Origin of the sequence: Chelativorans multitrophicus, from assembly GCF_011317445.1 — a bacterium.
Classification (GTDB): domain Bacteria; phylum Pseudomonadota; class Alphaproteobacteria; order Rhizobiales; family Rhizobiaceae; genus Chelativorans; species Chelativorans multitrophicus.
Genome location: NZ_JAAAPL010000001.1, coordinates 2,041,306 through 2,265,481, shown reverse-complemented (window position 1 = coordinate 2,265,481; position 224,176 = coordinate 2,041,306). Strand labels below are relative to the sequence as shown.

The 224,176-nt window shown below is 59.5% G+C and carries 205 protein-coding genes, 1 tRNA gene and 4 pseudogenes (1 of these 210 cut by a window edge); 110 read left to right on the top strand and 100 right to left on the bottom strand.

What is annotated here, in order from left to right:
- Nucleotides 1–11: 11 nt before the first annotated feature.
- A tRNA-Met gene (locus GNP00_RS10670) sits at nucleotides 12–88 on the top strand.
- Nucleotides 89–546: 458 nt separating this feature from the next.
- Here GNP00_RS10670 and cas2 read toward each other — a convergent pair.
- From cas2 to GNP00_RS10655, 4 genes and pseudogenes are all read right to left on the bottom strand, one after another.
- Nucleotides 547–796, bottom strand: a pseudogene (gene cas2 / locus GNP00_RS10665) (CRISPR-associated endonuclease Cas2).
- 9 nt (nucleotides 797–805) lie between these two features.
- Nucleotides 806–1,132 (bottom strand): annotated as a pseudogene (locus tag GNP00_RS23585) (beta-propeller fold lactonase family protein); the annotation flags it as partial.
- A 718-nt stretch (nucleotides 1,133–1,850) separates the two neighbouring features.
- Nucleotides 1,851–2,570, bottom strand: a complete 720-nt coding sequence (gene hutC, locus GNP00_RS10660; protein ID WP_041545597.1) for a histidine utilization transcriptional repressor HutC — start codon at nucleotides 2,568–2,570, stop codon at nucleotides 1,851–1,853.
- Between the two features lie 77 nt (nucleotides 2,571–2,647).
- Nucleotides 2,648–4,000, bottom strand: a complete 1,353-nt coding sequence (locus tag GNP00_RS10655; RefSeq protein WP_011582300.1) for a formimidoylglutamate deiminase — start codon at nucleotides 3,998–4,000, stop codon at nucleotides 2,648–2,650.
- Between the two features lie 111 nt (nucleotides 4,001–4,111).
- Between GNP00_RS10655 and hutI the strand changes: the two genes are divergently transcribed.
- The 5 genes from hutI to GNP00_RS10630 are packed head-to-tail and all read left to right on the top strand — an operon-like array spanning nucleotide 4,112 to nucleotide 9,988.
- Entirely contained in the window at nucleotides 4,112–5,365 is a 1,254-nt protein-coding gene (hutI, locus tag GNP00_RS10650; protein ID WP_011582299.1) for an imidazolonepropionase, read from the top strand.
- Complete coding sequence (hutH, locus tag GNP00_RS10645; RefSeq protein WP_166015988.1) at nucleotides 5,365–6,900, top strand: histidine ammonia-lyase; 1,536 nt, start codon at nucleotides 5,365–5,367, stop codon at nucleotides 6,898–6,900. Before hutI ends, hutH begins: the two co-directional genes overlap by 1 nt.
- 1 nt (nucleotide 6,901) lies before the next feature.
- Nucleotides 6,902–7,702 (top strand): N-formylglutamate deformylase, encoded by an 801-nt coding sequence (gene hutG / locus GNP00_RS10640; protein WP_011582297.1) that lies wholly within the window; start codon nucleotides 6,902–6,904, stop codon nucleotides 7,700–7,702.
- A 17-nt stretch (nucleotides 7,703–7,719) separates the two neighbouring features.
- Nucleotides 7,720–9,408 carry a urocanate hydratase gene (hutU, locus tag GNP00_RS10635; RefSeq protein ID WP_166015986.1) on the top strand — a complete coding sequence of 563 codons (1,689 nt, stop codon included), beginning with the start codon at nucleotides 7,720–7,722 and terminating at the stop codon, nucleotides 9,406–9,408.
- A gap of 4 nt (nucleotides 9,409–9,412) precedes the next feature.
- Entirely contained in the window at nucleotides 9,413–9,988 is a 576-nt protein-coding gene (locus tag GNP00_RS10630; RefSeq protein WP_011582295.1) for a HutD/Ves family protein, read from the top strand.
- Nucleotides 9,989–10,175: 187 nt separating this feature from the next.
- On the opposite strand, the gene GNP00_RS10625 is transcribed toward GNP00_RS10630, so the two are convergent.
- Genes GNP00_RS10625 through GNP00_RS10605 form a run of 5 tightly spaced genes read right to left on the bottom strand, consistent with a single transcriptional unit; the run spans nucleotide 10,176 to nucleotide 14,860 of the window.
- Nucleotides 10,176–11,129 (bottom strand): ABC transporter ATP-binding protein, encoded by a 954-nt coding sequence (locus GNP00_RS10625; protein ID WP_011582294.1) that lies wholly within the window; start codon nucleotides 11,127–11,129, stop codon nucleotides 10,176–10,178.
- A 13-nt stretch (nucleotides 11,130–11,142) separates the two neighbouring features.
- Nucleotides 11,143–11,778 carry an ABC transporter permease subunit gene (locus GNP00_RS10620; protein ID WP_011582293.1) on the bottom strand — a complete coding sequence of 212 codons (636 nt, stop codon included), beginning with the start codon at nucleotides 11,776–11,778 and terminating at the stop codon, nucleotides 11,143–11,145.
- Nucleotides 11,775–12,407 carry an ABC transporter permease gene (locus GNP00_RS10615; protein WP_011582292.1) on the bottom strand — a complete coding sequence of 211 codons (633 nt, stop codon included), beginning with the start codon at nucleotides 12,405–12,407 and terminating at the stop codon, nucleotides 11,775–11,777. Before GNP00_RS10615 ends, GNP00_RS10620 begins: the two co-directional genes overlap by 4 nt.
- On the bottom strand, nucleotides 12,407–13,921 hold the full coding sequence (locus GNP00_RS10610; protein ID WP_011582291.1) for an HAL/PAL/TAL family ammonia-lyase: 1,515 nt from the start codon (nucleotides 13,919–13,921) through the stop codon (nucleotides 12,407–12,409). Before GNP00_RS10610 ends, GNP00_RS10615 begins: the two co-directional genes overlap by 1 nt.
- A gap of 57 nt (nucleotides 13,922–13,978) precedes the next feature.
- Nucleotides 13,979–14,860: a glycine betaine ABC transporter substrate-binding protein gene (locus tag GNP00_RS10605; RefSeq protein WP_041544818.1), complete on the bottom strand. Its 882-nt coding sequence runs from the start codon at nucleotides 14,858–14,860 to the stop codon at nucleotides 13,979–13,981.
- Nucleotides 14,861–15,164: 304 nt separating this feature from the next.
- On the opposite strand from GNP00_RS10605, the gene GNP00_RS10600 reads away from it, so the two are divergent.
- Nucleotides 15,165–15,893, top strand: coding sequence for a UTRA domain-containing protein (locus GNP00_RS10600; protein WP_011582289.1), 729 nt, complete (start codon nucleotides 15,165–15,167; stop codon nucleotides 15,891–15,893).
- Nucleotides 15,894–15,900: 7 nt separating this feature from the next.
- On the opposite strand, the gene GNP00_RS10595 is transcribed toward GNP00_RS10600, so the two are convergent.
- The 3 genes from GNP00_RS10595 to GNP00_RS10585 all read right to left on the bottom strand — a co-directional run bounded on the left by GNP00_RS10595 (nucleotide 15,901) and on the right by GNP00_RS10585 (nucleotide 18,747).
- Nucleotides 15,901–16,713, bottom strand: coding sequence for a phosphate/phosphite/phosphonate ABC transporter substrate-binding protein (locus tag GNP00_RS10595; RefSeq protein WP_011582288.1), 813 nt, complete (start codon nucleotides 16,711–16,713; stop codon nucleotides 15,901–15,903).
- Nucleotides 16,714–16,724: 11 nt separating this feature from the next.
- Nucleotides 16,725–17,729: an ornithine cyclodeaminase family protein gene (locus GNP00_RS10590; protein ID WP_011582287.1), complete on the bottom strand. Its 1,005-nt coding sequence runs from the start codon at nucleotides 17,727–17,729 to the stop codon at nucleotides 16,725–16,727.
- A 115-nt stretch (nucleotides 17,730–17,844) separates the two neighbouring features.
- The gene (locus GNP00_RS10585; RefSeq protein ID WP_011582286.1) at nucleotides 17,845–18,747 is read right to left on the bottom strand and encodes a LysR family transcriptional regulator; all 903 of its coding nucleotides are present in this window, start codon (nucleotides 18,745–18,747) and stop codon (nucleotides 17,845–17,847) included.
- Nucleotides 18,748–18,854: 107 nt separating this feature from the next.
- On the opposite strand from GNP00_RS10585, the gene GNP00_RS10580 reads away from it, so the two are divergent.
- Nucleotides 18,855–19,874 (top strand): YeiH family protein, encoded by a 1,020-nt coding sequence (locus GNP00_RS10580; protein WP_011582285.1) that lies wholly within the window; start codon nucleotides 18,855–18,857, stop codon nucleotides 19,872–19,874.
- Here the strand turns inward: GNP00_RS10580 and GNP00_RS10575 are convergent.
- From GNP00_RS10575 to GNP00_RS10565, 3 genes are read right to left on the bottom strand one after another with little or no spacing between them, the layout of a single operon-like run.
- Nucleotides 19,871–21,130 carry a CaiB/BaiF CoA transferase family protein gene (locus GNP00_RS10575; protein WP_166015984.1) on the bottom strand — a complete coding sequence of 420 codons (1,260 nt, stop codon included), beginning with the start codon at nucleotides 21,128–21,130 and terminating at the stop codon, nucleotides 19,871–19,873. The genes GNP00_RS10580 and GNP00_RS10575 overlap by 4 nt on opposite strands.
- A 29-nt stretch (nucleotides 21,131–21,159) precedes the next feature.
- Nucleotides 21,160–21,930, bottom strand: a complete 771-nt coding sequence (locus GNP00_RS10570) for a CoA-transferase subunit beta (RefSeq protein ID WP_011582283.1) — start codon at nucleotides 21,928–21,930, stop codon at nucleotides 21,160–21,162.
- Entirely contained in the window at nucleotides 21,927–22,856 is a 930-nt protein-coding gene (locus GNP00_RS10565; protein WP_207634022.1) for a CoA transferase subunit A, read from the bottom strand. Before GNP00_RS10565 ends, GNP00_RS10570 begins: the two co-directional genes overlap by 4 nt.
- A gap of 58 nt (nucleotides 22,857–22,914) precedes the next feature.
- On the opposite strand from GNP00_RS10565, the gene dgcA reads away from it, so the two are divergent.
- Nucleotides 22,915–23,895 (top strand): N-acetyl-D-Glu racemase DgcA, encoded by a 981-nt coding sequence (gene dgcA, locus GNP00_RS10560; protein WP_011582281.1) that lies wholly within the window; start codon nucleotides 22,915–22,917, stop codon nucleotides 23,893–23,895.
- Here the strand turns inward: dgcA and GNP00_RS10555 are convergent.
- From GNP00_RS10555 to rpoN, 12 genes are all read right to left on the bottom strand, one after another.
- On the bottom strand, nucleotides 23,850–24,635 hold the full coding sequence (locus tag GNP00_RS10555; protein WP_198139699.1) for an IclR family transcriptional regulator: 786 nt from the start codon (nucleotides 24,633–24,635) through the stop codon (nucleotides 23,850–23,852). The two genes, dgcA and GNP00_RS10555, sit on opposite strands and share 46 nt — an antisense overlap.
- A gap of 140 nt (nucleotides 24,636–24,775) precedes the next feature.
- A complete protein-coding gene (locus GNP00_RS10550; protein ID WP_011582279.1) occupies nucleotides 24,776–25,558 on the bottom strand; it encodes an SDR family NAD(P)-dependent oxidoreductase in 783 nt (260 codons plus the stop codon).
- Nucleotides 25,558–26,400 carry an SDR family NAD(P)-dependent oxidoreductase gene (locus GNP00_RS10545; RefSeq protein ID WP_011582278.1) on the bottom strand — a complete coding sequence of 281 codons (843 nt, stop codon included), beginning with the start codon at nucleotides 26,398–26,400 and terminating at the stop codon, nucleotides 25,558–25,560. Before GNP00_RS10545 ends, GNP00_RS10550 begins: the two co-directional genes overlap by 1 nt.
- 39 nt (nucleotides 26,401–26,439) lie before the next feature.
- Nucleotides 26,440–27,510, bottom strand: coding sequence for an ABC transporter substrate-binding protein (locus tag GNP00_RS10540; RefSeq protein WP_166015983.1), 1,071 nt, complete (start codon nucleotides 27,508–27,510; stop codon nucleotides 26,440–26,442).
- 29 nt (nucleotides 27,511–27,539) lie between these two features.
- Nucleotides 27,540–28,565, bottom strand: a complete 1,026-nt coding sequence (locus GNP00_RS10535) for an ABC transporter substrate-binding protein (RefSeq protein ID WP_011582276.1) — start codon at nucleotides 28,563–28,565, stop codon at nucleotides 27,540–27,542.
- A gap of 20 nt (nucleotides 28,566–28,585) precedes the next feature.
- A complete protein-coding gene (locus tag GNP00_RS10530; RefSeq protein WP_011582275.1) occupies nucleotides 28,586–29,428 on the bottom strand; it encodes an ABC transporter permease in 843 nt (280 codons plus the stop codon).
- A 1-nt stretch (nucleotide 29,429) separates the two neighbouring features.
- A complete protein-coding gene (locus tag GNP00_RS10525; RefSeq protein WP_011582274.1) occupies nucleotides 29,430–30,245 on the bottom strand; it encodes an ABC transporter ATP-binding protein in 816 nt (271 codons plus the stop codon).
- Nucleotides 30,246–30,326: 81 nt separating this feature from the next.
- Nucleotides 30,327–30,707 carry a carboxymuconolactone decarboxylase family protein gene (locus GNP00_RS10520; RefSeq protein WP_011582273.1) on the bottom strand — a complete coding sequence of 127 codons (381 nt, stop codon included), beginning with the start codon at nucleotides 30,705–30,707 and terminating at the stop codon, nucleotides 30,327–30,329.
- 80 nt (nucleotides 30,708–30,787) lie between these two features.
- Nucleotides 30,788–31,381, bottom strand: a complete 594-nt coding sequence (locus tag GNP00_RS10515; RefSeq protein ID WP_011582272.1) for an NIPSNAP family protein — start codon at nucleotides 31,379–31,381, stop codon at nucleotides 30,788–30,790.
- Nucleotides 31,381–32,184: an SDR family NAD(P)-dependent oxidoreductase gene (locus GNP00_RS10510; RefSeq protein WP_011582271.1), complete on the bottom strand. Its 804-nt coding sequence runs from the start codon at nucleotides 32,182–32,184 to the stop codon at nucleotides 31,381–31,383. The genes GNP00_RS10515 and GNP00_RS10510 overlap by 1 nt, the downstream gene beginning before the upstream one ends.
- A 167-nt stretch (nucleotides 32,185–32,351) precedes the next feature.
- Nucleotides 32,352–33,464: a CoA transferase gene (locus GNP00_RS10505; RefSeq protein ID WP_041545589.1), complete on the bottom strand. Its 1,113-nt coding sequence runs from the start codon at nucleotides 33,462–33,464 to the stop codon at nucleotides 32,352–32,354.
- 71 nt (nucleotides 33,465–33,535) lie between these two features.
- Nucleotides 33,536–34,906, bottom strand: a complete 1,371-nt coding sequence (rpoN, locus tag GNP00_RS10500) for an RNA polymerase factor sigma-54 (RefSeq protein WP_011582269.1) — start codon at nucleotides 34,904–34,906, stop codon at nucleotides 33,536–33,538.
- A gap of 209 nt (nucleotides 34,907–35,115) precedes the next feature.
- On the opposite strand from rpoN, the gene GNP00_RS10495 reads away from it, so the two are divergent.
- From GNP00_RS10495 to GNP00_RS10445, 11 genes are all read left to right on the top strand, one after another.
- Complete coding sequence (locus GNP00_RS10495; RefSeq protein ID WP_041544814.1) at nucleotides 35,116–36,750, top strand: sigma-54 interaction domain-containing protein; 1,635 nt, start codon at nucleotides 35,116–35,118, stop codon at nucleotides 36,748–36,750.
- A gap of 62 nt (nucleotides 36,751–36,812) precedes the next feature.
- Nucleotides 36,813–38,039, top strand: a complete 1,227-nt coding sequence (locus GNP00_RS10490; RefSeq protein WP_011582267.1) for a CaiB/BaiF CoA transferase family protein — start codon at nucleotides 36,813–36,815, stop codon at nucleotides 38,037–38,039.
- A gap of 30 nt (nucleotides 38,040–38,069) precedes the next feature.
- Nucleotides 38,070–38,849: an enoyl-CoA hydratase-related protein gene (locus tag GNP00_RS10485; RefSeq protein WP_011582266.1), complete on the top strand. Its 780-nt coding sequence runs from the start codon at nucleotides 38,070–38,072 to the stop codon at nucleotides 38,847–38,849.
- Nucleotides 38,809–40,485 carry a class I adenylate-forming enzyme family protein gene (locus tag GNP00_RS10480; protein WP_246259259.1) on the top strand — a complete coding sequence of 559 codons (1,677 nt, stop codon included), beginning with the start codon at nucleotides 38,809–38,811 and terminating at the stop codon, nucleotides 40,483–40,485. Before GNP00_RS10485 ends, GNP00_RS10480 begins: the two co-directional genes overlap by 41 nt.
- Complete coding sequence (locus GNP00_RS10475) at nucleotides 40,482–41,255, top strand: enoyl-CoA hydratase/isomerase family protein (RefSeq protein ID WP_011582264.1); 774 nt, start codon at nucleotides 40,482–40,484, stop codon at nucleotides 41,253–41,255. Before GNP00_RS10480 ends, GNP00_RS10475 begins: the two co-directional genes overlap by 4 nt.
- A complete protein-coding gene (locus tag GNP00_RS10470) occupies nucleotides 41,248–41,952 on the top strand; it encodes an SDR family NAD(P)-dependent oxidoreductase (protein WP_011582263.1) in 705 nt (234 codons plus the stop codon). The genes GNP00_RS10475 and GNP00_RS10470 overlap by 8 nt, the downstream gene beginning before the upstream one ends.
- Nucleotides 41,953–43,119 (top strand): acyl-CoA dehydrogenase family protein, encoded by a 1,167-nt coding sequence (locus GNP00_RS10465; protein ID WP_011582262.1) that lies wholly within the window; start codon nucleotides 41,953–41,955, stop codon nucleotides 43,117–43,119.
- Complete coding sequence (locus GNP00_RS23355) at nucleotides 43,116–44,636, top strand: 3-hydroxyacyl-CoA dehydrogenase family protein (protein ID WP_011582261.1); 1,521 nt, start codon at nucleotides 43,116–43,118, stop codon at nucleotides 44,634–44,636. Before GNP00_RS10465 ends, GNP00_RS23355 begins: the two co-directional genes overlap by 4 nt.
- Nucleotides 44,633–45,640: an NADPH:quinone oxidoreductase family protein gene (locus tag GNP00_RS10455; RefSeq protein ID WP_011582260.1), complete on the top strand. Its 1,008-nt coding sequence runs from the start codon at nucleotides 44,633–44,635 to the stop codon at nucleotides 45,638–45,640. Before GNP00_RS23355 ends, GNP00_RS10455 begins: the two co-directional genes overlap by 4 nt.
- A 7-nt stretch (nucleotides 45,641–45,647) precedes the next feature.
- Entirely contained in the window at nucleotides 45,648–47,105 is a 1,458-nt protein-coding gene (locus GNP00_RS10450) for a 3-hydroxyacyl-CoA dehydrogenase NAD-binding domain-containing protein (protein ID WP_011582259.1), read from the top strand.
- A gap of 244 nt (nucleotides 47,106–47,349) precedes the next feature.
- Nucleotides 47,350–48,231 (top strand): alpha/beta hydrolase, encoded by an 882-nt coding sequence (locus GNP00_RS10445; protein WP_049764816.1) that lies wholly within the window; start codon nucleotides 47,350–47,352, stop codon nucleotides 48,229–48,231.
- A gap of 206 nt (nucleotides 48,232–48,437) precedes the next feature.
- Here GNP00_RS10445 and GNP00_RS10440 read toward each other — a convergent pair whose 3' ends face one another.
- Nucleotides 48,438–49,574, bottom strand: a complete 1,137-nt coding sequence (locus GNP00_RS10440) for a DJ-1/PfpI family protein (RefSeq protein ID WP_011582257.1) — start codon at nucleotides 49,572–49,574, stop codon at nucleotides 48,438–48,440.
- 304 nt (nucleotides 49,575–49,878) lie between these two features.
- Nucleotides 49,879–50,772, bottom strand: coding sequence for a LysR family transcriptional regulator (locus GNP00_RS10430; protein WP_011582256.1), 894 nt, complete (start codon nucleotides 50,770–50,772; stop codon nucleotides 49,879–49,881).
- Nucleotides 50,773–50,886: 114 nt separating this feature from the next.
- On the opposite strand from GNP00_RS10430, the gene GNP00_RS10425 reads away from it, so the two are divergent.
- Nucleotides 50,887–51,729 (top strand): oxidoreductase, encoded by an 843-nt coding sequence (locus GNP00_RS10425; protein ID WP_011582255.1) that lies wholly within the window; start codon nucleotides 50,887–50,889, stop codon nucleotides 51,727–51,729.
- Nucleotides 51,730–51,794: 65 nt separating this feature from the next.
- Nucleotides 51,795–52,649 (top strand): aldo/keto reductase, encoded by an 855-nt coding sequence (locus GNP00_RS10420; protein ID WP_011582254.1) that lies wholly within the window; start codon nucleotides 51,795–51,797, stop codon nucleotides 52,647–52,649.
- Between the two features lie 160 nt (nucleotides 52,650–52,809).
- Here the strand turns inward: GNP00_RS10420 and GNP00_RS10415 are convergent, their stop codons facing one another.
- The 8 genes from GNP00_RS10415 to GNP00_RS10380 all read right to left on the bottom strand — a co-directional run bounded on the left by GNP00_RS10415 (nucleotide 52,810) and on the right by GNP00_RS10380 (nucleotide 61,599).
- Complete coding sequence (locus GNP00_RS10415; RefSeq protein WP_011582253.1) at nucleotides 52,810–53,910, bottom strand: ABC transporter substrate-binding protein; 1,101 nt, start codon at nucleotides 53,908–53,910, stop codon at nucleotides 52,810–52,812.
- Nucleotides 53,911–54,153: 243 nt separating this feature from the next.
- On the bottom strand, nucleotides 54,154–55,845 hold the full coding sequence (locus GNP00_RS10410; RefSeq protein WP_041544813.1) for a thiamine pyrophosphate-requiring protein: 1,692 nt from the start codon (nucleotides 55,843–55,845) through the stop codon (nucleotides 54,154–54,156).
- 70 nt (nucleotides 55,846–55,915) lie between these two features.
- Nucleotides 55,916–56,839: a fumarylacetoacetate hydrolase family protein gene (locus GNP00_RS10405; RefSeq protein WP_011582251.1), complete on the bottom strand. Its 924-nt coding sequence runs from the start codon at nucleotides 56,837–56,839 to the stop codon at nucleotides 55,916–55,918.
- Nucleotides 56,840–56,894: 55 nt separating this feature from the next.
- Entirely contained in the window at nucleotides 56,895–58,217 is a 1,323-nt protein-coding gene (locus GNP00_RS10400; protein ID WP_011582250.1) for a TRAP transporter large permease subunit, read from the bottom strand.
- The gene (locus GNP00_RS10395; RefSeq protein ID WP_157038105.1) at nucleotides 58,214–58,780 is read right to left on the bottom strand and encodes a TRAP transporter small permease subunit; all 567 of its coding nucleotides are present in this window, start codon (nucleotides 58,778–58,780) and stop codon (nucleotides 58,214–58,216) included. The genes GNP00_RS10400 and GNP00_RS10395 overlap by 4 nt, the downstream gene beginning before the upstream one ends.
- Nucleotides 58,771–59,853, bottom strand: coding sequence for a C4-dicarboxylate TRAP transporter substrate-binding protein (locus GNP00_RS10390; protein WP_011582248.1), 1,083 nt, complete (start codon nucleotides 59,851–59,853; stop codon nucleotides 58,771–58,773). Before GNP00_RS10390 ends, GNP00_RS10395 begins: the two co-directional genes overlap by 10 nt.
- A gap of 91 nt (nucleotides 59,854–59,944) precedes the next feature.
- Nucleotides 59,945–60,832 carry a VOC family protein gene (locus GNP00_RS10385; RefSeq protein ID WP_011582247.1) on the bottom strand — a complete coding sequence of 296 codons (888 nt, stop codon included), beginning with the start codon at nucleotides 60,830–60,832 and terminating at the stop codon, nucleotides 59,945–59,947.
- Between the two features lie 29 nt (nucleotides 60,833–60,861).
- Complete coding sequence (locus GNP00_RS10380; protein WP_011582246.1) at nucleotides 60,862–61,599, bottom strand: GntR family transcriptional regulator; 738 nt, start codon at nucleotides 61,597–61,599, stop codon at nucleotides 60,862–60,864.
- 583 nt (nucleotides 61,600–62,182) lie between these two features.
- Between GNP00_RS10380 and GNP00_RS10375 the strand changes: the two genes are divergently transcribed.
- The 15 genes from GNP00_RS10375 to GNP00_RS10305 all read left to right on the top strand — a co-directional run bounded on the left by GNP00_RS10375 (nucleotide 62,183) and on the right by GNP00_RS10305 (nucleotide 79,734).
- Nucleotides 62,183–63,163 (top strand): tripartite tricarboxylate transporter substrate-binding protein, encoded by a 981-nt coding sequence (locus tag GNP00_RS10375; protein WP_011582245.1) that lies wholly within the window; start codon nucleotides 62,183–62,185, stop codon nucleotides 63,161–63,163.
- 82 nt (nucleotides 63,164–63,245) lie between these two features.
- Complete coding sequence (locus GNP00_RS10370; RefSeq protein ID WP_166015981.1) at nucleotides 63,246–64,217, top strand: VOC family protein; 972 nt, start codon at nucleotides 63,246–63,248, stop codon at nucleotides 64,215–64,217.
- 10 nt (nucleotides 64,218–64,227) lie between these two features.
- Nucleotides 64,228–65,283: a zinc-binding dehydrogenase gene (locus GNP00_RS10365; RefSeq protein ID WP_049764811.1), complete on the top strand. Its 1,056-nt coding sequence runs from the start codon at nucleotides 64,228–64,230 to the stop codon at nucleotides 65,281–65,283.
- Between the two features lie 220 nt (nucleotides 65,284–65,503).
- Nucleotides 65,504–66,451 (top strand): MarR family winged helix-turn-helix transcriptional regulator, encoded by a 948-nt coding sequence (locus GNP00_RS10360; RefSeq protein ID WP_011582242.1) that lies wholly within the window; start codon nucleotides 65,504–65,506, stop codon nucleotides 66,449–66,451.
- A gap of 575 nt (nucleotides 66,452–67,026) precedes the next feature.
- On the top strand, nucleotides 67,027–67,629 hold the full coding sequence (locus tag GNP00_RS10355; protein ID WP_166016034.1) for a UbiX family flavin prenyltransferase: 603 nt from the start codon (nucleotides 67,027–67,029) through the stop codon (nucleotides 67,627–67,629).
- An 86-nt stretch (nucleotides 67,630–67,715) separates the two neighbouring features.
- A complete protein-coding gene (locus GNP00_RS10350) occupies nucleotides 67,716–68,990 on the top strand; it encodes a flavin-dependent oxidoreductase (protein ID WP_011582240.1) in 1,275 nt (424 codons plus the stop codon).
- Nucleotides 68,987–70,438, top strand: coding sequence for a UbiD family decarboxylase (locus tag GNP00_RS10345; RefSeq protein WP_011582239.1), 1,452 nt, complete (start codon nucleotides 68,987–68,989; stop codon nucleotides 70,436–70,438). The genes GNP00_RS10350 and GNP00_RS10345 overlap by 4 nt, the downstream gene beginning before the upstream one ends.
- The gene (locus GNP00_RS10340) at nucleotides 70,401–72,116 is read left to right on the top strand and encodes an aldehyde dehydrogenase family protein (protein ID WP_246259261.1); all 1,716 of its coding nucleotides are present in this window, start codon (nucleotides 70,401–70,403) and stop codon (nucleotides 72,114–72,116) included. The genes GNP00_RS10345 and GNP00_RS10340 overlap by 38 nt, the downstream gene beginning before the upstream one ends.
- Nucleotides 72,049–73,869, top strand: a complete 1,821-nt coding sequence (locus GNP00_RS10335) for a thiamine pyrophosphate-requiring protein (RefSeq protein ID WP_083764510.1) — start codon at nucleotides 72,049–72,051, stop codon at nucleotides 73,867–73,869. The genes GNP00_RS10340 and GNP00_RS10335 overlap by 68 nt, the downstream gene beginning before the upstream one ends.
- A gap of 601 nt (nucleotides 73,870–74,470) precedes the next feature.
- Complete coding sequence (locus GNP00_RS10330) at nucleotides 74,471–75,457, top strand: ABC transporter substrate-binding protein (RefSeq protein ID WP_041544811.1); 987 nt, start codon at nucleotides 74,471–74,473, stop codon at nucleotides 75,455–75,457.
- 122 nt (nucleotides 75,458–75,579) lie between these two features.
- Nucleotides 75,580–75,972, top strand: coding sequence for a c-type cytochrome (locus GNP00_RS10325; protein ID WP_049764810.1), 393 nt, complete (start codon nucleotides 75,580–75,582; stop codon nucleotides 75,970–75,972).
- Nucleotides 75,973–76,064: 92 nt separating this feature from the next.
- Entirely contained in the window at nucleotides 76,065–77,060 is a 996-nt protein-coding gene (locus GNP00_RS10320) for an ABC transporter substrate-binding protein (RefSeq protein ID WP_011582234.1), read from the top strand.
- A gap of 125 nt (nucleotides 77,061–77,185) precedes the next feature.
- Nucleotides 77,186–77,668, top strand: a complete 483-nt coding sequence (locus tag GNP00_RS10315; protein WP_011582233.1) for a DoxX family membrane protein — start codon at nucleotides 77,186–77,188, stop codon at nucleotides 77,666–77,668.
- Nucleotides 77,669–78,196 carry a tripartite tricarboxylate transporter TctB family protein gene (locus GNP00_RS10310; protein WP_011582232.1) on the top strand — a complete coding sequence of 176 codons (528 nt, stop codon included), beginning with the start codon at nucleotides 77,669–77,671 and terminating at the stop codon, nucleotides 78,194–78,196. It abuts the gene before it with no gap.
- Nucleotides 78,196–79,734 (top strand): tripartite tricarboxylate transporter permease, encoded by a 1,539-nt coding sequence (locus GNP00_RS10305; RefSeq protein ID WP_166015977.1) that lies wholly within the window; start codon nucleotides 78,196–78,198, stop codon nucleotides 79,732–79,734. Before GNP00_RS10310 ends, GNP00_RS10305 begins: the two co-directional genes overlap by 1 nt.
- A 989-nt stretch (nucleotides 79,735–80,723) precedes the next feature.
- On the opposite strand, the gene GNP00_RS10300 is transcribed toward GNP00_RS10305, so the two are convergent.
- Entirely contained in the window at nucleotides 80,724–81,884 is a 1,161-nt protein-coding gene (locus GNP00_RS10300) for a porin (protein WP_011582229.1), read from the bottom strand.
- 724 nt (nucleotides 81,885–82,608) lie between these two features.
- Here GNP00_RS10300 and GNP00_RS10295 point away from each other — a divergent pair.
- From GNP00_RS10295 to GNP00_RS10280, 4 genes are all read left to right on the top strand, one after another.
- Nucleotides 82,609–83,376 (top strand): MBL fold metallo-hydrolase, encoded by a 768-nt coding sequence (locus GNP00_RS10295; protein ID WP_011582228.1) that lies wholly within the window; start codon nucleotides 82,609–82,611, stop codon nucleotides 83,374–83,376.
- A gap of 380 nt (nucleotides 83,377–83,756) precedes the next feature.
- Nucleotides 83,757–85,121, top strand: a complete 1,365-nt coding sequence (locus GNP00_RS10290) for an MFS transporter (RefSeq protein WP_011582227.1) — start codon at nucleotides 83,757–83,759, stop codon at nucleotides 85,119–85,121.
- A 1,118-nt stretch (nucleotides 85,122–86,239) separates the two neighbouring features.
- Entirely contained in the window at nucleotides 86,240–86,731 is a 492-nt protein-coding gene (locus GNP00_RS10285; RefSeq protein WP_011582226.1) for a DUF6644 family protein, read from the top strand.
- A 27-nt stretch (nucleotides 86,732–86,758) separates the two neighbouring features.
- On the top strand, nucleotides 86,759–87,271 hold the full coding sequence (locus GNP00_RS10280) for a DUF6644 family protein (RefSeq protein ID WP_011582225.1): 513 nt from the start codon (nucleotides 86,759–86,761) through the stop codon (nucleotides 87,269–87,271).
- Here the strand turns inward: GNP00_RS10280 and GNP00_RS10275 are convergent.
- Genes GNP00_RS10275 through GNP00_RS10265 form a run of 3 tightly spaced genes read right to left on the bottom strand, consistent with a single transcriptional unit; the run spans nucleotide 87,220 to nucleotide 89,455 of the window.
- Nucleotides 87,220–87,855, bottom strand: coding sequence for a sensor histidine kinase (locus GNP00_RS10275; protein WP_166015975.1), 636 nt, complete (start codon nucleotides 87,853–87,855; stop codon nucleotides 87,220–87,222). The two genes, GNP00_RS10280 and GNP00_RS10275, sit on opposite strands and share 52 nt — an antisense overlap.
- A gap of 17 nt (nucleotides 87,856–87,872) precedes the next feature.
- A complete protein-coding gene (locus GNP00_RS10270; protein ID WP_166015973.1) occupies nucleotides 87,873–88,685 on the bottom strand; it encodes a HAMP domain-containing protein in 813 nt (270 codons plus the stop codon).
- Entirely contained in the window at nucleotides 88,682–89,455 is a 774-nt protein-coding gene (locus GNP00_RS10265) for a response regulator (protein ID WP_157038104.1), read from the bottom strand. Before GNP00_RS10265 ends, GNP00_RS10270 begins: the two co-directional genes overlap by 4 nt.
- A 616-nt stretch (nucleotides 89,456–90,071) precedes the next feature.
- On the opposite strand from GNP00_RS10265, the gene GNP00_RS10260 reads away from it, so the two are divergent.
- The 10 genes from GNP00_RS10260 (at nucleotide 90,072) to GNP00_RS10215 (ending at nucleotide 101,695) form a co-directional block, all read left to right on the top strand.
- Nucleotides 90,072–91,121, top strand: a complete 1,050-nt coding sequence (locus tag GNP00_RS10260; protein WP_011582222.1) for a hypothetical protein — start codon at nucleotides 90,072–90,074, stop codon at nucleotides 91,119–91,121.
- Nucleotides 91,122–91,541: 420 nt separating this feature from the next.
- Nucleotides 91,542–92,540, top strand: a complete 999-nt coding sequence (locus GNP00_RS10255; RefSeq protein WP_166015971.1) for a hypothetical protein — start codon at nucleotides 91,542–91,544, stop codon at nucleotides 92,538–92,540.
- 97 nt (nucleotides 92,541–92,637) lie between these two features.
- Complete coding sequence (locus tag GNP00_RS10250) at nucleotides 92,638–94,617, top strand: PHB depolymerase family esterase (protein ID WP_011582220.1); 1,980 nt, start codon at nucleotides 92,638–92,640, stop codon at nucleotides 94,615–94,617.
- Between the two features lie 87 nt (nucleotides 94,618–94,704).
- Entirely contained in the window at nucleotides 94,705–95,007 is a 303-nt protein-coding gene (locus GNP00_RS10245; protein ID WP_011582219.1) for a DUF1330 domain-containing protein, read from the top strand.
- Nucleotides 95,008–95,128: 121 nt separating this feature from the next.
- Nucleotides 95,129–96,217 carry a C4-dicarboxylate TRAP transporter substrate-binding protein gene (locus GNP00_RS10240; RefSeq protein ID WP_011582218.1) on the top strand — a complete coding sequence of 363 codons (1,089 nt, stop codon included), beginning with the start codon at nucleotides 95,129–95,131 and terminating at the stop codon, nucleotides 96,215–96,217.
- A gap of 62 nt (nucleotides 96,218–96,279) precedes the next feature.
- Nucleotides 96,280–96,762, top strand: coding sequence for a TRAP transporter small permease subunit (locus tag GNP00_RS10235; protein ID WP_166015970.1), 483 nt, complete (start codon nucleotides 96,280–96,282; stop codon nucleotides 96,760–96,762).
- Nucleotides 96,763–96,773: 11 nt separating this feature from the next.
- Nucleotides 96,774–98,069, top strand: coding sequence for a TRAP transporter large permease subunit (locus GNP00_RS10230; RefSeq protein ID WP_041544807.1), 1,296 nt, complete (start codon nucleotides 96,774–96,776; stop codon nucleotides 98,067–98,069).
- Between the two features lie 175 nt (nucleotides 98,070–98,244).
- Nucleotides 98,245–99,108, top strand: a complete 864-nt coding sequence (locus GNP00_RS10225) for a fumarylacetoacetate hydrolase family protein (protein WP_011582215.1) — start codon at nucleotides 98,245–98,247, stop codon at nucleotides 99,106–99,108.
- A gap of 753 nt (nucleotides 99,109–99,861) precedes the next feature.
- Entirely contained in the window at nucleotides 99,862–100,413 is a 552-nt protein-coding gene (locus tag GNP00_RS10220; RefSeq protein ID WP_011582214.1) for a cytochrome c, read from the top strand.
- Between the two features lie 880 nt (nucleotides 100,414–101,293).
- The gene (locus GNP00_RS10215) at nucleotides 101,294–101,695 is read left to right on the top strand and encodes a DUF6152 family protein (RefSeq protein WP_011582213.1); all 402 of its coding nucleotides are present in this window, start codon (nucleotides 101,294–101,296) and stop codon (nucleotides 101,693–101,695) included.
- A gap of 258 nt (nucleotides 101,696–101,953) precedes the next feature.
- Here GNP00_RS10215 and GNP00_RS10210 read toward each other — a convergent pair whose 3' ends face one another.
- Together GNP00_RS10210 and GNP00_RS23145 are read right to left on the bottom strand one after the other, a co-directional pair.
- Nucleotides 101,954–102,124 carry a hypothetical protein gene (locus tag GNP00_RS10210; protein ID WP_157038102.1) on the bottom strand — a complete coding sequence of 57 codons (171 nt, stop codon included), beginning with the start codon at nucleotides 102,122–102,124 and terminating at the stop codon, nucleotides 101,954–101,956.
- A 347-nt stretch (nucleotides 102,125–102,471) separates the two neighbouring features.
- Nucleotides 102,472–102,597: pseudogene (locus GNP00_RS23145) on the bottom strand (aldehyde dehydrogenase); the annotation flags it as partial.
- A 213-nt stretch (nucleotides 102,598–102,810) separates the two neighbouring features.
- Here GNP00_RS23145 and GNP00_RS10200 point away from each other — a divergent pair.
- The 6 genes from GNP00_RS10200 to GNP00_RS10175 are packed head-to-tail and all read left to right on the top strand — an operon-like array spanning nucleotide 102,811 to nucleotide 108,781.
- A complete protein-coding gene (locus GNP00_RS10200; protein ID WP_011582211.1) occupies nucleotides 102,811–103,782 on the top strand; it encodes an ABC transporter ATP-binding protein in 972 nt (323 codons plus the stop codon).
- Nucleotides 103,779–104,591 (top strand): ABC transporter permease, encoded by an 813-nt coding sequence (locus tag GNP00_RS10195; protein ID WP_011582210.1) that lies wholly within the window; start codon nucleotides 103,779–103,781, stop codon nucleotides 104,589–104,591. Before GNP00_RS10200 ends, GNP00_RS10195 begins: the two co-directional genes overlap by 4 nt.
- Complete coding sequence (locus GNP00_RS10190; RefSeq protein ID WP_011582209.1) at nucleotides 104,588–105,448, top strand: substrate-binding periplasmic protein; 861 nt, start codon at nucleotides 104,588–104,590, stop codon at nucleotides 105,446–105,448. The genes GNP00_RS10195 and GNP00_RS10190 overlap by 4 nt, the downstream gene beginning before the upstream one ends.
- A 53-nt stretch (nucleotides 105,449–105,501) precedes the next feature.
- Entirely contained in the window at nucleotides 105,502–106,107 is a 606-nt protein-coding gene (locus tag GNP00_RS10185) for a c-type cytochrome (RefSeq protein WP_011582208.1), read from the top strand.
- A 41-nt stretch (nucleotides 106,108–106,148) separates the two neighbouring features.
- A complete protein-coding gene (locus GNP00_RS10180) occupies nucleotides 106,149–107,900 on the top strand; it encodes an outer membrane protein assembly factor BamB family protein (protein ID WP_011582207.1) in 1,752 nt (583 codons plus the stop codon).
- Between the two features lie 56 nt (nucleotides 107,901–107,956).
- A complete protein-coding gene (locus GNP00_RS10175) occupies nucleotides 107,957–108,781 on the top strand; it encodes a substrate-binding periplasmic protein (RefSeq protein ID WP_011582206.1) in 825 nt (274 codons plus the stop codon).
- Nucleotides 108,782–108,795: 14 nt separating this feature from the next.
- Here GNP00_RS10175 and GNP00_RS10170 read toward each other — a convergent pair whose 3' ends face one another.
- The 3 genes from GNP00_RS10170 to GNP00_RS10160 all read right to left on the bottom strand — a co-directional run bounded on the left by GNP00_RS10170 (nucleotide 108,796) and on the right by GNP00_RS10160 (nucleotide 111,373).
- Nucleotides 108,796–109,407, bottom strand: a complete 612-nt coding sequence (locus GNP00_RS10170) for a zinc metalloprotease (RefSeq protein WP_011582205.1) — start codon at nucleotides 109,405–109,407, stop codon at nucleotides 108,796–108,798.
- 285 nt (nucleotides 109,408–109,692) lie between these two features.
- Nucleotides 109,693–110,709 (bottom strand): fumarylacetoacetate hydrolase family protein, encoded by a 1,017-nt coding sequence (locus tag GNP00_RS10165; RefSeq protein WP_011582204.1) that lies wholly within the window; start codon nucleotides 110,707–110,709, stop codon nucleotides 109,693–109,695.
- Between the two features lie 193 nt (nucleotides 110,710–110,902).
- The gene (locus tag GNP00_RS10160) at nucleotides 110,903–111,373 is read right to left on the bottom strand and encodes an Lrp/AsnC family transcriptional regulator (protein ID WP_011582203.1); all 471 of its coding nucleotides are present in this window, start codon (nucleotides 111,371–111,373) and stop codon (nucleotides 110,903–110,905) included.
- 120 nt (nucleotides 111,374–111,493) lie between these two features.
- Between GNP00_RS10160 and hppD the strand changes: the two genes are divergently transcribed.
- From hppD to nadE, 5 genes are all read left to right on the top strand, one after another.
- Nucleotides 111,494–112,603 (top strand): 4-hydroxyphenylpyruvate dioxygenase, encoded by a 1,110-nt coding sequence (hppD, locus tag GNP00_RS10155; protein ID WP_011582202.1) that lies wholly within the window; start codon nucleotides 111,494–111,496, stop codon nucleotides 112,601–112,603.
- A gap of 248 nt (nucleotides 112,604–112,851) precedes the next feature.
- The gene (gene asnB, locus GNP00_RS10150) at nucleotides 112,852–114,792 is read left to right on the top strand and encodes an asparagine synthase (glutamine-hydrolyzing) (protein ID WP_011582201.1); all 1,941 of its coding nucleotides are present in this window, start codon (nucleotides 112,852–112,854) and stop codon (nucleotides 114,790–114,792) included.
- Between the two features lie 12 nt (nucleotides 114,793–114,804).
- Nucleotides 114,805–115,074: an acyl carrier protein gene (locus GNP00_RS10145; RefSeq protein WP_011582200.1), complete on the top strand. Its 270-nt coding sequence runs from the start codon at nucleotides 114,805–114,807 to the stop codon at nucleotides 115,072–115,074.
- A 20-nt stretch (nucleotides 115,075–115,094) separates the two neighbouring features.
- Nucleotides 115,095–116,639 (top strand): class I adenylate-forming enzyme family protein, encoded by a 1,545-nt coding sequence (locus tag GNP00_RS10140; RefSeq protein ID WP_011582199.1) that lies wholly within the window; start codon nucleotides 115,095–115,097, stop codon nucleotides 116,637–116,639.
- Nucleotides 116,636–117,628 carry an NAD(+) synthase gene (gene nadE / locus GNP00_RS10135; RefSeq protein WP_011582198.1) on the top strand — a complete coding sequence of 331 codons (993 nt, stop codon included), beginning with the start codon at nucleotides 116,636–116,638 and terminating at the stop codon, nucleotides 117,626–117,628. Before GNP00_RS10140 ends, nadE begins: the two co-directional genes overlap by 4 nt.
- Nucleotides 117,629–117,651: 23 nt before the next feature.
- Here the strand turns inward: nadE and GNP00_RS10130 are convergent, their stop codons facing one another.
- The 9 genes from GNP00_RS10130 to GNP00_RS10090 all read right to left on the bottom strand — a co-directional run bounded on the left by GNP00_RS10130 (nucleotide 117,652) and on the right by GNP00_RS10090 (nucleotide 127,949).
- Entirely contained in the window at nucleotides 117,652–118,647 is a 996-nt protein-coding gene (locus GNP00_RS10130) for a glycosyltransferase family 2 protein (protein WP_011582197.1), read from the bottom strand.
- Between the two features lie 2 nt (nucleotides 118,648–118,649).
- The gene (locus tag GNP00_RS10125; protein ID WP_011582196.1) at nucleotides 118,650–119,072 is read right to left on the bottom strand and encodes a VanZ family protein; all 423 of its coding nucleotides are present in this window, start codon (nucleotides 119,070–119,072) and stop codon (nucleotides 118,650–118,652) included.
- 9 nt (nucleotides 119,073–119,081) lie between these two features.
- Nucleotides 119,082–120,185 (bottom strand): glycosyltransferase family 4 protein, encoded by a 1,104-nt coding sequence (locus tag GNP00_RS10120; RefSeq protein ID WP_011582195.1) that lies wholly within the window; start codon nucleotides 120,183–120,185, stop codon nucleotides 119,082–119,084.
- A 195-nt stretch (nucleotides 120,186–120,380) separates the two neighbouring features.
- Complete coding sequence (locus GNP00_RS10115; RefSeq protein ID WP_011582194.1) at nucleotides 120,381–121,661, bottom strand: glycosyltransferase; 1,281 nt, start codon at nucleotides 121,659–121,661, stop codon at nucleotides 120,381–120,383.
- On the bottom strand, nucleotides 121,658–122,431 hold the full coding sequence (locus tag GNP00_RS10110; RefSeq protein WP_011582193.1) for a polysaccharide deacetylase family protein: 774 nt from the start codon (nucleotides 122,429–122,431) through the stop codon (nucleotides 121,658–121,660). The genes GNP00_RS10115 and GNP00_RS10110 overlap by 4 nt, the downstream gene beginning before the upstream one ends.
- A 2-nt stretch (nucleotides 122,432–122,433) precedes the next feature.
- Nucleotides 122,434–123,756 carry an O-antigen ligase family protein gene (locus GNP00_RS10105; protein ID WP_011582192.1) on the bottom strand — a complete coding sequence of 441 codons (1,323 nt, stop codon included), beginning with the start codon at nucleotides 123,754–123,756 and terminating at the stop codon, nucleotides 122,434–122,436.
- A 16-nt stretch (nucleotides 123,757–123,772) separates the two neighbouring features.
- The gene (locus GNP00_RS10100) at nucleotides 123,773–125,320 is read right to left on the bottom strand and encodes a GumC family protein (RefSeq protein ID WP_011582191.1); all 1,548 of its coding nucleotides are present in this window, start codon (nucleotides 125,318–125,320) and stop codon (nucleotides 123,773–123,775) included.
- Between the two features lie 134 nt (nucleotides 125,321–125,454).
- On the bottom strand, nucleotides 125,455–126,525 hold the full coding sequence (locus GNP00_RS10095; protein WP_011582190.1) for a hypothetical protein: 1,071 nt from the start codon (nucleotides 126,523–126,525) through the stop codon (nucleotides 125,455–125,457).
- A gap of 110 nt (nucleotides 126,526–126,635) precedes the next feature.
- Entirely contained in the window at nucleotides 126,636–127,949 is a 1,314-nt protein-coding gene (locus GNP00_RS10090) for a lipopolysaccharide biosynthesis protein (protein WP_011582189.1), read from the bottom strand.
- Nucleotides 127,950–128,261: 312 nt separating this feature from the next.
- Here GNP00_RS10090 and GNP00_RS10085 point away from each other — a divergent pair, with 312 nt between their 5' ends.
- Nucleotides 128,262–128,966, top strand: coding sequence for a N5-glutamine methyltransferase family protein (locus tag GNP00_RS10085; RefSeq protein ID WP_011582188.1), 705 nt, complete (start codon nucleotides 128,262–128,264; stop codon nucleotides 128,964–128,966).
- Entirely contained in the window at nucleotides 128,963–130,078 is a 1,116-nt protein-coding gene (locus tag GNP00_RS10080; RefSeq protein ID WP_011582187.1) for a hypothetical protein, read from the top strand. The genes GNP00_RS10085 and GNP00_RS10080 overlap by 4 nt, the downstream gene beginning before the upstream one ends.
- 19 nt (nucleotides 130,079–130,097) lie before the next feature.
- Here GNP00_RS10080 and GNP00_RS10075 read toward each other — a convergent pair whose 3' ends face one another.
- The 4 genes from GNP00_RS10075 to GNP00_RS10060 all read right to left on the bottom strand — a co-directional run bounded on the left by GNP00_RS10075 (nucleotide 130,098) and on the right by GNP00_RS10060 (nucleotide 134,154).
- A complete protein-coding gene (locus GNP00_RS10075) occupies nucleotides 130,098–130,895 on the bottom strand; it encodes an ABC transporter ATP-binding protein (protein ID WP_011582186.1) in 798 nt (265 codons plus the stop codon).
- The gene (locus GNP00_RS10070; RefSeq protein ID WP_011582185.1) at nucleotides 130,892–131,776 is read right to left on the bottom strand and encodes an ABC transporter permease; all 885 of its coding nucleotides are present in this window, start codon (nucleotides 131,774–131,776) and stop codon (nucleotides 130,892–130,894) included. Before GNP00_RS10070 ends, GNP00_RS10075 begins: the two co-directional genes overlap by 4 nt.
- 141 nt (nucleotides 131,777–131,917) lie before the next feature.
- The gene (locus GNP00_RS10065; RefSeq protein ID WP_011582184.1) at nucleotides 131,918–132,868 is read right to left on the bottom strand and encodes an ABC transporter substrate-binding protein; all 951 of its coding nucleotides are present in this window, start codon (nucleotides 132,866–132,868) and stop codon (nucleotides 131,918–131,920) included.
- A gap of 152 nt (nucleotides 132,869–133,020) precedes the next feature.
- Nucleotides 133,021–134,154, bottom strand: coding sequence for an anhydro-N-acetylmuramic acid kinase (locus tag GNP00_RS10060; protein ID WP_011582183.1), 1,134 nt, complete (start codon nucleotides 134,152–134,154; stop codon nucleotides 133,021–133,023).
- 235 nt (nucleotides 134,155–134,389) lie between these two features.
- Between GNP00_RS10060 and GNP00_RS10055 the strand changes: the two genes are divergently transcribed.
- From GNP00_RS10055 to GNP00_RS10040, 4 genes are read left to right on the top strand one after another with little or no spacing between them, the layout of a single operon-like run.
- Nucleotides 134,390–135,283 carry an N-acetylmuramic acid 6-phosphate etherase gene (locus GNP00_RS10055; protein WP_011582182.1) on the top strand — a complete coding sequence of 298 codons (894 nt, stop codon included), beginning with the start codon at nucleotides 134,390–134,392 and terminating at the stop codon, nucleotides 135,281–135,283.
- A 19-nt stretch (nucleotides 135,284–135,302) separates the two neighbouring features.
- Nucleotides 135,303–136,331 (top strand): SIS domain-containing protein, encoded by a 1,029-nt coding sequence (locus tag GNP00_RS10050; protein ID WP_041544803.1) that lies wholly within the window; start codon nucleotides 135,303–135,305, stop codon nucleotides 136,329–136,331.
- Nucleotides 136,328–137,512 (top strand): N-acetylglucosamine-6-phosphate deacetylase, encoded by a 1,185-nt coding sequence (gene nagA, locus GNP00_RS10045; RefSeq protein ID WP_198139731.1) that lies wholly within the window; start codon nucleotides 136,328–136,330, stop codon nucleotides 137,510–137,512. The genes GNP00_RS10050 and nagA overlap by 4 nt, the downstream gene beginning before the upstream one ends.
- A 52-nt stretch (nucleotides 137,513–137,564) precedes the next feature.
- The gene (locus GNP00_RS10040; RefSeq protein WP_011582179.1) at nucleotides 137,565–138,206 is read left to right on the top strand and encodes a LysE family translocator; all 642 of its coding nucleotides are present in this window, start codon (nucleotides 137,565–137,567) and stop codon (nucleotides 138,204–138,206) included.
- A 48-nt stretch (nucleotides 138,207–138,254) separates the two neighbouring features.
- On the opposite strand, the gene GNP00_RS10035 is transcribed toward GNP00_RS10040, so the two are convergent.
- The 7 genes from GNP00_RS10035 to GNP00_RS10005 form a co-directional block, all read right to left on the bottom strand.
- Complete coding sequence (locus GNP00_RS10035; protein ID WP_011582178.1) at nucleotides 138,255–138,731, bottom strand: SRPBCC family protein; 477 nt, start codon at nucleotides 138,729–138,731, stop codon at nucleotides 138,255–138,257.
- Nucleotides 138,728–139,075, bottom strand: coding sequence for an ArsR/SmtB family transcription factor (locus tag GNP00_RS10030; RefSeq protein ID WP_011582177.1), 348 nt, complete (start codon nucleotides 139,073–139,075; stop codon nucleotides 138,728–138,730). The genes GNP00_RS10035 and GNP00_RS10030 overlap by 4 nt, the downstream gene beginning before the upstream one ends.
- Nucleotides 139,076–139,266: 191 nt before the next feature.
- A complete protein-coding gene (gene rlmN, locus GNP00_RS10025) occupies nucleotides 139,267–140,493 on the bottom strand; it encodes a dual-specificity RNA methyltransferase RlmN (protein WP_011582176.1) in 1,227 nt (408 codons plus the stop codon).
- 144 nt (nucleotides 140,494–140,637) lie between these two features.
- On the bottom strand, nucleotides 140,638–141,726 hold the full coding sequence (locus tag GNP00_RS10020) for an ABC transporter ATP-binding protein (protein ID WP_011582175.1): 1,089 nt from the start codon (nucleotides 141,724–141,726) through the stop codon (nucleotides 140,638–140,640).
- A 78-nt stretch (nucleotides 141,727–141,804) separates the two neighbouring features.
- Nucleotides 141,805–142,941, bottom strand: a complete 1,137-nt coding sequence (locus tag GNP00_RS10015; protein WP_011582174.1) for a carbohydrate ABC transporter permease — start codon at nucleotides 142,939–142,941, stop codon at nucleotides 141,805–141,807.
- On the bottom strand, nucleotides 142,938–143,900 hold the full coding sequence (locus GNP00_RS10010) for a carbohydrate ABC transporter permease (RefSeq protein ID WP_041545560.1): 963 nt from the start codon (nucleotides 143,898–143,900) through the stop codon (nucleotides 142,938–142,940). Before GNP00_RS10010 ends, GNP00_RS10015 begins: the two co-directional genes overlap by 4 nt.
- Before the next feature lie 336 nt (nucleotides 143,901–144,236).
- Entirely contained in the window at nucleotides 144,237–145,592 is a 1,356-nt protein-coding gene (locus GNP00_RS10005; RefSeq protein ID WP_011582172.1) for an ABC transporter substrate-binding protein, read from the bottom strand.
- A gap of 281 nt (nucleotides 145,593–145,873) precedes the next feature.
- Between GNP00_RS10005 and GNP00_RS10000 the strand changes: the two genes are divergently transcribed.
- The 5 genes from GNP00_RS10000 to GNP00_RS09980 all read left to right on the top strand — a co-directional run bounded on the left by GNP00_RS10000 (nucleotide 145,874) and on the right by GNP00_RS09980 (nucleotide 151,805).
- On the top strand, nucleotides 145,874–146,980 hold the full coding sequence (locus GNP00_RS10000) for a LacI family DNA-binding transcriptional regulator (RefSeq protein ID WP_425482938.1): 1,107 nt from the start codon (nucleotides 145,874–145,876) through the stop codon (nucleotides 146,978–146,980).
- 882 nt (nucleotides 146,981–147,862) lie between these two features.
- The gene (locus GNP00_RS09995; protein ID WP_166015968.1) at nucleotides 147,863–148,828 is read left to right on the top strand and encodes a metal ABC transporter solute-binding protein, Zn/Mn family; all 966 of its coding nucleotides are present in this window, start codon (nucleotides 147,863–147,865) and stop codon (nucleotides 148,826–148,828) included.
- Nucleotides 148,829–148,839: 11 nt separating this feature from the next.
- Nucleotides 148,840–149,655, top strand: a complete 816-nt coding sequence (locus GNP00_RS09990; RefSeq protein ID WP_011582169.1) for a metal ABC transporter ATP-binding protein — start codon at nucleotides 148,840–148,842, stop codon at nucleotides 149,653–149,655.
- Between the two features lie 4 nt (nucleotides 149,656–149,659).
- Nucleotides 149,660–150,889 (top strand): metal ABC transporter permease, encoded by a 1,230-nt coding sequence (locus GNP00_RS09985; RefSeq protein ID WP_011582168.1) that lies wholly within the window; start codon nucleotides 149,660–149,662, stop codon nucleotides 150,887–150,889.
- Entirely contained in the window at nucleotides 150,879–151,805 is a 927-nt protein-coding gene (locus GNP00_RS09980) for a metal ABC transporter permease (RefSeq protein WP_011582167.1), read from the top strand. The genes GNP00_RS09985 and GNP00_RS09980 overlap by 11 nt, the downstream gene beginning before the upstream one ends.
- Before the next feature lie 94 nt (nucleotides 151,806–151,899).
- On the opposite strand, the gene GNP00_RS09975 is transcribed toward GNP00_RS09980, so the two are convergent.
- Entirely contained in the window at nucleotides 151,900–154,104 is a 2,205-nt protein-coding gene (locus GNP00_RS09975; RefSeq protein WP_011582166.1) for a heavy metal translocating P-type ATPase, read from the bottom strand.
- 68 nt (nucleotides 154,105–154,172) lie between these two features.
- Here GNP00_RS09975 and GNP00_RS09970 point away from each other — a divergent pair, with 68 nt between their 5' ends.
- Both GNP00_RS09970 and GNP00_RS09965 read left to right on the top strand, forming a co-directional pair.
- Nucleotides 154,173–154,601, top strand: coding sequence for a MerR family transcriptional regulator (locus tag GNP00_RS09970; protein WP_011582165.1), 429 nt, complete (start codon nucleotides 154,173–154,175; stop codon nucleotides 154,599–154,601).
- A 632-nt stretch (nucleotides 154,602–155,233) separates the two neighbouring features.
- Nucleotides 155,234–156,052: a LysR substrate-binding domain-containing protein gene (locus tag GNP00_RS09965; protein ID WP_246259264.1), complete on the top strand. Its 819-nt coding sequence runs from the start codon at nucleotides 155,234–155,236 to the stop codon at nucleotides 156,050–156,052.
- A 63-nt stretch (nucleotides 156,053–156,115) separates the two neighbouring features.
- On the opposite strand, the gene GNP00_RS09960 is transcribed toward GNP00_RS09965, so the two are convergent.
- Nucleotides 156,116–157,135: a LacI family DNA-binding transcriptional regulator gene (locus tag GNP00_RS09960; RefSeq protein WP_049764801.1), complete on the bottom strand. Its 1,020-nt coding sequence runs from the start codon at nucleotides 157,133–157,135 to the stop codon at nucleotides 156,116–156,118.
- A 148-nt stretch (nucleotides 157,136–157,283) separates the two neighbouring features.
- On the bottom strand, nucleotides 157,284–157,760 hold the full coding sequence (locus GNP00_RS09955) for a MarR family winged helix-turn-helix transcriptional regulator (RefSeq protein WP_041544800.1): 477 nt from the start codon (nucleotides 157,758–157,760) through the stop codon (nucleotides 157,284–157,286).
- A gap of 185 nt (nucleotides 157,761–157,945) precedes the next feature.
- Here GNP00_RS09955 and GNP00_RS09950 point away from each other — a divergent pair, with 185 nt between their 5' ends.
- Nucleotides 157,946–158,686 (top strand): creatininase family protein, encoded by a 741-nt coding sequence (locus tag GNP00_RS09950; protein ID WP_011582161.1) that lies wholly within the window; start codon nucleotides 157,946–157,948, stop codon nucleotides 158,684–158,686.
- A 2-nt stretch (nucleotides 158,687–158,688) separates the two neighbouring features.
- Here GNP00_RS09950 and GNP00_RS09945 read toward each other — a convergent pair whose 3' ends face one another.
- Entirely contained in the window at nucleotides 158,689–159,390 is a 702-nt protein-coding gene (locus tag GNP00_RS09945) for an intradiol ring-cleavage dioxygenase (RefSeq protein WP_011582160.1), read from the bottom strand.
- Between the two features lie 176 nt (nucleotides 159,391–159,566).
- Here GNP00_RS09945 and GNP00_RS09940 point away from each other — a divergent pair, with 176 nt between their 5' ends.
- The 3 genes from GNP00_RS09940 to GNP00_RS09930 all read left to right on the top strand — a co-directional run bounded on the left by GNP00_RS09940 (nucleotide 159,567) and on the right by GNP00_RS09930 (nucleotide 162,295).
- The gene (locus GNP00_RS09940) at nucleotides 159,567–160,631 is read left to right on the top strand and encodes a CobW family GTP-binding protein (protein WP_011582159.1); all 1,065 of its coding nucleotides are present in this window, start codon (nucleotides 159,567–159,569) and stop codon (nucleotides 160,629–160,631) included.
- Nucleotide 160,632: 1 nt separating this feature from the next.
- Nucleotides 160,633–161,607 (top strand): WD40 repeat domain-containing protein, encoded by a 975-nt coding sequence (locus tag GNP00_RS09935; protein WP_011582158.1) that lies wholly within the window; start codon nucleotides 160,633–160,635, stop codon nucleotides 161,605–161,607.
- A gap of 67 nt (nucleotides 161,608–161,674) precedes the next feature.
- Nucleotides 161,675–162,295 (top strand): UdgX family uracil-DNA binding protein, encoded by a 621-nt coding sequence (locus GNP00_RS09930; protein WP_011582157.1) that lies wholly within the window; start codon nucleotides 161,675–161,677, stop codon nucleotides 162,293–162,295.
- 39 nt (nucleotides 162,296–162,334) lie between these two features.
- Here GNP00_RS09930 and GNP00_RS09925 read toward each other — a convergent pair whose 3' ends face one another.
- The 3 genes from GNP00_RS09925 to GNP00_RS09915 all read right to left on the bottom strand — a co-directional run bounded on the left by GNP00_RS09925 (nucleotide 162,335) and on the right by GNP00_RS09915 (nucleotide 166,434).
- Nucleotides 162,335–163,600 (bottom strand): glycerate kinase type-2 family protein, encoded by a 1,266-nt coding sequence (locus GNP00_RS09925; RefSeq protein WP_011582156.1) that lies wholly within the window; start codon nucleotides 163,598–163,600, stop codon nucleotides 162,335–162,337.
- Between the two features lie 292 nt (nucleotides 163,601–163,892).
- On the bottom strand, nucleotides 163,893–165,197 hold the full coding sequence (guaD, locus tag GNP00_RS09920; protein WP_011582155.1) for a guanine deaminase: 1,305 nt from the start codon (nucleotides 165,195–165,197) through the stop codon (nucleotides 163,893–163,895).
- 22 nt (nucleotides 165,198–165,219) lie between these two features.
- Nucleotides 165,220–166,434 (bottom strand): urate hydroxylase PuuD, encoded by a 1,215-nt coding sequence (locus GNP00_RS09915; RefSeq protein ID WP_011582154.1) that lies wholly within the window; start codon nucleotides 166,432–166,434, stop codon nucleotides 165,220–165,222.
- Between the two features lie 127 nt (nucleotides 166,435–166,561).
- Here GNP00_RS09915 and GNP00_RS09910 point away from each other — a divergent pair, with 127 nt between their 5' ends.
- On the top strand, nucleotides 166,562–167,482 hold the full coding sequence (locus GNP00_RS09910; RefSeq protein ID WP_011582153.1) for a LysR family transcriptional regulator: 921 nt from the start codon (nucleotides 166,562–166,564) through the stop codon (nucleotides 167,480–167,482).
- Here GNP00_RS09910 and xdhC read toward each other — a convergent pair whose 3' ends face one another.
- From xdhC to uraH, 4 genes are all read right to left on the bottom strand, one after another.
- Nucleotides 167,483–168,298 carry a xanthine dehydrogenase accessory protein XdhC gene (xdhC, locus tag GNP00_RS09905; RefSeq protein WP_011582152.1) on the bottom strand — a complete coding sequence of 272 codons (816 nt, stop codon included), beginning with the start codon at nucleotides 168,296–168,298 and terminating at the stop codon, nucleotides 167,483–167,485.
- 217 nt (nucleotides 168,299–168,515) lie between these two features.
- Nucleotides 168,516–170,861, bottom strand: a complete 2,346-nt coding sequence (gene xdhB, locus GNP00_RS09900; RefSeq protein WP_011582151.1) for a xanthine dehydrogenase molybdopterin binding subunit — start codon at nucleotides 170,859–170,861, stop codon at nucleotides 168,516–168,518.
- Nucleotides 170,858–172,336, bottom strand: a complete 1,479-nt coding sequence (xdhA, locus tag GNP00_RS09895) for a xanthine dehydrogenase small subunit (RefSeq protein ID WP_011582150.1) — start codon at nucleotides 172,334–172,336, stop codon at nucleotides 170,858–170,860. Before xdhA ends, xdhB begins: the two co-directional genes overlap by 4 nt.
- 60 nt (nucleotides 172,337–172,396) lie before the next feature.
- The gene (gene uraH, locus GNP00_RS09890) at nucleotides 172,397–172,762 is read right to left on the bottom strand and encodes a hydroxyisourate hydrolase (RefSeq protein WP_011582149.1); all 366 of its coding nucleotides are present in this window, start codon (nucleotides 172,760–172,762) and stop codon (nucleotides 172,397–172,399) included.
- A gap of 171 nt (nucleotides 172,763–172,933) precedes the next feature.
- Here uraH and puuE point away from each other — a divergent pair, with 171 nt between their 5' ends.
- The 6 genes from puuE to GNP00_RS09860 all read left to right on the top strand — a co-directional run bounded on the left by puuE (nucleotide 172,934) and on the right by GNP00_RS09860 (nucleotide 177,027).
- A complete protein-coding gene (puuE, locus tag GNP00_RS09885; protein ID WP_011582148.1) occupies nucleotides 172,934–174,370 on the top strand; it encodes an allantoinase PuuE in 1,437 nt (478 codons plus the stop codon).
- Nucleotides 174,367–175,209 carry a bifunctional allantoicase/(S)-ureidoglycine aminohydrolase gene (locus GNP00_RS09880; RefSeq protein WP_011582147.1) on the top strand — a complete coding sequence of 281 codons (843 nt, stop codon included), beginning with the start codon at nucleotides 174,367–174,369 and terminating at the stop codon, nucleotides 175,207–175,209. The genes puuE and GNP00_RS09880 overlap by 4 nt, the downstream gene beginning before the upstream one ends.
- Nucleotides 175,206–175,703, top strand: coding sequence for an ureidoglycolate lyase (locus tag GNP00_RS09875; RefSeq protein WP_011582146.1), 498 nt, complete (start codon nucleotides 175,206–175,208; stop codon nucleotides 175,701–175,703). The genes GNP00_RS09880 and GNP00_RS09875 overlap by 4 nt, the downstream gene beginning before the upstream one ends.
- On the top strand, nucleotides 175,703–176,299 hold the full coding sequence (locus GNP00_RS09870; protein WP_011582145.1) for a nucleoside deaminase: 597 nt from the start codon (nucleotides 175,703–175,705) through the stop codon (nucleotides 176,297–176,299). Before GNP00_RS09875 ends, GNP00_RS09870 begins: the two co-directional genes overlap by 1 nt.
- A gap of 63 nt (nucleotides 176,300–176,362) precedes the next feature.
- Entirely contained in the window at nucleotides 176,363–176,623 is a 261-nt protein-coding gene (locus tag GNP00_RS09865; protein WP_011582144.1) for an antitoxin, read from the top strand.
- Nucleotides 176,620–177,027 carry a type II toxin-antitoxin system VapC family toxin gene (locus GNP00_RS09860; RefSeq protein ID WP_011582143.1) on the top strand — a complete coding sequence of 136 codons (408 nt, stop codon included), beginning with the start codon at nucleotides 176,620–176,622 and terminating at the stop codon, nucleotides 177,025–177,027. The genes GNP00_RS09865 and GNP00_RS09860 overlap by 4 nt, the downstream gene beginning before the upstream one ends.
- Here the strand turns inward: GNP00_RS09860 and pcaF are convergent.
- The 3 genes from pcaF to GNP00_RS09845 are packed head-to-tail and all read right to left on the bottom strand — an operon-like array spanning nucleotide 177,024 to nucleotide 179,865.
- Complete coding sequence (gene pcaF, locus GNP00_RS09855; protein ID WP_011582142.1) at nucleotides 177,024–178,229, bottom strand: 3-oxoadipyl-CoA thiolase; 1,206 nt, start codon at nucleotides 178,227–178,229, stop codon at nucleotides 177,024–177,026. The genes GNP00_RS09860 and pcaF overlap by 4 nt on opposite strands.
- An 11-nt stretch (nucleotides 178,230–178,240) precedes the next feature.
- Entirely contained in the window at nucleotides 178,241–179,011 is a 771-nt protein-coding gene (locus GNP00_RS09850; RefSeq protein ID WP_011582141.1) for a CoA-transferase subunit beta, read from the bottom strand.
- Complete coding sequence (locus GNP00_RS09845; protein WP_011582140.1) at nucleotides 179,008–179,865, bottom strand: CoA transferase subunit A; 858 nt, start codon at nucleotides 179,863–179,865, stop codon at nucleotides 179,008–179,010. Before GNP00_RS09845 ends, GNP00_RS09850 begins: the two co-directional genes overlap by 4 nt.
- Before the next feature lie 58 nt (nucleotides 179,866–179,923).
- Here GNP00_RS09845 and GNP00_RS09840 point away from each other — a divergent pair, with 58 nt between their 5' ends.
- On the top strand, nucleotides 179,924–180,718 hold the full coding sequence (locus GNP00_RS09840; protein WP_011582139.1) for an IclR family transcriptional regulator domain-containing protein: 795 nt from the start codon (nucleotides 179,924–179,926) through the stop codon (nucleotides 180,716–180,718).
- A gap of 14 nt (nucleotides 180,719–180,732) precedes the next feature.
- Here GNP00_RS09840 and GNP00_RS09835 read toward each other — a convergent pair whose 3' ends face one another.
- From GNP00_RS09835 to xylB, 3 genes are all read right to left on the bottom strand, one after another.
- Complete coding sequence (locus tag GNP00_RS09835; protein ID WP_041544798.1) at nucleotides 180,733–180,957, bottom strand: hypothetical protein; 225 nt, start codon at nucleotides 180,955–180,957, stop codon at nucleotides 180,733–180,735.
- Nucleotides 180,958–181,243: 286 nt separating this feature from the next.
- Nucleotides 181,244–182,554 (bottom strand): xylose isomerase, encoded by a 1,311-nt coding sequence (xylA, locus tag GNP00_RS09830; protein WP_011582137.1) that lies wholly within the window; start codon nucleotides 182,552–182,554, stop codon nucleotides 181,244–181,246.
- Nucleotides 182,551–184,005 carry a xylulokinase gene (xylB, locus tag GNP00_RS09825; protein ID WP_011582136.1) on the bottom strand — a complete coding sequence of 485 codons (1,455 nt, stop codon included), beginning with the start codon at nucleotides 184,003–184,005 and terminating at the stop codon, nucleotides 182,551–182,553. The genes xylA and xylB overlap by 4 nt, the downstream gene beginning before the upstream one ends.
- A 188-nt stretch (nucleotides 184,006–184,193) precedes the next feature.
- On the opposite strand from xylB, the gene GNP00_RS09820 reads away from it, so the two are divergent.
- Together GNP00_RS09820 and GNP00_RS09815 are read left to right on the top strand one after the other, a co-directional pair.
- Nucleotides 184,194–185,162: a 2-hydroxyacid dehydrogenase gene (locus tag GNP00_RS09820; RefSeq protein WP_011582135.1), complete on the top strand. Its 969-nt coding sequence runs from the start codon at nucleotides 184,194–184,196 to the stop codon at nucleotides 185,160–185,162.
- Nucleotides 185,163–185,260: 98 nt separating this feature from the next.
- A complete protein-coding gene (locus GNP00_RS09815; protein ID WP_011582134.1) occupies nucleotides 185,261–185,650 on the top strand; it encodes a hypothetical protein in 390 nt (129 codons plus the stop codon).
- A 7-nt stretch (nucleotides 185,651–185,657) separates the two neighbouring features.
- On the opposite strand, the gene GNP00_RS09810 is transcribed toward GNP00_RS09815, so the two are convergent.
- Nucleotides 185,658–186,425, bottom strand: a complete 768-nt coding sequence (locus GNP00_RS09810; RefSeq protein WP_011582133.1) for a gamma-glutamyl-gamma-aminobutyrate hydrolase family protein — start codon at nucleotides 186,423–186,425, stop codon at nucleotides 185,658–185,660.
- A 228-nt stretch (nucleotides 186,426–186,653) separates the two neighbouring features.
- On the opposite strand from GNP00_RS09810, the gene GNP00_RS09805 reads away from it, so the two are divergent.
- Nucleotides 186,654–187,748 (top strand): TRAP transporter substrate-binding protein, encoded by a 1,095-nt coding sequence (locus tag GNP00_RS09805; RefSeq protein WP_011582132.1) that lies wholly within the window; start codon nucleotides 186,654–186,656, stop codon nucleotides 187,746–187,748.
- Nucleotides 187,749–187,805: 57 nt separating this feature from the next.
- Here GNP00_RS09805 and GNP00_RS09800 read toward each other — a convergent pair whose 3' ends face one another.
- From GNP00_RS09800 to GNP00_RS09790, 3 genes are read right to left on the bottom strand one after another with little or no spacing between them, the layout of a single operon-like run.
- Complete coding sequence (locus GNP00_RS09800; RefSeq protein ID WP_011582131.1) at nucleotides 187,806–188,438, bottom strand: exopolysaccharide biosynthesis protein; 633 nt, start codon at nucleotides 188,436–188,438, stop codon at nucleotides 187,806–187,808.
- 32 nt (nucleotides 188,439–188,470) lie between these two features.
- Nucleotides 188,471–189,862, bottom strand: a complete 1,392-nt coding sequence (locus tag GNP00_RS09795) for a TRAP transporter large permease (protein ID WP_011582130.1) — start codon at nucleotides 189,860–189,862, stop codon at nucleotides 188,471–188,473.
- A complete protein-coding gene (locus tag GNP00_RS09790) occupies nucleotides 189,862–190,419 on the bottom strand; it encodes a TRAP transporter small permease subunit (protein ID WP_011582129.1) in 558 nt (185 codons plus the stop codon). Before GNP00_RS09790 ends, GNP00_RS09795 begins: the two co-directional genes overlap by 1 nt.
- 441 nt (nucleotides 190,420–190,860) lie before the next feature.
- On the opposite strand from GNP00_RS09790, the gene GNP00_RS09785 reads away from it, so the two are divergent.
- The 9 genes from GNP00_RS09785 to GNP00_RS09745 all read left to right on the top strand — a co-directional run bounded on the left by GNP00_RS09785 (nucleotide 190,861) and on the right by GNP00_RS09745 (nucleotide 201,871).
- Nucleotides 190,861–194,334: an indolepyruvate ferredoxin oxidoreductase family protein gene (locus GNP00_RS09785; protein ID WP_011582128.1), complete on the top strand. Its 3,474-nt coding sequence runs from the start codon at nucleotides 190,861–190,863 to the stop codon at nucleotides 194,332–194,334.
- 94 nt (nucleotides 194,335–194,428) lie between these two features.
- Nucleotides 194,429–196,738, top strand: a complete 2,310-nt coding sequence (locus GNP00_RS09780) for a putative bifunctional diguanylate cyclase/phosphodiesterase (RefSeq protein ID WP_166015966.1) — start codon at nucleotides 194,429–194,431, stop codon at nucleotides 196,736–196,738.
- Nucleotides 196,739–196,894: 156 nt separating this feature from the next.
- A complete protein-coding gene (locus tag GNP00_RS09775; RefSeq protein WP_011582126.1) occupies nucleotides 196,895–197,665 on the top strand; it encodes an N-acyl amino acid synthase FeeM domain-containing protein in 771 nt (256 codons plus the stop codon).
- Nucleotides 197,666–197,754: 89 nt separating this feature from the next.
- Entirely contained in the window at nucleotides 197,755–197,910 is a 156-nt protein-coding gene (locus GNP00_RS09770; RefSeq protein WP_011582125.1) for a DUF3096 domain-containing protein, read from the top strand.
- Nucleotides 197,911–198,089: 179 nt separating this feature from the next.
- A complete protein-coding gene (locus GNP00_RS09765) occupies nucleotides 198,090–198,317 on the top strand; it encodes an aa3-type cytochrome c oxidase subunit IV (protein WP_011582124.1) in 228 nt (75 codons plus the stop codon).
- Nucleotides 198,318–198,370: 53 nt separating this feature from the next.
- Nucleotides 198,371–199,687, top strand: a complete 1,317-nt coding sequence (locus tag GNP00_RS09760; RefSeq protein ID WP_011582123.1) for a Re/Si-specific NAD(P)(+) transhydrogenase subunit alpha — start codon at nucleotides 198,371–198,373, stop codon at nucleotides 199,685–199,687.
- Complete coding sequence (locus tag GNP00_RS09755) at nucleotides 199,687–200,112, top strand: proton-translocating transhydrogenase family protein (RefSeq protein WP_011582122.1); 426 nt, start codon at nucleotides 199,687–199,689, stop codon at nucleotides 200,110–200,112. Before GNP00_RS09760 ends, GNP00_RS09755 begins: the two co-directional genes overlap by 1 nt.
- Before the next feature lies 1 nt (nucleotide 200,113).
- Entirely contained in the window at nucleotides 200,114–201,511 is a 1,398-nt protein-coding gene (locus GNP00_RS09750) for an NAD(P)(+) transhydrogenase (Re/Si-specific) subunit beta (protein ID WP_011582121.1), read from the top strand.
- Between the two features lie 120 nt (nucleotides 201,512–201,631).
- Nucleotides 201,632–201,871: a hypothetical protein gene (locus GNP00_RS09745; RefSeq protein WP_041544796.1), complete on the top strand. Its 240-nt coding sequence runs from the start codon at nucleotides 201,632–201,634 to the stop codon at nucleotides 201,869–201,871.
- Between the two features lie 40 nt (nucleotides 201,872–201,911).
- Here the strand turns inward: GNP00_RS09745 and GNP00_RS09740 are convergent, their stop codons facing one another.
- From GNP00_RS09740 to rpsU, 3 genes are all read right to left on the bottom strand, one after another.
- Nucleotides 201,912–202,403 carry a DUF992 domain-containing protein gene (locus GNP00_RS09740; protein WP_011582119.1) on the bottom strand — a complete coding sequence of 164 codons (492 nt, stop codon included), beginning with the start codon at nucleotides 202,401–202,403 and terminating at the stop codon, nucleotides 201,912–201,914.
- Between the two features lie 84 nt (nucleotides 202,404–202,487).
- Entirely contained in the window at nucleotides 202,488–203,291 is an 804-nt protein-coding gene (locus GNP00_RS09735; protein WP_425482939.1) for a tetratricopeptide repeat protein, read from the bottom strand.
- A gap of 207 nt (nucleotides 203,292–203,498) precedes the next feature.
- A complete protein-coding gene (gene rpsU / locus GNP00_RS09730) occupies nucleotides 203,499–203,729 on the bottom strand; it encodes a 30S ribosomal protein S21 (protein WP_011582117.1) in 231 nt (76 codons plus the stop codon).
- Between the two features lie 507 nt (nucleotides 203,730–204,236).
- Here rpsU and GNP00_RS09725 point away from each other — a divergent pair.
- Nucleotides 204,237–204,488, top strand: coding sequence for a hypothetical protein (locus GNP00_RS09725; protein ID WP_246259267.1), 252 nt, complete (start codon nucleotides 204,237–204,239; stop codon nucleotides 204,486–204,488).
- Nucleotides 204,489–204,554: 66 nt separating this feature from the next.
- On the opposite strand, the gene GNP00_RS09720 is transcribed toward GNP00_RS09725, so the two are convergent.
- The 4 genes from GNP00_RS09720 to GNP00_RS09705 all read right to left on the bottom strand — a co-directional run bounded on the left by GNP00_RS09720 (nucleotide 204,555) and on the right by GNP00_RS09705 (nucleotide 210,386).
- Nucleotides 204,555–205,334, bottom strand: a complete 780-nt coding sequence (locus GNP00_RS09720) for an SDR family NAD(P)-dependent oxidoreductase (RefSeq protein ID WP_246259268.1) — start codon at nucleotides 205,332–205,334, stop codon at nucleotides 204,555–204,557.
- A 138-nt stretch (nucleotides 205,335–205,472) separates the two neighbouring features.
- Nucleotides 205,473–205,925 carry a MaoC family dehydratase gene (locus tag GNP00_RS09715; RefSeq protein ID WP_049764945.1) on the bottom strand — a complete coding sequence of 151 codons (453 nt, stop codon included), beginning with the start codon at nucleotides 205,923–205,925 and terminating at the stop codon, nucleotides 205,473–205,475.
- Between the two features lie 155 nt (nucleotides 205,926–206,080).
- Nucleotides 206,081–209,203, bottom strand: coding sequence for an efflux RND transporter permease subunit (locus GNP00_RS09710; RefSeq protein ID WP_011582113.1), 3,123 nt, complete (start codon nucleotides 209,201–209,203; stop codon nucleotides 206,081–206,083).
- Nucleotides 209,204–209,219: 16 nt separating this feature from the next.
- Nucleotides 209,220–210,386 (bottom strand): efflux RND transporter periplasmic adaptor subunit, encoded by a 1,167-nt coding sequence (locus GNP00_RS09705; protein WP_011582112.1) that lies wholly within the window; start codon nucleotides 210,384–210,386, stop codon nucleotides 209,220–209,222.
- Between the two features lie 236 nt (nucleotides 210,387–210,622).
- On the opposite strand from GNP00_RS09705, the gene GNP00_RS09700 reads away from it, so the two are divergent.
- The 8 genes from GNP00_RS09700 (at nucleotide 210,623) to GNP00_RS09665 (ending at nucleotide 217,400) form a co-directional block, all read left to right on the top strand.
- On the top strand, nucleotides 210,623–211,177 hold the full coding sequence (locus tag GNP00_RS09700) for a cytochrome c oxidase assembly protein (protein WP_246259269.1): 555 nt from the start codon (nucleotides 210,623–210,625) through the stop codon (nucleotides 211,175–211,177).
- A 2-nt stretch (nucleotides 211,178–211,179) separates the two neighbouring features.
- Nucleotides 211,180–212,313 (top strand): c-type cytochrome, encoded by a 1,134-nt coding sequence (locus GNP00_RS09695; RefSeq protein ID WP_049764799.1) that lies wholly within the window; start codon nucleotides 211,180–211,182, stop codon nucleotides 212,311–212,313.
- A complete protein-coding gene (locus GNP00_RS09690) occupies nucleotides 212,310–213,302 on the top strand; it encodes a cytochrome c oxidase subunit II (protein WP_166015961.1) in 993 nt (330 codons plus the stop codon). The genes GNP00_RS09695 and GNP00_RS09690 overlap by 4 nt, the downstream gene beginning before the upstream one ends.
- A gap of 3 nt (nucleotides 213,303–213,305) precedes the next feature.
- Nucleotides 213,306–215,843: a cytochrome c oxidase subunit I gene (gene ctaD, locus GNP00_RS09685; RefSeq protein WP_011582108.1), complete on the top strand. Its 2,538-nt coding sequence runs from the start codon at nucleotides 213,306–213,308 to the stop codon at nucleotides 215,841–215,843.
- Nucleotides 215,844–215,847: 4 nt separating this feature from the next.
- Nucleotides 215,848–216,228 carry a hypothetical protein gene (locus tag GNP00_RS09680; protein WP_011582107.1) on the top strand — a complete coding sequence of 127 codons (381 nt, stop codon included), beginning with the start codon at nucleotides 215,848–215,850 and terminating at the stop codon, nucleotides 216,226–216,228.
- A 102-nt stretch (nucleotides 216,229–216,330) separates the two neighbouring features.
- Nucleotides 216,331–216,510: a hypothetical protein gene (locus tag GNP00_RS09675; RefSeq protein WP_041545554.1), complete on the top strand. Its 180-nt coding sequence runs from the start codon at nucleotides 216,331–216,333 to the stop codon at nucleotides 216,508–216,510.
- Between the two features lie 127 nt (nucleotides 216,511–216,637).
- Nucleotides 216,638–217,093, top strand: a complete 456-nt coding sequence (locus GNP00_RS09670) for a CBS domain-containing protein (RefSeq protein ID WP_011582105.1) — start codon at nucleotides 216,638–216,640, stop codon at nucleotides 217,091–217,093.
- Between the two features lie 19 nt (nucleotides 217,094–217,112).
- The gene (locus tag GNP00_RS09665) at nucleotides 217,113–217,400 is read left to right on the top strand and encodes a hypothetical protein (RefSeq protein ID WP_011582104.1); all 288 of its coding nucleotides are present in this window, start codon (nucleotides 217,113–217,115) and stop codon (nucleotides 217,398–217,400) included.
- Nucleotides 217,401–217,403: 3 nt separating this feature from the next.
- Here GNP00_RS09665 and GNP00_RS09660 read toward each other — a convergent pair whose 3' ends face one another.
- The 6 genes from GNP00_RS09660 to GNP00_RS09635 all read right to left on the bottom strand — a co-directional run bounded on the left by GNP00_RS09660 (nucleotide 217,404) and on the right by GNP00_RS09635 (nucleotide 222,225).
- Nucleotides 217,404–217,703, bottom strand: coding sequence for a hypothetical protein (locus GNP00_RS09660; RefSeq protein WP_011582103.1), 300 nt, complete (start codon nucleotides 217,701–217,703; stop codon nucleotides 217,404–217,406).
- A gap of 20 nt (nucleotides 217,704–217,723) precedes the next feature.
- On the bottom strand, nucleotides 217,724–218,770 hold the full coding sequence (locus GNP00_RS09655; RefSeq protein WP_011582102.1) for a Gfo/Idh/MocA family protein: 1,047 nt from the start codon (nucleotides 218,768–218,770) through the stop codon (nucleotides 217,724–217,726).
- The gene (locus GNP00_RS09650; RefSeq protein ID WP_011582101.1) at nucleotides 218,767–219,780 is read right to left on the bottom strand and encodes an MDR/zinc-dependent alcohol dehydrogenase-like family protein; all 1,014 of its coding nucleotides are present in this window, start codon (nucleotides 219,778–219,780) and stop codon (nucleotides 218,767–218,769) included. Before GNP00_RS09650 ends, GNP00_RS09655 begins: the two co-directional genes overlap by 4 nt.
- A 202-nt stretch (nucleotides 219,781–219,982) precedes the next feature.
- Nucleotides 219,983–220,273, bottom strand: a complete 291-nt coding sequence (locus tag GNP00_RS09645; RefSeq protein WP_041544795.1) for a hypothetical protein — start codon at nucleotides 220,271–220,273, stop codon at nucleotides 219,983–219,985.
- A 139-nt stretch (nucleotides 220,274–220,412) separates the two neighbouring features.
- The gene (locus GNP00_RS09640; RefSeq protein WP_011582099.1) at nucleotides 220,413–221,786 is read right to left on the bottom strand and encodes a UDP-glucose dehydrogenase family protein; all 1,374 of its coding nucleotides are present in this window, start codon (nucleotides 221,784–221,786) and stop codon (nucleotides 220,413–220,415) included.
- Between the two features lie 178 nt (nucleotides 221,787–221,964).
- Nucleotides 221,965–222,225, bottom strand: coding sequence for a hypothetical protein (locus tag GNP00_RS09635; RefSeq protein ID WP_011582098.1), 261 nt, complete (start codon nucleotides 222,223–222,225; stop codon nucleotides 221,965–221,967).
- A gap of 195 nt (nucleotides 222,226–222,420) precedes the next feature.
- On the opposite strand from GNP00_RS09635, the gene GNP00_RS09630 reads away from it, so the two are divergent.
- Both GNP00_RS09630 and GNP00_RS09625 read left to right on the top strand, forming a co-directional pair.
- Nucleotides 222,421–223,530 (top strand): SDR family NAD(P)-dependent oxidoreductase, encoded by a 1,110-nt coding sequence (locus tag GNP00_RS09630; protein WP_011582097.1) that lies wholly within the window; start codon nucleotides 222,421–222,423, stop codon nucleotides 223,528–223,530.
- A gap of 35 nt (nucleotides 223,531–223,565) precedes the next feature.
- Nucleotides 223,566–224,176 (top strand): annotated as a pseudogene (locus tag GNP00_RS09625) (NAD-dependent epimerase/dehydratase family protein) (its annotated part continues 454 nt past the right edge of the window); the annotation flags it as partial.

Sequence of the window (224,176 nt, the reverse complement as noted above, 5' to 3'; positions counted from 1 at the left end):
CCTGCAGGTGACGCGGGGTGGAGCAGCCCGGTAGCTCGTCAGGCTCATAACCTGAAGGTCGTAGGTTCAAATCCTACCCCCGCAACCAGATTTACTATAGCCCCGCTGCAAACACAGCGGGGTTTTTGCTGTTGCGGCTTATCACTACCCTGCCGCTCGATCCGGTTCGCCGTGCTTGGGGCCGGGCTCGTGCAGCCTCACGCCCCCGCATACGGGGGCGGCGCGACCGGCTCGCGGAGCGCGTGGCGGAGTTGGAGTTTCGATCCACGCCCCTGCGTAAGGGGCGACACGTTGCCGCGAAGGCACTGGCGAAGACCTGGGAGTTTCGATCCACGCCCCCGCATAAGGGGCGACTGCCCTGCGATAACACCCTGAGTGAAATGAGGAAACCGGTGTTCCTGCGCGAACCCGGTGATGTCGGAAGGTCCTAGGGGTTTCGCGGCTGGCCCGGGGATGGATTCATTCACGATTTCAAAGAACAGGCTCGGGTGCGAACCCGCCGCCGCGTGGCAGCACGCTTGTGGTTCGCGCCGGCCTTAAGGGCCCTCATACGATGATGGTGCCCCCAAGATCGACGGCCGGCTTGGCGCCGATATGCTCGACGCGCCGCCGCCAATTGGCGCCAAGATAATAATAGCGCAGGCTATCGCGGCCGGGATCGATAGATGGCCTCCAGGCGGCTCTTGAGCAAGGTCCATTGGGCGGGGACGACCTCGATCTCGAAGACCGAGAATTGAACGCGCTGGCCGAAATTGCGGCGGCACTTCGCCACGCCGCGCCGCGCCGCAGAAGACATTGCCTTTTGTGCAAGCACTCCGGTTAAGTCGCCGACCGCGAAGATCGCGATGCTGTCGTGCGCGCGATTGGCGCCGTATAGAAAGTGGCATCGGCAGAGATCCGCAGGTCGGAGGCATGATTTCCGTCGCCTGCGCTGGAGGGTGGGATAGACGGCGATTTCCTCCAACTTCCCGCGGCTGGTATCGAAGGGATGCCCACAGTCGAGTCGAGTTCGTTTGATGACAAAGGCGAAGCGGCCGAAGGGATGGAGTACCACGCGGCGCGGCGCCGTAGCCGTCTCACTGACCTTTCGAAGCCGCCGGGTTCGACGCCAGAAGCTACCCCCCTCGACAATGTTGGAGGCGGCAGGCCCTTAGCCGAAGAGCGCTAGTCGATGCCAGCCACGATCTGCCAACGCCGAAGGAGACGCAAAGCTCCGCAAACATGTCGACATTCATGTGATCCGGAAATTCCGGCCGACCTTAGGCAGGTCTCTGACGACATCAATATGAGCGCCGCATTCATCTGCGGGGTCGAGATCATGACAGCATCAGCATTTGCGGCTCTCAGAAGAACCGGGCGGCTATTCTCAATGATGATGCGGTTGACGGCGCATCGGTGCGCACCGTCAGAATCTTCCTGTGAAATGCGGGTTTCAGGTAGCGACCGAGGTGCTGCTGCGGCGCCCATTCTTCGTCGTCGTCTGGCAGAGGCCGGCGTTCCGCGTTAAGGGAGGGCCCGCTTGCTGCGCGGCGCGCGCGAAGACGCGCGTCAGCGTGCGGTCCGGGAGCTGAGGCCGAGCGGCCTTCGGTCGTGGCGGGCGCCCCCGAAGGTGTCGTTGCCTTCGCATTTGCGGAGCCGGAGGAGAAAGCAAGTTTCGCGCAGATCAGGAATGTAGCCGCTGCACTTGCAGTGCAAAGCGATCAAGATGATTGCACCGTCAGATCCCTTCACGAATCCTTGTCGAAACAGCCGCTTGGTCGAGCTCAACACGACCGACCGGTTTCCCAGTAGGGAAGCGGTTAAGCCGATCGCGTTGGTGTTCGACGGCAGGCAGATCAGCTCCTCTGGGATCACGAGTTCGGCTTGAACTGAGCCACCAGGCGATGCCTGTCGCCCGGATATGTAAGCCTGACGTTTGTCACCGGCCCCGCGTGGCTCCAGGTCTGACGCTCGATCACCAAGCAGGGATCGTTAGGCGAGAGTTGCAAATGCTCGGTTTCCTCCGCCCCGGCTCGGACAGCCTGGATTCGATGTTCCGCAGTGGTCCAAGGGATCTGTGCCAGGAGCCATGGTCCCGGCGCTATTGTCTCAAAGTCGAAGCCTTTCGCCTCCGGTACGACGGCGAGATCGATAAGTCGTTTTTCGAGACAAAAGGGACGATCACCCGCAAGATGGATACAGGTGAGGTCGACCAACTGGGTCGCCTTCGAAACTCCGAGCCGCCGCAGATCTTCCGTGCCGGCCTTGCGGCAGGTGCGAGACAGGAGCCGATAGCCGTAGCTGAGGTTCAGAGATTGTACTTCTTCTCGGATATCGTGGATTTCCAGCACCGCCGATTGTGCCTGTGGATGAGCCACAAAGGTGCCGGACTTCTTCCGCCGCTCGATCAGGCCCGACTTTGCAAGCTGCGTCATAACCTTATTCACAGTCATGCGGGAGCAGCCGTATTGAACGGCCAGATCGACCTCAAACGGCAGGCGGTAACCGGGCGGCCACGCGCCGGAGATGATCCGGCCTTCAATATCGTTCAGGATGCGCTGATGGAGGGTGGTGCCGCTGCTATCTTCTATCGTCACGCCGTCTCTGCTTTCCGAGAGTCCTTCGCCTCATCTAATCCATATCGCCAAGCGACGAAATTGGAATCTGGCTATGGCTGGTTTTCCAGAAGATCAGACATTGCCGTCCTGAAGCGCCTGGCGATCGCATCGCGTTGAATGTGCCGGCCTTTCTCGACCCGTTTGCGACCGGCGATCCAGACGCTATCGACGTTCACACCGCCTGCAAATATCCAGTGGTCGAGGAGATTGTCTTCGGACAGATAGGGCACGGCATTAATACTGAGCGCAACGATATCCGCAGCATCGCCAACACCGATGCCGCCGGAACCGCCGAGAGCCACATTGCCGCCTTGCCGAGCCTCATCGAAAAGCCTGCGGCCGGTAGACTGGCCGCTTTCAGCGATTACGTTGCGTGCTCGCCGAGACAGGCGTTGCGAATATTCGAGCGTCCTTAATTCTTCGGGCAGCGAGAGCAAGATGTTGGAATCCGACCCGATCCCGAAGCGGCCACCCTCGGCTAGAAATTCTGCGGCGGGGAAGATGCCGTCGCCAAGATTCGCTTCCGTAATTGGGCAGAGGCCTGCAATGGCCCCGCGTCGAGCCATGGCTTGAGTTTCGTCCGCCGTCATATGCGTGGCGTGGATAAAGCACCAGCGCTCATCGACCGGTGCATTGGCAAGCAGCCATTCGACCGGTCGCGCTCCGGACCAGGCGATGCAATCCTCCACCTCCCTCACTTGCTCCGCGACGTGGATATGGATCGGTCCACCGGCGGCGAAAGGGATCGTTCGGTCCAGTTCTTCTTTGGTCACCGCGCGCAGACTATGTGGCGCGACGCCAAGTGTCCCACCGGGCAGCAGCGATATAGTGTTGCGACAGCCCTCCATCAATCGCGCAAAACTATCAATCGAGTTGATGAAGCGACGCTGGCTTTCGAGCGGGCTGGCGCCACCAAAACCTGAGTGGGCGTAAAAGACGGGCAGGAGGGTCAGACCGATACCGGTTTCGGCACTCGCAGCGCCGACTCGCTCCGCCATTTCGGCGATATTGGCATAGGGCGTCCCGTCCTTGTCGTGATGCAGATAATGAAATTCACCGACACGCGAGAAGCCAGCTTCCAGCATCTCCATGTAAAGCTGTGCAGCAACAGCCTCCACATGGTCGGGCGTCATGGACAACGCGAACCGATACATGACCGTGCGCCAACTCCAGAAACTGTCACTGGCCGGACCGCGAACTTCGGCGAGCCCAGCCATCGCCCTTTGAAAGGCGTGGCTGTGGAGGTTTGCCATGGCCGGCAGGATTACTTCGTGGCGTTCGTCGTCCGCGGCCGGCGCAACACCGATCTCGACTGCAGCCACCTTTCCAGCATCCAACGTTAGCCTCACATTTTGATGCCATCCGTTCACGAGCAATGCCGAACCCGTGTGAATCGTAATCATTCTCGTCTCCCGTGCTTGCTTCGGCTCGAAATCTGAGGCGGCGAGATTCCGCTTGCGGCCTACATCATTATGTATATACATGTATGATGAGTTTTGAAGGGCGAAAAGCTGATGACTCGGAACAATTTTTCCGGAGCGGCCGCACACTCCGCTCGTTCGATTTGGCGCAATGGGCGTCTGGCGACGCTGCGGGAGGATTTGCAGGGGCTCGGTATTGTCGAGAACGGCGCTGTCGTCTGCGAAGGCGGGCGCATCCTCTTTGCCGGACCGGAAGGCGAACTGCCCGCTGAGCTGATCGAGAATACCGAGATCACCGATCTTGAGGGACGCTGGGTCACACCCGGCCTCGTCGATTGCCACACGCATATCGTCTATGGCGGCAACCGGGCGCGCGAATTCGAGATGCGCCTCCAAGGCGCGACCTATGAAGAAATTGCGCGTGCCGGCGGCGGCATCGTCTCCTCCGTGAAGGCGACCAACGCGCTCTCCGTCGAAGGATTGGTCGAAGCCGCGCTGCCGCGGCTCGACACACTGATCTCGGAAGGTGTCACCACCGTCGAGATCAAGTCCGGCTATGGCCTCAATATCGAGGCGGAGCTGAAAATGCTGTGCGCTGCCCGAGCTCTTGAGCAGATTCGCCCGGTGCGGGTCGTCACCTCCTATCTCGGCGCCCATGCAACGCCCGTCGAATACAAGGGACGAAACGGGGATTACATTTCCGAGGTGGTCCTGCCCGGACTTGAACGGGCGCATGCCGAGGGCCTCGTCGATGCAGTAGACGGCTTCTGCGAAGGCATCGCCTTCTCGGTGGACGAGATAAGGCGGGTCTTCGACAAGGCCCGTTCGCTCGGTATTCCCGTCAAGCTTCATGCAGAGCAGCTCTCTAATCTCGGCGGCGCCAAACTCGCCGCCTCCTATGGCGCGCTTTCGGCCGATCATCTGGAATATTTGGATGAGGATGGCGCGCGCGCAATGGCGGCTGCCGGCACGGTCGCAGTCCTGCTTCCGGGCGCCTTCTACGCTATCAACGAAAAGCAAAAGCCGCCCGTTGAGGCGCTGCGGCAAGCCGGCGTGCATATCGCGATCGCAACGGACAGCAATCCGGGCACCTCGCCGCTGACCTCTCTGCTGCTCACCATGAACATGTCGGCCACGCTGTTCAGGCTGACCGTGGAAGAATGCATTGCCGGCGCCACCCGCGAGGGCGCCCGTGCGCTCGGCCTGCTGGCTGAGACCGGCACGATCGAAGCCGGCAAGTCCGCCGATCTGGCGATCTGGAATATCGAGAGCCCCGCCGAGCTCGTCTACCGCATCGGCTTCAACCCGCTTCACGCACATATTTTCAAGGGCCGGAGGATCGACTGATGACTATCATCCTACACCCTGGTTCGGTCTTGCTTCGGGATCTCGCGACAATTTACTGGACCGGCGTCCCGGCCAGGCTTGATCCGTCTTTCGACGCAGGCATCGTCAAGGCGGCTGACCGCATCGCGGAGATTGCCGCCGGCAACGCGCCGGTCTACGGCATCAATACCGGCTTTGGTAAGCTTGCCTCGATCAAGATCGACAGCGCCGATGTAGCGGCGCTCCAGCGCAACCTCGTTCTCTCCCATTGTTGTGGTGTCGGCGAGGCCCTGCCGGAAAATGTAGTGCGCCTCATGATGGCCCTGAAGCTTGTTTCGCTCGGCCGTGGCGCCTCCGGCGTGCGGCTCGAACTGGTGCGGCTGATCGAGGCGATGTTGGCGCGCGGCGTCATCCCGGTCATTCCGGAAAAGGGCTCGGTCGGCGCTTCCGGCGACCTCGCCCCGCTCGCTCATATGGCGGCTGTCATGATGGGCCATGGCGAGGCGTTCTTCGGCGGCGAAAGGCTGAACGGCGCGACGGCACTTCTGAAGGCCGGATTGCAGCCTGTCGAGCTCGCAGCCAAGGAGGGACTGGCGCTTATCAACGGTACGCAGACCTCGACGGCGCTGGCGCTTGCCGGCCTGTTTCGCGCCCACCGAGCGGCGCAATCGGCTCTGATTACCGGCGCTATGTCGACGGATGCGGCGATGGGCTCATCGGCGCCGTTCCATCCCGAGATCCACACGCTACGCGGCCATCGCGGCCAGATCGATACGGCAGAGGCCCTGCGCGCCCTGCTTGAAAACTCTCCGATCCGCCAGAGCCATATCGAAGGCGACGAGCGTGTTCAGGACCCTTATTGCATTCGGTGCCAGCCGCAGGTTGACGGCGCTTGTCTCGATCTGCTGCGCTCCGTTGCCCGCACGCTCGAGATCGAAGCCAATGCGGTGACCGACAATCCGCTGGTGCTCTCAGACAATTCCGTCGTCGCCGGCGGCAACTTCCACGCGGAACCCGTTGCCTTCGCAGCCGACCAGATCGCGCTTGCGATTTGCGAGATCGGCGCGATCGCGCAGCGCCGCATCGCCCTGCTCGTCGACCCGGCTCTCTCCTACGGCCTGCCGGCCTTCCTTGCCAAGAAGCCGGGGCTCAATTCCGGTCTTATGATCGCCGAAGTCACATCGGCTGCGCTGATGAGCGAAAACAAGCAGATGTCGCACCCGGCCTCCGTCGACTCTACGCCGACATCGGCCAATCAGGAAGACCATGTCTCCATGGCCTGCCATGGCGCACGACGACTCCTGCCGATGACTGAAAACCTCTTCGCAATTATCGGCATCGAGGCATTGTGCGCCGCACAGGGGGTGGAGCTGCGCGCACCGCTTGCGACCAGCCCCGAGCTTACGAAGGCGATCGCAGCCATCCGAAACGTCGTACCGTCGCTCGAGGAAGACCGTTACATGGCAAACGACCTGAAAGCGGCCACGGTTCTGATTGCCAGCGGCAGTCTCAATGAATCCGTTTCAAGCGGCATCCTGCCCGCTTTGGAGGTCTGACATGTCTGTTTTCGAAGTCAAACAAGGCACCTCCCCCGTTATCCTCGGCTTTCCCCATACCGGCACCGAGGTTCCGCCCGATATATGGGAGCGCCTGAACGACAACGGACGGCTGCTGGCCGATACCGACTGGCACATCCATGAGCTCTATGACGGGTTGCTCGAAAATCCGACCACCGTGCGCGCCACATTCCATCGCTATGTGATCGATGCAAACAGGGATCCGTCTGGCGCCAGTCTCTATCCCGGCCAGAATACGACGGGGCTGATCCCGGAGACCGATTTCGACGGCTTGGCGATCTGGAAGGATGGCGCGGCCCCGATCGAGGCCGATATCGCCACCCGGCTTGCTGCCTTCCATGCGCCGTACCACATCGCGCTCGCCGCAGAGATCGAGCGCGTGAAGGCGATCCACGGGGTGGTCATCCTCTACGATTGCCATTCGATCCGCTCGCACATCCCCTTCCTCTTCGAGGGAAAACTGCCGGATTTCAACATCGGCACGCTTAGGGGCAAGACCTGCGATCCGCGGATCGAAGAAGCCGCAGCCGACGTCGTTGCATCGGCTAAAGGTTTTAGCGGCATTCTCAACGGCCGTTTCAAGGGCGGCTGGACGACGCGCCACTACGGCAGGCCGGAAACCGGCGTCCACGCCATCCAGATGGAGCTCGCCCAATCCACGCATCTAGCAAGCGAAGCGCCGCCCTTCGCCTATGACAGCGAGAGGGCAGACAACCTGCGCATCCATCTCAAATCCATTTTGACGCGGATCGAACAGATCGCGCTCGGTCTGAAACGCTAAACAAGGGGAACTTCACCATGAACATGAACCCGCGTCACAACATCCGCGAAATCCGCGCCCCGCGCGGGCCAGAACTCAGCGCGAAGAGCTGGATGACCGAAGCGCCACTCCGGATGCTGATGAACAATCTCGATCCGGACGTGGCGGAAAACCCGCATGAACTGGTGGTTTATGGCGGCATTGGCCGCGCCGCGCGCACCTGGGAAGATTTCGATCGCATTACTGCGGCGCTGAAGACGCTTAGCGAAGAAGAAACCTTGCTGGTGCAATCCGGCAAGCCTGTCGGCGTGTTCCGCACCCATAAGGATGCCCCGCGCGTGTTGATAGCCAATTCCAACCTCGTGCCGCACTGGGCGACCTGGGATCATTTCAACGAGCTGGATAAGAAGGGGCTGGCCATGTACGGCCAGATGACCGCCGGTTCGTGGATTTATATCGGCACCCAGGGCATCGTGCAGGGCACATACGAAACCTTCGTTGAAGCCGGTCGCCAGCACTATGACGGCAATCTCAAGGGCAAGTGGATCCTGACTGGCGGTCTCGGCGGCATGGGCGGCGCGCAGCCGCTCGCCGCTGTCATGGCGGGTGCCTGCTGCCTTGCCGTCGAGTGCGACGAGACCCGCATCGATTTCCGCCTACGCACCCGTTATGTCGATGCAAAGGCGAGGACGCTGGACGAGGCGCTGGCCATGATCGACATGTGGACGAAGGCCGGCGAGGCAAAATCCGTCGGGCTGCTCGGCAATGCCGCCGAAATCTTCCCGGAGCTTGTACGCCGCATGAAGGCGGGCGGCCCGCGCCCGGATATTGTTACCGACCAGACCTCCGCGCATGATCCGCGTAATGGTTATCTACCGGTCGGCTGGACGGTCGAGGAAGCCAGGGCGAAGCGTGAGAGCGACCCGAAATCCGTCGAGATCGCTGCCCGCGCCTCGATGAGGGCACAGGTCGAAGCCATGGTTGCCTTTTGGGACGCCGGCATCCCGACGCTCGACTACGGCAATAATATCCGCCAGGTCGCCAAGGATGAGGGCCTGGAAAATGCCTTCGCTTTCCCCGGCTTTGTGCCGGCCTATATTCGCCCGCTTTTCTGCCGCGGCATTGGACCGTTCCGCTGGGCAGCGCTGTCCGGCGATCCGGAAGATATCTACAAGACCGACGCCAAGGTGAAGGAACTGCTTCCCGACAACAAGCACCTGCACAACTGGCTGGACATGGCAAAGGAACGCATTTCCTTCCAGGGCCTTCCGGCGCGCATCTGCTGGGTGGGCCTGGGCGACCGCCAGAAGCTTGGCCTTGCCTTCAACGAGATGGTCCGTAACGGCGAGCTTTCAGCCCCGATCGTCATCGGCCGCGATCATCTCGATTCCGGCTCGGTCGCCTCGCCGAACCGCGAGACGGAAGCAATGAAGGATGGTTCGGATGCCGTCTCGGATTGGCCATTGCTCAACGCACTGCTCAACACCGCATCGGGCGCCACCTGGGTGTCGCTGCATCATGGCGGGGGCGTCGGCATGGGCTTTTCGCAGCATGCCGGCATGGTGATCTGCGCCGACGGCTCTGAAGATGCCAACCGTCGTCTGGAACGGGTTCTGTGGAACGACCCGGCGACCGGCGTCATGCGCCACGCGGATGCGGGTTACGAAATCGCGGTCGACTGCGCCGAGGAGAAAGGTCTGCGCCTTCCCGGCATTCTCGGGAACTGATCCGATGCGCATTCTCCGTGCTGGCGATCATAAGCGCATGCCGTGGAAGAACGGTAAGGGGGAGACGGTGGAAATCGCCGTCTTTCCGCCCGGCGCATCGGTTGGCGATTTCGACTGGCGCATCAGCATGGCGACCGTTGCGGAAGACGGCCCGTTTTCCGTTTTCGACGGTATCGATCGCACTCTATCCATCTTGAGCGGTGAAGGGCTGGAGCTTTTCGTGGAGGGGCGGGAGCCGGTCGCATTGAGGCAGGATACGGTTCCGCACGCCTTTCCGGCCGATGTCGCGACGTCAGCCATGTTGCTGAAGGATACCGTCACCGACCTCAATGTCATGACGCGACGTGGCGGGTATGCGCATCGCGTAATCTGCTACAGCCTGCCGCAGACGATCGCGCTCCCATCAGCGGATTCGGACCTTTTTGTATTGGCTCCGGATGGCTGCAGCAGCTCAACCCATAATATCATTTTGGAACCATATGATGCCTTGCTGATGACCGGAGAGCAGGAGGCGATTCATCTCGAGCCGAGTGGTGCTGACCCGCGGCTCTTTGTGATCATCATCCGAACACAAGCCTGACTGCTCGAACCATTTGTACCTAGCAGGGCATGATAGACAAAGCGCCGGTGAGGGAGCCAAGTGTGCTTCTCACCGGTCGCTAAAGTCGTAATTTCGATGAACGTATTGCCGCGAACCAAGTCTGGGGCTTAGCCCTATTACAGACACTTCGCAGACTGCGGAATACGGTGAGCTACGCGATTCTGGCTCACGACACCGCCGCTCGGTCGCCGGCCTTCTCCAATATGGTTTGCCTGCCGATATAGCCAACAATCCCACCCTGCGCGTCGACAACGTCCAGGCCATCGATACCGTCCGCGAGCATCGACGCCAGCGCGACGTGAAGAGTTGCTTCAGAGTCGATGCGCCCCTTGCCGCCGGGGCGCGGGCTTTCCATGGCAGCGAAAACGTTCAGCAAGCTGAGGCGCTTGATAGATCTATCCTGGCCAAGAAAGTTCGCGACGAATTCGTCCGCGGGATGCGCCAGAACCATGGCGGGAGTATCGTATTGAAGAAGGCGGCCATCGCGCATGATCGCGATCCGATCCCCCATTTTCAACGCCTCGTCCAAGTCGTGTGTCACCATGACGACTGTTTTGCTCACCTTCCTCAGGATTTGCTTCAATTCGTCCTGAAGGCGGACCCTGGTGATTGGATCAATTGCACCGAACGGTTCATCCATCAGCATGATCTCAGGGTCAGCGGCTAGCGCCCTGGCGAAACCGACACGCTGCCTTTGGCCGCCAGAAAGCTGGTGCGGCAGACGATCGCGCATGACTGACGGATCGAGGCCGACGAGGTCGAGCAATTCGTCGATGCGTTTTTCCGTTACCTTCGGATCCCATTGAAGCAGTCGCGGCACCGTTGCCACATTACGTGCAATCGTCATGTGTGGGAAAAGTCCGACTTGCTGGATAACATAGCCGATGCTGCGTCGAAGGATCTTGGGATCGGTTGTCGCTATATCCTTGCCCTTCACCAATACGCGGCCTTGGGTCGGATTTTCGAGGCGATTGATCATCCGCATCGTTGTCGTTTTCCCACAGCCCGAGGGGCCGATCATGGCAACGGTTGTCCCCGCCTCGATTTCGAGATCGAGATTGTCAACCGCGTGGCGGTCGCTTCCCGGGTAGCTCTTCGTTACGTGCTCAAGCCTGATCATCGAATGTTCCACCCTATCGTTTGGTCTTTAGCGCACGTTCAAGCCGGCCAAAGCCAATTTCAGCACAGATCGAAAGCAGGGCGATGGGGATTGCTCCGACCAAAAGACGCGGGAGATCCATAATCGCGATCCCGGTATTGATGAAATCTCCAAGACCGCCACCGCCGATAAAGGAAGCAAGGGCAGCCCCCCCGATCACCTGAATCGCAGCCGTCCGCACGCCCGTTATGATCGCCGGTGTCGCGAGCGGCACCTCGATTTGCCACAAGATATCCTGGCGTCCCATTCCCATGCCGTTTGCAGCGTCGAGCACCGACACGTCGATCTCACGCACACCCGTGATTGTGTTGAGCAGCAATGGAGGGATGGCGAGTACTACCAGCGCCACGATGGACGGCGCGATGCCGATGCCCAAGATCGGAAGCGCGGCCGACAGAATAGCCAGGCTGGGGATCGAACGGACGGCACCGGCCACGTTAATGATAAAGAAGGCTATTCTTGGTGAGCGCGCAACTGAAAAGCCTGTCGGGATAGCGATTACCGCCGCGATTCCCAGTGACACCAGGCTCATGAAGAGATGCTGATAAAAGGCCTTGAAGAAGGTCGGCAAATTGCCAGCAATCCAGCCAAAAGCATCGATAACGATCACGGCGCATTTCCTTTGCGGCTCGGCGATAGTTGCGCTTCGATGCGAGAAAGCACAAAATCGGACAGCAGAGCGAGCGCCGACGTCAGGAGGCCGCCGATAATGATTTTTTCCGGGAAACGTTGATCGATCCCCTCAAATATGATCGCTCCAAGCCCACCCGCGTTGATATAGGCGGCGACAGTGGCAATCCCGACAACCGTTACCGTCGCAATTCGGATACCAGCAACGATAAAGGGCATCGCCAAAGGAAGCTCGACCTCCCACAGCCGGCGCGGAGTTCCGTATCCCATCCCATGAGCGGCTTCGAGAACGTCTGCAGGAATCGATTGGAAACCGACCGCAATATTGCGGATCAAGATCATCAGGGAGTAAGCTGAGAGACCCGTTATTGCCGGCCCAGTCCCGATTCCCATCAACGGGATCAAAAGAGCAAAAAGGGCAAGGCTAGGAATGGCGAATAACACGCCCGTGACCATGATGATGGCAGAGAAGGCTTTCGGACGGCGCGCAACCCAGATGCCGACCACCAGTGAGATGATCAGGGCGATGCCTACGGAAGAGACGACCAGATAAAGATGCTGGATAACGGCCGCGAAGATGTCATCCAGATTCCGGGGTGCCCACTTCATCAGCGCTTCTCCGAAAAGAGGTTACTGTGTCGGGCAAACGAGCCGCACGTGATCAGGCCAGCCAATGCGTGAATGTCAGTACCGGTGGGGCGGTCCACATCGAGCGGGGGGCAAACCGCACGGATGTCTTCCAAGGCCTGGATACAGCCAGATCCGATCCGTATGTTTCCTCTCATGTCAATGGCCTGAGCGGCGATCATCATTTCTGCTGCGGTAAGCAGGCGTACCCGCTCGACAATCCTCTTGAGCTTGTCGGCCCCGGAGAAGGCAAGTGATGCGTAATCTTCCACACGGTCGGCCACCGGCGGAGCTGTAAAGGGCAGGGGTAAAGCAAGATGTCCAATCTCGGCCGTCAAAGCTGAAATCGTCTTCTGGACTGTGGCAAACCCGTTCGAGCCGGCCTCCGCTGGCGCAAGAAAACGGGGTAGCTCGGAGAAGATCGGCGACAAGAGCTTCATCATCCGTTCCGCTGCCATAGCGGCAAGACGCGCCAAAGCGAGCCCAAGCATGTCGATCGCAAGCGCCAGATGGGTCGGCTCGAAATTTCCGTTTGGAAGGACAAGGTCTTCATCCGCAAGCACCGCAGGATTGTCGTCACTGCAGCTCAACTCGAGTGTGACGGAAGACTCGAGCGCCTCAAGGGCCGCAACCGCCGAGCCGACTACGGAGGATGCAGAGCGAAGACTGATCGGGTCCTGCAATCTCCTGGCCGGCGCGCCCCCTGCAAGCTCGCCGCCATCGAGAAGCCGCAAGAGCTCGGCCGAGACCGCGGCTTGGCCTGGCGCCGGTCGCAGTCGGACGGCTTCCGGAGAGATTGGATGGAGGTTCGCTCGGAAGCCTTCAAAAGATAATGCCAGCCCCGTCACGTGCGACTGCAGCACACGCCGTGCCTCGCGAACTATGAGGCATGTCAACCCCAATGATCCCGAATTGGAGGAAACAAGTGCCAGGCCGTCCTTCAGGCCAAATTCCGGAAGCTGAATGTTGGACGCTTCAAAGGCTCTCGCTCCATCAACAAGAGTTCCATCCGGTAAATAAGCGAAGCCAGATCCGGTCAGTACGCTCGCAATGTGGGCCAGGGGCGCAAGATCCGCTTCGCCAACCGATCCGATCATGGGCACCAACGGATGGATGGAATGATTGAGCATTGACGCGAGCGCGGAAACGACCGAAGTGGACGCTCCGGCATTCCCTAGGCAAAGCCGCGCGAGCCGCGCCGCCATCATCGCTCGAACCTCTTCGGTCCCGGCGTAGTGCCCAACGCCGACCGCTCGCGCCAGCGGAATGCGATGTTGACCGCCACCCGAATTTGGGGAGACCCGGGTGTCCACAGCCGCCCCAAGTCCGGTGCTGACACCATAGATAGCCTTACCGGTCGCCGAGTGACGGGATAGGCATTCATAAGCGCTCGCAATACGCTTTATCGCTTCGTCAGAAACGGCAACCTTTGCACCGCCAGCGATCGCGCATATCTCATCAACCGAGGCGCCTGTACTCTTGAGGACGATCTGCATTCTGTCTTCCGTTGCCAGTCCCGCCGAATGTCGGCGGGACAATCTTAATGTGGCGATTTATTTGCCGAACCCGTGTTGCTTAAGGAATTCGGCGGCAACGTCCTTCGCCTCCTCGTGATCCCGTTCGACGAGTGCGTTCAACTGTTGCATTACCTGATTATCCAAAACCGCGCTGACCTTGTTGAGAACATCCTCTGCGCCTGGGAATTGCTTGAGGATGTCGTCGCGAATGATTGGCGCGACGTAATACGGCGGGAAGAGCCCCTTATCGTCGGCAAGCGAAACAAACTTCTTGTCAGCGATTTGCCAGTCGGTCGCAAAACCATTTCCGACCTGGATCTGGCCTGCTGCGAGCGCGTCGTAGCGCAAGCCGAGCTTCGCAAATTGCCTGAACTCTTTAAACTCCATGCCATATTTCGCCTTCAGACCCGGCAGGCCATCCGTCCGGTCGGCAAATTCCGGTCCGGCGCCAAGGACGAGATCCTTGGAGACCTTGGACAGGTCGCTCATCGTTTTGAGATTGTATTTGGCTGCCGTTTCCGGCCCGACGATGAGCGCATAACCGTTGTTGATGCCGGCCGGCTTAAGCCACGTCAGTTGAAAATTCTTGGCGTAGTGGTCCTGCACGGTCTTATAAACTGCATCCGCGTCACTTGAGACAGGTCCTTTGACGACTGAGATCAGAGCCGTCCCCGTGTATTCCGGATACATATCGATGTCCCCGGAAACGAGGGCCTGGTGAGCGATCAAGGTCCCGCCGAGATTGATTTTTCGTTCGACCGGGATGCCAGCATTTTCAAGTGCCCCGGCATAGATCTCGCCCAAAATGTACTGTTCGGTGAAATTTTTGGTTCCGACTACAATTTTGTCGGCGGCATGGGCCGCCATGCCGAATGCCAAGCTTACAATCGAGGCTGCGATTAATGCAGACTTCCTCATTGGAATACTCCTGTCAAAGCTTCGGGGCCCTGCAGCGCAATCAGGCTGGCAGTGGGCAGATTTGAATTGTCGGAAGGTCACAGCCGCTCGAGTGCGCTTGATCTTCCCCTCGATGCACCTCTTCGTGTGCTTGATAATTAGTATAGACATAATCGGAGGAGGGTCGCAAGCCGGAACGCTAAATTGTAAAGGTATTATTTGTATTTCGTTGGCAGACGGAAGCGGCGTTTGATGGCGACTTCCCGGTCTTCACGACCGGCGGATTTGCAATAATGTCTATATGTTATTTTTGGGGAAGTAGCTTGTGACAGCGTTTGAAAAGGGCGGATCTCAATCGAGAGTACGGCAGGTCGAGATCGAGTTGACCGGTCGAATCCTTAACGGGTTTTATGCTCACGGGGAGAGACTGCCCTCCGAGGCCGAACTCGTCAAACAGTTCAATGTTTCCCGCCAGACCATTCATAAGGCCCTACGAGAACTTGCAAAGTTCGGGCTTGTCGAACGAAATCGCCGTGCGGGAACGATCGTTATCCGAAAGTTCCAGCAGACATTCGTGCTGCCCCTCACCGATATCAGCGAAGATGTTTTCAAACGCAATTCCATCTATGCGTTCAAGCTGCGTCGGCAGACGGTTCTGCGAAACAACACCGCATTTAGCTGGCCAGATTTACCTGACGATGCGGAGGTCGTTTATGTCGAGCTCCTGCATTATTGCGACGACGTGCCTGTCATGCTCGAGACCCGGCACATCAATCTGGGGGCCGCGCCGGATGCGCGCAACATCGATTTTTCGACTATCGCACCCAGTCCGTGGCTGATGTCGAATATTCCGTGGTCGTCTGTCAGTCATCGCATCAGCGCCATTTCCAGTGGCGAAGAGCTTGCGCGTGCCCTGGACCTGACTCCGGGTGCGGCTTGCATGGCAATCGAGCGGAAAACCTATCATCTTGCCTTGCCGATCACGCGCGTGCGCATGGTCCTTGCCGGCGATCGCATGGATCTTCGCGGCGAGTACGTCCTGCCGACGTTGTGATCCATGTTCACCATGCGTGCAAGCTCTCTAGCTCGATCCGGCCAGGGTATTCGGCGAGGATCGCGTAGTCATCAATTGCGACCTCGGCGAAGCGGCGTAACTGGAGAGACTCTAGCCATTTGGCACCTTCGGCGTCCTCATGTGCGCTCAAAAGCGCGTTTCGCAGATTGTCGCTGAGAGAATGAGGTGTACCACGTGACGCGATGAGCAGCGGGCAGGGGGTTGATGGGGTGGTTGCAATCACTTTCACCCCGGATATTTTTTCCGGCGCGTGGACGCGCAACAGTTCGAATGCGTAAGCATCGACCGGCCCCGCATCCACAAGCCCCTCTCTTACCGCCTGTATGATACCCGTAGGGTTCAAGAACGGCCCCTTGGCGGGAGGAAGAGCATCACGGAATTCGGAGGAAAAGCCTTCCAGCAGGAACCGACGCAGCGCATGATATCCTGACTGCGAGTCCCGGACGGTCCAGCCGAAGGTCATGCCAAACAGGTCTTTTGGCGTCTTTGCCGCATTATTTGCGGCAACGACGATATGGCTTGCGTAAAGCGGTTTCGCTTGCGACCAAGCCGCCAGAGCCACAGGCGCGGCGAGTGCGATTGGGCGAAGCTCAGGCGCCATGCTGATGAATGGATATCCACACATGAACACCGCGCCGAGGTCAGGTCTTTGCCACAGTTCAGAGAGCGGCGCCGGAGCGTCGTGAGCAACAATCTCCAGATCGGCATCCGCCTGGCGGGACAGCCAATCAAAAAAGCCGTCCCAGAGGCTCCGGACCTCAGGAGCGACATTGTACATCCTCGATGAGGCGACCAGCATAGCGTGCTTCCTCACGCGAAGCGGAGTTTTTGCCCAATTCCGAGCTGACGGGCCTTTTCAACCATCGCAGCACCCAGCGCCACGTCTGTGCTGCTAAGGCCTCGGTGCCAGAAAAGGATTGTTTCGTCGTCGCTCTCGCGGCCGGATTTCAGGCCGGCCACGATTTGCCCCATCTCGGCATGCAGGTTTTCAGCTGTCACCTTTCCGGCGTCAACGTGTCGGCGAAGCGCACCATAGGGGCGACCGGGCCCGCACTGGCCCCAATCATCGACGACTACTTTATCCATGATATCCGTCAGATCGAATTCCAGCGCGCTCATCGTCCCATAAGGAACGACGAATGCACCTTTTTTTACCCACTTTGTCTCGAAAAGAGGGGTTGGTTCCGGCAGCCGGCTCGCCTCAACCATGATATCGGCGCCCTCAAGGCAATCGCGCCAGTTATCGGTCACAATGATCTTCTTTCCGAGATCATTCTCAAGCCGCTTCGCAAATACATTCCGGCTCTCTGGCCGTCTGGAGTGAACGCGAATTTCGTCAAAATCAAAGATGTGATCGAGAAGTCGGATATTCCAATAAGACGTTCCTCGCGCACCAACGTGTCCCAGGATCTTGCTGCCCTTGCGGGCCAAATGCCGGGCTCCAATTGCGGTAACGGCGCCAGTACGCATATCCGTAATCGCGGTCGCATCGATAATAGCCCGAGGTACGCCGGTCTCGGGATCAAAGAGATTGAGCACTGCCATCTCTGATGGAAGTCCCTGTTTGTAGTTGTCGACGAAGTCTCCAACGACTTTGACGCCGGCATAACCAAGGGACTTAACGTAACCGCGGAGGACGTTGAAATGACCCTTGTCGGAGCTCTCGGGAACGAGATGAACGCGAGGCTCGATAACGGTTTCGCCCCGCCCCTGCGCCTCTAACGCCTTGGAAACCGCGTTGAGGATTTCATCGTTACTAAGTGCCAGCGCTTTTGCGTCCAACGCGTTCAGATAGTCAATCCAGATTTCTTGCATAAGTTTTTCTCCCCTCTTGTGATTTTTCTTACTAACGTGCTGCCGTTGAGGGCACTAGCAGAACGTTTTTCACGGTATGTTCGGTAAAATCGAATGAATTTCCTTATGCCTGCTTCTAAAGCGGCGGCGGCGCCCGGCAATTTCGACATGCCGCCTCAAGGGCAAGCGAGGCCTTGCTCGGTTGTCGCTGCTTATGACGGAGCAAGCGAAACTCGCGTGTAGGCAATTCGAACGGCGCTTGTACAAGGATGCCCTCCTGCAGGTAGATCCCAGCGGCAGCATGCGACACCGCGGCGGCGCTATGGCCTGCTCGCACGGCCGAAAGGACGGCTTCATTGGAGGGAAGGGTAAGGACGACATCCAGTTCGCTCGGCGCTCCTCCCAATCGCTTGAGCGCATTTTCAAATTCGGAGCGTGTCCCGGAGCCTTCCTCGCGCATCACCCAGGAGCTTCCGCGAACCAATTCATCAACACTAAGCGACGAGGCCTTAGACCAAGGATGATTGGCGCTAACGACAATCATGAGTGCGTCTTCCGAAATGATCACGGATGACAAAGCTGCAGCTTCGATCTCGCCTTCCACGAAGCCTACTTCCGCGCGCCCATCAAGGACTGCCTCGGCAACGGTCCGGGTATTGCCAAGGGTAAGGTCGATTTGGATACCCGGATAATTGGAGCGAAACCCGACCAAGACTGGCGGAAGCCAATAGCTGGCAATGGTCTGGCTTGCCGCCACGCCGAGGTTGCCCCGCTGCAATCCACCCAATTCGGACAACATCAATTCGGCCGCACGAACGCGTGCTAGCATCGCCTTCGCTTCAACGAGAAACGTCTTCCCGGTACTGGTGAGTTCGATCCGTCGACCCACGCGGTGGAAGAGTTCAACACCGTAATAACCCTCGAGGTTCTTGATGGCCGCGCTCACCGCGGATGGCGTCAGATGGATAGCGTCGGCGGCCTGGGTTAGGTGCTCTCGCTCCGCAACGGCGACGAAAACGACAAGCTGCTCAAACGTCATGGGAAGATCATTCTATTTTTCCGAACGTTGTATGGATTTTTTTTCGATGGATGTGGTCAACGTTAGGTGACAGGTTCCATCATCGATCATGCCGATGATGAGCTATAATGTCTATACTTAAAAATAGCCGCCGACTTTTTCCGGGCGTTATTTTGTCCGCAGCGGTCGCCGGCCTGGCCCTCGCTATGGAGCACGCAGAGTTCATGGTGTTCCATGTGCGGTGGGTCGAGAGCATTGTGCTTGCCATCGCCATCGGGATCTTTATCGCAACCTGGCGCCCGATCGAAGCTCGCTTCAGACCAGGCATCGAGTTCAGCGCCAAAGGTCTGCTGGAGGCTGCAATCGTTCTTATCGGGGCTTCGATAAGTTATTCGGCCATTCGCGATGCAGGTGTGGAGCTGGTGGTTGGCGTGGCAAGCATTGTATTCTTGTCGATTGCTGCCACCTACTTGATAGGTCGGCTGCTTGGCCTTTCGGCAAAGCTTGCGATCCTTATTGCCTGCGGTAATTCGATCTGCGGCAACTCCGCCATCGTCGCTGTTGCGCCTGTCATCGAAGCGCCAGCTAAAGATGTTGCTGCAGCGCTTGCGTTCACCGCAGGTTTGGGCATTCTTGCGATTTTCCTGCTGCCCCTACTTTATTATCACCTTGAGCTGACCCTCGCTCAATATGGCGTTGTCGCAGGTATAACAGCGTATGCGGTACCTCAGGTTCTTGCCGCTACCGCGCCCGTCGGGGCCGTTAGCGTTCAAATCGGGACACTCGTGAAGCTCATCCGCGTGTTGATGTTAGGCCCTGTCGTATTCGCACTGAACTCTGCAATGAAAGTGCGAGTTGGCGGTCAAAAGGGTGAAGCAACCAGACCCCTGGTCCCTTGGTTCATTTTGGGGTTCTTCGGGATGGTTGCACTTCGATCCTCTGGCCTTGTGTCAACCGCACAGGCAGAGATCTTGGCCCAAATCGCCAGCATATTGACAACCTTGGCTATGGCTGCGCTTGGGCTTTCCGTGAATGTCAGGTCCTTTTTCCACGCCGGTGGACGAGTCATGTTGGCTGCAACATGCTCCGTAGTATTGCTCGCCCTGATGGGGTTTGTGCTCGTCTCATTCCTTGTACCTTTACCCTAGGAGCCGTTCTTGCCTTGGAAAGGTTCGCCGGCTTCACGGAATTCTATAACGCCTGCCGCGATTAACTTCTCGATTTGATCGTCTTCCCACCCGAGCACTTCCGACAGGACCTCACGACTATGCTGTCCGAGACGCGGTGCAGGCGCGGCCTTCACCGGTGGTGTAGCCGACATACGCAAGGCAGAGGTGACAACCGGATAACTGCCGAACAATGGATGCTCGACCTGTTCGACTTGCGCGAGATGCTGAACCTGCTCGTTCTGGAACACCTTGTCCATTGTATTGATCGGAGCAACCGGCGCGCCGGTCGAAGACAAGAGGTCCACCCAGTAATCGGTTGGATGCTGGCGCGTGACATCGCTGATCAAGGCAACGAGCTCTTCGCGGTGCGCCACGCGATCCCCATTGGTGACGAAGCGCGGATCATGCTTCCATTGAGGTTGCCCGAGCGCATCGCACATCACCCCGAACAGCTTGTCGTTCGGCGATCCCATGAGCACCCAGCCATCCTTGCTTGGGAATGCCTGATAGGGAGCAACATTGGCATGGGCAGAGCCCTGCGGCTTCGCAATGCTGCCCCCGATGAGGTATTCACTGGCCACATTGATCAACATCGCAAGCTGTGAACCCAGCAGCGAAGCGTCAACGCGCTGGCCTTCTCCGGTAGCCTGCCGGTGATACAAGGCGCCAAGGATGCCGATAGCAGCGTGAAGGCCTGTGCACACGTCGATGAGCGCCACGCCCGTCTTGACCGGCTCGCCACCCGGAGTCCCGGTTACGCTCATCAGCCCACCCATGGCTGATATCATCAGATCATATCCGGGGCGTGATTTGTATGGCCCGGTCTGACCGTAGGCGGAGATGGCACAATAGACGAGCGAAGGATTGATCTGCCTGAGCGTTTCGTAACCCAGGCCCAGTCGCTCCATCACGCCTGGACGGAAACTCTCGACAAGCACATCCGCATGCTTGACCAGATCGCGGATAATCTGCGCGCCCTCTGGAGACTGCAGGTCAATCGCGATGCTGCGCCGATTGCGGTTCAAGCCAAGAAAATACGAACTCGCTTCCCCGACGAAGGGTGGCCCCCAGCTTCTGCTGTCATCGCCCACGCCAGGGCGCTCCGCCTTTATCACATCCGCGCCGAGATCAGCGAGAATAGTCGTTGAGAAAGGACCTGCAACGACCCGCGTCAGGTCGATTACACGTGCGCCTTTGAGCGATGTCTGCTGCATGTTCTGTTTACTCTGTTTCATCTTTGTTCGTATTTTTTGCGGTTAGTTGTTTAGGGAGCGAGCTCACCGCTCACGTCAACCTGCGTGCGAAGAACCGTCAGTTCCTCTTCCGTCGGTTCGATGGTGCTCGGCCAAGGGCCATCGCATGCCAGCTCGAAACCCGTGTTTGCCATGACGTCGTCTTGGGAGACGCCAGGATGGAGCGAACGAACCTGAAGATTCTTTTCCTCATCGAACTCGAAGACCACTTTCGGCGTAACGCAACAGACCGGCCCTTCTGTCTCGATGCCATTGGCGCGGCGTGCGCCTGGGCCGTCGAGGTGACCGGCTGCTGACAGGAAATCCAGCTTTTCGACAAAGGTGCGCTTGGTATGGGTCGCGCTGAATAGAATTATACGTCCCGAAACCACGGCGAAAGAAGTGTTGGCAAGGCCCGGTCCGCGGAATTTGGGGCGTCCATGTTCGTCATAGCCCACTCCCGTCAGGTTGATATTGCCACGACGGTCGATCTGGACACCTCCGTAGAACATGACATCGAGCAGGCCGTTTTCGGACATCTCGAACAAGTCGTAACCGGTGTTGATTGCCTCTGCATTGAAGCACCAGCGGCCGTCCGATGCGGAATGATAGAGCCGGGGCGGCCGCGCATTCACCACCCCGGCTGGGCTGATCATGGTGAGGTTGGGTGCATGCATGGACTGTGCAAGCATGCAGGCTGCCACCGGCACCAGTGATGAAGCCCCGGTGACGGCCAGATCGCCGTCACGCAGTTCGCGTGCGATGAGGACGACCATGAGCTCGCCTATCGAATACCCGCTCATTTGACTACCTCGTTCAGGGCGACCAAATGCTCCCAGCCCCCTATCGCCGCAAGATAGTCTTCGTGCGTGCCAGGGGCGTGTACCAGAGGCTCGAGATAGTCGGCCTCCCACGATCGGGGGTCCTGGCCGGCCTTGATATATGCTTTGATCGCGGTTTCGTCGTGCGGGTAAAGGCCCTGGCTGGAGCCTGGATGCGCCCCACCTGGAGCGCAGACAATCCGGTCCACCAGATAGCCGGGAATAGTCGTCCGGTGCGGCTCCTTCCGGACTTCGCTGTTTTCGACGATGCGGTCCACGCTGACGATGACGTGGCGCGCCGCTTTTGCAAACAGCGGATCGGCGAAGGAATTGCCGAAATTCCGCACGTTTCCATAAATGTCGGCCTCTTGTGCGTGCAAGAGGCAGACGTCAGGAACAACGGCGCGAGGCGCAACCACGCCGTCGGAGTTGCGTCGAGCAATTGGGGAGGACATGATGTCCGTTCCGCGCACGGACGTGACGGGGTGGTCTTGAAGATGCTCCAGCGTGGCCATGAACCCGCCGAGTATCGTGGCTTCATCCGCGTCGATGATCTTGACAGCCCCCGTCTGCGCGGCGCGCTGAAAATTTGGGGCAAGCCCCATATGCTCGAATGACACATGGCCGATCGTGGCTTCGGCGACGCAGCCCCCGCCGATCAATAGATCGACGGCATATCCGGAAGGCGGCGCGGCGATAATGCGCAAATTTTGAATGCGCCGCCGGACGATCTCACGCGCAAGGGCGGATGGATTGTTGTGAAACCACAAGCCTCCAAGCACCAGGAGCTGACCGTCGCAAACGACGTCCATGGCCTCCGTCAAGTCAACGAGTTTGCTTGTCCGTACGGTCGACCGGGACATCGGCACCTGAGTGGACATCGCAACGTCTCCAGTGTAGAAATCCATGTTATGGATTTCATTATCCACTTTATGGTTTCTCACGTCAAGCCGGAAGGATAACTTTATGCGTTACATGGCGGTGCGCCATTATGCTCTTCCCATTCGTGGCGTATTCAGGATCGCGCGGGGGGAGAAGACTGTTTCAAATGCGGTCGAGGTAACTCTGACGGAGGGCGAAGAATCCGGCAGAGCCGAGTGCATTCCCTACGCCCACTATGGGGAGTCCGTTGAGTCGGTGATGGAGCAAATCACCGCGTTGCGCAAAGAGGTGGAGGCCGGGCTTAGCATCGAGGCCCTTCAAGAGGCTCTGCCTCCCGGTGCGGCTCGAAACGCGCTGGACTGCGCCATGTGGAGCCTGCGGAGCAAGCTTTCTGGCCACGCCATTGCGGAATATGCCGGCCTTCCGCGGCTGGCGCCAGTTACCACTGCCTTCACGCTCAGCCTGGATACGCCTGAAGCCATGGCCAACGCCGCCCAGCGCAATGCCGACCTTCCAATCCTTAAGCTGAAGCTGAACGGACGGGATGACATAGCGCGGGTGGAAGCGGTTCGCGCGGCAGCGCCCAACGCGCGCTTAATTGCGGACGCGAATGAATCCTGGACGCCGCAGCACCTCGATACCCATCTCCCGCGCTTTGCAGAATTGGGCATCGAACTGCTGGAACAGCCGTTGCCCGCTGGTCGAGATGCTGCCCTGCGAGGTTTGAACAGCCCGGTGCCCTTGGCAGCTGACGAAACCTGCCGATCATTGGCCTCGCTTAACGACATTGTTGGGAAATACAGCTTCGCGACCATCAAGCTGGACAAGACTGGCGGACTGACCGAGGCCCTGGCTCTGATCACCGCCGCGCGCGCGGCGGGCCTGCGCATAATGGTCGGCAGTATGGTGTCGTCGTCGCTATCAGTCGGGCCGGGCTTGGTGATTGCTCAATTCGCCGAGTTTCTTCACCTCGACGGCCCGCTCCTGCTCGCCGAGGATTGCGAGCCAGGCTACCAGTATCACGCAGGACGATTGGATCCTGATCCACATGTCTGGCCGGTTTGATAGTCTCCGGAATAGAATAAATTCGCGGACGCGGCCTGTGCTGCATCGCAGACCATCTCAGCCAGTTCTAGTATGCGCTCTTGCGATGTAATGCGGGAGGCGAGGACGGGAACGGTGATTGCCGCCACCACCTCGCGCGTATGGTCGCGGACCGGAGCTGCCACCGCCCAGACATCCGGAGCGGAAAACTCGTTGTTGATCGCATATCCAAGCTGCCGCACCTGCGCTAAAAGCTCCAGGAATTCGGCGCGTCCTGAAATGGCGCTGCCAATCCGCCGCCAAGCAGAATCCTCCGGCAGAATCTCATCAATTTTGGATGCGCTGCACCACGCAATCAGGGCTTGTCCGGCAGCACGGCCATCCCAACACGGAAGGCTTTGACCGAGCGGACTGAACACCTTCACGACCTGGTTGCTGACGCGCCGGTTCACGAATACGCATTGGTCGCCACTGAGGACAGCAAGCTGATTGCTCTCGCCTGATTTCTCCAAAAGGCGGTCCATCGGAATACGCGTGGCGGAGATCAAATCATTGTTGGAGACGACCGCCTCCGCCAGGCGAATAATTTCGAAGTGCGGCGTGTATACCCCGCGTGTTTCATCATAGCTAATGAAGTTCCGGCGCGTCAGCACTTCGAGGATGCGACTGAGGGTGCTTTGCGCCAGATTTAGCCGGCCGGCGATCTGCCGGGCGGTCAAGGCCGGCTCGGTCGTCGAAAATACCGACAAAACATCAAGCATTCTTTCTGCGGAGCGAAGTGTCTGACCTGTTGCAAGCTTGACCACGAAATTTCCTCAGTAGCAGCGTTCCTTACAGCGAACGCCAGCCAAGCCTATCAATCAAGTGCAATCATCTTACAATCCATGTTTCGGTGCAATATTCACCAACATGAAGCGCCGCTGTCCACCATATGAAGGCTGCCGGTGATCCTCACGGATTCGTCCGAAGCGAGGAAGAGCGCCATGTTTGCAACATCTTCTGGCTGAACGAGCCCCATGATATGCGAGGCGACCTCGGGGCGGCGATGGCGGTTTCGCGGATCGAAGGTGGGATGGTCGGGACGGGCTGACTGGAAGCGGCGGAGCCGTTCCGTGTCCACCGCGCCGGGTCCTATCACATTGACGCGAATGTTGTCGGGGCCGAACTCAACTGCCATGGACCGGGTAAGCGACACCACCGCGCCCTTCGACGCGGTGTAGCAATCCCGGCCGGCGGTGCCGAGCAGTGCCATGTAAGAGGCCGTGTTGATGACGGATCCGCCTCCGGACGCGGCAATAAGCGGGATCAAGTGCCGCGCCGGCAGCACCACGCTCAGCACGTTCAGCTTCATCGCGGACCAAAATTCCTCAAGGTCAACATCGGTCACGCGATCGTCCCTGGGCGTCGACCCCCCTACGTTGTTGTAAAGGATATGCAGAGCACCATAGCGTTCCTGCACCGCGGCGGCAGCTTCCCTCACGGAGGCCTCCGAGGTCACATCACAACGGACGAAGACCGCATCTCCGCCAGCGCTCGTCACCTGGTCCGCAACCTTTCGGCCGCGATCTTCGTCGATGTCGGACAGGATTACTTTTGCCCCTTCCCGACTGAAGAGCCCAGCAGCACATGCGCCGATACCTTCAGCGGCGCCCGTGATGAACGCGATTTTGTTTGCAAGCCGCATCACACTTCTCCAACAGAGGCGGTTTCCACTACTTCCGGCGTGATCGGCATCACGGCCAGATCCCGCCAACCAATGGGAGCCAGAGCCCTGGAGGCCGCCGCTTCACACGGAAGAGAACGATCCCAGGACGATGCCACGATGCGCATGCCAGTCGTTTCAGCCGCGCTGTCGGAGAGCAGCCAAAGCAATGGCGGGATCATCACCTCGGGCTGAATCAACTTGTCCCGATCATAGGGAGCCGCCTCGGGAATGAGCCCGGTATTGGCGATGCCACCTGGCGTCATGACATTGACGGTTACGCCTGTCCCTTCCAGATCGCCAGCCATACAAGCGCTCAATGCCTCGGCGGCTGCCTTGCTGGGTCCATAGGGCACCCAGCCCGGGCGCAGCATGGTGCCCAGGCTTGTGGTGACATTCACGATCCGTCCCCAGCCCTGTGTCATCATTCGGAGGGCGGCGTCGCGGCTGAGGACGAATACGGCGGTTGCGTTAACGCTCACTGCCGTCTCCCACTGCGCCTTGGTCATTTCGTAGAAGCGCAGCTTGTTGACATGGTAATCTTTGCGCCAAGCTCCTTGGCCCACGCCGGCGTTGTTGATGAGAATCCCGATAGGGCCGAAGCTATCTTCAATGTCGCCGATCAGTGATGTCACGGATGGATCAGCGAGATTTGCAACGCGCGTCTTCAATCGCCCGTTTGTGGATTTCGCGAGATCATCCAGAGCCTTCTCGTCACGATCCACACCGCAGACGTGATAGCCTGCCTGAAGCAAGCCCAGCGTCATCGCTTTTCCCAATCCCGAGGCCGCGCCCGTGATCAGGACATTTTTGTGATATTCCATAATCATGTCCTGCAAAAATGGATCTGATGCGCCCGCGCGCTATTCCTGGTTCAACGCCTGTTTAGCCAGTGTGTTGTCGACGGAGAGCTTGGCTTCATCGAGTTCAATCACGTCGCCGGTAAACCGGTTATTGAAATCTACGGCCTTAGCAAGTGCATCTTCCGGGATAACGATGGAGGCCGGCCAGGCCGATTTCCAATCCTCCCAGATCTGATCGAACATCGCCTTATCTATTTTCGGATAATACTTGTTCCAAGTTGCATCGCGCGCCTGCGCGCTTCTCTCAGGATCGCGTATCAGGTCGATCGCTGCTTGTTGCGTGCGTAGGAATCGCACGACAAGATCCGGATTTTCTTCGATCATGTTCTCATGGAAGGCGACACTGGTGTAAAGGATACCGTCCAGCGCATCGACCTCGCCCGCCGAGTAGCGGACGATCATATGGGCGTTGTCGTTTGCTATCGCGATCTCCGGGATGGGTGCTGACAGAGCAAAGCCATCGATGCGGCCCTGCGAAAAAGCTGCTCCAATCGTGGGTGTCGTCCCGAGGGTCGATAAGGTCAGGTCGCGGTCCGGGTCCAGGCCCGCTTCGCCGGCCATGAAGCGCATGATCAGATCAGTCCCGCTTCCCGGCGAGGTGATGCCGAGCGTCGTATTCTTGAGCGCTTTGAAGCGATCATTCAGCGGTGTCTCGCTGGTTATATTGTGCTCTTTCACCCATTCGTCAGACATGACGAAATTCGTCGGATACTGGTTAAGGATGTAACCGAGCATTTTGACCGGAACATTCTGCTGACGCGCTTTCAAGACGGTAGGCGCGGCGAGGAAGCCAACGTCCACGCTGCCTCCCACCAGGGCAGCAAGCGCCTTTGAATCACCCCCGGTGGCGGTCAGCTCCGCCTCGATTCCTTCATCGGCAAAAAGGCCGTTCGCGTCCGCAACAAGCGGGACAAGAAAAGCAAAACCATGGGATGAAAAGGCTGCTGTGACCTTATCAGCCGCCTGGACGGGCGAAACAAATGCGCAGATTACAACTACGGCAGTCGAAAGTTTGAAACGCATACTTACCTCCCTGGAACAGGATTTATGCCTAATGCGATCTTCGCCCAATCGGGCGAAGATCGCTTCGCATTCGGCTATCAGTTCTGAAGTGTCTCTGTCGCCTTTACGGCATACTCATTCGTATACGCAGCCTTCGCGGCTTCGATATCGATCTGCTTGCTATCGACCGTGTTCGTAAAGTCTACGGCTTTCTGGACCGCCTCATCGGGAATGACGATGGATTCCGGCCAGGCGTTCTTCCATGCTGTCCACATTTCGTTGAACAGCTCCTTGTCCAATTTGGGCCAGTACATTTCCCAAACGGCATCGCGTGCCTGCTCAGTGGTTGCCGGATCGTTGATCAGATTAAGCGCACGTTGCTGTACACGAAGGATGCGGACCGCCAGATCCGGGTTTTCGTCCAGCGTTTCTTGGCGCATGTTGATCGAGGTATAAAGAATGCCGTCGAGAGAGGGCAATTCCCCGTTTGCGAGGTCGAGCAGCATGAGAGCATCGTGATTTTTCACGGCGTTCTCGGCAGCCGGCGCGGACAGGGCGAAGCCGTCAATCCGGCCCTCCCAGAAAGCCTTTTGCAGGATGTCGCCACCGCCCAGAACAGAAAGCGTTAGATCGCGATCCGGGTCTAGGCCGGCCAGGTGCGCGAAGTACCGCATGATGAGATCCGTCCCGCTCCCCGGCGCGGTTATGCCAAGCGTTGCACCCTTGAGGCCCGAGAGCTTTTCTTCGACGGTTCCGTTAACGTCGATGCCATGCTCCTCGATCCATTTTCGCGACATCACGAAGTTGGTGGCGTATTCCTTGAGCTGGTAACCGACCATCATCACCTCGACGCCATTCTCACGCGCGCGGATGACAGTGGGAGCGGAGCCAAAATAAACGTCAGCTCCCCCGCCGACGAGCGCGGCGAGAGCTTTGGTCTCGCCGCCGGTGATGACAAGGTCTACATCGAGATCCTCAGTGGCGTAGAGATCACTCGCGATTGCAACGAGGTTCGGCAGGTAGGCGAAGCCGACCGTTGACTGCGCGGCAGTGATGGTATCCGCCGCGGTGGCTGGCGTTGCCAGCAGCGCCAAGCCTAAAGCAATGCTTTTCAGGTACTTCATCTATTCCTCCCTTTTGCTTGTCAGATTGTGAACTCTTGTTGAGTCTCGACCGTTTTCCATGGAGCCATTTTGACTTCGAGCAGCTTCACGAAAAGGTTCAGTAGCGCGGCAAGCGCGATGACTGCCGCAAGGGCCGCGAAAACACCCGCGGTATCGAACTGTCCCGCCGAACTGGAGAGCAGGTAACCCAGACCCCGGTTGGAGGCGATTAGCTCTCCGACGATGGCGCCGATCAGGGCATAAGGTACTGACACCTTCAGGCCCGCGAATACCCAGCTTAGCGCGGAGGGGATGACGACTTTGAGCAGGATGTGACGTTCCTTTGCACCCATTAGGTGCATGATTGTCACCAGTTCCTTACTGACGCTCCGCACACCGGTATATGTATTCAGAAAGACCAGGAAGAAGACGATTGCGGCGGTCAGGGTGATCTTCATCGAGATGCCGATACCCAGCCACATGACGAAAAGCGGCGCCAAGGCCACCTTTGGCAGGCTGTAGAACGCCATGATGAAGGGTTCGAGAAGTTCGGCAAGCCCTTGGGAACGCCCGAGAATAGTTCCCATGATCATCCCTATGAAGCCGCCGAGGATGAAGCCGGTAAGGGCTTCCGTTGCGGTGATGCTCGCATGGAAAGCAAGGGTGCCGGACCACAGCCACTCGTTAAGAACGGCAAAGATCTTGCTGGGCTTGGACACAAAGAATTCTGCCACCAGGCGGCCCGAGGCAAACTCCCAAATTCCGAGGAAGGCAGCCAGCAGAACGAGCCGTCCGATGTTGATCTTCAGCTTTCGGCCAATGAGAGGAACGGGAGCGCTCGCCGCGCCCACTTTTCCTGTTACAGCGTTTCCGGTTACAGACATTTTACGCCATTGCCTCCTGCTTGTTTGACGGGACAATGAGATCCCAGAGTTCCGCGCACAGGCTGGCGTAAGCCGGGTCGTGACGAATGCGCAGCAGATTCCTGTCCGCACCGAGCGGTGAGGTCACAAGACGGATGATAGTGCCGGGACTCTTCGAGAAGACGGCAATGCGGTCTCCCAGGCTGACCGCCTCGTCCAGATCGTGCGTGACGAATAGAACGGTCTTTCCAAGTTTCCTGCTGATCTGCAGCAGCTCATATTGCATGTTGAGGCGCATTTGCGCGTCAAGCGCGGCAAAGGGCTCGTCGAGCAGCAGGGTTTCCGGATCGTAGGCCAACAGCCGGGCAAGCGCCGTGCGCTTGCGCATGCCGCCAGACAGACGGCTTGGGTAGGCGGAGGCAAAATTGCTGAGGCCGACCAACTCCATCAAACCTTCAACGCGCTCGCGGATCTTCTTCCGTCCGTGACCGGCAATTTCCAGCGGGATGGCGATGTTGTCGGCAACACTGCGCCAGGGCAGGAGATGATCGCTCTGTGTCATGTATCCAGTACGGACATTGACACCTTCGACCGGCTTGCCAGCGTAGGTGACATCCCCCATCGATGGCGCGAACAGACCGGCCGTCATATTCAGAAGGGTCGACTTACCGCATCCGGACGGTCCGACAAGGGTGATGATCTCGCCTCGGGCGACCTGAAGGTTCACATCAGTGACAGCTGTGAATGCGCCGAATTGCTTGGAGACGTCGGAAAACCGGATCAATTCCTGCCGTTCCGCCACCTCCGGCGGTTTGGATATTGCGTTACTGTGTTTCAATTGAATACCTCCCTCGGCGAGTGGACCCTTCGGGCTTCGTTCTTTGTTGTCATCGGTATGTTCTGAGACCGGCCGCATTCCTCAAGATGCCTTCTCCGACTCCACTACTGCGTTGAATTCCTTGAAGGCTTCGAGCGCCGCCGGGACGCCGCAGTAAACCGCGGTTTGGAGTATCGTTTCGGAAATCTCTTCCAGCTTGGCTCCGGTTTGATGCCGCGCCTTGATATAGAGCTGAAGTTCGTGCGGCCGGTTCATGGCTACCATCAACGCTACGTTGATCAGGTTGCGGGTGCGCTCATCCAATCCCTCGCGCGACCAGATGGTGCCCCATACATATTCGGCAACAAGCTCCTGAAAGGGCGCGGTAAGATCAGTGCTGGCTTTCAGAGCGGCATCGACATAGGCATCCCCTAGGATTTGCCGGCGACGACGCATTCCAGTCTCATATTTTTGTGACGGCATTTCGATTCTCCATACTTACGTTCAAGACCGCAAACTCGATGCCAAAGTCTCTTGGCCTATGTTTTTTGATGCAATTCAGACTAGGAAATGCACGAAAACGACGCCGGAAGGGTGAGATAGCTGTGCTGCGATAGCCAGCGTGCCGCGCCGCCCGGCGCTGGCCAGATACCTTCAGCGCGGGCACGTTGCCGAACCATGTTGCGATGGTCCAGATCGTCGTAACCCCATACGTGGACAACGCGATTGGGGTTGCCGGAAACTGCGTGCAGCGCAAAAACGGCCGGCGACATGGCTGCTCGGGGCGGGAAGCAAGGTTTCCACGATTCCATCAGATCTGGCAGCGCTCCCGGCCGGAACTCATAACTGCGCCACTCATGCAGCTTTCCGAAGGAACCGGCCTGCGGCGGCGGCGCAAAAGGCAACGAACGAAAAAGGGAAGTGTCCATGTGGGCGACATGATTCTCCGGGAGGCGACATCTTAGTGTCTCCGAGAAGGTCGTTTCGTGCTCGATGGCCGGTGACAGAACCCGGATGCAATTGGCATCGCCAAATTCGGTCATCCAGCACCCAAGAACGCAAGTCGGCCCCAGCGTAGAAAGCGCCTCCATGAGGATCGTCGCGCTGCCGGGCTTCGCCGTAATCGTTGCCAGTCCGTAGAATTCTTCAGTACGCATCATAGAACTCCGGCAGTCATAGCGCCGTCGATCATCAAATTGACGCCGTTGATGAAAGGCGCGCAATCCGAGGCGAGGAAGGTGATCGCGTTGGCAACTTCCTTCGGGTCGGCCATGCGGCCCTGCGGAATGTTCCGAACGATTTCCCTCTCAAGCTCGTCAGGGGTGAGGCCTGTCTCGGAGGCCTGCCGCTGGATGCGGCCAAGAGTAAGATCCGTGGCCGTCGCTCCGGGGCTCACCGCAAGTATGCGCAGGCCCGCCGCCGCGTGTGCCCTGGCAAGACCTGCCGTCGCAAGGGAAAGCGCCGCATTGGCCGCCCCGCCGGCAAGGTGCCAATTGCTTGGCACCTTTCCTCCCGTGCCGATCACGTTCACAACACACCCCGTACCGCGGCGTAGCATCGCATGAATGACCGGCTGAGCGACATTCATGTAGCTGAGGAACTTGTCCTCCATTGCGCGGTGCCAGATCTCGGGCGACAGTTTTTCCGGCGCACAGCGGGGGGCCGATCCGGCACAATTCACCAGAACGTCGATGCCGTTGAACGTTTTATCGATCTCGGCAACAAGGCGGGCAACATCCTCGGCACTCCTGACGTCGCACATGAAACCATGCGCATCGGCAAGCCTTGTGCGGGCCTGCTCCAGCGCAGTGCGCTCGCGCCCCAGGATAATGACTTCTGCGCCCAGCTCCTCGAACGCTTGCGCGCAGGCGAAACCGATGCCCCGGCTCCCTCCGGCGATAAGGACGGTCTTTCCGCTGAACCCGAAGGCCGCCCGCCTCATGTCTGTTGGCTTTGTCATTGTAGCTCCCCTGCTGAAATGGTCGGCACAATCAAATCCGCTCCAGCGCAATGGCGGTGCCACGCAAACGCCGACACATGGCCGAGAGAACCCGGCGAGCGGTTATAGTTGCAAACATACGCGGCAGGCATGTCACTCTCCTCGTGGAGCCGGTCTGCTGACGGGAATCAATCAGCAAGGCGGGCATCGTGCTCGCCCAGATGGGGAGCGCTGGTCGCGGCGGCAGGGTCTCGCAGCTCCGGTGCGAGTATGCTTGGCAGCGCAGGAAGGGTCATGTTTCCTCGCGTAACCAGTCGCGAGAAAGTCTTCCGCGCAGCCCAGTGCGGATCTTGCACCGCATCACTCAGCTCCATGACGCATGAGCAGCATACATCCTTGCCGGCAAAGGCGCTTGCCCATTCCGCGGCGTCCCTGCTGGCGACGATTTCAGCAATTGCCGCCTGGGTCCTGATCGGATCCTTGGTATCGTCGCAGAGAGCGGCCGGCAGTCCCACGACTGTCGTGAAATTCTTCCAGAACTTGTCTTCAAGCGGCGCGGCAGCAATGAATTTGTTATCGCGCGTCCTATAGATCTGATAGCGAGGCGTCCCACCCGTAACCGTCTCACCGCCGGGTATCGGGCCCCTTCCCACCGCATTGAGATTTCCCAGCGCCCAATAAACGAAGGGGAACAGGTTTTCTCCCATGGATATATCTATCCAGCAGCCCTTTCCCGATTGGTCCCGTCTCCTGAGGGCCAGGAGAATGTTGATCATCGCGGGATAGGCGCCGCCTGCAATATCGGCCGCCAGCACAGGCGGAAGGACCGGCGCGCCATCGGCGCCAACGCTCAGACCGAGCACGCCTGTCTCGGCCATGTAATTGATGTCATGCCCCGGCAGATGCGCCTTGGGGCCGGTTTGGCCCCAACCGGAGATCGAGCAGTAGATGATATCCGGATTGAGACTCTTCACATCCTCATATCCCAGGCCCAGGCGGTCCATCACCCCAGGGCGGAATTGCTCTACAAGCACATCCGCTTTTTCAAGCAGCGGGCGCAGTCGGGCTAGCGAGCCAGGAGCCTTCAAATCGATTTCAATGCTCGACTTGCCGCGGTTGAGCATGGTGAAGTTCACGCTGGCTCCCTCAATGGCGGGTTCATAGCCGCGCATGTCGTCGCCCGTTCCGGCGCGCTCGATCTTCACCACATCCGCGCCGGCATCCGCCATCACCAGCGTTGCCATAGGGCCGGGCAGAAGCGTGCTGAAATCCAGCACCAGCAAATCACTCAATGGTCCCACAACCGGCCTTTCGCTCGCCGCGTACAACTTCGATCTCTACATTGCTCCGCAAGGCACATGCCAAACCAGGATCAAGCACACTCCAGGCGTGCAAGTCTCCGCCGATCGGCTGACGAGGGTATTTTGAGCTGGCTGCGGTATTTGGCGACTGTTCGCCGCGCTATATCGATCCCCTCACCGTGCAAAAGCGCGGCAATCACATCATCGGATAGGATCTTTTCAGGCGTTTCGCCGTCCACTACCTCGCGGATGCGCCGGCGAATGGTTTCGGAGGCATGGCCCAGGCCATCGGTTCCTGTGCCGCCCAAAGCCTCCGAAAAGAAAAATTTCACAGGAAGGAGCCCACGCGAGCACAATATGTATTTGTTCGCCGTAGCACGGCTGACCGTCGATTCATGAATGCCCAGCTCCTGAGCGATCTCGCCCTGAGTCAGCGGCCGCAAATGGGACAAGCCGTGCCGGAAATATGCCTCCTGCCGGCGTACGATCTCGCGACAGATCCGCAGCATGGTCGTGAAGCGCCGATCGAGGTTCCGCATCAGAAGAGCTCCGCTGCGCATGCATTCGTCGAGATAGCTCTTCTCATCCTTCTCGCGTATTTGCGAGGAAACCTCAGCATGATAGCTCCGATCCAGCAGCAGCTTCGGTATCAGATCCGGATTGAGCTCTACTTTGAGTGCCCCGGTTGGCGTCAAATCCACCAACACGTCCGGCAAGGCCGGACAGACGGGAGTGCAATCCAGCGCGCGTCCTGGTGCTGGGTCAAGGCTACGCAACTTTCGAAGCATTACGCGTACCTCGCTTTCGCTCACGCCGCAGATCGCTGCAAGGCGCTTGACTTCGCCCTTCACGATGAGATCGGTGTGGGTAAGCAAAGCAGCCATTGCAGGGCGCAATTCCCCCTGCTCCCGTAGCTGGAGCTGCAGACATTCAGCAAGGTTGCGCGCACAGACACCGGCCGGATCGAAGGTCTGCACAAGAGCAATCGCCGCGTCCATCTCATCTTGCGAGCAGCCGAGAAGCTCGGCCAGCTTCACCGGGTCCTGCCGCAGATATCCGTCCTCCTCAAGCGAGTCGATCACTTGACCGGCGCGGACCCGCACTTCTGGCGTGCACTTTACCAAGGCAAGCTGAAGGTGGAGGTGCGCGGATAGCGTGACTTCTTCGCCAATGGAGGAGGCTATATCCGGAGCATCGCCTGCCGCCCCGGTCGCAAAGGCCCTGTCGCCGGAGTCGCGCCTCCAGCGCTCGCCAAGTCCTTGTCCCGGAGCAGCTTCAGCACGATCTTTCATGCGCAGCAGGGGATTTTTTTCTACTTGCTCCCGCAAGAATGCTGCCAGCTCTTCACGGTCATATTGCAATATCTCAACAGCCTGGACCATCTCCCGGCTGATCGTCAGCGATTGGCGGACGCCAACCCCCAAGTTGACGGCGATGTTCATGTTGCCTCCCTGGCAGAGGAACTGGACAGAAGCTCCTCACGTCTCTCCCCGTGTCGGTCGGCACGACACGGTCGATACTCCAAAATGCAATGTTCGTGCCAGTTTCCGTATGTGTACACTTTATCGGGAAACCGGGTTGACTGTGTGTGCGCTGAGGACACAAGATGGCGCCATCACGGCCAATGCGCTGTCCAGCGGAGGAAAAAGCAATGACGCACAGCGATGGCGAGCACGTGCATGGAATCGCGGTAATCGATCCGACGGGAGCGGTGCAGTTTCACGCAGGCGCCGCCTCAGACATGCGAGTGCGCGCCATGATCAGCGACCCCGCCTGGCTCGCTGAAGCGGCGGAGCGGCGGCTTAGCGCTCTCACTTTAAACGATCAGAGCATGGCGGTGCTGGCCGTCCCGTTTGTTGGCGGGCATTTCATCGCATTGTTCGAGGAACGTGGAGCGACCGCGATCAAATTTTTGCTGAACGTGGATTTCGCGTTCGACATTATAGAGCAGTTGCTTAGCGACCCCTATGATGGAATGGCCATAATCAATGCCGATGAACGGCTCGTCTACGTCTCGCCCGTTCATGAGAAATTCTTCGGCCTGGAGCCGGGCGGCGGCATCGGTCGTAAAGTACGCGACGTGATCGAGAATACGCGGCTGCATATCGTGGTGCGCACCGGCATTGCCGAGATCGGTCAGATCCAGAAGATGAATGGAAGCGAGCGCGTGGTTTCCCGCCTGCCGGTCCGACGAGGGGGAAAGATTGTCGGCGCGATAGGCCGCGTGATGTTCAAGGGCCCGCAACAGGTGGAAGCGCTAGCGCGCCGGATCAGTGCGCTGGAACAGGAAATCGCCACGTATAAGTCCGAGCAGCGCAAGCACACAGAGGCCGAGAAATACCTCTCGTGCATCATCGGGCAGAGCGAGGCTATGGTTCGCCTGCGAGACCAGATTCGCAAGATTGCGCCGCTGGACATCCCCGTTCTGGTGCAAGGCGAGAGCGGAACGGGCAAGGAATTGGTTGCCCGAGCGCTCCACATGATGAGCCCACGTCGCGATGCTCGGCTCGTCAATGTCAACGCTGCCGCGCTGCCGGCGCAACTGGTTGAGAGCGAGCTTTTTGGCTACGAGGGAGGCGCGTTCACAGGCGCCGACAGGAAAGGCCGTGCAGGTAAGTTCGAACTGGCCGACAAGGGTACGATCTTTCTCGATGAAATCGGCGATATGCCGCTTGAAACGCAATCTAAGCTGCTGCGCATTCTGCAAGACCGTGTTGTCGAGCGGGTCGGCGGCGCCACCCCCAAGAAGATAGATTTTCGCTTATGTTCGGCGACAAACCGCGACCTTGCGGATTTTGTCGAAACGGGCCGTTTCCGGCTCGATTTGTTCTACCGGATAAGCCCCATAATTATCCAGATTCCGCCACTGGCGGATAGGCTGGAAGACATCCCCCTGCTGCTCGCACATTTTTTGAAGGAACTGTCGGCGCAGCATGGCCGGGATGTTCCCGAGGTAGACAGCAATGTCTCCGATTATCTCATGGAACGAAGCTGGCCGGGCAATGTGCGTGAACTCTTTCATAACATCGAGCGCGCGCTTGTGTTCTGCGACAATGGAAAATTGCGAATAGAGAATTTCCAGGAGGCTGAGCGGATGGGGCGCGCTGCGCCGCGCGAGGCGAGCGTCGTTAGAACGGACACACCTGGCTCCCTGCGTGACACGCTGGATCGCGTCGAACAGGAACTTGTCGTGGCGGCGCTCGACCGGTTCCACGGCAACAAGAAGAAGGCCGCCGAGTATCTGGGGATCTCGCGCAGCTATCTCTACAAGAAGCTTTCGGGCTGAACAAATCTGCCGGGGTTTGGCACGGTGATTGCGAAGTCTTCCGTTGAAACGGGAGACTGATAATGGAAGCTACAGTAGCAGGCGCGAGCCGTGATGGGGTTGAGGCTCCTTGGTCCCGCCTTCCGGTCGTGAGGCCCGGTGAGGGCTTCAAAATGCTCAATGGCATCAGGGTGCTGGATCTGACCACCTCTGTCGCCGGACCATACGCAACTATGCTGCTGTCGGATTTTGGCGCCGAAATCATCAAAATCGAGCGCCCCGCGGGAGATGACGCGCGTCATTGGGGCCCTCCCTTTTTAGACGAGGAGGCGCTGTGGTTCACTTCGGTGAACCGCAACAAGAAAAGTGTCGTTCTGGACATGAATGAGCCAGAGGGACGAAGGTGCTTCGAGGCGCTGGCGGCAACGGCGGATGTGGTCGTCAGCAACCAGCCGCCGAACGTTCAGCGCAAGCTGCGTCTCGATTATGATACGCTCAGATCCATCAACGACTCGGTCGTTTTTGTTTCGATTACCGGCTTTGGCGTTGATGGGGAGCGATCCGATCTGACGTGCTACGACCTCATTGCCGAAGGATATTCCGGCATAATGGATATCACGGGCGCGGCAGACGGGCCGCCGCAGAAGATCGGTGCGCCCGCCGCGGACATGCTGGCCGGGCAGGATGCGGCGATGGCTGTCATGGCGGCGCTTTTTGCCCGGCAGACCAGCAAAAGGGGCGCCAAAATCGACATAAGCCTGGTGGAAAGCATGACGCGCTTTCTGACATGCCGCATTTCAAGCTATCTAGGGTCTGGAGAGGTTCCGGTGCGCTCGGGTGGCACAGACAGCGTTATCGCGGTGTATCAGTGCTTCGAAACCGCCGATCGTCCAATCACTATCGGGATCGGCTCGGACGCGATCTGGACGAGGTTTTGGGCGGGGCTGGGCGATCCCGAATACGGAGCCCGCCCGGAGTTTGCCTCCAATACGAGACGTCGCGAGAGGCGAGACGAGATAGTTTCACATATCCAGTCCATCTTGCGCTGCCGAACGAGCCGCGAATGGCTGGACATTTTTGCGCGGGCACGGGTGCCTGCCGGCCCCATCAACACCGTTTCGGACGTGGCCCACGACCGCGCACTACAGGAACGGGGCATGTTCTACACGCTAGAGGACGGCGACCGGAAGGTGCCGCAGATTGGTCTGGGCATACGCATCGACGGTGCGTCGGCAATACCGCGGTCGGGCCCGCCACTTCTGGGCCAGCACACAGAGGAGGTGCTGACCAGGTTTCGCGGCGCTTGTTAGTGAATTCCGGAGCGAGTGAAAGGACATCAAATGACCTACCAGCAGATCCTCTATGAAGAAGACGGACCAATCGGCACCATTACGCTGAATCGTCCGGACAATGGCAACATGTTTACGGCCACCATGTGCCACGAGATCCGCGATTGCCTCAACGAGATACGGCGGGAGACGCGCACCCGCGTCATCGTGTTGACGGGCGCCGGCGATAAATTCTTCTGCATCGGCGGAGAAAAGACCGGCATGGAGGATTCCAAGCTCTATGCGGGAACGCTGCCAGTTCTGGAGATATATGACGCGATCGATAAGCTGCAAAAGCCGGTCATTGCCTCGGTCAATGGCTTCGCCGTGGGCGGGGGCAATGTGCTTCAGGTCGTCTGCGATCTCACCATTGCGAAGGAAAGCGCGATTTTTCGTCAGGTCGGGCCGTCGATGGGCTCTTTTGATGCCGGTTATGGCACCTGGTATCTGGAGGATCTTGTCGGGAAGAAGCGCGCCAAGGAAATTTGGTACTGCAACAACAAGATGACAGCCGCCGAGGCTCTGGACATCGGTCTGATCAACCGCGTGGTTCCCGACGATCAGCTGAAGGAAAAAACGCGCGAATTCGCGCTCGAGATCGCCCGTCGGGGTGCGTTTGCGCTTGCATCGATCAAAAGCGCTTTCCTGGCGCGGCATGGAGGCGTCGCCGGCTTGTCACGCGTGACGCACGATCTGCTGTTGTCCCAATATCTGGGCACGGAAGAACAGAAGGAGCTTTTCGCAAGCTTCAATGAACGGCGTGAGCCCGATAGCTCCAAATTCGGCCATTGACGAGAGCGGCATGCGACCATTCCTGACACTGCACGATCCCGGACAGGCCAGATCCTTCTATGGAAAGGGCCTGTGGGGCGACGACACGTTCTACGATTTGATGTGTAGACATGCCGAACATATGCCTTCGGCAAACGCCCTGCGAGATGGCAGCGAGCGCATAGACTGGGGCACGTTGCGGGCACGGGTCGATGCCCTGGCCGATGATTTTGCCGAGCGTGGCATTGTGGCGGGTGACCGCGTGTCGATCTGGATGCCGAGCAGCGTGGATGTGGTCGTAGCCTTTCTGGCGTGCTCGCGAATTGGTGCGGCATGCAACCCGTCGCTTCATCACAGCTACACCTGCGCGCAGATTATCGATCTGCTGACCATGCTTCAGGCTTCCGCGCTATTGACCGCGGAGGGCTGGGGCGTGGACCGCGACAGGCACAATTTTGAGGAGATGGCGGCAAAGCTGCCATTTCTGAAGAAGATCTATAAGGCAGGCCGGCTGCCGATGCACATCACGCACATCTCGGCGGACGCGCACGACAATCCCGACAGTGTCGCTTATCTCGCGTTTACTTCCGGCTCCACCGGCACGCCCAAATGCGTGATGCACTCATGCAATACGCTGCTGGCCAACGCTCGGAACCTCGTGAGTGATTGGGGAATATCCAAGAAGGACGTAATCCTGACGCTGAGCCCGCTATCGCATCACATAGGCTGGGTCGCGGCGGCGCAGTGGTTGCTCAGCGGCGCCGAATTCGTTCTGTATGAGCCGAAGACCATTCCCAACATGCTGAGCTGGATCGAAGAAACCGGCGCGAGTTATGTGCTGGGTGTACCGACCCACGCGATGGACCTTTTAAGCGAACAGAAGCTCCGTGCACAAAAGAGCATGGGGAAGGTCCGGATATTTTACATGGCGGGTGCGCCCATTCCTGACGCGATCGCCAGGAGCTTCGCGCAACAGGGCATCAAGCCGCAAAACATCTACGGCATGACCGAGTGTTCGTCGCATCAGTACACCCATCCCGACGACCCATTGGAGGTGGCGGTCGCGACCTGTGGCCGTGGCGGAACGGCCTATGAGGTCAAAATTTGGGACCCGCAGGATCCCGACCGTGAGATGCCGGCTGGCGAGACGGGCGAAATCGGCGGGCGTGGCGCGGCACTGATGCTGGGTTATTACGCCAACCAAGCCGCGACTGAAAAGACGTTCAACCGTCATGGATATTTGTTGTCGGGCGATCTGGGCTCGTTCGATGCCGACGGCAATTTGCGCGTCGAGGGACGGATCAAGGATCTGATCATCCGTGGCGGGCATAACATCTTTCCTTCCCGCATAGAGGCTCTGGCCGCAACGCATCCGCGCGTTGAAAAAGTGGCCGCTTTCCCCGTGCCGGACGAACGTTTGGGTGAAAAGGTCTGCATTGCGGTCATCGGCGAGATAAGCGCGCGAGAACTGATGGACCATCTCGCCGCAGAGGGGCTGTCGAAATACGACATGCCCGAATGGTTCATAAGCTTGCCGGCTATGCCGCTGACCCCGAGCGGGAAGATACTTAAACGTGAACTGACGGAAATGGTGCGCCGGAGCGAAATTGCGCCGGAGCCCGTCCGATACACCACCCCCAAGGTAGCAAGCAGATGACACTCACATTGGTTCGAAAGGAAGAGTTTGCGCTTCTTACGCTGAACCGCCCAGAGGCTTTGAATGCATTGTCCTTCGCGCTTTTGAAGGATATCGCCGATGCGCTTGACGAAGTGGCCGGTTGGCGAGATGTGCGCGCGCTCTTCATAACGGGGGCTGGCCAGAAGGCGTTTTGCGCCGGCGCCGACATTAAGGAATTGCGTCATCGTAGCCTGTCGGAGCAGAAACGCGGCGCTGAAGCCGGCCAGGCGACCTTCGCCCGGCTCGACCGTTTGCCGATCGCCTCGGTGGCACTGATCAATGGCTATGCCTTCGGCGGCGGGCTTGAATTGGCCCTGGCGGCAACTTTCCGCATTGCAAGCTCCAACGCGCTGTTCGGCCTGCCGGAGGTCAAATTAGGGCTCATCCCCGGCTATGGCGGAACGCAACGCCTACCACGCATCGTGGGCGAGGCGCGGGCTCTCGAGATGATCATGACCGGGCGCTCCGTGGCGGCTGAAGAGGCCGAGCGTATTGGGCTGATACACCAAGTCGTAAACGACGGGGACCTTTGGGAAGCCGGTGTCGCCTTCGCCCGCCGCTTCACGCGGTTCAGCTTGCCCTCTCTGGAACTTGCTCGCCGGGCGGTGCAGCGTGCCGCAGAAATGCCGCTTGCCGACGGGCTTCAGATGGAAGCGGAGCTGTCCACGCTGGCATATCGCACCGCTGACGCGGAGGAAGGCATGGCGGCTTTCGAGGAAAAGCGCCAGGCGGAGTTTAAGGATGAATAATCGGCAGATCATCGTCACCGGCGCATCCAAGGGGATCGGCCTTTCCGTCGCCTCTGAGCTCGCGCGGCGTGGTTACCTGCCGGTCTGCCTTTCGCGCTCAGGCAAGGGGGATGTGGGCAGGCAGGTCATCTGCGACATGACCGACGAGTCTGCGGTAAGGCGCGCTTTCGCCGAAATCGGCGCGTCAGGTCCGCTCGTGGGGCTCGTCAATAATGCGGGCGTCCATATTCCAGGCTCGGCCGCCACGGTGACAACAAGGGATTTCGAAAAGACTTTCGCGCTCAACACCACCGCGGTGATGGTCGCCGCGCGCGAGGTTTTTCCCCATCTGAGGGCCGCGGGCGGTACAATCGTCAATATAGGCTCCTTCTTCGATAAGCTTGGCGTTCCCGATAACCTCGCCTACTGCGCCTCGAAGGCCGCGGTTGCCGCGATGACGCGGGTACAGGCGGTGGAGTGGGCCAAATATGGGATCCGCGTGATAAACGTCGCGCCTGGCTATATCGAGACCGATCTCAACCGCGAATATCTGTCCCGCGCGAAGGTGCGCAACTGGATGGAAGGACGAATTCCAACCGGCGGGCCCGGCAACCCGGAGGACGTTGCCCGGCTCGTCGCGGCATTGTTCAACGAGGAGATCGGGTTTCTCACGGGTGAAACTATCTATGTCGATGGCGCGCAAGGGATAAACCATTAGATGCAACTACTCGAGCAGATAAACGCCGCCCGCAAATGGAACGACGACGAACGCGCCGTCATCGACCAGGTCGAGCGCATGGTAGAGAAGGTGATCCGCCCGAACGCCGCTGCCTACGACGAGAGCGGCGATTTTCCCTGGGCAAACGTGGAGGCAATCAACGAGCTCGGATTGAATACGATTTTCCTGCCCGAGGCTTATGGCGGGATGCCGATGTCTTACGCTCTCTACCTTGAGATCGTCTCCATAATTTCCGAGGCCTGTGCGTCGACAGGCATCATTTATGCTACCAATTTCCACGGGATGAAGCCGCTGGTCGAGTTCGGCGATGATGCGCAGCGCGAACGTCTGCTCCCGCGGATCGCCGCGGGGGGATTGGGCGCGCTGGCGATTACCGAGCCAAGCGCCGGTTCGGACGCCACCTCCATGAAGACCAGCTTTTCTCCCGACGGCGACGAGATCGTTGTCAACGGTTCGAAGATCTTCATCTCGAATGGCGACGTCGCCGATCTCTACCTCCTGTTTGGTAAGTGGAGCCAGATCGAGGACCCAAAGAAAGCCATTTCCGCGCTTATCCTTGAGAAGGGCGCCGAGGGCTTTGAGGTGGTTTCGAAGGAGCGGAAGATGGGGCACAACGCTTCGTCCACCTGCACGCTCTCCTTCGACAATGTTCGTGTTCCGAGGGCCAATCTTCTCAAAGAGCCAGGCGATGGCCTGTCCATCCTGCTGGCCTCGCTCAACCATTCTCGACCGTCGGTCGCGGCACATGCGCGCGGCATCGCCCGCGCCGCTTTTCGAGACATGGTCTCTTATGGGAACGATAGAGTGCAAAGCGGGCGCAAGATACTGGATTTCCAGGGAAATCAATTTACGCTTGCTGATCTTGCATGCGAACTTGCCATGCTGGAAACCTGGATAGACCACGTCGCCTCGCTTGTGGATTCGAAGGTTTCCGACATCGGCTTGGCCGCATCTGTTGCCAAGTTGCGCGCGTCCGATCTCGCAATGAAGATGGCCATCGAATGCGTGCAGATGCACGGCGGATACGGCTATTGCCGCGATTACCGCGCCGAGCGGCTGATGCGCGATGCCAAGATCACCCAGATCTGGGAAGGCACGAACCAGATTCACCGCCAACTCATCGGACGGAGCTTCAGAACAAAATGACCGAGATCAAGAAGGTTGCCATCTGCGGCGCAGGCGGAACCATGGGGGCGGGTATAGCGATGGTGGCTGCCCGAGCCGGTTTTCAGACAATCTGTTTCGACCAGAATGGCGAAGCGTTGAGACGTAGCATCGGCGCTGCTGAGGATTTTTTTCGCAAATCGGTGGAAAAGGGCCGGATGAGCCCGGACGATTGCGACAATGCTTTATCCCGGATGACGACTTCGACCAATCTGAAGGATTTGGCTGATTGCGACCTGATCATCGAGGCGATCTTCGAAAACCTCGAGGCTAAGCAGCAGCTGTTCCGCAGTCTGAACGAGATCTGTAAGCCCGAGACCATACTGGCCTCCAACACTTCGACTCTCTCAATCACACAGATCGCGTCGGGCTGCGGCCGTGAGGACCGCGTGGTGGGAACGCATTTTTGCCTGCCCGCTCAGCTGATGAAACTGGTCGAGATGTCACGCGGCATCAACACTTCCGACGGCGTCTTTTCCGCCGCCCTTGCGTGGACGAAGGCGGCGGGGCAATTGCCGGTCGAGACGCAGGATAAGCCAGGCTTCATCCTCAACGCGCTTCTGGTTCCGTTCAATAACGACGTGTTGCGCGCCATAGAGGCTGGACTTGCCACAGCTGAGGATATCGACCTGGCGATACGCTCGGGTCTTGGCTATAAAATGGGGCCCTGCACGCTGCTGGACCTGATCGGACTTGATACACAGGTCCGGCTGGGCGAGGCGTTCTATCCGATCACGCTGGACAAACGCGCCTCTGTTCCGCCGATACTGCGCCGCATGGTTGCCGCTGGTGTTCTGGGAAATAAATCCGGCAAGGGCCTGCTGACGGGATATGAGCCCAAGCGCGCCAGCCGAGTACCCTCTTTCGAGGCCATGGCAGCAGGTGAGAGCCGGTCCTTTCCCAAGGGCGATGATGCGTTCCTCTCAAGAGCTGTAGATGGTGGCGAGGTGCTTGTTTGTCTTGGCGGCGCTTATCAGGAAGATTCCGGGCGGAAGGCGGTACTCGTTGAGTTGGGCAGCGAATGCCTTGGCTTTCATACCGGTGAGAATTCGGGGCGCGAAGGATCAAATGTGCTTGGCTTCGCGCGTTATCGTAACGGCGGGGACGCGCCGACAAATTTGGTTGAGCTGGTCCGCCAGCCCCGCACGGATGCCGAAGCGATCATGGCTGCCCGCGCGATCTTCGAGGATGCGGGTTTCGATGTGGTGATCTGCGCAGATCAGCCGGGCCGCATCGTCGACCGTCTCGTTCGGCCGAAATACAACGACGCTCTGCGCCTTCTCGACGAGGGGCTGGCAACGGCCGAGGACATGGACATGACCTGCCGCCTGGGCCTGGGATATCCCGAGGGCCCGATCGAACGTGTGACCCGAGGAGGACTGGCCTATCACTGTGCCGTGAGCGGAGAGATCTACCGGCTGACGGGGCTTCCGGCATATGCGCCGGCGCGGCGCGCCGTGGTCGCTGCCGATCGCGCGGCACAACGAGGCCCCGTATGAAAGCGGTCGTCAGCCACGAATTCGCACCGTTCAGGCACGTTCTAGTCGAGCAGATGCCCGACCCTGTGCCAGGGACTGGCGAGCTTGTGATCGACATCGAAGCCTCCGATGTAAATTTTCCCGATATCCTTCAGATCGAAGGAATGTATCAGGTGCGCGCTCCGCGTCCGTTCATTCCGGGCCTTGGCGCGATTGGCCGCGTATCCGCTGTCGGACCGGAAGTGGCAGATTTCGTCTTGGGCCAAAGAGTGCTCGCTCTGCCCGATGGCGCCCATGCGGGAACCCATGCAGAGAAAGCGCGCGTGCCTGCTCGCTTTTGCTTCATTGCACCAGAAGACGTGCCCAGCGACATCGGGGCCGCACTCGGCCTTGCCTATCAGACGGCTCATGCGGCGCTGACGCGGCGCGCGTTGCTGCAACCCGGTGAGAGCGTTCTGGTGCTAGGGGCGACCGGTGGAATCGGAATGGCCGCTATCCAACTTGCCCGCGCCTTGGGCGCAAGCTGTGTGATTGCTGCGACGCGAGGCAAGGAAGGCACGGAAATAGCCAGGGAGATGGGTGCCGATCATGTGATCGACACAAGGCAAGGAGAACTCAAAGAGGTCCTGCGCCACGGCGTAAGATCGGTGACGGGCGGAGCCGGTGTTGATGTGGTGATCGATCCGGTCGGCGGAAGTGTGGGCGAAGCAGCGTTACGCACGCTTGCATGGCACGGCCGGCTCGTGGTGGTGGGCTTTGCTTCGGGCGACATCCCTTCATTCAAGGGCAATTATCTGTTGATCAAGGGCATCAGCGTCTGCGGCATGCAGTGGACCGATTACCAGGCTCGCGATCCGCAGGGCATTCGCGACGCACAGGCAAAGATCTTCGATCTGTGGCGCAGCGGCCGGCTTTCGCCGCGAATTTCGCGCCGGTTGCCGCTATCGCGCGCTGCCGAGGCGTTTGAGGCAGTCGCGATGGGCGATGCACGTGGAAAGATAATTCTACTGCCGGAAACTCATTGAAAGAAGAATGATGACGGAAATTCCTAATACTTGCAGCATTGGCGTCATCGGTGCGGGCACCATGGGCGCGGGCATCGCGCAGGTTGCGGCGGCTGCCGGGCACAAGGTGCTGCTGTTCGATGTCGCGAGCGGAGCCGCCGCGTCAGGCCTTGAGCGCACCGCCAAAGAACTAGCCACACTGGTCAAGCGCGGCAAAATGGAACAGAAGCGTGCCGAGGAGATCATCGGCAGGATCACCATCGCTGAAAAATTGGAGGATCTGGCGCCTGCCGCGCTGACGGTCGAAGCGATTGTCGAACGCCTGGACGTCAAGCAGAAAGTCTTTGCCCAGCTTGAAGCCATCCTTGCGGAGGATGCTATCCTGGCCACCAATACCTCCTCGATCTCGATCACCGCGATTGGCGCCGCACTTAAACGCCCGGAGCGTTTGGTGGGCATGCATTTTTTCAACCCGGCGCCCATTATGAAACTTGTCGAGGTCGTCTCGGGACTGGCCACCTCGCCCGAGGTCGCCCAGATCACTCATGCCACCGCAAGGGCATGGGGCAAGACGGCGGTCCATGTGAAATCCACGCCTGGCTTCATCGTCAACAGGGTCGCGCGGGCTTTCTATGGTGAGCCTCTGCGTCTGGCTGAGGAGGGGATGGCCGACATTGCTACGCTCGACGCTCTCATGCGAGAAGGTGGTGGCTTTCGGATGGGGGCATTTCAGCTGATGGATCTCATCGGCAATGACATAAATTATGCCGTCAGTACCTCTGTTTTCGAAGCATATCACTACGAGCCTCGCTTCCGCCCCTCTCTCATGCAGCGCGAGCTTGTTGATGCCGGGCGGTTCGGAAGGAAAACCGGGCATGGTTTCTACTCCTATGCCGGCGATGGGCCGGACGTCACTCCGGCCACGTTGGCCCGTTCCGCCACGTCAAGCTGGGCGCCGCTGGATCTTGGCGGCGAGCAGTGGCGCCAGGATGTGTTGATCGCCCTAACCGATGGGCGAACCGCGATGCAACGTGCACAAGAGGAAGGGCGTCCAGCGATAATACTGGACCTTTGCGCGGAGGCGCCCGAGAAGGGACGCGTAGGCTTTGCGACCTCGCCTGATGTGCCGAATGGTGTTCGCGCGGCGCTGGTGGCAACGCTTGCTGGGCAAGGTTACAGCGCTACTGAGTTGCCGGATCGGCCGGGGCTGGTCGTTATGCGGACGCTAGCACTGATTGCAAATGAAGCCTTCGAGGCGGTGTTGCAAGGTGTCGCTGACGAAGAGAGTATCGATTTGGCCATGCGGTTCGGCGTGAACTATCCACGCGGACCGATCGAATGGGCTCGCGACATCGGCCTCGCGCGCATTCTAGCGGTTCTCGATCAGTTAATGACTATGACGGGCGACATGCGCTACCGGGCATCGTTCGCGCTGCGCAAGGCTGTTATGGAAGAAGGCTGGGACCGGGAGGTTAGCGCGGCTTAAGTCAGTTTATCCCGAACCCCGCGGGCTCGCCGCACCCCGCGATGACAGCGTTTCAAGCAACTCGTGGGGGAGGGGGCAACGATGGTGCTGGGCATTGTCGCGCACTTAATTGGGCTGCGTCGCAGGACGCGTATCGAACATAGAGGGGGAGTTTACAATGACAAGATTACTACTTGCCAAAATCACTTTTGCGCTTCTGGCATATTCCCATTTGCCCGCATATGCAGGCCCGTCCACCAGTTCAATGGAGCAGATCGACTCGATGAGGAGCGCGGCAGGAAAATCCGCCAACGGCTATCTTGAAGGGAGGGAAGCCTTCGCAACGTTTATTGAGTCACTTGGCCAGACATTCGACGCGGCCTCTGAGCCCATCGAGGCCAATGGCGTTCCGGGTTTGTGGATCTATCACTCCGACAAGAAGGAGAGATCGGCGAATGTCATATTGTACATACATGGTGGCGGATTCTACAGCGGTTCCAGTGAAACGCATAAATATCTGGGGGAGGCGCTGGCAAAGAGCGCGGCGACGGACGTGGTGGCAATCGATTACCGCCGTATGCCCGAACATGTTTATCCCTCCCAGATCCAGGATGCGGTCATCAGCTTCTCATGGCTTGTCGAGCAAGGCTACGAACCTGAAAGAATTTCGATCGCAGGCGATTCCGCGGGAGGCAACATTGTCCTCGAAGCTGCCCTGTATTTGAGGGATCGCGGAATGGGGCGTCCGGCATCCTTGGTTATGTTAAGCCCGATTGCGGATTTGAACGCGACGGGGCAATCGGCGGAAGAAAATGCCTCCCGCGACAAACTCCTCACCCGCAACGGTATTTTGAAGGTTACCGAGACGTATATGGCAGGGAAGGATCCGGCCAGTCCCGATGCATCTCCAATCAATGCGCAGCTAACCGATTTGCCCCCGATCTTCATGCAGGTGGGTGCGGGTGAGCTCCTTCTGGACGATACGCTCTCCATTGCCCGAAACGCTGCGACGGCCGACGTTTCCGTGACGCTGGAAGTCTGGCCGCACGTGACGCATCAGTGGCAGCTTTACCCTCAACTTCTTCCTGAAGCCAAAGACTCGATCGACAGCATCGGGCGCTTTGTGTCAGCTCATTTCAGTCACTAAGCGAAACTTACACTGCGTCGCGTCGGCGAAGAGCCAGCAATCAGCATTCAATGGTTATTGCCAAGTTCTTCCGCCGACGCAGCAGGGCTAATGCGGCTCCATGAAAAGTACGAACCATGATAGCGTGGTAATGCGCAGCAACGAGCGCCTTCTGTGCCAATGGCGCACAATGTCTCTTCCCCCGACGTTAAGTCGATCGGATCTGTCTAGCGCGGGTATTCGAGCTGCATTGCCACGACATTCGCCGTGCGTTCGCCGTAGCGGTTGGTGATCGTATCGAGTGTGCGCTCCAGTGCTTCTGCAGCTGGCTGGTCGGGGAAGATCGAGATGCGACGATCCTCCGGCCAGTCGTCGCCGGCACGATCCGGCAGGACGCGAACACCGTTGACCGTTGTGATGGCGGATGTAGACTCTGCAAATGTGACCGCGCCCGATCGGTAGGTGCGCGACCAGGCATCGGCAACAAGAGCGAGGGACACCTCGTCCATGCCGGGCTGAAGCTCAATACCCCAGATGTCGTGGATCCAGAACGAAGCCCTGTTGGCCAAAACCGTGGTCGCGAAAGGGCGGGTCAGTTTGAACGCATCGCTCGCATGACGCATATCCCAGGAGTTGACACCGAGATCATGGGCGACCGTTTCAGCCTTCTCGTGCCCGGCGAGTGCTTCGATCAGCGTCAGCATCATCGGCATGGCGGCGGTGATGCCCGTCGTGGTCACGACATTTCCATCGGCCACCATGCGCCGGTCGGCGACATAATCGATGGTTGGGCTGCGTTTGAGCAGCTCTCCGCGGTAATACCAGTGGGTTGTCGCACGCTTGCCGTCGAGCAGGCCGGCCGCGCCGACCACTTTTGCCCCTGCGCATACCCCGAGGATCTTTGCCCCTTTGCGGGACTGGTCCTGCAGCCAGGCAAGCACCACCGGCTCGTCATCGCGGCTCATCGCCGGAACGATGACATAGTCAGCCCCTTCGGGATGCTCAGCGTCGAACTCTGCGATGGTTGCGTCCGGCTCCACCCGAAGCGCGGGATAGAGCTGGACTGGGCCCGGTCCGGTTGCCAGCATCACCACATCGGCGATGTTGGCACGCCTCAGAATGCCGGTTGTCGTTATATAGTCATTGGTCTCAGTGGCGTCGTTGAGCCCGATGACCGCAACAACGGGACGGTCTTCCCCTTCGTGCCGTAGTGCGGCGAGCATGGCTTCCGTCTCTTCCTGCGGCACAGGCGGAGCCTCCGCGGCGGCGGTAGCGGAAGGCAGACTGAAAACCCAGGCGCCAAAGCCGGCCAGCCCAAGCAGGACGACCGCGACACCACCCCAGACAAAGATGGACTTCGACATGGCTAATTCTCCAGTGAGAGCATTGGATAGGCCGTGAGTTGGCGCTGCCTCGCTGATTTCGCAGGAATCTAGCAGTCCGAATATATGGCAGAAATGACAAATCGATTGTAGTTCCCACCAGTGACGCATAAGGCCCGGCATCGGTGTTCAACAGCGCCAAGGCATCTTTCGCCAAGACTGCCGCCGAGCGGCTGATCCCCGTCGCGCTCGAGCTGGCGGCAAGTCGCCCCATATCGTTTTCGCGGATGCAGACCTCGACGCGGCGAAAGCGGCTGTGCGGATCGATGGCACTAAAAAACTCAGCTCATTTGCCCGTGCTTCGGACAAAATCCACGAAAGCCCTCAAGGTCGCCGGTAGCTGCCGGCGGCTAGGGTAATACAGGTGGTAACCCTTGTAATACGGACACCAGTCTTCCAGAACACGCACCAGCTTGCCCTCGGCCAGGAGATCCCCGACCTGGTCCTCAAAGGCAAAAGCGATACCTGTGCCCCGTAGCGCGGCGCGGATGCCAAGGTCCTGCTCACCCACAGTCAGCGGCCCTTCAACCTCGACCGCCAGTTCGGCGCCGTCGCGCTCGAATTCCCACGCATAATACCGACCGCTCTGAAACCGGAACCGTATGCAGGGCAACTCCTTGAGCTGTTCTGGATGCGTCGGCATGGAGTAGCGCCGGAAGAACGCTGGCGAAGCCACATAGGCATTGCGCTGCGGCGGTCCCAATGGAACGGCGATCATATCCTGGGCCAGAACCTCGCCAAACCGTACTCCTGCGTCGAAGCCTTGCGAGACCATGTCCACCAGCGCGTTTTCGACCACGATCTCCACGCTCACATTGGGATATGCGGTGAGAAATCTGGCCACGACGTCGATCAGCACGGTCTCGGCCGATGAGCGGCCGGCATTAATCCTGAGGCTGCCCGTAGGCGTATCGCGAAAGGTGTTCAGGTCCTCGAGCGCATCTTCGATGTCTCTGAACGCCGGCGCGATGCGGTCGAAAAGCCTTTCACCAGCCTCGGTCGGCGCAACACTGCGCGTCGTTCGGTTAAAGAGTCGGACCCCCAGCCGTTCTTCAATCCCTCGCAGCGAATGGCTGAGCGCCGAGGGCGTAACACCCAACATATCGGCGGCCTTTCGGATACTGCGATGATGGGCGATGGCGAGGAAAACCGACAGGTCGTTGGGTTCAATCCGTGACATTCCTGAATTCTGCTCAGCACCTCAGGAAAAATCCAGTGCCTAATCTCATGCGACAAAAAATTTAGATACTGGGCAACGGCGGAACTGCCGGAGATAGTCCAAGGAGTGTCATTCATGAAAACCTGGTTCATCACGGGCGTGAGTTCCGGCTTCGGCCGTGCCATTGCCAGCGCGGCCCTTGCGGCCGGCGACCGCGTTATCGGAACCCTGCGCAACGAGGAACAGAAGAAGGCGTTTACAGCAATAGCCCCGGGCCGCTCGTTCGGCGTCATCCTCGATGTAACCGATGACGCGAAGATTCAGCCGACGGTGGATCTCGTCGAGCGTGAAGTCGGTCCGATCGACGTGCTGGTCAACAATGCCGGCTACGGTCACGAGGGCACCTTCGAGGAATCGACCATGGACGATCTGCGCCATCAGTTCGAAGTGAACGTCTTCGGCGCCGTCGCCGTCACCAAGGCTGTGCTGCCTTCGATGCGCAAGCGCCGTGCGGGACATATTGTCAACATCACATCGATGGGCGGGCTGATCACCATGCCGGGCCTCAGCTTTTATCACGGCTCGAAGTTTGCGCTCGAGGGGTTGTCCGAGGCGCTTGGCAAAGAGGTGAAGGATTTCGGCATCCGCGTCACTGCGGTCGAACCGGGGTCGTTCCGCACCGACTGGGCCGGCCGGTCGATGATCCGTGCGCCGCGCGGCATCGGCGACTACGATGCGCTGATGAATCCGATCCGCGAAAGGCGGCTGGCGATGAGCGGCAATCAGATCGGCGATCCAGCCAAGCTGGGCGAGGCTGTGGTGCGGCTGGTGAACAGCCCCGAGCCGCCGGCGCATTTGCTGCTCGGCTCCGACGCGGTTGCGCTGGTCGACCGCAAGCTGGCCGAACTGAGCGCCGAATACGATGCCTGGAAGGACGTGACGCTTTCGACGGATTTCGCCGAGGATTCCCGGGCCTGACCTCTGGTCCCGAGAAGCCAGATCCCACTGTCCTCCTCCAGCAACACAGACAAAGGAAAACAACCATGAGCACAATCGACGCCAGCCACTCCGGCCAGTTCCGGATCGGAGACATCGAGATCAACCGCCTGGGCTACGGTGCCATGCGGATCACCGGCCCTGGCATCTGGGGGCCTCCCCTTGACCGCGACGCGGCACTCGCCACGCTGCGCCGCTTGCCCGAGATCGGCGTCAACTTCATTGACACCGCCGACAGCTACGGCCCGGACGTTTCCGAAGAACTGATCCGCGAGGGGCTGCATCCCTATAACGGGCTGCTGGTCGCCACCAAGGCGGGCTTTACGCGGAGCGGCCCGGATGTGTGGACCCCGAACGGCCGACCGGACTATCTGATCGAACGCGCCAAGGGTAGTCTCAAGAAGCTTGGGGTGGAGCGGATAGATTTGTGGCAACTCCACCGCATCGACCGAAAAGTGCCGCGCGACGAGCAGTTCGGCGCGGTCAGGCAGCTTCTGGACGAAGGCATCATCCGCCATGCAGGGCTGAGCGAGGTCTCGGTTGAGGAGATCGAAGCCGCCCGCAAGATGTTCCCGGTGGCGACGGTGCAGAACCGCTATAACCTCGTGGATCGCGGCAGCGAGGAGGTGCTGGCCTATTGCGCGGCGAACGGCATCGGCTTCATCCCGTGGTATCCGTTGGCGGCTGGCAATTTGACCCGGCCCGGCGGGGTGGTGGATCGCATCGCCAGGGCGCATGAGGCCACCTCCGGTCAGGTGGCGCTTGCCTGGCTCTTGCAGCGCAGCCCGGTCATGCTACCCATACCCGGCACGCTGCGGGTCGCCCATCTGGAAGAGAACGTAGGGGCGGCCTCTCTGAGGCTGACGAGTGCCGAAGTAGCCGAGCTCGACGCCACAGCCTAGTCGTTCCGCCCGCATCCCCACGGAGGGCGCTGAATTTCCGCGTCCTCCTTCCCGCTCCGGGGCCAAGCGGCGGAGACAAGAGAGATGACGCGCGGAATGCGCCCGCGTCATCCAACAACGCATGGCGCCGAGAAAGCCGATAATTTTCGGACCTGGCCGTCTAGTTTTTGGCTGGCGCAGAAAGCACCGGCATGCCCTCAACGGGCCCGATAAAGGACTCAAAACGTACGCGCAACTCCTGGAGCTCGTCAGCCGGCTGCAGGATAAAATCCTTGAAATTGTGCGCCGTGAAATACTCGTCGATGCCTTTGAATTTTCCGCCCTCCGGTTCGACGTCGCGGCGCGTTGACCAGAGCCCAGCCGCGATCTGATGTTCGCGTGATAGAAGCCAAGTCTGGAACAGTCTCGCGGCATTTGGGTGCGGCGCATCCTTGAAGATGCAGAGTCGATTGTCCCAGATAGGCATGGGGTCAGTCTGCGAGAATGCGGCCTCGATTGTGCCCCCGGCGGCTTGCGCGCGGGTGATCGTGGTTACCGATGCGTCGAATGAAAGTGCCGCATTACCAGCCGCGATCTCCTGCGCGATTCCCAGATGACCACGAATAAAGCGCGGCTGATTTTTCATCAGCTCGGACATGTATCCCCAGCCATATTTGTCGACGATCGTCCAGTACAGATAGAGCGTGATGTCGTCGTCTTGGGGGTAGGTGGAAATGATTTTGCCGCGGAACTTTGAATCCAGGAAGTCAGGCGCCGATTTCGGCACATCTTCGGCCGCCACCAGATTAGGGTTGTAACCATAGCATAAACCATAGACATGCACGCCAACGCTGGTGCCGTCCTCTTCCTTGAACGTGTCGAGGATCGCATCGAAATTCGGGCTGCGGTAGGAGGCGAGGACCTCGGCCTGCCTCCAGGCTTCGATGTCCTGGATTGTCTGCAGGTTGGCGATGTCGGCCTCAAGCTTGCCAGCAGCAATCTGGTCGTTGATCGGCGGCACAAGTTGATTTGAAAAGCCGGTCTTCAGATCGAAGCTGATGCCCGGGAACTCTTTGGAAAAGGCTTCGATGTCCGCTTGATGCGGAGCGATGGGGCCGCCCGCGTAATATGATACCGCGCCCTCTTGCTTTGCATCTTCGTATAGCCTCGCGATCTCGTCCTGGGCCAACGCTCCGACGCCGGACAAACACAGCCCTCCCCCTGTAAATGCCGATACCTCAAGAAAGCGCCGGCGGCTCAGCATGCGGTTCAGATAGTGCATTTTTCCCTCCCATATGTGTGAAACTAAAATTTATGCACAATCTAGAAAACCACGCAATATGCGCGTACCGTCAGCCAAGGACAGGCGGCTTCTCCATGCTAAGCAAACGGAGGCGTGGTTAGAGATCGTTTCTGGAGCGCTTACCTAGTCGGTCTGCTGAAGAGGGCTCGGCGCCATGTGCTTCATCACCGTCTGGAGCCTTTCCTTTGGGAAAGTGACAGACGACCGGCGCCTGGGGCAGTGTCAGTAGAGGTCGGAGATCTGGACCTGCAGTTCAAGCAGGGCGGCCCGCCGCTCCTCGATAATGGCGGCACAGGCGCGCTTCAAGGCACCGGGGAGATCCTGCCCGTTTGTCACCCGTTCAGCATAGGCCCGGCTTGCCTTCGCGATCAGTGTAAAATCCGGCAATGGTTCGAGGGAGGTGAGCGGCATGGTATTCATCTGGCTGGCAGCGCCCGCGGGATACATGTTCCGCACCGATCTTCGTACAGCGTTCCAGAGGCCATTGTTCTTCACGATGATCAAAATCGGGAGACGCAGTGCTTCGGCAATCTGGTGGCAGGCTACGGGGTTGGCGAACATGTACGAGCCATCGCCAACGCAGGCGATGCACAGGCGATCACGATCGGCAAGCTGTGCGCCCAGCGCTGCCGGCAATGCCCAGCCAAGCCCCCCCGAATGCGGGACTGTAAAGAGGCGGTTGGGACCAGCAAGGCGCATCGCCCCCGGCACGACTCCAAGCTCGGTGAACAGCACCGCGCGATCGTCCATAATGTCAGAGAGGCAACGGCTCATCCATTCCGCAGACATCGGGTCTGCTTGCCCGTTCAGCGCAGTGTTGTCGGCGGACGCAACGCGCTTTGCCGACATAGCCGTGTACAGTTTGCGGCGCGTGGCGACGGCATCTGGCGAGCAGGTAAGCGCTGCATTGAGCGCATCCAGGGTTAGTGCAGTGTCTCCGGCAATTGCGAGATCGGCCTGATAGCTGCGCATTGGCAGTCTTCCAAATGTCGGATCAGGGCCGATATGAATGATCCTTTTCGCGGGGTCGGGCCGATGATGTTTTTCGATCCATGGCACGAGGCAGTCGACCACGATGACCACATCGGCGGCGGCTAAAGGGTCCTTGACGTCGTACCCTAGAAACAGCGGGTGGTCGCTGGCCATCACGTTGCGTAGGCTGAAGGGTTCGACCACCGGAATGGCATGAGCCTCCGCCAGCCGGATCAGCGCCGCAGCATCCAGGCCCGCGGGGTCGGTCCGCTGACATATGATCAGCGGAGAGCGGGCCTGCGCGATCCAAGCGGCTGCGCGGGCAATGGAACTGGGCTCGGGAGCAGACCGCGTTGCAGCGACCTGCCCCGCCGGAGGCGGCGCAAGACCATCCTCGGTTTTCTCGGCCAGGGCTTCGCTCGGCAGGCTCAGATACACAGGCCCACGGGGTTCGCTGATGGCCAGGCTCGTTGCTCGGGTTGCCAGCATGCCCGCCTGCTCCGGATAGCGCATCTCGTAGTGGAATTTCACGAGATCGGCGACCAGGGAGCTTTGATTGAACATCTCCTGGCCGTATTGGATCGGCGTTGCCCGGGCTCCAAGGCGCCCATGTTCTGTAACAGGCGTGCGGCCAGACATAACCACCACCGGAATATTGTCGCTCGCGGCGTTGATGATCCCCATGATTGAATTCGCCAGCCCGACATTGACATGCACCATGACCGACTGCGGCTTTCCGGTCATCAGATAATAACCGTGTGCCATACCGATGCCCGCCGTTTCATGTGGTACGATCAAGGGCGTGGGTGCTTCCCGCGCTGGGAGATTGGCGTAAGCTTCGACAATCGAAGGGAAATCGGTACCAGAATTTGCAAAAAGGTACTCAATGCCGTTGGCCTTAAGCCCGCGAAGCAATTCGGCGGCGCCTGTCCGGCATGCCATGTGATCGGAAGATTGAGTCAAAGCGTTCCCCTATCTGTCATGGCTGGTGTTGCGAGGTCCTGTTGAACCTTCATGCAATCGAATGCCGGAGCTCTCCAATTCCTTCGATATAGACGCTGACCTCGTCCGACGGTTTGAGCGACAGGTTACGGCCAGCACCGACACCTGCCGGGGTGCCCGTGAGGATAATATCCCCGGGCCAGAGGGTGATGCGCTGCGAAAGATGCGCGACCTGTTCGGCGACGGTGAAGATCATCTGGCTTGTATTGGACTTTTGCATTGGCTGGCCATTGATGCTCAGGCCGATATCCAGGTCGTTTGCGTCTACGATTTGGCTGGCGGAAACGATCCAGGGTCCCATCGGGCAGGAATCGTCAAAGGATTTGTGAGAGGTCCAGTCGAAAAAGAACGGTGAGCCCTGTGGCAAAGGTGGGCGGCGACTGAGATCACGGGCAGAAAGATCATTGGCGATCGTGTAGCCCCATACTGCGGTGAGCGCATTTTCTATTGTCAGGTCGCGCGACTTTCGGCCGATCACCACAGCCAGTTCCGCCTCCCAATCGACTTTCTTGGATGTGGCTGGTAGCGCGACTTTGGTTTCAGGTCCGCAGACGGAGTGAGAGGACTTGATGAAAAACCATGGCTTTAGCCCGTCCTCCTTTTGCTGCTTTCTCTCGGCCGCGACGGAGGCTCCGTTCGTGCCCCCACCCTGCATCTCGGCGATATGATCCGCATAGTTGGCGCCGATGCAATAAATCGCGCCCGGCAACGGTAGCGGTGCAACCAGTTTTGGCAGGCCGACCATGGCTTGGCCTGCCGCAAAAGCTGCTTGAAGCGGCCTCTCGGCCGCTGCCCAGTCGGCGAGCAGCCCGGGCATGCTGGCATGTGCCGCCACACCTGTGACATCGGCGGCGTCGACGTAGCGGTCGGCCTTCACGGCCGCCGTTCGAATGCCGCGAGGACCACTGTAGGATACCAGTTTCAGGTCAGTCACTTCGTTCACTCCCAGTAATGGTGAAGAAAGGAAATTTGGCACGTCTGGAAAGGCTTCAGACGAGAATGGTCGCTATGCCCGGAAGAAGGAAAATGAGGGCGAGGACGACAATCATCATTAGTGTGAAGGGGAACGCACCTTTGAAGATGTCGCCAAGGCGGATCGATTTGTCTTCCAGATTGGACTTCACCACGAAGGCAGAGAGTCCGAGCGGCGGTGTTAGCAGTCCCACTTCGATGGCGATAATGCTGATGATGCCAAACCAAACCAGGTCGACATGATGCTGAACCAAGGTGGGCAGGATAAGCGGCACGAGGATCAGCATGATCGCGACAGCATCGAGGATCGTCCCCAAAAGCAGCACGCCAATAAGGTAAAGCACGATGAGCGAATCCACTCCAAGGCCGGAGTCTACTGCCGCTTGACCGATCGCATTTGGCAGGCCGCTCATAGCCAGCATGCGCGAATAGGTGTGCGCGCTGATAAGGATGATCGAAATAGCGGCTGTTGCGTGCCCGGCTTGGGCCAGAACCGACCAGAACTTTTTCAAAGTCAAACGCCCTTTGGCGATTGCTAGTATCAGGGCCCCGAGTGTGCCAGCCGCTGCCGCTTCGGTAGGGGTAAAGAAACCGCCATAGATGCCGCCCAGCACAATCCCGGCCAAGGCTGTGATCGGAGTCGCGCATTTTACGAGCTCGATGGGCGACATTGAGGGTATCTCGCCATCATTGGCGTGCGAGCGTCTTGCGCCCGCGCCGATATAGCCGGTCCAGAAATAGGACAGACATATGATCAGCAGCACGTAAGCGAAGGCAAGCAGCAGGCCAGGCAGGATGCCGGCCGTAAATAGGTCGCCGATCGATACTTCGGCAATGATACCGAAGACGATCATCAGAAAGCTCGGCGGGATCAACATGCCCAGCACAGAAGTGCCAGCCACCACGCCTACGGCGAAGCGGTTAGTGTAGCCCAACCGCGTCAGCTCGGGAACCGCTATGCGGGTGAACACGGCCGCCGAAGCTATACTGGTGCCAGTCACCGCTGCAAAGAGCGCATTCGCAGCCACTGTGGCAATGCCGACGCCTCCTATCACCCGCCGAAACAGCTGGCTGGCCACCTGAAACGCATCGCGGCCAATATCCGAGACGCTGATCAACAGTCCCATCAGCATGAAAAGCGGAACAACCGCATAGTTGTAGTTCGAGATGCTGTCGCTGACCGCCAAAACAACAAGGTTGCCCGCCACTGTGATGCTGGAGGTCAGTATCCAAATGCTGACCAAAGATATCAGCAGCAACGCAATTGCAATCGGCATCCCGCCTTGTATCAGCACCAGCACGCAGACAATCGATAGGATGCCGATGCTTGACGAACTCACGATGCCTCTCCCTGCTGATCTCGGTTGGCAGGTCCTCGCGGGGCATCGATGGCCGTCAGGAGGAACTGAATGGCCAGTACGGCAAGTCCAATCAGGAGGATCAACTTGATCGGCCAGGTTGGAAAGGTGAACTGACCGACATTGCCGACGAAGAGATTGTGTTTCCAGGCATCAAGAAAATGTGGAAGTGAAAAATAGAAGATCGTTGCCATTATAATAAAGCCAATAATCCCGTAGATTCTTTCAAGTATCTGAAAGAGCACTGGATTCCTGGCTATGAGGACATCGACCAGGCCGTCCGATCTGATGAAGCGGCCGCTGCGCAGTGTGTGACCGAGCTGCATGAAGACGATCCCCACGATCGACATGCTGACGATCTCATTCACCCCCTGCACCGGGCGGTTCATCAGGTTGCGCCCGAGGATATCGGTATTGATCAGTACCATCACGACCAGGATCCAAAGGGTCCCGATTTGATTCATCGCGCCGACCAGCCGGTCAAAGGCCGATCGGAGCAGATGCAGCAGTTTGAAAGGGTGCAACATTGGCGGCGTTACTTCCACTCTGCCGCCCAGTCGCGTGCGAGGTTCGCGCCTCTGGACCGAAGCGCATCGAGGTAGGCGCTGACCATTGCTCGTGCGGGCAGATTTTGCGCTTCATATGTTGCGGCCCAGTCGGCAGCGATGTTAGGCATGGAGTTGGCCCATTTCTGGCGCTCCTCATCCGACATCACCGTAACGGTCGCACCAAGTTCGGCGGCCTTCGCCAAGGCATCCTCCGCGGCCTCGTCTTCGGCCTTCGCCAACAGGGTTCCGAATTCGGTGCCAACTTCGGTCAGAACTTCCCGTACTTCTTCGGGGAGGCTTTGCCATTTGCGCATGTTTATGGTGAGGGCGGTCGACTGCATGGAGCCTAGACCGACGTCGGTTACGTATGGTGCGACTTCGTAGAGCTTGAAGGGTATAAGGCCGGAAGCGAAAGCGAATACGCCGTCGTAGATTCCGGTCTTAATCGAGTTGTAGTAATCTGATACGACCGCGTTGACGGGGACTGCGCCGCTGCCTTTGATCCAATTAACTGAAGCGCCTGCCAAGCCAAGCTTTCGGCCGTTCAGGTCGTCTATGCTGTCAACCGGGAAATTTGTGGTCAGGACATAACGCGCCGTGCCCATCAATGTCAGCACATGCTGTCCGTTTGCTTCAAAAGCTGCATCGATCTCGGGAAAGGTCTTCTCCAGATCGGTTGCCGCGCCAAGGACATTCTCGAGCGTCGTGCCTGTAAAGGGCACGTAGTAGGAAATCTGGGAGAGGGGCAGCTTTGCCGGCTCGAAGAGAGTGCCGACATAGCCAATATCGCCGATCCCGGCTTCGATTGCCGAAAGCATTTCGTTACTTGTCGCGACAACCCCGGCATAGGATTCCTGCCATTCGATTTGATAATTGTTGCCTCGCTCGGCCAGCCGCTTGTTGACTTCGGGAAGCATGAACTCGCCGAGCATTGAAACCGAGAGCATCCGGTTCGACTGAGCCGCCAATACCCGCAGCTTGATCGTTTCCGTCGCCGTTGCTGCCGATTGCCAGGATATGAACGTAAACGCCGCCGCTGCGGCGGTTGTTACGACGTTAGATGACAGCATTGCTTCCTCCCTTATTGGTGTCAGAACTGGGGAGCCGCATGTAGGAGACAATCTACGTGTCTCAGCAGTCCCCGGCTGTGTGGGCACACCCTCAGTCGCGGACGCTGTAGGTCCGAGGCACACCCCAGCTATTGGTGGTAAAAAGCCCAGGCTCCCACACCTTCGGGCGTTGAGGGCTGTCTTCGTGCCAAGGCCGGCTGTCGAAACAACCCATTTCTTCGTCCAGCATCTGATCGAGCTCGGCATAAAGCTCGACCGTCTGGCTGTCAGGGTTCTTATGGTAGGTGAAGATGTTGTGGCCGGGGCCGTGACGTCCGGGACCCGACATGAGCGCAATGCGATGCCTGCCCAGGAAATCGCATGCGGTCTTTATGTGATAGAAGTTGTCGAGCTCAAACGCGATGTGGTGCAGTTCTGGCTTGTCGTGCTGAATGAAGTTAACTGTGTGATGGTCGGTACCGCACCGCAGAAATGTGAAATAGTCACCAATCCAGTCGCTGACCCGAAAGCCCAGTACATCGCAGAAGAACCGGGCGCTTGCCTGCACATTACGCACCTTGAATGCCACGTGGCCAAGCCTGCGCGCGTCAATCGCCTTCCGGTCCTCCACATTGCCGGTGCTCGGATTTTCAACCTGCACTTCGATGCCAAAAGCATCTGGTCCGGCGAAGCTGATCCGCCGCTTCACGCCCGGTGCGGGATCGGAGATCTCAGCGACCGCAACGCCTGCAGTTTTTAGGTGCCGGACCAAAATGCTAAGGTCTTCATCGGACGCAACTTCCAGCCCAATGGCACTGCAATGCGGCAGGCTGCCTTTCTCCAGCACCACTGAATGGCGGTCCAGCGGGCAAGCGAGATAGATCGTCGACTCTGTTTGCGCCTGAACGGTCAGCCCTAGCAACTGCTGATAGTATTCCGAAAGACGCGATAGGTCGGCGGTCTGGAACGTGGCGTAGCCAATCTTTCTGATGATCCCCATCGGATACTCCCCCGCCCTCCTGGTCCGGTTCAGGCCTTCATTGCCCGACCGAGACCTTCGACCTGCTCCTGTCCTGTGGCAGTTTTTTCTGTTTCCAGCGCCTTTAGCATCCTCGCCACATGCAGCGTTGTCCGCTCGATATGCTCCGTCAGCTTCGAGACTGCTCTTTCATGATCACGCGCCAAGGCGGCATCCATGATCTCCCTGTGTTCGTTTGAACGGTCGCGTTTGGATTTTCGCCAACAGATCGAAAGCCGCCGGTAGCGCTCTACATGATCGAAAAGGTTCAGGCAGACCGAAATCTGCCGGGAGGAAGGACAGGCGGCGATAAGTGCTGCGTGGAAGGCTCTATGCCGCTCAGCCCATTCGTCGCTGTAGGGCGCCTGCTCATCCTCTCGCGCCTCCAGAAGGTCAAGGCGATGATAGGCGGCAAGCACCTGCGCCTCCCATTCGTCGTCGCCATGCTCGATCGACTCGCGTAACGAAATCGGCTCTATGTTCAGGCGGAAGGCCGTCAGGTCTTTCATATCTCGCAGCGAAACGGCCGCCGCCCGAAAGCCGCGGCGATTATCAATCTCAACAAGATCTTCGGAGACGAGCCGGTTCAGAGCTTCACGCAATGGGCTGCTGGAGAACGAAAACTGGCGCTGAAGCATATCTATTTTCAAGCGTGAGCCAGGCTCAATGTCGCCCCGCAAGATAGCTTTCCGGATCAGGCGATAGGCCTGTTCCGATAGTTGATCGGTCCTTAGCGAAACAGTGTGCATGAATGGCTCATATTGTGGTGTTTAGATAATATTGTGCACAAATCGATGAATTATGCAATCGCTGACAGGGGGCTTTGGCCGATTGAAATTGGGTGAGCATCTTTCCCGCGGGACGATTCCGGTAAAAGGGGAGGCTTGCATTCGAGCGACCATGCCGCCGGCTGGCTTGTTGTTTCGGCGGCGGCGTGAAAGTCCATGTAGCATCCTGGCGTATATGAGCTGACGTCTGCCATTTGTGTGCAATCTGCGGTAGCCGTGCCAGAATGGGCCAATCTGGGGCGTGCTGAGAGAAGACGCTGGCTATCCGGACTGTGTTGAATCCCACCATTAACGGAGAAAATGGCCCGGGCGCAACTCTTCGTCGCTTATCCCAGCCGAGTTGCAGCTGAAAGGAAAAGCTGTCCGAGCGCTCGCATTTGTGGCGCATCGTTCGGACCAAATAATCAGATATCATCGTTTTATGTTGACGAAGACCTTGGCCGCTTCTACCATTCGAGGCGCAGGCGAAGGTGCCAATGGATGCTCTCGCGACTGTTGAGCATGGACGCCGCGGGCAAAAGAACCGTGGCAGGAGGAGGATCAAGTGAGGAATGTTGGACTGTTGTGCGGTGTTTTCCTGGCTTTGTGCGGCGTCTCCGCGTCGCATGCTCAGGAAAATTTCCCGAACAAGCCTATCACCATTGTAGTGGCAGGTGGTGCCGGCGGTAATATTGACGCCACGGCGCGCATGCTGGCAGACAAGATGAGCAAGAAGTGGGGGCAGCCGGTTCTTGTCGAGGCCCGGCCGGGTGCTGGCGGCAGCGTCGCGGCGGACTATGTCAGCCGTGCCAATCCCGACGGCTACACGCTTCTGATGGCTGCGCCCGCCCCTTTGGTGATCAACGAGGCGCTTTATGGATCGCTCAGCTATGATCCGAAGGAGCTGGCGTCGATTTCAGTGGTCAACTCGGCGAACAATACGGTCGTCGTCAGCAAGAATGTCGCGGCCAAAAACTTCGAAGAGTTCCTTGCCTATGCGAAATCGCATCCAGGCGAGGTGAGCTATGCGTCGCAGGGCATCGGGACGCTTCCGCATCTGGGCTCGGAGCTTCTCAAGACAGTGGCCGGCATTGACCTGTTGCATGTGCCCTTTCGCTCCACTGCGACGGCAATGAACGACGTAGCGGCCGGCAACGTCGATATGATGATCCTGATGCCGGTGGCTGCTCGAAACCTGGTGGAGTCCTCTGGCGCTAAGATACTTGCGGTGGCCTCGCGCGAGCACCTTCCGGAGTTGCCTGATGTGCCGACGCTTGACGAGCTTGGCGTTCCGGGCGTCTACATCGAGAGCTGGAACGCAATCGCCGCACCTCCCGGCACACCTGAGGAGATTGTCAATACCCTGAATGAGGCAGTGCTCGAGGCCCAGGCAGATCCAGATACCCAAAAGCAGATAGCTGCGATTGGAATGGTCAGCATCGGCAGTACGCCGGCAGAGATGGATGCGTTTCTTGAGGAAGAGCGTGTGCGTTGGGAGGCCGTCATCAAAGAGGCTCACATCACCGCCACGGCAGACGCAAACTGATTTGCTTCAATAGCTCTAGTGCTGCGCTGGTCGCTGTCAGCGCAGCACGAGTTCAATGAGCCTCATCGACCGGAAATTCGAAATGGAAACCTTGGTAAACGGCACTAACAGTAACATCAAACAAAGACGGCTTGAGAACCCCTATCCCTGGACCTGTATCGTTCAAGCGCGCCGCATAGGCCATTCGGTGCTTGAGACGCCTGATCTCGGGCGGCAACTAGACTACTACACCGACCTGCTTGGGTTTTCCCTTGTAGACAGGCAGAGAAAGGACGCCTTTCTTGCAAGCCGTTCCGGTCAATTGGCCATCCACATTCGGCAGGGCGATGCCGCACATTGTTCCGCGTTGTCCTTCGAGGTTGCTCCCGATACGGACTTCACCGCCGTCGCCAGAGATTTGAAAAATGCCGGAGTCGACAGCGACCTGGCGAGTGATCCGGCTCCTGGTATCAGCGGCAGCCTGACGCTGCTCGACCCCAAGGGCACGCGCATCGAACTGTTTAAATCATGGGATGCTGTGGGTGACTTGTCGCGCGTCACAGGCGTAGCGCCACTAAAGATGGGCCATATCGCCTTCAGCGTGCCGGAAATTCACAAGGTCGTGGACTTCTACAAACAAGTTCTGGGGTTCCGTGAATCCGATTGGATCGAGGATTACTTTGCATTTTTGCGCTGCAACAAGGATCACCATACGGTAAATTTCCTAAAGGGCCGTACCGGTCGGATGCACCACATCGCATTCGAATTGCTCGATGCATCGCACATCATGCGGGCCGCCGACCTTCTTGGCCAAAACCGGATCAAGGTGATCTGGGGGCCAGGCCGACACAGCGTCGGGCACAATTTGTTCCTTTACCACCGCGACCCGGATGACCATATCATTGAATTTTATGCCGAGTTGGATCAGATGGCCGATGAAGCGCTTGGCTATTTCGAGGCGCGGCCCTGGCATTTCGAGAAGCCGCAATGGCCGCGCGTCTGGCTGCAAGAGGAATCCATGACCTGGGGATTGCCGCCTCTGCCGGACTTCCGGCGCCAACGCGAACAGGGATAGGCCGCACTCGATGGTAGAGGACAAGATGTATGCCGCCGTCATGCATGATTTCGGCGGTCCGGAAGTCATTGGCTGGGAAATGGTTCCTACGCCGCGACCCGGTCCCCATGACGTTCTGGTGCAGGTACATGCTGTCACCGTAAACCGCACCCTGGATATAAAGGTGCGTCAGGGGGCGTATGCCAAGCGCCCCGTTTTGCCGCATGTGTTAGGGGTCGATCCCTCAGGGGTCGTGGTGGAGACGGGGGCGGAGGTAAGCGACTTCAAGCCCGGCGACCCCGTGGCTGTGTCATCCCGCATTCGCTATGAGCCCGAGGACGTGCCGCGGATGTTGGGTGTTGATCTCTGGGGCGGCTATGCCGAGTATGTCTGTGTACCCGCTGCCAGTGCCTTTCCGTTGCCCGCGGGTCTTGATTTTGCAACAGCCAGCATTGCCATTCGGCATGTCCCTCAAGCTTTCCATATGCTGGAGACAAAGGCGAAGCTGCAGCCGGGCGAATGGGTCCTGGTCATGGGCGCCTCCGGCGGCCTCGGTAGCGCAAGTGTGCAGGTCGCCCGTCATCTGGGCGCGCGGGTGATTGTGGCCGCCGGTGCGGACGAAAGGGTTTCCGCGGCGATGGCGCTGGGCGGGGAATTCGGGATCAATTATCGCAGCCAGGATCTGCACGCCGAGGTCATGCGTATCACCGGCAATGCAGGAGTCGATGTGGTTTGCGAGAATATCAGCGATCCGGTTCTATTCCCGGCGGCATTTAAAAGCCTGCGCCGTTTCGGCCGACTGGTCAGCGTGGGCACTCACGGGGGCGGAATTGTTCCTCTCGATGTTGCCTTTCTCTACCTCAACCAATTGACCATTATGGGATCGACCGGCCAGACGCCGGATGACATCCGCAAGGGTATTGAGCTTGCGGCCAGCGGCAAGTTTCGGCCACTGATCGGCTGTGTGCTGCCGCTCTATCAGGTGCGCGAGGGGCATGTGTTGGCGGACGGAAACGACGTGCTTGGAAAGGTTGTGCTTGATCCAAGGGCACGGCCAAACGGTGCTGCGCAGAGCCTTCGATCTTGACATCAAGCCGATAGCAAAGTTGAGGAGACGGCGATGTGTAATGCGCTTTATGCCGGCATCGGTGGTAGACGCTGCCGTTTGTTGTTCCCAGGCTCGCAGATAAGTTGACAGCGCGGCATGTTGTACCCATTTTGGCAACGTTTGGGGTGGTATCCTTGAGCCCAGTTTCAATGCTACGGCGTTATGTGAAAAGTCCGACGATGTGTGGTGGGGTGCATTGTTGATCGGCGAAGAAGAAGACGAGACGCAAATCTACCGTAAGCGCTTAACCGACCTTTATCGTCGTCCAGGATTCAAAATTCGCCGCGCAAAGCAGATTTCGCAATCCATTTTTGACGAGGCGTGTTCGTCACTAGGCATTACTACGACGCAGTTTGGGGTCATGTTTGCCTTGAATGCGTTGGATAGCCTTGATCAGATTACCGTGGCGCGTCTCATTGGCCTTGATCGGTCCACCGCAGGCCTGGTGATCGGGCTGCTCGAAAGTCGGGAGCTGATTGCCCGTGAAACCGACGTCAATGATCGGCGTCGTCGCATCCTTCGCCTCACTCCGCAAGGGCAGGAGGTGTTCAGGCAAGCGGCAAAACCCGCCGAGCGGGCCAAGTTGCGGCTGCTTGACTGTCTTTTGAGCCATGAGCGCCGCCATCTCATTAAGCTCCTGACGCAATTGGTGAACCATGGTAACCTCGCGCCTGAGCAGGGTGCCGATCGCAAAAAGCTACAGGAGCTTTATCGGCGGCCAGGCTTTCTATTGCGTCGAGCGCACCAGCTTTCGGTCGCGCTGTTCCTGGATCACTGCAAAGATTTGCAACTCACCCCGAGCCAGTATGGTGTGCTGTATGTTCTCGATAAATGCGAGAATATCGATCAGGTGACGCTGGCACGTCTGATCGCCATCGACCGTTCAACAATCGCGCTGGTGCTGAGACTGCTTCGCAAACGTGGTTGCGTCGTTAAGAAGGTTGGCGAGGATGACATGCGGCGGCGCATCCTGTCTCTCACCAGCGAAGGCCGCGAGCTCCTGCAGAGGGCGAGCATCCCGGCCCGTCAGGCAATGAATGACCTGGTGGCGCCGCTTTCAGAAACGGACCAAGCTGCGCTGTTCGGTATGATTGACCGGATAATCGGGCGCAATGAGGCGCTTTTTTCGACGGTTCCTGACATCTAATCTGCCATCTTCCCCCTCTGCCGGTAGGCCATTGGCCCATGACGCGTTGTGTGCATGGCTATGTCTGCCAGGTTCGATGCGCATGATAGCCCTTGCCATTGGCGGTTGCTAAAAATAGCGCATCGTCACGGCCCGCTATCGCCTTGGACACTAGACCGGGCATATTCGGCTTCCTTCAGGCAGTTCCAGCATCCGCTTCCGGTAAAAGGGTGGCAGATACTGCCGGTTGCCTTCCAGAGTGCATCGGACCTCCAATCACGGGAATCGCAACCCGGCCAAAGTTTTCTAATTCAGGTTTCAACCCGAAGCTCCAGTCGATGAGGTTGAGCGCTGCGGTTTACGCTGGGGACCGGTGGCTGCTAAACTAAATCGTGCTTGTCTGCAGATGGATGGCCGGCAAGGCATGGCACTCAGTTGCGCGCTATATCGAAAGCACGTTGACATATCGTCAGATGTCATCCTATTATTTGGAGTGTTTTGCGGCGGCTCGGCCATTGAACAGCAGCTCCAGAATGCTTGCAGAATGCGTACACTCTGGCAGTACCAGAAATGTCTCGCATGAAACCACTTGGGGGATGTTGGGTGTGGCTCATCCTAGGATGATTGTCGGGATTAGCGGTGCTTCGGGAGCCATTTACGGCCTTCGGTGCCTCGAGCTGTTGCGTGACCTTGGGGTCGAAACGCATCTCATAGTTTCAAAAAGCGCTGTGCTGACCATTGAGCAGGAGCTCAATATGAAAGCTGCGGACTTCAGGAAACTTGCAAGCTATTGCCATGCGCCTGGCAATATTGGTGCGGTTTGTGCGAGCGGATCGTTTCAAACGCTTGGCATGGTCGTAGCGCCGTGTTCCATGCGCAGCCTTGCTGAGATCGCCGTTGGTGTAACCTCCAGCCTGTTGACGCGGGCAGCCGAGGTGGTGCTCAAGGAACGCCGGCGGCTGGTGCTGTTGGCGCGTGAAGCGCCGCTGACCTTGACGCATCTGCGGAACATGACGGTCGTCACTGAAATGGGCGGCATCATACTGCCACCGGTTCCCGCATTTTACACTCACCCGAAGTCACTCAACGAGATGGTGGATCATACAATCGGTCGGACTCTCGATCTCTTCGGCCTCGACACTGGAAAGCTGAAGCGGTGGGAGGGGCTGAAAGGACCCGTCACACAAATCTCCGACTAGAACCAACGAGGCTGAATGGCAGCCATTTCGCCAATTAAGACGACGTCTTATTATTAGACATCTTCTGTTGCATTTGGAGTGCACAAATGAAAGTTATCATCATTGGTGGCGGTATCGGGGGCATCACGCTTGCTTGCAAGTTGGCCCTGAAGGGCGTTATCGCCGAGATCTTTGATGCTGCACCGCGACTGGACCCGATCGGCCTTGGCGTCAACCTGCTGCCGCATGCGGCCGAGATCATGCAAGAGATCGGCGTGCTGGCCGATATTGCCGCTCGCGCCGTAGAAACCTATGAGTCGACCTTCTTCAACCGGTTCGGCCAGCATATATTCTCAGAACCGGCTGGCTTGCGGGCGGGCTATGCCTTGCCGCAATACTCGGTCCACCGGGGTGATCTCCATGGCGCAATGCTCAGGAGATTCATTGAAGTAGCTGGCAACGAACATATCCATACATCCCATCGGTGCGTCGGATTTGATCAGGGTCACAACGGTGTCACCGCTCATTTCGAAGACCCGCAATCCGGTGCAGTCCTTCCCTCAGTGCGGGGTGATGTCCTGATTGGCGCCGATGGTATTCATTCCGTCATCCGTAAGAAGCTGCATCCGGACGAGGGAGGCCCTGTTTACTCCGGCGTTAACATGTGGCGTGGATCCATCGTTCACAAGCCCTTCCTTAATGGCGCGAATATGGTGCGGATCGGCTGGCTTTCCACGGGAAAGCTGGTTGTTTACCCCATACGCAACAATGTCGACGGGTTCGGCAATCAACTTATCAACTGGGTCGTCGAGATCGAGACGCCGCACCACAAGGACAAGCGCGACTGGAACAAGGAAGGGTCGATTGATGATTTCATCGGCGCTTTCGAGGACATGCGATTTGATTGGCTTGATGTGCCGGCCATGTTGCGGGGCACGGAAAAGGTGCTCGAATATCCGATGGTGGATCAGGACCCGCTGCCATTCTGGACCCAGGGCAGGGTCACTCTGATGGGCGATGCGGCTCATCCTATGTATCCCCGCGGCTCCAATGGCGCCTGCCAGGCCATCATCGACGGGAAGGCGCTTGCCGATGCGCTGCTTTCGCACGAGCAGCCTGCCGCCGCCTTCAAAAGTTATGAAGACGAGCGGCGCCCTTCGACGACGAAGGTCGTGTTGACCAATCGTTCGATGCCGCCGGACATCATACTCAAGGAAGTTTTTGAGCGTACCGGCGATAAACCATTCGAGGACATCAATGATGTGATTTCGGTCGAGGAGCTCGTCCGACTGTCCAACAACTACAAGAAAATCGCGGGTTATGATCGAGAGCATCTCGGCGCGCGAGCGTCCGGGCCTCAAATCACGGGAAACACGATATGACTTACCTGAAGAACCGGCCGGAGCCCTACAAGGATTTGCGTGAATTCCTGGCGCAGGTTGAGGCGATCGGTGAGCTGAAAACCGTCAAAGGCGCGAGCTGGGACCTGGAAATGGGATGCCTGGCCGAACTGATCTATCATAATGATCAGGAAAGCCCGCCGGCGATCTGCTTCGAAGATATTCCCGGATATCCGGGCTTTCGTTGCGTATCCGGGCTGACCAATTCCAGCCAGCGGCTTGCCATTACGCTCGGCTTCCCGCTTTCCAAGAATCCGCTCGACATCGTCCAGAGCTACCGCGACCGCATGAAAGTGCACGAGCCGCTACCTCCGCGATTTGTTTCATCCGAGGAAGCGCCGATCTACGAGAATGTGCTGCGCGACGACGAGATCGATATCCTGAAGTTCCCGATTCCCAAGCTGCACGAACTCGATGGCGGGCGCTACGCTGGTACAGACGATCTTGTCATCATGCAGGATCCCGAGGATGGTTGGGTCAATATCGGCACCTATCGCTCGATGGTGCATGATGCCAGGTCGCTCGGCCTATGGATTTCGCCGGGAAAGCAGGGCCGCCAGATCCGCGACAAATACTTTGCCCAGAACAAGCCTTGCCCAGTGTTGATCTGCATCGGGCACGACCCGTTGCTGTTCCTGGCGTCGGGCAACGAGTTGGCCTATGGCCTTTCCGAGTTTGACTATGCGGGTGGGCATCGTGGCGTGCCATTCGAGGTCGTCAAAAGCGACGTCCATGGCCTGCCGATGCCGGCTCATGCCGAAATCGTCATTGAGGGTGAAATGCACCCCGGCGAGCTCAGAATGGAGGGCCCGTTTGGCGAGTTTACCGGCTATTACGCCAGCAATCCAAGCCCGCAGCCGGTAGTGCGTATCCAACACATTTACCACCGCAACAATCCGATCATGACTATGGCGTCGCCAATGCAGCCGCCATCCGATTTCAGCTTTTCAAAATGCGTCACGAAATCCGGTATGATCTGGGACGAGGTGGAGCGCGCCGGTCTATCGGGCGTGCGCGGGGTCTGGTGCCACGAGGCCGGTGGCGCGCGCATGTTCAACATCATTTCTATCAAGCAGCGCTATCCCGGACATGCCCGGCAGGCGCTGCACCTGGCCGCCAGCTGCCAATCGGCGTCATATCTCGGGCGCTGGGTGGTCGTTGTCGATGAGGATATCGATCCGACCAATACTTTTGACGTGCTTTGGGCGATATCGACCCGCTGCGATCCTGCCCAAGACGTGGATTTTATCCGTCGCGCCTGGTCTGGCCCGCTTGATCCAATGCTCAACGAGGCGGATGGCACCAATTCGCGCGGACTCATCGATGCCTGTCGGCCATTTGAGCGGTTGAAGACGTTTCCGCCAGTGGCGCGGGCATCCGACAAGTTCCGCAATGAAATCGCGGAGAAGTTCAAGCACTATCTCGAATAGTTCCGTCCAGGGGAGGATGAAAAAACGCCGGGGAGGGCAAAATTTGGCCCAACGGCCGGAAGCGAGATGCGCGGTGCAACCCGCGTACCGGTCAAAAGTGGCCGCCATTCTCCCATTTGGTCAGGTCGTTGGTCCGACCGGCGCGAGGCCTGCTGCCCCCCTACACGCCGGCACAGCGAAAGCACATGAAAACGTCCGGAGTAACAACATGGCACTGCTAGAACATCCGCAAGTCGGTCCGGCTCAAAACCATATTGACGGCATCTGGCGCCACGGGCCAGTAAGTGAACGACGCGAGACATTTGATCCGGCGACCGGCAAAATACTCGGCCACTATGATCCGGGGACCGTGGATCTGATGGACGAGGCGATCGCTGCCGCGCGTCGTGCCTTCGATGAAACCGCATGGGCAAGCGCCCCACGCCTGCGTGCCGAGGTGCTGCTGAAACTGGCCGCCCGCCTTTCTGCTGATCATGAGCGGTTGGCCACGCTCAACGCCTACGAGAACGGCAAGAGCTTCATCCAGGCGAAGAACGAAGTCGCCACCGCTATTTCCGAAGCCAAGTATTATGCAGGCCTAGCCCGTTCGATGACGGGCCGCATGATGGAGCCTGAGCCGGGCTGCTATTCGCTGATCAGCCGCGAACCGATGGGCGTAGCCGGCATCATCGTGCCATGGAATGCACCCGTCACACTGTTGCTGCGCTCGCTTGCTGCGGCGCTTGCCGCAGGTTGCACCGCGGTGGTCAAGCCCGCTCCGCAAACCCCGCTCATCAATGCCGCCGTAATCCAACATTTGGTTGCTATTACGGAAATACCCGACGGCGTAGTCAATTCGATCAATGACGGTGGTCCCGCCGTCGGCGAACGGCTTGTTGCCTCGAGCGATGTGGACGTAATCAGTTTTACAGGCTCTTCCGCCGTCGGTAAACGCATCATGGCCGCCGCTGCCCCCACTCTAAAGCGCGTTTCGCTTGAACTGGGTGGAAAAACCCCCTCGATCATTTTCGACGACGCCGATCTGGACAAGGCCATATCGGAATTGGCCCGGGCCTCGCTCGTCAACTCGGGCCAACAATGCGTTGCCGCCAGCCGCTTTCTCGTACACAGGAACGTGCTGGACGATTTTGCGGACGGCATGATGCAGCGGTTGCGCAGTGTTCCCGTTGGTCCAGGTTACGACACGGACAATCTGGTTGGCGCGATCATTGACCGGCCGAACCGCGACCGCTTGCTGGGCTGGCTCGACAGATGCGCAGACGATGGCGATATCCTGCTGCGCGGTGAAACCCTCGATGAACGCTACCCCGGTGGCGCTTTCCTGACGCCAAGCCTGGTCCTGGTGTCAAGTACTGAAGCGCTCACCGTTCAGGAAGAGTTGTTCGGCCCGATTATCACGCTGGAGCCATTCGCAGACGAGGACGAAGCGCTCGCAAAGGCCCACGCAACTGCCTATGGCTTGGCCGCAAGCGTATTCACGCGCGAACTGGACAGGTCGCTCCGCATGGCACGGCGACTGCGGGCGGGCACGGTCTGGCTCAATACCCACGGCAAGCTGATTGCTGAAGCCGAAATGGAGGGCCACCGCGAAAGCGGGATAGGCCGCCTGCATGGGGCGGACGCCATCGGTGAGTTCCAGCAGACCAAACACATCTACTTACCCTTTGGCCAAAGCTGAACGCGGGCCCACGGAGACCATCATGAACCAAAAAACGCTAAAGAACGTGACGGTGGCCGAGGCTTACCTGCACCTGCTGGCGGATCGCGGCGTAGACTATTTTTTTGCCAATGCCGGGACAGACTTTGCCCCGCTCATCGAAGCTTTCGCCAAAGGCGAAGTCGAGGGGACGCGCCTTCCGAAACCCATCACCGCGCCGCATGAGAATGTCGCGGTATCAATGGCCCTCGGTCACGCCCTGGTCAGCGGTAAACCGCAGGCGGTGATGGTTCATGTGAACGTGGGTACTGCCAACGCATTGTGCGGCCTGCTCAACGCCCAGCGGGTGCGCGCACCCATGCTGTTCACCTCCGGGCGAACGCCTATCTTGGAGGAGGGGCTCCCCGGCCATCGGTCCAGCTTTATTCACTGGCCCCAGGAGATGTACGACCAGGGCGGTATGGTGCGCGAGGCCGTGAAGTGGGACTACGAACTCCGCAATTCGGTGCAGATTGAAACAGTTCTCGATCGGGCACTATCGATTGCCAACAATGCGCCGTCGGGTCCGGTCTATCTGACGCTGCCGCGCGAAGTCCTTGCCGAGACGCTGGAGAGCTTTACCTACACGCCGGGCGGGGGCATGCAGAGATGCTCTGCCCCGTCGGCGGCCAGCGCGGGCTCGATTCAACAAGCAGTGGAAATGCTGCAGAAAGCTGAGAACCCGTTGATCATTACGTCGACCAGCGGGCGTACGGCGGGGGGCGTCGCCGCCCTATCTCGGTTGGCTCTCGAACATGCCATTCCGGTTATCTCATTCAACCCGCGCTACATGGAAATCGCGAGCGCCCACCCCATGAACATGGGCCAGAATATCAATGCCTGGCTTCCAGAGGCCGATGTGGTTCTGGTGCTCGATACGATCGTGCCTTGGATACCGTCGGAAACCCGGCCGAACGCTGCTGCCAAGATCATACATATTGGCGAGGACCCGCTCTATACTGAGGTGCCAATCCGCAGTTTCCGCTGTGATCTGGCGATCGCCGCCGACCTTGAGACGGCGCTGGTCCAAATCGCCGATGGACTGGCTACTTCCCCATCGAACGATCCTGAACTGGTGGACCGCCGTCGTGCAGCACTTGCGCAAAGGCGCCGGAAGCTGGACGAGACGAGGCTAGCCGCATGGCAGAAGGCGCAGCTTTCCAAGGAAATCACGCCATTGCATATCAGCCGGACCATCGACAAGGTGAAGGGCGATGACGGCCTCATCTTCCGCGAATCCGGTATTCGCATCGATCACATGAGCTTCGGAAAGCCGGGGACGTATTTCTTTTCTGGCGCGGCCGGGGGGCTGGGCTGGAGCCTTGGCGCGGCGCTGGGCGCGAAGCTGGCGGCACCTGACCGGACAGTTATCTCCACGGTGGGTGATGGCTCCTATATGTTCGGTACGCCGCTTGCCGCTCACTATGTGGCTGCCGAGCAGAAGCTGCCGGTGGTGTTTATCGTCTTTAACAATGGCGGCTGGCACGCAGTGCGCAGGGCAACACGCGGCATGTATAGTGACGGTCATTCCGCCGAAGCCTCAAGATTCGGCCGCGAACCGCTCACCGACTTTAGCGTTGATATCGGTTTTGAAAAAATCGTGGAAAGCGTCGGCGGTCACGGCGAACGGGTGGAGCATCCGGACGATCTTCAAAAGGCAATGGATCGGGCGATGGACATCACCCGTACAGAGGGCCGCCAGGTGCTACTCAACGTGGTCTGCACCACATCCTGACGCTGATTTCTCGCACAAGTTTCCTGGCAATGTGCCGATGCCGTCTATGCAGGTGTCGGCGGCATGCAGGCTAGGCAGACCTGATATGGCAAATGGCATGAGCGCTTAGCGGGCTGTGGAACATCGTCCTGTGGCTGCGTGCTGTCGGCGATGAAATCAAGCCGGTAATTGGGCCAAAACGGCCCGGTCCCGTGGGTTCGATCACTTGCCGGCTGGCTTACCCGATGTCCCGCATGGGGCTATCCATCCTCCGCGCGGGTCGCCGCCCCGAAGGGGAACAGAGTTGTTTTGCCTACAAATGAAGACGTCTGAGCAAATTGTTCGGTTGTGTCAGCTGGCGTGGCCGCGGCTGTGCCTGCTATCGGCCGCATGGCTGCGTTTGCAAAAGCATAGCGTGTGGCCCAATCTATCGTGCATATTATGTGCCGGATCCTCGTCGCCTCCGCGAGCACTCGACTGCTGAACCATCGGAGAATGATCGCGCTATTAATCAGACGTCAAACTTAATTATTGACGCAACAATATGCTGGCGATAATGTCCATTGAACGTGAGGGAGGGCTCATGGCGCGCCGGTCACGTTACCTTGGAGGAGGAAAACCAATGGCCAGGACAAGATCAAAAATTCTGTCGGCTGCGGCAATAATCGCCGGACTGCAATTTGCGGCAACTGCGCAAGCAGAGCCCACAACCCTGAAATTCGGCTTCAACCAGGGCTCGGTCACTCTGTTTCAGTCGTTGGGTTTTAAGGTTGCGATCGAGCGCGGATTTCTGGAAAAGGAAGATATCACTCTTGATGTCCACATGCTGGCCGGCAGCTATCATCAGGTCGAGGAACTCGACGCGGGCACTGTCGACGTGACCTATGTTGCCGTTACGGACCTGGTGCCGGAGGTTATTGACGGCTCTGACGCGGTCGCTATCGTCGGTGGCCCGCGGAATCCGGTTTATGCAATGATTGCGCGGCCGGATATTACGTCCATCGACCAGCTCGAGGGCAAGCCCATAGCTATCTCGCTGCCTGCCGATATCATTACGCTCGCTGCCGATGACCTCTTTGCCGCGCACAATCTAAAGGGCTATGAGCCGGTGTTGCTTCTTGGCTCGGTTAATCGCGCTGAATGCCTCAAGGCCGGCGACTGTGCCGCAGCCATGCTCGCTCAGCCGTTCGATATCAGCCTTGCGAAGGAGGGCTACAATGTCGTCGGTTCGTCGCACGAAGTTTACCAAGACCTTCAATACACGGTATATGCAGCCAGGCGGGCCTGGGCGGAAGAGAATAAGGAGTTGATGGTTAGGTTCGCCCGCGCCATGGGGGAGTCCTATAAATACATCGCCGATCCCGCAAACAAGGACGATGTTATTGCATTGGCCGTTGAAATGACTGGCCAGCCTATCGAAATCGTTCAGGAACTCTATGCCGCCGACTATGAACCCTATAACGGCGTTCTTCCCAAGCATGGGGAAATCAGCCTGAGCGGATTTGCCAAGGTGATCGAGCTGATGCACCGCGCGGATGCCATTAGCGAGGTCTGGCCGACCGAGAAATTCGTCGATACGCAGTACCTTGAAGCCGCAGGAATGCAGTAGGCGGCCGCTGTAGCACCGCCTGGAAGAAATTGCAGTTTCCAAAGCAGACTCGCCGAATAGCGGCCGCGCAATCACTGAAAAAATGCGCGGAGTCGTAGGGCGTCAATGTTGAGATGAGCCCCATGAAGATCAGTCGGACCTTTCGATTAGTCAGCGTTCTCGTGGCCATGGTTTATACGAGTGGCCCGGCGTTTGCCGAAGGCGACGCGGTGGCTGGCAAGGCGGTGTTCGAGAAGAACTGCCAAGTGTGCCACGAGGCGGAAAAGATGCGCAACGGCGCCGGGCCTTACCTGCTGGGTGTTGTCGGCAGGCCGGCGGCCTCCACAGACTTTCCCCGGTACAGCCAAGCGCTCAAGGATTCAGGAATTGTCTGGGATCCCGAAAATATCAGTGCCTTCATAAGTGGCCCGAAGGCATTCGTGCCTGGCACTAGGATGTTCTTCACTGGCCTTAAGACCGAGGAGGAGATCGCCAATGTTGTGGCCTATCTCGTTGAAGTGTCCAAGGCCAAGTAGCCGGGCCAGATGAGCGGTTCTGTCCGTGGTCGCCGCGACTTGCTGCCGCCGTCGATAAGACAATGACAAGGGAATTTCTGGGAGGAAGTAAAATGAGGATTTTATTCGGAAAGTTATTTGCAGCCGCAGTCCTCGCAACCAGTGTGGCAGTTCCGCACGCTCTCGGCGCTGATCAAGTGACTTTGCGCTACGGTGTCATTGAGGCATCGCTGGGGCTGTTTCAATCCATCGCATTGGAGGTGGCGCAGCAAAAGGGAATGCTCGACAAGGAAGGAGTCATCCTGGAACTCGTTCCGTTTCAAGGCACCAGTCACATGATTGATGCGCTTGACGATGGTAAGGTCGACATTTCTTACACAGCGTCGCCCTACCTGATACAGGGCGCTCTGGCCGGCTCGAATGCCGTGGCCGTTGTGGGTGGGCCGGCGACCACCATTTACAGCCTCGTGGCTCGCCCCGAAATAAAGTCGTTCGACGATTTGCGGGGCAAGGCAGTTGCCCTGTCGAAGCCTGAGGATATCATCACAATTTCGACGCAGCAATTGTTGGCCAAGCACGGCCTTCAGGCCGGAGACTATGTGAGCACCGAGTTGATCGGAACGCCAAAGCGTTCTGAATGCATTGAAACGGGCGCTTGTGCTGCCGCGCCGCTGTCTCAACCGGATGATTATGAATACCTCGCCAAGGGATTCAACATTCTCGCGAACTCCAGCGAGGTTATTCCGGTACTGCAGTTCACCGTCATTGCAGCCAACAAGGACTGGGCGGAAGGTCATCGGGATGAACTCGTTCGTTTCGCCCGCGCGATGGGCGAGGCCTACAAGTTCGTCTCCGATCCCGCCAACAAGGAGGAAATTATTCGGATCGGCGCCGAGATGACCGGCGCGACTGCTGAGATTACAAACCAGATCTACAGCCTTTATTTCGAGCCAAATATCGGTGTGCTGCCAAAGCATGCCGAAATCAATATGGAAGGCATGTCCAAGATTATCGAACTAATGGGTGGTGCAGGGCTACTCAGCGAGCCGCTTCCGTCTGCCGACCAGTTCGTTGACCTTCAATACCTCAAGGAAGCGGGGATGCAATAGAGGAGGTGTTCGCGCCGCTGCATTGGCGGCGCGGCTGAACTCTATCGTTGCAAATAAGTGGTTTTGGCGCAGCGTTGGGAAGCGGGGTTGGCGGGGGGCGGCAAAATGAGAGGGGAGGAAAGGGTATGACACAAGCTCAAATTACGGCGTTTAACTTAATTCTGCGGTTAATGTTGGCCTGGGTTTTTCTGTACGCGGCATCGCGCCAGGTTTTCAACCCGGGGTTCAGTGTGGCGGGCCTAGTGTCTCGCACCACCACGTCCAACCCCATCTTTGGCTGGATTGCTGATCCGGCCGTTGCACCGATATTCAGCTTCCTGGTCGCCTACGGCCACTTGCTGGTTGGCCTGTCGCTGCTGCTGGGACTGTTTTTCCGGCTGGGCGGGTTAGTCGGGGCCTTTCTCATGATGGTTTACTGGCTTGCGCACATGGATTTTCCCTATATCGAAGGCCCGCAAAACCTGCTGATTGATTACCATGTGATTTATGCCACGGTGCTTGTGTTTCTTGTGCTCAATCGTGCAGGTCATTCCTATGGCCTTGACGCGATGGCCGGCAAGTTTGGTTTCGTGGCGAATCGTCCCTGGCTGCAATCACTTGTCACTTGAATGGGGCTGATTGGCCGGGAAGCCCAGTCCCTTTCCGGCCTCGATACGCCGAATGCCGGCCTAGCAAATGAGGAAGAGAAGATGAAGGTATCGGATTATGGCGAGTTTGCTAGTGGCGCGCTTCTCATCGCCGTGGGGTTGTTCGCTACCGGCTACGCATTGACTTTGCCGATGGGAAGCTGGCTGCGCATCGGCCCCGGCGCATTTCCTTTTGGTGCGGGCGTGATCCTTTTAGGCTGCGGCATTGCAACGATTTTACCGGGCTTTTTGAAAAGCGGATCGACGCCCAGGATTGAAGTGCGGCCCGCTTTGGCTGTGTTGGGCGGTGGACTGGTTTTTGCGCTTCTTATTGAACATGTCGGCCTAATTCCTTCAGTTTTCGCGCTCGTGCTGATTGTCGCGACGGGCGACGACAAACTCAGCATTCGGGCTAAATTCGGCTTGGCCATAGTGCTCAGCGCGCTGACTTTTGCCATCTTCAAATTGGGCCTTTCGTTGCCCGTACCCGCGGTGGAGTGGTCGTTCTGATGGGATATGAAGACTTTCTTGCAAATGCGGCGCTTGGACTGGAGACAGCGCTGCTCCCAGCCAATTTGCTTTACTGCTTCATAGGTGTTTTTGTTGGAATGATCATCGGTGTGATCCCCGGGGTGGGTCCACTGGCCGCCATGTCCATTCTGTTCCCGATTACCTTTTACGTAAGCCCAACTGCGGCGCTGATCATGCTGGCGGGTATTTATTACGGTTCTTCCTATGGCGGATCCATCACCTCGATCTTGCTGAATGTTCCGGGAACACCAACAAGTGCAGTAACCTGCCTTGACGGCAATCCGATGGCCCGAAAGGGCCGCGCGGGGGTGGCGCTCATTACAACTACAATCGCGAGCTTCGTTGGTGGCAGTGTCGGCATCGCGCTAATGATGATGTTCTCGCCGCTCATCGTTGCACTGGCCCAAATGTTTAGCTCCGCAGAATATTTCTCGCTGATGGTTCTGGGGCTTTTGGCCGCCACCATCATAAGCGATGGCTCACAGGTCAAGGCCCTCGCCATGGTTGCTATGGGGCTTCTATTTGGCACCGTTGGGCTTGATCTGAACACCGGCATTCCACGCTATACCTTTGGTCTGATCGAATTGAGCGATGGAATCAGCCTTATTGCACTGGCCATGGGTATCTTCGGGTTCTCCGAAATGATCTCCAGCCTCCGGGGAGTTAAGACGGGTGAAGTGCGAAGGGTGACCCTTAAGTCACTGATTCCGGCCCGAGACGACGTGCGACGTTGGCGCATGGCGATGGCCCGCGGCGCTGCTGTCGGTTCTTTTTTTGGGGCGCTTCCAGGCGTCGGGCCCGGTGTTGCCGCCTTCTTGGCGTATGCGCTGGAAAAGCGAGTCTCGCGTAACCCCGAACGTTTCGGTCATGGGGCCGTCGAAGGCGTTGCTTCGCCGGAGGCAGCCAACAATGCCGCGGATCAGACAGCATTCATCCCCACTATGACCCTAGGTATTCCCGGCAGCGCCACCATGGCATTGGTTCTGGGGGTTTTGATCATGCACGGAATCACCCCCGGACCGCGGTTGCTCACTGAGCATCCAGATTTGTTCTGGGGCTTGGTCATGAGCTTCTGGGTTGGAAACCTCATGCTGTTGCTGCTCAATGTTCCACTCGTCGGCGTTTGGGTTCGGTTGCTGCAGATCCCCTATAAATGGCTCTACCCGGCAGTGGTGATGTTCATCTGCATTGGCGTGTACTCGGTCAATAACAGTGCATTCGATGTCATTCTCGCGCTGCTCTTCGGCGCACTCGGTTATGGCCTGCGCGTCCTGGGCTTCTCGCCGGCGCCGTTGCTGCTGGGTTTCGTGCTTGGCCCGTTAATGGAGGAGCATTTTGTTCGCGCGATAGTCCTGGGACACGGCAATGTGTTGATCTTCCTCGAGCGCCCCATCAGCGCCGTCGTCATCGGAATCTCGGCCGTGCTGATTATATGGGGCGCCTATTCAACCATCAGGCAGTTTCGTCGGAACGCCCGGGTTCTCGAGCAACAGCAACAGCAACAGCCGTCGATCTGAACGGAATTCGTAGATGAATGCACTCAGAATTGCAAAGCGGCATTGACCCGTCGCGATCGGGGTGGGCTGGTGTCAATCTTAGTGCATAATGGCTTTGTAGCATCACCGCGGCTGGCAGACGCGGCGGTGGATGGCGAAGCCCGCCACTGCTGACTTTCGGAGCCGGTGAGCCCAGCGATGGGTGCGTATGCCTGCTGTTGCAGTGGCTGTGCCAGGATTGGATGACGAACTGCGGGGCTGTGAAGATCACGCCGTGGAGATACGTCCTGGAGTTTTGCGTTGAAGCTCCCGCAGTAACCGTTCTCTCACGGGCCGCCGTAGCCGGTCCTTGCTCCGACGGCAGCCATGCATCGCGTACCACGCTGGCACGAGTTCTGGGCCTTTACCTACGGAAAGGACTGAAGGGAGAGGCGAAGATAACGGCGCGCGCAGCTTTTCGCTACCCGACGTCGGGCGGACGGCAAATCAGAGTGCCTCTAGAATATGCCGCCACAAACGCATCTGGTGATACCGAACAGTGTTGGTAGAGCTGCGCGATGAGGCCCTGATTGGCCTCCCGGCATAGTCGCCGGAACTCGCCTTCGCCGAACTCGCCCATCCCCTTGACATTGGATGAACTTGAAATCAGCCCGATGACTGTCTTAGGAAATCTGCGGGAAGATGCGCGTTTTCCCGCCGCCGAGAGGCGTTTTGAGTCCGCAGGGGTTGATCGAAGTCTTGACCGCAGAATTGAATGCAACAAGCTGGGCTTCGGCCTAGGGGCGATCACGCGCGTCAATCCGCGCGACGATGGACTAGAACGGGAAGTACTTTGCGCCGCTATGAGGAAAGGACGCGTTAGGGATGTGGTCGCGAATAGAGCGGTTCTTCAACAACTCGCAGCCTAAACTAAGGAACCCCTGGAATGAGCCCAACAAAATCCATTCCTCGAAAAATGGGAAGGCAGCGCGATCATTGCTGCCTTCCCCAGTTAGGTCAGAAGAGCTTATTTAAAAAGAGCGTTGAACGCGAAGCTTTCCGGTCCAGTCGTCGGAATCGTACCGCGATGTTACCGGATGGACATAATCATAATCTGTATACCTTGCCTCGAGTCCAACCTCGAAACCCGAGACTGGCTCCCATATGGTGTTCGCTGCGACTTGAAAGTAGCTATAGTCATACAAATTTCCCATATCGATATCGATCTCACCATACCCGGCAGTCAGATTTGATTCGATTGACCGCGACCAGCTGTGCTTGATGCCAGCTAGGGTGCCCCAGCCTGTCGTGGTGTCCCATCCGCTACCGGTTGCGTTGACAACAGCGTCAGGAACTCTTTGATTCAGTCCGCCACGCCCGAAAAGCGGTCCGCCCCGACCTTGGTTGATATAGTCGACGGCACCATCCACATACGTGGCTATGAGGAGCAGCCTATCGCGCGGAGAAAGGACCGGCAGCTTGATCTCCACTCCAGCACCGACCGCCCATCCATAGTCTGTACCGACTTGAGCAAGTGCACCTGCTCCGCGGATCTGGTGAATTGCGGCTTGGGCCTGGGCGCCTCCCCAATCATCCTGCAGGCGGATGTTTGCAACAACATCCGGGATCGTTTGGACGTCGTAATCGCCTCCAATGCCCAATCCGGCGCTACGCGCGGTAGCATCTTCAAGAGAAAGCGTCGCGGAGAGATATTTGTTGATTTCGTAAGTATAACCAATCAACTTCAGAGGTCTCGAGGAAACCGTAGCCGGGTTATCAAAATTATAAGGTCTGACATAATCAAAAAATGAAGGAACCAGCCCGGCCGTCAATCCTGCAAACTGTATGTAGGCCCTGTCCAGCCCCATGCTACGTCCCGAAATGCTGTCGTCGTTGGCTGTGATTCTGATGACAGAGCGAAGGTCGCCATATTCGGTCGGCGTACGGGCGTCGAAATTGAGTTCGGCTCGGCTGCGTGCGGATAGTGTATCGTCTGCGTAGGTTGTTTCGAAGCGAACAAAACCATAGTATTTCAGGCAAGTTTCAGTGCCCGGTATGAAGTAAAAACCGGTGCCGAAGACGTCGCAGATCCGGACAAAGTTGGCCGGTTCCGCGGATACGGTTTTAGCCTGTGCTGCCGATGTTAAAAGCACCGCTGCTGCGGCGCCTATGTAGAAGTGTGCGCGCGTCATATCCCCCTCCTTTGGTAGTCCTAAATGTTCGTATTCATTCCCTGGCAGTCTGGACTGCCTGATTAGCAACCGGGTCCTCCAAATAGCTATCCGGATGCAGCGTTCTGGGCTTTCAGAACGCCAAGCCGCGCCTAGCGCCCTTCCGGAAGAAGGGGCGCCTCAACCGGCGCGAATATTCTCGCTCCCGTTAAACACGGGCGACGACAACTTATGCAGTTTCTGGTGCATTAGCTTGCATGGATGTCCCCCCTTGTAACTTCACACGAATGGCCAGCGGTGAACCACGTCAGGTTTCTGATTACCACTCGGACATGGTGTGCCAAATGGCGTATCGCTCTATTTAAGATAAGCGAAACGCAGTTTGAAGGAGGTAATGAATGTCAAGAATAAGTCAATAATTATAATATTTATACTAGTTGCAGCTTTTTGAGATGCATTTCGTAATCTGGCGCATTGTATCAGTTTCATTCTTCTACTGTGTCGGTGGAATGGAAATCGGATCCAACTGAAAAGCGGTTGGAATCGGCCGCGCTGCGAGGGCGCATGAAATCCGGCATGTCTTAAGCCCAAACACACGAAGACATTTTGCGAAATATTACTACAGATTACGAAATTGTATGGTATATACCACAAAATGTATTCAGGAGCGCAGCATTGACGAAAAGACTATTTGCATGATAGGCGAGTTAAACAATATTAATCTGGATAAGTTGCGGGTGCGTTCATGAAATATACGAGACGCTGGGTGTTGACGGCTGGGGCCATGGGGTTGGGGATAGCCGGTTGCATAGGACCGCATATTGCGTCAGCCAAGGCACAAGGAAGCGACACCATTCCTGCCGACGGTGGGGAGATCACTGTCCATCCTGTGGGACATGCTTCCATCGTCCTGGAGGCAGGCGACATGACAATCTACGTCGACCCGGTCGGCGAGGCATCTGCCTACCAGGCCTTTTCAGCCCCGGATCTCATCCTCATCACGCACGAGCACCCCGATCACTTCAACGTTGACTTGCTTAATGCGCTTGCGAGCAACGGGACAAAGATCATTGCCAATCCGGCGGTCTTTGAGCTTTTACCAGAAGCTCTTCAGGGCATGGCCGCGCAGATGGCCAATGGTGAAAGAACAGAGGTGGCTGGCATCGGGATCGAAGCTGTTCCCGCATACAATACTACGCAAGAGCGGCTGCGGTATCACCCGCAGGGGCGGGACAACGGGTATGTGCTCTCGCTTTCTGGAGTGCGAATCTACATAGCTGGTGATACGGAAGATACCCCCGAGATGCGGGGCCTTCAGGACATCGACCTGGCTTTTGTGCCGATGAACCTGCCATTCACCATGAGCGTTGAGCAGGCAGCGGATGCGGTGATCGAGTTCAAGCCGAAAGTGGTCTACCCGTATCATTACCGGGGTAACGACGTAGATCAATTCAAGAGCTTGGTGGATCAGTCAGGCGCAGAAATCGAGGTACGCCTCGCCAAGTGGTATTAACTTGGCGAGTTTGCATTGGCAGAGCGTGATTGCGCTTGAAAACCATACCTGAGCGAGCAGTCTGATGACTGGGTAGACAGGTGAAGATTGGGGGATGTCTCTTCTGGCGATTTCCAACCTGGTGCTTGTTGGAAGGCAGGCCGGAGCCTTTGCCGAGATCGAGGTCGGACACTAGTTGGACCCGCCCGTAGTTCTTGGACGTCTAAGCCCTTTAGATGCATCGCATCCTTCACCTGAATCCAGGCCAATTGCCGCTTCGCAGCGGGATTTTGGATGCAGCGCTGGTGTGTAGACGCAAGCCGTCCGTGCCGGCGTTACATCTTTAAAAAAGCAAACGTCCTGCTCCAGCTCTCGCTGGAGCCATCACGGAGGATATAGTTGTGCTCGAAGCCGCACGCATAGATGCCGCTGCAGTCATCAATGACAACAATATTAGTCGGTTCCAGTACAGAATTTTCATATTAGCCACGTTGATCATGATGTGCGACGGCTTTGATACCCAAGCCGTAGCATATGTGGCGCCGAGCATCGTGGCCGAGTGGAATATGGCACCGGGTTCATTTGGTCCAGTGTTTGCCGCGCTGTTGCTTGGCAGCATGGTGGGCGCGTTCGCGTTTGGCTATTTGGCTGACAAAATTGGACGCAAATACACGCTGGCCGGATGCGTCGCGCTGTTTGGGATCCTGAACTTTGCGTCGGCATACGCGACTTCCATTGAAACATTCACTGTGCTGCGGTTTCTGTGCGGAATCGGGCTCGGCGGCACTGTTCCCAATGTGACGTCGTTGGTTTCTGAGTATGCGCCGGCAAGAAAAAGGGCGACACTCGTCGCGATCACCTGGGCAGGTTTCGGGCTTGGCGCCGTCGTTGGTGGATTGATCAGCGTGCCATTGATCTCACACTTTGGCTGGCCGGCCGTTTTCATCGCCGGAGGGATTCTTCCGCTGCTGCTGCTGCCTTTCATATTTTTCTCAGTGCCGGAATCGATCAAATTCTTGATCCTGGCCGGAGGCAAAGGTGCGGCGGTTGCTTCGATTCTCAAGCTGATCTGTCCTAGCGGCTCTTTCAAGGACAATGATGTTTTTGTTCTTGAAGAAAGCCGGCCGGGACGAGGGCAGATTTCCGCCTTGTTCAAAGATGGACTGGCGATAGGCAGCATTTTCCTTTGCCTCGCCTTCTTCATGAGTCTTCTGCTGGTCTATCTCTTCATCAACTGGATACCGCTGCTTCTGCGCCAGGCAGGCCTTCCCCTTCAGCATGCAGTTATGGGAACGATAATTTTCAACCTGGCTGGCATTATCGGTAGTGTCTTTTGCACACAGCTCATCGACCGCAAGGTGGCTCGGCCGGTATCGATCCTGATCGCCGCCTACTTTATCGGAGCCGCTGCCGTGTTCTCTATTGGGTATGCTGGAACAGCGTTTTGGCCGATCATGATCACAATCTTCCTGAGCGGCTTCTTCATTATCGGAGTCCAGTTGTCGTTGAACGCCTTCATCACGAACTACTATCCGACTTCAATCCGCGGTACGGGGGTCGGCTGGTCGCAAGTTATTGGCCGGCTGGGTTCTCTTCTTGGTCCGTTGATTGGGGGTGCACTGGTGTCGCAGGGTATGGCACCGAGCCAACTGTTCCAGGTAAGCGCCGTTGCACCGCTTCTTGCGTGCGTATCTTTGTTGATTTTCGCAAGGCTATCGAGGGCGGATCCGAAGGGGCAGCCTGCAATATCTGATGCCGCCGCCTGACAGCCCCATTCTCGGATGCGTTAACGGCATGCGCGTTTCTTCCAGGGTTACGGATATTTTGGGAAGAATGGAGCATTCCTGATCGTTGCCTTGAAGGCAAACTTTTGGTCTTGCCGGTAGCCGGGGAGGGCGTGCTACAGCCAAGATTGCAATGCTGTCTTGGCAGAGGGAGCGTGAACCTAGGAGACTTGGGCTGGCGGACTTGCCAACCGCCAGCCGACTGTCTCGACCACCGCCCGCATATAGATTCTGAAGGTGGCGCATGCGCAGTAGTGATCATCGGACTGTTGAACTGTTAAGCAACGTGCATTGAAGTGCGGGTTGCACAGAATGATCCGCTCCGGGCATTCGCGGGATCGCGGTCGTGGCACTGCAGCACTGATCCTGTCTAATATTCTAAAGTCAATTCTGCCTGAGAAGCTCCTTCGGGCCTGACCGCTGCAGGCGTTCTATTTCAATCCGCTCAGAGCGGCCTATTGAAACGGCTGGACCGGCAAAAACCTCTGTTCCGCTGGTCGCCTGGCGCCGGTGCCGAGGAGGTCCGGTCATGGTATTTTAAAGTAAGGTCATCGCCTGCAGGACGGTGATTTTTGAGAAGCTCGTATCATGCAGGGCCAGCTTGGTGTGAATTGCCCCGGCTCTCTAATCGGGGCCGTCATCAAGCTCCCATTGTAAATGCCACTCAGTCGGTCGGCTTCGCCAAGATAGCGCATTCCTCTGCCCTACCCGACCAGGGAGAAGTACTTGGTATTGTGCAGCCTCCGCTCGGTTACCGTCTCCGAATGTTGAGCATCTATGACGGGACCGGGTCATGGAACAGGAACTCGCCACGGCACCGCGCGTAAGCGGCTTGGCCACTCGAACGTACTTTGGCACGCCGTCTAGAAATTCGCCAGTAGCCTTGAATATATTTCAAAAAATTTCAAATGTTTGTTTAGATTAAAACTGCCGAAAATATATGTTGTTTGCGATCCTACTTGGCCAGTGTATTTATGGGGAAATCCTTACTGTGATGAGTCTTAGGCGCCTACACCAGCGTCATAGGAAGGGAGATTTGGTTTCAGCAAGCCCAGTGCGGTTGCGTGCATGGACCCGGAACTGCAACCTAAGGAGGCCGTATGCTATCCGTTTCCAACTGGATCTCAGGAACAGCGCTCAACGACCTGTTGATTGCTGTATCTTGGGCCGTGCCCCTAATTCAAGTCATTCACATTCTCAGTCTTGCGTTGGTCTTGACCTCGGCAGCGGTTCTGAGTGCGCGCGCCCTCGGCGTCGTTTTTGGGCAGGTTGACATCGAAGCCGTCGTCAAGCGCTTCTCACCCGTTCTTTGGGGTGCGCTCGTTCTCATGGTCGCAAGCGGAATGCTTCTGATCATAGCTGAGCCAGAAAGATCGCTGATAAACCCCGTTTTCGGGCTCAAAATGGCCCTGCTCGTAGCAGCAGTGGGAGCAACGCTTCTTCTGCAGAAGCGTCTCAACGGTATCGTATCGTCACCGGATGGACAGATAACGCTTTCAGCTTCGCTGCAGTTCCTTGCGGTTATCAACCTTGGACTATGGGTGGCGATCGCCAGTTGCGGACGTCTGATAGCCTATTATTCCACCCATTAATTCGGTATTCAAAAGTGAGAATTCCCAATGGCCTTTGAAGGTATCGCTCAGTGGCTTCAGAACACTCTTCTGGCCCAATTCATAGCCGGATCGGCATGGGCGTTTCCCGCAATTGAAACTGTACACGTTATCGCAATCGCTTTGGTGGTCGGTTCCATTTCCATCGTCGATTTGCGACTTCTGGATGTTAGCTGGAAGACGCACCGTGTGACGGACCTCACCCAGGAAATCCTGCCTTGGACGTGGGGCTTCTTCATCGTCGCCGTGATCACGGGCCTGCTCATGTTCATCTCGGACGCGGCGTCGTATGCGTTAAATTTCGCCTTTCAGATCAAGTTGCTCCTTCTGGCTCTAGCAGGGGCGAATATGCTCGTGTTTCATATGCTGATCGAGCCAGGCATCGACAGCTGGGACATCAACAGGTCCACGCCGGCATCGGCCAGGATTGCGGCCGGATTGTCACTCACCTTTTGGATCGGCGTCGTGACCTACGGGCGCTGGATCGCGTTTACGACGACTGACAATTTCGGACCCCTGTAGGCCGCGGATGTTTTCGGCCGGCCTGCCTGCCGCGACGGCTGTGCTGCAGGTTCCTTGTGAACGGGCATCGAAGAAGTCACGATCCCCAAATCGCTTGGTGTACTCCTTTTGAGCGTGACGACAACATCGAGTCCTCCGCCGGCGCCGTTTGAAATCTGCAGATCACCATTGTTGAGCTGCGCCATGTTTCTGGCGATGGTCAATCCCAGCCCAACGCCTCCTGATACATTCTCATCTAGCCGGCAGAAAGGCTGGAAGACGGCTTCGATCTTGTCGTCGGGAATTCCGGGGCCGCGATCGCGAATGTGGACGTGCACCCGATCGTCCTCCTGGCGGACGTAGACTTCGGCTTGACCGCCATACTTCAACGCGTTGTCGATAAGGTTGGAAAAGCACCGCCTCAGCGCCTCGGGGCGGGCCTCGACATCGCAATTGGCGCGCTCGATAAATTTGACATCTGCGCCTCCCTCGGAAGCATCGTCGATAACGCTCTCTAGCAATGAATCGAGCCTCAGGACAACCATGGGCTCTTCGACCTCACTGCCCCGATGGTACTCGAGGCCCTGGCGCACCAGGCGCTGCATGGACCTCAAATCATCTATCAGGCGACTGCGCAGGCGCTATCGGTCACCTTCTCCAATCTCAGGCGCAGCCGCGTCATCGGCGTCTGAAGATCGTGCGTGATTGACGCCAGGATACGAGTTTTTTCCTCAACGTTATCGCGCAACCGCTCCTGCATCGTGTTGAACGCACGGATGGCTTGCCTGACCTCCGTCGGCCCCTGTTCGGTAACCGGCGGACTGTCCAGATCTTCGGCGAGCACGCGCGCTGCTGTGGAGAGTTGCTGGAGCGGAGCGGAAACCATGCGCGAAACGAAGAATGTCAGAACGATCACTCCTACTCCGAGAATCGAGAGAAAGACCGCGTCCGGCGGCGACATTGCAAACGTGTCCGGGCGTGGGCTAAAAGTTGCAAGCTTCAACGTGGAGCCGTCTTTAAGCGTGGTGTAAACCATCCAGCACTTCGTGTTCGTGTGGAAGAGTCTGGAGGGTGCATAGGGTAAGCACGAAGGCGGATTGGCATTGAAAGCGCGTACTGGCCGACCGAGACGCTCGCTTGTCTCCGTTGAAAGCGCTGAATCCACTCCGGTTGTCACTTCAGTCCCGCGTGGGGGATGGAGGCCGGGGAACCCTTTCAGACGTATCTCTTCACGCACATGCGCCGGAGCGCGGTCAAGGAGTATGACATAATCCATGACGCGCTCGGCCACGCGATCAATATGGATGCGATCGAGGTCGGCCAGTCGCCGGATATTGGCCAGCCCCAAGGCAAGGCAGGCGGACAGGGCGACCCCAATCAGAAGGACAAGAAACACCTGGCCGCCGAGGGACCGTACATACTGTTTTGGACTCATTCGAACTCCACGGCCGCAGCGAGGACGTAGCCTCTGTTCCTGACCGTTGCGATCAGTGGAGCCTCGTCCGTGTCGGGGTGTAGTTTCTGCCGCAGGCGACAGATCTGCAGGTCTGCAAGGCGCTGCGCGTTGTAGTCATTTGCAGTCGCTGGTGTCGACAAAGTGAGGAGTTGCTCGCGTGTCAGCACTTCATTGGCGTTTTCAACGAAGTATTTTAGCAGGCTGAACTCGTTTCCCGAAAGGACTACGACACGGCCGGCCCGATCGACAAGGCAGCGATTTTCGAAATCCAGGGTCCAGCCACGGAACCTGGCACGTTTTGCTCGCCGGGCGTCCACCGGCTCAACAGCCGCGCCGGCTCGGCGCAGGACGCATCGGATGCGGGCGAGCAACTCACGGGGTTCGAAAGGCTTGGCGAGATAGTCGTCCGCGCCAACCTCAAGCCCGATAACACGATCGATCAGCGCACCCCGTGCCGTCAGCATGATAACTGGTATGTTGCTCTTCTGCCCATGGCGCCGGCAGAGGGACAGGCCGTCTTCGCCTGGCAGATTTACGTCCAGAATAATCAGGTCGATCGACTTTTTTGAGAGGTGATCGAACATTTCGACGCCATCTGCAGCGAGCTCAACTCTAAAACCCGCCTCAGCAAGTTGCTCTGCGACCAGAGTCCTGATGTCGTCATCGTCATCGACAATTAGAAGCCTCTTCCCTAAAGCCCGTTCGCCTGGATGTGCAAATTCTCGATCTAGGACAGCGCTTTGGCTCATCCTATAGCTCCTTCCTCGATCATTCGTGTCCATTGCGGCTCCTCCCGCTTGGGCGAGTATATGTCATGAAACTGACAAAGAGAAGCGTCGGGCCTGCCCGCGGTCTGCTGTGCGCGTAAAGAGTAGTGAAACAATTCGACACATTTCGAAAATGGCAAGCCACAAAGTTATACCACGAAATATATCAAATAGTATTTAGTAATATATAGATATGCGCCGAATATTGACAGTAAATGGATGGAAGAGTAGCCCGGCACAAAGTACTCCATGCGTAGGTCGTACAGGAGGGGCTTATGAGCCGGTTGCGTCCGTTCGGTCACCCCTTTCGACCGCGTTGTTTGTGGGGAGGCAGTCGCGCTGCTTGCGTCGACTGCAGGTGTCAATCGTTTCTTTGCAATATTCGATCGGGAGAATCCGGTCGAACTCCCTGGACCTTCAAAGTGACAGCAATGCGTCAATTCCCAGGGCGAAGTCGTCGCCAATGGGCGCCGGTCCCTCGGGGGGCGCCGGCCGGCCGCTTCTACTTTGGAGCCGCCAAGGCTGACCCATGCCGCGGTTAGCATGCCGCTGAAATTCAACAAAGTACAAACCGGACATAGCAGAGGAGGATTCCCGAATGATTTGGGTTACAAAAGATTGGCGGCGATTGGCCGTCATTATTGGAGTTCTGGCGGGGGCGATGTCCCTGCCCGCATTGGCCCAGGTCGTGAACTATCCGGAAGGCGGTCCGCGGCTGGTCGACTATTCGGAACTGCCGGACTGGAACGGTCTCTGGGAGCGTGGCGGCGATATCGTCTGGAACGATGCGGTTCCTCCAGGAGAGCAGCAGCATGCGCCATTCAACGAGGAATACATGGCGGCGCTACTTGAAGAGCGCGCGATGGCGGAGCGGCGTGCCTTGGAGGGGAGAGGACGTCAACGAAACGGCGGCCCAGGCCTCTACGGCTCCATGCCGGGCTTCATGGTCGCTTTGCGTCCACTTGAATTCCACATCAATCCCTATGCGACCTTGATTACGTCGGAAGGCGGGAACGTTCGCCGTATCTATACTGACGGTCGGGATCATCCCGAACACCCGTTGCCGAGCCCGATGGGCCACTCGGTCGGCCATTGGAAGGACGGCGTACTTTATGTCGATACCTGCTGCACGATGGAAGGCGCAAGGCTACCCGGCGGCGGAACCCATAGCGGCGCCATGCATGTCACGGAAAAGTTTTGGTCTCCGGAACCCGGGACCCTCAAGGTGGAGATCACCGTTGTCGATCCTGAGGCTTTTACCGCCCCCTGGACAACAGTAAAGACCTACTACCATCGCCCCGATTGGGAAGTCGTAGAGCTGCAAGGAGACGATGGCGCCGGCCGGGATTTCCCCGATGCCGCTCCTGGCGACAACTGGATCAAGCAGGCGGCGACGCCAACCCCGCTCAGCGAATTGGCCGAAAGCGCGTTCGACAAGGTTGAGATTACCGGGCCGGCATTGAAGGATGAGGAGCTTAACGCCGTTACTGCCCGCGCGGTCGGTAACACCGCGGCAGAAGCCATCGAAATCCTAGACGTTGTACGCTCCAATAACGCAATCAGGTGGAAGGGCAAGACACGCTCAAACACCTGGGAATGCGCTTCTGCTCTCGACGGTACCGGCGCGTTCTGCAGCGCGGGAGGCTAGGCAGCCAACTTACGGCAGCGAACTTATCACGCTGTCGAGGTGCGTCCCTGATGACGGGATGCACCTGCCTGTTCCGCGGCTAAGTTCTCGGAGATTAAGACTTGCAAAGAATGGAAATCTTTTGAAATAGAAAGTAAAAATAAGAAAATCTTACAAATAACCCGACGAAAATAGAATTTGATTTTGATATAATGGATCAGGGTTGTCGTTGACTTTTATTATATAGTAGGACTAGACATGAAGTGTCCAAGTATAGCCCGCGCAGTAAACTGGGAGGAGTTTGGGAGGCTGGTTGTCCTTGAGTGTTCATGGACTGCGATGGGGCGAATGCGCCTGCGCCGACAAGGCTGGTGACACGGCGCTCAGCATGTCGCTGGCATAAAAATGAGAACGGTTACGGATGAAAGGGGAGGATACCCGATGAAATTTATTGGAAATTGGCGGCTATCGGCTGTCGTTATCGGATTTCTGGCCGGGGCAATGTCCGTGCCCGCATCGGCCCAGGTCGTGAACTATCCGGAAGGCGGTCCGCGGCTTGTCGACTATTCGGAACTGCCGGACTGGAACGGCCTTTGGGAGCGTGGCGGCGATATCATCTGGAACGATGCGATTCCGCCCGGCGTGAAACAGCATGCGCCGTTCAATGAGGAATATATGCGGACCGTGTTCAAGCCGGCAGGCGGCGGTTTCCGATCGCTGCCCGGCATGATGATCGCGCTGCGGCCGCTGAAGTTTCATATCAATCCATATGCGGTCTTCATTACCAACGAAATGGGCCTTGTCCGGCGGATTTATACCGACGGCCGTGATCATCCCGAACACCCCCTGCCCAGCCCGATGGGGCATTCGATCGGACACTGGGAGGGCAATGTTCTAAAGGTTCACACCTGCTGTCTTATGGAAGGCCAGGATCTTCCCGGCGGCGGTAAGCAGAGCCCGACCATGGAGGTCGAAGAGCGGTTCTGGTCCCCTGAGCCAGGCACGCTGAAGGTTGAAATCAGCGTGACCGACCCGGTGCTCTTCACCGAGCCGTGGACGACGGAGAAAACCTACTACCACCGCCCCGAATGGGAAGTGGTCACGCTGCAAGGTGACGGTGGCGCCGGCCGGGACTTCCCGGAGGCTCAACCCGGAGAGAACTGGGTCACGGAAGCAAGTGCCCCGACGCCAGTCAGCAAGCTGACCGAAGGCGCATTCGATGACGTCGAGATTAGCGGCCCGGTATTGGCCGATGAGGACCTCAACGTCGTTACTGCCCGGGCCGTCGGAAACACCGCTCCAGAGACGGTCGAAATCCTCGATGTCGTGCGGCATGACAAATTCATCACGTGGAAGGGCAAAACCCGATCGGCCGTGTGGAACTGTGCGGCCGCTCTCGACGGAAGCGGAGCCTTTTGTGGAGGGGGAGCCCAACACTAATACCCGCTCCAAAAAAGCACTGATTACCTCATCGCATGAAATGGGGGCGCATCCAGATGGATGCGCACCCTTCACTCATCGGATGGAGAAGAACCGGATGTTGAAAAACGTGAATATAATTAAGGATTTCTACTTCGATCAACCGAGACGGGCCGCTTTAGCTGCAGCGCTTATTACGACGACCTTCCTAGGGTCCGGAGTGGCATACGCGCAGAGCCTCGAAACGAAGTCCGTTACGGTAGGCGGCCGAGAGCGCGTCTACTACTACTACGTACCTGATAATATCGATGACGATGGCTTCAATCCTGTTGTTTACGCGCTTCATGACAACGGCCAATCTGTGGAAGAATTCGCTGAGCAGTCTGGCTGGACCGATCTGGCGGACGAAAACGGCTTTGCTGTCGTCTTTCCCGCAGCCATGGGCGATGAGCATAAATGGGGGCTGAACGCAGCTGGCGAGGACGACTATCTGTATGCGGTCTCTCAGCATGCGGCACTAAACCTTCCACTGCCTGCCGCGGAAGGTGGACAAGCCCAGGGCGGCCGAGCCGGGCAGGGCGGCGGCGGAGCTGGACAAGCGCAGGGTGGCGGCAGGGCTGAACAGGCGCAACGCGGTGGAGCTGGACAGGCGCAACGCGGCGGCAGAGGCGGCCCGCCCACCGTTCCTACCTGGCAGCCTTTCCACTATCTGACCGGGGCGGGTGCTGGCGGCACGGTGGCCCAGGCGTTCGTCATGAATTATCCGGGCATCTATGCGTCCGTCGCTACTCTCGATGGAGCCGCCTATGGCCACGCATACCAATACGGTGATCAATCGGCCCAAGGCTACCTGCTCAATCAGCGTGGCGGCAAGAACCCCGCTGCGGTCTGGAAGCAGACAAAGGATGAAGTGCCGGTTGCCGCTTGGCTCTTTACCTCCGGAGAACCGACGGAACGTGAAGCGTCCCAAGAGGAATATTGGAAGGCGGCAAACAATGTAGCTGAGGCCGGCGAAAGCACCACTTTGGGGGGGCTTGAGACCACGGTTTATGCGGATCCCGAAAACCCGGCCAGTCAGCTGCTGACCACGGTGGTTGGCGCTGATGCGACCTATAACAGCGAAATCGCCTCCGCGATATGGGATAACCTCTTCTCTCGTACGGCGCGTTGGCCCACATCGGCCAATGGCGAATTGGGCGTCCTCATGCCGAAGGCCGAGGTCGAACAGGCATTCGACGTTAAATCAATTGATATCGGCGACCTGACCTACACCTATTATGTCCACGTTCCCTCGAACGTGGAATCGGGTGAAGGACTTCCGCTCCTTCTGTCTGCCCACGGCGCCCGCTTTCCGGCCTGGCAGTTCATAAGTCAGACTAATTTCCATGAGCTTGGGGAAAAAGAGGGTTTTGTTACCGTTTATTTGCAGGGGCAGGGCAACCGCTGGACGGTTGAAGACCCTAACGGGCCCGACGCCCAGTATGTCGCTGCCGTTATTGAGCAGGTCGCGGCGGACTACGGTATAGACAGGAGCCGCGTCTATATGCATGGCTTCTCGTTCGGCAGCGCTCTGACCTATATGATGAGCATTACCCGTCCGGATTTGTTTGCTGCGGTCGCGCCAACGAGCGGTATTGGACCGATGCCCGAAGCGGTTGTTGCCGCGGCAGCCGAACAATCCGATAAAGGCTTGCGCATTCCAATGATGATCGTCTACGGATCGTCGGACGGTGGCTCTTCGATGGATGGAATGATCCCCGCGCAAGGGGTGTTGCGTAATGCGATCGATGAGATGAAGGCATTTAACGGCATCAAGACCGAAGACAGAACCGAGCTTTACGATAGCCGCAATGGCGAACCCTACCAGATCCTAGTGCCCGGTGCGGATCTCATCCAGGAGGCTGTCGATGAGCGGTTCCCCGAGGGCCGGTTCCAGAACTACGCTTATTCGACTGACGACGGGCTCAACCTCCTCAGCTTCGTATGGGTGCTGGATATGCCTCACGGGCAAGCGCCAGGTCAGACCGATCTAATGTGGGACTTCCTCCAGCAGTGGCAGCGTAACCCCGATGGTTCGCTCAGATACTTAGGCGACTAGCCAATCATTGAACAACGTATGGACCGGCGGCCAACTGCCGCCGGTTCGAAAAGGCTCCAACTCACAAGGTAAAGAAAGCGAGAGAACATGCCCGTTTATTGGATAGGAAGGGCCAATGTCGTTGATGAAGAGCCGATGCAGGAGTACCATCGACTAACTGAACTTGCCTTGCAAAAATATCCCAACCGCACGACCTTGGTGCGCGGGGGAAAATTCAAGCTTATCGAGGGAGTATCGGAATTCAATCGCTTCGTTATTCATGAATATAGATCTATGGATGAGGCCCTTGAGTTCTATTACTCCGAAGAATACCAGCGAGCCGTCCCATTTAGAATGCTAGCAACCAAGGGTCAGAGCAATTTGATTCTGGTTGAAGGGCCAGGCAAGTAACGCAATCCAGGGAACAGTGGGCCAGCCAGCGTATTCATCGGCAAGCTGCAAGCTTTCGATGGATCGCGCGGCTGTTCACGACATCGGAACTCAAGAAAAAACCGCTAGGGAGGAAAAGCATATGAAAAAGAGCAAGCTGAGCAGTCGAGTGGCCTTTCTTGCCGCTACTGCATTGATGGCGCTCTCCACGAGCAGTCACGCAGAAACGTTTACCCTCACATTCGCCTCGGGATTCCCTCCGGTAATTCCGTCGACTGCCACCATCATCAACACGTTCCTGCCTGGTGTGAACGCCGAACTTGAAGCGATGGGTAGCGAACATCGTGTGGAGTGGAATGTTGCCGCCGCCGGATCTTTGGCAGGCTTGCCGGCAATTCTCGACGTAACCCGCGACGGAATCGCCGATGTCGCCGAACTGGGCGCAATCTTCGAACCCAACCGTCTGCCCCTGACCAATGTCGGCTATGTAACTCCTTTCACGACGACAGATCTTCGCGTCGCTACCCTGGCGGTCGACAGCATGATCAAGTCAATGCCCGCGCTGCAAGAGGAATGGGCCCAGCACGGCCTAGTTTATCTGACCGGCTTTGCGATCGACAACTACGTGCTGATGTCCAAGGAACCGATCGAAACTGTCGACGCCCTTAATGGCCAAAAAGTCGGTGTTGCCGGCATCAACACCAACTGGCTCGACGGAACCGGCGCGGTTGGCGTCATCACCTCATTCGGCACGGCCTACAACGATCTCCAGACAGGCGTTTTCACATCTACGATCGTCCCATTCCTCGGCGGCGCAAGCATCAACCTCCAAGAAGTTGCACCTTACGCGATGAAGGTCGAGTTTGGCTCAATGTTCCAAGGTGGCCTGGTTGTCAGCCAATCGCGCTGGGATACCCTCCCGGAGGAGGTCAAAACCGCCATGAAAAAATCCGCGGACAAGTTCCAGCAGCGATACCTCGAGGTGATGGACACGGCGGTCGATGCTGCGGAGAAGAAGTATGTAGCGGGTGGCGGCAAAATTGTCGAATTCCCTGAAGCCGAACGCGTGAAGTGGGCCACCAAGCTGGAAGATTTGGCCGCAAATTGGGCTGCGCCGCTCGAGGAACGCGGACTTGCGGCCAGGGATGTACTCGGCTCGTTCATGGACTATCAGCGCGCCAATAACGATAAGGTTCTGGTGAATTGGGACCAGGTTGGCTTCGACCAATGAGGGGTGTTTCGGCCCCGAGCTTGAGCCGCGTTCGAGAAGCTCTCGAAAGCGGCTTCGGCGGGTTGGTTTCGTTTCTCAACGCGATTGGTACGATTCTTATTATCGCAATGATCGCCTTGATGGTTGGCGATGTCCTCGGCCGACTGCTGTTCAACAGTCCGATCGATGGCACGAACGAGATGGTAGAACTATCCATCGTGGCGATCTTGTTCCTTCAGGTCGGTTATGCCTTGCGTCAGAACAGTATCGCTCGATCCGACCTGCTCGAGCGGATCCTGCTCAGGCGGTGTTCGTGGATTGTGCCCTACCTGAACTTGATTTTTGCTGCGATGGGCTGCTTTGCGTTCGGTGTGCTCTTCTGGGCCGTTTGGCCGGTTCTGGTCCGCGATTTCGCCACTAATACGATGGTGGGTGTTCCCGGCGTCTTTTCATTCCCAAAGTGGCCGACCCGGCTCGTTGTATTGATCGGGGCCGGCGTTGTGGTGCTCCAGTTCCTCTTTTCGTTGCTTGAGAATGCACGCGCAGTGCGGCGGGGAAAGTCGTAAGCGGTTTTGAAATAGGTCTATCCTCTGTTGGGTTATTGATATTATTGGTCTACGCTGGCTTGCATGTGCCTGTAGCCTTTATTCTGGTTTCCTTTTTCGGCGTTTTTCTCGTTCGCGGCAGTTTCGACGTTGCCGCTAACTCGCTGGTGATCGCCGCGACGGATTCAATATCGAGCTACACCTTTGCAACGGTCCCGGTCTTCGTGTTCATGGGATTGCTGGTTGTTCTCGCCGGAATGGGACGCTCTACATTTGATGTCGCCGCCCATGCCACTAGGCGTCTTCCGGGCGGCCTCGCCATCGGTTCAGTCGGTGCGAACGCGATTTTTGCGGCTACCATCGGTGTGGGTATCGCGGCGGCTGCAATCTTTTCCAAACTCGCGATTCCGGAGATGCAGCGATACGGCTATTCGCTCCGGCGATCTGCAGGCGTGGTCGCAGCGGCATCCCTTCTGGGCCCGCTCATTCCGCCCAGTCTGTTACTGATCCTTTTCGGCGTGATGACGTTCACCTCGATAGGGTCACTCTTTCTCGCCGCAGTAATTCCAGGGTTGTTGCTTGCTGCCGCCTATGTGCTGTTCATTGTGCTAGAGGCGCGCTTCCGGCCGGCCATCTATGGGGGCACGGATGCGGATCGTCCCTGCGGGCCTGCCATGACCTGGCGCGAGATCATCCTCAAGATCGGACCCATCACTGTCCTCGTATTTCTAATCTTCGGTGGCCTTTATGGTGGCATTTTCACAGCGAACGAGGCCGGCGCGATGGGTGCATTCGGCGCACTTCTGTTCGCGCTTTTCAAGGTTAGAAACCCGAAAACCTACTGGCGTCTGCTGACCGAAACCGGCCAGGTCACCGCATCTATTCTGCTGCTGGTGATTGGTGCCAGTATTTATACCCGTATGCTGGCTCTCACGGGCGTTCCTGCAGCTCTTGTAGGTCTCTTCTCCGACCTCGGCCTGGGTGTCGTCGGAACGCTGGTCATCTACGTGACCATAATCCTTCTGCTCGGTACTCTTATTGACTCCGCGTCCATCATTCTTCTCGTGGTTCCGCTGATGTATCCTATCTTTCAGTCCATGAACGTGGACCCGATCTGGCTGGGAATAATAACCGTCATGAGCGTCGAAGTCGGTCTTCTGACACCACCTTTCGGCATGGCCGCCTTCGTCGTTAAAGCCACTTCGGAGCAGAAAGAACTGAAGGTCGAGGACGTATATTGGGGAGCCGCACCATTTGCGATCATCACGATTGGCGTGGTCGGTCTTTTGATCCTGTTTCCTCAGCTAACGACTGTTCTGTTAAGGTAGCAAAGGGAAAGAAGCATTCGAATTGGGTTCTCTACTTGATCGCTCCGGACGGCAAGCCACCAGCCCTCGCTAGCGGGGGTGACGGCCGAAGTCCCGGCATCTTGAACCTCCGGCACAGGTGGTGGATTCCAACCGCGGCGTACAAGCAGCAAAGCGCGATAACTAGGAGCGACTGATGAAGTTGGCTTTGTTCACCCACGGCGGTGTAAGGCGTATCGGGCTGGTCGAGCGCGGGGAAGTTGTCGACCTGCTAAGCGGCAATCCGCGTCTGCCGAACGATATGGTGGCCATTCTGGAAGGTGGGGCTGAAACTCTGGAAGCAGTCCGCTTGGCCGCAGGTCGCGCCAATCGGCTTGCCCTTAACGAGGTTCAACTGAATGCGCCGATTACAAGGCCGCGAAAATTCCTCGGGCTTGGCCTGAGTTTCAAATCCAGCGCCGATGAGTTCCGCGCGAAGGGTGTTGCTATCCCCGAACATCAGGTCTGGTTTAACAAGCAGGTCACCGCGATTAATGGCCCCTATGACCCCGTCCATATGCCGCGCGTCTCATCGGAACTCGATTATGAGGGAGAATTGGCTCTCGTGATCGGCAAGCGGATACGTCATGCGAGGACGTCAGACGCGGAAAAAATTATTGCCGGGTTCTTGGTCTGCAATGATTTCAGTGTTCGCGACTGGCAACGCCGCTCACCCACGGCCACGCTGGGCAAATCTTTTGACACGCACGGTCCGATCGGCCCGTGGCTGACAACCTTCGACGAAGTCGATCCGAGCAGCCTGCGGATACGGACCTGGGTGGATGGCGAGCTGCGGCAAGACGGCAATACCGATGACCTGCTCTATACGTTTGGTGAAATGATCGCGGAACTCTCCACTGCTTTCACGCTCGAACCGGGTGACATACTGGCGACCGGCAGTCCTACAGGTGCCGGGCAATATATGCGTCCACCGACTTATCTGAAGACCGGGCAAACAGTACGAGTGGAAATCGAGGGGCTTGGGCACATCGAAAATATGATCGTGGATGAGCCAGGCTGATGTAGACTCAGGCAAAGCCGGTAACCACTCTTAATCCAGTTTTGAATGTGTCCTGGAAAGGGGTGGCGATCAGCTATCTTGTCGGTTTCCGCAGCCGCCAACGCATTGCTGATTTCGTTCAGCTTCGCTGCGGTCGTAACAGGCCAATCGGCCCCATGACTATTCAAAACCATCCAAGGGCACCCGGTTCGCCTTGAAGTATGGTTGTGACCATGAAGAAGGACCACGCTGGTACACAAGCGACAGGCAGCGGCCTATCATCGCTGGTGCCGCTTTCACTATTGCACTAACAATCAAAATGGCTGGCCGCGAGGCCGATCACATAAGTGCCCCATTACGCAACGCTTAAAAATCCAAACTCGTGATGTTGCTATCGCCGTGATCAAATTCAGTGAGTGATGGTTTGAACCATCCGACACGGCGCTCCCGAAATCACTCCCATTCCCGATCACCTTTCTCGGCTGGTACTTCCGAAAGCGCGACGATCAGGGGCAGTCCGTGGTGCAAAATATTTTGAAAAAAACGCTATACAACTCTAAATAATTTTTCACTTCACATCGCAGTATTAGTTTTGTTCTATAGGGCAAAACCGATTGTATTTCGTTCGATGCGAATTGGGGCGGATCGAATATAACTGCATGCAAGATCTATCGCTAATTATGTTTGGAACTTTGCATCAGTAAGCCTCTTCACTGACCACGATAACTCTCGCGCAACTTGACCGATGTAGCGGCCTCTTAGGAAACATATACGATGAAACTGAATCTAGCGATTGTATGTGGGGCAGTGCTCGCTTTGGCTATTGGCTCCGCCGTATCGCAAGCTACTGTATCGAAGTTGCAAATGACGGCACTCACCAGCCCTGAGGATGCGGTTTCCGCTCGGCGCCTTCTCATGACAACCATCGGAAACAATAACGATATCCTACATGATACCTTTGACGGATACTTTGAATACAGCGACCGCGAAGTGCGTGGCCGGCTTGATGCGATTTCGACTATGCTTTTGACGTTTCCTCATCTTTATCGCGGCGAGCCCGACGTTTGGACGCCAGAAATTGAAGCGACGGATCCCGCGAGGGCTTCACACTCACTTCCGTTGATTTGGGAAGACTGGGACGGCTTCTATGCCATGGCGACGGCTGCGGCCGAGACCGCTTTTGAAGCAAGTATGACAACCGACAGGGAAAAGCAGCGGATCTTGATCGAGGACCTCGAGGTTCAATGCGAGTCCTGCCACGCGACTTACCGTCGCGAATTGCCAAGTGTAGACTTCGACGAATTGATTGGTCCGGCTAATCCATAAGCCTGTAAGGCTGTCGCTCCTTGAGGTTGCATTTGTTAGCGCGTGCGGGGAGCGTCGACACATCGTCCGTCTGCTCATTACAGCTTGGGCGTGCTGCCTGTCGCTAAGCGGGTTCGGCCGCCCAGCGAAAGCCTTTCGCGGCCGGGATCGATTATCATTCTCCTCTGATCCAGGCTCAGCAATCGAGGCCTTTGGCCAAAAAATCGCGCTCGAACTAGCTGGCCAATCTTGCGTGCAGCTTTGTCACTCGGCTTGCCTGGTTGGCCTGCGCATCAGAGCCCTTTTCGTTGAAAAAAGCCAACTTCTTGACGGCCGGTCGCTTCCATTGCGTGATTTGGTTCAGGTTGAGCTAATGCTCGCCGCCAGTTTTCGAAATCGTCCGTTCGCCGCGGATCACCTCAAGCGCAGTCTTGGTTTTGGCCTCGGCCGAAAAGGTCGGCGTGTCTGATGCTGGATCGTCCTTTTCATCGGGCGATCTCCTTATGCCGCTGTCTCAGAACCAGGCGCCACTCTTTGGGAAAGCGCGTCATGTGACGATGAAGCAGGTTTGCCCCATAGCGGTCGCCGTGAATAGGCGCGTTCGGCTTAATGGGCTGGACTTGCTTGCACCTACCTTGATGTGGTCCATTTAACAGTCACATAGCCCGCGTTGCTTTCGACGACCACAAGCGATCGGCGCCACCCTGCCGCAATGCAATGAAATGTAATGAAACGAAAATAGGAATTTCGAAATAGTAACAAGTATATTGATAGATATATTGATAGACAGATATCGTTATACAAATTTATTCATGTCTAACTATGTTGACATCTTATTTTGGTAAATATAGTTATCAGCATAGAATCTATCAACAATTACAAACTGTTTTGAGGAGGAGTTATGAGCGTTCTTGTTCGGTGGCGGTCCCTGGCAATATCTGCATCTCTAGCGGGAACGGTTGCTCTAGCCGCATCGTCCGTAAATGCGCATCATTCGTTCGCCATGTTCGACCAGGCAAACCCAGTTGAACTCAAAGGCGTCGTGAAGTCGTGGGAATTCGTAAACCCGCATAGCTGGCTCGTAATGACAGTGCAGCGTGAGGGCCAAGCGGTGGATTTCGCTATTGAAGGCTCCAGCGTGAACACGTTGGTTCGCCAAGGCTTTCACAACGAGAGTTTTATGCCGGGTGAGGAAGTGACCGTAGTGCTTAGTCCTTTGAGGGACGGACGGCGAGGCGGTGCGTTCGTCCGGGCCACGAAGGCCGACGGCACTACTCTGAGCATGTCACCGACGCCGAATTGATCGTCTGAATAGGCAGCGAATAGTTCGATAGGCGCTTAGGGGGAGGCACCTGATCCTCGCACTGAATGGGGTGCCGGTTTCTGAGGCGGGGCATAAGATGGATCGCCCGATGAGAAGGGCGATCCGGGGTGCGGACACGCAGGCTGTTTTCAGCATAGTTCGAGGCCGAGTTGCGCTTAAGGCGATCCGCGGCGAACTGGTCACAGTCTCGCGGGCGTGGTTCTAAGGGCTGGCGGCTGGCAGGAGCCCAGAGACCCTTCAACTGACGCGCGTCATCTTCGGCGTGATTGCTTTCAGGCTGATCGGCGGTGACGCAAAAGTCACCTCCGCATTGCAGGGGATCAGCAGCGGCACGCTATAGCAATCCCCGAACACATCGGAGTAGGGCTTCGGGATAAGGACCTCGTCGTCCGGACCGAGGCCACCCATGAAGGCGTCGAACAGGAGCTGCTTGGCGAATGGATGCTCCTGATTTCATCCAGCGCATAGTCTGCCATTCTCGCAGCAAAATTCCCGCAGTCGACTTCTTCAGCTCCGGTGTTTCATCGAGCGCGATGTGGTGCGTCTCGTTTCGCTCGATGGCGCTTTAGCCGCTTCCGCGACACGGTTCGGCGTGTCAAAGTCTCGGCTCGCCCATTCCAAGGATAACCGCCGGCGGACCCCCCGTTGCACAGCCGCTGCGTTGGCGAGAATAGCAGGATTTTGCAAATTCCGATTCCGGGCGAAGCGGAAGCGCGCCGGATGTCCGCTCCCTCGGTGAGCTCTATCTTCATGTGCTAGGCGATGTCGAAGGACACGCCCTGGGCGAGCGGCAGAGCGGTGGAGTAATTCACCGTATTCGTCGCCCGGCGCATGTAAGCCTTCCACGAGTCGGAGCCGGATTCGCGGCCGCCGCCGATTTCTGTGCCCGAAGTGTGCCAATGGCGGCCGGCCGGTCCTCTTCGATCTTCATGCTCGACATGCGAGGCCAAGCGTGGCCTTATCGCCGCCGCTGGGGACCGATGAGCACACGCGTTGCTGAAAATCGCTCCTCCGAGTAAAACTCAAACTCAGCGGGATTCCCAGGCCATGTTCGGATCGGCTTGGCCATCGTTCTCAATCAGTCCTCATCGGGAATGGCAAACATCGTAAGCGTTGAAAATGTCCGAGCCAGCTACGGTGGTACGGTGGCGTTGGACGGAGTGAGCCTTGAGATCGAGGAGGGCAGCAGCTTTGCCTTGCTCGGTCCAAACGGGGCGGGAAAGACCACTCTGATGAACATCCTGTGCACGCTCCGTGCGCCCCAGGACGGACGCGTTCTGGTGGCGGGGCATGATGTTGTGCGTGCTCCGCGGCTTGCACGGCGCTCAATAGGCGTGGTCTTCCAGACTTCCAGCCTCGACGACCGTTTGACCGCGCGCGAGAATCTCAATTTTCATGGGCTGGTGCATGGATTGGCGCCGAAACGGCGCCGCTTTCACATAGAGCGGGTGCTGGAGCTCGTCGGGCTGCAGGATTGGCAAGACGAGATCGTTCGCACCTTCTCGGGCGGCATGCGCCGGCGTCTGGAGATTGCCCGAGCACTCATGCACGAACCGAGAATTCTTTTCCTCGATGAGCCGACCGTCGGCCTCGACGCACAGACGCGACAACAAATCTGGGAATATCTCGATCAACTGCGCACCGAGCGCAAAATTACGATCCTGACCACCACCCATTATATCGAGGAGGTCGAGGATGCGGATGTCGTCTGCATCATCGACCGCGGTAAAATCATCGCCCAAGGCAGCCCCGAGGCGCTGAAGGCGGAACATGGCCGCCGCTGGGTGCAGGCCGATGTAACCCATGCGGAAGCCCGCAAGGCCATCCTCGCCCAATTTCCGGAGGCCCGGCCGCTTGGCGCGAGAAGCATTGTTGCGCCAGCCGAATCGATCGAGGCTGATTATCTCCAGACCGAGCCATTCAAGGACAAGCTGACGGAGATCCGCTACCGCGAACCGACCCTCGAAAGCGTGTTTCTCTCGCTCACCGGGCGGGATCTGCGCGACAGGACCGACGGGGAGAGGGAGGCGCAGATGGCCGAAGGGCGGCGCGGAGGCCGGCGATGAACGAGGCGATTGGCGCTGTCAGGGGCGTCTACGGGGTTTGGCTGCGCGAGATCACGCGCGCAACGCGTGACAGGGGCCAGATGATCGGTGGAGTGAGCCGCCCGATTATCTGGCTTCTGATTCTCGGCGTTGGGCTCAATCCATATTTCCGCGGCGAGGTATATGGACAGGTGGCCTATGTGGTTCCCTACACCTACCTGCAGTTCCTGTTTCCTGCCGTTATCGTTCTCAACATCATGTATACATCCATCCAGTTCGCAGTATCGATGATTTGGGACAGAGAATTCGGATTTCTGCGCGAAGTCCTCGTATCGCCAATGCCGCGTTCATTGATCCTTCTCGGCAAGGTTTTGGGAGGAGCAACGGTGGCGACCACCCATGGCGGCCTTGTTCTCCTGCTGGCGAGGTTCGCGGATGTCACGCTCAGCTTCGGGGAAATGGCCGCGGCGCTCGGCTTCATGTTCCTGCTCGCCTTTGGCCTCACCTCCTTCGGCATAATCCTTGCAGCGCGGGTGCGCAGCTTTGAGGGATTTGGCGTCTTTTCAAACACGCTGATCCTGCCGCTTTACTTCGCATCGTCCTCGATCTTCCCGCTCGATCCGTCTTTGACCCGTACCCAAGCAGTCACGAGCTATCCGGAGTGGCTGGTGTTCCTCACCCGGGCCAACCCCATGACCTATGCCGTTGATGCGCTGCGCGGCATTCTCATCGATTTCAATCAGTTTCCCACGGTGCTGGGACCGGCCATAGTTCTGGGCATGGCGGTCATCTTCTTTGTGATCGCCCTCATCGACTTCAACCGCACATGAGCCGCAGGCCACGCCATCCGTGGCTGCGGCCGGCAGCCAATATCGGGCTGATCGCGGTGCTTCTCATCGCACTCAGCTTCCTGCCTCCAGACAACTCTCTTGCCGAGGTGCAGGAGAATGGCGTGCTCAAGCTCTGCGTGCCCGAAAGCTATCCGCCCCTTGTTCAAGCGGACGAGGACAGCCCCGGTTTTGATGTCGAACTCGCGGGCCTGATCGCCCAAGAGATCGGCGTCAGGCTCGTCGTCAATGTCATGCCGTCCATCGGACGGGACTTCAATCCACGTAATTGGCGCCTAACACGCGGCCAGTGCAACATCATTGCCGGAGGCGTGGCGGATACTGTCCAAACGCAAGGTTTCCTGCAGACGCTGCCCACTCTTGCCGAGACCGGATGGGTTGGAATATCCCTTGACGGATCGTTGCCCGCGCGCGGCAGCTCTTGGGCCGTTTGGCCAGGCACCTCCGGCCTTGATCGCTTGGCTCTTTCCCGGTGGCTACGGGAAAACGATGTGAAGGCACGGCTGGTGAGTTCGCCGACGGAACTGCGGGCACTTCTTGATCGTGGCGAGATCGACGGCGCCATTACTGAACGGTTCGCGGCTTCGGCAACCGGCATCGACAACGGGAAATATCAGGTATTTTGGCTCCCGCCGGAAAGTTTCGAGCGCTTCCGCATGGCATTGGGGCTCTGGAAAGGGGACCAGACTCTTTACCGTGCCGTTAGGGCTGCTCTGAAAAAATTAGACTATAAGGTCAAAAATATCGGTTCTGAGTATGGACTTGTATACAATTTTCGGGTTACGTCTGAGCAGCTCGCGGCGAAGAATTTCACCTGCGGTCTTGCTCTAACGACCTGATGAGTTGACTGCGAGACGCCGAGTGCAACTGTCGATCAACGGGGAGGGTCTTTGTGCCTCTAAGATTGCGGAGACTTATACTAGCCTCAAGCTTTGGCCTCGTCGCGGTTTCAATTGCGGCGGGCAGCGCGGCAGCAGCCGGGTTCACCGCCGAACAGGCGGCGGCCGGCCAGTCCGCTTACAACACCAATTGCGCCCGCTGTCACGGTGCGCGGTTGGAGGGTACCGAAGCGCCGGCCCTCGTGGGGACGGATGTCATGCAGAACTGGGAGACGGCTGGCGGCCTTTACGACTTCATCTCCGTCGCCATGCCGCCTGACGCTCCGGGTGCCCTTGGCGAAGAAACCTACATCAACATCATTGCATATATCATGAGCTTCAACGGCGCTCAGCCCGGCGACGTGCCGATGGCAGCGGGCGAGGGGCTCTATAAAATCTCCCTGGCGGCGGAGACGGCGGCGGGCGCCGCTGCTGCGCAGGATGCCGGGGCGGACACCCCAGAAACTGCGGCTGCGGACAGCACTCCAGTCCCGCAGGCCTATACGTGGGGCAAGCAATTGCCCGGTGGCTCGCCGCCGGCGGCTGCCCAACAGGCGAAACCGGCCGTTCCACAGGCATACACTTGGGGCAAGCAATTGCCGCAAGCCAGCCCGCAATAAGCTTCATCCGCCGACAAGCACTGTTCACTTCGGAGGTATCCGTGAAAACTCTTATAAAGTCGCTCCTGATGGCGACAGCCGCGTTCGCGGTGATCTCAGCGCCCGCCCTTGCCCAGAACACGCGTGAATATTCGCCCGTCACGGACGAGATGCTCGCCAATCCGCCGGCAGAAGACTGGCTTTCCTTCCGTGGCGCCTACAACAACCAGGGTTACAGCAAGCTCGACCTCATCAACAAGGATACGGTTGACGATCTGGAGCTGGCATGGGCTTGGCCCATGGCCGAGGCGGGCATTCAGGAAACGGCTCCCCTCATCCATGACGGCATCCTTTTCCTGCAGACCAACAACAATATCGTCGAGGCGCTCGACGCCAAGACCGGCGACCGCATCTGGACCTATATCCATGAGTTGCCTGAACTGCCGGCAAGCTGGAGTTACCAGCTCAACCAGGCACGCCGTCAGAAGGCGTCCATCGCGCTCTATCAGGACAAGGTGGTCCTGACCACCGTCGATGCCAAGATCGTCGTGCTCAACGCACTCGACGGCAAGGTCGTCTGGGAAAAGCAGGTTCTCGACTACAACAAGGGCTACAGCTACACGGTCGGCCCGATCGTCGTTGACAATAAAATCATCAGCGCCATTTCGGGCTGCTCCATCGCCGGCACCGCGGGCGGCTGCTATATCCTGGCCCATGATTTCGAGACGGGCGAGGAGCTCTGGCGCTTCAACACGATCAATGACCCCGACAATCCTGAACAGCAGGCGAGCTGGGGTGAGGTTCCGCCGGAAAACCGCTGGGGCGGCACGCCCTGGACCATCGGCTCCTATGATCCCGAGACCCGCACTACCTTCTGGGGCATCGGAATGCCCGGTCCCTATTCCGAGCTGATTCGCGGCTCGGGCGACGGGTCGGTGCTCTACACCAACTCAACGATCGCGCTCGACATCGATACCGGTAAGCTCAAGTGGTACTACCAGCACCTGCCGCGCGACAACTGGGATCTCGACAGCCCGTTCGAACGCATCCTCGTCGACCAGGAAGTCGATGGCGAAGTCAAGAAGATGCTCGTGACCGTCGCAGGCAAGAACGGCATCGCCTTCGGGCTTGACCGGGAGACCGGCAAGTATCTCTGGCACAAGGAGACGGTCCATCAGAACGTGGTCACCGGGATCGATCCGGATGGCACCGTGCATATCAATGAGGACCTGGTTGCGAAGGCAGTCGGCGAGGAGCATCTTGTCTGCGCCTCGGTATCGGGTGGTAAGCTGTGGCAGGCAGGTTCCTATAGTCCGCTGACCCAAGCTTATTATGTGCCCTTGACGGAAGCCTGCAATACCGTGGCTCCGACCCAGACCGAGTTCACTGCCGGCAACGCGGTGGGCGCGATGAAGTTTGGTCCGCGTGTCCTGCCCGAAGGCGTCACCGAGGCCGGCCTTGTTCAGGCAATCGCGGTCACTCCGACGTCCGGCAAGACCAAGTGGGACTACCGTTCGCGCCCGACCCCGACCAGCTCCGTGCTGGCGACGGCCGGTGGTCTTGTCTTCGGTGGTGACGCAGCGCGCGATGTGAAGGCCTGGGACCAGGAAACGGGCGAGGTGGTCTGGTCGCAGCGCCTCAATGCTCCGATCGGCGGCTATCCTGCCACCTATGCAGTCGATGGCGAGCAGTACCTGGTGGTGCCCACCGGCTACTCGAACTCCGCCAGCTCGATTTCTTCGGCATTCCCGGAGATTCCGCTGCCGACAGGCTCGGGCAACTCCATCTTCGTGTTCAAGCTGCCCAGCAAGTAAATCGGAATAGACGCGAGAAAGGGGCCGCAAGGCCCCTTTCGACTTTAGGTAATATGATGCGACAGTTCCTCTCAGCGGTTTTTCTTCTCGTCGCGTGCGCGCTTCCGGCGCTGGCGCAAAATTCGAGCATTCCTCCTGAAGAGTTCAACAATACGAGCCGCCTATCCGGCGACAGCATAAATGTCTGCTTCGATCGGACTAGTCTTGGACTTGCTTTCGATCAGGACGTAGCTCGGGCGATCGGTGACGCTCTGTTCCTGCGGGTTGAAGCGATCGAGGGTTTCGGAGGCTTTCCGCTCAACGGCGATGCGTTGCTGGATGAAGTGACCCTGGCCATGACGAACACGTGCGACGTGTTCATGGGGGTCTCAGTTTCTCCCAACTCACCGGTTTCCGACGCCTTCGCTATTACCAGACCCTATGCGACTTTCCCCTTCGTCCTGGCCGTCGCCGATCCCGATTGGCAGCGTCTCGGCGACATTCCAAAATCCCGCAAGCTCGGCACAGCCATGGCCAGCATGGGCGAAATGAACTACATCACCTGGGCCCAGCAGCAGCCCGAAAATGAAAGATGGGTGCGGCTTCCCTACGCCGATTTCGACCTGATGACGACGAGGGTCCTCGATGGGTCCATTGCCGGCATGATCCTCTGGCAGCCGGCTCTGGCCCGCATTCTTGCTTCGCGCCCGGATGCCAAGGTCTTGCGGGTCATCGACAGCGCTCCGGTCCCGTCCTCGGAAACGCGTGTGGGAGCGCTGGTTTCCTCGCGGAACAGTTTCCTGCGCGCCCAGATCGACGAGGCGATCGATGCCATCGTGCGTGACGGGACGATTGCCGGACTTATCGAGAAGCACGGCTATTCGGGTCGGGCGGGCGAATAGAAGCCGACGTTTTCTCAGGCTAGTCCAGAAAGGTAAGGCATCAGCAATCGGGCAGGACTGCTGATGAGGCCGGCAACGATGCCGGCCGCCAACACGCCGAGGGCGACCGGCTCGAAGAGGGCGATGCGTCTTTCCCTGTTTGGCCAGAGCACGGTCCATATGGCGCCGCAAGCAAGGCCGGGAATTGGAACCAGGTTGAGAAGGCACGAGCCTAGGGCGATCTGCTGATATTGCGACAGGGCGTAGATTACCGCATATCCAGTCGTGCGCGGCAGGACGGAAACGGCAAGGGAGCGCAGCGAATCCACGAGCGGAATCGTGAGCGCCACCAAGATCAGGGCAGCGACGGGCGTCAGCATGGTTCCGACCGCACCCAGGCGATTCGTAGCAGTGTTGAAACGCATCGGCCTTATCCAACCCATGCCAAACACCGCCGCGACGAGCGTTCCGCCAACGGCCAGATGGGCGAAGGGGTTCAGCGTCAACCGACCTTCAAATTGCGGACGCCGATCTCCGGAAAGCCAAGCAAGCAATGCCATCAGCCCCCCCAGAAGGGCCGCGAGCAGGAGCATGGCTATAAGTCTGGAGACCAAAGCGCCAATTGTCAGATCCCTTAGAAGACTCATTTCCCACACCACATAGCCATTCAGTCGCGAGAACCGGGGCAGCTCAATCCCTTACCACGATCAGCTAAAGGCCAGGCCGCGGCGGGCCACCGCGCGACCGTACCGTCCGCTCTTATTGCACACCGGCCCTCAAAGCGCACGAAGAGGTGATCTGACAATTAGCTGGCGACGAACGCATCCGTCAGTGCGACTTCTGCGACATGTTATCTGGTCCGGCTAGCGGACAAAGCGCGCGGGCTGCCAGCTGGTGCCCGTGCGCTGCTTCGCTATCGGCGAGGAATGGCCTCAGCCAGGCTGATGTTTGGTAACCGTCTGTTCGATGGCTCCAAAGATCGACCGGCCGCCTACATCGCGCATCTCGATGCGAACAACATCGCCGAACCGCAGGAATGGTGTTGTGGGCTTGCCGCTCGTGATCGTCTCGACCATGCGAAGCTCCGCGATACAGGAGTAGCCCGCTCCCCCTTCGCTGACAGGCTTGCCGTGGCCGCCGTCGAGCTTATTGGATACGGTGCCGGAGCCGATGATCGAGCCTGCGCAAAGCGGCCGGGTCTTCGCCGCGTGAGCGATGAGCGTCGGGAAATCAAAGGTCATGTCTATTCCGGCATTGGCCTGGCCAAACCGCTCGCCGTTAAGGTCGACCAGAAGGGGTAAGTGGATCTTGCCGCCGTCCCAGGCTTCGCCCAGCTCGTCGGGTGTAACGGCGACGGGCGAGAAGGCCGATGACGGCTTCGATTGGAAGAAACCGAAGCCCTTGGCCAGCTCGGCTGGGATCAGCCCGCGCAGTGATACATCATTGACGAGCATCACGAGCCTGATCGCCGCGCGAGCCTGCTCCAGGCTTGCTCCCATCGGCACGTCGTCCACTACGACAGCAATCTCGGCTTCCAGGTCGATACCCCAGGCTTCGTCAGCCATGGCGATCGGGTCGCGCGGGGCAATGAAGGAATCAGAGCCGCCCTGGTAGATGAGCGGGTCAGTCCAGAAGCTCTCCGGCATCACCGCGTTGCGTGCTTTCCGCACGAGTTCGACATGGTTCACATAGGCCGACCCATCCGCCCATTGGTAGGCGCGCGGCAGCGGCGAAAGCGCTTCATGCTCGTGGAAACGTTCTGAGGGCACCGCCCCATGCTCCAGCGATTCCGCCAGCGCCGCCAGATGAGGCGAAAATCGCTCCCAGTCGTCAAGCGCAGCTTGCAAGGTAGGGGCGAGGAATGAGGCGTCAGTATAGCGCGTCAGATCGCGGGAGACGACCACCAGCCTTCCGTCGCGAGAGCCATTTCTGAGTGTGGCGAGCTTCATGTGTCTCCTTTCAGCCGTCCTTGTTCCCTTTTGGCGCCCGAACATCTTCCGGCGCGAGGCTCAGAACGTCCCTGCATGTGGATCAAAGGTTTGTTTCATCCGTAACTGTCATTTTTGTAACTATCAAACGCTGGCAGTCTCCGACGACTCCTCTCATTTAGCCGGGCCGCGCCGGGCTCGCCGCAATGCCCGGTCAGATTGGAATTCCGCTATGCTCCTTCAATGCCTGCAAAACGATAGCCGTCTTCACATGCTGCACCGATTCATGCGGCAACAGAACTTCGTTGACGAAGTCGGACAGTGATTTCAGGTCAGGTGTTACCACCTTCAGGATATAGTCCATCTCTCCCGTCAGCGCATATGCGTCCTGGACTTCCGGAAGCCGAGAAACCAGCTCTGCAAAACGGCGGGCATTGTCTCGATTGTGTGTGGCCAGCGTGACAGAGATGATGTTCACGAGAGAATGGCCGAGGCGGTCCCGATCGAGGATCGCCCTATAGGCCTTTATCACTCCCTCTTCCTCAAGCTTCTGCCGGCGCCGTGAACATTGGGACGCGGATAGATTCACCCGCTCCGAAAGGTCGTTGTTGGTGAGGCGGGCGTCCTCCTGAAGGAGAGACAGGATCTTGCGGTCTGTGTCATCAATCTGCACGGATTGTGCCATATGTCGATATACCTCGCGTGTACCGTGCAAAATAGAGCCTTTTTGCTTGATGAATGCAAGCCCACTGCATGCCGGATTTGGTATAGTCCCGACAAATGAAGGCTCTAACAGGAGGAAATTATGGGACCCTTTCCACATGATGCGCCGCCCGCCACCATCAGCCCGGAAAATCCGGCTGGTACTGACGGTTTCGAGTTTGTGGAATTTGCCCATCCGGAGCCGGAAAAGCTCGCTGAGTTGTTCGGTCGTATGGGCTTTGTCGCGGTCGCCAAGCACCGGACCAAGAATGTCACCGTTTGGCGGCAGGGCGATATCAACTATATCGTAAATGCAGAGCCCGGCTCCCACGCTTCTCGCTTCGTGGAAGAGCATGGGCCTTGTGCGTCCTCCATGGCATGGCGCGTGGTGGATGCCAGGCACGCTTTTGACCACGCCGTTTCAAAGGGCGCTCAGCCCTATGAAGGCAAAGACAAGGTGCTGGATGTGCCGGCCATCGTCGGCATTGGCGGATCGCTTCTCTATTTCATCGAGCGGTATGGCGCTAAGGGCTCCGCCTATGAGGACGAGTTCGAGTGGCTGGGCGAGCGCAACCCGAAGCCGGAAGGCGTCGGCTTCTACTATCTCGACCACCTGACCCACAATGTCTATCGCGGCAATATGGACAAGTGGTGGGCCTTCTACCGGGATCTGTTCGGGTTCAAGCAAATCCACTATTTCGATATCGACGGTCGCATTACCGGCCTTGTAAGCCGCGCTATCACCAGCCCCTGCGGCAAGATCCGTATTCCGCTGAACGAATCCAAGGACGAGACAAGCCAGATCGTCGAATATTTGAAGAAGTACAAGGGCGAGGGCATCCAGCATATCGCGGTGGGAACGGAACACATCTACGATGCCACCGATCGGCTGGCCGATAATGGGCTGAAATTCATGCCCGGCCCCCCGGATGTCTATTACGAGAGATCGTTCCAGCGCGTGGCCGGTCATTCGGAGCCGATCGAGCGCATGAAGAAATACGGCATTCTGATCGATGGCGAAGGCGTGGTGAATGGCGGCATGACGAAGATCCTGCTGCAGATATTCTCCAAAACCGTTATCGGCCCGATCTTCTTCGAGTTCATCCAGAGGAAGGGTGACGAGGGCTTCGGAGAAGGCAACTTCCGCGCCCTTTTCGAATCCATCGAAGAAGACCAGATCCGCCGCGGCGTGCTCAAGGAGGCCGCTGTATAGCCCAATTTGTGGTCGACTGAGCGGGCGAGCGGACCCTAAGCTCGCCCGCTTCCACTGTCCCCGAGCCCAACTCCGGCGCCTATTGCCGCCGGAGATCTCGTGATCAGCCCCCGGCTCGCATTAACAAACTTTCCAAGTTTTTCTTTACGGCACATTCTTTGAATGCATGCTATGGGAGTTGCCAGTTGGCAGCCCCGGTCGAGGCTCGTGCGTCCTCGGCCCGGTAGCAGAATGGGGGCATTTGGAGTTTGTGCGGGTTCGGCGGATATTTCGGCGCGGGCGTTTCTGAGGCGGAACCGCTTTTGCGGCGGATGGCCTCGGCCATCGCCCATCGCGGGCCGGACGAGCGCGGCACCGCCGTACTCGATGGTGCGGGCCTTTGCCATACGCGCCTTTCCATCGTCGGTCTTGCCGACGGCCAGCAGCCTATGTCTCTTGATGGCGGCAGGCTCACCATCGCCTTCAACGGCGAGATCTTCAATTACGTGGAATTGCGCGAGGCGCTGATCGCCCGCGGCCGCACCTTCCGCACTGCGAGCGACACGGAAGTCATCCTCCATCTCTATGACGAGAAGGGACCGGACTGCCTTGCCGACCTGAACGGCGATTTCGCTTTCGCCATCTGGGATGCGCCACGCCGCCGCATGTTTCTTGCACGCGACCGCATGGGCGTGCGTCCGCTCTTCTATACGAGCGTGGGCGACCGGCTCTTCTTCGCTTCGGAAGTCAAAACGCTCCTGCAGGTGCCGGGTGTCGAGGCGGAGATGGATCCGTTCGCGCTCGACCAGATGTTCACGCTCTGGGCGCCCATAGCTCCCCGCACCGCCTTCAAGAACATTCACGAGCTTGAGCCCGGGCACATGATGCTCGTCGAGGAAGGGCGCCAGGCGATCCGGCCCTACTGGTCGCTTTCTTTCCCGGAACATGGCGCGCCCAGCCGCCACACGGATGAGCGCGCCGTGGCGGAAGAGCTGCGGGCACTGCTCACCGACGCGACACGGCTGCGCATGCGCGCCGACGTGCCGGTTGGCTCCTATCTTTCGGGCGGCCTCGACTCCTCCGTGATCTCGGCGCTGGCGGCCGGCATGACGCCGGAGATCCTGCGCACCTTCTCCGTTGCGTTCGAAAGCGCCGAGCACGATGAGAGTGCCTTCCAAAACGAGGTGGCGGCAGCACTTGGCACAATGCATGCCTCCGTCAATTGCGGCGACGGTGACATCGCCGCGGTTTTCCCCGATGTGATCCGTTTTACCGAAAGGCCGATCCTGCGCACCGCGCCCGCCCCGCTCTTCAAGCTTTCGGCGCTGGTGCGCGAAAGGGGCCTGAAAGTGGTGCTCACGGGCGAGGGGGCCGACGAGGTCTTCGCCGGCTACGACATCTTCAAGGAGGCGCGGGTGCGCCGCTTCTGCGCGCGCCAGCCCGGCTCGCGCATGCGTCCGCATCTCTTCCGCAAGCTCTACCCTTATCTGCCCGGGCTCAAGCAGCAATCGGCCGAATATCTCGCCGCCTTTTTCGGTGCGGGCGCGGATTCGCTCGATGATCCGCTCTTCTCGCACAAGCCCCGCATGCGCGCGACGGGTGCGGCCAAGCTCTTCTTCTCCGCCCAGCTGCGCGAGACATTGGCCGGTTACGATGCGGCGGAGGAGCTTGCCTCACGCCTGCCGCAGGAGTTTCCCCGCTGGCATCCGCTGCATCAGGCGCAATATCTGGAGTCCCGCTTCCTGCTCCCCGGCTACATCCTTTCCAGCCAGGGCGACCGCATGGCCATGGCACACGGCATCGAAGGGCGCTTCCCCTTCCTCGATCACCGGCTGGTTGAGTTCGCCACCACCCTGCCGCCGGAGATGAAGCTGAAGGGCCTGGTCGAAAAGCACATTCTGCGCGAGGCGACCAAGGGCCTCCTCCCGGAATCGATCCTGCGCCGCACCAAGCAGCCATACCGTGCGCCCGACAGCGCCTCATTCCGCGGAGCGGGCGAGAAGGACTATGTCCGCGAGGCGATGAGTGCGGAAAAACTTGCCGACTGCGGACTTTTCAACCCGGCATCCGTGTCCAAACTCTTCGCCAAGAGCCGTCAGCAGCCGCTTTCCGGCTTTCGCGACAATGCCGCTTTTGTCGGCATCCTTTCGTCCCAGCTATGGCTGGAGACCTTCACCGGTTCACGCATTCGCGCCGTCGAGGCGGCATAATTGGAGATTGGAATGGCAGGCAGCATCAAGGATCAGGTCAGGGCCTTCATCGTCGAGAATTTCCTGTTCGGAGACACCTCCGCCCAGATCGATGATGACGCATCTCTCATCGAGAACGATGTCATCGATTCTACCGGGGTGCTGGAATTGGTCGCTTTTATCGAGGAGCGCTTCGGCGTGACTATGGCGGACGCCGAGATCGTTCCCGCCAATCTCGATTCCCTTGACCGTATCACAGCCTTCGTCAGCACGAAGACTGGCAAGGAATCGCTTAACGCCTGAGCGGAAGGCTGGAGGCCGGGATGCGTGTCGAAGAATTCCTGCGGGGCAGCGCCTCGCGCTACGGGGAAAAGACCGCTCTCGTGAGCGGGTCCACGCGGCTCAGCTATGGCGAGTTCGACGCGCTGACGGACCGCCTTGCAGCGGCGCTCGCGGCTAACGGCGTGCGGCGCAACGACCGCGTGCTCATCTTCATGGACAATGCGTGGGAGGCGGCGGTCTCCATCTTCGCTGTCCTCAAGGCCGGCGCCACCTTCAGCCCCATCAACGCCTCCACAAAGGCGGAAAAGCTCGCCTACATCATCGGCAACTGCGAGGCTGCCGCAATCCTCACGCAGGCCAAGCTAATGCCGGTCGCGGCCGAGGCGCGCGCGCTTCACGGCCAGCCGCTTCTTCTGATCTCCACAGAAGGCCGGGGCGGTACCGTACCGGACGGTACGGTATCTTTTACGCAGTGCCTTGAGGCCGAGCCGGCGCCGGTCGCCCATCGCGGCATCGATGTCGATCTCGCCATGCTCATCTACACATCGGGCTCCACCGGCCGGCCCAAGGGTGTGATGATGACGCATCGCAATATCGAAGCTGCGGCCACATCCATCACCACCTATCTGCGCAACAGGCCCGATGACATCATCCTCAACGTGTTGCCGCTCGCTTTCGACTATGGGCTTTATCAGCTCCTGATGTCGGTCAAGATGGGCGCCACGCTGGTGCTGGAAAAATCCTTCGCCTTCCCGCATGCCATCTTCGATCTGATGCGGAAGGAAAACGTAACCGGCTTTCCGCTTGTGCCGACCATGGCGGCGATGATCCTGCAGATGCGCGATCTGGAGCCCGGCTTCCTGCCCACGCTGCGCTACATCACCAACACCGCCGCCGCGCTTCCGCCGCCACATATCGCCAGGCTGCGCGAGCTGTGCCCTGGCATCGAGCTTTATTCCATGTACGGGCTCACCGAGTGCAAGCGCTGCACCTACCTGCCGCCGGAAGAGCTTGATCGGCGGCCCGATTCGGTCGGCATCGCCATCCCCAATACGGAAGCCTTTGTGGTGGATGATGACGGTAAGCCGGTCCCGCCCGGCGAGGTGGGCGAACTCGTCATCCGGGGCCCGCATGTCATGAAGGGCTATTGGCGCAACGACAAGGCGACGGTGAAGATGCTGCGCCCCGGCCTTAATCCGTGGGAAAAGGTGCTCTACACGGGCGATCTCTTCCGCATGGATGCCGATGGCTTTCTCTACTTCGTCGGGCGCAAGGACGACATCATCAAAACGCGCGGCGAGAAGGTCGCGCCCAAGGAAGTGGAAGCGGTGCTTCACACCCATCCTTCCATTGCAGAGGCCGTCGTGGCGGGGGTTGTCGACCCGGTGCTCGGGCAGGCCATCGCCGCCATGGTCGTCTCCAGGGATCCCGCGCTGACCGAGCGCGAGGTTATCCGCCACTGCTCGCAGCATCTGGAGGATTTCATGGTACCCAAGATCGTGAAATTCGTCACTGAACTGCCGAAGACCGACACGGGCAAGGTGAGCCGCAGGCTCGCCGCCGAAACCATAGAGCCAGCCGAATGAACTCCACTGCGCCTTTTTCCGTCGCCACTCTCGCCATAGATCCCGCCGCCGAGGTGGAACGGATCGTGGCCGCTCTCCGCGAGCAGCTCCGCTCGCTGCGCAAGCGTGGGCTGGTGCTGGGCGTCTCCGGCGGCATCGATTCCAGCGTTTCCACCGCGCTCGCAGTCAGAGCAGTCGGCGCGAAGAATGTCTGCTGCCTGTTCATGCCCGAGAATGATTCCGATCCCGAGAGCCTTGAGCTCGGCCGGCTGCTCACGAACACCTTCGGGATTGAAGGCATCGTGGAAGATATTGGTCCTGCGCTCAGAGCGATTGGTTGCTATGAGCGGCGCGACGGCTTCATCCGCAAGCTCGTGCCGGACTACGGTCCCGGCTGGGCGTCCAAGATCGTCATCTCCAACGCGCTTGAAGGTGCGGCCTACAACATCTCCTGGCTTGTGGTGCAGGACCCAGAGGGGAACCAGAGCAGGCATCGGATGACGCCGGAGGTCTATCTCGGCATTGTCGCCGCCACCAATATGAAGCAGCGCACGCGCAAGCAGATCGAGTATTACCACGCCGACCGGCTGAACTTCGCCGTGCTCGGCACGCCGAACCGGCTGGAATACGATCAGGGCTTCTTCGTTAAGAACGGCGATGGTGCTGCCGATGTGAAGCCCATCGCACATCTTTATAAGTCACAGGTCTACCAGCTTGCCGAATATCTCGGCGTGCCGGAGGTGATCTGCCGCCGCCCGCCGACGACCGACACCTATTCGCTCGCCCAGACGCAGGAGGAATTCTACTTCTCGCTGCCCTATGACCGGATGGACCTCTGCCTCTACGGCCTCAACCATGGCCTTCCGGCGAGCGCCGTTGCCGCGGCGGCCTCACTCACCGAAGAGCAGTTGCAGAGTGTATGGGCTGATGTCGCCGCGAAGCGCAAGGCGACGCGCTATCTTCACCTCCCGCCGCTGCTCGTCGATAAGGTGTCAGAGGTCGGCGCCTGAAAAGCTACGCTAGGGGAGGCCGCTCAACCTTCGTTCAGCTTTCGGCTTTCAACCCATGCCTTCGGATCGACACGTGAGCGGAGAAACCCGACGGGTAGCGCCGCCGCGTGGAAAAACCAGGCCACCACGACGTAAAGTCCCATTGCCAAGCCGCCTTTGCGCAGAGACATGACCGCCACGGCAAAGGCGAACGTCGCAAGCACGATGCCGAGCGCCAGAAGCTTATTCGGTAGAACGACCAGAAGCGCCAGCGCAAAGACCATCCATGCCAGCACGAGCCCCCAGAGGCGCAGCTCAGGCAGCTCCTTCAGGAGGCAAAGGAAGTGGGGCTTGCCCATTGCCGCACGCAGCAATTCGCCAATGCCGAACAGATATTTGCTCTTCCAGCGCCTGACGAGCAGCCGATAGGAATTTTCGACATGGCCGTAATGCTGCACGAAGCGCCTGTCGAGGCGGACGAGCCGCCATCCGGCATTGCGCAGGCGGATGCCGAGATCGAATTCCTCATAGCCATGCAGATTCCGGTCGGTCAGGTAGCCGATACTCTCAATAGCCGCGCGGCGGTAAAGCCCGCCGCCGTTCATTCGGTCGATTTCGCCGACGCGGTTTTCCGGCGCGTTGCGCGTTACGCGGCGGGAGAATTCCAGGTTCGAAAGGTTCATCTCCTGGACATGACCGGTCACTCCCGCCACGTCGGTATGGTTTTGCAGGTAATTGATCGCGTCCGGAAGGAAGCTGGGTTCGAGATCCATGTCGCCATCGAGAAGGCAGATCAGATCGTATCGCGCATATTGGAAGCCAAGCTGGCCGCCTAGGCCGCAGCTGGGCTTTGCGGGATCGATGATCTGCACCATGGTCACCGGATAGTGCGAGACGATCTCGGCTGTCCGATCAGTGGAGCCACTGTCGGCAACAATCACCTCACCCAGGCCACCCGGCAGGCCAGCCAGGGCGTGCTCAATGGTGGATGCGATGCGCTTTTCCTCGTTGAGCGTCTTGATGATGATGCTGACCGACAAGCCTATCTCCCAGCAAGTCGGAATCGGGCAAAAAGGCGCAGCACAAACCAGACGCCAGTTCCGCCCACGATTCCACCCATGAGCTTTATGGCAAAATCGGCGAAGCGAGCATGACGGTCCGTCAGCGTCAGTTGTAGAAGCTCAAGCCCGGCGGCGGCCAGCACAATGGCGAACAGGATGAGAAGGATGCGCCTCGGGAAAGCAATGGCATAGAGGCCGCCAAGCAGGGCAAAGGCCAGGAAGTGCTCGAAATGGGGCGGAAATCCCGTGCGCGGCCGCATATCCAGAGGTGACAATGTGGAATAGAGGATGACTGCCAAAATCAGGAATGGCGCTGCCATCCGAGCCCAATCGAGCAGTCTTTGCGCCGGACGCGGTGCCCTGGCGCTTCCCGATAAAGTCTGTGTTTCGTCCGTAAGGCGCATCTATTCTCGTTATTGTTGATGGGGAAACAGCGAGCGATAAACGACCGCGGTCCGCTCCGCAATGGAGGACCAGCCATATTGCTCTTCGATGCGCCGCGCACGCTGGCGTCCTTCCTCCGGGAGGTAGAGCTCGGCGAGCTTGCGTTCGATCGCTGCCGCCAGGGCATCGATATTGCCCAAGGGGAAGTAGTCTTCGGGAGGAAGACCCACTTCGAGATTGGCGGGAATGTCGCTTGCAAGAACCGGCAGCCCATAGCCAAGCGCTTCGAGAAGCGCGATCGGCATGCCTTCGTGGCTCGACGGGAGGATGAAGAGAGCTGCATTCGAAAACAGAGCGGCCAGGTTGCCCCCGCTCTGGAAACCGGTCATGACAACACCGGGAACTTGGCGCGCTCTCTTCTCGACCTCTTTGGAATAAGGTGTTGCGAAATCACTGCCGCCGACGATCACCAGCTTGCACGTATTCGGCTTGAGCCTTGCAAAGGCTTCGATCAGGTCCGTCTGCCGCTTCTCGGGAACCAGCCGGGCCACCGTCAGAATATAGTTCCGTCTCGTCAATCCGAAATGCTCGAGCGCTTCGGTTCCACCCTCCGAGGCGTGAATCGCCACGCCATTGGGTATAAAGCTGACGGGAACGTCATACTGAAGCTGCATCGTATGTGCGACGCCGGCGGCAACTGCTATCCGCCGGTTGGCGAACTTCATGCCGAATGCCTCGCCGAGCCTCAGCATTCTTTTTGCAAAGGCCCCCCATTTCTGCCTGTCGTAGTCGAAGCCATGGTGGGTTACGACCACCTTCAGGCCCAAAAGCCGGGCCAGCGGCACCATCAGCGAGGGGCCGATTGCGTGGATATGCAAGATGTCAGGACGGCGAAACGCCGAATAAAGGACACCGAGGAATGTATGAACCGCGGCTTCAAACGCCACTCGCCTGGGCGACCAGAGGGGCACTACCCTAATGCCGTCCCAGACCACCGGCTTTTTCTCCTTCAGATATTCACGGCGCCCGATGACGGTAACTTCCCAGCCAAGCCGCGTCAGTTCCTGGCCGAGTATCTCCACATGGCGTTCGACCCCGCCTTGCACATTGGGTATGCCGCGCAGGCCAAGCATCGTGACGCGCCCGGTGGATTGGGATGAAGGACGTGGATCGCCACCGCCACCGGAGTGGCCAGATGGTCCTGGGACAAACTTCTTCCGGTCGGCCGGCTTCTCATTGCCCGCCACTGCGTCTTCCCTGAGTGATGGCTGCGGAGGGTTTCCCATCGTCTTCAACAAAGATGTTCCTTAAACCGCAACACGTTTGAGCTAGGTCCCATAGGGCCTCGCCGCGCCAAAATCCGAGCCGACAAGCGTGGCATAGAGATCAAGCGTGCGCTGCCGGTAGGCTTCCGCGGAGAATTCGCCGGAAATCCAATCCCGGCCCCGCATTCCCATGGCCGCGCGCTCTGCCGTGGAGAGCGATGCCAAATCCGTGAGCGCACGCGCAAGGTCCTCCGGCGAGCCGGCCTTCGCGGTGCGGCCAGTCTCTCCTTCCCTGATCATTTCAGGTATTCCGCCGATGGCGGAGCCGATCACCGGCCGTCCGAGCGCATAGGCTTCCAGAATGCTGATCGGGGCATTCTCATACCATTCGGAGGGCAGAACCAGCGCCTTCGACTCGCCAATCAATCTATGAAGTTTCTCACCGGACACATAGCCCGCAAAGGTGACATCAGCGCCGCTCGCCAGAGCGAGATCGCGCAGCGCTTTTTCCTCGGGACCGGTGCCGGCGATGAGGAGTTTTTGCCCGGCCAATGCCGCCGCGCGGATCAGCGTTGCAATGCCCTTTTCAGGCGCGAGGCGGCCCGCATAGACAAAATAGTCCCGCTCGGTCCAGCCGGTTTTTATCTGCGAAACGTCGACGAAATTGGGAATGTAGACGAGCTTTTCCCCCGGCCACCCCCATTCGATGAGCTTTTCGCGATAGAAGCGGCTGGGCACCACAATGCGGTCGATCTTGTCTCTGTAGAGGCCGAGAAACCTGTGCACCAGTGTTTCGATAAAAACGACGCCGCTGACGGCAGCGGAGTCCTTTACGCAGCGGTTCAGGGCGACGTTGTATATACGCCCGCCCTTGCACTGTTCGCAGATCATTCCTTGCCGCAGCATCTTGTAGGCCGGGCAGGCAAGCTTGAGGTCGTGCGCCGTCATGACGACTGGGATGCCGGCGTTCTTCAGCGTCGAGAAAATGGCGGGCGAGAGGTGGTGATAGACGTTATGGGCATGGGCGATTGTCGGCGGTGCGGCGGCGATAAGTTGCGAAAGCTTACGCTGCGCCTCGAAGGAATAGATAACCTTGGCCGCGTCCAGAGCTTTTGTAAGCACGCCGTGCTGATTGCCGTACTCGATCTCGGAGACAAAATAGTCGGACCATTCGGACGGTTCGTTCCGTTCGTGCTTCATCGCGAAAGGAACGACATCCCAGCCTATTTCGGCAAAGAGCGCCATGTGGTCGAAGAACACCGCTTCGGCTCCGCCGCGGCGATAGAAATAGTTGTTGATGGCCAGGAGGCGCGGCGCGCCAGCCCGGATGACCGATCGTGTCACCGCTTATTCTCCCAGCCCAGCAGCGAAACGGCCTCACCGACCGTTACGATCCGGCACCCTTTTGCCACGGCATAGGAAACCAGGTGCTCAAAGGTTCCCGGCGTGCAGCCGAAAGGTGTCGGGACTTCAGCGATATCGTGCGTGAAGAAGACCAGCCATCCCGGTTCCGCAGCCACATCGTCAATCCAGCGGGTCAGTGAGCGCGCATGGGTCTCGGGCTGACGGATTTCCACTCCCTTCAGCATCAGATGATCGGTGCTGCCGCGATTGATGGCCTCGCCTGCGCCTCTGCAGGTCGCATAGCGGGCGTGGAGCGCCCGTCTTGCGGGAGGCCACGCGGCATTGAACGGATAGGCAAAGTTGCGGATCGGCTGCTCAACGCCAGCCTCCCGAAGATAGGCCTCGTTCCTCGTCAAATCCGCCCGAAGAGCGCCGCCGAGATTGCGGAGCTTGCGGTGGGCGAATGTATGGCAGCCGATTTCATGTCCGCGCAAAGAAAGTTCGCGGCAGCCCTCGCGTGAGATCAATGTGCGATCCGCCTCCACCTGGGAGCCGAGGCCGCCGGCAATGTAGAATGTGCCGCGGGCGTCATGTCGCTCCAGAATGCCCGCGCCATTCGAAAGGGCAGTGTCAGGAACATCATCGAAGGTGAAAGTGACGAGTGGCGTGTCCGTGACCACCTCTCGGCGCCGGCTTCCCATCTTCCAAAGAAGGCGATTGACGGCGCGATCGATCAGTTCGCCCGTGTCTTTTCCGAGCCCCCCCATCATTTCTATGTTCCCCCTGGTGCCCGAGAATGGATAATCCGGGTAGAGGCCGAAGCCTGGAGCCGGAATCCGTAAAGTGCCAGCATGAAGGTGAACCAGAGCATATTGCCACCTTCAAAGAACAGGCTTTCGAGGCCGGCATTGAAAAGAGTGTACAGCCAAACGCGGGTATAAAGCCGCATCAGCGGAGAGTGCTGCTCTTCCGGCCTTACGCGAGAAATATCGCGAAGGGGAAGAATAAGCACCCAGATCAGCGTCAGCGCCAGTCCCGGTATTCCCGTCGTCAACGTGATATCGAGAAAGGAATTGTGCCCGTTGGCGGCCGCAACCGCCCATGTCTCGATCGACCCGCCGCTATATACCAGTTCTTCCGTCTGCCAGAACCCCTTGAAGCCGTAGCCTGCGATAGGGCTCTCCGCAATCGCCTCGAATGCAAAGCGCCAGATATCGGCGCGGTTCGTAAACGTCGCGTCAATGCCGAGATTCGTGAGAAATTCGCCAACTGGCCTGATCACGGCCGAACCAACAGCCAGCAAATTGAAGAGAGCAACGCCCCCTATCGCGATGGGCGCGCGCAGGAAACGGAAGCGTTCGAACACCCATGCCACGATCAGGATGGCCGGAAGCATGGCGCTGGATGTCTTCCCTCCCGTGTGCAAAAGGAAGAATACCGCCAATATGACGATGATCGCGCCGAGCAAACGGGACCAGGCGGCCATGACGAAAAGGCCGAAGAAGGTGGCGATCACCATGGCTGCCGCGGCGCTGTTCTTATGCGGGAAATGCCCACGCCAAAGCCCGGCATTCATCGGCTCCCGCAGTTCGGCGGCCTGGTGAATGGACACGAGCGGTTTAAAAACGACGCCGTAATAGGAAAGCACCAGTGCCGCCAGCGTTCCAAAAGCGAGCATCTTAGCGAAATGCCGCTCCGAAACAGGAAGAAGGAGATAGATGCTGGCGTTCATCGTCACGATGATCGCCAGAACAACGCCCTTTATTCCCAGCATCGGCTCGTTAGACAGGACCGAGACGAACAGGAACCACGTGAAAAGCGGAATGAGAAGGAGGCGCGGCTGGAAGATTTCGTTCCGAAGTGCATGAAGCAGCCCGAAAAGCAGGATCAGGCCGGATAATCCAAGGGAGACGATCTGATTGAGCCGGTTCGAGTTTCCCGCGGACGGGTCGAGCACGGCCGCGCCGGTCAGATCGACAAACGGGTTCAGGGATATCCAGAAGAACAGGAACAGCGCCATGAACAGCACCGTTCGCGTGGCGGTGTGAAGCGCTCCTTCCGGCAGATCGACGGCTGTCAGCTGCGCCGTCTGCATCGAACAGGCTCCTGCCTCATGTGGCGTACCGGTGCGGCTGGCGCAGATGTCTTAGAAGCCCGAGCGCCAGCGCCAAGCCTAGGCCGATGAAGAGTCCAGCCAGGGCGCCCGCAGCGAGGAGGATCATGGTGCGCGGCGGCCAGCTTCGCGAGGTCGGTGGCACGGCGCGCGAGATCACGCGGATATTGCTGGTGTCGATCTGCTGTCTTTCGGTGATCTGCTGGCTGCGCGAAAGGAATGTCTCGTAAAGCGCGGCCTTCGCGCGTGCATCACGTTCCAGTTCACGAAGCGTCACCAGAGCGCTGTTGTCCTGGAAAACGGTGTTTTCTTCTTCCTGCGCTTTCTGGCGCAGTTCAGTCAGGACCATGTTCGCCTGGTCGGCTTCCGATTTGGCAGCATTGAGGATGCGTTGGGCTTCCGCGGCAATGGCACGTTCCACAGAGGCTATTTCGGTTCTGATCGCTTGCAGGCGCGGATGCCGGTCCAGATAGGTGAGTGAAAGAGCCTGCAACTGCTGCTGAAGATCGTTGTACTGGGCCCGCAGCGTCGTCAGGGTTTCCGATTGGAAGCCGGGCAGGGTGGCGGAGCTTCGTTCGTCCAGAGCCCGCTGGAGTTCGCGATAACGTGTGTCGAGCTGGATCTGGCGCTGTTGGGCTGCCAAAACCTGGGTGTCCAGCTCGCCGGAACGGCGTGCGCTCACCAGGTCGTCACCGCTCGATTGGAGATCGTTCTCGCGCTTGAATTCTTCCGCGCGCGCCTCCGCTTCCGTGACACTGGCCCGCAACTCGTCCAGGCGCTGGCTGATGCTGGAGGCAACGCGGCCAGCGCTCCGTGAGGCGGATTCGAACAGCTCCGTCTCGAAAGCATCCACGATGGCATTGGAGATTTCGACCGACTTGAGGGCGTCATCCGTCCAGACGCTGAGCACCACGACATAGGAACGCTCTTCGCGGCGCGCTTCAACACGTTCGGAAAGGGCTCGCAAAACGCTAAGCTTCAGATCTTCTTCCTCGGGAGGACCGGAGATGAGCTCTTTGATCGGATCAAACCAGCCCGGTTTCACAAATTCGGGGTCTTCCGTCAGGTTCAGCTCGTCGATGACGCGCTCCAGCACGTTGCGCGAGGTAAGGACCCTCAGCTTGCTTTCCACCTCAAGCAGCTGGGTGTCGCGCTGCGGCGTGTTGGCGAAAACATCGTCATCGACCACCTGCAGGTTGGACGGGTCGACCACGATATCGGTGTAGACGGTGTATCGCGGCGTGGCAGTGATAGCATAGCCAAGGGCGAGGCCCACTCCGAGCAGCACCATCAGGGCAATGAGGTATTTCCCTCGGTCGAGCCATGAGAGCACATCGTCCGGCGTGAGGCGGCGAAAGCGTTCCAGATAGTCGGAAATGCGCGCTTCGTTGGCAGGAAGCCGCGGGGTGACTGGCGGCTCAGCTGGCTCTATGGCAGGCGCGGCGCTGGGGAGCATGTTGAGAAGCGAGCCGCGGGCGGCCGGCTTCGCGGCCGGAGCACCACCGGGCTTCTTCGATCCGCGAGGGGGTTTTGCTACTTCATACATGCCATACCTGCGCAAAACCTTGCTTGATCTGGAGCTGCAACTTTGAGTGAAGTCCCTAAGGCACTTTATCCCGGTATTGTTTATTACATCTTAAGTCATTCTTGAGGCAAACCGCGCCGCTTCATGCTTTGTCCTTAAAGGCCGGCAACCAGATTGCTCCACCGTTCCGATGCCAGCCCGCCGATATAGATGTCATCGTGAAGGGCGGCTTCCACAATTTCAGGGTGGCGGCTTGCGAAGCAAAAATAGCCGGAATGCTTGAAGGTGAGCTGCCGCTGGCGCATCATCGCCCGCATGAAGAAGGGTTGGGCCATGCCCCTTGCCTCGCAATACCCTTCCGCGTCGAGGAAGGCGAGCATTTGATCGATGACGTCCCGCTCGCTTCCTTCCTGACAGATTACATTGAGGATTCGGGCGATGCGGTTCGGCTGGCCGAAATAGAGCATCAGCCCGATGATCTCCCCCTCCTTGTTCACAATCCGGCGGCAATTCAAGGTGCCGCAGGCGGCATTCTTTCCCGCAAGCCCAATCAGCCAGGAGAATTCCTCAGCCGACCAGACGGGCCGGACTGAAAAGCGCCTCAGCAGATTTTCTGCCTGCCGCCGAAATTCCTCGAAGCTCGCCGGCTCTATGCGGTAGCCCGTTTCGGCGGCGGGCTTGAAGGAGTGGACGAGCCGCCGCGCAAGCCAGTCCAATGGCCGCGCGAGCGGCCTCAGCGGAAGGCGTTTTGCCGCCGGAACGGCAGCGAAGAGCCGTTCGAGCGCGCTCGCGAAGGGGCGGAATGCGCGCCGCCATTCCAAGCTTTGAATTGGCAGGGTGTGGCCGCCTCCGGCTTCCCAATGATCGGCGCTCACAGGCGAAGCATTGTCGGAAAATGTGAAGTCCTGCCGCTTAGCGCGCAATACGCGCGCCAGGTGCGCAGCCCCCATCGCGCCGGATTTTCCATTCGCCATGAAGGCGCAAAGAAGCCGTGCGACAAGCTTCCTCTCGCCGACCCAAAACTGCATGGGGATCGACAGGACAGCGCTGTCGATGTCGCCTTCCGCATTCTCATGAAGGATGCTGCCGTATTCCGGCGCATAAAGCGGGCTGGAGAAGAATGCAGCGTCCAGATAACCATGGAGTTCCGGACTGCCCTCCCTCTTCTCCTTCCTGAAGATGCAGTTGAAAAGCCTGCCGACTGCGGGGATATCGCTTCGCTCCATTGGGCGGACGCGCCCTTTCCGCCCGGCCGCGACGGCAACCGGCTTCGGGCAATCCAGCGGGGGTGAGGCGGTACTCGCGGCATGGTCGCTTTTGGGAATCTCCATCGCGTTCACGACCGTGCCCCCTTCAGAACGTGCGTTCCGGCGGAACCGATCCTGCTCTTTCGGACGGCATGCAGCAGCACCAGCCAGGACGCGACGATCATCGCGAATTCGATGACGTAGAACGAAATAATCGTGCCTTCCGGGGGGGCATACCAGGTGGCCCATGCGGTGATCGCGCAGCCGAAGAGGCTGCCGAGTGACATTACCGTTCCGCGGTAGGCGTGGTTTCCGGCCGCGCCGAGCGCCTCGACGGCGACCGACCAGATCGCCAGCAAGATCACGACCCAGATGAGCTGGCGCACAAAGGAAACGAGGGAGACGTAGTCGTGGCCAAACAGGTAGGGCAGGAGCGGTGCGATGATGAACACGGTGACCGCCGCCGCAACCGATATCACAGTCGCGGCGAGTAGCACTTTCATCACGCGTTCCATGATTTGGTGCAGCCCTTCGGCGCTGGCTTTCGCGGAGCCTGGATAGATCAGGCGGTTGAGCGCTTCGACGGAGAGATAGCTGCTTTCCATCATGCGGCGCGCGACGCTGTAGCTCGAGACGATCTCGGGCGTGGAGACGAAGCTCAGGACCATGAGATCCACATTCTGCCGTGCGGCGCGAAGGATGAACGGGACACAGAAATAGATGCCGTTCTTAATCTCTGCCTGGACAATCCGGAATTCAGGACTGCCAAGACGAAGGAGTACCCGGAAACAGAGGAGGGCAACCAGGACATGGCAGACGAATTGCCAAATCGCCCACTCCGCCGTGGTCGACACGCCGAAGGCAAAGCAGGCCAGCACGGCGGCGATGGTCCTTGCGAGAGCGAAGCCCACGACAATCTTGTTCGCGGTGCCAAACTCGCTCCGCCCTATGAAAGTCTGCTCCGCCAGGACGATCAGGCGAACGAGGACGATATTGGTGGCCAGCATAGCGCCAATCAGGAGCGCGTTCAGGGCCGGGTCGTCCGATAGCTTGAACAGAAATGGAAGGCCGACAACACCAGCCGCAACCAGGACGACGCCCGTGATCGCCGTCAGGATGAGGTTGTGGCCCAACATCACGGGGTAGGCGGACGGGTCGCGGGCTACCCGGCGGACGAGACTTTCCATGGCGCCTAGACCGCACAGATGCAGCGCAACGCTGCATATCGCGGTGATGGCTACGAAGAGGCTGAACTCGTGAACGCCCAGCGATCTGGCAAGAACAGCAAAGGTGATGAGCTGCGCGGCAGCGCTGATGACGAGGCTTCCACCCGATGCCGCATAAGCAACGAGCTTTTCAAAGGCGGATTTGAAATCGCCTGTGATCTGCCTGAAACCGAACATCCCACCCCGCGCGCAGGTACCAGCCTGTTCCGCTCCCATTCTCTTGGCCTGAGAACGGCAAAACTGGAGCCTTTGCCTCTCATATACTCTATTTCATGGTTTTGATACCCGGCTCTAATGGCGGCAGAGTTAATACGGCCTCCGTTGCTGCTACAGCGCGTGCGCTTTTCGGACGGACGAGAGGCTGTAGGTTATCGACTCTACAATTGTGCTCTCTGAAACCGCTTCCGGGCCGACACGCTAGGAGTTTCAAGCTCCATTTACCTCTGTGATCTATATCCACTTTCACCATTCCGGGGAGGCGAGCGCCGCATGGCAAAACCAACCAGAACCGATGCGGATATCCAGGCCGGCGCGCCGCACCCGAAAACCGCCCGTTTCATGGGCATCGAGCTGGAACTGGCGCCGGATGTATTGGTGCCGAGGGAGGAAACGGAGCTTCTGGGCCGGAGCGCCGTCGATTTGTTGAAGGGCATGGCCGGTTCGCCGATCGTGATCGACATGTGCTGCGGCTCCGGCAATCTTGCCCTCGGCATTGCGGCTGCTGTTCCTGCTGCACGCCTATGGGCTTCCGACCTCACCGAAAGCACCGTTTCCCTGGCGCGGCGCAATGCAGAACGGCTCGGCCTCCTCGATCGCGTAAAGGTCGTGCAGGGCGACCTCTTTTCCGGCTTGGCAGACGAGGGGCTGGAAGGGCGGGTGGACTTCGTCGTGAGCAATCCACCCTATATCTCGACCTCGAGGCTGGAGACCGACCGCGCCCACCTGCTTGAGAACGAGCCGAGGGAAGCGTTCGACGGCGGCCCCTACGGTCTCTCGATCCATCAGCGTCTGGTGCGTGAGGCACCTACGTTCCTCAAGCGCGGAGGATGGCTCGCCTTCGAATTCGGCGAAGGGCAGGAGCGCCAGGTCGCGATCCTCTTGAAGCGCGCCGGGATGTATGAGGAACCGCGCTTTGCTTCCGACCAGGCGGGTAAGCCGCGCGTTGCGATTGCGCGCAGGAAGCAGGAGCCATGACGGCTATCCGCCCTCTGGAGAAGGCGGATATCCCGGCTGTAGCCGGTCTTTTCCAGCGCATTTTCCGTAACGCCGGGCGGCCCCCTCCGGCGTCGCTTACGGCCTACCTGGAGCGGCTTTATCTCGACTTGCCAGGCCGAGACCCGGAGATCAATCCTCTCGTGCATCTCAGGGATGATGGCAGCATCTCGGGTTTCGTCGGCGTAACACCCTTGCCCATGGTTCTCGATGATAAGCCGCTGCGCGCCGCCATCTGTGGCTCGCTGATGGTGGAGGACCGGGAAAGCGATCCGATGGCCGGGGCACGGCTCCTCAAGGCATATCTTGCTGGACCGCAGGATATTTCCTTCAGTGAGACGGCGAGCGAGGTTTCGGCCAATATGTGGATGAGGCTGCGGGGGATACAGCTTCCTTCCTACAGTCTCGACTGGATCCGCGTAATCCAGCCGCTCTCCTTCGCGAGGGAGCTGATCTCCGGCAAGATCGGCGCCGCGCGGCTCCTCTCCGGCCTGGCCGCCGGGTTGGACAACCGGTTGAGCAAGCGCATGGCACCGGATGCGCTACGCTGGTCGGGGATACCGCGAAGCTGGAGGCGCGCTGGCGCATTGAGCGTGTCGGAAATCGGCCGCGATGAATTTGCCGCCCTGGTTCCGGCATTTACCGCTCAATTTTCTCTCCGGCCGGACTGGGCGCCGGGCCAGTTGGATGCGATCCTGCGCGATGCCGAGCGCAAGGAGGAATATGGGCCTGCCGCCTTCTGCAGGGTGGACGCGAAAACCGGCAAGGCGATCGGCGCCTTTTTCTATCATGCGGCGCCGGGCCGGATCGGCCGCGTATTGCAAGTGCTCGCTTTGCCGGGCCAGGCAGGTGCGGTGGTCGACGCGATGTTCGCTCATGCGGCGGACATGGGGCTGGCGGGCTTACGAGGGCGTACACAGCCAGCCCTTCTTGAAGCCATGCTCGGCCGCCGTGTCGCCTTTACGCATCTTGCCTCAACCGTCGTTTACACGCGGGACCCGCAGGTCCTCACCGCCCTTCAGGACGGAAAGGCCTTTCTGAACGGCATTGCGGGCGAGCATTGGAGCCGGCTGATCGGCAGCCGGTTCGACTGAATTTCAAGCCGAAGCTCGATCATCCAATGCGGAGCGAATCGTCGTCGAGCTCCGCGCCTCCACGCACCCTGCGGAACATCTCGACAAGACCGTCAACAGTCATATTCTTGCGGCGCTCGCCAACGATATCCAGAACGATCCGGCCCTCATGCAGCATGATCGTGCGCGTGCCGAGATCGAGTGCCTGACGCATGGAATGCGTGACCATCAGCGTCGTCAGGTGATGGGCTGTCACCAGGCGCTGCGTGATTTCGGCCACGAACTCGGCCATTCCGGGGTCCAAGGCCGCCGTATGCTCGTCGAGCAGCAACACCTCTGCCTTCGCCAAGGTGGCCATTACGAGCGAGACCGCCTGCCGCTGTCCGCCTGACAGAAGCCCCATGCGGTCTGCCATGCGGTTTTCCAGATTGAGGCCCAGCTCAGCCACCCTCTCGCGCAGCTCATTGCGCCGCTCAGCCGTCAACGCGGAACGAAGGCCGCGCTTGCCGCCACGCATCGCCGCAAGTGCGAGATTTCCCTCGATCGAAAGATCCGCGCAGGAGCCGGCTAGCGGGTCCTGGAACACGCGGGCAACCCGGCGCGCCCGCTTTGCAGGCGCCTCCCTGGTGACATCGCGGCCGCCGATCTCGATACGGCCGGCCCTGGGCACCACATCACCGGCAATAGCTGCAAGGAGCGTCGATTTGCCGGCGCCGTTGGAGCCGATAACAGTCGCGAACTCGCCCTCGTTCAGAGTGAGATCGATACCGGAGAGCGCGCGCCGCTCCAGCGGCGTGCCGGGATTGAAGGTGACGTGCAGATCCTTGACCGATATCATCGCACAGCCCCTTTTCCGGCCCGAAGCTTGGGCAGGATCAGCGCCAGCGCAACGAGCACCGCAGTTACGAGATTGAGGTCTGACGGATTGAGATAAAGGAGGTCCGCCGACAGGGCGAGTTGCACCGCCACACGATAAATGACCGAGCCGAGGACGCAGGAAAAAAGGGCGATCAGCATCGAACGGCTGCGGAGCAGGGTTTCACCAACGATCACCGAAGCAAGGCCAACCACAATAGTGCCAACGCCCGAAGTCACATCCGCGAAGCCGGAAACCTGCGCGAAGAGCGCGCCTCCCAGGCCCGTTAGCGCGTTCGACAATGCCATCCCCACATAGATCTGCCCGCCCACATCCACGCCGTTGGCGCGTGCCATGCGCGCATTGGCGCCAGCCGCCCGCATAGCCAGCCCAAAATCGCTGCCGAGGAAACGCGCGAGCAGAAGCAATGTTATCAGGATCAGGATGGCAAGCAGGAGCGGACGGACAAGATGGTCCGCCAGACCAAGGTCATAGAAGGATGTGACGACGGTGTCCTGATTGAGCACCGCCATGTTCGGCCGCCCCATAATGCGAAGATTCACCGAGAAAAGCGCGATCATGGTGAGGATGGAGGCCAGCAGATTGAGAATGCCAAAACGGACGTTGAGGAATGCGGTCACCAGCCCGCAGGCGGCACCGCCAAGCGCCGCGACCAGGCAGGCAAGCCATGGGTTCCACCCAGCGGTGATGGCGACTGCTGCAACTGCCGCCCCAAGGGGAAAGGACCCGTCCACCGTGAGATCGGGAAAATCAAGGATGCGAAAGGCGAGAAAAACGCCGAGGGCGACAAAGCCATAGACGAGGCCAAGTTCGACGGCCCCCCAGAACGCGATGGCAGACATCAAGATAAACGACCCTAAAAACAATCAGCACGTGCACTTTCCGGTGGCGCGAAGCACCCGTGAGCGCAAGTAAAAAATGAAAGAAAAGCCTAAAATACGCAGAAAGCGGCCCTGCATTGAGGAGGCAGGGCCGCCTAATCGCTATTCGATGACCTTGGAGGCGCGGTCGATCACAGCCTGGGGAAGCTCGACGCCCATGCCCTCAGCCGCCTTGCGGTTGACCACGAGGTCGGTGCCCGAGGCGAAGGTGACGGGGATGGCGCCTGGTTCTTCGCCCTTCAGAATGCGAACCACCACCTCGGCGGTCTCCTTGCCGACTTCATAATAGTTGAAGCCAACGGAGGCGAGGGTGCCGCGTTCAACCGAATCCGTATCGCCGGAAATCAGCGGAATATCGTTTTCCTCGGCAACACCGATAAGGGACTCCAGGGCTGAGACGATCGTGTTGTCCGTAGGCACGTAGAACGCCTGGACTTTGCCGACCGCGCTGCGGGCTGCGCCCTGCACATCAGCCGACTTGTTGGCGGGCGCTTCCACGACGGAAAGTCCTTCTGCCTCGGCGGCTTCCTTGAAGAGGTTGAGAAGCACGACGGAGTTTGCTTCGCCGGGATTGTAGACGAAGGCGATGGCCTTCACGTCCGGGACCAGCTCCTTGATGAGCGCGACGTGATCCGCGATCGGCGAGAGGTCCGAGACGCCGGTCACATTGGCGCCCGGCTCTTCGTTCGTTTTCACCAAGCCGGCGGCAACCGGATCGGTAACCGCGGAAAAGACGACCGGAATATCGCGCGTAGAAGCCGCAACAGCCTGGGCCGACGGCGTGGAAATCGGAACGATCACATCCGGATTGTTGCCAACGAATTCACGGGCGATCTGGGCAGCGGTCGCGGCATTGCCTTGCGCCGATTCATAGGTGAATTCAAGGTTCTCACCCTCATATCCAGCTTCCTTCAGCCCGTCGCGCACCCCGTCCCGCACAGCGTCTAGAGCGGGATGCTCGACGATTGCCGTGACCGAGACTTTCACGGTCTGAGCATGGGCTGCCGTAGAGAGGGCAAGGCCCGCCGCAGCTAGCAGAAGAATTGTTCGCATTTTTCGCTCCCTGAAACGTTGTCGCCTGTTTCGTTATTCTGCCGGGCACCCCTCGCGGCCGATTGTCACCGGGAAATCCGCAGCCCTGAAGGGTCCTCTTTAAGGGATGAAGAGACGGTTCGTCCAGATGGTGCGGGGCTTTGCAATAAACTTCAGGCTGCATTCCTGGCTGAGGCGGGCGCGAGCCTGCCGCCGCTCATCGGCTTCGATACGCCTGTGGTTTGCGGAAAGCTGATCGGCAACCCGCGTATGCTTCGCACCGCGAGAAAAGCGAAGCATTCGGCTTCGATGGCATCCCCTCGCATTCCAAACTGGTCCACATCCATGGCCTGGACATTCGCACGGCGGCGAAGCTGCGCCATCAGCGCCGGGTTCTTGCGCCCGCCTCCGCACACCAGAAGCCGGTTGGGGCGTTCAGGCAGAAGGTCGAGCGCCCGCCCGACCGCGGCCGCGCTGAAGGCCGTCAGCGTCGCCGCGCCGTTCTCAAGACTTAAACCCTCCGCCATGTCCGCGGTGAAGGAGTTGCGGTCGAGCGACTTTGGATAAGGTGCATTAAGATACGGGTGGTCGAGCAGGCGCGAGAGCCGAGCTTCATCCACGGTTCCGGAAAGTGCGATGCGCCCGTCCGTGTCGAAATTACCCCGGCCATGGCGTTTGACCCAGTCATTGATCGGAGCGTTGGCCGGACCGGTGTCGAACGCGACCATTTGATCGCCGTCGAACCAACTTATATTGCCGACGCCACCCAGATTGAGCATTGCGGTCTCGCAGCCGCCGCCGATCCTGTCGAGAAGCGCTCGATGATAGATCGGCACCAGGGGCGCGCCTTGTCCGCCTGCCTCAACATCTGCGGTGCGGAAGTCATAGACCACATCCGCGCCGACGATCTTGGCCATCAGCGGCCCATCGCCGAGCTGGCGCGTGTGGCCGCGCCGGCCATCTTTTGGGGCGATGTGAAGCACCGTCTGCCCGTGAAAGCCAATCGCCTTGATATCGCCAGGCGAAAGCCCGTTCTCGCGCAGAAAGTCGCAAACGGCCAAAGCCTGTGCCTGGGTGAGGGCCGCTTCTGCTTCACGGAAAATGGCGGGCTCTTGACCCTGAAAACGCCATTTGGCGGCCTCTTCGAGCGCGCGGCCAAGCAGGATCGGCAATTCGGGCGGGTAAGGCGCCAGCTTATATGGCCCGAACGCATCCACCTTTTCTCCGTCGGTGCGGATCATGGCGATGTCGATATTCCCATCAAGCACGGTTCCGGTCATCAAGCCGATCGCCCAGGCAGGCTCCATAATATAATCTTTCTCTCGTCAGCGCGGTCCATGCAGCATGCACACGACGGAAGGAGACCTCAAGCCGCTTCATGACGGTGTTGGGACGACCGTGCATGGTTGCACATGGCCAGGTCACACATACTTGATCAAAAAGGGCGCTGAAACGCAGTCCAAACGGCCCAGGCTGGCGTTTATTTGACCAGGATCTTCCGATGATACATTGGTATCGCATTGTTCCTATTGGAGCGGAAAAATGGTGAGCCTGCACACGGAAAGCACGGGTGACAGATACCGAGATCTTGAGCTTGCGCCGGACGGCGAGCTGCTGCGCATGATGCTGGATGGGCAGAAAAATGCCTTCTCCGCCGTATCCGACGCTCTTCCCGCGTTGGAGAGCGCACTTGCAGCGATGGTGAAGCGGCTTCGTGGATCCGCGGGGCGATTGTTCTATGTGGGCGCTGGCACCTCGGGCAGGCTGGCGGTGCTTGATGCGCTGGAACTTGGGCCTACATTCAGTTGGCCGGATGAGCGCCTGGTGTTGTTGCTTGCGGGCGGTCTTGGCCTTGCGGGTGTGGCCGAGGCGGCCGAAGACGACATACACGCGGCGGTGCGCGCCATAGAGAATGCCGGCTGCGGGCATGACGATGTTATTCTCGCGCTCGCGGCGAGCGGGACGACACCGTACACATTGGCGGCCGTTGAAGCGGCGCGCAAATGCGGCGCGCTTACCATAGGGCTTGCCAATAATCCCGGCGCGCCGCTGCTTGGGAGAGCGGAGATTGGCATTCTGCTCGACACCGGCCCGGAGGCGGTTGCGGGCTCCACGCGCCTTGCCGCGGGAACGAGCCAGAAGATAGCCCTCAACCTGCTTTCCACGGCTCTTATGGCGCGGCTCGGTAAAGTCTTCCGCGGCCAGATGGTGGATATGAAGGCAGCAAACGACAAGCTCCATCGCAGGGCCGCGACCATACTTGTCGAGATTTCGGGATGCAGCAGAGAAGAGGCTGTCGCGGCACTGGAGAAAACGGGCTATCGCTTAAAGCCGGCGGTGCTGGTCCTGAAGGGCATGGAGCCGAGCGCGGCGGAGGCGGCTTTGGAGCGGCATGGCGGTGATCTTCATGCGGTGCTTGGAATAAAGACGGTCTGATGTAAACGGAGACCAAACGGTGAGTGAGCGATCGCGGATGTTCCGGGAAACGGGCGAAGCACCGGAAGCCGTTCACAGGCTTCTTCAACGTGAAGGCAGGACATTCCGCGAGATCGGCCGGCTCGTTGCGGAGCGGCGCCCGGCGGTGGTCACAGTCGCGGCCCGCGGTTCGTCCGACCATGCCGTCAGCTTCTTCAAATATCTCTTCGAGATCTCCTGCGGCATCCCGGTAGCGTCCATCGGGCCGTCCGTCGCCTCGGTTTATCATGCTTCCCTGCGCGTGCCGGGCGGGCTGCACATTACCGTTTCGCAGTCTGGGGCCAGTCCTGACATCATCGCCGTGCAGGATGAAGCCAAGCGCGGCGGTGCCCTGACCGTGGCCGTGGTCAATGTGGCCGAGAGTCCGCTTGCACGTGCCGCCGATATCGTGCTTCCCATCCATGCCGGCGAGGAAAAGAGCGTGGCGGCCACGAAAAGCTTTATCGCCTCGGCGGCAGCGCTCGCAGCGGTGACCCAGGCCGCATCGGGCAGCGAGGCGCTTGCGGCGGGGCTTGCAAGGCTGCCGGAGGCGCTCAAGGCCGCCTGCCAGGCAGATTACGAACGGGCCATGCCGCTGCTGCTAAAAGCACAATCGCTGTTCACCGGCGGGCGCGGGCCGGGCTTTGCCATCGCCCTTGAAGCGGCGCTTAAGGCCAAGGAGACGGCAAAGCTTCACGCCGAGGCATTTTCCCTCGCCGAACTTATGCACGGCCCGATGCAACTCGTGGAGGAAGGGTTCCCCATTCTCGCCTTTGCGCCGGAGGATGAGGCGCTTTCTTCGAGCATGGCAGTCATGGAAACGCTGCGCGGCATGGGCGCCTGCATCGTCGCCTTCTCCTCGCGGCCGACCGGGCAAGATACGATTGCCGTGCCGTCAACAGGTTATGGCCAATTAGACCCGCTGGCGGCACTTGCCGCCTATTACCGGCTGGTGGAGCGGCTTGCGCGCGAGCGCGGATTCAACCCCGATACGCCAGACAAGCTTAAGAAGGTGACGGAGACGATCTGATGGACATAACCATCCTCGCCGGGGCGCGCCTGTTTGATGGTGAGCGCTTCATCGACCGGCACGCTCTCGTCGTGGTGGCTGGTCGCGTTAGGGATATCGTGCCTGAAGCGGAACTCGCCGGCAGACAGGACGTGACGCGGCTCGACGGCGGAATTCTGGCGCCAGGCTTCATCGACGTGCAGGTGAATGGCGGCGGCGGGCGTCTTCTCAACAATGATCCGACGCCTGAAACCTTCTTCGTTATAGCGCGGGCGCATCGGCAATACGGCACGACGGCACTGCTGCCCACTCTTGTCACCGATACGCGTGAGGTAACGCGCAGGGCTGTCGAGGCCGCAACCGAAGCCGCCAAGGCAGACGAGGGCGTGCTCGGTATCCATCTAGAGGGTCCACATCTGGCGCCAGCCCGGCGCGGCGCGCATCTGGCCGATCTCATGCGGCCGATGGACGATGAAGATCTCGATCTCTTGTGCCGCGCGGCGGGCGCCATGCCGGTGCTTCACGTTACCCTTGCCGCAGAGCAGGTGACGCCGTGGCAGGTGGAGCGGCTTGCCAAGGCCGGCATTATCGTGAGCCTCGGCCATACGGATTGCACGAGCGAGGATGCGCTGCGCCTGTTCAATGCGGGCGCGCGGGGAATTACGCATCTATATAACGCGATGAGCGCGCTGTCGCACCGCGCGCCGGGGCTGGTGGGTGCTGCCCTTGATGCCGGTGACGTCTGGGGCGGCATCATTGCCGATGGGCATCATGTCGACCCGGCGGCACTTCGTCTTGCACTGCGTGCCAAACGCGGGCCGGCCAAGCTTTTCCACGTAACCGACGCGATGGCGCTCGTCGGAAGCGAGGCCGAGAGTTTCGAGTTGAACGGCCGTACGGTGCGGCGTGAGCCGGGCGAGGTCTGCTCGAAGCTGGTGCTCGAAGACGGAACATTGGCGGGATCCGACCTTGATATGGCGACGGGCGTGCGTTTTGGCGTGCAGATGCTGGAGCTCTCGGTGGAAGAGTCGCTCAGGATGGCCTGCGCCTATCCCGCCACCTATCTCGGGATCGGCAGTGAGCGCGGATATTTGAAGCTGGGCCGCCGGGCTGATTGCATCCACCTTTCGGAGGATCTGCGCGTGCAGCAGGTATGGATGGCGGGCAAGGCGCGCTTCGGCAGAATGGCGGCATGGGCCTAGGCCAGAGTGAAGAGTGGCGCTAAATTGCGCCGCTCACCAGTAAGAGGCATTCATGAATTTCATTCCGGATACCGCAATAATCCTGCAATTTGCGATAGCGGTTATTGTGCTGGCGATCACGCCTGGTCCCGATATGACGCTTTTTGTCGGCCGTGCGCTCTCGCAGGGCAGGGCGGCGGGCTTCGCCTGCATGTTCGGTGCCATGACAGGGATCGTGATCCACACCATACTGGTTGCGCTTGGCTTATCCGCACTGCTCGTGGCTTCGCCCACGGCATTCTGGATCTTGAAGATCTTCGGCGCGGGTTACCTGGTCTGGCTTGCCTGGCAGGCGATCCGCCATGGCTCGGCCTTCAATCCGGACGCAAAGGCAAGCAATAAGGCCTCGCTGTTCAAGAACTGGGCCACCGGGCTCGGCATCAACCTGCTCAATCCGAAGATAATCCTCTTCTTCATGACCTTCCTGCCGCAATTCGTCACGCCCAGCGATCCGCACGCGCCCGGCAAACTGTTCTTCCTCGGCGTGCTTTTCATTCCGTTATCGCTACCGATTACCGCACCGATGGTGATTGCGGCGGACAAATTCGCCGGGCTGCTGCGCAAAAGTCCCACGATCACCCGCGTGGTGGATTACCTTTTCGCCGGTGTGTTCTCGGCTTTCGCGCTGAAAATCCTCACGGCGCAGACGAGGTAAACCCTTCCCGGTGGATCAGCCGGCGAACGGCCGGATCCGCCAGCCCGGTCAGTGGACCTCCGTGAGGTCCTTCGCAATTGCCTCAATCAGCCTGTCGAAACCTTGTTCGGTGCCAGCGATTCGCTGGCGCGCATTGGCCTCTCCGAGGAATGCTATCTGCTCGGTAAAGGTCATGCGCGTGCGCCCACCCCCCGCCGGAGCAAACTCGACCGTCGCCAATGAAGCAGACAGAGCCTGTCCCCTGAAGCCCATATGATAGGCATAGATGATGCGGCGCTCCGGCACGATCTCGAAAAAATGGGCAGCGAAGGTCTGCTCATGGCCTTCGGCAGTTCTCCAGCGTTTGGTTTCCGAGCCGCCGGGCCGGAAATCGAAAATGTCTTCAAGGACCGTCCAATCCGGGTGGCAACTGTTCCAGAGCGCCTTGAGCTTGGCGTCGGACCAGAAGCGGAAGGCGTGCGCGGCGTTTCCGGGAAGCTCGCGCTCGATCACGAAGGTGGAGTGCTCGATGGAGGGCAGGTTCATGACTCTAATTCCTCTTCGGGATTGTCGTTCATGGCTTCCATAAGCTGGTCGAACGCGGCGTTCAGGGCGGCTTCCCTTTGACGAACCCAGTCCCTGACCGGTCGTAGAGCATCGGGCCGCATGCGGTAGGTCCGCGTGCGACCCTCCTTGTGGGAGACTATAATGCCGCCTTCCTCCAGAAGCTTGAGGTGCTTGACGGCCGAGGGAAGCCGCATGCCCGCTGGCTTCGCAAGCTGCGTGACGGTTGCAGGCCCCTTGCTAAGCTGCTCGACCATGCCGCGCCGGCCGGCATCGGCCAAGGCAACGAAAAGCCGGTCCAGTTGCTGTGTTTCTGTCATAGGCATGGAGGATGGAGAGAGAGCGTCAACATCATTGCTACCAGATAGTTTCCATTGAAGGAAACTATCTGGTTTTGCCAGAAGGGACAAGAGAAAGTTTCCTTGTGCGGAAACTTTCTCTTGTCCGGCGTTTCAGCAACGTGCGATGCTGCGCTTGAGGAGAGTGGAAATCTATCCGAGCGGACCGGCGGCGGCCGTCAATCTCCGTGCCCGGCAATCATCATGGCTTCGAGCTTCAGCCGCTCCGTTTTCTTCATGCGCTCAGAGGCGGATTTGAGCTGACCGCAGGCGGCGAGGATATCGCGGCCGCGCGGGGTGCGGATGGGCGAAGCGTAGCCCGCTCGGTTCACGAGCTCGGCGAATTTCTCGATCTGCTCCCAGTCCGAGCACTCATAGGCGCTGCCCGGCCAGGGGTTGAACGGGATCAGGTTGATCTTGGCCGGAATGCCCTTCAAGAGGCGAACCAGTTCGCGGGCGTCGTCAAGGGAGTCATTGACGCCCTTCAGCATCACATATTCGAAGGTGATGCGGCGGGCATTCGACAGGCCCGGATAGGCGCGGCAGGCGTCGAGCAGGTCCTTCAGCGGGTATTTCTTGTTGATCGGAACCAGTTCGTTGCGCAGTTCGTCGCGCACGGCGTGCAGTGAAATCGCCAGCATGATGCCGATCTCTTCGCCCGTGCGGTATATCTCCGGCACCACGCCCGAAGTGGAGAGCGTGATGCGGCGCTTCGACAGCGACAGTCCGTCGCCGTCCGAGGCAACGAGAAGAGCCTGCTTCACGTTCTCGAAATTATAGAGCGGCTCGCCCATACCCATCATGACGATGTTGGTGATCTTGCGCCCCTCGGCCGGCACGATCGCGCCGTCCGGCGTATCCGCATCCGGAAAATCGCCCAGGCGGTCGCGGGCAATCAGAAGCTGGTCGAGAATTTCGCCGGCTGTCAGGTTGCGAACCATCTTCTGCGTGCCGGTGTGGCAGAAGGAGCAGGTGAGCGTGCAGCCGACCTGCGAGGAGATGCAGAGCGTGCCGCGGTCTTCCTCTGGAATATAGACGGTCTCGACCTCGACGGGACGGCCGGCGCCGCGCGGCGGAAAGCGCAGAAGCCATTTGCGCGTGCCGTCCTGGGAGATTTGCTCTTCGACGATCTCCGGCCGCGCGATGGTGAAATGCTCGTCGAGTTTCGCGCGCAACTCCTTTGAGATGTTGAACATCCTGGAGAAATCGGAGACGCCGCGCACATAGAGCCAATGCCAGAGCTGGCGCACGCGCATATTCACTTGCCGCTCCGGCACGCCGATGGAGGCAAGCGCTTGCGCCATCTCCTCGCGTGACAAGCCGATCAGCGGCTTCTTTTCCACCGTAGGATCGGGGCGCAGAAGCGCGCGGCTTTCAGGGGTCGAAGTGTCAATTGTCAGGGTCATCGTGCAATCAAATGCGTTTCAGGCGGCGTTCTGGCCGCCCGTGTAACTTTTCGGGCGCTCATAGCATGGGTAAGCTGCGCCGTCACCCCGGCGCGCTTGCGTTCCAGGATAGATACGCATCGAGTGCCGGAGTTCAATGCATGGTCAAAGATAAAGCAGCGACCGGCCCTTCTCGTTGAAAAGGTGCATCTTAGACGGCTCCGCGGCGAGGGAGACGATCTCGCCGCGCTTGAACTTCTGCACGCCAGGGAGCTTCACGATGATCGGTTGCGGCGCATTTTCGACATCGAGATAGACATTCGTGACCTCGCCCAGCGATTCCACGATGTTCACGCGGCCGTCGATCAGCCCGCTGCCATTGGAGGCGATGGTGAGATCCTCCGGCCGGACGCCGAGATGGATTTCCTGGCCCGTCATGTCGGCGGACGAGGGAATGGGGAGATCGGCCTTGTGCTTGCCGAGCGAGATGGTGGTCTGCTCGCCCGCCCTCTCGATCTTGGCGCGCTGCATATTCATGGCCGGTGAGCCGATGAACTGGGCGACAAAAAGGTTCGCCGGCCTTTCGTAAAGCTCGATCGGTGCACCGACCTGCTCGATGTTGCCGGCTGAGAGCACGACGATGCGGTCCGCCAGCGTCATCGCCTCCACCTGATCGTGCGTCACATAGATCATGGTGGATTCGGGCATGGATTCCTTGAGTTTGGCGATTTCGATGCGGGTCGCCACGCGAAGCGCCGCATCAAGGTTCGACAGGGGCTCGTCGAAGAGGAATACCTTGGGGTCTCGCACGATGGCGCGGCCGATCGCCACGCGCTGGCGCTGGCCGCCTGAAAGAGCCTTGGGCAGGCGGTCGAGATAGGGGGTGAGGTGGAGAATTTCCGCCGCCTCCCTCACGCGTTTTTCAATCTCGGCCTTCGGCTTTTTCGCAATGCGCATGCCGAACGCCATGTTGTCGAACACGCTCATATGCGGATAGAGCGCATAGGACTGAAACACCATGGCGATCCCGCGCTGGGAAGGGGGAATGTCGTTCACCCGCTCTTCGCCGATATACATGTCGCCGCCGGTGATCGTCTCAAGTCCGGCTATCATGCGCAGGAGCGTGGACTTGCCGCAGCCGGATGGCCCGACGAAGACAACGAACTCGCCCGTTTTGATCTCAAGGTCGATGCCGTGGATGACCTCCGTCGCTCCATAACTTTTCTTGATGTTCTTCAACAAGACGCCGGTCATCAGTCCGCTCCCCGGTTATGAATCATGGCTCACCCCCCAAACATCCGAATGGCGGATGTGAATAGTCCCCATCGGCCGTCAGCCTCCCTTAACCGAACCTGCCAGCAGGCCCCGGACAAGGTAGCGCTGCAGGGCGAAGAAGACGATGATGGGCACCACGATGGCGACAAAGGCCGAGGCGGTGAGGATTTCCCAATCGCCGCCGCGCGAACCGAGCAGCTCGCGCAACCGCCCGGTCATGACGAGTTGCTCCTCGTTGTTGCCCAGGAACACGGTCGCGACCAGAAGGTCGTTCCAAACCCACAGGAACTGGAAGATCGCAAAAGATGCGAGCGCGGGGAACGAGAGCGGCAGGATGATTTTGCGGAAGATCTCGAAATCCGAGGCGCCATCGACCCTTGCGCTTTCGATGATCTCGCGCGGCAGGCCGGCGATGTAGTTGCGCAGGAGGTAGACGGCAAGCGGCAGGCCGAAGCCCGTATGCGCCAGCCAGATGCCGATGAATGACTTGCCGACTCCGATATCGTTGTAAAGCCGCAGGAGCGGAATCAGCGCCATCTGCAGCGGCACCACGATGAGCCCGACGATGGTGGCCAGAAGCAGCGCCCGGCCAGGAAACTGCATCCAGGAAAGCGCATAGGCCGCATAGGCCGCGATCAGGATCGGGATCACCGTGGCGGGTATGGTCACCGTCAGCGTGTTGACGAAGCTCTGGCCGATGCCTTCGGAGAACAGCACGCGTTCATAATTAGCGGTGGTGAATTTCGGCGGCTCGAGGGATGTGACGAAGAGGCGCTGTCCGCGCGTGCCTTCAGGCTGCTCTGGATAGGAGATAATGTAGTCGCCGTTTTCTTCCACGGTTACCGTGCCACCATCGCGCATCTCCGCGATAACGCCGGGCTCGAATTCCCGCGGCCGCTGGATGGAGATGCCGAAGGCGCTTATGCTGCCAGTGCCTTCTTCGAAGACATTGCCGCGCAGCACCCATTGCCCGTTCTCCTCCACCGCCTCGTCCGGCGGGGCGGAGCGGGCCACGATATTGCGTTCGGCGGACGTGAGCGCCGTCCACCAGCCGCTGACGACGAGCTGGTCCCGGTCACGGAAGGAGGAGATCAGAATGCCGAGCGTAGGGATCGTCCAGATCACGACGAGCAACAGGACAGCGAGGTGAACCGCCCATGTGAGAGCGGGACGGGTGCCGACTGCGGTACTCATCGCGTTCCCTTTCTCGCCTCACGGACGTTCCAGAACATGATCGGCACGACCATGAGCATGATGACCAGCGCAATGGTCGAGGCACGGCCGAAATCGAGCCCGCGGAACATCCAGTCGAACATGTAGTTGGCGAGCACCTGCGTACCCCACTGGCCATTCGTCATGGCAATGACGATGTCGAAGACCTTGAGGACCAGAATGGTGATCGTGGTCCAGACCACGGCGATGGTGCTCCAAATCTGCGGGACCTTGATCTTGTAGAAGATCTGGAAAGGCGAGGCGCCGTCAATGATGGCCGCTTCGATCGTCTCCTCCGGGATACCCCGAAGTGCGGCCGAGAGGATGACCATGGCGAAGCCCGTCTGGATCCAGATCAGCACCACCATGAGGAAGAAGTTGTTCCAGAGCGGAATGGTGAGCCAAGCCTGCGGCTCACCGCCAAGCGAGGTTACGATCGCGTTCAACAGGCCGATCTGCCCGGAACCGGCTGGGCGATAGTCGTAAATGAACTTCCAGATCACGCTCGCTCCGACGAAGGAAATCGCCATCGGCATGAAGATCAGGCTTTTGGCGATGTTGCCCCAGCCAATGCGGTCGGTGAGGGTGGCCGCGATCAGACCGAAAAACGTAGCGGCGGCAGGCACCACGACGAGCCACAGGATGTTGTTGCGCACGCTTTCGCGGAAGGCGGCGTCATGGACAAGCCAATTATAGTTGTAGCCGCCCACCCAGTTTTCGCCGCTGGGGCCGTAGAAGCTCAGCACCACGGAGTTGATCACCGGATAGACGAGGTAGACGCCGAGGATGATGATTGCCGGCCCCAGGAACAGCCAGGGGCGGATGGCATTGGCCTTAGTGAGGTTTGCCGCCACATCGGCGCCCTTGGCTGGATAGAACGTATCCAGGAGCTTGTTCGAACTCCAGAAATAGCCGAAGCAGGCGGCCACGCCGAGCACCATCACGACAACTGCCCAGAGCAGCTTGGAGTCCGGCAGGAATAGCGCGATAAGCGCGTAGGCCGCGAGCGCGATCGCCACGCTCACGGCAAGGCCGGCCGCCATGACGGCGAGCGTGACGATGATCGTCAACAGAAGGGAGATCAGCTTCGAATCGGCGGTGGCCGGTGCTCTCGTTGCTTGCGTCAGTGCCACTTTCCTCGCCTCCAGATCGGGCCGGATGCAATTTGGCCGGGTCTTCTGGTGTTCTTACATCTGCTGGCAGGCCCCTTTTTGGCGCCTGAGGTGGCGCGGGTACGGAGTGCCCGGCAATGGCGCTCCGCCCCGCCGCTCACCGCATCACTTGATTGCTTCCCACGCCTGCTGAATTTCGTCTGCCGCCTGCTGGGCGGACTTGCCGCCGACGAAATCCACCATGCCGGTCCAGAATGCGCCCGCGCCGATGCGGCCCGGCATCAGGTCGGAGCCGTCGAAACGGAACGTCGTGGCGCTGGTCAGAATTTCGCCCTGCTTCTTCAGCGGTTCGTTAGCGTAGGCCTCCGGGCTGGCGCTCTTCAAGGGTGTCAGGAAACCCGACTGCGCCATCCAGATCTCGTGCGCGATCGGTGTCTTCAGGAATTCAATGAAAGCGCGCGCGGCTTCCGAATCCGCGGTGACTGAAACGACGTTGCCCGAACCCAGCACCGGCCTGCCGAAATCCTTCTCCGCATAGGCCGGCATGTAGAAGAAGTCGGCGTCGGCGCCTACTTCCGTTCCCTCAGGAAAGAAGCTCGGAATGAAAGAAGCCTGGTGGTGCATGTAGCAGCGCGGGGGGGAGGAGAAAAGGCCTGCCGGGCTGTCGCGGAAATCCGTGGAGACGACCCCTTCGGTACCGCCGGCCACGAAATCGTTGTTCTTGGCGAACCAGCCGAACTCTTCGATTGCACCCACGACACGTTCGTCATTGAAGGGGATCTCGTTTGCGGTCCATTGATCATAGACCTCCGGCGGCTGGGTGCGCAGCATCATGTCCTCGACCCAATCGGTCGCTGGCCAGCCCGTCGCGGCACCCGCGCCGAGCCCGATGCACCAGGGCGTGCCGCCATCCGCCACAATCTGCTCGGTTAGCGCCTTCAAATCTTCCAACGTCTCGGGCACTTCGTAACCGGCGTCCTCGAAGTTCTCGGGCACATACCAAACGAGTGATTTTACATCCGCCTTGTATGGGAAGGCATAGAAGGCTTCGGTTCCGTCCTGGCCCTCAAAGGTGCCGAGATCGGCCCAGGAATCGCCGGCGGCATAGTTTTCCCTAACCCAGTTGGCCGTATCCTCCCCGAGCGGGGTGAGATGGCCCTGAGCGGCGAGATTCGAGGCAATGCCCGGTTGCGGGAAGATCGTGATGTTCGGGGGACTGCCGGCTTGGATATCGATGATGATCTGCTGTTCGAAGGAATCGGAACCGGAATAGGCCACGTCTACGCCCGTGGCATCCTCGAAATAGGCGACGACGGATTCGAACAGCTCCCTTTCCGGGCTCAGCCAATCGCCGAATATTGTCAGTCTCTGGCCCGAAAGATCATGCTGTGCCTTGAAGTCCTCAAAGCTCTGCCAGTTGAAGCGGCTGTCCTCGCCGGGCGCGAATTTCAGCTGCTGCGCCAGGGCGATATTGCATGAAAGCGCCAGCGCGGCCGTGCCGGCAATGATCCATTTGTTCATCATGTCCTCCACATGGGCCCTGTCCGGCAAGACCCGGCAGTTCTTCTCGTGCAGGCAAATCGGCGCCCGCCTATTGATCCCCCCAAGCTCAAAGCGCTTTGAGAATTTTCTAACATCCCGCCTCCGCCGAGCCGAGTCAAGCGGGCGAAAACGCGGACCATTTTTGCGGCAGTGCGAAAACGGCGGGGTGATTTCGCGGCTCCAGTGAGCAGGTGCAGCGTGGCGCAGGCTTGATTTACCCGTCCTTTCCTACGAATAATGTCCAAAGCGCTTTGAACGAGGTGGCGTTGGCACGCGAGACGATTACCCTGCGCAGGCTCGCGGAGGTGCTGGGCCTGTCCCAGACCACCGTGTCGCGCGCGCTCAACGGATTTCCGGAGGTGAACGAGGCAACGCGGGCACGCGTCATCGAGGCCGCGCAACGGCTTAATTACCGCCCAAGCGCCAGCGCGGCCAGTCTCGCAACCGGTAAAGCGCGCACGATCGGTCATGTGGTGACGCTCGGCGATCACATGATGATCAATCCGCATTTCACCGATTTCGTGGCAGGGGCTGGAGAGGTCTATGCCCGCTTCGGCTACGAGATGCTGCTTCGCATCACAGGTAGCGAGGGCGAGCAGGACGTTTACCGCGACCTTATCAGCCGCCGTCGCGTCGACGGGGTCGTGGTGCACGGGCCAAAGACAAGGGATCCACGTATCCCTTTCCTCAGGAAACTTGGCATCCCGTTCGTCGTGCACGGCCGTTGCGAAGAGGATCCCGCAAGTTACAGTTGGATCGATGTCAACAACAGGCGCGCATTCATGCGGGCCTGCAACTTCCTTATCGATCTCGGCCATCGCCGCATCGGGCTTATAAACGGTATCGAGACGATGAACTTTGCGGATCGTCGCCGGCAGGGCTATGAGGCGGCGCTCGCGGCGCGGGGCATCGATCTGGATACGTCGATAATGTTCAGCGCGGACATGATCGAACCCCATGGATATCGCGCGGCCGCCCAGATGCTTTCCAGTCGCAAACCTCCAACGGCGGTTTTGGTCTCCAGCATTCTTCCCGCCATAGGCGTGATGCGCGCTTTGGCGGAACGGGAGTTGCGGCCCGCCACAGACCTCTCGATCATCGTATTCGACGATTGCCTTTCCTTCCTGCAGCCAGGGAATGAAGCCGTTTCTGGCGCTATCCCTTTTTTCACGGCAATGCGCTCCTCCATGCGCCTCGCCGGCCGCCGCGTTGCCGAGCTCTTGATCGAGCAAATAGAGGGGCAGCACAGTGCTCCCAAGCACGAATTGTGGGAGGCCGAACTTGTCATCGGCCATACGACGGGGCCATGCGCTCCGGCTGAATCTCAGGTTCCCGTTCGAGTCAAGCCTTTCCGGAGATATTCTTGAAATTCGAACGGCGGTTTCGGACGGGGGCTGCCAAAAGCAAGACAAATACGACATTCCGCGCTTTAATAAGCTTATAAAACTTTAATATTGCAACTCTGTCCCATAGTGGGGCATAAAGAAAGGGTTACCGCCCCGGGCTTGGCAGCCGTAACCCCTCTCTGGGCGAGATAGCACTAATAATTACGTACTGAAGCTGATCCCAGACTTTTAGTATCACTTGGTGTAAGCGGGGGTACCTCAATGAGGTATCCCGGCTCGCCTATGGTTTGATATCAGACGCTTCCATAACCCCGCCGCCTGGAGAAAATGTCCTTAGCCGGCCGGTCTCCACGTTGATGTGCTATATGGGTCACGTCATTAAAAATCGATTCGATACATTATTTACGTAAACGCATGGCTTGCAACTCACATGGATCAATTTTGTCCGCTTGTCGACAGGATGCTCCTGGAGCGTTGTTATATTCGTTTGTGACGGCTTTTTTTTGCGTTCCTCGCTTCATATCATCCAAAATCCTATAATCAACCGTTTATATCGATCTTCGATACCTAATCAAATGCGGTGGCATTGCGATAAACTTGGCGGCCCGCATGTGTCCTGCCCGGCTTGGAGCTAACGCACCCTTCCTGGAGCGAACGCAAGCTGGCTGGGCCTGCTTCATGCGTGTTGCCGAAATTACTTCCTTCATTGATCGGCCGGAAGAGGTGTCATGCGTCTCGCCCGGGCGGGCGATTGCAATTCGTCCTCTCACGGACCCGGCTTTATCTCAGTTGCAAATGGTTTGCAATTGCATTATGTCATTGGAACCATTTCTCTGGTGACGACATTTCTCCAACCGCGTGTTGCAAATAGATTGCAGAAGCAAAAAGACCTCAGGAGTTCATATGGCTGATTGGGTGCGGCGTTTGTTGCTTGTTGCGGCCGGGCTCCTTGCGGTCGGGCCTGTCTTGGCCAGCGCGGCGCAGGAGAAGCTTCAGGTGGTTGCGACAACGGGCATGATCGCCGATGCGGCGCGCCAGGTGGGCGGCGATCTGGTCGAGGTTAGGGAATTGATGGGGCCGGGCGTCGATCCCCATGCATATCGCCAAACACGCACCGACATCGTTGCCATGTCTGCGGCCGATCTAGTGCTTTGGCACGGGCTCTATCTGGAGGCCCAGATGGAGGATTTCATGAAGGCGCTCGGCAGTCGCCGTCAGGTCGTAGCGGTGGCCGACGGTCTTCCTCGTGATCTGCTGTTGTCCCACGATCAATACGAAAATCGCTATGATCCTCATGTGTGGATGGATCCCGATATCTGGTCGCGGGTTGTGCTATCGGTACGCGATTCCCTGATTGAAGCACGGCCGGAAGGCGAGGCTGAATTCCGTTCAAATGCCGAGAAGCATCTTAAGGAGATCGCCGCTCTTTCCGATTACTCGAAACGGGTGCTTGCCACCGTGCCGGCGGAAAGCCGAATCCTGGTGACTGCGCATGACGCCTTCAAATATTTTGGTCGCGCCTATGGTTATGAGGTCCTCGGCATCCAGGGAATCTCTACCCAAAGCGAAGCGGGCCTCAGCCGGATCGCCGAACTGGTCGATATGTTGGTAACGCGCAAAATCCGGGCGGTGTTCGTGGAATCCTCCGTCTCGGATCGCAATGTGCGCGCGCTCATAGAGGGGGCGGCCTCCAAAGGCTGGAAGGTGGAGATTGGCGGCCAGCTGTTTTCCGACGCCATGGGCCGAAGCTGCACCTATGAAGGTACATATATCGGCATGATCGACCACAACGTGACCACGATCACGACAGCGCTCGGCGGGCAAGCCCAAGGCCTTGGATTGCAGGACGAGAGCCCGATCTGCAGCTGAATGGAGAACGAATGAACCGCGTGGCTTTCAAAGTCGAGAGAGATCAAGGCGCAACCGCCGCGTTCGTCGCGCCTGGCGAAAGCCCGCTTTCCATAAACGAGCTCACCGTTTCCTATGGCGAAAAGCCCGCGGTCTTCGCGGTGGACGCGACGGTCCCGCCGCAATCCATGACAGCCATTGTCGGGCCCAACGGGGCTGGCAAATCCACGCTGCTTAAGGCTGCCCTCGGGATTGTGCCACGCCTTTCAGGGCAGGTTCGCGTTTATGGCAAACCGCTGGCGCAGGTCATGAATCGCATTGCCTATGTGCCGCAGAGGGCTTCGGTCGACTGGGATTTCCCGACGCGTGTGATCGATGTCGTCCTGATGGGGCTCTATCGTGAGCTCGGCCTTCTTCGCTTTTTGCGCAGCCCGCATAAGGAAAAGGCGCTTGCGTGCCTAAACCGCGTCGGCATGGCCGATTTCGCTTATCGCCAGATCGGACAGCTTTCGGGAGGGCAGCAGCAGCGGGTGTTTCTCGCCCGCGCTCTGGCGCAAAGTGCCGATCTTTATCTTCTGGATGAACCCTTTGCAGGCGTGGATGCGGCGACGGAGAAGGCAATCATCGACGTGCTGAAGGCGCTGAAGGCAGAGCACAAGACCCTGGTTTGCGTCCATCATGACCTCTCGACGGTGACCCAGTATTTTGACCGAGTTCTTCTCATCAACACGCGCAAGATCGCCGAAGGACCCGTCGCTACCACATTCACGGAGGAAAACCTGCAAAAAACCTATGGTGGACGGCTCGCCACGGCTCATATCGAGCAGTTGAAGCTGCCTGCGGCGTAAGATCATGGTCAGCGCCTTCCTCGATGCATTGCTCCTTCAGGCGGGCTATAATGCTGCCCTCGTGGCGGTCGGTGCAGCGCTGCTGGGCATAGCGGCGGGCAGCGGCGGCACCTTTCTTTTTCTGCGCAAGCGCTCTTTGCTGAGCGACGCATTGGCGCATTCCACGCTGCCCGGGGTCGGCATCGCCTTCATCTTGATGGTGGCTCTTGGCGGGGAAGGCCGCAATCTTCTGGGTTTGCTTCTAGGCTCAACAGTTTCCGCAACGATAGGATTGCTTGCGGTGGACTGGATCACCAATCGAACCCGCCTTGCGGAAGATGCGGCCATCGGAGCCGTGCTTTCGGTTTTTTTCGGCTTCGGCGTGGTGCTCCTCACCGTCATACAAACCATGTCCAGTGGATATCAGGCAGGGCTGGAAGGTTTCCTGCTCGGCTCCACCGCCGGCATGCTGTTCGGCGATGCGATCGTAATCACGATTGGCGGTGCGCTTATTGTAACAGTTGTCTTGCTGTTGCGCCGGCCAATGACGCTTGTCGCCTTTGACCCGGAATTTGCCGCGGCATCCGGGGTCAATGTGCAGCGCGTGGACCTTGCGATGATGGGGCTGGTGATGGCCGTAACCATTGTCGGGCTAAAGCTCGTTGGCCTGGTTCTCATCGTGGCTCTGCTAATCATTCCGCCGGCAACCGCGCGGCTGTGGAGCAACAGGACAGAAAATGTGGTGCTTGGAGCTGGCCTCATCGGCGGCGTTTCAGGCTATATGGGGGCGGCGCTTTCGGCTTCGGCTCCAAACCTGCCCACCGGCCCCATCATCGTCCTTATGAGCTTTGCTCTTTTCGCCTTGTCGCTGCTCTTTGCTCCCGCGCGCGGCGTATTCGCAGCGCTCTTAAGCCGTCGCCGCTTCCGGAATCGCCTGCACCGGAGGCAGGGGTTGCTGGCACTTGCTCATGGCGGTTCCATCCAAGACAGGATGACCCGCGCGGTGCTGCGGCGCGAAGGTTTCATCCGTGGGGATGCCACCTTGACTGAAGCAGGCAAGGCCGCGGCCGCAAGGGTTCAACATGACGAGCGCCGTTGGGCGATGGCCCGCCAGCTTCACCAGCTCGACGGTTTTTCCGCTCGCTATGATAGCTTGAGGCCGATCGACTCCGTGCTCACCCGCGATCAGATTGCAGAGATCGATCGTCGGATGGGCGATCCGGCTTTCTTTGACAGGAGCGGCGATGGGAGCTGAATTCGTACAGCTTAGCCTTACCCCCCTTCTGATCGGTATTCTCGCCGCGATCGCCTGCGCGTTGCCCGGCAATTTTCTCATTTTGCGAAGGCAGGCACTCGTCGGCGATGCCATCAGCCATGTGGCCCTGCCGGGAATCGTTGTAGCTTTTCTTATCACGGGAACAGTGTCTACCTGGCCAATGCTGCTTGGGGCGGCGGGAGCGGCGGTTGTGGCGGTGGTCCTGATCGAAGGGATAAAGCGCATCGCACGGATCGAGCCCGGCGCCGCTATGGGCGTGGTCTTCACCTCGCTTTTCGCAGCCGGAGTGCTGCTCTTGGAACAGAGCGATACCAGCGGGGTTCATCTGGATGTGGAGCACGCCCTTTACGGAAACCTGGAAAGCCTCGTCTGGTTCAGTGCGGAAGGCTGGAACTCACTCGTCGACCCGGTCGCCCTTGCCGACCTGCCGCCCGAGCTTGTGCGCATGGCTTCCGTTGCGTTCGTCATCTCGCTCCTTCTTGCAATTTTCTGGCGGCCCTTGAAGCTTTCGACCTTCGATGAAGGCTTCGCGAATGTCATCGGCATACCGACCCGGGTCTTCAGCTTCGGCCTCGTGATCTGCGCCGCAGTGGCGGCGGTCGCCGCTTTCGACGCTGTGGGCTCAATCATTGTGATCGCTATGTTTATATGCCCTCCGGCAACGGCTCGGCTGATGACGAACCGGCTTGAAATCCAGGTTCTCTGGAGCGTTTTGTTCGCAGTCCTGTCGGCCGTGCTCGGTTATGTTCTGGCAGGATACGGGCCGATGTGGCTGGGGGGCGAAAATGCGGTCAGCGCCGCCGGTATGATCGCCACCATATCCGGCGTTATTCTGGGCATAGCCTGTCTTATCGCTCCACACCGCAAGCGGGTCGGCACGCCAAAGGGTCTGTAATTTGGATCTGCGCATCGTGTTTTCCGATGCTGAACCTGTTGAGCGTATCTCGGCACGTCGAACGATCTAGACTTTTGATTTTACCAACTCCGGTTCAAGGGCCGGTGTCCTTTTTCCCGGGAACGCGCTCAGCGCGAGGCTTCCATCCAAGCAGGCGCATTGCATTGGCCGTTACCAGCACGGTTGCCCCCGTGTCTGCAAGGATCGCGGGCCATAGCCCCGTCACGCCGGTTATGGTCGTTACGAAGAAGAGCACCTTCAGCCCGATGGCGACCGTGATGTTTTGCCGGATATTGGCCATCGTGCGCCTGGAAAGTTCGACCATTGCCGCAATATCGCTCACGCGGCCATGCAGGACGGCAGCATCGGCCGTCTCAAGCGCTACGTCCGTGCCGCCGCCCATGGCAATGCCGATATCGGCGGCTGCGAGTGCCGGGGCGTCGTTGATGCCGTCCCCCACTTTGCCGACCTTCAGGCCCTTTGCCCGGAGATCTTGCACAATGCGGCTTTTGTCGGCCGGCAAGAGCTCCGCATGGGTCTCGATGTCGAGCATTTGCGCGACGGCCTTCGCCGTGCGGCGATTGTCGCCCGTTAGCATGAGTGTGCGAATCCCGTCCGCCTTCAACCGGGCAAGAGCGGATCGGGCATCGCCGCGCGGTTCATCGCGCATGGCGATCGCACCGACAGCGCGTCCCTCCGCCAGGAGCACGGAAACCGCTTTGCCCTCGTCGCTGAGCGCCTCGATTGTCCGTTGTTGCTCTATCGAAAGAGCCTTTCTTGCCTCATTCGGGGAGCCAAACAGAAGCTTCCGGCCTTCCACGATACCGGTCGCGCCCCTGCCGCCCAGTGCCGCGGTGCCGATGGCTTCCGGTATCTCGACGCCTTTTTGCGCTGCGTATCCGAGGATTGCAGCCCCCAGTGGGTGATTGGAGCCGCGCTCTAGGGCGGCTGCGAGGCGCAGCACCTCCCGCTGGCCGCCTTCAAAGGCAATGACATCTGTCACTTTGGGCTTGCCCTCGGTAAGCGTGCCGGTCTTGTCAAAGGCGATTGCCTGCAGCCGGCCCGCCCCTTCCAACACGGCGCCGCCTTTCATCAGCAGACCCCGGCGAGCGCCGGATGAGAGGCCCGCCGCGATGGCCGCCGGAGTGGAGATGACCAGCGCGCACGGGCAGCCGATGAGAAGAATGGCAAGGCCCTTATAGATCCATTCCGGCCAGGGCGCCCCCGCAACGAGCGGCGGCAGACAGGCAACGAGCGCGGCGAGCACCATGACGGCGGGCGTGTAGTAGCGGGAAAAGCGGTTGATGAATCGCTCCGTCGGCGCCTTCTTCTCCTGGGCTTCCTCCACCAGTCTGATGACACGGGCAATCGTGTTGTCCTGTGACGCGGCGGTGACACGCACGCGCAGTGTCGCCTCCCCGTTGATCGTGCCGGCAAAGACAGATTCTCCGGCTTTCTTCGCGCTTGGAATGCTTTCCCCTGTCACCGGCGCTTCATCGACGCTGCTTTCCCCTGACAGGATCGCACCGTCGGCGGCGATCCTGTCTCCGGGACGAACCAGGATGATATCGCCGGGCTCGAGGCTGTCGGCGGGAACTTCCTCCAACTGACCGTTTCTCTCCACCCGAGCGATCTTCGGCAGGAGATCCGTGAGCCCGCGTATGCTCGCGCGTGACCGGTCGGCAGCCGCGCCTTCCAAGGATTCGCCGAGGAGAAAAAGGAAGACAACTGCCGCGGCCTCCTCGACAGCTCCGATGAAGACGGCGCCGATAGCGGCGATGGTCATAAGCGTTTCGATGGAAAACGGTGTTCCCGTTATCGCTCCGGCGAGGGACCGGCGGGCGATGGGTACCAATCCCACAAGCATGGCAATACCGTATAACCAGTCTCCGTACCGAGGTTCCAAGGCGGCCACGGCGTAGGCGACCAGGACGGCGAAGCCTGAGGCCAGCGTCAGCAGTAGAGCAGGGCGACGCCACCATCTTTCATGCGGAGCAGGCGCGATAGCAGACTTGCCATCGAATAGTTTACCGCTACGCCCATTTTGATCGCCGTTGACTGCATCGTCGTTCCCGGCTCGCGGTTCGATGCGATAGCCGAGGCGCGTTACCTGCCTCGTGATCTGATGCTCCAAGTGAACGCCGCCGGCGTGCTGCACGGTCAAGGAGCCACTCATCACCGAAATGGAAATATTCTCTACACCGGGTACTCGCCGCACCGCAGCCTCGACTTTCTGCGCACAGCCCGCGCAATCCATGCCGATGACATGGAAGCGGCTATTGCCTGCGGTTTCGGCCATGAACGTCTCCTTGATCTCGCTTCAGTCCAGGCTTACTTCCTCTAGTGACTATAGGAGCAAGAGAAAAAATGAGCGCACGCGATATCTCGATCGGTGAGGCTGCCCGGCAGAGCGGCGTCAAAGTGCCCACAATCCGGTTTTACGAGCAGATCGGGCTTCTGCCGGAACCCCCGCGTAGTAAGGGCAACCGAAGGCAATATGACGAAAGAGATCTCAGCCGGCTTGCCTTCATCCGCCATGCGCGCGAACTGGGTTTCGAGGTCGCCGATATTCGGGAGCTTCTGACACTGACGGAGCGCCCCCAGAGCTCTTGCCATGAGGCCGATAGCATAGCCGTAAGGCATCTAAGGGAGACGGAAGAGAGGATAGCCAAGCTGCAGTCGCTCCGGCGCGAACTGAAACGCATGGTCGAGGAGTGTGGACACGGCAAGGTATGCGAGTGCCGCGTCATACAGGTGCTTGCCGACCACAACAGGTGCCAAGGCGACGCTCACTAAGTGCGTATGCAGACGTGCCGCATAAGAAGGGGACGTTGCATAAACGCAACGGTTTGGCCTGCTCTCAAGTTGCCTAGGCAGCCGCCATGTTAATAAACTGTCTCATCGTGCCATTTTATCAATAATTTCAATCATATACCGCGACATAAATTTTTTTGTTGTTAATTGGTAGTCAGTGCGCTCGTTTAGGTTGTAATTGCACAACCCATGCGTTAATTATCCCTAATGAGGCGGTGGATTAGGGGCGTAGTACAGCCATGTACAATTAAACGTTGTTTCTAGCACGCCGTAATCCGGGTTCTGGTACATCCAGTGGTTGAATATATTCGACTGGCAGGCAGACGCTCTTTATGCGGGTGCCGGCGGATTGTTACGGACGTTTAGTTCGGCGGGTTCCAAAGAAAATGCGGGTTGTATCTGCTCCAGGGCTGCCGATGCCTGGGCCAGAGGTCGTCTGTACGCGGGGAAGGAGAGCGTAAGTCCATAGGAAACAGGCAACGCGAAGGTGAAGCCTTCGTCAATTTATGGAAAGGGCGCGGGAAATGAATGTAAATAAGCAGGAAGGACTGTCATTTGCGACATTGCGGGCAGCGGAAGCAGTCATAGAAACCAAGAGCCTTACCGGCGCAGCGATGAAGCTCGGTATCAGTCAGCCTGCCATCAGCATGCATCTCGGCCGCCTGGAGCGGGCGATCGGCACATCACTCATCAAAAAGGTCGGCAACAAGATCATCGTCAAGGAAGAAATCTCGCGGTTGATCCGTCAAATGCTCGATCTTGAACGGCGGCTCAAGACGGTCGGCTATGAGAAGAACATCTCGAAGCTTAAAGTTGGCATCTGCACCTATTGTGCGCCACTGCTTGTTGAACGGGCCGGTTCACTGGGTAAGCTCAAGGAAACACTTACCTGGCGTATAGCCGACAGCCGCCGCCTGGAGGAAATGTACGAGCAAGGCGAATTGGATGCCGTGTTCCGTGCGCTCTATCCCTCCGAGATCGCGCCTGACCTTACAACCGAGTTTACGTTGAAATGGATTGGCGAAAAACACCTTCTCGACTTTATGAAGCATGACAGCCAAGGCTTGCCGGTCGTGCTCGCCTCGCCTAATTCGCCGCTGGGCGCCGTGGCGCGCGAATGGCTACGCCGGCATGAGGTGACCTATGATGTGGTGGGTGAAGTCGATGATATCATGACAGCCATCCGCCTCGTCTCCAGCGGTTTGGCCCTGTCGCCTTTGCCCGTCCACATGCAAGACAGTCTGGCGGACAGCTTCAGTGATTGCGTACAGATTCTCCCTGGGCATGTGGACGCCCGTTACGGCATGTTCTTCGACGAGCGGCGCTTCAGCCTGCGCGCGGCGCTGGATATTTTCGAACTTTTGAAAAGCGAACTCACGCGTACGATGCGGCCGGTAGAGGGGTCTCGGCCGGCGCTGGTGCATCAGATCTAATCGGATCGAACCGACTCAGGCAACACGATCCGAAAGAACCCGCCGTGTTCGATCACGGCGGGTTCACATCTCTTTGGGCTTCGATGTCGATTGCCGGATGCGCAGTTCGGGCTTTATCAGTTCCTGCACTGGATCCACCTCGGCGCCGTTCAACCGATCCAGCAGCACCCGAGCCGCCCGACGCCCCACTTCCCGCTGACCGTTCCATACCGTCGTCAGCGCGGGGGTGGCTATTGCCGCCTCTTCAAGGTCGTCATAACCGGTGACCGAGATATCGACGCCGGGAACAAAGCCTGCCCGGGCAATACCGTTCATCAGCCCTATGGCTACCAGATCGTTCCAGCACACGGCGGCCGTCGCCTTGTCCTTGAGCGCCAGAAAGGCGCCTGTCAGCTCGAAACCGGCCTGCTTCGTCCGAGGGCCCGGAAAGCGCCATTCTGGACGCACCTCCAGCCCCGCTTTTTGCATGGCAGCCACATAACCCTGATATCGATCGCGACCCGTGGATGTCTGGTCGGTGCCGCCGACCATCGCAATCCGGGTGTGGCCAAGCGAAATCAGATGGTTCGTGGCCAGCCCGATGCCGTAGGCGTCGTGGCCTCTGAAAACGGGCACGCATGCACCTTCCACGGTTCTGGCTATCAGAACGGTGGGAAGCCCGTTGTCCTCTGCCGTCCTGATATCCTCCGGCGGCGTGCCGATCGCGGGGGACATGATGACGCCATCAGCCCCAAGTTGCAGAAGAGTGTCGACGAAGGTTCGCTGCTTTTCCAGCTGATCGTAGTGGTTCGAGAGCAGAAATGTCTGCCGCGAGCGGTCGAGCTCGCTTTCGATTGAGCGCAGAATCTCGGCGTAAAACGGGTTCATGATATCGTGGACGACGACGCCAATGATACCCGAGCGGGATGTCCGCAGGCTTGCCGCCCGCCGGTTGTATATGTAGCCGATCGTACGCGCGTGCTCTTTGATACGCTGGCGCGTTGATTCGGCAACGAGTGGGCTGTCACGCAGCGCCAATGACACGGTCGCGGTTGAGACGCCCAATGCATCGGCAATCGTGGAAAGCTTGATTTTCTGCGCCAGCGCTCCCCTCCATGGCGACCTTGCCCAGCCGGATAGCCTTAGATCGAGTAGGCTGGGGCTTACCCCATTCTACGTACTGAGTTCAAAGCTTTTTTGCCAGACCTTCCGTTCGCTGTGGGGCAGGGCGCGCTGGAGCGCTCCGGTTTGATCAGGCCTCCTCTTCGAGTTCCTCTTCCTCCTCCACCAGCACCGGACCTTTGCGGGAGAGATTTGCCTCGATGCGGGCAAGCAGCTTGACAAGAGCCTTCTGCTCTTTCTTGTCGAGGCTCTTGAGGGCTTGCTTTTCCGTCTTGCGGACCGAGCGCTCGATGGCCCGGATTGCCTCCGTTCCGTTTCCGGTCAAGTAGATATGGGCGCGGCGGGCGTCGGTTTCGGATGCACGCTTCTCTACGAAGCCCTGGGCCGCGAGGCGGTTAATCGTTTTGGTAATCGTGGGCGGCCGCACACCTAGCCGCTCGGCAAGCTGGCTGGGGGTGAGCCCGTTCTCCAGATGGAGCGCCAGCATGATCTTGTCCTGTCCTGCATAGAGCCCTTGGTCCAGAAGCCGCTCGGCCAATGCAGTGCGTGACAGGCGGGCTGCCGATTGCAGCCTCCCTATAACCGAACCTCTGGAATTCCTCGTCATCCGTTTGTTTCCTGCATCCCGCATTTAATGCAGTCCCTACGCCATAAAAGATAGTTCGGCCGGCAGCGCTGGCAATGGTGAGCCGGCTTGCCGCTGGGGGCACCGCAGGCTAATTTCATCTCGCCGGCTATGTTTCTAAGCCTAATGCCAAACCGGCATTTCAATCGTGTGACAGTGGAGATGCCGTGGCGCCTCGCGAGAAGATTGCCATCCTGCCTCTCGGCGCAACGGAGCAGCATGGACCTCATCTGCCGCCCGAGACGGATTGGATCATTGCGGAAGCGATCGCCGATCGCATCAAGATGCGGGTCGGCGGCGCAATGCATCTCGATATTCTGCCCGTCGAGAAAACCGGCTACTCGATCGAGCATTCCGACGATCCGCGGACAAGATCGCTCGGTTTTCCCGAAGCAATTGAGCGCTGGATCGGCATCGGCGAGGATCTTTGCCGAAAGGGCACCTATAAATTCGTCATGCTGAATGCCCATGGCGGGAATTCGCCTCTTATGACCATCGTTGCGACAGAGCTTCGCGCCCGTCACGGCATGCTTGCGGTGGCGACGAGCTGGACGCGCTTCGGGACACCGCCGGGCCTGGTAAGCGATGTGGAGAAGGCGCTGGGCATCCATGGCGGCTTCATCGAGACGTCCGTGATGCTGGCGCTGCGGCCAGACCTCGTGAAGATGGAAGAGGCCAAGGATTTTTCTTCCGAGCAGGCGCGGTTCCAGCGGGAGTTCACCTATCTGAGAGCCTACGGCCCGCACGCCTTCGGCTGGATGATGCGCGACCTTTCGGCGGAAGGCGTGGTCGGCAACGCCGCCGCGGCAAGCGCCGAAGCCGGCGAAACGCTGCTGGAACACGCGGTTTCGGGCTTTGCCGAACTGCTCGCGGACGTCGACCGCTTCGAACTCAAAACGTTCAGATAGCGCTAACCCGCCACCGCGATAACGAGTGCCGCCTCCGCCGTCCCGCCAGTCCGCTCGGTCTCGGCCAGGGCGGACGAGCCGGCGCGCCGGGCAATGCCGTCGCGGTCGTTGAAGGTCGCGCCTTGGAGCGCGCGGCTGTTATAAGGGGCGATGTCCGTGTAAACCGAGCGGCTGAAATCGTCGGGGAAGAACATCTGCCCTGTCAGCACGCTGCGCTCGTTCGGAAACGCCTTGAAGTGGATGTGAGGCGTGCGCCCGGGATACCAGCCGGGATAGATGGTTGAGAAGGTGGCTATCCCCTGCTCATCGGCGAACTGCGTGCCGCGCAGGAAGCTTTCGCCCGTCGTGTCGCGGCCGCCGGGCTGTCGCGGATAGCCGGAGTAGGCACCCTCGGCATCGCAATGCCATATATCCACGCGTGCGCCGGGTATGGGCGCACAGGAGGCGTCTACCACCTGCAGCCGCACCCGCAGGGGAAGGCCGGGCGCTCCTTCTGTGATATCCGCCCGCTCAAGCTTCGGATCGAAGTAGAATGGACCTTCCGTCGTCTCGGGCGTGATGGAGCAGACGCCCGCGCCGGTGATGAGCGGCTGGGCGGCGGCTGCCGCCTTTGTCTTGCTGAAGAGTTCGGCCGTAAGGAACGTGCCCCCTCCGGCGGTCACCGCCAGAAGGGCGAAGGCTTTTCGTCGGGTGATCGTCGTCATTTATAGCCTCCATCGAACGAAGCGTTCAATCCTCTTCACAAAGATAGCCGCTGCATGCCCCGGTGACGAATGAACTCTTGGTAAGGTTGTAAGGCTGGGCCAACTCCGCTCGTGCAAATCGGGCCGCGGCGTCTTATATGGACGGCAACGATCATCATTTGCCCGCGAGGGGATCCATGTCCGAACAAAATTCGCAAATCCCGGTCACGGTGCTGACCGGCTATCTCGGCTCCGGCAAGACCACGCTTCTCAACCGCATCCTGGCGGAAGACCACGGCAAGCGCTATGCCGTGATCGTCAACGAGTTCGGGGAAATCGGCATCGACAACGATCTCATCGTCGAATCCGACGAGGAAATCTATGAAATGAACAATGGCTGCGTCTGCTGCACCGTGCGCGGGGATCTCGTGCGCGTCGTCGAAGGGCTTACCCGGCGCCCCGGCCGGTTCGACGCCATTATCGTCGAGACCACTGGGCTCGCTGACCCGGCGCCGGTGGCGCAGACCTTTTTCATGGACGACGATGTACGCGCCAAGACCAAGCTTGACGCGGTCGTGGCGCTGGTCGACGCCAAGCACCTGCCGCTAAGGCTCAAGGATTCCCGAGAGGCGGCGGACCAGATCGCGTTTGCCGACGTGGTGGTGCTCAACAAGACGGACCTCGTTTCGCCCGAGGAGCTTGCCACGGTGGAAGCGGCTGTGCGGCAGATCAACCCCAGTGCGCGTATCCACAAAACGGAGCGCGCGGGCGTGGCGCTTTCGGACGTGCTCGATCGGGGCGCTTTCGACCTGCAGCGTGCGCTGGATAACGATCCGCATTTCCTCGATCATGACGATCCCGATCACGTTTGCGGACCGGATTGCGATCACGATCATCACCACCATCACCATGATCACGATCATGACCATCATCATCATGCCCATGGCGGGCTTTCGCCTATCCATGATGTCGGCGTAACCTCCATCTCGCTGCGCGCGGGCGAAATGGATCCGAAGAAATTCTTTCCATGGATTCAGAAGACAACCCAGATGGACGGGCCGAACATTCTGAGGCTCAAGGGCATTATCGCGCTCAAGGACGATCCGGATCGGTATGTGGTGCAGGGGGTGCACATGATTGTCGAGGGCGACCATCAGCGCGCGTGGAAGGAAGGGGAGAAGCGCGAAAGCCGTCTCGTGTTCATCGGCCGCGACCTGGAGACCGAGCGCCTCAAGCGCACATTCGAGGCTTGCCAGGCCTGATATGCCGACAGTCGCGCCGCTTGATCTTGAAGGCCATTGCATCGCTATAGCCTGGCTCAACAATATTCCTCACTTCGCGCTGGCCGATGGTGTCGTGCACCGGTTGGACGACGGAAATAAGTCGGCCGAGCTGCATGACGGGCTGCTTTGTGCGGTTCCGACGCCTGACGGCCGGCGGTTGCTAACCGGCGGCGAGGACGGGAAGGTCTTCGCGCTCTCCTTTGATGGTTCGGTGGAGCTGTTGGCCGAGATCGGTCGCAAATGGGTTACGAGCGTTGCTGCCGGGCCGCAGGGGGCGATCGCTTTTGCAAGCGGCAGAGTGGCCCATGTGCGTTTTGCAGATGGCAAAATTCGCGAGCTGCAGCATCCTCGCAGCGTGGAAGGGCTCTCTTTTGCGCCCAAGGGCATGCGGCTTGGTGTTGCCCGCTACAACGGCGCCACACTGCATTTCCCCGCCACCGAGGGCAAGCCGGCTGAACTGGAGTGGGCGGGCGCCCATACCGGCATCACGTTTTCGCCGGACGGCAACTTTCTCGTCACCACCATGCAGGAGAACGCTCTGCATGGCTGGAAGCTCGTCGATGGCAAGCACATGCGGATGACGGGCTATCCCGGCAAGGTGAAGAGTTTTTCGTGGAGCGTGAAAGGGCGCTGGCTTGCCACCTCCGGCGCACCGGCGGCGATCGTCTGGCCCTTCCAGGGCAAGGATGGGCCGATGGGAAAAGCGCCGCTCGAACTGGGGACGCGCGGCAATGTGACGGTCACGCAAGTCTGCTGCCACCCGGTGGAGGAGATCGTGGCGATCGGCTATTCCGACGGCATGATCCTTGCCGCTCGCTTTGCCGATGCGAAGGAGGTGCTGCTGCGCAGGCCAGGTAAGGGCGCGATCACCGCCATGGGTTGGGATATGGAAGGGCGCCGCCTTGCTTTCGGCACGGAAGCCGGCGATTGCGGTGTGGTGGATATTTCGGCCTGAACCGGCATTTCGACAAATCTCGGAACTTTTTCGGCAGGCTGCCGCTTGAGCCGGCAGTGAGATTGCCATGGATTTTCCGGAGTCCAAACACGTAAAGCTCAAGACGCTCGATGCGGTGCGCGAGGACGCGCAGGATTGTACGCGTTGCGACCTCTACAAGAATGCCACGCAGACTGTGTTCGGCGAGGGCGGCAACCAGGCGCGCGTGGTATTTGTCGGCGAGCAGCCAGGCGATAAGGAGGACGTGGAGGGCCGGCCCTTCGTGGGGCCGGCAGGCCGGATGTTCGATGCCATTCTGGAGGAAGTGGGCATCGACCGGAAGAAGACCTATGTCACCAATGCGGTGAAGCATTTCAAGTTCGAGCTACGGGGCAAGCGCCGCATTCATTCCAAGCCGAATGCTGGCGAAATCCGCGCCTGCCGCTGGTGGCTCGACCAGGAATTGACACTGATCCAGCCGGATGTGGCGGTTGCTCTTGGCGCCACAGCAGCGCGGGCGCTGGTGGGCAAGGCGGTGCCGGTTATGACGCTGCGCGGCACGATCACCGAAAGCGCGGAGGGCGTGCCCGTCTTCATCACGGTTCACCCTTCCTCCCTTCTGCGCGTTCCGGACGAGATGGACAGGCGCCGCGCGCGCGAACTCTTTGCCGAGGACATGCGCAAGGTGAAAGCGCTGATGAAGGGGTAATGCGTGTCTACCCTCCCCGCAAGGGGAAGGGTAGGCGCCTCATCTCACCAGTACCGCCCTCAAATCATTCACATTCGTGCCCGTCGGGCCCGGCGAGAAGAGATCGCCGAGCATGTTGAAGGCTGCCCAGGAATCGTGGGCGGCAAGAAGCGCTTTCGGGTCCTGGCCGGCATCGCGCAGGCGGGCGGCGGTCGTGTGGTCGGCAAAGGCACCGGCATTGTTTTCAGAGCCGTCGATGCCGTCCGTATCGGCGGCGAAGCCGGTGATGTTCGCCACCCCATCGACTGCAAGGGCGAGCGACAGCAGGAATTCCGTATTGCGGCCGCCGCGCCCGCCCTTTTCGCGGATTGTGACTGTGGTCTCGCCTCCAGAAAGCATGAGCACAGGCTTGTTGAACGGGCGGTCGCGCTGGGCGACCTCCCGGGCAATCGCCGCGTGAACCTGGCCCACCTCGCGCGCCTCGCCCTCAATAGCGTCGGAAAGAATGACCGGCGTGATTCCCTGCTTCTGTGCCTCGGCCGCGGCGGCTTCCAACGAGCGAGCGGCGGAGGCGACGATGTGTACCTCATTGCGCGCGAAGCGCGGATCGTCAGGTTTCGGGGCGTCAGCCAGATGCGAATGAAGGTGGCGGATGGCTGCCGCCGGCAAACGCAGGCCGTATGCCTTTACGATCGCCAGCGCATCCTGGCGCGTTGCGGGGTCAGGAATGGTGGGACCAGACGAGACCAGCGCGGGATTGTCGCCCGGTATATCGGAAACGATGAGGCTCACGACGCGGGCGGGATAGGCGGCGGCCGCAAGCCGGCCGCCCTTGATCGCGGAGAGGTGCTTGCGCACCGCATTCATGGCTGTGATGGGCGCTCCGGAGGCAAGCAGGGCTTCATTGACGGCGATCTCGTCTTCGAGCGTCATGCCGGGCGGCGGGGATGGGAGCAGCGCGGAACCGCCTCCGCAGATCAAAGCCACGACCAAATCATCTTCGGTGAGATTGTTGAGGAGGCGGAGAAGATGGCGTGAGCCCTCCAGCCCGGCTGCATCCGGTACGGGGTGCGCCGCTTCCAGGACGGCAATGCGTCTCGTGGAGGCGCCATAGCCGTAGCGGGTGACGACGGCGCCCTCCAGCGGGCCGTCCCATGCCTGTTCGAAGGCCTGCGCCATTTGTGCCGCGCCCTTGCCCGCGCCGACCACGATGGTGCGGCCCCTGGGACGGGCGGGGAGGAAGTTGCGGACAACTTTGCGGGGATCCGCGGCTTCGACCGCAGCCTGGAAGAGGCTTTCGAAGAAGGGTTTTGCGTCGAATGTCATGAAAGCCTCCCGATTTCCAACCCTTGTCGTCCGACAAGAGCCTCTGTGAATGCTCTTAAGCGGCCGTTGGCGGGGTGTCGATGGTCAGGCATGGATCCTCGGGTCAAGCCCGAGGATGACGAAGAGGAGAGGCTTCCGCCAACACTGACGACTTGCCGCCATTTCCTGCGTTCGTCATCCTCGGGCTTGACCGGAGGATCCATGCCAGAGCGGTCCCAAATCACGACCGCTCAAATCAAAGAGCTTGGTAGCTTTAATTTCCCGGTGTGTGCAATGGATTGCTTACAGCAGATCACAACCCGCCCTTCACCGCTTTTCCCGCCACATAAGTCTCCACCACAGCGCGATCATCGCCCAGGGTTTGCAGCACGAAAAGCTCTTCGGCCAGAGTCTTCGCGCGCTCCATGCGCAGCCGCATGGCGGGGGTGGCGTTGGCATCGAGGAGGACGAAATCCGCATCTGTGCCGGGCTCCAGCGTGCCGATGTGGTGGGCGAGCGACAAGGCTTCGGCATTGCCGCGGGTGACCTGCCAGAAGGAGGCGAGGGGATTGAGCTTCTCGCCATGGGAGGCGATGACCTTGTAGCCCTCATCCATGGTGCGCAGCATGGAATAGCTCGTACCGCCGCCCGTATCGGTGGCCATGGCAATGCGCAGCGGCCCTTCGCGACGGCGATAACGGAAATAATCGAACATTCCGGAGCCGAGGAAGAGGTTTGACGTAGGGCAGAAGACAGCGACGGAGCCTGAATCGGAAAGCGCATCGGCTTCGCGTTCCGAAAGGTGAATGCAGTGGCCGAACAGGCTCTTCGGGCCGGTGAGACCATATTTCTCGTAAATGGCCGTGTAATCGGCGCAATCGGGATAGAGCTCGCAGGAAAGGGCGATCTCGGCGTGGTTTTCCGAAAGATGGGTCTGGATGTGTAGGTCGGGATGTTCGGCGGCCAGCGCCTGCGCCACCTCCATCTGCTCCGGGCTTGAGGTGATGGCAAAGCGCGGCGTGATCGCATAATGGAGCCGGCTCTTGCCATGCCACTTGGCGATCAGCGCCTTGGTATCGTCATAGCTCGATTGCGGTGTGTCGGTAAGCGCTTCGGGCGCATTGCGGTCCATCATCACCTTACCGGCGAGGACGCGCATGTTGCGGCGATGGGCTTCGGCAAAGAAGGCTTCGGCGGATTGCGGGTGGACGGTGCAGTAGACAGCAGAAGTGGTTGTGCCCTGCCGCACCATCTCGTCCAGGAAGGCGGAGGCAATGCGCGCCGCGTGGTCCGCATCGCCGAACTCGGATTCGGCGGGGAAGGTATAGGTGTTGAGCCAGGTGAGAAGCTCCGCCCCGTAGCTCGCGATCACCTGCATCTGCGGAAAATGGGCGTGAGGGTCGATGAAACCAGGCATAAGGAGATGCGGGCGGTGATCGATGACCCTAGCGCCGGCGGCGGCGGGCGCGATTTCGGCGTAGGTGCCGACATTGAGGATAACGCCGCCGTCCACCAGGACCGCGCCATCCTCTTCGTACCGGTAGGAGGAATGGTCGTCGGGCCCCTGCGGTTCGCCGAGAAATGTGAGCAGGCGCGCGCGGATCAGCGTTCTCGTCATCAAACTTGCCTTTCGCGCATGTTCAGCGTGCTTCCTCGAACCAGGTGACGAGCAGGCGCCGCTCGTCTTCGGTAATGCCGGAGACGTTGCCGGGCGGCATGGCGTGGCTCAGCCCCGCCTGAAGATAGATTTCGCGGGCGTGGGCGGCAATCGCGGCATCCGAATCCAGCGCCACGTCCTTTGGAGCCGCATGGATGCCCTCATAGCCGGGCTCAGCCGCATGGCACATGGCGCAGCGCCCCATCACCGTATCGCGCACGGCGGGGAAATGGGTGGAGGCGATGAAGCGCTCTTCGGTCGCCGAAATCCGGCGTTCTCCCGTCAAAATCTGAGGCACGGTGGAGAGCCACATGATGATGACGAAAAGGATGGTGGCGGCCGCCCAGGTCCAGTGCGGGTTGCCCTTTCGCGCGTGGCGCGTGTTGAAAAAATGCCGAATCAGGACGCCGATAATGAAGACCAGCGAGGCGATGATCCAGTTGAACCGGGTGGCGAAAGCCAGCGGGTAGTGGTTCGACAGCATCAGGAAAATCACCGGCAGGGTGAGATAATTGTTGTGCAGCGAGCGCTGCTTGGCCTGCATGCCCAGTTTTGGGTCCGGCGTGCGGCCGGCGTTCATGTCAGCCACCACGATCTTCTGGTTGGGGATGATGAGCAGGAATACGTTGGCCGACATGATGGTGGCGGTGAAGGCGCCGAGATGAAGGAAGGCGGCACGGCCGGTGAAGATCTGGGTGTAGCCCCAGCTCATCGCGACGAGGATCGCATAGAGAACGAGCATCAGGCCGGTATCGCTCTTGCCCAGCGGCGACTTGCAGAGCGCGTCGTAAAGAAGCCAGCCGAGGCTGATGGAGGCAAGCGAGATCAGGATCGCAACCGGTGCGGAGACGTCGAGCACGTTACGATCGATCAGGTAAAGATCCGCCCCGGCATAATAGACGATGGCAAGCAAGGCGAAGCCTGATAGCCAGGTGGAGTAGGACTCCCATTTGAACCAGGTCAAATGCTCGGGCAGGTAGGCCGGCGCGACCATGTATTTCTGGATGTGGTAAAAGCCGCCGCCATGCACCTGCCATTCCTCGCCGGAAACGCCTTCGGGCAGGCCGGGGCGCTTCACCAGGCCCAAATCCAGAGCGATGAAGTAGAAGGACGAGCCGATCCAGGCGATGGCGGTCACCACATGCAGCCAGCGCACCGCGGAGGACAGCCACTCCCATATTACGGCGAAATCGTTCAAATGCCCGCTCCCATTTCCGGCTTCTGAGGCAAGCTTACGGCTTCTGCTCTAAAGGAAAAGAGATGGAGAGCACGATGACTTTCAAATTTTTCTGGAAAATCGCAGAGCTGTCGGTTTGATAGGCGTCATGGCTTATCTGGACAATCTTGCTGTTTTCGTGCGTGTGGTGGAACTGGGGGGCCTTTCGGCGGCAGGGCGCGACCTGCGCATCTCGCCTGCGGTTGCATCCAACCGCATCAAGGAATTGGAAAAGCATCTCGGCGTGCGGTTGCTCAACCGCACGACACGGCAGCTCACCGCGACGGAACATGGCCGTGTCTTCTATGACGGCGCCAAGAGGGTGCTTGAAGCCTTGGACGAGGCTGAAGGGGCCGTGGCCGCGCTTTCCGGCCAGCCGCGCGGCACGATCCGTGTGACGGCGCCGCTCGGTCTCGGTAAACGCCTGATCGCCAGCGGCATTCCGGAATTCCGTGAGCGCTATCCGCAGATTGAGGTGAGGCTCAGGCTTTCGGACCGTGACGTGGACATCATGCGTGAGGGGATCGATGTCGCTTTCAAGCTGGGGCTCCTGGAAAATTCAAGCCTCCGCATGCGCGGCATCATGGATTGCGAGCGGGTGCTGGCGGCTTCGCCCGTTTATCTTGAACGGCGCGGGGAGCCCGAGCGGCCGGAGCAACTGGTGGAGGAACAGCACGATTGCCTGATGCTTCGCTTCCCCGGCGTGCGTGAGTATTTCTGGACGCTGGCGACGCCGGAGGGGCCGAAGAAATTCGAGGTGCGCGGGCCTTTCGACACGGATGATGGCGATGTGATCACCGGCTGGGCGCTCGCCGGCCACGGGATCATCAATAAGCCACGCTTCGAGATCGAGCCTTTCATCCGTGACGGACGGCTCAAGATCATTCTGGCCAAAACACCGCCGACAACGGTTACGCTGGCGGCGGTCTATCCGCACAAGAAGCTGCAGGATCCCAAGGTGCGTCTGCTGGTGGATTTCATGGCCGAGCGTTGCCAGCGCATGATCGAGGAGATTTTGAGGGGGCGGTGATCAGCTCAGCGCCCGCATCACCTCTGCTGCCGTCATGGCGGCGATGACAGCGGGTCGCTTGTCGCGAACCGTTTCGCCTCCGATAGGTGTGATGAGCCGGGAAAGGCGCGGCTCCTCGCCGCCGTTTTTCAAATACCAGCTTCTGAAGGTAGCCTTCTTCGTCTTCGAGCCGATCATGCCGACATAGGAGGCATCTTCGCGGGCCAAGGCTTCGGCGGCGAGGAGGAAATCCAGCGCATGGTCGTGGGTCAGGATGATGAAGGCCGAATGCGGCGGCGCTTCGCGGATAACCTCTTCCGGCACGGGCGTCAGTCTCGTTTCCACCTCGGGCGGCAGATCTTCGATAGCTTCGGCCCGAGTCTCGACCAGCACGGTGCGCAGGGGCAGAAGGGCAAGCGCGTCGGCAAGGGCGTGTCCCACATGGCCGCCGCCGAGAAGATAGACATGTGGCCGGGCATGGTCCTCCTCTTGCGCGCGCTTCAGGATTGCGGAGCGATCCCGCGCGTCGGCAATACGGATGTCCAAATTGACGCGGCCGCCGCAGCACTGGCCGATCTCCGGACCCAAGGGGATATCCATTGCGCCGCTGGCGGTGTTTGCCGAAATCAGCTCGCGCGCCTTGGCAATCGCAAGGAATTCGAGCTGTCCACCGCCGATCGTGCCGAAGGTCTTTTCGGGCGAAACGAGCATCCACGCGCCCTTCTCACGCGGGGTCGAGCCTTTTGCTTCCGTCACGCTGATCAGGGCGACGGGGGCGGCGTCGAGGAAAGTGGCAAGGCTCTTTGAGAGGGCAATCATGAAAGCAGCAGCCTGCATGCGCCAATACCCCCCTCTGCCCTGCCGGGCATTTCCCCCTCAAGGGGGGAGATTATGCTTTCATTGCTGCCTCGCGATTGCCTGCAGCGCCGAAAAGTTGGAGCCAGGGTTACGGCCAGCCAATCTCCCCCCTTGAGGGGGAGATGCCCGGCAGGGCAGAGGGGGGTGATGTACAGCGAAAGCATTTCAGAACAATAGTAGGCCAAGGCCGAGTATTCTACCGCCCCGCCTCCGCCTTCAATCGTTCCACGGCCATCAGCACGCGCTCGGGCGTGGCAGGAGCATCGAGGCGCGGGCAGATCCTGTGGTCCGCCACGCTCGCAACGGCGTCGGAGAGTGCGTGCAGCGCGGAGATCGCCAGCATGAAGGGCGGCTCGCCGACCGCCTTGGAACGGTGGATCGTGGGCTCGGCGTTTTCCGCCCAATCGGCAAGCTTCACATTGAAGATTTTCGGCCGGTCCGAAGCGAGCGGGATCTTGTAGGTCGAGGGTGCATGGGTGCGAAGCATGCCCTTCTCATCCCAGACCAGCTCTTCCGTGGTGAGCCATCCTACGCCTTGAATGAAGCCGCCCTCGATCTGGCCGAGGTCGATCGCGGGGTTCAGTGAACGGCCCGTCTCGTGCAGGATATCCACCCGCTCCACCATATATTCGCCGGTCAGCGTGTCGACGGAAACCTCCGTGCAGGCGGCGCCATAGGCGAAATAGTAGAAGGGATGCCCTCGGCCCTTCTCGCGGTCCCAGTGGATCTTCGGCGTCTTGTAGAATCCGGCGGCGGAAAGCTGGATGCGCGCCTCATAGGCCTGGCGGATGAGATCAGGGAAGGGGATCTCCTGATTGCCGACGCGGACGCGGTTGGGAAGGAAAACCACCTGCTCGCGGGGCACATCATAGCGTCCGATGGCGAAATCGATGAGGCGATCTTTGATCTGGCGGGCGGCGTTCTGCGCCGCCATGCCGTTCAGATCGGAGCCGGAGGAAGCTGCGGTAGCGGAGGTGTTTGGCACCTTGCCTGTCGTCGTCGCGGTGATTTTTACCCGGTCGATATCGATTTGGAACTCTTCCGCCACGACCTGCGCCACTTTCACGTAGAGGCCCTGGCCCATTTCGGTGCCGCCGTGGTTCAGGTGTACCGAGCCATCCGTATAGACATGCACCAGCGCGCCCGCCTGGTTGAAATGGGTGGCGGTGAAGGAAATGCCGAACTTGACGGGCGTAAGCGCGATGCCGCGCTTTACGATTGCACTTCCCGCATTGAATTCGGCTATGGCGCCGCGGCGGGCGGCATAATCCGCACTTTCCTCCAGCCCGCTCACCAGGCGGTGGATGATGTTGTCCTCGACCGTCTGGTGGTAGGGCGTGACGTTGCGTTCCGTTTCGCCATAGAAATTCTTCTTGCGGATTTCGAGCGGGTCCTTGCGAACCGCGAAGGCGATTTCCTCAATGACGCGTTCCGCGCCGACCATACCTTGAGGCCCGCCGAAGCCCCGGAAGGCCGTGTTGGAAACCGTATTGGTGTAGAGCGGCGCGGAGAGCGCGCGCACGGCGGGATAGAAATAGGCGTTGTCGCAGTGGAAGAGCGCGCGGTCTGTCACCGGCCCGGAGAGATCGGCCGAGAAACCGCAGCGCGCCGCATATCTGAGGTCGACGGCCAGAATGTTGCCCTGATCATCGAAGCCCACATCGTAATCGATCAGGAAATCGTGGCGCTTGCCGGTTGCGATCATATCGTCGTCGCGGTCGGGGCGGAGCTTTACCGGCCTGCCGGTTCGCTTGGCGGCAACCGCAGCCACCGCGGCAAAGAGATTCGCCTGTGTCTCCTTTCCGCCGAAGCCGCCGCCCATCCTGCGCACTTCAACGGTGACGGCGTGTGAGGGGACGCCCAGCGCGTGAGCCACCATGTGCTGCACTTCGCTAGGGTGCTGGGTCGAGGAATGGACGGTCACATCCAGGTCCTCTCCGGGGACAGCGAGCGCGATCTGGCCTTCCAGATAGAAATGGTCCTGCCCGCCCACACGCATTTGCCCGTTGATGCGGCGGGGCGCGGCACCAAGCGCCTTCTCCACATCGCCGCGCTCAAGCTTCAAGGGCTTGGTGACAAGCCGGGGGTTCTGCGGATCGGCTCCTGCGATATCGATGATCGCGGGCCTTTCCTCATATTCGATTTTCGCAAGACGGCAGGCGCGCCGCGCAGCCTCACGCGTTTCTGCCACGACGGCGAAAATCGGCTGGCCGAAAAACTGTACTTCCGTTTCCGCGAAGATCGGCTCGTCGTGATGACCGGTGGAACTGATGTCATTTTCGCCGGGGATGTCCCGGGCGGCAAGCACCGCAACCACGCCGGGTGCGGCTTCAACCTGAGACAGGTCTATTGCGCGAATGGTTCCGTGGGCAATCGCGGAAAGGCCGAGATAGGCGTGCAGCGTGCCTGCAGGCTCCGGCATATCGTCGATATAGACGGCCTCGCCGGTAACGTGCTTGTGGGCGGAATCGTGGCGGAGATCCGTGGCCACGCCGCCGGTTATCTTCGTGGAGCTAAAATCGGAAGCGGCGGGTTTGTTCATGCCACCGCCTCGTATCTTTGAAGCGTAACAGGCCCGCTCGCCCCGGAAGTTTCAAGGTAAAGGCGGCGCAGCAGGTTCTTCGCGGTCATCATGCGGTATTCGGCAGACGCGCGCATGTCGCTTATGGGCGTGAAATCCTGCTCATAGGCCGGCAGCGCTTGCTCAATGGTCTCGATCGTCCATGGCCTGCCGTGAAGTGCCGCTTCCACGGCCAATGCGCGTTTCGGTGTGGCAGCCATGCCGCCATAGGCGATGCGGGCCGATGCCACCGTGCCATCCGCATCCAATGTTACGGCAAAGGCGCCGAGCACCGCGGTGATGTCCTCATCGCGCCGCTTGGAAATTTTCCAGACGGCAAAGCGCGTCTCGGGCGCAGGCAAGGGGACATGGACGGCTTCGACAAATTCGCCGGGCTGACGATCCTGCCTGCCATAGGCGATGAAGAAATCCTCCAGCGGGATCGTTCGCCGGCTTTGCCCCTTGCGGAGCGTCAGCGTGGCCCCGAGCGCGATCAGCGGGGGCGGGGTATCGCCGATGGGCGAGCCGTTGGCGATATTACCGCCGATCGTGCCCATATTGCGCACCTGATCCCCGCCGATGCGTTCGATCAGCTGGCCAAGCGCAGGGATGCGGTCTGAAAGATAGGAGAAGGCATCGGAGTAGCTGACGCCGGCGCCGATGGTGATGACCCCGTCCTCTTGAGAGACGGTGCGGAGCTCATCCAGCCCGCCGATGAAGACCGCAGGCGCGATCTCGCGCATGAATTTCGTCACCCACAGGCCGACATCGGTCGAACCGGAGACGATGGTGGTATCCGGCTCTGCTTCCAGAATATCGGCCAAATCATCGACGCTCGCGGGGATCGCGAGACGGTCTTGGCCGGTGCCGATCTCCACGCGCGTGCCATCCTTTATGCGCTTGAGTTCGGCGATTATAGCCGCACGCTCCAGCGCGAGCGGATCGGATGCAGGCTCGCCATAGGAGGAAATCGCGCGGGCGGCGCGCATAATGGGCTCGTAGCCCGTGCAGCGGCAGAGATTGCCCTGCAGCGCTTTCTCGATGTCCTTATCGGAAGGACGCGGATTGCGCATCCAGAGCGCGTAGAGCGACATCACGATGCCCGGCGTGCAGAAGCCGCATTGGGAGCCGTGATGATGCACCAGCGCCTGCTGGACCGGGTGGAGGCTGCCGTCGGGGCGCTTCAGGTGCTCGATGGTGACAACATGGCAGCCATCAAGCGAAGCGAGGAAACGAATGCAGGCATCAACGCCTTCATAGATCACGGCATCACCGGAGAGGCGGCCGACCAGGACGGTACAGGCTCCGCAATCGCCTTCAGCACATCCTTCCTTGGTGCCGGTCAGCCGGCGGTTCAGCCGCAGATAATCGAGCAGGGTCTGGCCGGGACGGAGGTCGCGCAGGACGATCTTTAGGCCGTTGAGGAGAAAACGGATCTCGTTGCGGGTGGCGGTCATGAGGCGTCGTGCCCTTTGGCACCCCCCTCTATCCCGGTAAAGCGCGCCATCAGCATTTGCTCAGCTCCCCCGATACGTAGAGTAGCCATAGGGCGAGACGAGGAGCGGCACATGGTAATGCGCATGCTCAGCCATGCCGAAGCGAATCGGCACCTGGTCGAGAAAAGGCGGTGCGGGAAGCGCGGTGCCCATTGCGCGCAGATAGGCGCCGACTTCGAAGACGATTTCGTATCGGCCAGGCGTGAAACTTCTGCCTTCCAGAAGCGGCGCGTCGCAGCGGCCGTCGGCATTGGTTCTGACGGTCTTCAGATGCGTGCGCATGTCACCGTTGAACCTGTAAAGCGCGATTTCCATGCCCGCGGCGGGCCGGCCTGCCGCCGTGTCAAGAACATGGGTCGTCAGCCGGCCTTCAGCTTGTTCACCCATGCGGTCTCTCCCTACTTCTTTTCTGTGCTGTCGATTGTGCGGCAAATCGGCGGCGTGCATAAGGGGGGTGGGGTAGAAAGGCTGCAAAAAGACTTTCAAATTTTTTGCAGGGAATAAGCCCGGAAACCTTCGGCTATCGTTGAAAACGAGATGAGCGCGGAGAATGCAGACATGAGGCGCTATTTCCGGAATATGCGAGGCTACGGAGCCAATCCGCCGAATCCCAAGTGGCCCGGCGGCGCCTATGCGGCGGTGCAATTCGTCGTCAATTACGAAGAGGGCGGCGAAAACTGTATCCTGCATGGGGATGAGGCATCCGAGGCCTTCCTCTCGGAGATTGTCGGAGCGCAGCCCTGGCCAGGCATGCGGCACTGGAACATGGAGTCGATTTACGAGTACGGCGCTCGCGTCGGCTTCTGGCGGCTACACCGCATGTTCACCGAGGCCGAAGTGCCCGTAACCGTCTATGGTGTTGCGACTGCGCTCGCCCGCTCGCCGGAACAGGTGGCGGCCATGAAGGAGGCATGCTGGGAAATTGCGAGCCACGGGCTTCGCTGGATCGACTATCGCGCCCATTCGGAAGAGGAGGAACGCAGGGATCTGGATGAAGCCGTGCGGCTGCACACTGAAGTCGTGGGCGAACCGCCGAAAGGGCTTTATCTTGGGCGTACGTCGGTGAACTCCGTCAAGCTCGCCATCGAGCAGGGCGGGTTCGACTGGATCTCCGATACCTATGACGATGACCTGCCTTACTGGCTCGACCACGACGGGCATGGGAAGCCTGCGCGGCCGCAGCTCGTCATCCCATATACGCTCGACGCCAATGATATGCGATTTGCCACGCCGCAAGGGTTCAATTCCGGCGACCAGTTCTTTGCCTACCTGAAGGATGCGTTTGATACGCTCTATGAAGAGGGAAGGCGCGGCCGGCCGGCCATGATGAGCGTGGGCCTCCATTGCCGGCTGATCGGCCGGCCGGGGCGGGCGGCCGCGCTCAGGCGCTTCATCGATTATGTAAAAGGCCATGAGAAGGTGTGGCTGCCGCGGCGGATGGATATCGCCCGTCATTGGATGGAGCATCACCCCTATCAAGCGCCGACGCTGAGGCCGAGCCGCATGGGGAAAGCGGAGTTCGTGGAGCGCTTCGGCTCGATTTTCGAGCATTCGCCCTGGATCGCCGAACGGGCCCATGACTTGGAGCTCGGGCCGGCGCATGACAGCGCCGTGGGCCTTCACAACGCGCTGGCGCGAATGTTCCATTCGGCAGGCGAGGAGGAGCGGCTGGGCGTGCTGAAGGCGCATCCAGACCTTGCGGGCAAGCTCGCGGCAGCAAAGCGGCTCACGCCGGAATCGGCGAAGGAACAGGCTTCGGCTGGCCTCGACGCGCTGACGGACGAGGAGCGCGCGCGCTTCACTGACCTCAACACGCGCTACATGGAAAAATTCGGCTTTCCCTTCATCATTGCCGTCAAGGACAACACGAAGCAAAGCATCCTGCGAGCCTTCGAGACACGTATCGAAAAGGGCCCGGAAGAGGAGTTCGCTACGGCCTGCGGCCAGGTGGAGCGGATCGCTTATCTGAGGCTCAAGGACATCCTGCCGTCATGACCAGAAACTATTACGCGCCCACGGGCGGACACCCGCCACAAACGGATCTTCTTACCGGGAGGGCCGTCTTCACCGAAGCCTATGCGGTGATTCCCAAGGGGGTGATGCGCGATATCGTCACCAGCGTCCTGCCACTTTGGGAAAAGACGCGGGCCTGGATCATCGCGCGGCCGCTCTCGGGATTTGCCGAGACCTTCTCGCAATACATCATGGAAGTGCAGCCGGGCGGCGGCAGCGAAAAGCCTGAGCCGGACCTTGAGGCAGAGGCAGTCCTTTTCGTCGTCGAAGGCGAATTAACGGTGGAACTGGATGGCCGGAAGCATCGGATGGAGCCGGGCGGCTACGCGTTCCTGCCGCCTGAAAGCCGCTGGACGGCCCGAAACGAGAGTTCCGCACCTGTGCGCTTCCACTGGATTCGCAAGTCTTATGAGAGCGTAGACGGGGTTCCTGTGCCGGAGGCGTTCTTCGTCAACGAGAAGGATATCGCGCCGACGGCGATGCCGGGCACCGAGGGAAAATGGGCCACGACGCGCTTCGTCGACCCGGAGGACGTGCGGCACGACATGCATGTGACGATCGTGACGTTCGAGCCGGGCGCGGTAATCCCCTTCGCGGAGACGCACGTCATGGAGCACGGGCTCTATGTGCTCGAAGGCAAGGCGGTCTACCGGCTCAACCAGGATTGGGTGGAAGTGGAGGCGGGAGATTTCATGTGGCTCAGGGCATTCTGCCCACAGGCATGCTACGCTGGCGGCCCCGGCAAGTTCCGCTATCTGCTCTACAAGGATGTAAACAGGCACGCAGCGCTGAAACCGCTGTGGCGGAGAGTGGATAAATGAGGAAAATCATCGCCGAACCTTTGACGAAAGATGCGTTTGCGCCATTCGGCGACGTGATCGAGGCGGAGGAGGGGACCAGCTTCCCGATCAACAACGGCAAGACCCAGCGCTTTCACGATCTGGCGAAGGTCGAGGTGGGCGGAGAAAACGCGCGGGTGATGGTGAGCATCGCGCGCGGGCAGCCTTACGACCTGCCGCTAACTCTGAACATGGTGGAGCGGCATCCACTGGGAAGCCAGGCTTTCATGCCTCTTACGTCCAGCCCCTTTCTAGTAATCGTCTGCCCGGACGAAAGCGGCCGGCCGGGGGTGCCGCGTGCCTTCATCACCAAGCCGGGGCAGGGCGTGAACTATGCCCGCAACACCTGGCACGGCGTGCTGACGCCAATCGGGGAGGAGCAGGATTTCCTGATTGTCGACCGCGGCGGGGAGGGCAACAATCTGGAGGAGTTCTTCTTTCCCGAACCCTATGAAATCCACCTGCCGGAGCGGTGATGAACCCTGAACCGACACTTATCGACCGGCTGCTCGATGTGATCGAATACGATATCGTGCCCAAGACCGAAGCCGGGGTGGCGGCGGGGAACAAGATCTTCGGCGCGGCCATTCTGCGAAAGCGCGATCTGTCGCTGGTGATCGCAGAGACCAACAACGAGATCGAAAACCCGCTCTGGCATGGCGAGATGCATGCGTTGAAGCGCTTCTACGAGATGCCGAAGGAGAGCCGGGCCGACACGAAGGACTGCATCTTCCTCTCAACGCATGAGCCCTGCTCGCTCTGCCTTTCGGCCATCACCTGGAGCGGCTTCGACAATTTCTTCTATCTCTTCAGCCACGAGGATTCGCGGGATTCATTCGCCATTCCGCACGATCTGAAGATCCTGAAGGAGGTCTTTCGGCTGGAGCCCGGCGGCTATGCGGCGCAGAATGCGTTCTGGAAAAGCTACTCCATACCGGCGCTGGCGCGGGAATTGCCGGAGCCGGAAAGGGAAGGGGCGGCAAAACGGATCTCGAAGCTCTCCGGGGTCTATGCGAGGCTTTCGGAAACCTACCAGAAGAGCAAGGCCGAGAACGACATTCCGCTGAATTAGCCTTTGTTGTCGATAGCCTGCCGGTGATATATATCATGGTATATATCACCGATGGAGGCGCCTATGCCCCAGATCGCAAAGCTTTTCTGGAACGGCCGCAGTCAGGCCGTACGATTGCCTGCCGAATTTCGTTTCGAGGGTGACGAGGTGGAAATTCGCCGTGATTCCGAGACGGGAGATGTGATTCTTTCTCAGAGCCCTCGGCGCACGGAATCATGGGACAAATTCTTCGAACTGCGTGAGCGGATTCCTTCAGAGGAGCTGGAAGGCTTTATGGAGGATCGCGAGCAGGGCGTCCACGAGCGTGACGATCCGCTGGCATGAAGCAGCGCTTCATGCTCGACACTAACGCCGTGAGTGCCTTTATGCACGGCCGAAGTACCACGCTGGACTGGCGAATTTCGGCCTATGGAAAAGCCGAACTTTGCGTTTCCGTTGTGACCTACGCTGAGACCAGATACGGACTTGCCCAGCGGCCGGAAGCAAAACGCTTAGCGGCGGCTGCTGACGCATTGTTCGATCTGGTTGAGATCCTACCGTGGACAGCGGAAGTGGCGTGCCGATATGGCGAGATGCGGGCGCAGCTTAGAAGAGAGGGACGAATGCTCCAGCCGCTCGACATGCTGATTGCCGCACACGCCCTGGAAGCGGGCGCGACGCTGGTGACCAGCGATCGCGCCTTCCGCTTCGTTCCCGGCCTTATGGTCGAGAATTGGCTTGAGGGTTAAACGCGCTCCAGCGCCAGCGCGATCCCTTGGCCGACTCCGATGCACATGGTGGCGAGCGCCAACCTTGCGCCGCGCTCCCTGAGTTCCAGCGCCGCCGTGCCGGAGATGCGCGCGCCGGACATGCCCAGTGGATGGCCGAGGGCGATGGCGCCGCCATTGGGGTTCACATGCGCCGCGTCTTCCGGAATGCCAAGTTCGCGCAGCACGGCGATGCCCTGCGAAGCGAAGGCCTCGTTTAGCTCCACAACATCGAAATCGGACGGCTTCAAACCGAGGCGGGCGCAGAGCTTCTTCGATGCCGGTGCCGGACCGATGCCCATGATGCGCGGGGGAACGCCGGCCGTGGCGCCGCCCAGCACGCGGGCGATGGGCGTGAGGCCGTATTTCCTGGCTGCCGCTTCCGATGCAATGATGAGGGCCGCGGCACCGTCATTGACGCCGGACGCATTGCCGGCCGTCACGGAGCCGTTCTCGCGGAACGGAGTGGGAAGCTTGCCGAGCTTTTCCACCGTGGTGCCAGGACGCGGATGCTCGTCCTTGTCGACAATGATGGGATCGGCCTTGCGCTGGGGAATGGTGACGGGCACGATTTCCTTCGCCAGGCGGCCATTCTCCTGCGCCGCAACGGCCTTGTCCTGGCTGCGGACGGCGAATGCATCCTGGTCTGCGCGGCTTACCTTGAAGTCTGCGGCGACGTTCTCCCCGGTCTCGGGCATGGAATCGACGCCATATTGCTTCTTCATCAACGGATTGACGAAGCGCCAGCCGATGGTGGTGTCATAGATCTCGGCATTTCGGGAGAAAGCCGTGTCCGCCTTCGGGAGCACGAAGGGTGCGCGGCTCATGGATTCGACGCCCCCCGCAATCATCAGCTCGGCCTCGCCTGCCTTGATTGCACGAGCGGCGGTGGCAACCGCGTCCATGCCGGAGCCGCAGAGCCGGTTGATGGTAGAACCAGGAACCTCAACGGGAAAGCCTGAAAGCAGCACAGCCATTCGGGCGACGTTGCGGTTGTCCTCGCCGGCCTGGTTGGCGCAGCCATAGATCACGTCGTCGACCGCTGCCCAATCGACTTCCTTGTTGCGCTCGACAAGCGCCTTTAAGGGGATGGCGGCAAGGTCATCCGCGCGCACCGATGAAAGAACACCGCCGAAGCGGCCTATCGGTGTGCGGACATAATCGCAGATGAACGCTTCGGCCATGATCTATGCTCCTAATTGCCCTTGTGCGCCGCGTCGGTGCGCGCCTTGAGATCGCGAAGAGTCTTCAGTTCCAGCTCGGTCGGCGCGGGGGTTTCCTCGACCTTGTCGGCAAACTTGACTTGCCAGCCGCAGGTTTCCTGCACCATCTCGCGGGTGACGCCCGGATGCATGGAAACCACGGTGAACTCCTTCGTTTCCGGGTCCGGCTTCCAGATGGCGAGGTCCGTGATGAGAAGCGTCGGCCCTTTGGTGTCAATGCCGAGCCGCTTGCGGTGATCGCCTCCATCGCCATGGCCGAAGGAGGTGTAGAAATCGATCTTCTCCACCATTCCCCGCTTGGACTGCGCCATGGTGATGTAGACCTGCTGGGAAGAGGTGGCGATCTCCGGCGCACCGCCACCGCCGGGCAGGCGCGTCTTGGGCTTATGGTAATCGCCAATGACCGTGGTATTGATGTTGCCATACTTGTCCAGCTGGGCGGCTCCCAGGAAACCGATGGTGATGCGCCCGCCTTGCAGCCAGTACCGGAACATCTCCGGCACAGAAACGGTGGTGAGCGCGGTATCGCACAATTCGCCGTCTCCGATGGACAGCGGCAATACGTCCGGCGCGGTGCCGATCGTACCCGATTCGTAGATCAGCGTTATGTCCGGCGCATGGGTGAGCCGCGCCACATTGCAGGCCGCCGAAGGGGCGCCAATGCCGACAAAGCACACGTCCGTGCTTGTCAGCGCGCGAGAGGCGGCAATGGTCATCATCTCATTGGGGGTAAAATCACTCATTTCGCCACCCTCAGCTTCTCGACGCGTGCGGCAAAATCCTCAGGCTTTGCCTTCATGACATGCTCTTCCATCCATAAACGGAAACGCTCACGATCCGCCGCGATCTGATCCCACTCCAGATAGGCGGCGTTGTCACGGGCGTAATAGCCGTGCGTATAGGAGGGGTGCGCGCCGCCGGGGACTTCGGCGATCGCCGTAATGGTCCAATGCGGCAGGATGCAGAGATTGGGGTGGGCGTCCGAGAAATCGTCGACCACCTCTTCCACGGTGACAACAGCGCGCTTGGCGGCGAGCGCAGCTTCTTTCTGAATGCCGATGATGCCCTCGATGAGGACATTGCCCTTCTTGTCGGCCTTCTGGGCGTGAATGAAGGTCACATCCGGCCTGACTGCGGGCACGGCGGCCAGCTTCTCCCCCGTGAACGGGCAGGTGATGCTCTTTATATTGGGGTTCACCTCGGCAAGGCCCGCACCGCGATAGCCGCGTAAAACAGCCAGCGGCAGGCCGGCGGCACCGGCTTCATAGGCATTCGCCATGGCTGCGTGGGAATGCTCTTCGATCTCCACCCCGCGCGGCCAGCCATTCTCGACGGAATCACGCACCCGCCGAAGAAGACCGACGCCGGGATTGCCGACATAGGAGAAGACAAGCTTCTTGGCCATGCCCATGCCAACCATCTGATCATAGATCAGGTCCGGCGTCATGCGAACGAGAGTTAAATCCATGAACCCCTGGCGTATCGCCTCGTGGACCGCCGCCGTGGGAATGAGGTGAGTGAAGCCCTCGAAGGCGACCGTATCGCCATGTTTCAAATTCTCTCGTACCGCCTGTTCCAGCGGCATGAAGCGCGCCATCATCGCCTCCAAAATGTTCGTATTGCGAACATAAGTTTTTTATGCGATACGTAATTAGATGAGTGAGACGGTTGCGTCAATGGAACGCGAGCCTGAACAGCGTGACCTGGTGGGGTCGCTGGCAAAAGGGCTTGGCGTGCTGGAAATCCTGTCGGCGGCGCCTGGCGGCCTGAGGCTGACGGAGGTGGCGGAGGCGGCAGGGCTGACGCGCGCGGGCGCACGCCGGCTGCTGCTTACGCTGGTTGCTGAAGGCTATGCCCAGCAGAAGGGGCGGCAATTCGTGCTTTCGGCCAAGCTGATCTCGCTGTGCCGGGTGTGGCTGGGCGGAGGGTCCATCTGGTCCCTCGCTGAACCTATCCTGCGCGAGGTTTCACAGGACGTGGGCGAATCCTGTTCGGCGGCGGTTCTGGAGGGTGAAGATGTCGTCTATGTGGCTCGTGTGGCCGGAAGGCGCATCGTTTCCGTCTCCCTGTCGGTAGGAACGCGATTGCCGGCCTACTGCACTTCCATGGGGCGGGTGCTTCTTTCAGGCCTGGACGATGCCGAACTCGCCCGTCTTCTGGACAAGGCGAGCATTCGCGCCAACACGCCCAAGACGTTGACGGACCGGCAGGCCCTTGCGGCCCGCGTGGCTGATGTCCGGCGGGCAGGCTATGCCATCGTTGACGAGGAACTCGAGCTGGGGCTGCGGTCGATTGCCGTGCCCGTGCGATCGCGGACGGGTGCCGTGGTGGCGGCGGTCAACATCTCCACGCAATCGGCACGTTTTTCCTGTGAGGAGATGCGGGAGATCCTCCTGCCGCCCCTTCTTGAGGCCGCGGCCAAAATCGAGGACCTTCTCGCATTCCAATAAGCACCTGGGCGCTTTCATGCGGCGCTCCGCGAATTATCAGGTTCCTTTGCGTTCTCCAGCACCTCCCGCATCTTCCGGGTGAGGCGCGTTTGAAGCCGCGCATGAAGGATCTTGTTCCAATCGGTATTATCGGCAGCCATCACGTGAGGCATCGACAGCAGCATGTCGATAACGGTTGCCGAGTCATCGCACGCGAGCAGCGCGTCGATTTCTGCTTCCACCTTTCTATCAATGCTCATCCTGCGCCTCCAACGTTCGGAGTTCTGAATCTAGGCCATCAATCCTGTCGGTATGAAGGCGGTCAGATGAAGATTTGGCGACAAGTTTATAGGGAAATATGCGTGCGGTTTATCGCGCGTTGATAAAGCGCGGAAAGAAAGCAATAAATACGCGCTGTGTAGTGGTTTAGCAACAGTGCGCTACGGGTGAAACCCGCAGCTTTCCTTGAAACCGCGCCTTTAAGACGCGTTCCGAAGCTTTCGCTTAAATGCGCATAACTTAATACCGAAATGGAAGAGCCTGCGGCTAAACGTAGCGGTTTATGATATTCTCAAGCTTCTCCTGGCGACCCGAACGCGGCTTCGGATCAAGGTTCTCACGCGCCACGCGCTCGGCGATGGCTTCGAGCGAGCGCTCGCCCTTCAGCATCGCCTGCGCCTCAGTGGCGTTCCATCCCGAATAGCGCTCCTCAAGGGGTCCGCTCAGCGCTTTGTCCTCGATCATACGGGCGGCGGCCTTGAGCCCCTGGGCGCAGATATCCATGCCGCCGATATGGGCGGCGACCAGGTCTTCCGGGTCTAGCGACTGACGACGCAGCTTGGCATCGAAATTGGTGCCTCCCGTCGTGAAGCCCCCGGCCTGGAGAATATAGTAATAGGCCAGGGCCGCCTCCGGCGCATTGTTGGGGAACTGGTCGGTATCCCAGCCGGACTGATAGTCGTTCCGGTTCATGTCGATGGAGCCGAAAATCCCGAGCGTGGCGGCAAGCGCAAGCTCATGCTCGAAGGAATGGCCGGCGAGCAGCGCATGGCCCTGCTCGATATTCACCTTCACCTCATCTTCCAGCCCGTAGCGCTTCAGGAAGCCGTAGACCGTGCCGACGTCAAAATCGTACTGGTGCTTGGTGGGTTCCTGCGGCTTTGGCTCGATGAGAATCGCGCCCTTGAAGCCAATTCGATGCTTGTAGTCCACCACCATGGAGAGGAAGCGGCCGAGCTGATCCAGTTCGCGGCCCAAGTCGGTGTTGAGCAGGGTTTCGTAGCCCTCTCGCCCGCCCCAGAGCACATAGTTCTCGCCATTGAGGCGCTTCGTCACGTCGATGCAGGCCTTCACGGTAGCGGCCGCGTAGGCGAAAACATCCGGATCGGGATTGGTGGCGGCGCCCGCCATGAAGCGGCGGTGGGAAAAGAGATTGGCCGTGCCCCAAAGAAGCCTGACGCCCGTCTTCTCCATCTTGGCCGCGATATAATCCGCGATGTCGTTCAGGCGGGCTACGCTCTCGGAATAGGAGGCGCCTTCCGGGCGCACATCGGCGTCGTGGAAGGTGAAAAAAGGAACTCCGAGGATTTCGAACAGCTCGAATGCGACATCCGCCTTGAGCCTTGCCCTCTCCATCGTATCGCCGAACCAGGGGCGTTCGAAGGTCTGTCCGCCGAAGGGATCGCCGCCGGGCCAGACGAAGGTGTGCCAATAGCAGACGGCGAAACGCAAATGGTCCTCAAGCCGCTTGCCGAGCACGACCTCGTCGGGGTTATAATGGCGGAAGGCCAGGGGATTGTCGCTTTGCGGCCCTTCATAAGAGATCGGCTGCAGGTTGCCGAAAAAACCGGTGCTCATGACGAAACTCCTCGTATGGCGGGGTAGAGGCCGCGGTAGCGTTGATAGGTATCTTCGAAAGCCGGCAAGAGAGCGGCGTCGGGCTCGATGGTCGAGGAAATCCGTGGCGGGGTGCAGACGGCGAGGGGATCTGCTTCTTCCGCGGCGATGAGGCCGAGGCGGGCTGCACCGAACGCGGCGCCGAAATCACCCTCAGCGGGAATATCGACGGGCAGGGCCAGCGCTGTTGCGATCGTCTTCAGCCAATAAATGGAACGGGAGCCGCCGCCGATGCCGGTAACGCGGGAAAGTTCCGTTCCCGCTTGCCGCAAGGCCTCCAGACTGTCGCGGAACGCGAAAGCGACACCCTCCATCACGGCCCGGGTAAGGGCGGCGCGGTCCGTCTGGTGCGCCAGTCCGACAAAACCGCCGCGGATCACCGCATCATTGTGGGGCGTGCGCTCGCCGGAAAGATAGGGCAGGAAAATGACCCCGGAGGGGGTTTTCAATGTCTCTCCCAGTTCGCTGGTGAGATCGGCAGCCTCGCGGCCCGTGATGCCGGCGAGCCAGTTTATGGAATCAGTCGCCGAAAGGATCACGCCCATCTGGTGCCATGCCTCCGGCAGCGCATGGCAGAAGGTGTGGACGGCGCTGGCGGGATTGGGGAGATAAGCGTCATTCGAGGCGAAAAGCACGCCGGACGTGCCAATCGATACGAAAGCCGCGCCAGACTGAACCGCGCCGGCGCCGCAAGCGGAAGCTGCATTGTCGCCGGCGCCCCCGGCGACCACGACACCCCTGCTCATACCCCAATGGGCGGCAAGCCCGGAACGCAGCGTGCCGGCTCTTTCCGTGCCCTCGACGAGCCGGGGCATGTGACTTTCATCAAGAGAGGTTGTCGCCAGAAGCTCCGCGGACCAGCGGCGGTTCTCCACATCGAGCCATGCGGTGCCGGACGCATCGGACATTTCGGAAATGTGCTCACCCGTAAGCCACAGGCGCAGGAAATCCTTTGGCAAAAGAACCTTGGCGATTTTGGCGAAGATTTCGGGCTCGTTGTTCCTCACCCAGTTCAGCTTTGGCGCGGTGAAACCTGGAAAGACGATGTTGCCTGTGATCCGGTGAAAGCGAGGATCCGCGTCCAGTTCCGCCGCTTCCTTATAGCTGCGCGTGTCGTTCCAGAGGATCGATGGCCGAAGCGGCTCGTCGGATTTATCAAGCAGCGTTGCGCCATGCATCTGGCCGGAAAGCCCAATACCCTTCACAGCGGAAAGCTCTGCCGGATGCGAGGCTTTGAGCGCTGTAATCGCTTCCTCGGTGGCTCGGATCCACTGCGCCGGGTCCTGCTCCGACCAGCCCGGATGCGGCCTGGAGACGTGAAGTTCGGCAGTTGCCGAGGCTACAATCCTCTGCGCTTGGTCGATCAAGAGCGCCTTGACCCCGGAGGTGCCGAGGTCGAGCCCAAGATACATTCAGTTCCTCCCATGCGACCCGGCCGGCTTTGCCGAAGCCGCATTCATAATTATTTCGAGACTCGAAACAAATACGTCGGGAGGCAATTCGTCAAGCCCGGAAGGGCAACCGCTTTACTTTTGCGTCTTCACACCGTTCAGATAATCGGGTGTGATTCGGTGCGCGGACCATCGTTGAGACTCTGTCAATGCCTGATGAAACCCGAGACATCACCATTCTCGTTGCCGGAAAGTTGCATCCGCATGCGGTAAGCCGCATCGGCGAGCATTTCCGGATGCTGCGTGTGGATCGTTGCGATCCCGCCCTGTTGACCGAGGCGATGAAACAGAATGTTCTCGGCATAGCCGCGACGGGAGGGGTCAGCGCCGCCTTCATGGACGCGTTGCCACATTTGCAGATCATCGCCATTTTTGGTGTCGGCTACGATTCGGTAGATGCCGTCCATGCCGCGGAGAAGGGCGTGATGGTGACGAACACGCCGGACGTTCTGACGGATGAAGTCGCGGATGCGGCGATCGGCCTGCTCATCAATACAGTGCGTGAGTTACCCCGGGCGGAGAAATATCTGCGCGACGGGCGCTGGCACCGTGAGGGACCATATCCGCTCACGCGAGCCAGTTTGCGCGGACGCAGCGTCGGGATCTTCGGCATGGGCCGGATAGGCCGCGCCGTCGCGCGGCGCATAGAAGCCTTCGGCCTGCCGGTGAGCTATCACAACCGTCGCAAGGTGGAAGACGTGCCCTACACATATTACCCCACGCTTGTTGGCCTCGCAGAAGCGGTGGATACGCTGATCTCGATCGCTCCGGGGGGAACGGGCACGGACAAGGCGGTGGATGCGCAGGTGCTGCGGGCGCTTGGACCGAACGGTGTCTTCCTCAATGTGGGGCGCGGCAGCACCGTCGACGAGGAGGCGCTTGTCGCGGCGCTTCGGGACGGCACGATCCTGGCAGCGGGGCTGGACGTTTTTGCGGACGAGCCAAATGTGCCGGAGGCGCTTCTTGGCTGCGAAAACGCCTGCCTTCTTCCTCACGTGGCTTCGGCTTCCGCCCACACGCGGCAGGCGATGGCGGATCTTGTAGCAGACAATCTGCTCTCCTGGTTTACCCAAGGAAAACCGCTGACACCGGTAATGGAGACAGCTCAGGTAAAATAGTGAAGGCTGAGAATCGTTCGAGTCATATTATGGCCAATTAATTTTTATTAACGATTAGCCTTAATGATGCTGATACGAAATTCAGAACGGGGCAAAAGATGAAGCTGGCAATGTCGGCATTTGCCGTTTTGGCCGCCCTCGGCGCCCTGCCTTACCTCATGGCGGAAAGCGAGACGACCGGCACAGCAATCGAAAACGCGAAGACGCAAAATCGATATCATCTGAGCGTGTCTGGCAGGGAAGGTTATTGTACCGTCGTGAAGCGCGGCGGTGACAAGGCACAACGTGCCGAACTTCAGCTCACACCGGAATGCGTCGCGATGATGCCTCGGCTTGCCGATGCACGTTACTGGCAGGAAAGCGGTGCGGGCGAGGTGTCGTTCGTAGCGGCCGATGGCAGCTCCGTCGTCGAGTTTTTCGCGGCGGACGGCGTGGCCTACGAATCGCTCAAGCCGATATCACCCATTGTCGCGCTGAAGGCACAATAGAAGGGCTCTAGCCGACGCCCTGCAATTGCAGGCGCGCAGCCCGGTGGGCGCGCACGGCGTTGCCGAACGCCTCGAATATCTGCCGCGATGGAGCATCGCTCGCAGCCCAATATTCGGGATGCCACTGGACCCCGACGGCAAAGCCCTTAGAGCCGGCGACGGATACAGCCTCGATTGTGCCGTCAGGGGCAACCGCCTCCACTTGAAGATTGGGACCGAGGCGCTCGATGCCCTGGCGATGCACGGAATTGACCTTGATCTCTCCGGAGCCCAGAATCTCCGCAAGGCAGGTGCCGGGCTTGATTGTCACGGTCTGGTGGATCATGAACCGCTCGTCCGGGGTCTCGCCATGGCCACGATGGTCAAGCGCTCCGTCGCGCTCTTGGATCTCGTTTGCAAGCGTGCCGCCAAGCGCTACGTTCAATTCTTGAATACCTCTGCATATGGCCAGCAACGGCACCCCTTTTTCTATCGCCCGGCGGATCAGGGGAATGGTCGTTGCATCGCGCCGCTGGTCGTAGGGCTTGCTCTCCTCTTCCGCCGCGCCGCCATAGAGCGGGGGGTAGACGTTCGATTTGGCTCCTGTGATTAAAACGCCGTCGACCGAAGCAAGGAGTTCATCGAAATCGATCCTCTCACCGAAGGAAGGCAGAAGAAGGGGCAGGACTCCGGCACCCGAGAGGGCCGCCTCGAGATATTGTTCGGGCGCGGCGTGCCAAGTGTAATTTCCATCATGTGTTACGTCTGTCGAAACGGCAACGAGGGGCAATCGCATCGAGTTTTCCTTCGAGGAGAGACGACGCATATGTAAGCGGCTTTTAGCGCGCTTCAAACAGCCCGCGCCTGTTTCGCCGGCGTGTTTATCGACCAAAGGCGCAGGGCGGGAAACTGGACTTGCATGCCTGCGCATGTATTTATACCCGCTCGGTGATCGGGGGAGGCTGGCGCGTGCCACCGCGCTCGATATCCGCTCGTTTTCGATCCTTAATCTGGGAGGTACTTCATGGATCGGCGCTCATTCATAAAAAAGGCAGGACTGGCAGGCGTCGGTGTCGGAGCTACCGCACTGGCCACGCCCGCAATCTCTCAAGGCAACCAGACGTGGCGCATGGTGACCACCTGGCCCAAGAACTTTCCGGGCCTGGGCGTCGGGGCGCAGCGTCTCGCCGACCGGATAACCGCCGCTTCGGGAGGCCGGCTGACGATCCAGGTATATGCCGCGGGCGAGCTGGTGCCGCCGCTCCAGTCCCTCGATGCCGTCATTGACGGCTCCGCCGAAATGAGTCACGGCGCAGCCTATTACTGGCAAAACAAGAGCCAGGGCCTCTCGTTCTTCACCGGCGTTCCGTACGGCATGACCTCGCGCGAACTGACGGCCTGGGTGCGCTATCTCGGCGGACAGGATATCTGGGACGAAATCTACGATCAGTTCGGCGTGCAGGGCTTCCTGTCGGGAGATACCGGCACGCAGGCGGGTGGATGGTTCCGCAACGAGCTCACCAGCGTGGATTCCATCAAGGGACTTCGCTTCCGCACTCCCGGTCTCGGCGGTCAGGTGTGGGAGAAGCTTGGCGCCACCGTGACGAATATGGCGGCGGGCGAGATTTTCCAGGCACTGCAGTCGGGCACGCTGGACGCGGCCGAATTTGTGGGGCCGTATAACGATCTCGCGCTTGGCTTTTACCAGGTGTGCAAGAATTACTATTTCCCGAGCTTCGTCGAGCCGGGGCTTGCCACCGAGCTCGTCGTGTCGAAAGCGAAGTATCAGGAACTGCCGGCCGATCTGCAGGCGATCATCCGTGATGCCTGCCAAGCGGAATATGATGCGGTGGCGGCAGATTTCGCGGCAAACGATCCGCGCGCACTGCAGACGCTCGTAAACGACCACGGCGTGCAGGTGCGCACGTTCCCGGACGACATCGTGGAAGCGGGCGCCAAGGCATCGCAGGAGATCATCCAGAGCATGCTCGATTCGAGCGATCCGCTGACCAAGAAGACCGCGGAAAGCTTCGTTTCCGCGTTCAACATCGTCCGGCAGAAGACGGATGGGACGGACGCGCTGTTCGTCCAGGCGCGCGAGAAGTATTTCAAGCTCTGATCGCGGCTGCCGCCATGCATTCGACGAGGCCCGGGCGTCAGCGTCCGGGCCATTCTTTTAACCGCCAAAGAACGAGGTGAGACCGCGACCGGCGGCAAAGGCGGCATAGGCAAGCGCTGAAAAATAGATGATCGTTGCCATCGTCATCCCATAGCCGGCAAGCACGAAGAGGCCGTCCCGCTGGGAAATGCCGATGGCAAGAAAAAGAATCCCGAAGGCAGGCAGAGTGTTGGAGAACGGGACGAGGCCCAGGGGGAACATCAGGAGCACGCCGCCGAGCAGCAGCACCAAGCCGTTGAAGCGGTTGATTGCCGCTCCCCTGGTAAGGGCCTCGATTCTCGGCTTGATGATCTTTTCCAGCCGGGAGACGATATCCGCGCCCTTTCGCAGCGTTGGAACGAGCTTCTCCGCATCGATCGGCCGATCGGTAATCTTGCCCGGCAACCAAGGCGCACGATTGAGCGTGATCCCGATGGAAATCAGAATGATGGCAAGCCCAAAGACGGTGCTGACGCCGGGGATTGAGACAGGAAGAAGGAAAGGTAAGGTGAGAAGCGCGCAGAGCAGCAGCAGCCCCTGCTCGCCGGTCAGTTCCACGATTTCGCGCAGCGTGACCGTGCGCCCATCGATCGCTTCAACCGTGGCGCTGATGGTCTCACGCAGTGATTGCGTCGTGTCGCCAAACCTCATGCCTTCACTCCGTTTCGAATCAAAGATCCAGCTTAGCTATAGATCCAACGAGGCAGCCACGTGGCGATTTCGGGAAAGGCGAACATGATTCCGATGGCGATCAACTGCAAGAGAACGAACGGCATTATGCCCTTATAAATCATGCCGGTCGATACGCTGGCCGGTGCAACACCCCGCAGATAAAAAAGCGAAAAGCCGAAAGGCGGGGTCAGGAAGCTGGTCTGCAGATTGACGCCCACCAGAACGCCCAGCCAGAGCGGATCGACATCGAGCGCAAGCAGGATGGGCGCCGTGATCGGGATCACGATGAAGATGATCTCGAACGTATCCAGAATGAAGCCAAGCAGGAACATGATCAACATAACCAGCGCCACGGCCGCCAACTGGCCGCCGGGAAGGCCGGTGAGGAATTCGTGAACGAGATTGTCGCCGCCCATCAGGCGGAACACGATCGAAAAGACGGATGCGCCGAGCAGGATCACAAACACCATGGAGGTGATTGCCGCAGTCGAGATCACTGCTTCCCGCAGTACCCGGAATGACAGGCGCCAGCGGGATGCCGCAAGGACCATGGCGCCGACGGCGCCCACCGACGCGGCCTCAGTTGCCGTCGCCACGCCGCCGAGTATCGATCCCAGCACGGCAACGATCAGGAGCAGCGGCGGCAGGAGCGCCACGGCGACCTCATTTAGGAGATCCTTCTTTTCTTCCGGCGGGACGGGAGTGGCGGGGCAGGATTCCGGTTGGAAAACTGCCTTGAAAACCATCCACGCCAGATAAAGGCTCACGAGCAGCAGGCCAGGCAGGAGAGCGCCGGCGAAAAGATCACCCACGGAAATGGGCGCGGGCGCAAAGTTGCCCTTGGCCATCTGAACCTGTGCATTGATGCCGGCCAGCATGTCGCCCATGAAAATGAGAACGGTCGAGGGCGGGATGATCTGGCCCAGGGTTCCAGAGGCGCAGATAACGCCGGAAGCAAGCTTCGGATCATAGCCGGCGCGGAGCATCGCGGGCAGTGAAATGAGACCCATCGTGACGACGGTTGCACCGACAACGCCGGTGGAGGCGGCAAGCAGCGCCCCCACGACGATGACCGAGATGCCGAGACCGCCCCGGAGATTCCCGAAGAGCTTGCCCATGGTGAGCAGCAATTGCTCGGCGATCTTCGAGCGCTCGAGAATCACACCCATGAAGATGAAGAGAGGCACCGCGACCAGCACCTCATTCGTCATGAAACCCGCATAACGGGGTGGAAGGCTGCCGAGATTCGACGGGTCAAATACGCCGAAGAACATGCCGAGCGCGCCGAAGAGAAGCGACACGCCGGCAAGCGTGAAGGCCACCGGAAAGCCCAGCATCAGAAAGCCGATAATGCCGAAGAACATCAGGCCCGAAAGTAGTTCGCCGATCAGCTTCGGATCCATCAGTGTGCGCCCCCGTCACTTTGGTAACGCAGCTTTTCCGGCAGCAGCTGCTCGGCCCCGGCGAGCACCAGAATGCTGCGCAGGGCCATGGATATGCCCTGCAACGCAACAAGCGCGGCGAAAACAAGGATAAAGCTCTTCAGGATGTAGAGCCCCCGCATGCCGCCGGTATTCGGCGAGGCTTCATAGATGCGCCAGGAACGCGCGACGAACGGCCAGCCATAGCGATAGACTATCCAGCAGAACGGGAGGAGGAACAATACAACCCCGATCAGGTCCACGATCGCTTTGGTGCGGGTGGAGGCCGGACGATAAAAAATGTCGACGCGGACATGGTCGTTGCGAAGCAGGGCAAAGCCGGCGACAGCGGTGAACATCGCTCCGTTCAGCCAAACATAGAGGTCCTGCATCCAGACGAAGCTGACGGAAAAGACATATCTCTGCACGACAACGGTGAAGCAGACCAGGACGATTGCAAGCGACAGCCACGAGAAAACTTGACCGATAAGCGCGTTAAACGCGTTTATTGCGCGGACGATCAGGGCAATTGTTCGCACAGAACCTTCCCCCCGGACGCGTTATGCGCGCGCCACCAAATCACTGACCTCATCGCTCACTCCCGCTGCCTCTTTTGCCGAGGCTGGCCCGGTGCTTTTGATCGCCGGTTTACTCTTTTGGGTATTGCTTAGCAGCTTTGGGCCATCGGCAAAAGTTCGACTTTCCGCCACAGTCCGAGGGGGGCGTGAGAAGTCCGGGCGCAAAACCTGGCCGTCTTGCTGTGGCTGCACTTCATAGCATCTTGATTCGGCAAGCGAAATCGTTCGCAAAACCGCCTGCGCGGCTAATAAAATGTCGTTCGGCCCTGCTCCCTTATATTGCTGTTGCTCTTTTTGCCAAGGCTTCGATTTTCCTTGGTCAAAGCGCGCGCCAAAACTATCTTACTATTCTGGTAGGGCGCTTCTCCCTGCCTGGGGCTCGTCACTGCGGAGGAACCTGGCATGACGCTCCACGAGGTGTCGCTGAGCGACAAATACGATCTCCGGAAGGAGCGGATTTTCGTGTCCGGCGCCCAGGCGATCGTGCGCATGCTCCTGATGCAGCGTGAGCGTGACCGCCTGCTGGGCCTTGATACGGCGGGCTTCGTATCCGGCTATCGCGGCTCGCCGGTGGCAGGCATAGATCACCAGCTATGGAAAGCAGGCAAGGAGCTTTCCGCCGCCAACATCCTCTTTCAACCCGGTCTCAATGAAGAATTGGCGGCGACCGCCTGCTGGGGCTCTCAGCAGGCCGAGCTTCTGGGCGAGGGCAAACATGATGGCGTTTTTGCCCTTTGGTACGGGAAAGGACCGGGCGTCGACCGCACGGGAGACGTATTCCGCCACGCCAATATGGCCGGGACGTCAAGGAATGGCGGTGTTCTGGCGCTGATGGGCGACGACCATACCGCTGAATCCTCTACAGTCGCGCACCAGAGCGAGTTCGCCTTTGTCGATACGATGGTGCCGATTCTCAACCCGGCGGGCGTGCAGGAGCTTATCGACTATGGCCTCTACGGCTATGGGTTGTCCCGTTTCGCGGGCACCTGGGCCGCAATCAAATGCGTGAAGGACAATATCGAGTCGACTGCCTCAGTCGATGTGGCACTCGACCGTATCAATATTGTAATCCCCGAATTCGAAATGCCGCCGGGAGGGCTCAATATCCGGCATGAGTTCAATCAACTCGGGCAGGAGGAGCGGCTGCATGATTACAAGCGCAGAGCCGCCGCGGCCTTCGTCCGAGCCAATGGGCTCAACAGGATCGTCTTCTCCGGGGGGCGAAACGCCAGGCTCGGCATCGTCACCATCGGTACGAGCTATCTTGATACCCGCCAGGCGCTCGATGAGCTCGGCATAGACGAGCAACGGGCCGCGGCCCTGGGAATTCGCCTGTACAAAGTGGCCTGCCCATGGCCCTTCGACTATGAGCACATGGCCGAGTTCGTTCGCGGGCTCGAAATGGTGATTGTGGTGGAGGAGAAGCGCTCGCTGCTCGAAGTGCAGCTGCGTGAAAACCTCTATGGAACGGCCAACCATCCCGTCATCATTGGCAAGAAGGATGAGTGGGGACAGCAGCTTTTCCCGGTGAAAGGAGCGCTTGATCCCAACCAGATCGCTGTTGCGATCGGAGAGAGGCTCCTGCGTGTCATCGGGCCGTCGGAAGAGATCTCCGCTCGGGTGGCGCGTCTCAGGCAATTTCAGGCAAGGCTCGCCGAAACAAAGGATGTGGCTATCCGCGTCCCCTATTTCTGCTCCGGCTGCCCGCACAACAGTTCGACACGGCTGCCGGAAGGCTCCATTGCCGGTGGCGGTATCGGATGCCATTTCATGGCGCTGTGGATGGACCGGGGGACGGTGGGGTTCACCGCCATGGGCGGCGAAGGCGCGCAATGGGTCGGTCAAGCTCCATTCTCCAAGCGCGAGCACTTCTTCCAGAATCTCGGTGACGGCACGTTCAACCATTCAGGCTCGCTGGCCATCCGTTTCGCGCTCGCTGCCGGCGTGAACATGACCTACAAGATCCTCTACAACGATGCGGTGGCGATGACCGGCGGCCAGCCCCACGAGGGAGGCCTCAGCCTTGGCCAGATCGCCGAGGAAGTGCGGGCGATGGGCGTGAAACGCATCGCCGTGGTCAGCGACGAGCCGGAAAAATACGATGGCATCATCCGGTTTCCGGCGGGAACCACCGTGCATCATCGCGACGACCTCGATGAGGTTCAGCGCGACCTGAGGGAGGCGAAGGGCGTTTCCGTCCTCATCTATGACCAGACCTGCGCGGCGGAGAAGCGGCGGCGGCGTAAGCGCGGCACCTATCCCGACCCCGACCGGCGGGTGATTATCAACGAGCTTGTCTGCGAGGGCTGCGGCGACTGCGGGGTGAAGTCCAACTGCGTTTCCGTCCAACCCGTGGAGACGGAATTCGGCCGCAAGCGGCGCATCGACCAGTCGAGCTGCAATAAGGATTTTTCCTGCGTCAACGGTTTCTGTCCCTCCTTCGTTACCGTGCACGGCGCGAAGCTGAAGAAAGTCGATGGCATGGCGGGCGAGATCGACCCGCTCGAAGGCGTGCCGGAGCCAGCGTCTTTTCCGCTCGACCACGGCTGGTCCGGGATTGTGGACGGTGTTGGAGGCACCGGCGTCGTAACGATCGGGGCCATCCTCGGCATGGCAGCGCATCTGGAGGGCAAAGGCGCAGGCATTATCGACATGGCGGGGCTTGCCCAGAAAGGCGGGGCGGTGTTCTCGCATCTGCGGATCGCGAAACAGCCTTCCGACATCACTTCGATCCACGTTTCCGCCGGCAAGGCGGACCTGGTGCTGGGCTGCGACCTCGTCGTCTCCGGCTCGCGCAAGGTGCTTTCGACAGTGCGCGAGGGTCACACGCTTTTTCTGGTCAACACGGCTGAGGTGATGCCGGGCGATTTTGCGCGCTCCGCCGATTTTTCACTGCCGGTGGAGCGGCTGAAGCGGGCGGTGCGTGAGGCTGCCGGCGAGGAAAGGGCGCATTTCTTCGACGCCACCCGCACCGCTAGCGTGCTCTTCGGCAATTCGATCGGCACCAACATGTTCATGCTCGGCATCGCCTACCAGATGGGCGGTCTGCCCGTCTCGGCGGAGGCGATCGAGAAAGCGATCGATCTCAATGGGCAGGCGGTAGAAATGAATATCGCGGCCTTCCGCTGGGGCAGGCGCGCCGCGCACGAGCCCGGATATGTGCACGATCTGGTGGCTCGCTCCTCTACAGACGGTCAACTGCCCTTAGCGCGGTCGCTGGACGAGATCATCGATCGGCGGGCACAATTCCTGACCGCTTACCAGGACGAAGCTTATGCCGCGCGTTACCGCGAGCGAATTGCGAGACTGCGCACAGCAGAAGAAAGGGCCGTTCCCGGCTCAACCGCGGTGACGGAGGCGGCATCACGGAACCTGTTCAAGCTTATGGCCATCAAGGACGAGTATGAGGTGGCGCGGCTCTATACCGATGGGGCGTTCAAGCGTCAGCTTGCCGCCGAGTTCGAGAGCTACGACCGCATCGAATTTCATCTGGCGCCCCCTCTCTTCGCTCGCCGGGATGCGCAGGGGCACCTGAAGAAAGCGCGCTACGGCCCTTGGATGCTCAAGGCATTTGCCTTCCTTGGGCGCCTCAAATGGCTTCGCGGTACGGTATTTGATCTCTTCGGCATGTCAGCCGAAAGGCGCATGGAACGCGAGCTTCTGAAGCAATATGAAGGAGATCTGGATCGAATCGAGAAATCGCTTACACCGGAGAAAATCGAATCAGCAGCCGCGCTCGCTTCGGTGCCTTCTTTGATCCGAGGCTTCGGCCATGTTAGGCAGGCCAATGCCGCTAAGGCCGCCGAAGAACGCGCAAGACTACTTGAAAGGCTTGAAAAGATCGATCCCGACCCCCTCCTCGAAGCGGCCGAATGAGGTATAAAGAAATAGTATAAAAATGTCCGTTTCAACCGCATAATTTTTTCTTAAGCTCGCATTGCCATAATCGTATCGCGGAGCGGGAGAATATATGGCCAGGCGTGCCACCGACATTCCAGATGATGTCTACGTCCAGTTTGTGAGGTCGTTGTTCGAGAGCAGGATTATGCTGCTCATCGGCGCCTTCTCTCACATGCTCGTCGCGTTGATGGCCTATCTCAGAACCGAGCGCCCGCTATTTGCAATACTTTCGGTGCTGTTTCTCGCGGTCGGTTTCTGGCGCTTCTCGGGATTGCGTCCCACCGATGAGGACCTGGACAAACTCGATGTCGAGACGGCGCGCAAATGGGAAGCCAGCTACGTCGTCAAAGGTGGATTCCAGGGCCTTCTGCTTGGCTTATTCGCCTTTTCTTCCGTCTTTCTCTACCCCGACCAGTTCGCCGAGCTTGGTGCCCTGGGCATAAATCTCGCATCGCTGGTGACGGTTGTCGGCCGCAATTACGGCTCGGCGCGAATGGTGGTGATCTTCACCACGACAATGATGGCGCCGATCATGGCCGGGCTCCTGCTGCGCGCCGAACTGCCGTATGTGGTGCTTGGCCTTCTCGTCCTTCCGTTCGGCTATATCGTTGTGAGAAGCGCGGAGGAGGTGCGGAATATCCTCGCGCGGGCAGTGGAGGAGGGGCGAAAGGCCGATGAGCTTGCGCGGCGGTTCGACCGTGCGCTGAACACCATGTCGCACGGGCTGGTCATGTTCAGCCCGCAGGGCCGTGTCGTTGTCGCCAACGCCCAAGCGGCGGAATTCCTCAGCTTCCAGTCGTCTCAACAACTCCTCGGCCGAACGCTCGATGCGCTGCTTATGCGCGGTCTTGCGGGCAACATGTTGAGCCCTAAGGACTTCGACTATGCACGGGCACAGCTCAGGCGCGCACTGAGCAAGGGACGGGGCAGAAAAGTGCTTCTGGCGCTGACCGACGGGCGGTATATCGAATTCTCGGCGCGGGAAGGGCGCGAGGAACTGCGAGTCCTAACGTTCGAGGAAGTGACGCAGCGCGTCGAAGCCGAAGCCAAAATCCGGCACATGGCGCGGTATGACAGCCTGACCAACCTGCCGAACAGGGCGTATTTCCAGGAGCTGGTGAGAGAATTCATGGCTGCTGGCGACGAGAGTCGCCTTTGTGGCCTAGCCGTTATGGACCTGGACGATTTCAAGACGATCAACGATACGCTCGGCCATCCGGTTGGCGACGGATTGATCTATGCGGTGGCGGAGCGCCTGGCGGAGTTCGAGAGCGGAAGCGTGAAAGTGGGCCGCTTCGGCGGCGACGAATTCATGGTCTATTTCGATCGCGTCGAGGATGAAACGGATTTCGCAAATCAGTTCAACGTGATCTTCAGCGCATTGCAGGGCGAGGTCGATATCGCTGGCCATCTGTTAAGAATCCAGGCGAGCGGCGGCGCTGTCGTTGTGCCCGTTCGTGACGGCGATCTGGACATGATCACTGTCAAAGCAGATCTTGCCCTTTATAACGCGAAGGAGCAGGGCAAAAATTGCTGGCGGCTTTTCGAGGCCGATATGGACGCCGCTTTCCGCAGCCGGCAGATAATGAAATCAGAGCTGCGCAGCGCGATCCAGTCAAGAAACCTGCGCGTTGTCTACCAGCCGATCGTAGACGTGCGCACCATGCGTATCTCCGATTGCGAGGCCCTGTGCCGATGGGATCATCCGGATCTGGGTCCTGTGTCTCCAGCCATCTTCATCCCGCTTGCCGAGGAAATGGGGCTGATCTCGGAAATCAGCGCCTTCGTGCTGGAGGCAGCCTGCCAGGAATGCATGAACTGGCCCCAACATATCGGCGTCTCGGTCAATCTTTCAGCCAAGGATTTTCAGAGCGGGGCCGTGATCGACAAGGTTCGCGAAACGCTTAACAAATCCGGGATAGCCCCCGAGCGCCTGGAGATCGAAGTGACTGAAACGGCGCTGCTCTATGACAAGGATGCCACGCGTCTTTATATCGAAGGGCTCAAGGAACTAGGCATTCGAATCGCCCTCGACGATTTCGGCACCGGCTATTCGAGCCTGAGCTACCTTCACACGCTTCCTCTTGACCGGGTGAAGATCGACAGCAGCTTCCTCCATGACGTGACGAAGAATCCACGGTCTCACAAGCTGCTGAAGAGCGTCGTGCAGCTGTCCCGCGGGCTCGGCCTGGACGTGACGGTGGAGGGGGTGGAAACCTTTCAGCAGCTTAAGCTGCTCGAAACCTCTGTTAAGCCCGACCGGGTGCAAGGTTTTCTTTTTGGATCCGCTCTGTCCGCTTCCGGGATCAAAACCATGTCAGACGTGGTCTGGTACGCGGAAGACGGGAACATTCGGCGCGACAAAAGCTTACAGCACTGAAGCCAACAACTCGCTCTTACTTCAAAGAAGCCACCTGTTAAGGTTAACGCAAGGAAATTGCCTTAAGGTTAACACAAGGTAAATATGTATCTTCTAATTTTTCCTTTTGGCTTTATAAAGTCTCTGCGTTACTCCTAAACTGGAGAGGGGTGCTTCATGCAGGCGTACAGAAATATAGCTGTGTCTCAAGCACGGTCTGAAGCTACGGATATCGATTCCCCGTTCAACAGAAGTGTCTTTGCGGTCCTTGAAGAAGTCGAATATCGGCTCTGTGAAAAGGGCGAGGACTTGGAAGCAATTTACCGTCTCCGATACGATTCTTATCGGAATGCCGGAATGGTGAAAGAAGATGCAGCCCGGACGGTGACGGACCAATATGATGAGCTAGCGAACTCATATCGTTTCGGGATTTTTTACCGGGGGAATTTGGTCAGCACCATACGTCTACATTACGTTGATGAGACCAATCGCACAGCTCCCAGCTCCAAGGTTTTCGGCGATATTCTCGAGCCGCGCATCAAGGCGGGGGAAAGCTTCATCGATCCGAGCCGCTTTGCCGCGGATAACGAGTGGTCGCGCACGCTGCGCGTATTACCCTATGTTACTCTGCGTCTCGCTGTGGTGGCCTGCAAATACTTCAATCCGACGTGTTGCCTTACAGCAATCAAGGAAGAGCATTCCGCCTTCTACCATAAGGTATTCAGGTCAGTTCCAACGACCGGCCCGCGTGAGTATCCGGGATTGACGGTGCCGGTGCATCTGCTTGAATCCAACTGCGCCAAGAACCTGGACAATATCATCAATCAGTATCCATTCTTCCGCTCAACAGCCTTTGAGCAGCGGATGCTTTTCGAACGGCCGAAACAAGGTGAGATTGGACCACTGACGATTCTGCCGACAGCAAAATATTTGAAACATGCCGCCTAGCCGGTGCTGTGGCGCAGGTGTTCCCTGGCCGCCGAAGCAACCTTCAAGGGCGGTTTGATCAGCGCTTAACAAAATGACGGGTTGTGACGATGGAAACTGCAGTTTTTGGACTTTCACTGACGCCGTTGGTTTCGCTCATTGCCGGCATCCTGATCCTTATCATGCCGCGCCTGTTGAACTACATCGTCGCCTTCTATCTCATCCTCGTGGGCTTGCTTGGATTGTTTCCGCAACTGGCCGGGTAGGGTAACGGCCTTTCGGCCGGGACGACCTGAGCGCGCGTCGGCTTCGGCCAGCCCAGCCTTTGTCTCAGGTGTAGAAAACGTCGAAAGAGAGGTATGGCGTGGCTGCGGCCACGCTGCCCATTGCTCTCCTGCGTCCTTTTCGCTATTCCCCTTGGCAGTTTCTTCCAAGGGGTTCTGCGATGGCACATGATACGCCGGAAGTGCCGGCCGAAATTGGTGCGGAAATGGATTACGCTGAGCACGAGCGCACCTACAATCTCTTCCTCACGATCACAAAATATGGCTGCCTGTCGGTGGCGGCGCTTCTGATCGCGATGGCCTTCGGTTTCTTCACTCCCGCCGGGTTCATTTCCAGCACTATTCTCTTCATCCTCATCTGCGCCGTCGGCGCCTGGATTTTGCGGTAATCCACCGTTCGGCCGGGGGGCCACGGGGGACCGTCCAACAGAGGGAGTTGACGGTGGGACAGACTATCTTTGTGCCCAAGGAGGCGGACACGAACGAGCCGCGCGTCGCCGCATCGCCAGATACGGCGAAACGGCTTAGCGGGCTCGGTTTCACGGTCATCGTGGAACGTGGCGCGGGGCTCGCCTCACGCATCACGGACGAGGAGTTCGAGAAGGCCGGCGCCACGCTCGGCGGTGCGGCCGACGCGGCTAAGGCCGATGTGGTCCTGAAGGTCCGCAGGCCCACCGCTTTGGAACTCAAATCCTACAAGAAGGGCGCCCTGGTGATCGCCACCATGGACCCTTACGGCCATGAGGCCGATGTGGCGGCGATGGCCAAGGCCGGAATTTCGGCTTTTGCCATGGAATTCATGCCGCGCATCACGCGCGCGCAATCCATGGACGTGCTCTCCAGCCAGGCGAACCTCGCCGGCTACCGTGCCGTGATCGATGCGGCGGCCGAATATGACCGGGCGCTTCCAATGATGATGACCGCGGCGGGTACCGTGCCGGCGGCGAAAGTCTTCGTCATGGGCGCCGGTGTTGCCGGCCTTCAGGCGATTGCAACCGCTAGGCGGTTGGGAGCGGTGGTTACGGCGACCGACGTGCGCGCGGCCGCGGGCGAGCAGGTGGCTTCGCTTGGGGCCAAATTCATCATGACGGACGCGCTCAAGGATGCCTCCGGCCAGGGCGGCTATGCGCGCGAACTGACTGAGGACGAAAGGCGGGCGCAGGCTGAACTGGTGGCCGAGCACATCGCCAAGCAGGATATCGTGATCACGACAGCGCTTATCCCGGGCCGGCCCGCGCCGCGGCTGGTGACGGCCGGAATGGTCGCCTCGATGCGGGCGGGATCGGTGATCGTGGATCTTGCGGTCGAGCGCGGCGGTAATGTCGAGGGCGCGGTGCCCGGCGAAGTGATTACGACGGCCAATGGTGTGAAAATCATCGGTCATCTCAACGTGCCGGGACGGGTGGCTGCTTCGGCATCGCTGCTTTACGCACGGAATCTCTACGCCTTCCTGGAAACCATGATCGACAAGCAAACGAAGGCGATGTCGGTCAATTTCGACGACGAGTTGGTGAAGGCGACCCTTCTTGTCCATGACGGAGCGGTGGTGCACCCCAATTTCGCAGGCGCCACGCCAGCGGCGACACCGAAGCCGTCGCCCTCCGATCCCGAGGTGGAAAAGGCTGCCAAAGGAACGGAACCCGGCCTCGAGGTTGCGCCAAAAAGGGCGGGGTCGCGCCGCAAGGCCACCGAAAAACCGGCGGCTGAGAGAGCGAAACCCAAGAAGCCGGCCACGCCTAAGACGGGAGGTGATGCCTAATGGAGCCGAACGCGATCGATCAAGCGCTCGATCAACTGGAGCGCGCAACGGCGAGCGTCCGCGCCGCTTTCGAGAATATGCAAGCGGAAGGTCTGGCTGATGCCGCCGGCGCCGCTGCGCACGGGGCGACGGCAGGAGCCATCGACCCTTTCATCTTCCGCTTTGCAATCTTCGTACTGGCCATATTCGTCGGCTACTATGTGGTGTGGTCGGTGACGCCGGCGCTGCATACGCCGCTGATGTCCGTGACCAATGCGATTTCCTCGGTCATCGTCGTGGGCGCCCTGCTTGCCGTGGGGATCTCGGCTTCGGGCCTTGCGACCGGCTTCGGCTTCGTTGCCCTGGTGCTCGCCTCGGTGAACATCTTCGGCGGTTTCCTGGTAACCCAGCGCATGCTGGCGATGTACAAGAAGAAGGAAAAGTGACGTGAGCGCCAATCTCGCCTCTTTCCTCTATCTTGTCTCCGGCATCCTATTCATCCTGGCGCTGCGCGGCCTTTCGCACCCCACCACCAGCCGCCAAGGCAATTTCTATGGCATGGTCGGCATGGCGATTGCCATTGTGACCACGCTTTTGCTGACGACGCCTACGCCGGGCGGCTTCCTGCTCATCCTTGCAGGGCTTGCAATCGGCGGCGGTGTGGGCGCGGTAACCGCGCGGCGCATCGCCATGACGGCAATGCCGCAGCTCGTTGCCGCCTTCCATAGCCTGGTGGGCCTTGCCGCCGTCATGGTGGCTGCCGCTGCTCTTTACTCGCCCGAAAGCTTCGGTATCGGCGAAGTGGGCGCTATTCATGCGCAGGCGCTGGTGGAAATGTCCCTTGGTGTGGCGATCGGCGCCATCACCTTCACCGGTTCGATCATCGCCTTCCTGAAGCTGGATGGCCGCATGTCGGGAAAACCCATTCTGCTTCCTGGGCGCCATCCGCTCAATGCTGCAATCGGCATTGCGCTTGTCGTGCTCATCGCGATGCTGGTGGTGACGCAGAGCCATACGATTTTCTGGCTCATCGTGATCCTGTCGCTCATTCTGGGTGTTCTCATCATTGTCCCGATCGGCGGCGCGGACATGCCGGTCGTTGTGTCGATGCTCAACTCCTATTCGGGGTGGGCGGCAGCCGGAATTGGCTTCACGCTCGGCAATCTGGCGCTCATCATCACCGGTGCTCTGGTCGGTTCCTCGGGTGCGATCCTGTCCTACATCATGTGCAAGGGCATGAACCGCTCCTTCATCTCCGTGATCCTCGGAGGCTTCGGCGGGGAGACAGCGGCGGCAGTGGATGACGGCATCGAACGTACGGTCAAGCAGGGTTCGGCTGACGATGCGGCCTATCTGATGATGAACGCGCAGAAAGTCATCATCGTACCGGGCTATGGCATGGCAGTCGCCCAGGCCCAGCATGCGCTGCGCGAAATGGCAGACAAGCTGAAGGCCAATGGGGTCGAGGTGAAATATGCCATTCATCCGGTGGCGGGCCGCATGCCCGGCCATATGAATGTGCTGCTTGCGGAAGCCCAGGTGCCCTATGACGAGGTGTTCGAGCTGGAGGACATCAATTCCGAGTTCGCCCAGGCCGACGTAGCTTATGTCATCGGCGCGAATGACGTTACCAACCCTGCGGCACGGGACGACAAGTCCTCACCCATTTACGGTATGCCGATCCTAGATGTCGACAAGGCGCGTACCTGCCTTTTTGTGAAGCGCTCGCTCGGTTCCGGCTATGCAGGTATCGACAATACGCTGTTCTACAAGGACGGCACGATGATGCTGCTCGGCGACGCCAAGAAGATGACCGAAGACATCGTCAAGGCGATGGATCACTAGCGGTTACCGCGCCATGGTTCGAACCATGCAAGAAAAGCCCGGCCTTGCGCCGGGCTTTTCGCCTTTGTAGCCGCCTCGAAATGCTGCCCTAGATAGGCTGTGCAGAGAGGAGGCGGAGAAATGGTCGTAATCTGGCTAGGCGCGCTGCTGGTCATCCTTGGCCTTCTGCAGATGGCTTATTCCACTCTCTGGACCAGAAGGCTGAGTGACCCGCCAAGGTCGCGCCATGGTGCCCAAGACAGCACGCTAGAACCGCCGCGACAGGGCCTTAGGTTCCTTGGCTTCACGCATAACTGGCCTGGCGCGGCCCTGTTCGTGCTGGGGCTTTTAACTCTCCTGTTGGGCGGCGCCTTTGCTTGAGCCAGCTCCGCCGGCCGTGCGCCAAAGGAGGGGCTTTGTCTCACAGGGCAGTCGAGCGGAGCTGGAATTCGCTGACGCCGATGGCCACATTGAGCCCGGTCTGAGCCTGCAGGCTTATCGGCTGGAGGATCAGGTTCTTGCTGGTTTGGCTCACCAGAATGTTGGCGCCGCCTCCGATGCCCGCTGTCACTTCAGCACTTGGACCCACATAATTGTCGGCCAGCGATCCGGGTGCGTAGGGATCTGTGACGGTGGGAGCCAGCACGATCCACCGCATCACACTTTCACCGGTGGCGCCTGCCTCCAGCCCGAATTTTCTTACCACCCCGATATAGCTTTCCGGCGGCCTGGCGGAATCCGCAGGCTGGAAGGTGCAGGAAAGTTCCTTGGAGGTGACAAAGCCGATATCGACGCCGCCCTGGATAAGGCAATCAAGGGTGCCGATCTCCGTGCGCTGCTGAGGGGTTGCGAAGGACGTGGAAGCCGATAGGGCGATCACCGCTCCAAACGCGGCTATGGCGCTCCTGTTCATGGCTGAAACTCCTCTTCCGTTGCCGCTTTAGAACAGCGGCTGCGCAAGGATAGTTCCGCAGGAATGTTGGATGGAGCCCGGAACTCAGGTCCTGGATGCCGTCGCCGCGCCGCCCGCACCTTGCGTTCTTGCGACGCCGTCGCGGGCCGGTGTGTAGTTGGCATCGAGGCTCAAAGCGCGCGCATAAGAGCGTGCCGCCTTATCCATTTCGCCGCGCTTCTCGTAGACGAGCGCCTGATTTGCCCAGCTTTCCGCCAGCTGTTCATTCAAACGGATGGCGGTGTTGAAATCCGTGAAGGCATTCTCGTCATCGCCCAGGGCGAGATAAGAAAGGCCGCGGCCATTGTAGCCATAGGGCTGATCGGGGGCGAGGGAGATCGCCTTGGCGAAATCCTCGATCGCATATTGATGCTGGCCGCTTGCTTGATAGAGAAGGCCGCGGCGATGGTATGCGCGCGGGTCCGTGGTATCGAGTTGGATCGCCTTTTCAAAATCCTGGAAGGCTTCCGTGGAGCGCCCGGCGAGGCGGTAAAGTTCGCCCCTGCCGATATAGGCGACGTCGTAGCTGGCGTTAAGGGCGATCGCCTGGTTGTAATCCGCTAGCGCCCGCTGCTGATCGCCCATGTAACGATAGATCAGCGCCCGGTTCGCATAAGCCCGGAAGGAGCGCGGGTCGAGCTGAATTGCCCTGTCAAAATCCTTGAGCGCCTCGCGGTAATTGCCGCCCCGCCCATAGGCAGCGCCGCGGATATTATAAGCTTCGGGGTCGTTTGGCGTACGCTCGATGACGGCGCTGAGCGAGGCGATGTTTTCCTCCGATCCCTGCGCGGTGTCGATGCGTGTCAGGTCCGTCACGGGATCGGTCGTGTTGCAAGCTGCCAAGCTCATCAGAGCAACGAACACCAGAGCCGTTCGCACTCGGGAATGGGTTGCGTTCTGCGCCATTACACCTTCAGCCATCAACTCCCGTCCTTTCCAAATCTGCCGCATCCGCGGGCGCATCCAGCCAGAGCGCCGCAATAAAAAAGGTGGCGGCGATGTTCGATCGCGCCACCTCGGTTATGTAAGCTGCTGAAAAGGACAAAATGTGGGCGCTCAGCGCGCCGCCGCCGGCCGTCCACTGACGAGGCCTTCCCGCTGGGCGCGCTTGCGCGCCAACTTGCGTGCGCGCCGCACGGCCTCTGCCTTCTCCCGTGCCCGCTTTTCAGACGGCTTTTCATAATGGCCGCGCATTTTCATCTCGCGGAAAATGCCTTCGCGCTGCATCTTCTTTTTCAGCGCGCGAAGCGCCTGGTCAACATTGTTGTCGCGGACGAGTACCTGCACCTGGGTTTCCTGTCAAAGCGTTGATGGTGACGGTTATGAGCTTCTTTGCTCAAAAACCGATCTCCCGCGACGGAACCCATCGCAGGAATCTGCGCGCTAATATCAGAATCAACCACTTTTGTCGAGAGGCCGTTGATGCAAGTAGGGTAATGAAAATTCACCCCTCGGTCCAATAACCTCCTCGCGGTGGCGCGGCCAGGTCGGGCGAAGCGGCAAACTTCATCGTAATCAGCCCGACGTCTGGCGTTGCACTGCTTCCCGCCCGGTATCGCAACGGCCGAAATCGTTGAGGCGGTTTGCGGAAACGGAGTTCCATATTGAATCCTGGCGCTGCTGTTTCCAGGAGATCTTGCGACTCTTGGAGAAAGCCTGGCCCGGAAGACGGCCAGCTCATCGGCCCGAAAGCCGGAACCGGCTATCCCCTTCGGCGTTTTCCTCGAACAAGAAGGAGCCCGACCTATGCTTCCCGAAAATCGTAAGCCCGATGAGCGTCCCGGAAAAAAGGAGATGGAGGAAGAGCTGGAGAAAGGCCTCGAGGATACTTTCCCGGCAAGCGATCCCGTTTCGGCTACGCAGACCACCCGCACGGGAGCGCCGAAAGAGTTCGCAAAGCAAAATCCCGGTGATGAGGCGGACGAAGCCGCCCACCAAAAGGATGACGAGTTGGAGGAGGGTTTAGAGGATACATTTCCAGCGAGCGACCCGCCGTCGGTGGTATCCAGCACTCATGCGGGTGGACCAAAGAAAAATAACGGGTGAGGCCGCTCTGCGGCCTAAGTTCTTGATCGGTGCAGCTCCGGACGGAAGACCGGCTTCCGCCGTTCTTCACGTGGCCAGCACGCCGCCATCGGCGGCGAGTGCCTGGCCGGTCATGAAGCTGTTTTTCGGATTGGCGGCAAAGAGAATTACCTCCACCACCTCGTCGATTTCGGCAAGCCGCTTCATCGGAACGTCGCGCGTGAGGCCAGCCTCGGCATCACTGGGCTCCGCGGGCGACATCGCGAGCGCCCCCATCACCATTTTCGTCCGCGCATAGGACGGGCAGACAGCATTGATCCGCACGCCTTTCGCTGCGTATTCGGCCGCCGCCGTGCGCGTCAGGCCTATTACGCCATGCTTGGCCGCCGAATAGATGGCAAGCCGCGGCGCGCCCGTCAGCCCTGCGACGGAAGCAATATTCACGATGGCCCGGCGGCGCTTGTCGTGCCGGAATTGGCGTTCCATCGCGGGAAGCTGGTGCTTCATCGCATAGAAGACGCCCAAGAGATCAACTTCAATCACCCGGCGCGCCTCGTCCGAGGGGATAAGGTGCAGCTTTACGAAGGTTTGCGCGATGCCGGCATTGTTGATCGCGATATCCAGGCTCCCGAAGCGCTCTTGTGCGAGCGCCACAAGCTTTTCGGCTGTCGCCTCCTCCGAGATGTCGCCGGCAAGAAAGGCCACCTCCGTATCGAGCGAGCGCGCAAGCTCGGCGAGCGGTTCCTCATGAAGATCAGACAGTACGAGGCGCGCGCGGTCGGCTGCCAATCTCCTCGCCAGGCACCTTCCGAAACCGCCTGCGGCGCCCGTGAGGAGCACCGTCAGACCGCTAAATGGACCATTCAAACTTCGCTCCAATTCACTCGACTCGCGCCGTCCACCGCCAGCGACTTGCTTCATCGGATCGCCCCCGGCGGTCTTTTCACGGTTTGAGGGATCGCCGTCAAGCAATTGCAGACAGAAGAAACATCAAAGTAAGAGCTTTCAAGCAGCAGATTGTCCGGGAAGCTCTTCTGGCAATGCCAAGGTCAGCCAACGAGCGGTAAGGGCCGGCTTCAACGAATTCTCAATTTCGATGGTGACGTCGTAGTGGGTCTCGATGATGCCCGATGGCCGCACCTTCATATGCGCGAGAAGGAATCGGCCGCGGATGCGCCCCCCGGATTTCACCGGGTTGAGGAAACGTATGCGGTCAAACCCGAAATTCATGCCCATCGACGTTCCTTCGAGCGGCGGCACCGCCTCGAATATAAGAGTGGATAGGAGTGAAAGCGTAAGAAAGCCGTGCGCGATGGTGCCCCCATACGGGGTTTCGCGCGCGGCGCGCTCGGGGTCGGTATGGATGAACTGATGATCGTCGGTGGCGGCGGCGAACTGGTCTATCATCTCCTGGGAGACCGTGCGCCAGCTGGAGATACCTACCTCCTTACCCACCATGGCCAGCGCATCTTCGATTCGCACCGCTTGCCTAGACAATGACCGCACTCCCGTCTGCTGTAGGGTGTTGCAAAAACGCGCGCAGAGATACCTCGTTGCACGCTCGATGTCATCCGTGCGTCAGCAGGAGTGCGGATCCAGAGCCGTGAAAGGCTCTAGATCTTAGTATTCGTCGTGGCCGCTTGTGTCAGTTCGCGGTCGAGGCGTGCTTCCTCTTCGACCTTCGGTGTGATGAAGCGCCCGAGCAGCAGATAGGCAACTGGCGTCAGGTAAAGGGTGGAAAGCGCGGAAAGGCCGAGGCCACCCACGATCACCCAGCCGAGCGCGATGCGCGCCTCGGCCCCTGCGCCGGAAGCGAGCACAAGAGGCACGCCGCCAACGACGGTGCAGATCATGGTCATCATTACAGGGCGCAGGCGGATCAGGGCCGCTTGTTCCACAGCCTCTCTCACCTTAAGGCCGCGGTCGCGCAGCTGATTGGCGAACTCCACGACGAGAATGCCGTTCTTCGCCATGATGCCGACGAGAAGAACAAGGCCGATCTGGCTATAGACGTTCAGGCTGGTTCCCGTAAGAAGGAGCGCGAAAACGGCGCAGGCAAGCCCCAGCGGCACTGTCGCCATGATGATGAGGGCGCTGACGAAGCTCTCGAACTGCGCCCCCAGCACCAGCAATATGATGACCAGCGCGAAGCCGAAAGTTGTGAGCATGCTGTTGCCGGTCTCACCAAGGGTCGCGGCCTCCGCCAGAGGAATGATCCGGGCGCCGGACGGCAGATGGGCAGCCGCAATCTCCTCCGCGCGCTGAAGTGCTTCACCGAGAGGAAAATCTTGCGCCAAGCCGGAGGTGATGCGAACCACCCGCAATTGCTCCTCGCGGTTCAGCGAGGGCGGTACAGGTTCTTCCCGAAGGGTGGTGACGGTGGATAAAGGCACGAACCGCCCGTCGCCTGTCCTGATGAAGATGTTTTCAAGATCGGTCGGGTCGTTGATCGGGTTCGTGGTGGAAACGAGCTTCACGTCGTAGCTTTTGTCGTCGATGAAAAGGTCGGCGATTTTGCGCCCATCGAGCAGTGACTGTATCGCCTGGCCGAGGCCCTCGATATCTATGCCGAGGTCCGCTGCCCGCTCTCGGTCCACCTCCACCTTCAACTGCGGCTGCGTGGCGTCTTGGGTTAGCCGTGGCTGATCGAACCCAGGGTCGCTTTCCATATCGGCTATGATCGCCTGCGCCGCCTGGGTCAGCCTTTCATAGTTGTTACCGGCGACGGCGAATTGCAGGCCGCTTCCAGAGCCGCGGATGCCCAGACTGTTGGGCTGAAAGGCAAAGGCGCGCACACCGGCGATCCGCGCCGCGCGCGCGTTCACATCCTCCAGAATCTCTTGCTGGGAGCGCTCACGCTCTTCCCAAGGCGCAAGCCCGAGCATCAGGAAGGCGCTGTTCGATCCTCCCTGGCCCGTAATTGAGAAGGTCGTGCGGATTTCCCCGCCGTCGCGCAGCGGCTGGATCGCTGCCTCGATCTCGCGCATTTTTCCGGCAAGATAATCGATGCTCACGCCCTGCGGAGCAGAGACACGCATCATCGCGATGGAACGGTCTTCGGGCGGCGTGAGCTCGGACCTGATGTTTCCGAAAACGGCGTATGCTGCCCCGGCAAAGAGCAGCGACACGATGATGACGATCACAGGTGCATCCAGGCAGAAATGCAGGGTGCGGGCATATAGCTTCGCTAGGGCTGCCCCAATACGGCTGATCGGACCGTCGCTCGTTTCGCCATGCAACTCGCCCGATGACAGCATGCGCGATGCGAGCATGGGGCAGAGCGAGAGAGCAACAACCGACGAAAGGAGCATCGCGAAGGCCAGTACAAAGCCGAATTCCTTGAATAGCCCCCCCGCCTGGCCGGGGAGGAAGGACAGCGGCACGAAAACCGCGATCAGGGTTGCCGTGGTCGCGATGACGGCAAAGAAAACCTCCTGCGTGCCGAGAACGGCCGCGGCGCGCGGGCCCATACCTTGATTGCGCCGGCGCACGATGTTCTCGAGCACGACGATGGCGTCGTCCACGACAAGCCCGGTGGCAAGCACGAGGGCCAGCAGGGTCAGGATGTTTACGGAGAAGCCGACCAGGTAAATTGCGGCGATCGTGCCGATGAGGGCGACGGGAATGGCAATGCCGGGAATGATGGTGGCCCGCCAGTCGCGCAGGAAAAGATAGATGACCCCGAGCACGATGGTGACCGAAATAAGAAGGGCGATCTCGACCTCATGGATGGCGCCGTTGATAAAAATGGCATCGTCGCTGGTAATCGAGATGGACATGCCCTCCGGCATGGTTTTCGCCAGGTCGTCAACCGCCTGCCTGACGCCCTCTGAAATTTCGAGCGTGTTGGACTGCGCCTGGCGCACGATGCCGAGCCCGATGCCCAGCTGTCCATTGGTGCGCAGGCGGCTTTCGCCCTCGTCCGGGCCAAGGGTTACGGTGGCTACATCTCCGAGGCGCACATTCGGCGAGAGCTTGATGTTCTCCATTTCCTCGGGGGTGGTGATGGATGAGGTAGCACGCACGATTAGATCTTGCGTGTTGCTGGTCAGCGAGCCGGCGGGGCTATCGAAGGCGACGGTTTCGACCGCGCTTGCGATATCTCCCACCGTCATGCCATGGCTTGCAAGGCGCGACTGGTCGATATCAACACGAAAAATCTTGGTGCGGTCGCCGTAGACCTGCACGTCGGCGACGCCCGGAACGGCCGCCAGCTTGTCGACAATCTCGTCGTCGACATAAAGCGTCATATCCTCGATGTTCATCCGGTCCGAGGTGACGGCGAGCCGCATGATGGCATCGGCATTGTCGTCAGCCTTGACGACGATGGGAGCGTCGGCGTCTTCGGGCAGCTGATTTTGGATCCGGCCGACGGCATCGCGCACGTCGGACGCTGCCGCATTCAGATCGACGGTTTCGCGGAACTCAATCGTGACACGGCTTCTGCCAAAGGAGGAGGAGGACGAGATCGCGGACACGCCCGGCACACGCGCCACTGCCCCTTCGACCGCTGCGGTGATCTCCCGGTCGATGGTTTCAGCGGCGGCGCCGTCGAAAGTTGTCGTCACGGAGATGACGGGCCGATCCACATCCGGCAGTTCACGAACTTCCACGCCGAAAAGTGCGGCGAGCCCCGCGACCACAATCAGCGTATTGATCACAAAAGCGAAGACCGGGCGGCGCACGAACAGCGCGGTCATTCCATCGGCCGCTTTCTCGAAGTTCTTCTCGCTCATTTCTCTGCCCCCAGGCTCAGGAACCGCGCGCAGGACGGCCGCGGCCTTCGCCGCCCGCCACTGCTATGGGCTGCCCCTCACGCACCGCGTGCACGCCTTCGACCACCACCAGGTCGCCATCGGCAAAATCGCCGTCCACCAGAACGCTGTCGGAATTGCGCTGGATAACGCGCACCGGCAGGCGCTGCGCCATGCCATCGCGCACCGCCCAGACATAGGGGCCTTCCGTACTCCATTGGACCGCCAGCGGATTGACCGCAGGAAAGCTTTCACCCGGAAATTGCATGGTAACGCGAAAGGCCATGCCGGAACGCAGCGTATCGGCGGGATTGGATATGCGCCCCTGGACATGAAGCGTGCGGCTGGCCGTATCCACCTGATTGTCAATGGCGCTGACCTGGCCCTGGTATTTCTCGTTCGGCCGGGCGACCGATTCGGCTAAAAGCGGCGCACCGACCTCAATCATCCTGGCGAAGCGCTCAGGCACCCAAAAGTCCACCAGGATCTCGGATCGATCGTCGATCGCGGCGATCTGGTCGGAGGATGTGACGTAATCGCCGGGAGAAACGGGAAGAATGCCGACGATGCCGCCGATGGGCGCGACAATGTCGCGACGCTCAAGCGCAAGCTTCGCCTCGCGCAGTGCCAGCTCCGCGTTGCGCACGGCAAGTTCTGCCTCGGTCTGCTGCACGGCCGTCGCGGTATTGGATGACCGCAGCGCCGTCATGCGTTCTAGGGAGGCACGGGCATCGTCCAGAGCGATCTGCGCGCGATCGACGGCGATGCTCTCGGCTTCGGAATCCATGCGCGCGATCACGTCGCCTGCCTCGACGACAGCGCCCGGTTCAGCGAGGATCTCTGTCAGGCGGCCAGACGTGAACGGGCGCACGCCCACGGTATGCAACGCTTTACCGTTGCCAATTGCAGTCAGCCGGTCATTGATGGTGGCGCTCATGACGGGAGCGGAAACGATCGCTGCCTGACCGCGTCCACCCGGCCCACCGGGCCCGCCCTGCCTGCCAGATCCGGCCCTGCCTTCAGGGGAAGGCGCTGCCTCGGCCGGCGCCTGCACGAGGCCAACATCGGCGACCATCTGCCGGGCTCCGGGGAAAAAATGGTACCAGACCACCGCCGCAGCCGCGAGGATGAAGAGACATAAGAGGGCCTGCTTCCACCAAGACATTCCATTCTCCGGGTTTGGCCGCCAAGGCGACCGAATCGACCCCGTGCTCTCCTCCTGCAGCGGTGCCAACTTTGTAGATGTTACGTAGGGCAAGATTTAGCCTAGTTTCACCAATTACATAATTAAATTGCTGTAAGGATTAGGGGCTGCGGGCGTTAAAACCGGCCCGGGAACAAGTTCAGCCCTGGTCCGTTCATCCAGTCATGTTGGAGACCGGCGGATTCCTTGCCCAACACATGGCTATACACATAGTGGCGATGAACATCGCAGCGCCAATCGCGGCCATGGCGTTGCGGTTCTTCAGGGGCGACACGGCGCAGCCTAGGGAAGCGCGGTGGATCGGGCTGGCGGCTCTATTGCAAATCGCGCTTCTCTGGTTCTGGCATCTGCCGTCTGCCATGGCCTTCGCCTATGCGGCGCCGGGCGGCGAAATGATCATGCATCTTTCGCTGTTTGCCGCCGCGCTCTGGTTCTGGCGCGTGATCCTCAACGAGGCGGAGGCCGCGCGCTGGCAGGCGCTCGGCGCATTGCTATTTACCGGCAAGCTTTTCTGCCTGCTCGGGGTCCTGCTCACCTTCGCGCCTCGCTCGCTGTATATCGCCGCGGCGGAGCTGTGCCTTGGCGGCAGGATCGATCCTGCCGCTCTTGTGCCTGACCAGCAGCTTGCCGGCCTTATGATGCTGATCGCCTGCCCGCTCGTCTATGTGCTGGCGGGAATCATGATCTCGGCGCGGTGGCTGAAGGAGATCGAGGCTCGCACACCCTCCTATCAGCCCGACGGGAACGGATGATTATGCGCCGACTTGACCGCGGCTGGTGGAGAGCGGTTGGCCTGGGCGCTGTCCTCGCCCTGGCCGGCGCGGGCTTGCTCGGCGGGGTTTTTATCCTTTCGGGCCTCTATAATGTCGCTGCATCCCGCCAGCATTTCGATATCACCAACATGCTTATCCGCCTCACGCTCACGCGGTCGGTGGCCACTCGAAGCATGGGGGTCGACGTCCCAGATCTTTCGGACGAGCGGCTGGCGGCGCTTGGCGCAAGGCATTTCGATCTGGGATGCGCGCCCTGCCATGCATCGCCCGGCACTGAGCAAAATCCGATAGCGGCCGAGATGTACCCGGCGCCGCCGCCGCTCACGCACGCCGCCGAGGATTGGGACGCGGCGGAACTCTTCTGGATCGTGAAGCACGGGCTCAAATTTACCGGAATGCCATCCTGGCCTGCTCTTGAGCGCGAAGACGAGATCTGGGCGCTGGTGGCATTCCTGGAGCGGCTGCCGGAAAGCGGAGCGCAGGACTATGCCGCACTGGCGGGAAGGAGGAGCGGAACAGGCGAGGTGGAATTCACTTTCGGCGGGCAGAACGCCACGGAAACCCTGTGCGCCAACTGCCACGGAGACGAGAACAATCCTCCGGTGCATCATCTTGCGCCCGGGATTGCCGGGCAGAAAGCGCCTTATCTTCTGCGCGCGCTCGAAGAGTATGCGAGCGGCGAGCGCGAAAGCGGCATGATGGAACCGATCGCGGCGGCACTTGCTCCCGAGGAAATTGAACAGCTCGCAAGGCATTATGCGGAGGAGCGCGTTCTTCCATCGGCTGCCGGCGTGGACATGGAAGCGGCCGCACGGGGCGCGGAGATCGCACGCAACGGTGCGCGGGCAGATGACATTCCTGCGTGCCTCTCCTGCCATGGCGCGAATACGTCCGGCCAGTTCCCCCGCCTGGACGGGTTGTCAGCCGAGTACATTTCCACGCAGCTCTCGCTGTTTCGGAGCGGGGTCCGCAAAGGCTCCGTCTACAGTGAAATCATGATGCCGATCGCGGAGCGGCTGAGCGAGCAGCAGATTCGGGATCTTGCGGCCTATTTCGCCTCGCGCGCAGGGGGAACAGGGGGTGAAGCTTCAGCCGGGCCGGAGGCGCGGCAATGAGGCGCGGCGCGGGGCGGGTGGTTCTTCTGTCAATTGCCTCGGCGCTTTCGGGTTGCTCGGGCGTGCAGTCGGCGCTTTCACCGAGCGGCGTGGAGGCGCTCAGGATCGACCCGCTCTTCTGGACCGCCACCGGGGTGAGCGTCGCCGTGACTCTGATGGTGGTTGTCCTGATGGCGCTCGCGCTTTACGGGCCGCTGCGCTGGCGGTCGTGGCTCGGCGGCGACCGCGTGATTATCGGCGGCGGCGTCGTGCTGCCGATCGTGGTGCTCACCGGCCTGTTCATCTATGGGCTGTTCGTCATGCAGGCCGGTGCCGTGCGAAGCGCGCGGGAAGGCGAGGCCACGGTGACCATCATTGGAAAGCTCTGGTGGTGGGAAGTCGTCTATCAGGGGCCTGATGGAGAGGAAATCGTAAGCGCCAATGAGTTGCGCCTGCCGGCGGGCCGGCCCGTCCGCCTGCGGCTGGAATCCGACAATGTGATCCATAGCTTCTGGGCGCCGCAGATCGCCGGAAAACTCGACATGATCCCCGGACGAACCAACGAGGTGGTGGTGGAGGCGACCGCGCCTGGCATCAGCCGTGGGCAATGCGCGGAATATTGTGGCGGGGCCCATGCGCTGATGGCCTTCTACGTTGTTGCGATGGCACCCGACGAATACGACGCCTGGCTTGCGCGCGAAGCGGGGCCGGCGCCGGAGCCCTTGACGGAAGGCGAGGCGCGCGGGCGCCAAGTTTTTCTCGAAAACGGGTGCGGCGGCTGCCATCAGGTGCGCGGCACCGAGGCGCGCGGGCGCATCGGTCCCGATCTTACCCATGTGGGCAGCCGCATGTCGCTCGCGGCAGGGATGATGCCCAATGACGTAGACGCGTTCGCGCGCTGGATCGTCGAGAACCAGCACATCAAGCCTGAGAACAAGATGCCGCCCTTCCGCCAGTTCGGGGAAGAGGAGCTTACGGCACTCGCCGCCTATCTGGACAGCCTGGAGTAGTTGATGGCCAAGTTCAAGGAGCTTCCGAACAAACTCCCGCGCCCGCCTGGCGAACTCCAGGAACTCGAACGCGCCTGGAAGATCCCCGGCGGTTTCCGGCTTATCTCCGCGGTCAACAATCAGGTGATCGGCATACTCTATGTGGGCGCCGCATTCCTGTTCTTCATCCTCGCCGGCATTCTCGGCCTGATCATGCGCACACAGCTCGCGGTGCCGGAAAATGACCTTGTAGGGCAGGATTTTTACAACCAGATCTTCACCGTGCATGGCACGACGATGATGTTCCTCTTCGCCGTGCCGGTGGTGGAGGCGCTGGGGGTGATGCTGCTGCCGCAGATGCTGGCGGCGCGCGACCTTCCCTTTCCTCGGCTTTCCGCCTTCGCCATCTGGGCCTATATCGTCGGCGGGCTCGTCTTCTTCTCCACTGTCTTTTACGATCTGGCGCCGAAGGGCGGCTGGTTCATGTATCCGCCGCTGACGCTGAAGGAATATTCGCCCGGCGACAACGCGGATTTCTGGCTGCTGGGCATCGGCTTCATCGAGATCTCGGCCATTGCAGGCGCAATCGAGATCATCGTCGGCACACTCAGGACGCGCCCGCCGGGCATGTCTCTCACGCGCATGCCGATCTTCGCCTGGGCGATGCTGATCTTCGCGGCGATGATCATGATAGCGTTTCCGGCCGTGATCCTCGCCACGATGCTGCTGGAGATCGAGCGCTCCTTCGGCTGGCCGTTTTTTACCGCGGAGAGGGGCGGCGATCCGCTGCTTTGGCAGCACCTCTTCTGGTTTTTCGGCCATCCGGAAGTCTACATCATCTTCCTGCCCGCGGCGGGCTTGGTCTCCATGATCGTGCCCACCATGGCGAGGCACCCGCTGGTGGGCTACCGTCTCATAGTCGTCGCGCTCATCGGAACCGGGTTCTTCTCCTTCGGCCTATGGGTGCACCATATGTTCACGACGGGCATCCCCTCGCTCAGCCTCGGCTTCTTTTCAGCCGCCAGTATGGCGGTGGCGATTCCATCGGGAATCCAGGTCTTTTCCTGGATCGCCACCATCGCTTCCAGCAAGGAGCGGTTCCGCATTACGACGCCGTCGCTCTTCGTACTCGGTTTTCTCTTCATCTTCACGGTGGGCGGGGTGACGGGCGTCATGGTTGCGCTGGTGCCGATCGACTTTCAGGTGCACGACACCTATTTCGTCGTTGCCCACTTTCACTATGTGCTGATCGGCGGGATGGTCTTCCCGCTCTTCGCCACCTTCTATTATTGGATACCCGCCTTCAGCCGGAACATGCTCTCCGAGCGGCTCGGGCGATGGGTGTTCTGGCTGATGTTCATCGGCTTCAACGTGACCTTCTTCCCGATGCACATGGCCGGGCTTCTCGGCATGCCGCGCCGGGTACGGACCTATCCGGACGGGCTCGGCTGGAACGCACTCAACATGGTCTCGACGGTGGGCTCCTATATTCTTGCGGCGGGCGTCGCCCTTTTCGTGATCGACCTCTTCCTGCGCTTCCGGCCGACCATCGACAAAAGCGTGGACGATCCCTGGAAGGCGGGGACTTTGGAATGGCTGCCGACAGGCGCCTATTCGACACGCAGCATTCCCTTCGTGACGAGCCGCGATCCGCTGTGGGATCAACCGAACCTTGCCCGCGAGGTGGAGGAGGGGCGGCACTTCCTGCCCGGCGCGCCGACCGGCGGGCGTGAGACGATCGTCACCAGCCCAGTGGATGCCCGGCCGCAATACATCATCCGGATGCCCGGGCCCGGCTGGTCGCAACTGGTCGCGGCGGTATTCATGGCGGCAGCCTTCCTGCTTCTGACCATCAAGGCCGTGGCGATTGCTCTTGTCTGCGCCGTGATCTCCATCGGTGCCTGCATCTTCTGGGGCTGGAAGCTCGATCATGGACCGGGCAAGGGCGAGGTCGATATCGGCGCGGGCATAAAGCTGCCCACCTATATGGCGGGACCCAAATCGCATGCGTGGTGGGCGATGGTAGTGCTCATGCTCGTCGCCTCCTCGCTCTACATCGCCTATGTCTTCTCCTACCTCTACCTCTGGATCGTCTCACCGGAGGTGTGGGCCCCGCGAGGATCGCCTGACCTGCCAGGGGCCGGCTGGCCGATCGGGACCGCCTTCCTGGTCATCGCAGGAACAATAGCGATGGCGCTTACTCGCCCGATGCTGCCGATACCCGGCCGGAGGGAGCCTGCCGTTCCGCCGCTTATCGCGCTTGCGGCCGGGTGCCTCGTCGCTGCCTTTCTGGCCGAGCTTTGGGGACATTTGTCGACCGGCTTGCGACCTGCGGAGAATTCTTACGGCGCCATGGTCTATATGGCGAGCGTGCTCAACTTCCAGCTTGTATTTGCCTGTTTCATACTCGCGGCCTTCGCCATTGCGCGTTATCTCACGGGCCGGCTCGACCGCGAACGCCGCGTGACCTACGAGAACGCGGCACTGCTCTATTACTACGCGGCGGCGCAAATGCTTTTCGGCCTCGTGCTCGTGCACGGCTTTCCAAGGCTGGCGGGGTGAAGCAATGACCAGGCTCGACGAAATGCGGAGGCCGGAACGGGGAAAGCTCCTTCCCGTGCTTTTCTATCTTACCATCGGCCTTCTGCTCTGGGGCATGCATCTTACCCTTGTATATGCGGCGCATACAGCGATCTGCGCGCTTGCCGCTTCGCCGTTGGCGGCGACGATCACGCTTGCTGCCGTTACTGTGGCGATCGCGCTCCCGCTGGTGCTGATCCTCTTTTGCCAGCGCGCCTTCGCTCGGCTCCTCGGGATTAGCGAGGGGATCACCGAGCCACGGATTTACGATAGGATATCCTTCTTTCTCAATCTGCTTTCGCTTGCCGGAATCCTCTGGTCGGGCCTTGCCGTGGCGGTGCTCTCCTCCTGCGCTCCCGGCCGCTGAAAGAGGGTGGAATTCTTTCCTGACGCGGCGGAACCAACTCCCCTCAAGGCGATTGGAAATCCAACACAACCGGCGGCGCTGGCCCCGCAGGAGAGCAAGGAAATGCCCAATCGGCAACGAAAGATTGACCGCTTGTCGCAGGAGCAGACGAACGAGTTTCTCCGGCGATCCTCCATCACCTATCTCGAGTGCTGCGTGAGCCTGATGCTGACGCATTTGAGCCGTGAAGAGGTTGCCGCGATCCTAGAACAGGAAGCCAATATGGTGCGTGAACTGGGTTGAGGCGCTGGAGTTCTTCTCAAAATTTGTCACTGCGGGGGAACACCGTCCCGCGGCGTCCGTTGGTTCGATGGGATGTGCTGCAAAAGTGCGTGTCCCGAACGAACCAGCCAGGACATGAGAGGTTACGATGAGAGTGAGCGAGGTAATGACGCGTGACGTGCGCGTGGCGAGCCCCGACGACACTATCGAGGATGCGGCGCGCATAATGGCGGAAATCGACGCCGGGTCGCTGCCTGTCGGCGACAATGACAGGCTGGTCGGCATGATCACCGATCGCGACATCGCCGTGCGCGCCGTCGCGAAAGGGCTCGGTCCCGAATGCCCTGTCAGCGATGTGATGACCCGTGAGATCAGATACTGCTTCGAGGATGAGGACACCGACGACATCGCCCACAATATGGCCGACCAGCAGATTCGCCGGTTGCCTGTGGTGAATCGCGACAAGCGTCTGGTCGGCATTCTCTCGCTGGGCGATATCGCATTTACCGACGGCAAGGATCCTGCCGGAGAGGCGCTGACCGGCATTTCGCGGCCCGGCGGATTGCATAGCCAAACGGGTGGCGACGGCGCGGCGCGCCTTTAAGCGACTGGGAGACCCCGATATGGCGGAGAACAGGAAGCAGGTCCCCGAGGATGTGCGTGACGAAGCCCCGAAGCGCGAGGAAGGCGACTGGGAAGCTGTGAGAGGGATAGAAGACATCCCGGCCGGAAACGAAGACGGCAAGGCAGTCCCCCTGGACCGCTCCGGCCGCGTCGACACCGACGAGCATTATGGGGAAGGGCAGGACAATCCGTATATGGAAAGCGACGACGCCCTGCCCGAAGACGAGGAAGAAGAGGTCTTCCGCCGCAACAATTCGCGGGAGGGCGGGCGTTTCGACGAAGTCTGACGGTCACGCACCCGATGGCGGCCAGTCGGAAAACTCCGCCAGTTGGCCCTGCGCGTCGGAAAGGATGCGCCGGAATTCGTTTTTCGCCGCTGCCTCGATGGCGAATGCACCGCCGGATGGAACGGCGCCGGGATCCTCCTGATGGTCCTGAAAAAGCGTGTGCTCTTCCATCGCTTCGAGGAGGCCGCGCGCGCGGCCTTCGTTTTTTTGCTCCATCCTAGCGATATGGGCGATCACAAAGGCAAGCGCCTCGCGCTGGGCGACGAGCCTCCCTTCGATCTCCTCGTTCGGCAATTGGGACATGGATCTTCTCCCTCCTGGCGCTATTCGGCCGCCACGCGCAGCGACTGCCGGCCATAGATGCGGTCCAGCACCTCTGCGACCATTACGAACTGCTCGGCCTGCTGATCATAGCGGGGATCGGCCGAGAGGCGCACGGCCCAATCGATCGCCGCGCGGCCGCCCCAGTCGTCCGGGGGGAGGGCGAGCTGTTCACGCGAGGTGCCGTGGTAGCGCTCAGCAACGAAATCGTAGAATGAGCCGTTCACATTGCGCAATGCCGACCCGCCTTCGGTTCCGTAGAAGGCGGCGGCAATCTCCGCATCCTGCCCGGCATTGAGCCGCCAGGAGCAGGCGAGGCGGACGACCGCGCCCGTTTCCAGCGTGAGGGTGCCCACGGCGAAATCTTCGACCACCTTAGGATCGGCCGAGAGCAACTCCCCTTTGGCGAAAAGATGGCTCGAAACATCAACCACCTGCGGAAAGCCAAGAGTCCAGAGAGCCAGATCCACCAGATGGACCCCCAGATCGATCACGCAGCCGCCGCCGGACAGCGCCGGATCGTAAAACCACGGCTTGTCGGGACCGTAGGCATTGTGGAAGACGAGGTCGACCGCATGGACGCGACCAATGCCGCCATCGGCGATGACGGGTCGGATCCGCCGCATGGCCTGGGTGTAGCGATAGGAAAGGTCGAGGCCGAGCAGCCGGTCGGCAGCTCTTGCGGCGTCGACTACGGCTCGCGCTTCCTGATGATTGCGGCCAAGCGGTTTTTGGCAAAAAACGGGAATGCCACGGCCGAGCGCCTGGAGTGTCTGTTCGGCATGGTCTGCGCTCGGTGTTGCGATCACGATGCCGTCGATATCTTCCTCAAGCAGACGATCGAGATCGCCGGCGGGTTTTGCCGCGGGAGCGATTTTACGAGCCTCCGCCAGGCATTCCTCGGATGGATCGGCCACCGCAACTGCTTCGGCGACCCCCGAATCGAGCAGCGCCTTCATGCGATGACGACCGATCCAGCCCACGCCGAGGAAGCCAAGCCGCAGCTTCTTCGATATGCTCTTGCGAGGATGATCGACGATAGCCGTCATGTCATTCCCACCACTGCTTTCATAAACCCATCCGGCCGGTCGCGCGTTGCGTTGAGCGCATCGTCCAGCCGTGCGAGCGGAAACATGTCGGTAATCAGTGGCATTGGATCGAGCTTGCCGGAGACTACGGCATCCACCGCCTCGCGCATGCCGCGGATATATATGGCGGGGTCGCGCTCATGGGCGTTGACCACGTCGAAGCCGCGCCAGTTCCACAGCTGCATGTTGATCTGCCTCGGCCCATCCTGATGATAGCCGGCGATGACCAGCCGACCGCCCTCCGCGGTGAGCTCGCCAGCCAGGTCGAGCGGCCAGGCTTTGCCGGTGGCCTCGACCACCCGCTCGCAAAACCTGCCGCCGGTGAGCGCCCGAACCTGCTCGATGATGGCGTTGTGATCATGCATCGGGATGGTGTGCGCCGCGCCCATCTGGAGCGCCATAGCCAGTGCGTAGTCCCGCCGTGAAATGGCGATCACGTCGGCGCCGGCCTGGCTTGCAAGCCGCGTCAGGATCGAACCCAGGAAACCGATGCCGATTATGGCGACAGTCTGACCCGGTTGGATTTGGGCGCGGCGGAAGATGTTCATAGCGCAGCCAAGCGGTTCGCCGGGGAATGGCATATGCGCGAGTTCGGGCGGTAGGGTCACGGCCTGGCTCGCCTCGCCAACGTCATATTCCGCATAGCTGTTTTGGAAGAGCGTCGCGACCGGTTGGCCCGGTTCGAGCCCAGTCACGCCGGGCCCTACTGCATCGACCTCACCCCATCCCTCGTGGCCCAGAGCACCGGGAGCTGTCGGAAATGTCATCCATTCCGGCCCAGACCAGGGCCCGAGGTTGGAAGCGCAGACGCCGCATCCCGTCAGCCGTACGCGGATCTGGCCTTCGCCGGGCTCCGGCACGGGAGTGTCCCTTATGGCGATTGTTCCAGCACCGGTGAGGATCGCCGCCTTCATGGTTTTTGGGGTGGAAAGAGATATGATGGAGCTTTCGCGGGCAAGCGCTGTGGTCATTCCTGTGGCCTGGGCTCTTCAGAAGGTTGCGCCAGATCAACAAGATGAAGGTCGCAATGGTTCCATGCCGCGCATGGACGCACGCCTATAGTGCCGAATGCTGGACTTCCAGATCCATGCCCAAACCGCCGAGCGCTCTCCAAGGTTCCGCGGGCGCCGCGAGCGTAAGGCGAAAGAAACCCTTCAAAAAGGGGAGGTTTAATCAGCGCTGCGTTCGGCCAACCGCTGTCGCGATATCGGTGTAGGCCCTCTCCGCGCCGGGCACATCCTGCCGGTTGGCCTCACGCAAAAAGCGGATCGGGAAGAGCGCGGCCTCGACATTGGCACGCGAAAGCTGCTCAGGCCTCCTCTCGTCATTTGCGAGCGTTCTCTCCGCCAGCGCAAGCGCATCTTCGATCTCGGCCACATCCGCTAGGCCTTTTTGCCGTAAAAGTCGGCAAAGCGCGGCCATGGCCATCAACACACCCTCCATCTGCAAATTTGCGGTGTTCATTGGCGAAGATCCTCATCCTGGTTCAAATGCAAAAAATACCGGCGGAGAGGGAAACGCTCAAACGGCATTTAGGCTCCGCCAGTAAGGCGAATGACGAGGAAGGGGCGATCCCTCCACCATTGAAGGCGCAGGCATCTGTTCAGGCATGGCCTGGAGCAGCGACACGGCGGTCCCAAGTGTCGATTGGGGAGACACCGGCTTTTTGGCGAAGCGATGCGGCCCGGCCGAGACTAAAGTAACGCAGGCCATGCTGGATGACAGAACGCGGCTCGAACAGGTTTCGATAGTCGAACAGCGCGTCTCCCGAGAGCGTTCGCGCGATCCTGCCCAGATCCAGTTGGCGATATTCGTCCCATTCGGTCAGAACGACAACCGCGGACGTCTCTTTGCAGGCGCTGTAGGGGCAGTTTACCCAAGTGACGTCACGCAGGCGTTTTCTCGCATTTGCCATCGCCTTGGGGTCATGCGCGATCACGCGCAGCCCCGCTTCCTGAAGCGCGGGAATGATGGTGAGCGCCGCTGCCTCGCGTACGTCGTCGGTGTTCGCCTTGAAGGAAAGGCCCAGGACAGTAACCGCACTTCCAGGAGTAAAGCGCCCTTCCTTCAGGATACGCCGGGCAAGCAGAAGCTTCCGCTGGTCGTTTCTGGTGATGAGCGTCTCAACGAGCTTCTGGGGGGCTCCGAATTCCCGACCCGTGGCGGCGAAAGCCCGGGTATCCTTCGGGAAGCAGGAGCCTCCGAAGCCAGGACCGGGCAAAAGGAAGCTTTCGCCGATGCGGGGATCCAGTCCTATGCCCCGCGCGACATCGCCGATGTCTCCGCCGGTTTTCTCGCAGAGATCCGCAACATCGTTGATAAAGCCGATCTTGAGAGCCAGGAAGGCGTTAGCCGAATACTTGATCAGCTCCGCATTTCCGGTCGTGGTGATCACCATCGGGACACCAGCCCTTTCGAAAGAGCGATAAATCGCCCGCAGGGCGTTGCGCGAGCGCGTGTCGTCAGCACCGAGAACGATGCGATCAGGCTCCATGAAATCCCTCATGGCGGAACCTTCCCGCAGGAACTCGGGGTTGGATGCAACGCGGATGTCGAAGGCTCCGCGTTCACGCGCAATGATCTCCCGCACGCGGCGCGCGGTGCCGACCACCACCGTGGATTTTATGATAACGGTGGAACCACGCTTCAGATGCGGCGCCATTTGCTGGGCCGCCGCCAAAACATGCGACAGATCTATTCCCCCATCCGGCTTGGACGGCGTGCCGACCGCTATGAAAACCGCATCCGCCTGGGCAACGCTCTCCCGGAGTTGGTCGGAGAAAGACAGGCGCCCTGCCTTCGCGGCGCTACGCATGGCCTCCTGGAGCCCAGGTTCATAGATCGGGATATCAAAATTCTGCAGCCGCCCGATTCGTGCGGCATCAATATCAAAGCAGCGGACATTATGGCCCAAGTTCGCCAGGCAGGTGCCGGTTGTCAAACCGACATAGCCGGCGCCTATCATGGTCATCTGCATGCCGTTCTCCTGTGACGGAATTTCGGGGACCTAACACAGAAGGCTGCAAAGTTGTTCCCAAGTAGAAGAAGAAGGATTCCGATAAGTATTTCCGCAGAAACAGTATTTTATGCTCCGTAAAGGAGCGGGGAGGTTTACCCTCCCCGCAGCCGGCAGCAGGAGAGCCGATAAGCTGCATTTATCGATCGACAAACTTGTTGAAGCGGCTGGTCCCACCGCCTCCGGCTTCCTCCTGGTAAAGAAAAGCCAGCTTCCGCTCGTCGAAAATGCGGAAGAACTCATCCCAGTCGATCTCTTCCAGACTTTCTTCAGGTTCGCCGAAATCGATGCGAAGAATGCCGCCCGGCCCGCCGGTTTTTACCCGTGCCGGGCGTCCTCCGCGCGATTCGGCCCAATTGCGGATCGTGTCATGATCAGTCGTTGTATTCGCCTGCGACATCACGCGGTCCCCATCAAGCTTGGTGTTGCGAAGTGGCGGCTAAGTGGCTGCGCCGCCCATAGCGGTCGAACGCCGACGTCCTTCAAATGTTCCTGAGCGGTCGGTTTGCCGGCTCACCACGTCTACGGGGAACCAAAGCGCAATTTAGTTGTTTGTAGCTCGCGACCCCTCTTCTTCATCACAGCAGGAGCAGCCGTGAGCAAGAAAGCGCTTATTACCGGGGGCTGCGGCTTTATCGGCCGCCAAGTCACTGAAGAACTTCTGGAAAATGGATATTCGGTTTCGGTTCTCGACAATCTGGTTGAACAAGTTCACGGAGAAGCGGCCCCGCCTAAAGACGAACGCGTCGACTACCACATAGGAGACGTCCGGGACCCCGATTGCGTGAAGGCGGCGCTGAAGGGCGCCGATTTCGTGGTGCATCTGGCGGCTGAGGTCGGCGTTGGCCAGTCCATGTACGAGATCGCCCGCTATGTTGGCGTGAACGATCTTGGGACAGCGGTGCTTCTGGAAGCGCTGATCGAGCGGCCGGTCGAGCGCATTGTCGTCGCCTCTTCGATGAGCGTCTATGGCGAAGGCCTTTACCAGACTGCCGAGGGCCGGCGTTTCGATCGTGCCCGCCGGCGCAAGGACAGGCTGACGGCCGGGCAATGGGATCCGGTGGATGCCAGCGCCATGGCTCTCAGGCCGATTGCCACGGATGAGGAGAAGCCTGTCGAACTTGCCTCGATCTATGCGCTTACAAAATACGCGCAGGAAAGGGCGGTTCTGATCTTCGGCGAGGCCTATCCAGTCGAAGCGGTGGCACTTAGGCTTTTCAACGTTTTTGGGCCGGGGCAGGCGCTTTCGAACCCCTATACGGGCGTGCTTGCCAATTTCGCGTCGCGCCTTGCCAACAACCAGCCGCCTTTGATTTTCGAAGATGGGCGGCAGAAGCGCGATTTCGTGCATGTCCGCGACGTGGCGCGGGCATTCCGCCTTGCGCTGGAGAGCAAGACTGCTGCCGGCCAGGTGATCAATGTCGGCAGCGGGAACGCTTACACAATCCAGCAGGTGGCGGAGATCCTCGCCGATGCGATGGGACTTGCGGAAATCAAGCCGGAGATCATGAACAAGATGCGTTCGGGCGATATCCGGCACTGTTTTGCCGATATTTCCAAGGCGCATGACCTGCTCGGGTTCGAGCCGCAGCATCGGCTCGAAGACACGGTCGCGGAGTTCGCTGAATGGGTGCGGGAGACGGGCGCCGTCGACAACGCCGCACAGATGCGCCGGCAATTGGAAGAGCGGGGGCTGGTCTCATGAGCGGGACGAATCCGAATGGTCCGGACCCGTCAGGGAGCGGCGCGGGGGAGCCGGTCGTCATCAGCGGTGGCAGCGGCTTTATCGGCTGCAATCTGGCTGAAAGCTTTCTGCGCGACGGCCATGACGTCGTGGTGCTCGACAATCTGAGCCGGCCCGGAGTGAGCCAGAACCTGAGTTGGCTGAAAGCCGAATTCGGAGAGCGGGTGCATCCTGTCATCGCCGATATACGAGACCTTGAGGCAATCCGGCCCGTGATCGCGAAAGCCCGGGCGGTGTTTCATCTCGCCGCGCAGACGGCCGTTACGACAAGCCTGGACGATCCGCTCGGGGATTTCGCCGTCAATGCAGAAGGTACCTTGAACGTTCTGGAGGCGGTGCGCGCTTCAGGGCGCAAAATCCCGGTCATCTTCGCCAGCACGAACAAGGTCTATGGCGCGCTCGGCGACCTCGAAATGGTCGAGCTTGAGGACAGGTATGTCCCTTCTTCGGCCGAGGTCCGCGAGCGAGGCATAAGCGAAGACCGGCGGCTTGATTTCTGCACGCCCTATGGCTGTTCCAAGGGGGTGGCGGATCAGTATGTGCTCGATTATGCGAAGTCCTTCGGTATTCCGACAGCCGTGCTGCGCATGAGCTGCATCTATGGCCC

Excerpts from the sequence above, each read along its gene's own strand:
- GNP00_RS09970 (WP_011582165.1), top strand. The coding sequence starts at position 154,173 with ATGAGCGCACGCGATATCTCGATCGGTGAGGCTGCCCGGCAGAGCGGC.
- GNP00_RS09940 (WP_011582159.1), top strand. The coding sequence starts at position 159,567 with ATGTCCGAACAAAATTCGCAAATCCCGGTCACGGTGCTGACCGGCTAT.
- GNP00_RS10125 (WP_011582196.1), bottom strand. The coding sequence starts at position 119,072 with ATGCGCCTTACGGACGAAACACAGACTTTATCGGGAAGCGCCAGGGCA.
- GNP00_RS10450 (WP_011582259.1), top strand. The coding sequence starts at position 45,648 with ATGATGACGGAAATTCCTAATACTTGCAGCATTGGCGTCATCGGTGCG.
- GNP00_RS10440 (WP_011582257.1), bottom strand. The coding sequence starts at position 49,574 with ATGTCGAAGTCCATCTTTGTCTGGGGTGGTGTCGCGGTCGTCCTGCTT.
- GNP00_RS10530 (WP_011582275.1), bottom strand. The coding sequence starts at position 29,428 with ATGTCTGTAACCGGAAACGCTGTAACAGGAAAAGTGGGCGCGGCGAGC.
- GNP00_RS10415 (WP_011582253.1), bottom strand. The coding sequence starts at position 53,910 with ATGCACTATCTGAACCGCATGCTGAGCCGCCGGCGCTTTCTTGAGGTA.
- GNP00_RS09700 (WP_246259269.1), top strand. The coding sequence starts at position 210,623 with ATGGCTATACACATAGTGGCGATGAACATCGCAGCGCCAATCGCGGCC.
- GNP00_RS10315 (WP_011582233.1), top strand. The coding sequence starts at position 77,186 with ATGACACAAGCTCAAATTACGGCGTTTAACTTAATTCTGCGGTTAATG.
- xdhA (WP_011582150.1), bottom strand. The coding sequence starts at position 172,336 with ATGACCGCCACCCGCAACGAGATCCGTTTTCTCCTCAACGGCCTAAAG.
- GNP00_RS09945 (WP_011582160.1), bottom strand. The coding sequence starts at position 159,390 with ATGACGACGATCACCCGACGAAAAGCCTTCGCCCTTCTGGCGGTGACC.
- GNP00_RS10565 (WP_207634022.1), bottom strand. The coding sequence starts at position 22,856 with ATGGATTTCTACACTGGAGACGTTGCGATGTCCACTCAGGTGCCGATG.
- GNP00_RS10490 (WP_011582267.1), top strand. The coding sequence starts at position 36,813 with ATGGAAGCTACAGTAGCAGGCGCGAGCCGTGATGGGGTTGAGGCTCCT.
- GNP00_RS10410 (WP_041544813.1), bottom strand. The coding sequence starts at position 55,845 with ATGGCATGCCGGACAGGCGCCGCCGAATTGCTTCGCGGGCTTAAGGCC.
- GNP00_RS10020 (WP_011582175.1), bottom strand. The coding sequence starts at position 141,726 with ATGACCGGCGTCTTGTTGAAGAACATCAAGAAAAGTTATGGAGCGACG.
- xdhB (WP_011582151.1), bottom strand. The coding sequence starts at position 170,861 with ATGAACAAACCCGCCGCTTCCGATTTTAGCTCCACGAAGATAACCGGC.
- GNP00_RS10075 (WP_011582186.1), bottom strand. The coding sequence starts at position 130,895 with ATGATATCGGTCAAGGATCTGCACGTCACCTTCAATCCCGGCACGCCG.
- GNP00_RS09640 (WP_011582099.1), bottom strand. The coding sequence starts at position 221,786 with ATGCAGATGACCATGATAGGCGCCGGCTATGTCGGTTTGACAACCGGC.
- puuE (WP_011582148.1), top strand. The coding sequence starts at position 172,934 with ATGAGGCGCTATTTCCGGAATATGCGAGGCTACGGAGCCAATCCGCCG.
- GNP00_RS10570 (WP_011582283.1), bottom strand. The coding sequence starts at position 21,930 with ATGAGCGGGTATTCGATAGGCGAGCTCATGGTCGTCCTCATCGCACGC.
- GNP00_RS09735 (WP_425482939.1), bottom strand. The coding sequence starts at position 203,291 with ATGAGCTTGGCAGCTTGCAACACGACCGATCCCGTGACGGACCTGACA.
- GNP00_RS10590 (WP_011582287.1), bottom strand. The coding sequence starts at position 17,729 with ATGCAAGAAATCTGGATTGACTATCTGAACGCGTTGGACGCAAAAGCG.
- GNP00_RS09965 (WP_246259264.1), top strand. The coding sequence starts at position 155,234 with ATGAAGCTCGGTATCAGTCAGCCTGCCATCAGCATGCATCTCGGCCGC.
- rpoN (WP_011582269.1), bottom strand. The coding sequence starts at position 34,906 with ATGAACATCGCCGTCAACTTGGGGGTTGGCGTCCGCCAATCGCTGACG.
- GNP00_RS09880 (WP_011582147.1), top strand. The coding sequence starts at position 174,367 with ATGACCAGAAACTATTACGCGCCCACGGGCGGACACCCGCCACAAACG.
- GNP00_RS09690 (WP_166015961.1), top strand. The coding sequence starts at position 212,310 with ATGAGGCGCGGCGCGGGGCGGGTGGTTCTTCTGTCAATTGCCTCGGCG.
- GNP00_RS10425 (WP_011582255.1), top strand. The coding sequence starts at position 50,887 with ATGAAAACCTGGTTCATCACGGGCGTGAGTTCCGGCTTCGGCCGTGCC.
- GNP00_RS10575 (WP_166015984.1), bottom strand. The coding sequence starts at position 21,130 with ATGAAACAGAGTAAACAGAACATGCAGCAGACATCGCTCAAAGGCGCA.
- GNP00_RS09840 (WP_011582139.1), top strand. The coding sequence starts at position 179,924 with ATGAGTGAGACGGTTGCGTCAATGGAACGCGAGCCTGAACAGCGTGAC.
- GNP00_RS09745 (WP_041544796.1), top strand. The coding sequence starts at position 201,632 with ATGGTCGTAATCTGGCTAGGCGCGCTGCTGGTCATCCTTGGCCTTCTG.
- hutU (WP_166015986.1), top strand. The coding sequence starts at position 7,720 with ATGAACATGAACCCGCGTCACAACATCCGCGAAATCCGCGCCCCGCGC.
- GNP00_RS09815 (WP_011582134.1), top strand. The coding sequence starts at position 185,261 with ATGAAGCTGGCAATGTCGGCATTTGCCGTTTTGGCCGCCCTCGGCGCC.
- GNP00_RS10615 (WP_011582292.1), bottom strand. The coding sequence starts at position 12,407 with ATGAAGTGGGCACCCCGGAATCTGGATGACATCTTCGCGGCCGTTATC.
- GNP00_RS10295 (WP_011582228.1), top strand. The coding sequence starts at position 82,609 with ATGAAATATACGAGACGCTGGGTGTTGACGGCTGGGGCCATGGGGTTG.
- GNP00_RS09710 (WP_011582113.1), bottom strand. The coding sequence starts at position 209,203 with ATGAGCGAGAAGAACTTCGAGAAAGCGGCCGATGGAATGACCGCGCTG.
- GNP00_RS10610 (WP_011582291.1), bottom strand. The coding sequence starts at position 13,921 with ATGCAGATCGTCCTCAAGAGTACAGGCGCCTCGGTTGATGAGATATGC.
- GNP00_RS23355 (WP_011582261.1), top strand. The coding sequence starts at position 43,116 with ATGACCGAGATCAAGAAGGTTGCCATCTGCGGCGCAGGCGGAACCATG.
- GNP00_RS10095 (WP_011582190.1), bottom strand. The coding sequence starts at position 126,525 with ATGGAGCGAAGCGATATCCCCGCAGTCGGCAGGCTTTTCAACTGCATC.
- GNP00_RS09820 (WP_011582135.1), top strand. The coding sequence starts at position 184,194 with ATGCCTGATGAAACCCGAGACATCACCATTCTCGTTGCCGGAAAGTTG.
- GNP00_RS10535 (WP_011582276.1), bottom strand. The coding sequence starts at position 28,565 with ATGAAGTACCTGAAAAGCATTGCTTTAGGCTTGGCGCTGCTGGCAACG.
- GNP00_RS10325 (WP_049764810.1), top strand. The coding sequence starts at position 75,580 with ATGAAGATCAGTCGGACCTTTCGATTAGTCAGCGTTCTCGTGGCCATG.
- hutI (WP_011582299.1), top strand. The coding sequence starts at position 4,112 with ATGACTCGGAACAATTTTTCCGGAGCGGCCGCACACTCCGCTCGTTCG.
- GNP00_RS10515 (WP_011582272.1), bottom strand. The coding sequence starts at position 31,381 with ATGCGTACTGAAGAATTCTACGGACTGGCAACGATTACGGCGAAGCCC.
- GNP00_RS10605 (WP_041544818.1), bottom strand. The coding sequence starts at position 14,860 with ATGAGGAAGTCTGCATTAATCGCAGCCTCGATTGTAAGCTTGGCATTC.
- GNP00_RS10285 (WP_011582226.1), top strand. The coding sequence starts at position 86,240 with ATGCTATCCGTTTCCAACTGGATCTCAGGAACAGCGCTCAACGACCTG.
- GNP00_RS10475 (WP_011582264.1), top strand. The coding sequence starts at position 40,482 with ATGACACTCACATTGGTTCGAAAGGAAGAGTTTGCGCTTCTTACGCTG.
- GNP00_RS09955 (WP_041544800.1), bottom strand. The coding sequence starts at position 157,760 with ATGACGAGGAATTCCAGAGGTTCGGTTATAGGGAGGCTGCAATCGGCA.
- GNP00_RS10040 (WP_011582179.1), top strand. The coding sequence starts at position 137,565 with ATGAATTTCATTCCGGATACCGCAATAATCCTGCAATTTGCGATAGCG.
- GNP00_RS09650 (WP_011582101.1), bottom strand. The coding sequence starts at position 219,780 with ATGACCACAGCGCTTGCCCGCGAAAGCTCCATCATATCTCTTTCCACC.
- GNP00_RS10370 (WP_166015981.1), top strand. The coding sequence starts at position 63,246 with ATGGAAACCTTGGTAAACGGCACTAACAGTAACATCAAACAAAGACGG.
- GNP00_RS10625 (WP_011582294.1), bottom strand. The coding sequence starts at position 11,129 with ATGATCAGGCTTGAGCACGTAACGAAGAGCTACCCGGGAAGCGACCGC.
- GNP00_RS10165 (WP_011582204.1), bottom strand. The coding sequence starts at position 110,709 with ATGAAGCTCGCCACACTCAGAAATGGCTCTCGCGACGGAAGGCTGGTG.
- GNP00_RS09645 (WP_041544795.1), bottom strand. The coding sequence starts at position 220,273 with ATGAACACCGCAAATTTGCAGATGGAGGGTGTGTTGATGGCCATGGCC.
- ctaD (WP_011582108.1), top strand. The coding sequence starts at position 213,306 with ATGGCCAAGTTCAAGGAGCTTCCGAACAAACTCCCGCGCCCGCCTGGC.
- GNP00_RS09765 (WP_011582124.1), top strand. The coding sequence starts at position 198,090 with ATGGCACATGATACGCCGGAAGTGCCGGCCGAAATTGGTGCGGAAATG.
- GNP00_RS10250 (WP_011582220.1), top strand. The coding sequence starts at position 92,638 with ATGTTGAAAAACGTGAATATAATTAAGGATTTCTACTTCGATCAACCG.
- GNP00_RS10345 (WP_011582239.1), top strand. The coding sequence starts at position 68,987 with ATGACTTACCTGAAGAACCGGCCGGAGCCCTACAAGGATTTGCGTGAA.
- GNP00_RS10210 (WP_157038102.1), bottom strand. The coding sequence starts at position 102,124 with ATGGGTGGCCTCGGTCCGGACGACGAGGTCCTTATCCCGAAGCCCTAC.
- GNP00_RS10100 (WP_011582191.1), bottom strand. The coding sequence starts at position 125,320 with ATGTATGAAGTAGCAAAACCCCCTCGCGGATCGAAGAAGCCCGGTGGT.
- GNP00_RS10105 (WP_011582192.1), bottom strand. The coding sequence starts at position 123,756 with ATGCAGACGGCGCAGCTGACAGCCGTCGATCTGCCGGAAGGAGCGCTT.
- hppD (WP_011582202.1), top strand. The coding sequence starts at position 111,494 with ATGGGACCCTTTCCACATGATGCGCCGCCCGCCACCATCAGCCCGGAA.
- GNP00_RS09990 (WP_011582169.1), top strand. The coding sequence starts at position 148,840 with ATGAACCGCGTGGCTTTCAAAGTCGAGAGAGATCAAGGCGCAACCGCC.
- GNP00_RS09845 (WP_011582140.1), bottom strand. The coding sequence starts at position 179,865 with ATGGCGCGCTTCATGCCGCTGGAACAGGCGGTACGAGAGAATTTGAAA.
- GNP00_RS10160 (WP_011582203.1), bottom strand. The coding sequence starts at position 111,373 with ATGGCACAATCCGTGCAGATTGATGACACAGACCGCAAGATCCTGTCT.
- GNP00_RS10195 (WP_011582210.1), top strand. The coding sequence starts at position 103,779 with ATGAACGAGGCGATTGGCGCTGTCAGGGGCGTCTACGGGGTTTGGCTG.
- GNP00_RS10390 (WP_011582248.1), bottom strand. The coding sequence starts at position 59,853 with ATGCTGTCATCTAACGTCGTAACAACCGCCGCAGCGGCGGCGTTTACG.
- hutH (WP_166015988.1), top strand. The coding sequence starts at position 5,365 with ATGACTATCATCCTACACCCTGGTTCGGTCTTGCTTCGGGATCTCGCG.
- GNP00_RS10275 (WP_166015975.1), bottom strand. The coding sequence starts at position 87,855 with ATGCAGCGCCTGGTGCGCCAGGGCCTCGAGTACCATCGGGGCAGTGAG.
- dgcA (WP_011582281.1), top strand. The coding sequence starts at position 22,915 with ATGCGTTACATGGCGGTGCGCCATTATGCTCTTCCCATTCGTGGCGTA.
- GNP00_RS09810 (WP_011582133.1), bottom strand. The coding sequence starts at position 186,425 with ATGCGATTGCCCCTCGTTGCCGTTTCGACAGACGTAACACATGATGGA.
- GNP00_RS09680 (WP_011582107.1), top strand. The coding sequence starts at position 215,848 with ATGACCAGGCTCGACGAAATGCGGAGGCCGGAACGGGGAAAGCTCCTT.
- GNP00_RS09715 (WP_049764945.1), bottom strand. The coding sequence starts at position 205,925 with ATGGTGGGTAAGGAGGTAGGTATCTCCAGCTGGCGCACGGTCTCCCAG.
- GNP00_RS09870 (WP_011582145.1), top strand. The coding sequence starts at position 175,703 with ATGAACCCTGAACCGACACTTATCGACCGGCTGCTCGATGTGATCGAA.
- GNP00_RS10480 (WP_246259259.1), top strand. The coding sequence starts at position 38,809 with ATGAACGGCGTGAGCCCGATAGCTCCAAATTCGGCCATTGACGAGAGC.
- GNP00_RS09785 (WP_011582128.1), top strand. The coding sequence starts at position 190,861 with ATGACGCTCCACGAGGTGTCGCTGAGCGACAAATACGATCTCCGGAAG.
- GNP00_RS10465 (WP_011582262.1), top strand. The coding sequence starts at position 41,953 with ATGCAACTACTCGAGCAGATAAACGCCGCCCGCAAATGGAACGACGAC.
- GNP00_RS09775 (WP_011582126.1), top strand. The coding sequence starts at position 196,895 with ATGCAGGCGTACAGAAATATAGCTGTGTCTCAAGCACGGTCTGAAGCT.
- GNP00_RS09795 (WP_011582130.1), bottom strand. The coding sequence starts at position 189,862 with ATGGATCCGAAGCTGATCGGCGAACTACTTTCGGGCCTGATGTTCTTC.
- GNP00_RS10110 (WP_011582193.1), bottom strand. The coding sequence starts at position 122,431 with ATGATGGGGGGGCTCGGAAAAGACACGGGCGAACTGATCGATCGCGCC.
- GNP00_RS09805 (WP_011582132.1), top strand. The coding sequence starts at position 186,654 with ATGGATCGGCGCTCATTCATAAAAAAGGCAGGACTGGCAGGCGTCGGT.
- GNP00_RS10550 (WP_011582279.1), bottom strand. The coding sequence starts at position 25,558 with ATGCGGCTTGCAAACAAAATCGCGTTCATCACGGGCGCCGCTGAAGGT.
- GNP00_RS09740 (WP_011582119.1), bottom strand. The coding sequence starts at position 202,403 with ATGAACAGGAGCGCCATAGCCGCGTTTGGAGCGGTGATCGCCCTATCG.
- nadE (WP_011582198.1), top strand. The coding sequence starts at position 116,636 with ATGAACTCCACTGCGCCTTTTTCCGTCGCCACTCTCGCCATAGATCCC.
- GNP00_RS09675 (WP_041545554.1), top strand. The coding sequence starts at position 216,331 with ATGCCCAATCGGCAACGAAAGATTGACCGCTTGTCGCAGGAGCAGACG.
- GNP00_RS10595 (WP_011582288.1), bottom strand. The coding sequence starts at position 16,713 with ATGCTGGTCGCCTCATCGAGGATGTACAATGTCGCTCCTGAGGTCCGG.
- GNP00_RS09725 (WP_246259267.1), top strand. The coding sequence starts at position 204,237 with ATGGAGGAAGAGCTGGAGAAAGGCCTCGAGGATACTTTCCCGGCAAGC.
- GNP00_RS10220 (WP_011582214.1), top strand. The coding sequence starts at position 99,862 with ATGAAACTGAATCTAGCGATTGTATGTGGGGCAGTGCTCGCTTTGGCT.
- GNP00_RS10420 (WP_011582254.1), top strand. The coding sequence starts at position 51,795 with ATGAGCACAATCGACGCCAGCCACTCCGGCCAGTTCCGGATCGGAGAC.
- GNP00_RS10380 (WP_011582246.1), bottom strand. The coding sequence starts at position 61,599 with ATGCACACTGTTTCGCTAAGGACCGATCAACTATCGGAACAGGCCTAT.
- GNP00_RS10510 (WP_011582271.1), bottom strand. The coding sequence starts at position 32,184 with ATGACAAAGCCAACAGACATGAGGCGGGCGGCCTTCGGGTTCAGCGGA.
- GNP00_RS10385 (WP_011582247.1), bottom strand. The coding sequence starts at position 60,832 with ATGGGGATCATCAGAAAGATTGGCTACGCCACGTTCCAGACCGCCGAC.
- GNP00_RS09910 (WP_011582153.1), top strand. The coding sequence starts at position 166,562 with ATGGCTTATCTGGACAATCTTGCTGTTTTCGTGCGTGTGGTGGAACTG.
- GNP00_RS09635 (WP_011582098.1), bottom strand. The coding sequence starts at position 222,225 with ATGTCGCAGGCGAATACAACGACTGATCATGACACGATCCGCAATTGG.
- GNP00_RS10340 (WP_246259261.1), top strand. The coding sequence starts at position 70,401 with ATGAAATCGCGGAGAAGTTCAAGCACTATCTCGAATAGTTCCGTCCAG.
- GNP00_RS09780 (WP_166015966.1), top strand. The coding sequence starts at position 194,429 with ATGGCCAGGCGTGCCACCGACATTCCAGATGATGTCTACGTCCAGTTT.
- GNP00_RS10555 (WP_198139699.1), bottom strand. The coding sequence starts at position 24,635 with ATGCTTGATGTTTTGTCGGTATTTTCGACGACCGAGCCGGCCTTGACC.
- GNP00_RS10520 (WP_011582273.1), bottom strand. The coding sequence starts at position 30,707 with ATGCCGTCACAAAAATATGAGACTGGAATGCGTCGTCGCCGGCAAATC.
- GNP00_RS10260 (WP_011582222.1), top strand. The coding sequence starts at position 90,072 with ATGATTTGGGTTACAAAAGATTGGCGGCGATTGGCCGTCATTATTGGA.
- GNP00_RS10240 (WP_011582218.1), top strand. The coding sequence starts at position 95,129 with ATGAAAAAGAGCAAGCTGAGCAGTCGAGTGGCCTTTCTTGCCGCTACT.
- GNP00_RS09835 (WP_041544798.1), bottom strand. The coding sequence starts at position 180,957 with ATGAGCATTGATAGAAAGGTGGAAGCAGAAATCGACGCGCTGCTCGCG.
- GNP00_RS10065 (WP_011582184.1), bottom strand. The coding sequence starts at position 132,868 with ATGCGAACAATTCTTCTGCTAGCTGCGGCGGGCCTTGCCCTCTCTACG.
- GNP00_RS10485 (WP_011582266.1), top strand. The coding sequence starts at position 38,070 with ATGACCTACCAGCAGATCCTCTATGAAGAAGACGGACCAATCGGCACC.
- GNP00_RS09660 (WP_011582103.1), bottom strand. The coding sequence starts at position 217,703 with ATGTCCCAATTGCCGAACGAGGAGATCGAAGGGAGGCTCGTCGCCCAG.
- pcaF (WP_011582142.1), bottom strand. The coding sequence starts at position 178,229 with ATGGCCGAAGCGTTCATCTGCGATTATGTCCGCACACCGATAGGCCGC.
- GNP00_RS10190 (WP_011582209.1), top strand. The coding sequence starts at position 104,588 with ATGAGCCGCAGGCCACGCCATCCGTGGCTGCGGCCGGCAGCCAATATC.
- GNP00_RS10330 (WP_041544811.1), top strand. The coding sequence starts at position 74,471 with ATGGCCAGGACAAGATCAAAAATTCTGTCGGCTGCGGCAATAATCGCC.
- GNP00_RS10200 (WP_011582211.1), top strand. The coding sequence starts at position 102,811 with ATGGCAAACATCGTAAGCGTTGAAAATGTCCGAGCCAGCTACGGTGGT.
- GNP00_RS10005 (WP_011582172.1), bottom strand. The coding sequence starts at position 145,592 with ATGAACAAATGGATCATTGCCGGCACGGCCGCGCTGGCGCTTTCATGC.
- GNP00_RS09995 (WP_166015968.1), top strand. The coding sequence starts at position 147,863 with ATGGCTGATTGGGTGCGGCGTTTGTTGCTTGTTGCGGCCGGGCTCCTT.
- GNP00_RS10090 (WP_011582189.1), bottom strand. The coding sequence starts at position 127,949 with ATGTTCGGTTTCAGGCAGATCACAGGCGATTTCAAATCCGCCTTTGAA.
- GNP00_RS09705 (WP_011582112.1), bottom strand. The coding sequence starts at position 210,386 with ATGTCTTGGTGGAAGCAGGCCCTCTTATGTCTCTTCATCCTCGCGGCT.
- GNP00_RS09670 (WP_011582105.1), top strand. The coding sequence starts at position 216,638 with ATGAGAGTGAGCGAGGTAATGACGCGTGACGTGCGCGTGGCGAGCCCC.
- GNP00_RS10580 (WP_011582285.1), top strand. The coding sequence starts at position 18,855 with ATGTCTATACTTAAAAATAGCCGCCGACTTTTTCCGGGCGTTATTTTG.
- GNP00_RS10120 (WP_011582195.1), bottom strand. The coding sequence starts at position 120,185 with ATGCTTGGCCTGCGCGGCATACCCAATGTGCAAGGCGGGGTCGAACGC.
- GNP00_RS10320 (WP_011582234.1), top strand. The coding sequence starts at position 76,065 with ATGAGGATTTTATTCGGAAAGTTATTTGCAGCCGCAGTCCTCGCAACC.
- GNP00_RS10585 (WP_011582286.1), bottom strand. The coding sequence starts at position 18,747 with ATGACGTTTGAGCAGCTTGTCGTTTTCGTCGCCGTTGCGGAGCGAGAG.
- GNP00_RS09850 (WP_011582141.1), bottom strand. The coding sequence starts at position 179,011 with ATGAGTGATTTTACCCCCAATGAGATGATGACCATTGCCGCCTCTCGC.
- GNP00_RS10080 (WP_011582187.1), top strand. The coding sequence starts at position 128,963 with ATGACGGCTATCCGCCCTCTGGAGAAGGCGGATATCCCGGCTGTAGCC.
- GNP00_RS10455 (WP_011582260.1), top strand. The coding sequence starts at position 44,633 with ATGAAAGCGGTCGTCAGCCACGAATTCGCACCGTTCAGGCACGTTCTA.
- GNP00_RS10035 (WP_011582178.1), bottom strand. The coding sequence starts at position 138,731 with ATGAACCTGCCCTCCATCGAGCACTCCACCTTCGTGATCGAGCGCGAG.
- GNP00_RS10060 (WP_011582183.1), bottom strand. The coding sequence starts at position 134,154 with ATGGAGCCTGCCTGGGCGATCGGCTTGATGACCGGAACCGTGCTTGAT.
- GNP00_RS10300 (WP_011582229.1), bottom strand. The coding sequence starts at position 81,884 with ATGACGCGCGCACACTTCTACATAGGCGCCGCAGCAGCGGTGCTTTTA.
- GNP00_RS10270 (WP_166015973.1), bottom strand. The coding sequence starts at position 88,685 with ATGAGTCCAAAACAGTATGTACGGTCCCTCGGCGGCCAGGTGTTTCTT.
- GNP00_RS09935 (WP_011582158.1), top strand. The coding sequence starts at position 160,633 with ATGCCGACAGTCGCGCCGCTTGATCTTGAAGGCCATTGCATCGCTATA.
- GNP00_RS10335 (WP_083764510.1), top strand. The coding sequence starts at position 72,049 with ATGGGGCGGACGCCATCGGTGAGTTCCAGCAGACCAAACACATCTACT.
- GNP00_RS09665 (WP_011582104.1), top strand. The coding sequence starts at position 217,113 with ATGGCGGAGAACAGGAAGCAGGTCCCCGAGGATGTGCGTGACGAAGCC.
- hutG (WP_011582297.1), top strand. The coding sequence starts at position 6,902 with ATGTCTGTTTTCGAAGTCAAACAAGGCACCTCCCCCGTTATCCTCGGC.
- GNP00_RS10085 (WP_011582188.1), top strand. The coding sequence starts at position 128,262 with ATGGCAAAACCAACCAGAACCGATGCGGATATCCAGGCCGGCGCGCCG.
- GNP00_RS10170 (WP_011582205.1), bottom strand. The coding sequence starts at position 109,407 with ATGAGTCTTCTAAGGGATCTGACAATTGGCGCTTTGGTCTCCAGACTT.
- GNP00_RS09875 (WP_011582146.1), top strand. The coding sequence starts at position 175,206 with ATGAGGAAAATCATCGCCGAACCTTTGACGAAAGATGCGTTTGCGCCA.
- GNP00_RS09800 (WP_011582131.1), bottom strand. The coding sequence starts at position 188,438 with ATGAGGTTTGGCGACACGACGCAATCACTGCGTGAGACCATCAGCGCC.
- GNP00_RS09860 (WP_011582143.1), top strand. The coding sequence starts at position 176,620 with ATGAAGCAGCGCTTCATGCTCGACACTAACGCCGTGAGTGCCTTTATG.
- GNP00_RS10215 (WP_011582213.1), top strand. The coding sequence starts at position 101,294 with ATGAGCGTTCTTGTTCGGTGGCGGTCCCTGGCAATATCTGCATCTCTA.
- GNP00_RS10655 (WP_011582300.1), bottom strand. The coding sequence starts at position 4,000 with ATGATTACGATTCACACGGGTTCGGCATTGCTCGTGAACGGATGGCAT.
- GNP00_RS10280 (WP_011582225.1), top strand. The coding sequence starts at position 86,759 with ATGGCCTTTGAAGGTATCGCTCAGTGGCTTCAGAACACTCTTCTGGCC.
- GNP00_RS09985 (WP_011582168.1), top strand. The coding sequence starts at position 149,660 with ATGGTCAGCGCCTTCCTCGATGCATTGCTCCTTCAGGCGGGCTATAAT.
- GNP00_RS09770 (WP_011582125.1), top strand. The coding sequence starts at position 197,755 with ATGGAAACTGCAGTTTTTGGACTTTCACTGACGCCGTTGGTTTCGCTC.
- GNP00_RS09980 (WP_011582167.1), top strand. The coding sequence starts at position 150,879 with ATGGGAGCTGAATTCGTACAGCTTAGCCTTACCCCCCTTCTGATCGGT.
- GNP00_RS10145 (WP_011582200.1), top strand. The coding sequence starts at position 114,805 with ATGGCAGGCAGCATCAAGGATCAGGTCAGGGCCTTCATCGTCGAGAAT.
- GNP00_RS10055 (WP_011582182.1), top strand. The coding sequence starts at position 134,390 with ATGGTGAGCCTGCACACGGAAAGCACGGGTGACAGATACCGAGATCTT.
- GNP00_RS10175 (WP_011582206.1), top strand. The coding sequence starts at position 107,957 with ATGCGACAGTTCCTCTCAGCGGTTTTTCTTCTCGTCGCGTGCGCGCTT.
- GNP00_RS09755 (WP_011582122.1), top strand. The coding sequence starts at position 199,687 with ATGGAGCCGAACGCGATCGATCAAGCGCTCGATCAACTGGAGCGCGCA.
- GNP00_RS10140 (WP_011582199.1), top strand. The coding sequence starts at position 115,095 with ATGCGTGTCGAAGAATTCCTGCGGGGCAGCGCCTCGCGCTACGGGGAA.
- GNP00_RS10070 (WP_011582185.1), bottom strand. The coding sequence starts at position 131,776 with ATGTCTGCCATCGCGTTCTGGGGGGCCGTCGAACTTGGCCTCGTCTAT.
- GNP00_RS09655 (WP_011582102.1), bottom strand. The coding sequence starts at position 218,770 with ATGACGGCTATCGTCGATCATCCTCGCAAGAGCATATCGAAGAAGCTG.
- GNP00_RS10015 (WP_011582174.1), bottom strand. The coding sequence starts at position 142,941 with ATGAGTACCGCAGTCGGCACCCGTCCCGCTCTCACATGGGCGGTTCAC.
- GNP00_RS09695 (WP_049764799.1), top strand. The coding sequence starts at position 211,180 with ATGCGCCGACTTGACCGCGGCTGGTGGAGAGCGGTTGGCCTGGGCGCT.
- uraH (WP_011582149.1), bottom strand. The coding sequence starts at position 172,762 with ATGGGTGAACAAGCTGAAGGCCGGCTGACGACCCATGTTCTTGACACG.
- GNP00_RS10255 (WP_166015971.1), top strand. The coding sequence starts at position 91,542 with ATGAAATTTATTGGAAATTGGCGGCTATCGGCTGTCGTTATCGGATTT.
- GNP00_RS10245 (WP_011582219.1), top strand. The coding sequence starts at position 94,705 with ATGCCCGTTTATTGGATAGGAAGGGCCAATGTCGTTGATGAAGAGCCG.
- GNP00_RS10010 (WP_041545560.1), bottom strand. The coding sequence starts at position 143,900 with ATGGTGCTCGGCGTGGCCGCCTGCTTCGGCTATTTCTGGAGTTCGAAC.
- GNP00_RS10445 (WP_049764816.1), top strand. The coding sequence starts at position 47,350 with ATGGAGCAGATCGACTCGATGAGGAGCGCGGCAGGAAAATCCGCCAAC.
- GNP00_RS09925 (WP_011582156.1), bottom strand. The coding sequence starts at position 163,600 with ATGACATTCGACGCAAAACCCTTCTTCGAAAGCCTCTTCCAGGCTGCG.
- GNP00_RS10305 (WP_166015977.1), top strand. The coding sequence starts at position 78,196 with ATGGGATATGAAGACTTTCTTGCAAATGCGGCGCTTGGACTGGAGACA.
- GNP00_RS10630 (WP_011582295.1), top strand. The coding sequence starts at position 9,413 with ATGCGCATTCTCCGTGCTGGCGATCATAAGCGCATGCCGTGGAAGAAC.
- xylA (WP_011582137.1), bottom strand. The coding sequence starts at position 182,554 with ATGAGCACCGGTTTTTTCGGCAACCTGCAGCCGATCTCTTATGAAGGG.
- guaD (WP_011582155.1), bottom strand. The coding sequence starts at position 165,197 with ATGACGAGAACGCTGATCCGCGCGCGCCTGCTCACATTTCTCGGCGAA.
- GNP00_RS09865 (WP_011582144.1), top strand. The coding sequence starts at position 176,363 with ATGCCCCAGATCGCAAAGCTTTTCTGGAACGGCCGCAGTCAGGCCGTA.
- GNP00_RS10225 (WP_011582215.1), top strand. The coding sequence starts at position 98,245 with ATGAAGTTGGCTTTGTTCACCCACGGCGGTGTAAGGCGTATCGGGCTG.
- xdhC (WP_011582152.1), bottom strand. The coding sequence starts at position 168,298 with ATGCAGGCTGCTGCTTTCATGATTGCCCTCTCAAAGAGCCTTGCCACT.
- GNP00_RS10265 (WP_157038104.1), bottom strand. The coding sequence starts at position 89,455 with ATGAGCCAAAGCGCTGTCCTAGATCGAGAATTTGCACATCCAGGCGAA.
- GNP00_RS10545 (WP_011582278.1), bottom strand. The coding sequence starts at position 26,400 with ATGGAATATCACAAAAATGTCCTGATCACGGGCGCGGCCTCGGGATTG.
- GNP00_RS09930 (WP_011582157.1), top strand. The coding sequence starts at position 161,675 with ATGGATTTTCCGGAGTCCAAACACGTAAAGCTCAAGACGCTCGATGCG.
- xylB (WP_011582136.1), bottom strand. The coding sequence starts at position 184,005 with ATGTATCTTGGGCTCGACCTCGGCACCTCCGGGGTCAAGGCGCTCTTG.
- GNP00_RS09975 (WP_011582166.1), bottom strand. The coding sequence starts at position 154,104 with ATGGCCGAAACCGCAGGCAATAGCCGCTTCCATGTCATCGGCATGGAT.
- GNP00_RS10030 (WP_011582177.1), bottom strand. The coding sequence starts at position 139,075 with ATGCCTATGACAGAAACACAGCAACTGGACCGGCTTTTCGTTGCCTTG.
- GNP00_RS10470 (WP_011582263.1), top strand. The coding sequence starts at position 41,248 with ATGAATAATCGGCAGATCATCGTCACCGGCGCATCCAAGGGGATCGGC.
- GNP00_RS10495 (WP_041544814.1), top strand. The coding sequence starts at position 35,116 with ATGACGCACAGCGATGGCGAGCACGTGCATGGAATCGCGGTAATCGAT.
- GNP00_RS10430 (WP_011582256.1), bottom strand. The coding sequence starts at position 50,772 with ATGTCACGGATTGAACCCAACGACCTGTCGGTTTTCCTCGCCATCGCC.
- GNP00_RS10355 (WP_166016034.1), top strand. The coding sequence starts at position 67,027 with ATGTTGGGTGTGGCTCATCCTAGGATGATTGTCGGGATTAGCGGTGCT.
- GNP00_RS10310 (WP_011582232.1), top strand. The coding sequence starts at position 77,669 with ATGGGGCTGATTGGCCGGGAAGCCCAGTCCCTTTCCGGCCTCGATACG.
- GNP00_RS10365 (WP_049764811.1), top strand. The coding sequence starts at position 64,228 with ATGGTAGAGGACAAGATGTATGCCGCCGTCATGCATGATTTCGGCGGT.
- rlmN (WP_011582176.1), bottom strand. The coding sequence starts at position 140,493 with ATGACCCTGACAATTGACACTTCGACCCCTGAAAGCCGCGCGCTTCTG.
- GNP00_RS10350 (WP_011582240.1), top strand. The coding sequence starts at position 67,716 with ATGAAAGTTATCATCATTGGTGGCGGTATCGGGGGCATCACGCTTGCT.